At 72.3% G+C, this 223,577-nt stretch carries 210 protein-coding genes, 3 tRNA genes, 5 pseudogenes and 2 riboswitches (2 of these 220 cut by a window edge); of the genes and pseudogenes, 84 read left to right on the top strand and 134 right to left on the bottom strand.

Going from position 1 to position 223,577, the window contains the following annotated elements; all coding sequences use genetic code 11:
• Positions 1-431, bottom strand: partial view of an aromatic acid exporter family protein gene (locus ACGFZK_RS06680; RefSeq protein ID WP_393847728.1) — the start only. Its footprint begins 706 nt before the window's first position; only the first 431 of its 1,137 coding nucleotides appear in the window; its start codon is at positions 429-431; its stop codon lies beyond the left edge, outside the window.
• A 457-nt stretch (positions 432-888) separates the two neighbouring features.
• Here ACGFZK_RS06680 and ACGFZK_RS06675 point away from each other — a divergent pair, with 457 nt between their 5' ends.
• Positions 889-1,278 carry an ATP-binding protein gene (locus ACGFZK_RS06675; RefSeq protein WP_393847727.1) on the top strand — a complete coding sequence of 130 codons (390 nt, stop codon included), beginning with the start codon at positions 889-891 and terminating at the stop codon, positions 1,276-1,278.
• 8 nt (positions 1,279-1,286) lie between these two features.
• Here ACGFZK_RS06675 and ACGFZK_RS06670 read toward each other — a convergent pair whose 3' ends face one another.
• The 9 genes from ACGFZK_RS06670 to ACGFZK_RS06630 form a co-directional block, all read right to left on the bottom strand.
• Positions 1,287-1,865, bottom strand: coding sequence for an STAS domain-containing protein (locus ACGFZK_RS06670; RefSeq protein WP_393847726.1), 579 nt, complete (start codon positions 1,863-1,865; stop codon positions 1,287-1,289).
• Positions 1,866-1,989: 124 nt separating this feature from the next.
• The gene (locus tag ACGFZK_RS06665) at positions 1,990-2,805 is read right to left on the bottom strand and encodes a galactosyltransferase-related protein (RefSeq protein ID WP_393847725.1); all 816 of its coding nucleotides are present in this window, start codon (positions 2,803-2,805) and stop codon (positions 1,990-1,992) included.
• Complete coding sequence (locus ACGFZK_RS06660; protein WP_393847724.1) at positions 2,790-3,809, bottom strand: glycosyltransferase; 1,020 nt, start codon at positions 3,807-3,809, stop codon at positions 2,790-2,792. Before ACGFZK_RS06660 ends, ACGFZK_RS06665 begins: the two co-directional genes overlap by 16 nt.
• Entirely contained in the window at positions 3,806-4,873 is a 1,068-nt protein-coding gene (locus tag ACGFZK_RS06655) for a glycosyltransferase (protein ID WP_393847723.1), read from the bottom strand. The genes ACGFZK_RS06660 and ACGFZK_RS06655 overlap by 4 nt, the downstream gene beginning before the upstream one ends.
• Positions 4,870-5,961: a glycosyltransferase family 1 protein gene (locus ACGFZK_RS06650; protein ID WP_393847722.1), complete on the bottom strand. Its 1,092-nt coding sequence runs from the start codon at positions 5,959-5,961 to the stop codon at positions 4,870-4,872. Before ACGFZK_RS06650 ends, ACGFZK_RS06655 begins: the two co-directional genes overlap by 4 nt.
• Positions 5,962-6,114: 153 nt before the next feature.
• Positions 6,115-6,474 carry a hypothetical protein gene (locus ACGFZK_RS06645; RefSeq protein ID WP_393847721.1) on the bottom strand — a complete coding sequence of 120 codons (360 nt, stop codon included), beginning with the start codon at positions 6,472-6,474 and terminating at the stop codon, positions 6,115-6,117.
• A 386-nt stretch (positions 6,475-6,860) separates the two neighbouring features.
• Positions 6,861-8,990, bottom strand: a complete 2,130-nt coding sequence (locus tag ACGFZK_RS06640) for a S9 family peptidase (protein ID WP_393847720.1) — start codon at positions 8,988-8,990, stop codon at positions 6,861-6,863.
• A gap of 45 nt (positions 8,991-9,035) precedes the next feature.
• Complete coding sequence (locus ACGFZK_RS06635) at positions 9,036-10,817, bottom strand: N-acetylglutaminylglutamine amidotransferase (protein WP_393847719.1); 1,782 nt, start codon at positions 10,815-10,817, stop codon at positions 9,036-9,038.
• 260 nt (positions 10,818-11,077) lie between these two features.
• Entirely contained in the window at positions 11,078-12,172 is a 1,095-nt protein-coding gene (locus ACGFZK_RS06630) for a glutamate--cysteine ligase (protein WP_393847718.1), read from the bottom strand.
• A gap of 159 nt (positions 12,173-12,331) precedes the next feature.
• On the opposite strand from ACGFZK_RS06630, the gene ACGFZK_RS06625 reads away from it, so the two are divergent.
• Positions 12,332-12,610: a GlsB/YeaQ/YmgE family stress response membrane protein gene (locus tag ACGFZK_RS06625; protein WP_393847717.1), complete on the top strand. Its 279-nt coding sequence runs from the start codon at positions 12,332-12,334 to the stop codon at positions 12,608-12,610.
• Positions 12,611-13,000: 390 nt separating this feature from the next.
• On the opposite strand, the gene ACGFZK_RS06620 is transcribed toward ACGFZK_RS06625, so the two are convergent.
• The gene (locus ACGFZK_RS06620; protein ID WP_393847716.1) at positions 13,001-13,891 is read right to left on the bottom strand and encodes an SDR family oxidoreductase; all 891 of its coding nucleotides are present in this window, start codon (positions 13,889-13,891) and stop codon (positions 13,001-13,003) included.
• 248 nt (positions 13,892-14,139) lie between these two features.
• On the opposite strand from ACGFZK_RS06620, the gene ACGFZK_RS06615 reads away from it, so the two are divergent.
• The 4 genes from ACGFZK_RS06615 to ACGFZK_RS06600 all read left to right on the top strand — a co-directional run bounded on the left by ACGFZK_RS06615 (position 14,140) and on the right by ACGFZK_RS06600 (position 17,259).
• The gene (locus ACGFZK_RS06615) at positions 14,140-14,529 is read left to right on the top strand and encodes a hypothetical protein (protein ID WP_393847715.1); all 390 of its coding nucleotides are present in this window, start codon (positions 14,140-14,142) and stop codon (positions 14,527-14,529) included.
• Between the two features lie 157 nt (positions 14,530-14,686).
• Positions 14,687-15,160, top strand: coding sequence for a hemerythrin domain-containing protein (locus ACGFZK_RS06610; protein ID WP_393847714.1), 474 nt, complete (start codon positions 14,687-14,689; stop codon positions 15,158-15,160).
• Positions 15,161-15,224: 64 nt separating this feature from the next.
• The gene (locus ACGFZK_RS06605; RefSeq protein ID WP_393847713.1) at positions 15,225-15,677 is read left to right on the top strand and encodes an SRPBCC family protein; all 453 of its coding nucleotides are present in this window, start codon (positions 15,225-15,227) and stop codon (positions 15,675-15,677) included.
• Positions 15,670-17,259 carry a phytoene desaturase family protein gene (locus tag ACGFZK_RS06600; RefSeq protein WP_393847712.1) on the top strand — a complete coding sequence of 530 codons (1,590 nt, stop codon included), beginning with the start codon at positions 15,670-15,672 and terminating at the stop codon, positions 17,257-17,259. The genes ACGFZK_RS06605 and ACGFZK_RS06600 overlap by 8 nt, the downstream gene beginning before the upstream one ends.
• Here the strand turns inward: ACGFZK_RS06600 and ACGFZK_RS06595 are convergent.
• From ACGFZK_RS06595 to ACGFZK_RS06560, 8 genes are all read right to left on the bottom strand, one after another.
• Positions 17,256-17,453: a hypothetical protein gene (locus tag ACGFZK_RS06595; RefSeq protein WP_393847711.1), complete on the bottom strand. Its 198-nt coding sequence runs from the start codon at positions 17,451-17,453 to the stop codon at positions 17,256-17,258. The genes ACGFZK_RS06600 and ACGFZK_RS06595 overlap by 4 nt on opposite strands.
• Before the next feature lie 361 nt (positions 17,454-17,814).
• Positions 17,815-18,057 carry a hypothetical protein gene (locus ACGFZK_RS06590; RefSeq protein WP_393847710.1) on the bottom strand — a complete coding sequence of 81 codons (243 nt, stop codon included), beginning with the start codon at positions 18,055-18,057 and terminating at the stop codon, positions 17,815-17,817.
• Between the two features lie 232 nt (positions 18,058-18,289).
• On the bottom strand, positions 18,290-19,477 hold the full coding sequence (locus tag ACGFZK_RS06585) for a zinc-dependent alcohol dehydrogenase (RefSeq protein WP_393847709.1): 1,188 nt from the start codon (positions 19,475-19,477) through the stop codon (positions 18,290-18,292).
• Positions 19,478-19,596: 119 nt separating this feature from the next.
• Positions 19,597-20,064, bottom strand: a complete 468-nt coding sequence (locus tag ACGFZK_RS06580; protein WP_393847708.1) for a hypothetical protein — start codon at positions 20,062-20,064, stop codon at positions 19,597-19,599.
• The gene (locus ACGFZK_RS06575; protein ID WP_393847707.1) at positions 20,061-22,553 is read right to left on the bottom strand and encodes a molybdopterin oxidoreductase family protein; all 2,493 of its coding nucleotides are present in this window, start codon (positions 22,551-22,553) and stop codon (positions 20,061-20,063) included. The genes ACGFZK_RS06580 and ACGFZK_RS06575 overlap by 4 nt, the downstream gene beginning before the upstream one ends.
• 46 nt (positions 22,554-22,599) lie before the next feature.
• Positions 22,600-23,157: an isochorismatase family cysteine hydrolase gene (locus ACGFZK_RS06570; protein WP_393847706.1), complete on the bottom strand. Its 558-nt coding sequence runs from the start codon at positions 23,155-23,157 to the stop codon at positions 22,600-22,602.
• A 23-nt stretch (positions 23,158-23,180) separates the two neighbouring features.
• Positions 23,181-23,888, bottom strand: a complete 708-nt coding sequence (locus tag ACGFZK_RS06565; protein WP_393847705.1) for a DUF6766 family protein — start codon at positions 23,886-23,888, stop codon at positions 23,181-23,183.
• An 83-nt stretch (positions 23,889-23,971) separates the two neighbouring features.
• Positions 23,972-24,430, bottom strand: a complete 459-nt coding sequence (locus tag ACGFZK_RS06560) for a hypothetical protein (protein WP_393847704.1) — start codon at positions 24,428-24,430, stop codon at positions 23,972-23,974.
• Between the two features lie 312 nt (positions 24,431-24,742).
• Here ACGFZK_RS06560 and ACGFZK_RS06555 point away from each other — a divergent pair.
• Positions 24,743-24,847: pseudogene (locus tag ACGFZK_RS06555) on the top strand (NAD(P)-dependent dehydrogenase); the annotation flags it as partial.
• A gap of 65 nt (positions 24,848-24,912) precedes the next feature.
• Positions 24,913-25,827, top strand: coding sequence for a DUF72 domain-containing protein (locus ACGFZK_RS06550; protein WP_393847703.1), 915 nt, complete (start codon positions 24,913-24,915; stop codon positions 25,825-25,827).
• Positions 25,828-26,099: 272 nt separating this feature from the next.
• On the opposite strand, the gene ACGFZK_RS06545 is transcribed toward ACGFZK_RS06550, so the two are convergent.
• Both ACGFZK_RS06545 and ACGFZK_RS06540 read right to left on the bottom strand, forming a co-directional pair.
• The gene (locus ACGFZK_RS06545; protein ID WP_393847702.1) at positions 26,100-26,450 is read right to left on the bottom strand and encodes an ABC transporter substrate-binding protein; all 351 of its coding nucleotides are present in this window, start codon (positions 26,448-26,450) and stop codon (positions 26,100-26,102) included.
• Positions 26,447-27,643 carry a DeoR family transcriptional regulator gene (locus ACGFZK_RS06540; RefSeq protein ID WP_393847701.1) on the bottom strand — a complete coding sequence of 399 codons (1,197 nt, stop codon included), beginning with the start codon at positions 27,641-27,643 and terminating at the stop codon, positions 26,447-26,449. Before ACGFZK_RS06540 ends, ACGFZK_RS06545 begins: the two co-directional genes overlap by 4 nt.
• 53 nt (positions 27,644-27,696) lie before the next feature.
• On the opposite strand from ACGFZK_RS06540, the pseudogene ACGFZK_RS06535 reads away from it, so the two are divergent.
• A pseudogene (locus ACGFZK_RS06535) lies at positions 27,697-28,024 on the top strand (transposase); the annotation flags it as partial.
• Between the two features lie 15 nt (positions 28,025-28,039).
• Here ACGFZK_RS06535 and ACGFZK_RS06530 read toward each other — a convergent pair.
• The 3 genes from ACGFZK_RS06530 to ACGFZK_RS06520 form a co-directional block, all read right to left on the bottom strand.
• A complete protein-coding gene (locus tag ACGFZK_RS06530) occupies positions 28,040-29,545 on the bottom strand; it encodes a SpoIIE family protein phosphatase (protein ID WP_393847700.1) in 1,506 nt (501 codons plus the stop codon).
• Positions 29,546-30,581: 1,036 nt separating this feature from the next.
• Positions 30,582-30,896 carry a hypothetical protein gene (locus ACGFZK_RS06525; protein ID WP_393847699.1) on the bottom strand — a complete coding sequence of 105 codons (315 nt, stop codon included), beginning with the start codon at positions 30,894-30,896 and terminating at the stop codon, positions 30,582-30,584.
• A 63-nt stretch (positions 30,897-30,959) separates the two neighbouring features.
• Positions 30,960-32,267: a phosphatase PAP2 family protein gene (locus ACGFZK_RS06520; protein WP_393847698.1), complete on the bottom strand. Its 1,308-nt coding sequence runs from the start codon at positions 32,265-32,267 to the stop codon at positions 30,960-30,962.
• Positions 32,268-32,624: 357 nt separating this feature from the next.
• Between ACGFZK_RS06520 and ACGFZK_RS06515 the strand changes: the two genes are divergently transcribed.
• A complete protein-coding gene (locus tag ACGFZK_RS06515; protein ID WP_393847697.1) occupies positions 32,625-32,831 on the top strand; it encodes a hypothetical protein in 207 nt (68 codons plus the stop codon).
• 239 nt (positions 32,832-33,070) lie between these two features.
• Here ACGFZK_RS06515 and ACGFZK_RS06510 read toward each other — a convergent pair whose 3' ends face one another.
• Positions 33,071-33,253 (bottom strand): hypothetical protein, encoded by a 183-nt coding sequence (locus tag ACGFZK_RS06510; RefSeq protein WP_393847696.1) that lies wholly within the window; start codon positions 33,251-33,253, stop codon positions 33,071-33,073.
• A 176-nt stretch (positions 33,254-33,429) separates the two neighbouring features.
• Positions 33,430-33,963 (bottom strand): hypothetical protein, encoded by a 534-nt coding sequence (locus ACGFZK_RS06505; RefSeq protein WP_393847695.1) that lies wholly within the window; start codon positions 33,961-33,963, stop codon positions 33,430-33,432.
• A gap of 179 nt (positions 33,964-34,142) precedes the next feature.
• On the opposite strand from ACGFZK_RS06505, the gene ACGFZK_RS06500 reads away from it, so the two are divergent.
• The 3 genes from ACGFZK_RS06500 to ACGFZK_RS06490 all read left to right on the top strand — a co-directional run bounded on the left by ACGFZK_RS06500 (position 34,143) and on the right by ACGFZK_RS06490 (position 36,882).
• The gene (locus tag ACGFZK_RS06500; protein ID WP_393847694.1) at positions 34,143-34,850 is read left to right on the top strand and encodes a hypothetical protein; all 708 of its coding nucleotides are present in this window, start codon (positions 34,143-34,145) and stop codon (positions 34,848-34,850) included.
• A gap of 230 nt (positions 34,851-35,080) precedes the next feature.
• The gene (locus ACGFZK_RS06495; protein ID WP_393847693.1) at positions 35,081-36,277 is read left to right on the top strand and encodes a ThiF family adenylyltransferase; all 1,197 of its coding nucleotides are present in this window, start codon (positions 35,081-35,083) and stop codon (positions 36,275-36,277) included.
• Positions 36,274-36,882: a GNAT family N-acetyltransferase gene (locus ACGFZK_RS06490; RefSeq protein WP_393847692.1), complete on the top strand. Its 609-nt coding sequence runs from the start codon at positions 36,274-36,276 to the stop codon at positions 36,880-36,882. The genes ACGFZK_RS06495 and ACGFZK_RS06490 overlap by 4 nt, the downstream gene beginning before the upstream one ends.
• 213 nt (positions 36,883-37,095) lie before the next feature.
• Here ACGFZK_RS06490 and ACGFZK_RS06485 read toward each other — a convergent pair whose 3' ends face one another.
• Complete coding sequence (locus tag ACGFZK_RS06485) at positions 37,096-38,061, bottom strand: hypothetical protein (protein WP_393847691.1); 966 nt, start codon at positions 38,059-38,061, stop codon at positions 37,096-37,098.
• Positions 38,062-38,274: 213 nt separating this feature from the next.
• Here ACGFZK_RS06485 and ACGFZK_RS06480 point away from each other — a divergent pair, with 213 nt between their 5' ends.
• A complete protein-coding gene (locus tag ACGFZK_RS06480; RefSeq protein ID WP_393847690.1) occupies positions 38,275-38,541 on the top strand; it encodes a hypothetical protein in 267 nt (88 codons plus the stop codon).
• Positions 38,542-38,621: 80 nt separating this feature from the next.
• On the opposite strand, the gene ACGFZK_RS06475 is transcribed toward ACGFZK_RS06480, so the two are convergent.
• The gene (locus ACGFZK_RS06475) at positions 38,622-39,179 is read right to left on the bottom strand and encodes a SixA phosphatase family protein (protein ID WP_393847689.1); all 558 of its coding nucleotides are present in this window, start codon (positions 39,177-39,179) and stop codon (positions 38,622-38,624) included.
• A 259-nt stretch (positions 39,180-39,438) separates the two neighbouring features.
• On the opposite strand from ACGFZK_RS06475, the gene ACGFZK_RS06470 reads away from it, so the two are divergent.
• On the top strand, positions 39,439-40,311 hold the full coding sequence (locus tag ACGFZK_RS06470; RefSeq protein WP_393847688.1) for an oxaloacetate decarboxylase: 873 nt from the start codon (positions 39,439-39,441) through the stop codon (positions 40,309-40,311).
• Positions 40,308-40,562: a hypothetical protein gene (locus tag ACGFZK_RS06465; protein ID WP_393847687.1), complete on the top strand. Its 255-nt coding sequence runs from the start codon at positions 40,308-40,310 to the stop codon at positions 40,560-40,562. The genes ACGFZK_RS06470 and ACGFZK_RS06465 overlap by 4 nt, the downstream gene beginning before the upstream one ends.
• 71 nt (positions 40,563-40,633) lie before the next feature.
• Here ACGFZK_RS06465 and ACGFZK_RS06460 read toward each other — a convergent pair whose 3' ends face one another.
• Both ACGFZK_RS06460 and ACGFZK_RS06455 read right to left on the bottom strand, forming a co-directional pair.
• Positions 40,634-41,002, bottom strand: coding sequence for a PRC-barrel domain-containing protein (locus ACGFZK_RS06460; protein ID WP_393847686.1), 369 nt, complete (start codon positions 41,000-41,002; stop codon positions 40,634-40,636).
• A 146-nt stretch (positions 41,003-41,148) separates the two neighbouring features.
• Positions 41,149-41,310 carry a hydrophobic protein gene (locus ACGFZK_RS06455; RefSeq protein WP_393847685.1) on the bottom strand — a complete coding sequence of 54 codons (162 nt, stop codon included), beginning with the start codon at positions 41,308-41,310 and terminating at the stop codon, positions 41,149-41,151.
• 518 nt (positions 41,311-41,828) lie between these two features.
• Between ACGFZK_RS06455 and ACGFZK_RS06450 the strand changes: the two genes are divergently transcribed.
• The gene (locus ACGFZK_RS06450) at positions 41,829-43,985 is read left to right on the top strand and encodes a discoidin domain-containing protein (protein WP_393847684.1); all 2,157 of its coding nucleotides are present in this window, start codon (positions 41,829-41,831) and stop codon (positions 43,983-43,985) included.
• 243 nt (positions 43,986-44,228) lie between these two features.
• On the opposite strand, the gene ACGFZK_RS06445 is transcribed toward ACGFZK_RS06450, so the two are convergent.
• The 4 genes from ACGFZK_RS06445 to ACGFZK_RS06430 are packed head-to-tail and all read right to left on the bottom strand — an operon-like array spanning position 44,229 to position 48,807.
• Entirely contained in the window at positions 44,229-45,623 is a 1,395-nt protein-coding gene (locus ACGFZK_RS06445) for a GH1 family beta-glucosidase (protein WP_393847683.1), read from the bottom strand.
• The gene (locus tag ACGFZK_RS06440; RefSeq protein WP_393847682.1) at positions 45,620-46,483 is read right to left on the bottom strand and encodes a carbohydrate ABC transporter permease; all 864 of its coding nucleotides are present in this window, start codon (positions 46,481-46,483) and stop codon (positions 45,620-45,622) included. Before ACGFZK_RS06440 ends, ACGFZK_RS06445 begins: the two co-directional genes overlap by 4 nt.
• The gene (locus tag ACGFZK_RS06435) at positions 46,473-47,477 is read right to left on the bottom strand and encodes a carbohydrate ABC transporter permease (protein WP_393847681.1); all 1,005 of its coding nucleotides are present in this window, start codon (positions 47,475-47,477) and stop codon (positions 46,473-46,475) included. The genes ACGFZK_RS06440 and ACGFZK_RS06435 overlap by 11 nt, the downstream gene beginning before the upstream one ends.
• A gap of 10 nt (positions 47,478-47,487) precedes the next feature.
• Positions 47,488-48,807 (bottom strand): ABC transporter substrate-binding protein, encoded by a 1,320-nt coding sequence (locus ACGFZK_RS06430; protein ID WP_393847680.1) that lies wholly within the window; start codon positions 48,805-48,807, stop codon positions 47,488-47,490.
• A gap of 194 nt (positions 48,808-49,001) precedes the next feature.
• On the opposite strand from ACGFZK_RS06430, the gene ACGFZK_RS06425 reads away from it, so the two are divergent.
• Positions 49,002-50,318 (top strand): ROK family protein, encoded by a 1,317-nt coding sequence (locus tag ACGFZK_RS06425; RefSeq protein WP_393847679.1) that lies wholly within the window; start codon positions 49,002-49,004, stop codon positions 50,316-50,318.
• Positions 50,319-50,830: 512 nt separating this feature from the next.
• Here the strand turns inward: ACGFZK_RS06425 and ACGFZK_RS06420 are convergent.
• From ACGFZK_RS06420 to ACGFZK_RS06405, 4 genes and pseudogenes are all read right to left on the bottom strand, one after another.
• A pseudogene (locus tag ACGFZK_RS06420) lies at positions 50,831-51,034 on the bottom strand (glycoside hydrolase family 3 C-terminal domain-containing protein); the annotation flags it as partial.
• 142 nt (positions 51,035-51,176) lie between these two features.
• Positions 51,177-51,536 (bottom strand): Shedu anti-phage system protein SduA domain-containing protein, encoded by a 360-nt coding sequence (locus ACGFZK_RS06415; protein ID WP_393847880.1) that lies wholly within the window; start codon positions 51,534-51,536, stop codon positions 51,177-51,179.
• 32 nt (positions 51,537-51,568) lie between these two features.
• Positions 51,569-52,408 (bottom strand): hypothetical protein, encoded by an 840-nt coding sequence (locus ACGFZK_RS06410; RefSeq protein WP_393847678.1) that lies wholly within the window; start codon positions 52,406-52,408, stop codon positions 51,569-51,571.
• A 372-nt stretch (positions 52,409-52,780) separates the two neighbouring features.
• Positions 52,781-52,854 (bottom strand) — tRNA-Pro (locus tag ACGFZK_RS06405).
• Positions 52,855-52,963: 109 nt separating this feature from the next.
• Between ACGFZK_RS06405 and ACGFZK_RS06400 the strand changes: the two genes are divergently transcribed.
• The gene (locus tag ACGFZK_RS06400; protein ID WP_393847677.1) at positions 52,964-53,437 is read left to right on the top strand and encodes a DUF309 domain-containing protein; all 474 of its coding nucleotides are present in this window, start codon (positions 52,964-52,966) and stop codon (positions 53,435-53,437) included.
• 50 nt (positions 53,438-53,487) lie between these two features.
• Here ACGFZK_RS06400 and ACGFZK_RS06395 read toward each other — a convergent pair whose 3' ends face one another.
• From ACGFZK_RS06395 to ACGFZK_RS06380, 4 genes are read right to left on the bottom strand one after another with little or no spacing between them, the layout of a single operon-like run.
• Positions 53,488-53,880 (bottom strand): VOC family protein, encoded by a 393-nt coding sequence (locus ACGFZK_RS06395; RefSeq protein WP_393847676.1) that lies wholly within the window; start codon positions 53,878-53,880, stop codon positions 53,488-53,490.
• A 4-nt stretch (positions 53,881-53,884) separates the two neighbouring features.
• Positions 53,885-54,595, bottom strand: coding sequence for a lactate utilization protein C (locus ACGFZK_RS06390; protein WP_393847675.1), 711 nt, complete (start codon positions 54,593-54,595; stop codon positions 53,885-53,887).
• Complete coding sequence (locus ACGFZK_RS06385; protein WP_393847674.1) at positions 54,592-56,061, bottom strand: lactate utilization protein B; 1,470 nt, start codon at positions 56,059-56,061, stop codon at positions 54,592-54,594. Before ACGFZK_RS06385 ends, ACGFZK_RS06390 begins: the two co-directional genes overlap by 4 nt.
• Positions 56,058-56,813, bottom strand: coding sequence for a (Fe-S)-binding protein (locus ACGFZK_RS06380; protein WP_393847673.1), 756 nt, complete (start codon positions 56,811-56,813; stop codon positions 56,058-56,060). Before ACGFZK_RS06380 ends, ACGFZK_RS06385 begins: the two co-directional genes overlap by 4 nt.
• Positions 56,814-56,831: 18 nt before the next feature.
• Here ACGFZK_RS06380 and cobF point away from each other — a divergent pair, with 18 nt between their 5' ends.
• Positions 56,832-57,584 carry a precorrin-6A synthase (deacetylating) gene (cobF, locus tag ACGFZK_RS06375; protein WP_327738601.1) on the top strand — a complete coding sequence of 251 codons (753 nt, stop codon included), beginning with the start codon at positions 56,832-56,834 and terminating at the stop codon, positions 57,582-57,584.
• Here cobF and ACGFZK_RS06370 read toward each other — a convergent pair.
• Positions 57,571-58,815, bottom strand: coding sequence for an aminotransferase class V-fold PLP-dependent enzyme (locus ACGFZK_RS06370; protein ID WP_393847672.1), 1,245 nt, complete (start codon positions 58,813-58,815; stop codon positions 57,571-57,573). The two genes, cobF and ACGFZK_RS06370, sit on opposite strands and share 14 nt — an antisense overlap.
• Positions 58,812-59,759, bottom strand: coding sequence for a LysR family transcriptional regulator (locus ACGFZK_RS06365; RefSeq protein WP_393847671.1), 948 nt, complete (start codon positions 59,757-59,759; stop codon positions 58,812-58,814). Before ACGFZK_RS06365 ends, ACGFZK_RS06370 begins: the two co-directional genes overlap by 4 nt.
• Positions 59,760-59,882: 123 nt before the next feature.
• Between ACGFZK_RS06365 and ACGFZK_RS06360 the strand changes: the two genes are divergently transcribed.
• Positions 59,883-60,227: a YybH family protein gene (locus ACGFZK_RS06360; RefSeq protein ID WP_393847879.1), complete on the top strand. Its 345-nt coding sequence runs from the start codon at positions 59,883-59,885 to the stop codon at positions 60,225-60,227.
• Between the two features lie 12 nt (positions 60,228-60,239).
• Here the strand turns inward: ACGFZK_RS06360 and ACGFZK_RS06355 are convergent, their stop codons facing one another.
• Positions 60,240-61,982 (bottom strand): endo-1,3-alpha-glucanase family glycosylhydrolase, encoded by a 1,743-nt coding sequence (locus tag ACGFZK_RS06355; RefSeq protein WP_393847670.1) that lies wholly within the window; start codon positions 61,980-61,982, stop codon positions 60,240-60,242.
• A gap of 304 nt (positions 61,983-62,286) precedes the next feature.
• Here ACGFZK_RS06355 and ACGFZK_RS06350 point away from each other — a divergent pair, with 304 nt between their 5' ends.
• On the top strand, positions 62,287-62,748 hold the full coding sequence (locus ACGFZK_RS06350) for a hypothetical protein (protein ID WP_393847669.1): 462 nt from the start codon (positions 62,287-62,289) through the stop codon (positions 62,746-62,748).
• Positions 62,749-62,909: 161 nt separating this feature from the next.
• On the opposite strand, the gene ACGFZK_RS06345 is transcribed toward ACGFZK_RS06350, so the two are convergent.
• The 6 genes from ACGFZK_RS06345 to ACGFZK_RS06320 all read right to left on the bottom strand — a co-directional run bounded on the left by ACGFZK_RS06345 (position 62,910) and on the right by ACGFZK_RS06320 (position 69,632).
• Positions 62,910-65,129, bottom strand: coding sequence for an NADP-dependent isocitrate dehydrogenase (locus tag ACGFZK_RS06345; protein ID WP_393847668.1), 2,220 nt, complete (start codon positions 65,127-65,129; stop codon positions 62,910-62,912).
• Between the two features lie 222 nt (positions 65,130-65,351).
• A complete protein-coding gene (locus ACGFZK_RS06340; RefSeq protein WP_393847667.1) occupies positions 65,352-65,705 on the bottom strand; it encodes a DUF805 domain-containing protein in 354 nt (117 codons plus the stop codon).
• A gap of 412 nt (positions 65,706-66,117) precedes the next feature.
• Positions 66,118-66,933, bottom strand: a complete 816-nt coding sequence (locus tag ACGFZK_RS06335) for a chitosanase (RefSeq protein ID WP_393847878.1) — start codon at positions 66,931-66,933, stop codon at positions 66,118-66,120.
• Positions 66,934-67,064: 131 nt separating this feature from the next.
• Positions 67,065-68,147, bottom strand: coding sequence for a magnesium/cobalt transporter CorA (corA, locus tag ACGFZK_RS06330; RefSeq protein WP_393847666.1), 1,083 nt, complete (start codon positions 68,145-68,147; stop codon positions 67,065-67,067).
• 128 nt (positions 68,148-68,275) lie between these two features.
• Entirely contained in the window at positions 68,276-68,668 is a 393-nt protein-coding gene (locus ACGFZK_RS06325) for a molybdopterin-binding protein (RefSeq protein WP_393847665.1), read from the bottom strand.
• Positions 68,669-68,678: 10 nt separating this feature from the next.
• Positions 68,679-69,632: a LysR family transcriptional regulator ArgP gene (locus tag ACGFZK_RS06320; protein ID WP_393847877.1), complete on the bottom strand. Its 954-nt coding sequence runs from the start codon at positions 69,630-69,632 to the stop codon at positions 68,679-68,681.
• A gap of 68 nt (positions 69,633-69,700) precedes the next feature.
• Between ACGFZK_RS06320 and ACGFZK_RS06315 the strand changes: the two genes are divergently transcribed.
• The 3 genes from ACGFZK_RS06315 (at position 69,701) to ACGFZK_RS06305 (ending at position 72,660) form a co-directional block, all read left to right on the top strand.
• The gene (locus tag ACGFZK_RS06315) at positions 69,701-70,324 is read left to right on the top strand and encodes a LysE/ArgO family amino acid transporter (RefSeq protein WP_393847664.1); all 624 of its coding nucleotides are present in this window, start codon (positions 69,701-69,703) and stop codon (positions 70,322-70,324) included.
• Between the two features lie 81 nt (positions 70,325-70,405).
• Positions 70,406-71,410, top strand: a complete 1,005-nt coding sequence (locus ACGFZK_RS06310) for an NUDIX domain-containing protein (RefSeq protein WP_393847663.1) — start codon at positions 70,406-70,408, stop codon at positions 71,408-71,410.
• Positions 71,411-71,469: 59 nt separating this feature from the next.
• Complete coding sequence (locus ACGFZK_RS06305) at positions 71,470-72,660, top strand: MFS transporter (protein ID WP_393847662.1); 1,191 nt, start codon at positions 71,470-71,472, stop codon at positions 72,658-72,660.
• A 39-nt stretch (positions 72,661-72,699) separates the two neighbouring features.
• Here ACGFZK_RS06305 and ACGFZK_RS06300 read toward each other — a convergent pair whose 3' ends face one another.
• The gene (locus tag ACGFZK_RS06300; RefSeq protein ID WP_393847661.1) at positions 72,700-73,689 is read right to left on the bottom strand and encodes an ArsR/SmtB family transcription factor; all 990 of its coding nucleotides are present in this window, start codon (positions 73,687-73,689) and stop codon (positions 72,700-72,702) included.
• A 100-nt stretch (positions 73,690-73,789) separates the two neighbouring features.
• Between ACGFZK_RS06300 and ACGFZK_RS06295 the strand changes: the two genes are divergently transcribed.
• On the top strand, positions 73,790-75,064 hold the full coding sequence (locus tag ACGFZK_RS06295; RefSeq protein WP_393847876.1) for an MFS transporter: 1,275 nt from the start codon (positions 73,790-73,792) through the stop codon (positions 75,062-75,064).
• Positions 75,065-75,076: 12 nt separating this feature from the next.
• Here ACGFZK_RS06295 and ACGFZK_RS06290 read toward each other — a convergent pair whose 3' ends face one another.
• The 5 genes from ACGFZK_RS06290 to ACGFZK_RS06270 all read right to left on the bottom strand — a co-directional run bounded on the left by ACGFZK_RS06290 (position 75,077) and on the right by ACGFZK_RS06270 (position 80,862).
• Positions 75,077-76,522 (bottom strand): glyceraldehyde-3-phosphate dehydrogenase, encoded by a 1,446-nt coding sequence (locus ACGFZK_RS06290; RefSeq protein ID WP_393847660.1) that lies wholly within the window; start codon positions 76,520-76,522, stop codon positions 75,077-75,079.
• A gap of 143 nt (positions 76,523-76,665) precedes the next feature.
• A complete protein-coding gene (locus ACGFZK_RS06285) occupies positions 76,666-78,264 on the bottom strand; it encodes a phospholipase D family protein (protein WP_393847659.1) in 1,599 nt (532 codons plus the stop codon).
• Positions 78,265-78,291: 27 nt separating this feature from the next.
• A complete protein-coding gene (locus ACGFZK_RS06280) occupies positions 78,292-78,447 on the bottom strand; it encodes a DUF6131 family protein (protein WP_393847658.1) in 156 nt (51 codons plus the stop codon).
• A gap of 79 nt (positions 78,448-78,526) precedes the next feature.
• Positions 78,527-79,450, bottom strand: coding sequence for a hypothetical protein (locus tag ACGFZK_RS06275; protein WP_393847657.1), 924 nt, complete (start codon positions 79,448-79,450; stop codon positions 78,527-78,529).
• A complete protein-coding gene (locus ACGFZK_RS06270; protein ID WP_393847656.1) occupies positions 79,447-80,862 on the bottom strand; it encodes a phenylacetate--CoA ligase family protein in 1,416 nt (471 codons plus the stop codon). Before ACGFZK_RS06270 ends, ACGFZK_RS06275 begins: the two co-directional genes overlap by 4 nt.
• A 401-nt stretch (positions 80,863-81,263) precedes the next feature.
• Here ACGFZK_RS06270 and ACGFZK_RS06265 point away from each other — a divergent pair, with 401 nt between their 5' ends.
• Complete coding sequence (locus ACGFZK_RS06265) at positions 81,264-82,055, top strand: IclR family transcriptional regulator (RefSeq protein ID WP_393847655.1); 792 nt, start codon at positions 81,264-81,266, stop codon at positions 82,053-82,055.
• Positions 82,056-82,375: 320 nt separating this feature from the next.
• Positions 82,376-82,822 carry a hypothetical protein gene (locus ACGFZK_RS06260; RefSeq protein WP_393847654.1) on the top strand — a complete coding sequence of 149 codons (447 nt, stop codon included), beginning with the start codon at positions 82,376-82,378 and terminating at the stop codon, positions 82,820-82,822.
• A gap of 144 nt (positions 82,823-82,966) precedes the next feature.
• On the opposite strand, the gene ACGFZK_RS06255 is transcribed toward ACGFZK_RS06260, so the two are convergent.
• The 10 genes from ACGFZK_RS06255 to ACGFZK_RS06210 form a co-directional block, all read right to left on the bottom strand.
• Positions 82,967-83,040 (bottom strand) — tRNA-Pro (locus tag ACGFZK_RS06255).
• Positions 83,041-83,156: 116 nt separating this feature from the next.
• Positions 83,157-83,519 carry an MmcQ/YjbR family DNA-binding protein gene (locus tag ACGFZK_RS06250; RefSeq protein WP_393847653.1) on the bottom strand — a complete coding sequence of 121 codons (363 nt, stop codon included), beginning with the start codon at positions 83,517-83,519 and terminating at the stop codon, positions 83,157-83,159.
• A 72-nt stretch (positions 83,520-83,591) separates the two neighbouring features.
• A complete protein-coding gene (locus ACGFZK_RS06245; protein WP_393847652.1) occupies positions 83,592-84,137 on the bottom strand; it encodes a GAF domain-containing protein in 546 nt (181 codons plus the stop codon).
• Complete coding sequence (locus tag ACGFZK_RS06240; protein ID WP_393847651.1) at positions 84,134-84,796, bottom strand: ATP/GTP-binding protein; 663 nt, start codon at positions 84,794-84,796, stop codon at positions 84,134-84,136. The genes ACGFZK_RS06245 and ACGFZK_RS06240 overlap by 4 nt, the downstream gene beginning before the upstream one ends.
• A complete protein-coding gene (locus tag ACGFZK_RS06235) occupies positions 84,774-85,187 on the bottom strand; it encodes a DUF742 domain-containing protein (protein WP_393847650.1) in 414 nt (137 codons plus the stop codon). The genes ACGFZK_RS06240 and ACGFZK_RS06235 overlap by 23 nt, the downstream gene beginning before the upstream one ends.
• Positions 85,184-85,618: a roadblock/LC7 domain-containing protein gene (locus ACGFZK_RS06230; RefSeq protein ID WP_393847875.1), complete on the bottom strand. Its 435-nt coding sequence runs from the start codon at positions 85,616-85,618 to the stop codon at positions 85,184-85,186. The genes ACGFZK_RS06235 and ACGFZK_RS06230 overlap by 4 nt, the downstream gene beginning before the upstream one ends.
• A gap of 35 nt (positions 85,619-85,653) precedes the next feature.
• Positions 85,654-87,405 (bottom strand): ATP-binding protein, encoded by a 1,752-nt coding sequence (locus ACGFZK_RS06225; protein WP_393847649.1) that lies wholly within the window; start codon positions 87,403-87,405, stop codon positions 85,654-85,656.
• A 296-nt stretch (positions 87,406-87,701) separates the two neighbouring features.
• Entirely contained in the window at positions 87,702-88,943 is a 1,242-nt protein-coding gene (locus ACGFZK_RS06220; protein ID WP_393847648.1) for an MBL fold metallo-hydrolase, read from the bottom strand.
• A 107-nt stretch (positions 88,944-89,050) separates the two neighbouring features.
• Positions 89,051-89,848, bottom strand: coding sequence for an SGNH/GDSL hydrolase family protein (locus ACGFZK_RS06215; protein ID WP_393847647.1), 798 nt, complete (start codon positions 89,846-89,848; stop codon positions 89,051-89,053).
• A 163-nt stretch (positions 89,849-90,011) separates the two neighbouring features.
• Entirely contained in the window at positions 90,012-90,974 is a 963-nt protein-coding gene (locus ACGFZK_RS06210; protein ID WP_393847646.1) for a LysM peptidoglycan-binding domain-containing M23 family metallopeptidase, read from the bottom strand.
• A 4-nt stretch (positions 90,975-90,978) separates the two neighbouring features.
• A riboswitch (cyclic di-AMP (ydaO/yuaA leader) is annotated at positions 90,979-91,175 on the bottom strand.
• 292 nt (positions 91,176-91,467) lie between these two features.
• Here ACGFZK_RS06210 and ACGFZK_RS06205 point away from each other — a divergent pair.
• The gene (locus ACGFZK_RS06205; protein ID WP_393847645.1) at positions 91,468-92,259 is read left to right on the top strand and encodes a tyrosine-protein phosphatase; all 792 of its coding nucleotides are present in this window, start codon (positions 91,468-91,470) and stop codon (positions 92,257-92,259) included.
• Between the two features lie 39 nt (positions 92,260-92,298).
• Here the strand turns inward: ACGFZK_RS06205 and ACGFZK_RS06200 are convergent, their stop codons facing one another.
• The 15 genes from ACGFZK_RS06200 to ACGFZK_RS06130 all read right to left on the bottom strand — a co-directional run bounded on the left by ACGFZK_RS06200 (position 92,299) and on the right by ACGFZK_RS06130 (position 109,736).
• Positions 92,299-93,714, bottom strand: coding sequence for an aspartate aminotransferase family protein (locus tag ACGFZK_RS06200; RefSeq protein WP_393847644.1), 1,416 nt, complete (start codon positions 93,712-93,714; stop codon positions 92,299-92,301).
• Positions 93,711-94,742: an adenosyl-hopene transferase HpnH gene (gene hpnH / locus ACGFZK_RS06195; protein ID WP_393847643.1), complete on the bottom strand. Its 1,032-nt coding sequence runs from the start codon at positions 94,740-94,742 to the stop codon at positions 93,711-93,713. Before hpnH ends, ACGFZK_RS06200 begins: the two co-directional genes overlap by 4 nt.
• Positions 94,743-94,747: 5 nt before the next feature.
• Positions 94,748-95,407 (bottom strand): 1-hydroxy-2-methyl-2-butenyl 4-diphosphate reductase, encoded by a 660-nt coding sequence (locus ACGFZK_RS06190; RefSeq protein WP_393847642.1) that lies wholly within the window; start codon positions 95,405-95,407, stop codon positions 94,748-94,750.
• Complete coding sequence (shc, locus tag ACGFZK_RS06185) at positions 95,407-97,593, bottom strand: squalene--hopene cyclase (protein WP_393847641.1); 2,187 nt, start codon at positions 97,591-97,593, stop codon at positions 95,407-95,409. Before shc ends, ACGFZK_RS06190 begins: the two co-directional genes overlap by 1 nt.
• 118 nt (positions 97,594-97,711) lie before the next feature.
• Complete coding sequence (locus ACGFZK_RS06180) at positions 97,712-98,884, bottom strand: polyprenyl synthetase family protein (protein ID WP_393847640.1); 1,173 nt, start codon at positions 98,882-98,884, stop codon at positions 97,712-97,714.
• Positions 98,881-100,260, bottom strand: a complete 1,380-nt coding sequence (hpnE, locus tag ACGFZK_RS06175; RefSeq protein WP_393847639.1) for a hydroxysqualene dehydroxylase HpnE — start codon at positions 100,258-100,260, stop codon at positions 98,881-98,883. Before hpnE ends, ACGFZK_RS06180 begins: the two co-directional genes overlap by 4 nt.
• A 163-nt stretch (positions 100,261-100,423) precedes the next feature.
• Positions 100,424-101,404 (bottom strand): presqualene diphosphate synthase HpnD, encoded by a 981-nt coding sequence (gene hpnD, locus ACGFZK_RS06170; protein WP_393847638.1) that lies wholly within the window; start codon positions 101,402-101,404, stop codon positions 100,424-100,426.
• Positions 101,401-102,330, bottom strand: a complete 930-nt coding sequence (hpnC, locus tag ACGFZK_RS06165) for a squalene synthase HpnC (protein ID WP_393847637.1) — start codon at positions 102,328-102,330, stop codon at positions 101,401-101,403. Before hpnC ends, hpnD begins: the two co-directional genes overlap by 4 nt.
• A 377-nt stretch (positions 102,331-102,707) precedes the next feature.
• Entirely contained in the window at positions 102,708-103,490 is a 783-nt protein-coding gene (locus ACGFZK_RS06160; RefSeq protein ID WP_393847636.1) for an ABC transporter ATP-binding protein, read from the bottom strand.
• Positions 103,483-104,412, bottom strand: a complete 930-nt coding sequence (locus ACGFZK_RS06155) for an ABC transporter permease (RefSeq protein WP_393847635.1) — start codon at positions 104,410-104,412, stop codon at positions 103,483-103,485. Before ACGFZK_RS06155 ends, ACGFZK_RS06160 begins: the two co-directional genes overlap by 8 nt.
• A gap of 94 nt (positions 104,413-104,506) precedes the next feature.
• Complete coding sequence (locus ACGFZK_RS06150; protein WP_393847874.1) at positions 104,507-105,379, bottom strand: glycosyltransferase family 2 protein; 873 nt, start codon at positions 105,377-105,379, stop codon at positions 104,507-104,509.
• An 8-nt stretch (positions 105,380-105,387) separates the two neighbouring features.
• Positions 105,388-106,167 carry a CDP-alcohol phosphatidyltransferase family protein gene (locus ACGFZK_RS06145; RefSeq protein WP_393847634.1) on the bottom strand — a complete coding sequence of 260 codons (780 nt, stop codon included), beginning with the start codon at positions 106,165-106,167 and terminating at the stop codon, positions 105,388-105,390.
• Positions 106,145-107,206, bottom strand: coding sequence for an iron-containing alcohol dehydrogenase family protein (locus ACGFZK_RS06140; protein WP_266816151.1), 1,062 nt, complete (start codon positions 107,204-107,206; stop codon positions 106,145-106,147). The genes ACGFZK_RS06145 and ACGFZK_RS06140 overlap by 23 nt, the downstream gene beginning before the upstream one ends.
• Positions 107,194-107,946 carry a sugar phosphate nucleotidyltransferase gene (locus ACGFZK_RS06135; RefSeq protein WP_189968161.1) on the bottom strand — a complete coding sequence of 251 codons (753 nt, stop codon included), beginning with the start codon at positions 107,944-107,946 and terminating at the stop codon, positions 107,194-107,196. Before ACGFZK_RS06135 ends, ACGFZK_RS06140 begins: the two co-directional genes overlap by 13 nt.
• Positions 107,943-109,736, bottom strand: coding sequence for a DUF5941 domain-containing protein (locus ACGFZK_RS06130; RefSeq protein ID WP_393847873.1), 1,794 nt, complete (start codon positions 109,734-109,736; stop codon positions 107,943-107,945). The genes ACGFZK_RS06135 and ACGFZK_RS06130 overlap by 4 nt, the downstream gene beginning before the upstream one ends.
• Positions 109,737-110,152: 416 nt before the next feature.
• Between ACGFZK_RS06130 and ACGFZK_RS06125 the strand changes: the two genes are divergently transcribed.
• Positions 110,153-111,433, top strand: a complete 1,281-nt coding sequence (locus ACGFZK_RS06125; protein WP_393847872.1) for a GNAT family N-acetyltransferase — start codon at positions 110,153-110,155, stop codon at positions 111,431-111,433.
• A 121-nt stretch (positions 111,434-111,554) separates the two neighbouring features.
• The gene (gene idi, locus ACGFZK_RS06120; protein WP_393847633.1) at positions 111,555-112,154 is read left to right on the top strand and encodes an isopentenyl-diphosphate Delta-isomerase; all 600 of its coding nucleotides are present in this window, start codon (positions 111,555-111,557) and stop codon (positions 112,152-112,154) included.
• Between the two features lie 51 nt (positions 112,155-112,205).
• Here idi and ACGFZK_RS06115 read toward each other — a convergent pair whose 3' ends face one another.
• Together ACGFZK_RS06115 and ACGFZK_RS06110 are read right to left on the bottom strand one after the other, a co-directional pair.
• Positions 112,206-112,712 (bottom strand): ATP-binding protein, encoded by a 507-nt coding sequence (locus ACGFZK_RS06115; RefSeq protein WP_393847632.1) that lies wholly within the window; start codon positions 112,710-112,712, stop codon positions 112,206-112,208.
• Positions 112,713-112,842: 130 nt separating this feature from the next.
• Positions 112,843-113,535, bottom strand: a complete 693-nt coding sequence (locus tag ACGFZK_RS06110) for an HdeD family acid-resistance protein (RefSeq protein WP_393847631.1) — start codon at positions 113,533-113,535, stop codon at positions 112,843-112,845.
• Between the two features lie 87 nt (positions 113,536-113,622).
• Here ACGFZK_RS06110 and ACGFZK_RS06105 point away from each other — a divergent pair, with 87 nt between their 5' ends.
• Positions 113,623-114,378: an enoyl-CoA hydratase/isomerase family protein gene (locus ACGFZK_RS06105; protein ID WP_393847871.1), complete on the top strand. Its 756-nt coding sequence runs from the start codon at positions 113,623-113,625 to the stop codon at positions 114,376-114,378.
• 89 nt (positions 114,379-114,467) lie between these two features.
• The gene (locus tag ACGFZK_RS06100) at positions 114,468-116,105 is read left to right on the top strand and encodes an ABC-F family ATP-binding cassette domain-containing protein (RefSeq protein ID WP_393847630.1); all 1,638 of its coding nucleotides are present in this window, start codon (positions 114,468-114,470) and stop codon (positions 116,103-116,105) included.
• 126 nt (positions 116,106-116,231) lie between these two features.
• Here ACGFZK_RS06100 and ACGFZK_RS06095 read toward each other — a convergent pair whose 3' ends face one another.
• From ACGFZK_RS06095 to ACGFZK_RS06080, 4 genes are all read right to left on the bottom strand, one after another.
• A complete protein-coding gene (locus tag ACGFZK_RS06095; protein WP_393847629.1) occupies positions 116,232-117,014 on the bottom strand; it encodes an SDR family NAD(P)-dependent oxidoreductase in 783 nt (260 codons plus the stop codon).
• A gap of 7 nt (positions 117,015-117,021) precedes the next feature.
• Positions 117,022-118,197 carry an MAB_1171c family putative transporter gene (locus ACGFZK_RS06090; protein ID WP_393847628.1) on the bottom strand — a complete coding sequence of 392 codons (1,176 nt, stop codon included), beginning with the start codon at positions 118,195-118,197 and terminating at the stop codon, positions 117,022-117,024.
• Positions 118,187-118,507, bottom strand: coding sequence for a hypothetical protein (locus tag ACGFZK_RS06085; protein WP_393847627.1), 321 nt, complete (start codon positions 118,505-118,507; stop codon positions 118,187-118,189). The genes ACGFZK_RS06090 and ACGFZK_RS06085 overlap by 11 nt, the downstream gene beginning before the upstream one ends.
• Before the next feature lie 450 nt (positions 118,508-118,957).
• Positions 118,958-121,441: a Tex family protein gene (locus tag ACGFZK_RS06080; protein WP_393847626.1), complete on the bottom strand. Its 2,484-nt coding sequence runs from the start codon at positions 121,439-121,441 to the stop codon at positions 118,958-118,960.
• Between ACGFZK_RS06080 and ACGFZK_RS06075 the strand changes: the two genes are divergently transcribed.
• Positions 121,428-121,580, top strand: a complete 153-nt coding sequence (locus ACGFZK_RS06075) for a hypothetical protein (RefSeq protein WP_393847625.1) — start codon at positions 121,428-121,430, stop codon at positions 121,578-121,580. The genes ACGFZK_RS06080 and ACGFZK_RS06075 overlap by 14 nt on opposite strands.
• An 11-nt stretch (positions 121,581-121,591) precedes the next feature.
• On the opposite strand, the gene ACGFZK_RS06070 is transcribed toward ACGFZK_RS06075, so the two are convergent.
• Positions 121,592-122,488 carry an oxygenase MpaB family protein gene (locus ACGFZK_RS06070; protein WP_393847624.1) on the bottom strand — a complete coding sequence of 299 codons (897 nt, stop codon included), beginning with the start codon at positions 122,486-122,488 and terminating at the stop codon, positions 121,592-121,594.
• A 130-nt stretch (positions 122,489-122,618) separates the two neighbouring features.
• Between ACGFZK_RS06070 and sph the strand changes: the two genes are divergently transcribed.
• Both sph and ACGFZK_RS06060 read left to right on the top strand, forming a co-directional pair.
• Positions 122,619-123,608, top strand: a complete 990-nt coding sequence (gene sph / locus ACGFZK_RS06065; RefSeq protein WP_393847623.1) for a sphingomyelin phosphodiesterase — start codon at positions 122,619-122,621, stop codon at positions 123,606-123,608.
• Positions 123,609-123,764: 156 nt separating this feature from the next.
• Entirely contained in the window at positions 123,765-124,430 is a 666-nt protein-coding gene (locus ACGFZK_RS06060) for an HAD family hydrolase (RefSeq protein WP_393847622.1), read from the top strand.
• Here ACGFZK_RS06060 and ACGFZK_RS06055 read toward each other — a convergent pair.
• Positions 124,411-125,637 (bottom strand): transcriptional regulator, encoded by a 1,227-nt coding sequence (locus ACGFZK_RS06055; RefSeq protein WP_393847621.1) that lies wholly within the window; start codon positions 125,635-125,637, stop codon positions 124,411-124,413. The genes ACGFZK_RS06060 and ACGFZK_RS06055 overlap by 20 nt on opposite strands.
• A 189-nt stretch (positions 125,638-125,826) precedes the next feature.
• Between ACGFZK_RS06055 and ACGFZK_RS06050 the strand changes: the two genes are divergently transcribed.
• A complete protein-coding gene (locus ACGFZK_RS06050; RefSeq protein WP_393847620.1) occupies positions 125,827-125,991 on the top strand; it encodes a hypothetical protein in 165 nt (54 codons plus the stop codon).
• Positions 125,984-126,172 (top strand): hypothetical protein, encoded by a 189-nt coding sequence (locus ACGFZK_RS06045; protein WP_393847619.1) that lies wholly within the window; start codon positions 125,984-125,986, stop codon positions 126,170-126,172. The genes ACGFZK_RS06050 and ACGFZK_RS06045 overlap by 8 nt, the downstream gene beginning before the upstream one ends.
• Positions 126,173-126,396: 224 nt before the next feature.
• Here the strand turns inward: ACGFZK_RS06045 and ACGFZK_RS06040 are convergent, their stop codons facing one another.
• A complete protein-coding gene (locus ACGFZK_RS06040) occupies positions 126,397-128,238 on the bottom strand; it encodes an AMP-dependent synthetase/ligase (RefSeq protein ID WP_393847618.1) in 1,842 nt (613 codons plus the stop codon).
• 85 nt (positions 128,239-128,323) lie between these two features.
• Between ACGFZK_RS06040 and ACGFZK_RS06035 the strand changes: the two genes are divergently transcribed.
• Positions 128,324-129,073, top strand: coding sequence for a MerR family transcriptional regulator (locus tag ACGFZK_RS06035; RefSeq protein ID WP_393847617.1), 750 nt, complete (start codon positions 128,324-128,326; stop codon positions 129,071-129,073).
• A gap of 31 nt (positions 129,074-129,104) precedes the next feature.
• The gene (locus ACGFZK_RS06030; protein ID WP_393847616.1) at positions 129,105-129,770 is read left to right on the top strand and encodes a 1,4-alpha-glucan branching protein; all 666 of its coding nucleotides are present in this window, start codon (positions 129,105-129,107) and stop codon (positions 129,768-129,770) included.
• A 52-nt stretch (positions 129,771-129,822) separates the two neighbouring features.
• Here the strand turns inward: ACGFZK_RS06030 and ACGFZK_RS06025 are convergent, their stop codons facing one another.
• Genes ACGFZK_RS06025 through ACGFZK_RS06005 form a run of 5 tightly spaced genes read right to left on the bottom strand, consistent with a single transcriptional unit; the run spans position 129,823 to position 136,637 of the window.
• Positions 129,823-131,994, bottom strand: a complete 2,172-nt coding sequence (locus ACGFZK_RS06025) for a 3-hydroxyacyl-CoA dehydrogenase NAD-binding domain-containing protein (RefSeq protein ID WP_393847615.1) — start codon at positions 131,992-131,994, stop codon at positions 129,823-129,825.
• A 50-nt stretch (positions 131,995-132,044) separates the two neighbouring features.
• Positions 132,045-133,259, bottom strand: coding sequence for an acetyl-CoA C-acetyltransferase (locus ACGFZK_RS06020; protein WP_327265347.1), 1,215 nt, complete (start codon positions 133,257-133,259; stop codon positions 132,045-132,047).
• 48 nt (positions 133,260-133,307) lie between these two features.
• Positions 133,308-134,450, bottom strand: coding sequence for an acyl-CoA dehydrogenase family protein (locus tag ACGFZK_RS06015; RefSeq protein WP_393847614.1), 1,143 nt, complete (start codon positions 134,448-134,450; stop codon positions 133,308-133,310).
• A gap of 10 nt (positions 134,451-134,460) precedes the next feature.
• Positions 134,461-135,486 (bottom strand): LLM class F420-dependent oxidoreductase, encoded by a 1,026-nt coding sequence (locus ACGFZK_RS06010; protein WP_393847613.1) that lies wholly within the window; start codon positions 135,484-135,486, stop codon positions 134,461-134,463.
• Entirely contained in the window at positions 135,486-136,637 is a 1,152-nt protein-coding gene (locus tag ACGFZK_RS06005; protein ID WP_393847612.1) for a CaiB/BaiF CoA transferase family protein, read from the bottom strand. The genes ACGFZK_RS06010 and ACGFZK_RS06005 overlap by 1 nt, the downstream gene beginning before the upstream one ends.
• A gap of 268 nt (positions 136,638-136,905) precedes the next feature.
• Between ACGFZK_RS06005 and ACGFZK_RS06000 the strand changes: the two genes are divergently transcribed.
• Both ACGFZK_RS06000 and ACGFZK_RS05995 read left to right on the top strand, forming a co-directional pair.
• Positions 136,906-138,591 carry a hypothetical protein gene (locus ACGFZK_RS06000; RefSeq protein WP_393847611.1) on the top strand — a complete coding sequence of 562 codons (1,686 nt, stop codon included), beginning with the start codon at positions 136,906-136,908 and terminating at the stop codon, positions 138,589-138,591.
• 264 nt (positions 138,592-138,855) lie between these two features.
• Positions 138,856-140,055 (top strand): saccharopine dehydrogenase family protein, encoded by a 1,200-nt coding sequence (locus ACGFZK_RS05995; RefSeq protein WP_393847610.1) that lies wholly within the window; start codon positions 138,856-138,858, stop codon positions 140,053-140,055.
• Positions 140,056-140,067: 12 nt separating this feature from the next.
• Here ACGFZK_RS05995 and ACGFZK_RS05990 read toward each other — a convergent pair whose 3' ends face one another.
• Positions 140,068-140,745 (bottom strand): endonuclease V, encoded by a 678-nt coding sequence (locus tag ACGFZK_RS05990; RefSeq protein ID WP_393847609.1) that lies wholly within the window; start codon positions 140,743-140,745, stop codon positions 140,068-140,070.
• A 26-nt stretch (positions 140,746-140,771) separates the two neighbouring features.
• Here ACGFZK_RS05990 and ACGFZK_RS05985 point away from each other — a divergent pair, with 26 nt between their 5' ends.
• Together ACGFZK_RS05985 and ACGFZK_RS05980 are read left to right on the top strand one after the other, a co-directional pair.
• Complete coding sequence (locus ACGFZK_RS05985) at positions 140,772-141,071, top strand: YciI family protein (RefSeq protein ID WP_393847608.1); 300 nt, start codon at positions 140,772-140,774, stop codon at positions 141,069-141,071.
• A gap of 174 nt (positions 141,072-141,245) precedes the next feature.
• Positions 141,246-141,749 (top strand): GNAT family N-acetyltransferase, encoded by a 504-nt coding sequence (locus tag ACGFZK_RS05980; RefSeq protein ID WP_393847607.1) that lies wholly within the window; start codon positions 141,246-141,248, stop codon positions 141,747-141,749.
• Here the strand turns inward: ACGFZK_RS05980 and ACGFZK_RS05975 are convergent, their stop codons facing one another.
• Both ACGFZK_RS05975 and ACGFZK_RS05970 read right to left on the bottom strand, forming a co-directional pair.
• Positions 141,750-142,847 carry a WD40/YVTN/BNR-like repeat-containing protein gene (locus tag ACGFZK_RS05975; protein ID WP_393847606.1) on the bottom strand — a complete coding sequence of 366 codons (1,098 nt, stop codon included), beginning with the start codon at positions 142,845-142,847 and terminating at the stop codon, positions 141,750-141,752. It lies immediately after the preceding gene.
• A 113-nt stretch (positions 142,848-142,960) separates the two neighbouring features.
• Complete coding sequence (locus tag ACGFZK_RS05970) at positions 142,961-143,092, bottom strand: hypothetical protein (RefSeq protein WP_393847605.1); 132 nt, start codon at positions 143,090-143,092, stop codon at positions 142,961-142,963.
• A gap of 365 nt (positions 143,093-143,457) precedes the next feature.
• Here ACGFZK_RS05970 and ACGFZK_RS05965 point away from each other — a divergent pair, with 365 nt between their 5' ends.
• From ACGFZK_RS05965 to ACGFZK_RS05935, 7 genes are all read left to right on the top strand, one after another.
• The gene (locus ACGFZK_RS05965; protein WP_393847604.1) at positions 143,458-143,874 is read left to right on the top strand and encodes an SsgA family sporulation/cell division regulator; all 417 of its coding nucleotides are present in this window, start codon (positions 143,458-143,460) and stop codon (positions 143,872-143,874) included.
• Positions 143,875-144,051: 177 nt separating this feature from the next.
• Positions 144,052-145,695 (top strand): ABC-F family ATP-binding cassette domain-containing protein, encoded by a 1,644-nt coding sequence (locus ACGFZK_RS05960; RefSeq protein WP_393847603.1) that lies wholly within the window; start codon positions 144,052-144,054, stop codon positions 145,693-145,695.
• 321 nt (positions 145,696-146,016) lie between these two features.
• On the top strand, positions 146,017-146,988 hold the full coding sequence (locus tag ACGFZK_RS05955) for an acyl-ACP desaturase (protein ID WP_393847602.1): 972 nt from the start codon (positions 146,017-146,019) through the stop codon (positions 146,986-146,988).
• 72 nt (positions 146,989-147,060) lie between these two features.
• On the top strand, positions 147,061-147,363 hold the full coding sequence (locus tag ACGFZK_RS05950) for a hypothetical protein (RefSeq protein ID WP_393847601.1): 303 nt from the start codon (positions 147,061-147,063) through the stop codon (positions 147,361-147,363).
• Positions 147,356-148,489 (top strand): hypothetical protein, encoded by a 1,134-nt coding sequence (locus ACGFZK_RS05945; RefSeq protein WP_393847600.1) that lies wholly within the window; start codon positions 147,356-147,358, stop codon positions 148,487-148,489. Before ACGFZK_RS05950 ends, ACGFZK_RS05945 begins: the two co-directional genes overlap by 8 nt.
• The gene (locus ACGFZK_RS05940; protein WP_393847599.1) at positions 148,486-149,106 is read left to right on the top strand and encodes a hypothetical protein; all 621 of its coding nucleotides are present in this window, start codon (positions 148,486-148,488) and stop codon (positions 149,104-149,106) included. Before ACGFZK_RS05945 ends, ACGFZK_RS05940 begins: the two co-directional genes overlap by 4 nt.
• Positions 149,103-149,684 (top strand): hypothetical protein, encoded by a 582-nt coding sequence (locus ACGFZK_RS05935; RefSeq protein WP_393847598.1) that lies wholly within the window; start codon positions 149,103-149,105, stop codon positions 149,682-149,684. Before ACGFZK_RS05940 ends, ACGFZK_RS05935 begins: the two co-directional genes overlap by 4 nt.
• Here ACGFZK_RS05935 and ACGFZK_RS05930 read toward each other — a convergent pair whose 3' ends face one another.
• A complete protein-coding gene (locus tag ACGFZK_RS05930) occupies positions 149,685-149,936 on the bottom strand; it encodes a WhiB family transcriptional regulator (RefSeq protein ID WP_393847597.1) in 252 nt (83 codons plus the stop codon).
• A 168-nt stretch (positions 149,937-150,104) separates the two neighbouring features.
• Between ACGFZK_RS05930 and ACGFZK_RS05925 the strand changes: the two genes are divergently transcribed.
• Complete coding sequence (locus ACGFZK_RS05925; protein ID WP_393847596.1) at positions 150,105-150,773, top strand: TetR/AcrR family transcriptional regulator; 669 nt, start codon at positions 150,105-150,107, stop codon at positions 150,771-150,773.
• A gap of 9 nt (positions 150,774-150,782) precedes the next feature.
• On the opposite strand, the gene ACGFZK_RS05920 is transcribed toward ACGFZK_RS05925, so the two are convergent.
• A complete protein-coding gene (locus tag ACGFZK_RS05920) occupies positions 150,783-151,685 on the bottom strand; it encodes an alpha/beta hydrolase (RefSeq protein WP_393847595.1) in 903 nt (300 codons plus the stop codon).
• Positions 151,686-151,825: 140 nt separating this feature from the next.
• Positions 151,826-152,362 (bottom strand): hypothetical protein, encoded by a 537-nt coding sequence (locus tag ACGFZK_RS05915; RefSeq protein WP_393847594.1) that lies wholly within the window; start codon positions 152,360-152,362, stop codon positions 151,826-151,828.
• A 166-nt stretch (positions 152,363-152,528) separates the two neighbouring features.
• Here ACGFZK_RS05915 and ACGFZK_RS05910 point away from each other — a divergent pair, with 166 nt between their 5' ends.
• The gene (locus ACGFZK_RS05910; protein WP_393847593.1) at positions 152,529-153,743 is read left to right on the top strand and encodes a hypothetical protein; all 1,215 of its coding nucleotides are present in this window, start codon (positions 152,529-152,531) and stop codon (positions 153,741-153,743) included.
• Between the two features lie 247 nt (positions 153,744-153,990).
• Here ACGFZK_RS05910 and ligD read toward each other — a convergent pair whose 3' ends face one another.
• Positions 153,991-155,010 (bottom strand): non-homologous end-joining DNA ligase, encoded by a 1,020-nt coding sequence (gene ligD, locus ACGFZK_RS05905; RefSeq protein ID WP_393847592.1) that lies wholly within the window; start codon positions 155,008-155,010, stop codon positions 153,991-153,993.
• A gap of 75 nt (positions 155,011-155,085) precedes the next feature.
• Here ligD and ACGFZK_RS05900 point away from each other — a divergent pair, with 75 nt between their 5' ends.
• Positions 155,086-156,168, top strand: a complete 1,083-nt coding sequence (locus ACGFZK_RS05900; protein ID WP_393847591.1) for an ATP-dependent DNA ligase — start codon at positions 155,086-155,088, stop codon at positions 156,166-156,168.
• Between the two features lie 58 nt (positions 156,169-156,226).
• Here ACGFZK_RS05900 and ACGFZK_RS05895 read toward each other — a convergent pair whose 3' ends face one another.
• Together ACGFZK_RS05895 and ACGFZK_RS05890 are read right to left on the bottom strand one after the other, a co-directional pair.
• The gene (locus ACGFZK_RS05895) at positions 156,227-157,663 is read right to left on the bottom strand and encodes an NAD(P)/FAD-dependent oxidoreductase (RefSeq protein ID WP_393847590.1); all 1,437 of its coding nucleotides are present in this window, start codon (positions 157,661-157,663) and stop codon (positions 156,227-156,229) included.
• 108 nt (positions 157,664-157,771) lie between these two features.
• Positions 157,772-158,749 carry an NAD(P)/FAD-dependent oxidoreductase gene (locus ACGFZK_RS05890; protein ID WP_393847589.1) on the bottom strand — a complete coding sequence of 326 codons (978 nt, stop codon included), beginning with the start codon at positions 158,747-158,749 and terminating at the stop codon, positions 157,772-157,774.
• A 66-nt stretch (positions 158,750-158,815) separates the two neighbouring features.
• Between ACGFZK_RS05890 and ACGFZK_RS05885 the strand changes: the two genes are divergently transcribed.
• Positions 158,816-159,433, top strand: a complete 618-nt coding sequence (locus ACGFZK_RS05885; RefSeq protein WP_393847588.1) for a helix-turn-helix domain-containing protein — start codon at positions 158,816-158,818, stop codon at positions 159,431-159,433.
• Positions 159,430-159,921, top strand: a complete 492-nt coding sequence (locus tag ACGFZK_RS05880; RefSeq protein ID WP_393847587.1) for an NUDIX hydrolase — start codon at positions 159,430-159,432, stop codon at positions 159,919-159,921. The genes ACGFZK_RS05885 and ACGFZK_RS05880 overlap by 4 nt, the downstream gene beginning before the upstream one ends.
• Positions 159,922-160,100: 179 nt before the next feature.
• Here the strand turns inward: ACGFZK_RS05880 and ACGFZK_RS05875 are convergent, their stop codons facing one another.
• From ACGFZK_RS05875 to ACGFZK_RS05860, 4 genes are all read right to left on the bottom strand, one after another.
• On the bottom strand, positions 160,101-160,763 hold the full coding sequence (locus tag ACGFZK_RS05875) for a GPP34 family phosphoprotein (RefSeq protein ID WP_393847586.1): 663 nt from the start codon (positions 160,761-160,763) through the stop codon (positions 160,101-160,103).
• Between the two features lie 205 nt (positions 160,764-160,968).
• On the bottom strand, positions 160,969-162,951 hold the full coding sequence (locus ACGFZK_RS05870; RefSeq protein ID WP_393847870.1) for an MDR family MFS transporter: 1,983 nt from the start codon (positions 162,949-162,951) through the stop codon (positions 160,969-160,971).
• 172 nt (positions 162,952-163,123) lie between these two features.
• Positions 163,124-164,491, bottom strand: coding sequence for a 6-phospho-beta-glucosidase (locus ACGFZK_RS05865; RefSeq protein ID WP_393847585.1), 1,368 nt, complete (start codon positions 164,489-164,491; stop codon positions 163,124-163,126).
• 135 nt (positions 164,492-164,626) lie between these two features.
• Positions 164,627-165,616, bottom strand: coding sequence for a helix-turn-helix domain-containing protein (locus tag ACGFZK_RS05860; RefSeq protein WP_393847584.1), 990 nt, complete (start codon positions 165,614-165,616; stop codon positions 164,627-164,629).
• A 217-nt stretch (positions 165,617-165,833) separates the two neighbouring features.
• On the opposite strand from ACGFZK_RS05860, the gene ACGFZK_RS05855 reads away from it, so the two are divergent.
• The 3 genes from ACGFZK_RS05855 to ACGFZK_RS05845 all read left to right on the top strand — a co-directional run bounded on the left by ACGFZK_RS05855 (position 165,834) and on the right by ACGFZK_RS05845 (position 168,290).
• Positions 165,834-166,502, top strand: coding sequence for a helix-turn-helix domain-containing protein (locus ACGFZK_RS05855; protein WP_393847583.1), 669 nt, complete (start codon positions 165,834-165,836; stop codon positions 166,500-166,502).
• Positions 166,503-166,566: 64 nt separating this feature from the next.
• Positions 166,567-167,124, top strand: coding sequence for a toxin-antitoxin system, toxin component (locus ACGFZK_RS05850; RefSeq protein WP_393847582.1), 558 nt, complete (start codon positions 166,567-166,569; stop codon positions 167,122-167,124).
• Complete coding sequence (locus ACGFZK_RS05845) at positions 167,121-168,290, top strand: MAB_1171c family putative transporter (protein ID WP_393847581.1); 1,170 nt, start codon at positions 167,121-167,123, stop codon at positions 168,288-168,290. Before ACGFZK_RS05850 ends, ACGFZK_RS05845 begins: the two co-directional genes overlap by 4 nt.
• A gap of 20 nt (positions 168,291-168,310) precedes the next feature.
• Here ACGFZK_RS05845 and ACGFZK_RS05840 read toward each other — a convergent pair whose 3' ends face one another.
• Both ACGFZK_RS05840 and ACGFZK_RS05835 read right to left on the bottom strand, forming a co-directional pair.
• The gene (locus ACGFZK_RS05840; RefSeq protein ID WP_393847580.1) at positions 168,311-169,093 is read right to left on the bottom strand and encodes a hypothetical protein; all 783 of its coding nucleotides are present in this window, start codon (positions 169,091-169,093) and stop codon (positions 168,311-168,313) included.
• 60 nt (positions 169,094-169,153) lie between these two features.
• Positions 169,154-169,759 carry a hypothetical protein gene (locus ACGFZK_RS05835; protein WP_393847579.1) on the bottom strand — a complete coding sequence of 202 codons (606 nt, stop codon included), beginning with the start codon at positions 169,757-169,759 and terminating at the stop codon, positions 169,154-169,156.
• Between the two features lie 114 nt (positions 169,760-169,873).
• On the opposite strand from ACGFZK_RS05835, the gene ACGFZK_RS05830 reads away from it, so the two are divergent.
• The 3 genes from ACGFZK_RS05830 (at position 169,874) to ACGFZK_RS05820 (ending at position 173,574) form a co-directional block, all read left to right on the top strand.
• Positions 169,874-171,571, top strand: a complete 1,698-nt coding sequence (locus ACGFZK_RS05830) for a serine/threonine-protein kinase (protein ID WP_393847578.1) — start codon at positions 169,874-169,876, stop codon at positions 171,569-171,571.
• Between the two features lie 111 nt (positions 171,572-171,682).
• The gene (locus tag ACGFZK_RS05825; RefSeq protein ID WP_393847869.1) at positions 171,683-172,930 is read left to right on the top strand and encodes a sensor histidine kinase; all 1,248 of its coding nucleotides are present in this window, start codon (positions 171,683-171,685) and stop codon (positions 172,928-172,930) included.
• A complete protein-coding gene (locus ACGFZK_RS05820) occupies positions 172,918-173,574 on the top strand; it encodes a response regulator (RefSeq protein ID WP_393847577.1) in 657 nt (218 codons plus the stop codon). Before ACGFZK_RS05825 ends, ACGFZK_RS05820 begins: the two co-directional genes overlap by 13 nt.
• 14 nt (positions 173,575-173,588) lie before the next feature.
• Here ACGFZK_RS05820 and ACGFZK_RS05815 read toward each other — a convergent pair whose 3' ends face one another.
• The 3 genes from ACGFZK_RS05815 to metG form a co-directional block, all read right to left on the bottom strand.
• Positions 173,589-176,153: an MFS transporter gene (locus tag ACGFZK_RS05815; RefSeq protein WP_393847576.1), complete on the bottom strand. Its 2,565-nt coding sequence runs from the start codon at positions 176,151-176,153 to the stop codon at positions 173,589-173,591.
• A 41-nt stretch (positions 176,154-176,194) separates the two neighbouring features.
• Positions 176,195-177,418, bottom strand: coding sequence for a glycosyltransferase 87 family protein (locus ACGFZK_RS05810; RefSeq protein WP_393847575.1), 1,224 nt, complete (start codon positions 177,416-177,418; stop codon positions 176,195-176,197).
• A 181-nt stretch (positions 177,419-177,599) separates the two neighbouring features.
• Complete coding sequence (metG, locus tag ACGFZK_RS05805) at positions 177,600-179,315, bottom strand: methionine--tRNA ligase (RefSeq protein ID WP_393847574.1); 1,716 nt, start codon at positions 179,313-179,315, stop codon at positions 177,600-177,602.
• Between the two features lie 476 nt (positions 179,316-179,791).
• Here metG and ACGFZK_RS05800 point away from each other — a divergent pair, with 476 nt between their 5' ends.
• Together ACGFZK_RS05800 and ACGFZK_RS05795 are read left to right on the top strand one after the other, a co-directional pair.
• Entirely contained in the window at positions 179,792-180,376 is a 585-nt protein-coding gene (locus tag ACGFZK_RS05800; protein WP_393847573.1) for a sigma factor-like helix-turn-helix DNA-binding protein, read from the top strand.
• A gap of 812 nt (positions 180,377-181,188) precedes the next feature.
• Positions 181,189-181,908, top strand: a pseudogene (locus tag ACGFZK_RS05795) (IclR family transcriptional regulator); the annotation flags it as partial.
• A 363-nt stretch (positions 181,909-182,271) separates the two neighbouring features.
• Here ACGFZK_RS05795 and ACGFZK_RS05790 read toward each other — a convergent pair.
• Positions 182,272-182,356, bottom strand: a tRNA-Leu gene (locus ACGFZK_RS05790).
• Positions 182,357-182,387: 31 nt separating this feature from the next.
• Between ACGFZK_RS05790 and ACGFZK_RS05785 the strand changes: the two are divergent.
• Both ACGFZK_RS05785 and ACGFZK_RS05780 read left to right on the top strand, forming a co-directional pair.
• A pseudogene (locus ACGFZK_RS05785) lies at positions 182,388-182,981 on the top strand (low temperature requirement protein A); the annotation flags it as partial.
• Between the two features lie 25 nt (positions 182,982-183,006).
• The gene (locus ACGFZK_RS05780; RefSeq protein ID WP_393847572.1) at positions 183,007-183,561 is read left to right on the top strand and encodes a low temperature requirement protein A; all 555 of its coding nucleotides are present in this window, start codon (positions 183,007-183,009) and stop codon (positions 183,559-183,561) included.
• Here the strand turns inward: ACGFZK_RS05780 and ACGFZK_RS05775 are convergent.
• Positions 183,545-184,486, bottom strand: a complete 942-nt coding sequence (locus tag ACGFZK_RS05775) for a beta-ketoacyl-ACP synthase III (RefSeq protein WP_393847571.1) — start codon at positions 184,484-184,486, stop codon at positions 183,545-183,547. The genes ACGFZK_RS05780 and ACGFZK_RS05775 overlap by 17 nt on opposite strands.
• Before the next feature lie 205 nt (positions 184,487-184,691).
• Here ACGFZK_RS05775 and fdhD point away from each other — a divergent pair, with 205 nt between their 5' ends.
• Entirely contained in the window at positions 184,692-185,519 is an 828-nt protein-coding gene (gene fdhD / locus ACGFZK_RS05770) for a formate dehydrogenase accessory sulfurtransferase FdhD (protein WP_393847570.1), read from the top strand.
• Here the strand turns inward: fdhD and ACGFZK_RS05765 are convergent.
• From ACGFZK_RS05765 to ACGFZK_RS05755, 3 genes are all read right to left on the bottom strand, one after another.
• Entirely contained in the window at positions 185,509-185,730 is a 222-nt protein-coding gene (locus ACGFZK_RS05765; RefSeq protein WP_393847569.1) for a hypothetical protein, read from the bottom strand. The two genes, fdhD and ACGFZK_RS05765, sit on opposite strands and share 11 nt — an antisense overlap.
• A 236-nt stretch (positions 185,731-185,966) precedes the next feature.
• Positions 185,967-186,395: a (2Fe-2S) ferredoxin domain-containing protein gene (locus ACGFZK_RS05760; protein WP_393847568.1), complete on the bottom strand. Its 429-nt coding sequence runs from the start codon at positions 186,393-186,395 to the stop codon at positions 185,967-185,969.
• 9 nt (positions 186,396-186,404) lie between these two features.
• Positions 186,405-187,445 (bottom strand): bile acid:sodium symporter family protein, encoded by a 1,041-nt coding sequence (locus ACGFZK_RS05755; protein WP_393847567.1) that lies wholly within the window; start codon positions 187,443-187,445, stop codon positions 186,405-186,407.
• Between the two features lie 130 nt (positions 187,446-187,575).
• Here ACGFZK_RS05755 and ACGFZK_RS05750 point away from each other — a divergent pair, with 130 nt between their 5' ends.
• The 6 genes from ACGFZK_RS05750 (at position 187,576) to ACGFZK_RS05725 (ending at position 196,262) form a co-directional block, all read left to right on the top strand.
• Entirely contained in the window at positions 187,576-188,433 is an 858-nt protein-coding gene (locus tag ACGFZK_RS05750; RefSeq protein WP_393847566.1) for a LysR substrate-binding domain-containing protein, read from the top strand.
• Between the two features lie 103 nt (positions 188,434-188,536).
• The gene (locus tag ACGFZK_RS05745; RefSeq protein ID WP_393847565.1) at positions 188,537-190,360 is read left to right on the top strand and encodes an AMP-dependent synthetase/ligase; all 1,824 of its coding nucleotides are present in this window, start codon (positions 188,537-188,539) and stop codon (positions 190,358-190,360) included.
• Positions 190,361-190,518: 158 nt separating this feature from the next.
• Complete coding sequence (locus ACGFZK_RS05740; protein ID WP_393847564.1) at positions 190,519-191,787, top strand: ABC transporter substrate-binding protein; 1,269 nt, start codon at positions 190,519-190,521, stop codon at positions 191,785-191,787.
• A 9-nt stretch (positions 191,788-191,796) separates the two neighbouring features.
• Positions 191,797-194,529, top strand: coding sequence for an ATP-binding cassette domain-containing protein (locus ACGFZK_RS05735; protein WP_393847563.1), 2,733 nt, complete (start codon positions 191,797-191,799; stop codon positions 194,527-194,529).
• On the top strand, positions 194,526-195,302 hold the full coding sequence (locus ACGFZK_RS05730) for an ABC transporter ATP-binding protein (protein WP_393847562.1): 777 nt from the start codon (positions 194,526-194,528) through the stop codon (positions 195,300-195,302). Before ACGFZK_RS05735 ends, ACGFZK_RS05730 begins: the two co-directional genes overlap by 4 nt.
• Before the next feature lie 111 nt (positions 195,303-195,413).
• Positions 195,414-196,262: an aldo/keto reductase gene (locus ACGFZK_RS05725; protein ID WP_393847561.1), complete on the top strand. Its 849-nt coding sequence runs from the start codon at positions 195,414-195,416 to the stop codon at positions 196,260-196,262.
• Between the two features lie 49 nt (positions 196,263-196,311).
• Here ACGFZK_RS05725 and ACGFZK_RS05720 read toward each other — a convergent pair whose 3' ends face one another.
• Positions 196,312-197,046 carry a class I SAM-dependent methyltransferase gene (locus tag ACGFZK_RS05720; protein ID WP_393847868.1) on the bottom strand — a complete coding sequence of 245 codons (735 nt, stop codon included), beginning with the start codon at positions 197,044-197,046 and terminating at the stop codon, positions 196,312-196,314.
• Positions 197,047-197,075: 29 nt separating this feature from the next.
• A complete protein-coding gene (locus ACGFZK_RS05715; RefSeq protein ID WP_393847560.1) occupies positions 197,076-197,381 on the bottom strand; it encodes a 4a-hydroxytetrahydrobiopterin dehydratase in 306 nt (101 codons plus the stop codon).
• Between the two features lie 138 nt (positions 197,382-197,519).
• Between ACGFZK_RS05715 and ACGFZK_RS05710 the strand changes: the two genes are divergently transcribed.
• Complete coding sequence (locus ACGFZK_RS05710) at positions 197,520-198,323, top strand: helix-turn-helix domain-containing protein (protein WP_393847559.1); 804 nt, start codon at positions 197,520-197,522, stop codon at positions 198,321-198,323.
• Here ACGFZK_RS05710 and ACGFZK_RS05705 read toward each other — a convergent pair.
• A complete protein-coding gene (locus tag ACGFZK_RS05705) occupies positions 198,309-198,731 on the bottom strand; it encodes a hypothetical protein (RefSeq protein ID WP_393847867.1) in 423 nt (140 codons plus the stop codon). The genes ACGFZK_RS05710 and ACGFZK_RS05705 overlap by 15 nt on opposite strands.
• A gap of 256 nt (positions 198,732-198,987) precedes the next feature.
• Between ACGFZK_RS05705 and ACGFZK_RS05700 the strand changes: the two genes are divergently transcribed.
• The 4 genes from ACGFZK_RS05700 to ACGFZK_RS05685 are packed head-to-tail and all read left to right on the top strand — an operon-like array spanning position 198,988 to position 203,295.
• On the top strand, positions 198,988-200,013 hold the full coding sequence (locus ACGFZK_RS05700; RefSeq protein WP_393847558.1) for a hypothetical protein: 1,026 nt from the start codon (positions 198,988-198,990) through the stop codon (positions 200,011-200,013).
• Positions 200,010-200,666 (top strand): toxin-antitoxin system, toxin component, encoded by a 657-nt coding sequence (locus tag ACGFZK_RS05695; protein ID WP_393847557.1) that lies wholly within the window; start codon positions 200,010-200,012, stop codon positions 200,664-200,666. The genes ACGFZK_RS05700 and ACGFZK_RS05695 overlap by 4 nt, the downstream gene beginning before the upstream one ends.
• Positions 200,663-202,129: an NAD(P)/FAD-dependent oxidoreductase gene (locus tag ACGFZK_RS05690; protein ID WP_393847556.1), complete on the top strand. Its 1,467-nt coding sequence runs from the start codon at positions 200,663-200,665 to the stop codon at positions 202,127-202,129. Before ACGFZK_RS05695 ends, ACGFZK_RS05690 begins: the two co-directional genes overlap by 4 nt.
• Positions 202,126-203,295, top strand: a complete 1,170-nt coding sequence (locus ACGFZK_RS05685; RefSeq protein WP_393847555.1) for an MAB_1171c family putative transporter — start codon at positions 202,126-202,128, stop codon at positions 203,293-203,295. The genes ACGFZK_RS05690 and ACGFZK_RS05685 overlap by 4 nt, the downstream gene beginning before the upstream one ends.
• 47 nt (positions 203,296-203,342) lie before the next feature.
• Here ACGFZK_RS05685 and ACGFZK_RS05680 read toward each other — a convergent pair whose 3' ends face one another.
• Positions 203,343-204,188: a bifunctional 5,10-methylenetetrahydrofolate dehydrogenase/5,10-methenyltetrahydrofolate cyclohydrolase gene (locus ACGFZK_RS05680; RefSeq protein ID WP_393847866.1), complete on the bottom strand. Its 846-nt coding sequence runs from the start codon at positions 204,186-204,188 to the stop codon at positions 203,343-203,345.
• A gap of 78 nt (positions 204,189-204,266) precedes the next feature.
• Positions 204,267-204,369, bottom strand: a riboswitch (ZMP/ZTP riboswitch).
• A 57-nt stretch (positions 204,370-204,426) separates the two neighbouring features.
• On the opposite strand from ACGFZK_RS05680, the gene ACGFZK_RS05675 reads away from it, so the two are divergent.
• Both ACGFZK_RS05675 and ACGFZK_RS05670 read left to right on the top strand, forming a co-directional pair.
• Complete coding sequence (locus ACGFZK_RS05675; protein WP_393847554.1) at positions 204,427-205,188, top strand: class I SAM-dependent methyltransferase; 762 nt, start codon at positions 204,427-204,429, stop codon at positions 205,186-205,188.
• A gap of 171 nt (positions 205,189-205,359) precedes the next feature.
• On the top strand, positions 205,360-206,988 hold the full coding sequence (locus ACGFZK_RS05670; protein WP_393847865.1) for an RNA polymerase sigma factor: 1,629 nt from the start codon (positions 205,360-205,362) through the stop codon (positions 206,986-206,988).
• Between the two features lie 4 nt (positions 206,989-206,992).
• Here ACGFZK_RS05670 and ACGFZK_RS05665 read toward each other — a convergent pair whose 3' ends face one another.
• The 6 genes from ACGFZK_RS05665 to ACGFZK_RS05640 all read right to left on the bottom strand — a co-directional run bounded on the left by ACGFZK_RS05665 (position 206,993) and on the right by ACGFZK_RS05640 (position 214,630).
• Entirely contained in the window at positions 206,993-208,798 is a 1,806-nt protein-coding gene (locus tag ACGFZK_RS05665; RefSeq protein WP_393847553.1) for a hypothetical protein, read from the bottom strand.
• Positions 208,795-209,856 carry an ATP-binding protein gene (locus tag ACGFZK_RS05660; protein WP_393847552.1) on the bottom strand — a complete coding sequence of 354 codons (1,062 nt, stop codon included), beginning with the start codon at positions 209,854-209,856 and terminating at the stop codon, positions 208,795-208,797. The genes ACGFZK_RS05665 and ACGFZK_RS05660 overlap by 4 nt, the downstream gene beginning before the upstream one ends.
• 106 nt (positions 209,857-209,962) lie before the next feature.
• Complete coding sequence (locus ACGFZK_RS05655; protein WP_393847551.1) at positions 209,963-210,403, bottom strand: SRPBCC family protein; 441 nt, start codon at positions 210,401-210,403, stop codon at positions 209,963-209,965.
• 41 nt (positions 210,404-210,444) lie between these two features.
• A complete protein-coding gene (locus tag ACGFZK_RS05650) occupies positions 210,445-211,830 on the bottom strand; it encodes an amino acid permease (RefSeq protein ID WP_393847550.1) in 1,386 nt (461 codons plus the stop codon).
• 75 nt (positions 211,831-211,905) lie between these two features.
• Positions 211,906-214,095: a phage holin family protein gene (locus ACGFZK_RS05645; protein WP_393847549.1), complete on the bottom strand. Its 2,190-nt coding sequence runs from the start codon at positions 214,093-214,095 to the stop codon at positions 211,906-211,908.
• A gap of 130 nt (positions 214,096-214,225) precedes the next feature.
• The gene (locus ACGFZK_RS05640) at positions 214,226-214,630 is read right to left on the bottom strand and encodes a hypothetical protein (RefSeq protein WP_393847548.1); all 405 of its coding nucleotides are present in this window, start codon (positions 214,628-214,630) and stop codon (positions 214,226-214,228) included.
• Positions 214,631-214,809: 179 nt separating this feature from the next.
• Here ACGFZK_RS05640 and ACGFZK_RS05635 point away from each other — a divergent pair, with 179 nt between their 5' ends.
• Together ACGFZK_RS05635 and ACGFZK_RS05630 are read left to right on the top strand one after the other, a co-directional pair.
• Positions 214,810-215,586 carry an MBL fold metallo-hydrolase gene (locus ACGFZK_RS05635; RefSeq protein ID WP_393847547.1) on the top strand — a complete coding sequence of 259 codons (777 nt, stop codon included), beginning with the start codon at positions 214,810-214,812 and terminating at the stop codon, positions 215,584-215,586.
• Complete coding sequence (locus ACGFZK_RS05630) at positions 215,583-216,224, top strand: DedA family protein (protein ID WP_393847546.1); 642 nt, start codon at positions 215,583-215,585, stop codon at positions 216,222-216,224. Before ACGFZK_RS05635 ends, ACGFZK_RS05630 begins: the two co-directional genes overlap by 4 nt.
• On the opposite strand, the gene ACGFZK_RS05625 is transcribed toward ACGFZK_RS05630, so the two are convergent.
• Together ACGFZK_RS05625 and ACGFZK_RS05620 are read right to left on the bottom strand one after the other, a co-directional pair.
• A complete protein-coding gene (locus tag ACGFZK_RS05625) occupies positions 216,221-217,210 on the bottom strand; it encodes an SMP-30/gluconolactonase/LRE family protein (RefSeq protein WP_393847545.1) in 990 nt (329 codons plus the stop codon). The two genes, ACGFZK_RS05630 and ACGFZK_RS05625, sit on opposite strands and share 4 nt — an antisense overlap.
• A gap of 162 nt (positions 217,211-217,372) precedes the next feature.
• On the bottom strand, positions 217,373-218,734 hold the full coding sequence (locus ACGFZK_RS05620) for a serine hydrolase domain-containing protein (protein ID WP_393847544.1): 1,362 nt from the start codon (positions 218,732-218,734) through the stop codon (positions 217,373-217,375).
• 203 nt (positions 218,735-218,937) lie between these two features.
• On the opposite strand from ACGFZK_RS05620, the gene ACGFZK_RS05615 reads away from it, so the two are divergent.
• Positions 218,938-219,399, top strand: coding sequence for a MarR family transcriptional regulator (locus ACGFZK_RS05615; RefSeq protein ID WP_393847543.1), 462 nt, complete (start codon positions 218,938-218,940; stop codon positions 219,397-219,399).
• A gap of 104 nt (positions 219,400-219,503) precedes the next feature.
• Here ACGFZK_RS05615 and ACGFZK_RS05610 read toward each other — a convergent pair whose 3' ends face one another.
• The 3 genes from ACGFZK_RS05610 to ACGFZK_RS05600 form a co-directional block, all read right to left on the bottom strand.
• A complete protein-coding gene (locus ACGFZK_RS05610) occupies positions 219,504-220,712 on the bottom strand; it encodes an MBL fold metallo-hydrolase (RefSeq protein WP_393847542.1) in 1,209 nt (402 codons plus the stop codon).
• 31 nt (positions 220,713-220,743) lie between these two features.
• Positions 220,744-221,961, bottom strand: coding sequence for an aminotransferase class I/II-fold pyridoxal phosphate-dependent enzyme (locus tag ACGFZK_RS05605; protein WP_393847541.1), 1,218 nt, complete (start codon positions 221,959-221,961; stop codon positions 220,744-220,746).
• Between the two features lie 165 nt (positions 221,962-222,126).
• Positions 222,127-222,699, bottom strand: a complete 573-nt coding sequence (locus tag ACGFZK_RS05600; RefSeq protein WP_393847540.1) for a TIGR03086 family metal-binding protein — start codon at positions 222,697-222,699, stop codon at positions 222,127-222,129.
• 200 nt (positions 222,700-222,899) lie between these two features.
• Here ACGFZK_RS05600 and ACGFZK_RS05595 point away from each other — a divergent pair, with 200 nt between their 5' ends.
• Positions 222,900-223,577, top strand: partial view of a methyltransferase domain-containing protein gene (locus tag ACGFZK_RS05595; protein WP_393847539.1) — the 5' portion only. The gene runs 144 nt beyond the window's last position; 678 of the gene's 822 nt are visible here — the first part of the coding sequence; its start codon is at positions 222,900-222,902; its stop codon lies off the right edge, out of view.

The raw sequence follows: 223,577 nt of genomic DNA, 5'->3' as shown, positions 1-223,577 counted from the left end.
ATCCGACCCTGACCGGAGGAGAAGGCGAAGAATCCGACGATGGCGACCTGCGTGCCATGTTCGCCCAGCGGACGCGACCGTCCGACCACGAGGGCCAGGAGCGTCAGCAGTCCGAAGGACCACCAGTGGATTCCGATAGCGGCCGCCAGGGTCGCGGCCAGGGCCGCCCCGGCCGTCATCGCGAACAGGTACTGCGCGCAGTCCCGCAACGACCGGTACACCGTGGCCTGGAGCGCCACCAGCGCGGTGAACGGAGCGAACGTGGACACCGTCGGCGGCAGGAGGTAGCGCGCCAGCACCCATGCGGTCATCGCCGCGACCACCGTCTTCGCGCCCAGCACCAGGTCGTCGCGCTCACCGCCGGGACTGCGGGCCCCCCGCCACACATACAGAGCCGCTTCCCGCACCGATCTCCACAGCGTTTCCCACACGGGCATATGCCACCTCCACCTCCTGGCATGCGCCTGCCCGGCCTCCGACGGCCCACACGCCGCGTCGTCCCGTCCATCGCGGGTACGCGAGAGCCGACCAACAGCCCGCGGTTCCGACCCGCGCGGGCGGCTCCGGGAGCTTGCTCGTCCGCACCAACGCGCAGTCCGTGGCGGAATGCTGGGCCCCTGTCTTCCCCGCTCAGGGAAGCTGGTTCGACCATCCCAGAGTGATCCGCAGATCGCGTCTCGCTGCGATTGCCGCTACGCGACCCGGCCAAGGGTGCTCCCTACACACACTGGCCCATCAGGGTTAACCTGACGGCTGCAGCTTGGTGTGGCCCCGGCGTCTTGCGGCATGGAGCGAACCTCCACATGGGGCTGTGCAGGGGTAGACGCCAATATGAACGGGTCGCATACCGGACAGAAGCGAGGGAAAGCGCATCGTATGGAAGAGACGGTGTCTTCCCGGTCCCTGCCGGCCCCTGGCGGGGCGGGTTTCAGTTGCGCGGAGGCCCGGGAGACCGCCCGCGACATCCTGGCCGGTCTGAAGCCTGATCCGGCCGGGGTAGACGATGTGCTGACGGTGGTGAGTGAGCTGGTCTCCAACGCCAGCCGCCATGCCGGGGGCGCCACCGCCTTCCGGATCACTGTCCGCTCCGGCACCGTCACCATCGAGGTCTCCGACGGCTCGCCCTCCCCGCCCCGGATCCCGCCATGGGCGCCGGAGGTGCCCGGCGGCTTCGGCTGGCGGCTGGTCAACCAGCTCGCCACGACCGACGTGCACATCCATCCCGACGGCAAGACCGTCACCGCCACCCTCACCACCGAGGCGGTAGGTCACCTTTAGCCCTCCGGTCAGCCGGCCTGCGCGCTGTCGCCGCCATCGTCGCGCATCCGGAACAGGGCAAGTGCGCCGGTCAGCTCGAGCAGACGGTGCAGCTGGTCCGGCAGCGGGCCCTCAAGGACCAGCGGGCGGGTATTACGCAGACCGAGCATGGTGTTGAGGAACGACGAGTCGGCAAAGACCACGTTCCGGATGTCGAGCACCAACAGCTTCGCGTCGGCAGCCTCTCGCTCGCAGGCGGCCCGCAGCACACCGACCGTGTCCTGATCAAACTCCCCGGCGCAGCCCACGACGTACACACCGTCCGCCTCGGAACGAACTGTCACCTTCGGCGACTCCATACAGACCTCCGGCCCTGCTGTCCATCCGCACAAACCGCCTTCCACCTGCACCGTACGCGGTAGCCGATTGAAACGACAGGACGCCTCCAGCCGCACACCCCATTCCTCGGTCAGTCCGAAGCCGCCCGCGAACGCGAGGGCCACGGCCGCGCTACCGGCGGGACGCCGCGTGTATTCAGGTACGGCCCGTGTCAGCAGTGCCTGGAGCGTGTTCTGGCCGTGGTCCCGGCCGCCGTCGAACGCACGCACTACAACGCCGATGTCCACCACAACCGGCCGGGCCGCTACGGGCGGCGACGTCTGCGGCGGGCGGGCACCAGGGTGGCGGTCCGCTTCCGTCGCACCGAGCTCAGGTGTCCACCGGTGGGGCCCTTTATCTCCTGCACCAGGTGTCGGTGGCGGGAACGTACTGGACCAGCCCCCGTGCCTCGAACGCGCGCAACCATCCTTGCATCGGCCAGTTGCCCCAACGTTCCTTGTAGAGCGCGCCGTTGCGGAGGATGTCGTCGATGTGCTGGACCGGAGGGTGGTCGGTCGGATGGTGCTGGTGGTAGGCGGGGGCCCCGCCGACCCACCACAGGTCCACGTCGCGTTGGGCTGCGGTCGAAGCGAAGTCGGTGTCCTCGCCCCCGTAGCCGGTGTACGTCTCGTGGAAGCCGCCGATGCGGTTCCAGGTGCCGGCCGTGAGGGCGAACGACAACGACCAGAAGAGCTGGTGATCGCCCCCGCGCAGAACCTCGCCGTCGGCAGGCGCGGGGCGGGCGGCGTGTGGCGGGGCCAGGTCGGCGAGCCCGTCGAGGGCGTAGCCGCCCGGGGGCGGTGGCGGCAGGTAGGCCACGGTGCCGCACAGCAGGACGTCGTCCTGGGCGACGCGTTCATAGCCGTCCAGGAGGGTGGGGCCGGGGATGCAGTCCGCGTCGAGGAAGACCAGCAGGTCCGCGCCGGCGGCGAGTGCTCGGGCTGCGCCGGCGTTGCGGGCAGCGGCCAGCGGCAGACGCCCGTCTTTCAGGAGGAGCATGATGACGTCCGCGGCCGGTTCCCGCCTCGCGGTGAGGTTCTCGATCGCCGGATCGGCCATGGACACGATCACATAGTGGTCGGCTGCGCGGGCGCTGTGGGCGAGGCCGTCCTGCTGCATGAGCAGGTGCGGGTGCCTGCCCGCAGCGAGCGAGATCACCGCGGTGCGCACGCGGGCCGCCCGGGCGTTCCGAGAGCGAGTCCGGTCAGCAGGCACGCCGCCTGTTGGGCGCCGTCGCCGCGTGACCAGAGCTCCCAACGATCCTGCCGGGCCGCAGCCGCCGCCAGCAGCCCGGGCCATTCGTGCGGCTCGGGCCACGCGTCCCGTACGGTCGCCAGTTCCGCTCGTCGCAGCGCCCGGCCGGTGGCGTGCTGCTCTCCGTGCGGCCGGTCCTGGGGGATGACGACGGTGGGAACGCGGGCGGCGGCGCACTCCGCGATGGCATTCTGTCCCGCGTGGGTGACGACCACGTCCGCTCGGCACAGCACCGGCCAGGGGTCCTCGATCCAGTCGGCTCCGGGTCCGCCGAGGATGGTCCACGTCCAGCCCGGGGTGGCCCGAGCCGCTTCCCGGAGCTGTGCGTTGCTGAGGTCCGTGCCGCCGCCGCCCAGCATCACCACCGCTTCCCTGCCGGAGGCATCGCAGCCGCTGCCGGGGGCGGGACGGGAACGGCCGTCGTAGCGGGAAATGCTTCCGGTGTGCAGCGTCTTGGCCTGCCAGTGGAGCGGCCAGCCCGGTTCGGGGCAGGACTGTGGCCAGGGCGCGAGGAGGGCGTCCGCGAGGTCGTAGGCGAGGCGGTGGGCTTGGTCCCTCCGGTCGCCGCGCATGGCTGCGACGACGACCGGGGTCCCCATGAGGCGGGCCAGGGTGGCGGCCTCGACGGAAACGTCACTGACGAACAGCCGGGGCTCCTCCCGGCGAATCCACTCGGCGATGATCCCCATCCGCTCGCGGTGGCCCGCATGGTGGAGTGGCACCCAGTGCAACCGTCCCCCGGCCGTGGGGTCGGTGGGAGCGTCGACGGAGTCCGCGGGCAGGACGATCCACGGCCTCGTCCAGCTCGTGGGGCGGGACAAGGAGGACAGGACGGTGACCGGGCCCCGGATGTGGGCGGCGATGGCCACGGCACGGTGCAGATGGCCGCGCCCCTGGTGGTGGACGTAGTAGCCGATCACCGCATGACCTCTTCGTACAAGGCGGTGTAGGCGTCAGCCGTACGGTCGAGGGAGCAGAACCGTTCCGCCCGCCGGCGGGCGGCCCGCCGGTCGAGGCCCATGGCCACGGGGATGAGTCGTGCCAGTGCCTCCACGTCCCCGGCAGGAGCCAGTACGCCGCAGTCCGAGGTGAGGATCTCCGCGAGGGCGCCCCGGTCGAATCCGCATACCGGTGTGCCGCAGGCCAGCGCCTCGGCCACCACCAGGCCGTACGGTTCGTCCCAGCTGGGCGTCACGAGCGCGGCTCCGGCTGCCCCCAGCAGCTCCACGAGCCGCCGCCGGTCCAGATGGCCGACGTACTGCGCGTCGTCCCCGAGCAGGGGCTCGACCTGTTCCTCGAAGTACGACCGGTCGGCGACCGGCCCCGCCAGTTTCAAGGGCACGCGGGCGGTCCGGGCGGCCTGGATCGCCAGATGGGGCCCCTTTTCGCGGACCAGGCGGCCTGACCACACCAGGCCGTCTCCGCCCGGACCCGGGCGCCAGAAGTCGGTGTCGATCCCGTTGTGCACGACACGCGCGGCGGGCACGGTGGCCTTCCACGCGGAGGCGGTGAATTCGCTGACGGCGGTGAAGGTCACCGGACAGGCCTCATGGGTCTGGATGGCGGACTCCAGCCACGGGGTGGGCGGGGTGTGGAGGGTGGTGATGACCGGCACGCGCAGGGCCGACGCCATCGCGATGGGAAGGTAGTGCAGGCTGTTGTTGTGCACGATGTCGAACCGGTGCTCACCGTGCCGCGCCAGGTCCAGCATCAGTCGGAGATACGCGTGGTGCTCCTGCATCCAAGTACCGCGGGGCATGCTGCTGTCCGAACGGGCCGCGGCGCTCAGTATCACCGTGCTCACGGGCAGCTCCCGCGCTCCGAGCGCCGGGTCGGAACCGGGTGCGGCGAACAGCTGGACGCGGTGGCCACGGCGGTGGAGCGCGTGCGCGAGTGCCCAGGTGTGCGCTTCCAGGCCTCCTGCGAACGGCTCCGCGATCGGAAAGCGCGCGGACGCGATGAGGGCAATCCGCAGGCTGCTCACTGCAGGACGCTCGCGTACAGAGCGCGGTGGGCGGCGGCGAGTTCCACCCGCTCCCGGGCGCGGTGCGTCGTCGTGGCCCGGGGCGCCGGCCTTTCCTCGTAAGCCGTCCGCACCGCCTCGCGCAGCGATTCCTCGTCCAGACCCCCCTGCTGGCTGTGTCCGTACGTCAGGCACGGGCGCTGCTCGGCATAGAAGCCGCAGTCGGGGGCGGCGACAGCGGTGCCCAGGTCGTGGCACGCCTCGAGCCAGCCGGAGTGGGTGCCGAAGAGATAGGGCAGCACCGACAGGTCCAGCGAGGCGAGGTAGTCCCAGAGCTGCCCGTCGTCGAAGTAGTCGTGCACCGTGAGCTCGAGAAGGCCACGGTCTGCGAGTTCCTCCAGCGCCTGCATCACGTGCGGCGCGTGACCCGGGGTGGCGGGATCGGCCACCTCACGGTGGATGTTGACCAGCAGTTCGGCGTCGGGGAGTTCGCCGACCACGTCCGCGAGGACCCTTACGACGGGAAGGACGGACATGTTGGGGCGCAGGCTCTTGGCGTGCACCCCGACCCGGAACCGGTCGCGGTGGGGCCTGGCCCGGCCCAGGAGGGGCAGGTCCACCACGTGCGGATGGGGCAGGACGGTCGCCGTCCGGTTCCAGCGGCTGCGGATGCGCCGGGCTGCTCCCGATGTCAGGGTGATCAGCTGGTCGGCGGCGGGAACGACGACGTCGAGCGCGGCAGCGTGGGCGGCGGGATCCGGCTGGTGGGGGTTGCGCAGGTCATGCACGGTGTAGACCAGGGGCTTGCCATGCCGCTTCAGGGTGTCGACGAGGTCCGTGAGCTGCGCGGGGCTCTGCGCATCGAACCCGAAGTGCAGGTGGAAGACGTCGAATTCCTCGTGGTGGGCACTCACCCACCGCGGGTCCAGCATGACCGGCGGCCACCAGCGCTGCGACGTGCTGGGCGCGCCGTTGGGCCGGGGGTCCTTCAGACGCCTGACTCCGTCGGATACCGGCGCGGAGCAGTGCCGGACGTAGACGTGGCCCGCAGGCACCGAAGCGATTCGGATCTCGTGAGCTCGGGCGTCCGGCAGCGGATGTGCGGCCACGTCTGCTCCTCGCGTCGAACGGGCGGCGCAGGACGGAGCGTCCTGGCCGGTTCATTCTGTGCAGCACGGGCCAGCCCCGCACCAGGAACGGCCGAGGCCGGCCGGACCGGAATGACGGTCCGCCCGGAGCGGACGGGCGGAGAAGACGTCGCGTCAGTCGTCCGCCAGCCGGGTGAGGAACCGCTCCGCGTAGTGGCCTGCGGCCCACCGCGATCCGTGCGCCTCGACGTCCGTGCTGCGCAGCACGTCGAGAACTGTCGACCCGTGCATGAGGACCAGCAACGCCCGATCCGTCAAGGGAAAACGGGTAAGGAACCCCCGGACCCGCATTTCGGCGTCCCCGGCGCCCGGTTCCGTCCTCGCGGCTCTTCCGGCGGGAGCGAGCGCACAGAGCGATGCAAGCACCGCGGCCGCCGGGTCGGACCGGCTGGAGCCGACGAACAGCAGGACGGTCCCACTCTGGAAAAGAAACCCGTCGACCGCGTCCGCGTCCCGCAGCTCGATGAGGGTCATGCCGCCATGGTGGGGGCCGCTGCCGACGTTCCCGCACCGGCGCGACCGCTCTCGACGCCGTCACCCCGCAACGGAGTACGTCGCCGGAGGAACAGTCCTCGCGGAGCACCCTGAGGCTCGTGTCGACCGCATCCGGTACGACCCGGCCCGCCTCGACTCCGGACCGCAGGTAGTGCGGGACGTTGCACCTGCGTCCCCCCAGACGCCACCGCGGGGGCCGCCCCCCTCGTTCTTCCCGCCTCCGTCGTCGCCGGCGCCCGGTGGAGCGGGGCCGCTGGGAACCTGCGTCCGCACACTGCGGCCATCCGGTGACGGGACGTCGGACACTCGGCCCGTATACCGGTGAGGGGCAACCCGGTCACCCCGGTCCCCTGTGCGACAACGTGTTACCGCCCGAGGGGGCGTCGCGCCGGGATCGCGCCGAGGTGGCCCTCCAGCCAGTCCGCGGCAGCTCGCCTGTAAAGCTTCCGGTTGTCCGCCCGCAGGAATTCGTGGCCCTCGTCGCGAAGGACCAGTTGCTGCGCCATCACTCCCCGCTCACGTGCCGCACGGACGAACCGCTCCGATTCGGTCGGCGGAACGTTGGTGTCGTGCTCGCCGTGGACGGTGAGGACGGGAGCGCGCAGCCGGTCGATGCGGCTCATCGGGGACAGGGCTCGCAGCAGGTCGCGATCGTGTTCGGGGTGTCCGTACTTGGCCGCGGCGGACTGCGCGATCCAGGGCTCCGTGCCGGTGAAGAAGGTGGCGAAGTCCGACATCCCGCACACGGCCACTCCGGCGCGGAAGAGGTCCGGATGCCACACCAGGGCGGCCATGGTGAGATAACCGCCGTACGAGCGGCCCATGACGCCCAGCCGCAGCGGGTCGGCGTACCCGAGTTCCACGGCGTGCGCCGCGCAGTCGGCGACGTCGTCGATGGCCGCGAACCGGCCGGTGCCGAGGTCGGCGTCCACGAAGGACCGCCCCCAGCCGGACGAGCCGCGCACATCGGGGGCGAAGACGTCCAGGCCCCGCCCGAGCAGCTCGTGGTAGAGCGGGTTGAAGACCGGTCGTTCCTGTTCCTCCGGGCCTCCGTGGAGGTGAATCACACACGGGGCGGGGCGGCCCGGGTCCCGGTCCGGGGCCCTGTAGTACCAGCCTCCGAGCAGCAGCCCGTCCCGGGCCCGGCAGCGCAGGGGGACGGGGCGTACGGGGGGCCTGCCGGGAGGGACCGCATCCTCGTCCCGGGTTGACCAGGGGGTGCGCACCGGTGCGCGGCCGTCCGCCAGCGACCAGATCCCGGGACGGCGACGCGAACCCGACAGTGCGGCGAACAGCCCCCCTCGGCCCACGGGCGCGATGCGGGTCACCACCTCGTGCGGCAGAACCGGCCGGTGAAGTGGTCCAGGACCCTGGTGGGCCGGGTCCGCCTCGGCAAGGCCTACGATGTCGAGCTCAGAGGCCCCCTGCACGTTCCAGGCGAGGGCGGCCCAGCTGCCGTGGTCGGGCATGCTGAGCAGGTCGAGCCCGGCCCCCTCGCGGTCGGCCGCGACAGTGACGTCACGGCACGCTCCGTAACTGTCCAAGTCGGTCCGGAGCAGGGCGGCGAACTCCCGGTCCGCGTCGCTGCGCAGCCACAGGGTCTGCGCGTCCGCGGAGAACCGCCCGATCCACGGGTCCCCGTCGGCCACAGGGGACGAGTGGACGGTGCCACCAGACGCCGTGTCGAGCACGAGCGCCTCCCGCCGACCCCGCGGCCCCCGGCGGATCAGCGCCAGCCGGCCGCGCGCGCTGACGTCGCACACGCGCAGGGAAGCAGCGCCCTCCTCGGCGAACAGGAGTGCGGGGGCGTTCACCCCGTCCGGGTCGACCAGGTAGGCCGCGAGGCCGCTGCCGCGCCACACGCCGAGGTCCCCCGCCGGCGCGCCGAACAGTGTTGCCGGTCCGTCGCGTCCGGCCCATCCGGGCTCGAGGGCCGACCGGTCCACCACCGCCGCCTCGACGGCGTCCGGCGGCGTGTGGCCGGGCCCTCGGTGCTCGGCGCCCGTCACCGAGGGCTGGGCGACGGTCACGGCCAGGGCGGAGCCGTCCCGTGTCCAGCATCCGAGGTGGGCGGAACCGCCTGATCCGGCGCCGGCCAGGACCCGACGGCCGGTGCCGTCGGGGCGCACCACCCATACCCGGGTGTGTTCCCCACCGCCCGGCGCCGAGGTGTAGGCGATCCAGCGCCCGTCCGGGGACCAGGACACCTCGGTCACGGGGTCGGGGCTGCCGTCGAGGACGTGTACCTCCGTCCCCCTGGCCGGACCGCTCCACAACTGCGGAACCCCGGCGCGGTCGCAGATGAAGGCCACGTGCTCGCCCGTGGGGTCCGCCGAGGGGTACCAGCATCCGTGCGCGGCGAGCAGGGTCGGGGGATCTCCTCCGCCCTGGTCGGGCATCCGTACCGGCACGGGGGCCGGCATGGGATCGGGGCCGGTCCCGGTCGTGGGCAGGGCTGGGGCCGCGCGTGTGGTCAGGGGGCGATCCGAGAGCATGTCCGCCTTCCGTGTCGTACGCCGCTCTGTAGTGCCGCCCGGCGTTCAGCGCACGCCGTGGGCCTGAAGCCAGATCTCCAGCGAGGCCACCTGCCACAGGGTGTTGGCTCCGCGGTGGGTGCGGTGGAGGTTGGGTGCCGCCAGCATCTCGGTCACCAGATGCTGGTCGAAGATCCCGCGTCGGCGGGATTCCGGGGCGGTCAGGGCCTCCTGCACCCGGGCCAGCACCGGTCCGGCCATGTGGCGGACCGCCGGTACCGGGAAGTAGCCCTTGGGTCGGTCCACCACCTCCGCGGGAAGGATCTTGCGTCCGATGTCCTTGAGCACGGCCTTGCCACCCTGCGCGAGCTTCAGCTGCGGCGGGCAGGCGGCGGCCAGCTCGACGAGCTCGTGGTCCAGGAAGGGCACCCTCGCCTCAAGACCCCACGCCATCGTCATGTTGTCGACGCGCTTGACCGGGTCGTCGGCCATGAGCGCGTGGACGTCCATCCGGAGGGCCGCGTCGAGGGCGGTCTCGGCTCCGGGGGCTGCCATGTGGGCGCGGACGAACTCCCGCGAGATGTCGTGGCTCGTCCCGGCGCCCGGGTCCAGCATGGCGGTCAGGTCGTTGTGCGGCCGGTCGAAATACGCGTCGGCGTACGCGGCGGGCGCGTCGTGGCGAGCGGCGGAGGCGATCTGCGGGTACCAGTGGTAGCCGGCGAACACCTCGTCCGCGCCCTGGCCGCACAGCACCACCTTGACGTCTTTCGCCACCTGCTCCGACAGCATGTGGAACGCCACGGCGTCGTGGCTGACCATCGGCTCGCTCATGGCGCCGATCGCGGCTTCCAGAGCGGACGGAAGCCGGTCGGAGGGGATGAGGAACTGGTGGTGGTCGGTCGCGAAGGTGCCCGCGACCAGGTTCGAGTACCGGAATTCGTCGCCGTCCTCACCGTTCTCCGCCTCGAAACCCATGGCGTAGGTCGCGAGGCCCTCCTGGCCCTCCTCTGCCATCAGGGCCACGATCAGGCTGGAATCCAGGCCGCCCGACAGGAGCACGCCGACGGGGACGTCGGCGACGGTGCGCCTGCGCACCGCCGTGCGCAGCGCTTCGTGGATCGCTTCCCGCCACAGCGCCTGGTCCTCACCGAGGTCGGAGCGGCGGGTGTAGGACGGCTGCCAGTAGCAGTGGTCCCGGTGTGTGCCGTCCGGCTCGACGACGCGGACGGTGGCGGGCGGGATCTTGCGGACACCGGCCAGGACGGTCCGGGGAGCCGGAACCGTGCCGTGCCAGCTGAGGTACTGGTGGAGCGCCACCGGGTCGAGGGAGGTGTCGACCCCGCCGCCCGCAAGCAGCGCCGGCAGGGAGGACGCGAACCGAAGGCGGTGGGCGTCCTGGGTGACGTAGAGGGGCTTGATGCCCAGCCGGTCACGCACCAGCACGACGCGTCCGGTGCGGTGCTCCACGAGGGCGAAGGCGAACATGCCGACGAGGCGATCGACACAACTCTGCCCCCACTCCGCGTACGCCTTGACGACCACCTCGGTGTCGGACTGCGAGGAGAAGCGGTGACCCAGCCCCTCCAGGCGGGCACGCAGCTCGCGGAAGTTGTACACGCAACCGTTGAAGACGGCGGTAAGACCCAGCTCCGGGTCGGTCATCGGCTGGGCACCGCGCTCGGACAAGTCGATGATCTTAAGGCGTCGGTGCCCCAGGGCCACTGCCCCTTGCGACCATGCGCCCCGCCCGTCGGGACCCCGGGGCTCCAGAACGTCGGTCATGCGCTCGACCGCGGCGAGGTCGGGCCGTCCGCCGTCGAATCTCACCTCCCCGCTCAAGCCGCACACAGGGCACCTGCTTCCCCGGCAGGGCCGCAGCGGTGGCACTGCCGGGCCTCGCTACTGTGTGGAGGGGTTTCGATCACATGCAGCATCTCTTCGCTCCTGGGCCGGTCCGTAGCCGGCGATCGACATGCTGAGCTCCTGCCCGCTGAAGCTCCCCTCAAGCCGTCACGTTGTGTCACCGGCCCGTCGACGCTACCTCCGGCGCCCCCCCCGTCCTGAGTCCGGCCACCCGCATGCCTGCGGAGCCTGCACAGGCCCGGACCTCAGTCGGACGTGGTGGTACCGATGATCAGGTCGATCAGTCCCGGGAGCCCGCCCCCGGCCAGCGCTCGGCGCTGACGGTCGGCCGGGGTTCCTTCGCGGAGCATCCGGTGGAGGAGTGCACTCACCTCACGGAGGTCACCGGATTCCTCCAGCGCTGGACTGATGTGGCGGAACAAGGAGCACAACGCGTCCCCGCTGCTGCGAGGGAGGCCGTCCCGACCCACCAGGGTGCCGTTCAGCCCGTGCCGTGCTGCGTGCCAGTTGGCGGCGTGCAGGATCTCTGGCTCGCACGGGGCCAGTGCCGCGCCGGCCTTCTCCTCGGCGATCGCGGTGGCAACCAGCGCCCGGACGATGCCCGCGAGCATGACGGCGTCGTCGGCCCGGAGCTGGACGTCCAGACACCGCACCTCGACGGTGGGGTAGCGGTCGGACAGCCGCGCCTGCCAGTAGGTCTGGGCCCTGTCGGCGATCACACCTGAGGCCACCAGTGCTTCCAAGCGCCGTTCGTAGTCGGAGTACCCGTCGAAGTGCGGTGGCGGACCACTGACGGGCCACCGTCCGAACACGATGGTGCGCCAGCTCGCGAAGCCGGTGTCCCTCCCGTCCCACAACGGCGAGTTGACCGACATGGCCAACAGCGCCGGGAGCCACGGCCGGATCCGGTTCAGTACGGCCACACCCGTCTCCGGGTCGGGAACACCTACGTGGACGTGCATGCCGCAGATCAGCTGCTCGTCGACCAGCTGCCGGGCCTCGGCCTCCATCCGCAGATAGCGCGGCGTCGGAGTCACCGGCACCGGCATCGCCCCGCGCAGCGGGGCCGCGCCGGTGGCCGCGATCCGACAGCCGTTCGCCTCGGCGGCGGAGGCGAGGGCGTGCCGCAGGCGCAACAGATGGCCGCCGACCTCCTCAAGGCTCCAGCACACGGGAGTGGCCACCTCGATCTGCGCCTGCAGCAGCTCGTCCTGCACCTCGTCCCGCTCGGCGAACGCCCCGAGACCGGCCGTGCGGCTCACGTCCTCCACGAGCGGCGCCGGCACACCCGTGGCGGGATCCACCAGCAAATACTCTTCTTCCACGCCCACGGTGATCACGTCAGGCGCCTACCCCAGCGCTCCTTGATCACCCCCGCGAGACCGCACAGGGCCGAAGGCAGGGGCCCGAGGATGACGGATCCAGACGTTTGAAGGCCGCTCCGACGGTGCAGACGATGAACTGACAGGAGGTTTGTACTACGAGGTAGGAGATGCATCATGGGCATCATCGCTTGGATCCTCATCGGGTTGTTCGCCGGCCTCATCGCGAAGGCCCTGATGCCGGGCAAGGACCCGGGTGGCATCATCATCACCATGCTCATCGGCATCGCCGGCGGGCTGCTGGGCGGCTGGCTCGGCAAGGTCATATTCGGAGTCGACTCCATCGACGGCTTCTTCGACCTCTCCACCTGGATAGCCGCCATCATCGGCTCCGTCATCCTCCTGGCCCTCTACCGCCTCGTCGCCGGCAACCGGCGCTCGCACCGCCACGCCTGACCCCACGAGACCCGAGGTCCCGGGCTCGCCGCGAAGAGCGACTTCGCGGCGGGCCCCACCCGACGCGGGCGATCTGTGGGAGGTAAGCCCGGCCGTGCATGCCGATCCTGACCTCGCCTACGGAGAACACCGCGCGGCGTCCGACAGGCCGACTTCGAGGCCGACAGGGGGTTCCGGACTTGACACGCGTTCTGTCGGCCGGGCCGCACGCGGGCGCGGCCGCTGTGTGGCCTGCTAGGCCCCGAGCACGGCCCGCACCCTGGAGTCGGCGCCGCGGCCCTGTTTGTGCCCGGCTGGCGTGAAGAGTACCGGGGTCTTCGACTGGTCCATGCTGCCGCGTCCGCCCGGCGGAGCCGGTGGAAAACGACGGCGCGTCCGGGCTGGGTGGCCTTACCGCCCCTCGCGGGCGTCCTCGTCCGCACGGCCGCCGGCGCCCAGCATGCCCGTGGCCTCGAAGGGAGCCGACCGGGCGAGCCTCGGCAGCTCGGTAAGCGCGACACGGGTCACGACCGGCGGCAGGAACGCCCGCACCGGCTGGACGGCCCGCAGCCAGGCGGGCACGTAGACGGAGGCCCTGCGGCGTTCGACGGCGGTGGCGAGACGCGCGGCCACGTAGTCGGCCGGGTAGACCTTGCGGGCGGGCCGGGGCATGTGGGCACGCAGTTCGCGCAGGACCGCGTGCTGGTCGGCGTCGCGGGTCATGTCGGTGTCGATCCAGTTGATGTAGGCGATGCCGACCCCGACTCCCTCGGGGGCGAGTTCGGCGCGCAGGGCGTGGGCGAGGGCCTCGGCTCCTGCTTTGGAGGCGCAGTAGGCGCTCATCAGCGGCGAAGTGCCCATGGCGGCCAGCGAGGTGATCTGGAGGTAGTGGCCGCCCGTGGTGAGTAGCGCGGGGAGGAAGGAGCGGGCGGTCACGGCGCTGCCGATGAGGTTGACCTCGATGACGCGCCGCCAGGTGGCCGGGTCGGAGTCGGCAAAGGGTCCGCCCTCGGCGACACCAGCGTTGGCGATCACCACCGAGGGGGGCCCGAGCCGGGCGGCCACGCGCGCCGCCGTGTCCGCCATCGCCGCGTCGTCGGTGACGTCGGCCTCCCACCAGGCGGCTTCGTGCTGCAGCGAACCGGCGATGCGGGCCAGCCGCTCCGGTTCCAGTCCCAGCAGGGCCACCGTCGCGCCCCGTCGGTCGAGTTCCCGGGCCAGGGCGGCTCCCAGGCCTCGCGCGGCGCCGGTCACCACGGCAACGCGGCCGTTCAGCGGCCTTCGGTGTGTCGCGTGTGTCATGCGTCCTCCCGGGTGTGCGGCGCGCAGCTGCCCAGGGGTCGGCCGGACCCTGGAGGCAGCCCGGGCGCGTACCGGTGTCACTCCCTGTGGCTACCCCGGGAAGCTCCGCGGACACCTGCGGGGCCGCGCCGGGCCCCAGCGCCGAACGCCGGAGCGCCGGAGCGGGATCGTGCCTACGCTGGAAGTGGTTCTCCCCCAGACGGAGAAGCGGGGGCCAGGAGCGCGACGCCGGAGAGGTGAGTAAAGCCATGGCCAAGCAGCCGAAACCGTCCCAGCCGCGGCACGGAGAAGGGCCCAGCCCGCACCAGGGCACCGAGCAGCACGGCTGGTCGCCCGACGTCGACGCGACCCGTCAACAGGACAACCCGAGCGCGCACCGCTCGTTCCATGCCGACGAGTACGCACCCGAGAAGGGCCCCGGCCGCAAGGTGTCCAAGGAAGAGGAGGGCAATCCGCACGGCAGGCCGGTGAAGAGCACGAGCGACCGCGGTGAGGAGCAGAGCAAGGGCGGACACCAGGACGGCATGCACGACACCGGCCCCAAGGGCCGATCCCGGCGCCCCAGCGGCACCCGGGACGCGTCGGCCGTCACCGGCGTCGACCCGCAGGACCCCCCTGGGGAAAGCACGGCGCACTGACGGGCGGCCACCGACCAGCGGCACCGGCGTACGGACCAGATCGCTTCGTCATTCCGGGCTAATCGCGCCACGCCTCCGTCTGGCACCGGATCGTCGGGGTACACGCCTGCGGGGCGGCAGCAGCCGCCTCCAGGCGGACCGACGATGAGGAAACGCTGTGGACGGGATCGTGCTGCTCAAGGAAGACCACAAGACGGTCGAGAAGCTCTTCAAGCGGTTCGAGAAGGCGGGTGAGTCGGCGCACGCCGAAAAGCGTGAGATCGCCGATCAAGTGATCGCGGAACTCACCACCCACACCTGGATCGAGGAGAAGATCTTCTACCCCGCTGCCCGGGAAGCCGCCCCGGACACCAAGGACCACGTCCTGGAGAGCGTCGAGGAGCACCACGTCGTGCTGTGGATGCTGTCCGAACTCAAGGGCCTCGACCCGGCGGACGAGCGCTTCGACGCCAAGATGTCCGTCCTGATGGAGAACGTGCGCCACCACGTCGAGGAGGAGGAGAAGGAGTGGTTCCCGGACGTCCGCAAGGCCATGGGCCGCAACCGCCTCAACGAGCTGGGCGAGGAGATGGAAGCGGCCAGGAAGACGGCTCCGGACGAACCCCTCGCCGTCCCCAGCGCCGGCCAGTAGACGTCACCGATCCCCTTCGTCCGCCCGCCAGCCCGTCCGTGCCCCCACGGCAGGAGAGATCCCCATGGCCGTTCGTCACCAGCTGATCCGCAGCTCCCCGCACGAGGTGTGGGCCGTACTGGCCGACCCGGTCCGGTACGGGGAGTGGGTCGTGGGCCCCTCGGAGTCCACACCCCTCGACGCGCACTGGCCCACCGTCGGATCGCGCCTGCGCTACACGGTGCGGCTGGGCCCCTGGACGGTGGAGAGCGTGACCACCGTCCGCCACAACGAGCCCGGCAGGGAACTGGAGCTGGAGGCCCTGGCCAAGGGACTGGGCACCGCGCGGATCTTCCTCCAGCTCCGGCCCTGGGGCGAGGAAACGCTCGTGGTCTGCGACGAACACCCCCTGCGCGGCATCGGCGGCGCCCTGCACAACTCCGTGAGCGAGGCACTGCTGCAGATCCGCCACCGGGGCATGCTCGCCCGGCTGGCCAAGGTCGTGGAACGAGAACGCACCGGAGCGCACCATGCCTGATGCGGTGGTGATCGGCGCCGGCCCCAACGGGCTGGTGGCCGCGAACCTGCTGGTCGACGCGGGCTGGAGCGTCGAGGTCCTGGAGGCCCAGCCCGAGCCGGGCGGCGCCGTACGCAGCGACCGCGGCGTGCACCCCGACTACGTCTCGGACGTCTTCAGCGCCTTCTACCCGCTGGCCGCCGCCTCCCCCGTCCTCGCCGGGCTCGACCTGGCCGCCCAGGGACTGCGGTGGAGTCACGCCCCACGCGTCCTCGCCCACCCCCTCAGGGACGGCCGGTGCGCCGTTCTGGAGCGCCGGGTGGAGGAGACCTCGGCTGGGCTGGCCGGGTTCGCAGCGGCCGACGCGGACGCCTGGCGGGCCCTGTACGACGTGTGGACCCGCATCGGGCCGGACCTGGTGAAGGCACTCTTCACGCCGTTCCCGCCGGTACGGTCCGGGCTCCGCCTCGCGGCGAAACTCCGCACTGCGGGAGGCCTGCGACTCGCCCGCAAGCTGGCCCTGCCCGTGCGCCGCCTCGGCGAGGAGGAGTTCGCCGGGGACGGCGGGCGGCTGCTGCTGGCCGGCAACGCCCTGCACGCCGACCTGGCCCCCGAGGCCGCCGGGAGCGGGGGCTTCGGCTGGCTGATGTCGATGCTCGGCCAGAGCCACGGCTTCCCGGTCCCCGTCGGCGGCGCCGGCGCCCTCACCGAAGCCCTCGTACGACGGCTGCGCAACCGCGGCGGCGTCCTGCGCTGCGGGGAACGCGTCGCATCCGTCGTCGTCCGGGGCGGCGCCGCCGTCGGGGTCAGGACGGCGGGCGGGGAAACCGTCGGCGCGCGCCGGGCCGTACTCGCCGACACGTCGGCGCCGGCCCTGTACCGGGAGCTCGTCGGCGAGGAGCACCTGCCCGCCCGGCTCGTGCGGGACCTGGAACGCTTCCAGTGGGACTTCGCCACGTTCAAGGTCGACTGGGCACTGACCGGCCCGGTGCCCTGGACGGCGCCCCAGGCCGCCGGGGCGGGCACGGTCCACGTGGCCGACGGCATCGACGGTCTGACCCGCTTCGCCTCGCAGATCGCCATGGGACACGTCCCCGACGAGCCGTTCGCCCTGTTCGGCCAGATGACCACCGCGGACCCCAGCCGCTCACCCACAGGCACCGAATCCGCCTGGGCCTACACCCACCTCCCTCAGCACATAGCCTCCGACGCCGGCCCCGACCGCATCACCGGCCGCTGGGACACCCGGGAGCAGGAGGCCATGGCCGACCGGATCGAAGCGCAGGTGGAACGGTACGCACCGGGGTTCCGCGCGCTGATCGGGGCCCGCCGGATCCTGGCCCCCACCACCCTCCAGGCCCTGGACGAAAACCTTTACAACGGCGCCATCAACAACGGCACCGCCGCCCTGCACCAACAGGCGGTCTTCCGTCCCACCCCGGGCACCGGCCGGCCCGAGACCCCCGTCAAGGGTCTCTACCTCGCCTCCGCCGCCGCTCACCCCGGCGGCGGCGTGCACGGCGCGCCGGGCGCGAACGCCGCACGCGCGGCCCTACGCGCGCACGGTCTGCGAACGCTCCTCCACCGCGCCCAGCGCGTCTAGCAAAGCCGCCGCGGCCGAGGGTGCTCAGTCCGCTCCACGTCCGTGACCAGGCCGACCAGCGCGGGCAGCCCGCCTTCGGGCACGGCCCGGCGCTGACGGTCGGCAGGGGTCCCCTCCCGCAGGAGCCGTTGGACGAGGCCGCTCACCTCGCGCAGGTCACCCGTCTCCTCCAGCACCGGAGTGATGCGCCGCATGAGGGCGCACAGCACGTCGCCGCTGGAGCACGCCGGCCGTCCGGGTCGAGCGGCGTGCGGTTCAGGCCAGAGCGGGCCGCGGGCCGGTTGGCAGCCTGCATCAGGTCCGGCATGCGGGGCCCGGCAGGGCGGCGCACGCCTGCGGTCGGAAAGGGTCGTGGTGACAAGGGCGCGGACGACGTTCACCTTGAGGGCAGCCGGGCGGCTCGGGCGCTCAGAGTCGTACGGCCCACCGCACGTGTGTCGGTACGCGGACGTGACGCTGGCCGTCGCCGCCGGGGCGGCTCCGGCCGCTCCCCCGCTCGACGCCCTTGGGGGCCATCGGCCGTCGGCTTCGGCCCCCCAAGCGGCGTCGGCGCGCCTATGGAGCCGGCTTCTTGCCGTGCCCCTGGCCGTGCCCGCCCCCCTCGCCCCGCTCGCCGCGCTCGCCCCGCTCGGCCGTGCGGCGCTGGGCGTCGGTATTGGGGCTCAGTGCGTCACCGGCCTCGCCGTCTTCGTTCCCGGGGACGATGGCGTCCTCCGCCTCACGGCGGGCCGCGCGGTCGCCGCTCTCCCCCGGCGCCTCGGAGGGCGGGGTCGGCTTGCGGTGTTCCTTCTCTGCCACGGTGATCCCTTTCGTTCGGGGTGTTCCTGTCGCGTTCGGGGCGCGCGAGCTGCCTAAGCCCCGCGCCGGACCCCGACACACGCGTACCCCGTGATCGGCACCGGCACGCGGTGGGGCCACCGACTGCTCCGCGTTTCCCCGCGCCGTGCCACCCGGTCGGCACAGTCACCGGGACGGGGGCGCTGGCGGGACGCCGGCGATCCCGAGGCGGACCGCGATCCCACCGGGGCCGTCAAGGAGTGAAGAGGATCTTGACGGCGCCGTCCCGCTTCTTCTGGAACATGTCGTACGCGTCCGGAGCCTCCTCCAGCGGCAGCCGGTGGGTGGCGAAGTCGTCCACACCCAGCGGGTCGCCGTCGATGAGGAGGGGCAGAATGTCGTCGACCCACCGGTGGACGTTGGCCTGGCCCATCCGCAGCTGGATCTGCTTGTCGAACATGGTCAGCAGGGGCAGCGGATCGGCCGCGCCGCCGTACACACCGGATACGGACACCGTGCCGCCCCGGCGGACGAGGTCGATGGCCGTGCGGAGCGCGGACAGGCGGTCGACCCCGGCGCGCTTCATCATGGCGGCGGCGAGGGCGTCCGGCAGGAGCGTGGTCATGCCCTGCGCGGCGGCGGCGACGCGACTGCCGTGGGCTTCCATGCCCACCGCGTCGATGACGGCGTCCGGTCCGCGTCCCTCGGTCAGCGACCGCACGACTTCCACGAGACCGTCGGGCCCGCATGTGCGCAGGTCCAGGGTGTGAACTCCGCGCCGGCGGGCGCGATCGAGGCGTTCGGGCACCAGGTCGATGCCGATGACCGTGCCGGCGCCCCGATGGGCCGCGATGCGGCAGCTCATGTCCCCGATGGGGCCCAATCCCAGGACCGCGACGCTGCCGCCCGGCGGGACGTCCGCGTACGCCACGGCCTGCCATGCCGTGGGCAGCACGTCGGACAGGTAGACGAAGCGGTCGTCGGCCGGCCCGTCGGGGACCTTGATGGGCAGGGCGTTCCCGAACGGGACGCGCAGGTACTCGGCCTGTCCGCCCGGGACCTGCCCGTAGAGCTTGGTGTACCCGAAGAGCGAGGCTCCGGTGCCGTGCTCGTGGACCTGCGTCGTCTCGCACTGCGAGTGCAGGCCCTGCCCGCACATGAAGCAGGCACCGCACGAGACGTTGAACGGGACGACCACCCGGTCGCCCGGCTTGAGTTCCTTCACGTCCGGTCCGACCTCTTCCACGACGCCCATGGGCTCGTGACCGAGGATGTCGCCCGGTTCGAGGAACGCGCCGAGCACCTCGTAGAGGTGCAGGTCGGAGCCGCACAGGCCGGTGGTCGTAATCTTCACGATCACGTCGTCACGGTCCTGGATGACGGGATCGGGGACGGTGTCGACCCGTACGTCCCGCTTACCGTGCCATGTCAGTGCCCTCATGACCTCTCCTCGTGGGTTCGTCCTCGGTGGTTCGTCCCCCGGGAATGGCGTGCTGCCAGGCGCCTGCCCCGGACGGCGCCGCCGAACCGGGACGGCCCGCGACGTGAGTCCGCCGGGGGTCACGAGCTGGTCAGGACCTGCGGACAGAGATTCTTGATCATGGTGTTGGTCCAGCGCATCTGCCGCAGTGTCTGCGGGTGGCAGGAAGCGGCGAGGGCGGTGAGCCCCTGGTCGTGGGTGGCCTTGGCGGTCTGGGCGAGCATCTCCCAGTGGAGGGAGCTCCGGGCGGCGGCCACGTGGAGTTCGCGGAGGTCCGTCAGGAGGAGCAGGCCCGGCGGCTGCGGCTCCGTCGGCGCGGGGGCCGAGTCCCGGCCCGCGGCGGCGGGGACGCCGTCGAGGGTGAGGCCGTGGGTGGCGCCGGCCTCGGCCAGGCGCCGCACGTGTTCGAAGGACCATCCGGCCAGGTCGGTGGCGATGTGGTGCACCTCGTGTTCGGCGCGGTGGCGTCCGGCGACCGCGAGGAGCTCCTGCGCCAGGTCCTCCTCGCCGCGGTGGAGCGCGCGCAGCGCCCAGGCGATGCCGTTCACTCGTCGTCGCCTGCCTCGGCGTCGTACCGCTCGTTCTCGAAGATGTGCGTGGCGCGGGCGGTCGGGCCGCCCTCCGTGGCGGGCACGGTCCCCGGCCCGACGGGGGCTGACGCGGTCGTGGTGGGGGCGGGGGCCGGGGTGCCGTTCCCTCGTTCGACCAGGGAGAGGGACGCCGACGCGGTCTTGAAGAGCCGCTGCTTCGAGGCCGGGTCCCAGTCGGTGACCGTCGTCTCGTTGGCCGCCCGGCCGGGGGTGGTGCCGTCCGGCGCGTTTCCGGCGGGGGTGTCCCAGTAGCCGTAGTGGAACGGCACGAACAGCAGCCCGCGGCGGATACCGGTCACGCGCAGCCGCCCGCGGAGGGCGCCCCGCCGGGAGGCGACCTCTACCAGGTCCCCTTCTTCGAGGCCCAGTTCCGCCGCGTCAGCCGCTGACGCCTCGACCCACACGTCGGGGGCGGCGGCGTTCAGCTGGGGGGTGCGGCCGGTCTTCGTGCGGGTGTGGAAGTGGTAGAGGGTGCGCCCGGTGGTGAGCTGGAAGGGGTGGCTGTCGTCGGGCTGCTCGCGAGGCGGCCGGTAGGCGGCCGCTTTGATCATCGCCTTGCCCGTCGGGTTGCACGCCCGGTAGTCGGTGGCGCTGTCGGCAGCGCCCGTCTCCAGGTCCTTGCCGTACGTCTCGCAGGTGTCGGGGTGGGCCCAGCTGATCCCGTCGGTGTACAGGCGCTCGGTTCCGCCGGGTGCGTGCTCGTTGCACGGCCACTGGATGCCGCCGGCCCGGCGGAGCAGGTCGTGGTCGAGGCCGGTGTAGTCGCAGGGGCGTCCGGCGCTGCACCGCTTCCACGCCTCGAACGCCGAGCGCGGGTCGTGCCAGTGGACCAGCGGGCCGCCGTCCTTGTCGCGGAAGTCCATGCGGGCGGCGAAGTCGAGGAAGATGTCGAGGTCCGGCCGCGCCTCGCCGGGCGGTTCGACGGCCTGGTCGGACAGGTGGACCGTGCGGTCGGCGTTGGTGAAGGTCCCGGTCTTCTCTCCCCAGGTCGCGGCGGGCAGGACGACGTCGGCCAGCTGGGCCGTCTCCGTCAGGAACAGGTCCTGTACGACGGTGAACAGCCGCTCCTGGGACAGGATCGGGCGGATGCGGGCCAGCTCCGGCAGCGACACGGCGGGGTTGGTGCCGCTGATCCACAGCATGCGCAGGGAGCCCTGCTCGGCGTAGCGGAAGATCTGCATGGCGTGTGTGGGCGGCGCGTAGTGCGGGATGCGGTCCGGTTCGACGTTCCACACCCGGGCGAGATCGGCGACGTGCTCCTCGTTCTGCCAGTTGCGGAAGCCGGGGAGGTCTCCGTCGGCGCCGCATTCCCGGGTGTTCTGCGCGGTGGGCTGACCGTTCATCTGGAGCACACCGGCTCCGGGGCGGCCGAGCATGCCGCGGATCAGGTGCAGGTTGTTGACCTGCACGGCGGCGGCGGTCGCCTGATGGGACTGATAGACGCCCTGGAGCACCGTGGACAACAGGCGCTCGGCCGTCCCGAGGACCTCGGCCGCTTCCTCGATCCGTGCGGCCGGCACGTCGCAGATGTCCGCAGCCCACCGCGGGGTGCACTCCTCCACCTGCGCGCGCAGTCCGTCGAACCCGACGGTGTGGGCGGCGAGGTAGTCGTGGTCGATCCGTCCGGTGCGGACGACCTCGTGCAGGAGAGCGTTGAGGAGGGCCACGTTGGTGCCGGCGCGCGGTGCGGGGTGGACCGCGGCCCGCCGGGCCACGGGGGTGGGGCGCGGATCGACGCAGAGGAGGCGGGGCGGATCGGCGCCCTGGAGGCGGTCCAGGATCCGCATCCACTGGACGGGCTGCGTCTCGGCGATGTTGTGTCCGAAGAGGGCGATCACGTCGGCGTGGTCGATGTCGTCGTAGGAGCCGGGCTGGCCGTCGCACCCGAACGACTCCTTGAGGGCCTCCGCCGCAGTCGCGGTGCACAGCCGGGTGTTGCCATCGAGATGGTTGGTCCCGATACCGGCCCGGGCCATCGTCGCCAGCGTGTAGTACTCCTCCAGGAACAGCTGCCCCGAGGTATGGAAGCCGATCGAGCCGGGCCCCCGCTCGCGCAGCAGCTCCTGGGTACGGAAGACGATCCGGCCCATCGCCGTGTCCCAGTCGGTTTCCACGAGCCGGCCCCCCTCGCGGACCAGAGGCCGGGTGAGCCGGTCGGGCGAGGCGTTGGCCTGCCACCCGAAGAGGTCCTTGGGCCCCAGGCGGCCGTGGTTGACCCGGTCGTCGGCGCGCCCCCGTACGCCGACCATGCGGCCGTCGATGACCGCGATGTCCATGGCGTCCCCGTCGGAATGCAGGATCGAGGCCGCCCGTACCCAGCGCTGCACCTGCGCCTCCGTGACACCGTGGGAGAGGAAGGTGTCGACGCGCACGGGCCACGGCTCGCCCCGCCCGTAGGCGGTCCGCGGGCCCCAGGGGCGCGCAATGCGGTCGGTCGTGGTGTTCATGGCTACCTCCTGCGGGAGCCGTTGTCGTGGTGCGGGCCCGTTCCCCTCAGGTGCGGTCGTGCGGGGTGTCGAAGGCGATGTCGTGTCCCGGCAGGATCTCGGCCCCCATGTTGCGCTCCATCATCCGTACGGCCGCTTCGGCGAGGTCCGCGTCGATGTGGGCGACGGCGTCGGCGGCGACCACGACGTCGAGGTGCCGGATGTGGGCGTCCAGGGCCGAATACAGCACGCACTGTTCGGTCACCTGCCCGCACAGGACGACCCGGCCGACGTCGAGCTGCTCCAGCAGATAGCCCAGGGGCGTCTCGAAGAAGGCCGAGTGCCGGGCCTTGACGACGAAGAGCGCCTCCTCGTCGGGGGCGACCGGCTCGACCAGGTCCGCGTGCCGGCCGGACAGGGCGGCCCGGAGGATCTCCCCGTGGTGGGAACGCCACTGCCCGAAGTTGTCGTTCACGTAGATGACCGGCGCCTCGTCCGAGCGGGCCCGCTCCAGCAGCAGGCGGATACCGGGCAGGGCTTTGCGGACGGACGGGGCGAGGGCGTCCGCGTCCTCGTGTTCGTAGGTGTTGAGCATGTCGATCACGATGAGGGCCGTACGTGCCATGGCCGCCTCCTCTCCTTCGACATTCAGCCCTCCACACCTGTCGAGGTGTGGGCGGCGCCGACCGGCTTGGATTCGGGGGAACCGCGCTGGCGCAGGTAGACGGAGAGAATGACCATGGCGGCGACCGCGAGGAGTTCGGACTGCCAGTTCTGCAGCGTGCGGCTCCAGAAGTCCGGCGCACCGAGGTAGGCGCCCCACTCGATGGGGTCCTGGAGCTGCCGCAGCCGCTGTTCGTCGTACGCCGCCACCCCCGCGATCGACTGGGCGAGCCAGGATCCGAGGAACAGGCAGCCCATCACGATACCCAGTGAGCGAGAGTAGAGCCGCTGACGCCAGTCCTTGGTGCCGGCCCAACGGGGCGAGTCGCCGCGGGCATGGTCGCCCAGGCGCTGCTCGCGGTCCGATTCCGTACCCGCCTTGTGGAGCTCCTTGGACTCGGGAGAACCGCGCTGGAGGAGGTAGACGGTGCCGAAGATGTAAAGGAAGAACTGCAGGAACTCCGACTGCCAGTTCTCCGAGACGTCCACGGCGAAGTCCGAGGTGGTGACGTACTCGCCCAGGCTGATCCGCTGCAGGCCGTCCACCGTGAGCTGGTCGTTGAACTCGGCGTGCCCGGCCACGGCCTGCGCGACCAGCACCACCAGGAAGGCCGTCCCGAAGACCAGCGTCAGGCTGTTGTTCCGCCAAAACCCGCCGCGCGGCGCGGCGGTCTCCCGGTCGTCGTCACTCATCGGTGCATCGCTCCGATCGCGATGAAATAGGCGAGCCCGCCGACCACCACGACGAGGCAGGTCACGAACAGCAAGCGCATTCCTCAGCCGCCCTTCAGCTCGCACTGGTAAGGCTGTTCCGCCCGCGGAGTGCAGCCGGCCGCCACGACCTTCCACCCGCTGTCAAACAGGGACAGGAAGAGCGTGTCCCCCTCCAGACGGAGCATGGCCTGTCGCCCGTACACCTCGGTAGCGCGCACCGTGCCGGCCTCGGGGAGGTCCTCCGCACCCAGCGCGGGCCCGCACGCCGTGCGTTCCTCCTGCTCCAGGGCTTCGCGCGTCTCGGGTGCGAGCAGCCGGCACGCCGCCTCTCGGTCGTTGGCGGCCAGGGCCCGTACGAACTGCTCCCCGGCGGCCCGCGCGCCGGAGACCCGCGTCGCGGGCGCTCCGCACCCGGCCAGGACCAGAGCGGCGGCGCCGACGCCGAGGGCAGCCTGCAGGGCCCTCGCACGGGACCGTGCCGCCCGTCGGCACTCCGCTCCCGCGGCTGTCGGCGCTCTCACGGGTGACACCTCGCTCACGGCTCACTTCCCGATTTCGCGATCACGCGTGTCTCCCGGTTCGTCTCTTCGTCTCTTCGCCTCTTCGGCTTTTCGGCTTTTCGGCTTTTCGGCTTTTCGGCTCCAGTGACGCCGGCTTGCGGTTCCACGCCCCGCACGAAGGTAGGCACTCGTGTCCCGCACATGCTCATGCCCCCTGCGCGCCCCGCCGTCGCGCCGCGCTACGGATACCACCCGACCGGCGGACCAGGGACTGGCGTACGGTCCGGTTGCGGGGACCGGTCACGGCTGTCCGTTGCCGAAGTCCGGACCGGATCCCACCCGGCGGAAATGGCCCCCGCGTACGTCTTCCTGGCCTCCGACGAGGCGAGTTGCATTCCCGGCAAGGCCGTCAACGCCACCGGCGGGACGTCGTTGCCCTGGCTGCCGGTCCCGTGGGGAGCGATTCAGCGGTGCCGGCGGCCCGGCGGGGTATACGGCGACCCATGGGTGACATCTCGGTGGGCGCGTGTTCGTGGACGGATCCGGCGCTGGTCGCCAGCGGGTGGTACCCCGCCCGGCGGCGGGACGCGGAGGGGCGGCTGAGGCACTACGCCGCCCGCTTCCCCGTCGTGGAGGTCGACTCCACCTACTACGGGCTGCCGAGTGCCCGCAACAGCCGGCTGTGGACCGAACGGACCCCGCCGGACTTCCGGTTCGACGTCAAGGCGTTCTCACTGCTCACCGGCCAGCCGACCCGGACGACCGCCCTCCCCGCCGATCTGCGACCGGCGGGGAGCGGCCCCGCCTGGGTGCGGGCCGACGGCGGACTCCGCAAGGAAGTGTGGGAGCGCTTCAGCGGGGCGCTCGCTCCCCTGCGCGAGACCGGACGACTCGGGACGCTGCTATTCCAGTTCCCGGCCTCACTCGCCCCCGGGGCGCGCGCAGAGGCGGCGGTGGAGGAGTGCGCCGAACGGGCGGCCGGCTGGCCGCTGGCCGTGGAGTTGCGCCATCCGGGGTGGTGGGGCGAGGAGCGGCGGACGGCCACCGCCGCCCTCCTGGACCGGCACGGAATGGCGGCCGTGGCCGTCGACACGGCCCAGGGACTGCCGACGTCCGTTCCTCCGGTCGCGTGCGTCACCTCCCCGGACCTCGCCGTGGTGCGTTTCCACGGGCGGAGCCCCGCGTGGGGTTCCAGCGGCCCCGGCAGCAAGGAGGCGAAGTACCGCCACACCTACACCAAGGCGGAGCTGGCCGAGTGGCTGCCGCGGCTGCGGGACATGGCAGAGCGGGCCGCCTCCGTCCACGTGCTGTTCAACAACTGCTGTGCCGACGCGTCCGTACAGGCGGCGGAGACGATGCGGCGGATGCTGGAGGGCGATGCGGCCTTCACCGTGCGTGGGCCTCGAGGTGTTCGATGAGGGGAATGACCAAGCCGGGAACCTGGTCGGGCAGCCAGTGGCCGGCGCCCTCTCGGTCCTCCAGGCCGACCTCGCCGCCGGCCACTCCTGCTTCGCGAGTCCCCGCGAGGGCCGTCAGCCCGGCCTGACGCCCGACAAACGCATCCAGAGTCTTGTCGATTACCCCCAACGACGGTTACCGACTCCCTTGAGCACGGCGACGGACGGACATGGCCTCAGAGTAGAAACCCCCCGCGCCGCCCCGGGCGCCGAGTGAGGCAAAGCCGCGACCCTTAGGCATCACACATTCCCCACCCGGTGCCGGGCCGCTCCAGACCCGCGAGATCCGACTGCCCGTCGGCTCGGTCAGGACACGGAAGACGGCCTTCTTCGCCTTGGCCCTGGTGCCCCAGTAGCCGTCGAAGCGCTCCAGCTCGATCGACTGGCCCTTGTTCCACCTGCCGAGCTTGCACGGTGGCCATGTACTGGGGGAACTGCGAGTCGGCCTTGTTCAGCTTGACGGTGACCTGGAGCGGGCTGCTCTTGGTGATCGACGCGACGTTCTGGAACACCTGGGCCCAGGCGGCGGCGTTGTCGGGGTCCATCTGCCGACCGAGGCTGAAGACCACGTCGTCGGTGGTCATCGCCTTGCCGTCGTGGAAGCGCACGCCGGGCGCAGGTCGTAGACCCGGGTGGTGGGGTCCGGGTTCCCCGCCTTCCGGGCGAGGCCGGGCTCGGTGGTGAGGCGGGGGGTCCAGCGCATCAGGCATTCGCACACGTTGGACAGGACGGTGTTCTGCGGGTAGTCGAAGGCCACCGTGTAGTCGAGGGTGGGTGGTTCGGCATAGACGGCCCCGGTGAAGGCGTCGATCTCGCCGCGGGCCTCGGGCCTGGAGGCCGACAGCCTGACGTCGGTGACACCGGCCGCATTGTCCTTCGGCGGGCCGGCGCAGGCCGCGAGCAGGGAGACGGACGTCAGGGCGGCGGTCGCGGCCGCGGCTGCGGAGCCGAGCCGGGCGCGCCGGCGGCGGAGGCGGCTGCCGGCGCGGGGCGGGGCGGGGCGGGGCGGGGACAGCGTTGTCCGGACGCCGCTCCTGCGGAGAGAGGCGACCAGGGCCGCGTCGGCCCGTGGGTCCGTGGCCAGGGTGTCGACGGAGCGGATACCGGCGGTCTTCACCCGATGCAACCTGCCGAGCTTCGAGCTGTCGGCGACGATGATCGTGTGCTCGGCCTGCTCGAACATGATCCGGTCGATCTCCGCGCCGTGAGCGGTGTACCGGGTCAGTCCGGCCTGCGGACTGACCCCGTCCGCACCGACGACCGCAAAGTCAAAGCGATAGGAACGCAGTGTCCTCTCCGCGACCCCACCGACGAGATCGTTGGACAGCGGCCTCGCGGATCCACCGGTGACCACGACCTTGACGCCCTGTCGGGCCATCAGCGAGCTCGCCGTGTCGAGGCCGTTGGTGACGACCGTGAGGTTCGCCCGGCCTGCCAGGCTTCTTGCGACGAACCCGACGGTACTGCCTCCGCCCAGCGCCATCGTGAGCGGGCGGGACGGTATCGAGGACGAGGCCACGGCCCCGATCCGGCGCTTCGCCTCGGTGTGCTGTGCACGGCGCAGGCTCACGGGCGGTTCCGCTCCGCGGTGCGCCGCGGCGATCCTTCCGTGCGACCGCCGGATGAGGCCGTTCTCCTCCGTGGCCGCCAGGTCCCTGCGGACGGTGGCACCGGAGACGCCGAGACCGGAGGACAGAGAACGTACCTGCAATTCCCCTCGCTGCGCGAGGAGGGTCAGAATCGTCGAGATACGCGTGTCGCGTGTGCGGTCACTCACCAGTTTCTCCGTCCCACCCGCCCACGAGCGAGGCTCCGGCCAGCTTGCAGATCGGTCTGCCCCGTCCCAGAATCACCCCGACGTGATCTTGGCGGACAAGGCCCAGTCGTCCCGGGCGATCCGCCGGCGTCCGCGGCGCCGCGGAATCCGGGCGGTGACCCCGCAGCCCGCTGACAGGCCGCCAACCGCAAGCGGCTGGGCCGGTTCGGCGGCCGCCCGCCGGCCTTCGACCGCGAGTCCTACAAGCAGCGGAACACCGTCGAACGCTGCATCAACGAGCTCAAGCAGTGGCGCGGCCTGGCCACTCGCTACGACAAGACCGCCACCATCCACCTCGCCGGACTCCACCTCCCCGCCCTCTTCATCTGGTCAGCAAGGTGATCCGAAGGAAACGGCCTAATGGCCCCGCCCGGCCTCTGGCGTGGTCCGGGCGATGAGCAGGGCTACGTCGTCATGATCCCCTGGGTGCCGCAGAGTGTGCAGAAGCAGGTCGCAGGTTTCCTCCAGCGAGCGGCTGGGGTCATCGAGGACGTCGAGGAGAACCTCGAGGCGGGTGTCAATCGGCTCATCGCGAGTCTCGACCAGGCCGTCGGTGTAAAGGACGAGCTGGTCTCCGGCCTCGATGACAAGGCTGGTGGTGCGGAAGGCGACACCACAGCCGCCCAGCGGCGCACCGGTGGGTAGGTCGAGGAGTTCGCGCGTGCCGTCCGGATGGAGGAGGACAGGAGGCAGGTGCCCGGCCAGGCTGAGGTGGCATTGCGCAGTGTGCGGGTCGTAGACCGCATAGACGCAGGTCGCGATCGTCTCGAGACCCTCGGTCGCGTGATCGAGGTGGTGCAGTACCTGGGCGGGGTCGAGATCGAGATCCGCCAGCGTACGGGTAGCGGTGCGCAGTTGGCCCATGGTGGCTGCGGCTGCGACTCCGCTGCCCATGACGTCTCCGACGACGAGCGCGGTCTTGTCGCCGCGCAGGGGGATGACGTCGAACCAGTCGCCTCCGATCTCCATGGTGGCTTGGGCCGGGCGGTAGCGGGTGGCGACTTCCAGGCCCGGTCGCCGCGGTGGGGTGTGGGGCAGCAGGCTGCGCTGGAGGGTGAGTGCGGTGTGGCGTTGTTCTTCGACGGCTCGGTGCCGCTCGGTCACGTCCACGCTGGAGGTGGCGACACCCAGCACGGTTCCGTTCGGGGCTTCGAGCCGGTAGAACGAGATCGACCAGGCATGATCGTGATGGGGGTCGGCCGGAGTACGGCCGACGGTGTACTGGTCCACGATGGGGATGCCGGTGACCAGCACCTCGCGCATCGCCGCTTCGAAGGACGCGTCCACGGCCGGCAGTACCTCATGAACGTGTCGGCCGATGTGCTCGGAGGCTGGCACTCCGTTGAGGCGTTCCTCCGCCGGGTTGACCGAGACGTACCGGAGGTCGGTGTCCAGCACGCCCAGCCCGACCGGCGACTGGGATACCAGCCGGGCGGACAGTGCCAGGTCCCGTTCGACCTGCCGTACCGTCGCCTGGTCCGCGGCCAGGCCCAGTGCGTAGTACTCCTGCTGGGAGTCCAGCAGTCGCATGTTGCGGAACTCCACTCTGCGCGTGCTGCCGTCCTTGTGACGAACGGGGAAGACTCCGACCCAGCTGTCCCCTCCGTCCATGACCTGAGCGAACATGTCCAGCACGGCTGAGAGGTGCTCTTCGTGGACCAGCAAGCGACCCGCGAACTCTCCGAGTGCCTCCTCGGCGGTATAGCCGAACAGCTCCTCGGCCTGAGGGCTCCACAGGTCGATTCTGCCGTCGGCATCGAGGAGAACAGCGGCCACACCCAGCAAGTCGAGCAGGCCACCCGGCCCGGACGGTGCGGCCCGCGCCCCGTCGGTACCGTCCTGCGAGGGCTCGATGGCACCCATCTCCGGACTCTCCTTTCGACCGCCGAGGCTGCGGTCCCGTGCCGGCCGAGGGGCGATCACGTGCCCCGGTGTGTGGTCTCCCCCGCCATCTCATCGTCCTCCCTTCGCGCAACACGCGTGCGCGCCACGCTGTCGAGGGACGGCCCTCACCCCGACTGCCGAAGCCCACGTGCGGATCGCGGGCGGGTCCTCCGCCAGGTCGGACACGTGCCGGGCCCTCTTTCCCGCCTCTCAGATCCATGGTGCGACGGTGTCGTCGTCCCGCACCGCGCGGAGCCATCGCTGGGCCATTTCTGTCTGACCGTCCAGCGTGGCCGCCACGCCGGCATGGAAGTTCTCCCACAGGCAGCCGCGCCGGGGCGGACGTCGAAGCGGTTCCGCAGTCGCGTTGCGGGGATCAACGAGCCGGGTCCTGAGAACTCCGATCTGGCGCTCGGCTCGGTGAGCGGGCGCGGCCGCCACTTTGGTGTGTGGGCGCGGCCGCCACTGGGGTGAACCGGGCCTCGCTACGGAAGTCCTCCGTCGGCTGTACTCCCTCCGCGAAGTCGAAGGCCAGATGGTCGAAGTCCTGCCACAGCCACATCACAGCGCCCTTCGGTCCGCTGCCCCGGCTCCGACGCGGAGAGGTGAACTCAACGGGGCCGAACCACCATCCCTGAGCGTCGATCCGGACACGGATGGATCCGAAGTGGCTGAGCTCGGACCGGAGTTCGCACCGGACAACAAGGGTGCGACCCGTGACCAGCAGAGGCGAGGCGAGGCGAGCACGATCCGCCGGAACTCGGGCGGGGGCACGCGAGTTCGGCGGTATCCGCACTGCGGCCGGGAGCCGACCGGCGCCCGTGGCACCGTGCAGGCACAGCCCGACCCGGACCTGGAACCGGCCGGGAGCGGCGAGGCGACCCAGCACCCCCTCCCGGTGCTGCCCGGGGGCGGACCTACGGTCTGGTCGCCGCGCAGCCAACCCTTGCGCCAACCCTTGCGCCGGCTCGCGGCGCCGCGCGCGGTGCATGCTGTGCCGAGCAGGCGTCCCCCTTCAGGCCGTGGCGGGCGGGTCGCGCCGGGGCTGTGCCACGAGATCACGGAGGCGCCGCCTCAGCTCGTCGACGCGGCCCTGATCCACCACCCCCTGGTCCCGTGCCGCTGCGACGGCGGTGATCGCGTCGACGATCTCCTCCAGGCGGCCGGCCGCCGGGATCAGCCGGACGGCCTGGTCGCTGACCGGTGGGGGTTCGGCAACCGCGTTCTCGGCGGCGGCACGTACCTGATGCGCCCTCAGATACGCCTCGTCCCTCCGCAACGGGAAGCGCTCGCGGTCGCCGGTCTGCGTGCCCTCGGCGCGGGCCGCCATCGCGTCCTCGATGAAGCCGCGGACCTCGTCGCTTCACCTGCTCCGTGCCCGGCCGGCTTCGGCTCAGACCAGTTCGGGCTGCGGTTCGCGTCGCGGTGCCGGCAGCTGCGCCGAGGCCGCCGCCTGCCGTTCCCAGAGCCTGGTGGTCCGTACGTAGCCGTAGATCACCGAGGCCATCGCCAGGACGATCAGCGGTCCGAACACCCACGGATGCCCGGCCAGCTCCATCGACAGGTAGCGGTACGAGACCAGGAGCGCGGCGAAGACCACGGCGCCGTGGACGACCAGCCGGATCCCCGCCCGGTCCCAGCCCCGCGCCTGCGCCCGCAGGCCCGCCTCGATCGTGAGCGTGAACACCACACCGGCCACGATGTCCGCACCGTAGTGGTAGCCGAACCCGAGCGTGGCGCCGAGCGTGGCGATCAGCCAGAAGGTGCCCGCGAACCTCATGGCCCGAGGGCCGCCGCGGGAATGGACGAAGATCGCGGTGGCCCAGGCGGTGTGCAGGCTGGGCATGCAGTTGCGCGGGGTGAACTCGTCGAAGGGCATCGGCTGCGGTGCGCCGATCGGCGGTGGCGTACCCGGCCACAGGTCGGCCACGGCCCACTGCGCCCCGTCGGCTCCGTAGGCGAAGATCGGTCCGACCACCGGGAAGATCATGTAGATGCCGGGGCCGAGCAGGCCGATGACGAGGAAGGTGCGCACCAGGTGATGGCGCGGGAAGCGGCGCTCGGCCGCGACGTTGCGCAGCTGGTACAGCGCGACGGCGACCGCGGCCACCGCGAGCTGGATGTAGACGAACTCCAGGACCCGGAAGCCGACGGTGCCGGTGGCCTCGACGAGCCGGCCGACCACCCATGACGGGTTGCCCAGGGCGCGGTCGGCGGTTGCCACGTACTGGTCGAGGACCGTCGGGCGGGTCTTCGAGGTGATCAGCAGCCAGACGTAGCCGGTCTTACGGCCGGCAACCAGCAGCAGGGCCAGCCCGACGCCCTTCAGGATCAGGGCGCGCTCCCGGCCGGTGCGGCGGGTGACGGCGATGACACCCCAGGCCAGGGTCACCCACAGCGCGCCACTGCCGAACATCATCTCGGCGTCGACCAGCCACCGCACGAGCCACAGGACGAGGTCGATGCCGATCGCGGCGCCGAGCCCGATGAGCCGCTGCCGCCAGGTCAGCACCACCATCATCAAAGCCATGCTGGCGTACAGCACCGTCCCCGACCGGGGGGCGAATACCACTTCGCGCGCCTGGGCGGTGACGGGCCCGGCCACGCCGTACCGCCACGCGGCCAGCTCCAGCCCGAGGAGGAAGCCGAGCGCCACCACACTTACCGCGGTCCACAGCACGACGCGTGGTGGACGCCGCACATCTCGCGATATTTTAGATATCAATTTCCAGCCGTTTATTCATATTTCATCAGCATCATCGTTAACTCGAACATGCTAGCGGAGCACCCTCGGCATGCCGCTTGTCGCACCCTAAAATGATCAAGGGGCCGTTCCGGATTGCTCCGAAACGGCCCCTGATCTGCGCCTTTTTCACACACCGGCCGCATCGACGAGGCCCGCTGCCACCACCTGACCTGATGCCGCCACCGCGCACCCGCGCCCGGCCTCGCCTCGCGGGCCTCATGGGGACCGCCCATGCTGAGTAGGAGGCGCCGTCGTCCTGAGACGTGTCCTTCCCGAAGGCCGACCGGAGGCGCCTGAGAGGAGAACGAAGTCATGCGAATGCGAAGAATCCTGGGCCTCGCCCTGGCCGCGGCGACCCTTGCCGGCATGAGCGCCGTCGGCGCTGTCAGCGCTGAAGCGGCCTCGTCTCCGAACATCACCAGGGACGAGTGCACGGCCGCGGGCGGGCAGATCACCTCACGCCCCTACGCCAGCGAAACCTGCGCCCTGCCCGACGGGACCACGCAGCCGATCACGTGATCGGTGGGCCCCACGGCCGGGCAACCGGTCCGGCCGGTGCGTTCGGCGCGGTACGCGGCACCCGGCCGACGAGCGAGGGCCCCAGCGGCGGCGGGGCCCATCGGGGGCGTGACCGCCCTCCTGCTCGCGATCGCTGCCGACAAGACCCCGGCATACTGGCCGGGTTACGGCGGCTCCTGCCCCCGTGCGGGGCGTGGCCGTGGCGGCGGGTGCGGGTGCGCGCGATGTCCCCGTGACCGTCAGCGTCTGCGGCCCCATCCGCGGGCGGGCCGCGCGCTGCCGATGCCGGCGACGTGCAGCGCGAGCACCGCGAGACCGATCAGCATGAAGTTGGTGGAGCTCAGGACGTCGTTGGTGGCGATGTCAGCCGCGTTGATGAGGAACGCGATGAAGAACAGGACTGCGGCGGCGATGCCCAGCATGGTCGGGCTCCTTTCGGTCGGTGCCGACCGTCTGCCCCGTGCGGGCCGGACCATGTGCTGCCGGTCGCACGTCGGGCCCAGGCCTTGGGCATGACCTTGGGCGTGGAGGTCCCGGATGCCCGGCGAGCTGTTGCTCCCGACTCGCGGCCGGGTTGACGTTCTCGGCGCCCTCCGCGTCAGCGGCCGCTCTGCGCGCGCAGGAAGCGGCGCTCCTTGTACCGGCGTGCCGGCTGCCACCAACGCGCGGCGTACGCGAGGTCCTCGCGGCAGGCATCGAGGAACGCGTCCTGTGCGGCGACCACCGCCTCAGCCTGCTGCTGGAAGCGGACGCCGTCCCTCTCGTTCAGCTCCAGGTTGCCGGTCGCGGTGATCAAGCCCTCCGCCGCGGCGATGACGGGCACGGTGCCGCACAGCCGTACGCCGTGCAGCGCGCCGATGAGTTCGCTGCTGACCTCCCACGCCTGGGGGAGCCGGCCCAGCAGGAGCTTGTGCGCCGCTCGTCCGGCCTCGCCCTGCAGGTGGGAAAACTGGTACGCGTAGTGGAAGGAGCGGGACGAGGCGTCGAGCAGTCGCCGGTACGCCTCCGCCCGGTCTTCCTTGCTCCCCAGCCGGGGCACACCCGTGGGGCGGTATCGGCCGATCAGGGCAGCACTGACGCTGCCCGTGGCCTTGATGCCGGCAGCGGCGACGCCCGACGTCGTGAAGGTCATGCCCGGTTCTACCACCCGGCGGGAGCGCCAGGGCAGGGGTCGCAGGAGCTCATGCGCTCGGCCGGCGGCAGGACGTGGGGGAGCCGGTTTCGGAATCGTCAATTCCGGGGACGGTGTCGAAGCAATCGCCGTGATCGTCCCGCGCCCTGACGGCGCCTGACGCGACACCCGAGGGAAACATGGGCTGGAAGGGCAGACGTCGGACGGCCACTACGGCCGCTCTTGCCGGAGTGGTCGCCGTCGTCCTGGCGGCTCCGCCTTCGGTCGGTGCCGGGCCCCGCACCGGGACCGGGACCCCGCCGTCGTTCCGGAACGCCTCCCCGACGCCGCCTCCGCCCCGGCTCCCCCGCGACTTCCGCGGCAAGGGCAAGTGGATCGTCCGGGACCTGGACATCACGGTGCCGTTCACCTGGGAGGGGAGGGACGGCGACAGCCAGATGACCGCGGGGGGCCCGCAGTACCCCATCTGGTTCACCAACCTGATCTACCGCGACACGCTCTACACGCTGACGTACAAATGGCCCGGTCTGCACGAGCATTCCTGCTCACGCATCCCGGGCTTCAACCTGGAGGCGCTGAACCAGGGGTTCGAGAACGCCCGGTTCGTCGGGCCGGAGACCCTGCGGCGCACCCCGGAGCGGCACGTGAACCACTGGAGGGTCGGCGTCGTCCTCCCGCAGCTGCCTCCCGGGAACTACCCACGTCTGCCGCTCGCACTGGGCGACATCTACGTCGACGAGGACAACCCGGGCACCTTCTGGCAGGTACTGCAGTTCGGTGTCCAGAACCTCTACGACCCCGAGCTGGACGAGTGGCTGGTCATGGACACCTTCGAGCACCGGCCCGGGACCGTGACACTTCCCCGGCGGTGCGAGCCGCCGGCGTGAACATGGCCCCGGGGCAGGCCCACGGCACCGCCGTCGGGCCCGGCAGCCGCGCCGCGTCGTAGCGCCGGAGCACGAGGCAGCGGCCTGCCCTCCCGAGGCCAGTCGGTCGGCGAAGGAGCCAGGCGTACGCGGGCGCTCAGGGGGCGCAGTGAAGTAGAAGATCAATTCGAGTGCGCCCCCCGGAGTGAGGTGGGCGGTTCAAGATCGCCGGATTGGCTAGCGTCCTGGGGGTGACTCACTTCTCGTATCCCGGTACGGGCCCGGGGCGGTTCGTGCTGCCCTCTCCCCAACAGGCCAGCGAATCGTTTCGTCCCCTCCTGCTCGATCCGGCCCTGCCCGACGACGCCGCCGCGTTGGCCGCCGTGCGCGCATCCTCCCTCCTCAGAGAGGTGCACGACCGGATCGAAGACCAGGTCGGCGAACTCGTCCGCTGCCTCTCCCCGGGCGGCTACCGCACGGCCCACGCGCTGACCCGAGCCGTTGAGGACACCACGGGCGGCCGGCCCGACCTGTACGGCAGATGGGCCTGGTACCCGTGGTCCGGGCGCCTGGTCCACGTGCTGCCCGAGGCCGGGTTCCGCCTGGTGCGCACCGACCGCAACCGCGACAAGATCACCCGCGAGCAGCAGCAGGAGCTGCTGGGCCGCCGGGTCGGGGTCATCGGGTTGTCGGTCGGCAGCAGCGCCGCGCTGACCTGCGCCATGGAAGGCGTCGGCGGCGCCTTCCGGCTGGCCGACTTCGACCGGCTGAGCCTGTCGAACCTCAACCGGCTGCGCGCCGGCGTCCACGAACTGGGCGTGGAGAAGACCGTGCTGTGCGCCCGCCGCATGTACGAGATCGACCCGTACCTGGACATCGAGATCCACCGGACGGGCCTTACCGAGGACTCCATCGAGGAGTTCTTCAGCACCGATCGCGGCGGCCTCGACGTACTCGTCGAGGAGTGCGACACCCCGTGGGTGAAGGTCGCCGCCCGCGAGCATGCCCGCCGCCTCGGTATCCCGGTGCTCATGGACACCAACGACCGCGGGCTCCTCGACGTGGAGCGGTTCGACACCGAACCGGGCCGCCGGCTGTTCCACGGCCGCATCGGCGACACCACGGCGGAGGAGCTGCGCGAGCTCGACCACGCCGGGACGGTCCGTCTCCTGCTGCGCATGGTCGATGAGCAGCAGCTGAGCCCCGCCATGACCGACGCCCTTCCCCGGATCGGCCGCACCCTCTCCAGCTGGCCCCAACTCGCCAGCGGGGTGATGCTCGGCGCAGCCCTCGCCGCAGACACCGCCCGCCGCATCCTCTTGGGCGACCCCGTTCCTTCCGGGCGCTACTGCGTCGATCTCGACGTGCTCATCCCGTCCCGGCCCGACATGTCCGTACTGCCGCGAGCCACCGGAGCCCTTACCGCACAGTCGGCGGCCGCCCCATGAGCCGCGTACCCGAACTCCGCGGCCGGCACCTGAGGCTGCGCGAAATCCGCGTCACGGATCACGTGCCGTACACACGCATCGTCACGCACCGCCTGCTCACCCGCTACCTCGGCATCGATCGCATGGACGAGGCCGAGGCCCACGATGCCTTCGCGCGGACCATGGGCCAGGCCCACTGCCACCCGCGGCGCCGATACACCCTGGCCGTATGCTCCCTCGACGACGACAGCCTCGTCGGCACGATGGGCCTGCTCGTCGAGGAGTACGGCAGCAACGCGATGCTCACCAGCCTGGTGCTGCTCCCCGGCGCCCCGATGGCCGGGCACGGCCACGAAGCCGGCCGCCTGCTCATGGCCTTCGGCTTCGGCCAACTGGGGCTCCACCGCATCTGGGCGGGCCACCGCAGCGACCACCCCCGCATGGCAGACGTGATGCGCGCCGCGGGCCTGCGCCGCGAAGCGATGCTGCGCCAGCTCTTCCGTACCCAGGGCTGCTGGCACGACGTCACCACGTACGCGGCGGTCGCCCCGGAGTGGAAACTCCAGGCCACGGAAACCGAGCTGGCGATCCTCGACGGCGCGCCCCGCCTCCAGGGCTGTCATTGAGCGGGTGCCGTGGACAGCCCTTCGGTCGGCAGGACCGGGGCCGCCCCGATCAGGGACGCCCGGCCTGCCCGCGCGCCGCGGGCACCGCCGAACCGGGCTGTGCGGGCGAGGGACCGGACAGCCCGAGAGCGGTGTCCGCCGTACCTCGCCGGGTGTCCTGACGGCGTGTCGGGGACGAGCGGGATGCGGGCGGGGCCAGGGGACCTCGGCCCCTCAGTACAGCGGGCCGGAGGGAAACCCGTGATCCGGCGGGAACGGATCGGGCAGGACGGGAGCCGGCTGGGCGGCGGCTCCCTGCGCGCGGGCGACGGCCAGGCGCGCGGGCCACTCCACCGCCCACATGATCGCGGCGGCCCCCGCCAGCTGCCAGAAGCCGTCGGCGTGAAGACCGGGGTCCACGTACGCGAAGGCCGCGCAGATCAGCCACAAGACCAGGCAGTGGTAGGCGACGAGGACGATCGAGGCGATTCCCGGTACGGGCAGGGACAGCGTGATGCGCGGCAGCATGAAGAGGGACGCCACTGCACACAGGGCGAGCGCCTGCCGCCACCCCGGCGCGGCGTCGAGCCGGACGCCGTCCAGCACGAGCGAGGCGAGCGCGAGTCCCGCGGCATTGAGCAGTACGGCGGCCAGCGAGCGCGCGGCTGCACGGCTGGTGCGGCGGCGGAACAGGGCGAAGAAGGTCCCGGCCGTGGTGGCAACGGCCGCCACCAGCAGCCCCGAGACGAAGACGGGCCACAGGCCGGTCAGGCGCACCGGCAGACCCGCGGCGCCGCAGATCCGTACACCGGCCCAGAGGGCGAGCGGGTACACGGTGAGCAGGACCAGCAGGTTGACCAGGGTCTGCAGCACGCCGAGGACCATCAGACGGCGCACCGGTGCGAAGAACTCCCGGTCCGAGCCCCAGAGGTCGGGCTCCTCCGCGAGGAGCCCCCGGGCCCGTCGCAGGGACGGCCGCATCAGGAGGGCCGTCAGGCTCAACGCCGCCCATACGACCGCGCTCACGAAGGCGGCCGTCAGCGCCACCACGAGTACCTGCCGGCCTGCCGAACCGGTCAGCCGGAAGTCGACGACCAAGAGCGCGGCGGCCGCCACGCCGGCAGCCACCGAAGCCAGCCGCAGCGTGACGCGTGCGCCCCTCCCGGTGCGTCCGTCCCCGAGCCCGGTGTTGACCGTCATCAGCCTGCCCCCTCGTGAGTCGCGGCTCCGACAGAAGGCATGCCCTGCTTGAACCCTCCCCAGCCCTGTGGGGCCGCGCGGGTCCGGTCAACGCCCCTTCCGCAGTTGTTCCCGGTCGCCCGTGCCCGTGCCCGCGGCCGGCTCGGTCATGCTCGCGTCGTGTCCTTCCGCGCGGGCGCAGGTTACTCGCGTCCGGCAGACGACACTGGACCCATGAGCGAGCACCGCTTCACCCCCGACAACGCCAGCGCCCGCACCTCTCCGGCCGCTGTGCGCCCACGCCACTACGTGCACAACCTCCGGTACAAGAAGCCGGCGGAGGCGGCCCGGACCAGCCCCGACGGGCACACCCTGCGCGCTCTGTCCGACCTCACGGTGGTGACCTGCGCCTGCGGCCTCATGACCCCGGCGCTCCCGAACGACGACGCGCGACTCGCCTACGAGGAGCACCGCAACGAGATCCGTGACGAAATGGCCTGAGCACCGGCTCACTCGCCCGAAGCCGTTCCGCCGGCCTTCGCCGCCGACCGCGGGCAGCGGGGGCCGGGGTCCGGCGGCCGTCAGTGGGCGGGGGCCCAGAAGGCGGTCAGGTGGCCGTCGCCCGGGGCCAGGCCCTGCCACCCGCCCGGAAGGTCCACCACCACAACGCCCGACGTCGGGAGCCCCTCCCCCAGGCGCTCCAGCAGTTTCGGCGGGCCGGTTCCGCACAGGGTCATGGCCAGTTCGTGGATGCCGGTGTTGTGGCCGACCAGCATCAGGTGGCTCACTCCCGCTCCCCGCTCCGCCACTACGGTGGCCAGCGCGGTCGGGGCCGCGTTGTAGAGCCTGTCGTCGTACACGGCGGGCGGCACGTCCGGGAGGGCCGGGGCGATCAGCTGCCACGTCTGCCGCGTCCTCCGGGACGGGGAACACAGCACCAGACGGGGCTCGAAGCCCGACTCGGCAAGCCAGCGCCCCGTTTCCGGCGCGTCAGCCCGGCCCCGGTCGCTCAGGGAACGTTCGAAGTCCTCCGCCACGTGCTTCGGCACGGCCTTCGCGTGACGTACCAGCAGCAGCCGGCACGCGGACGTCGCGTCGGAGGCCGAGGACGCCACGTGGGGCGCGGGACCCGAGGACATGGCCATCTCCTTCGCCGCGGTACCGGTACAGGCCCATGGTGCGGGGAGGCCGGGGAGTGCGCATCCTCATGTGCGCAGCGGGAGGAGCGGCGCCCAGTGACGTTTCTGTGGTGAACGGGATGATCCATTGGGGTGAGTAAAGACTTGGTATGTCGCACATCAGCGGAACGCCAGGAAATGATCAGCTTTGGGTAAAGCACTGCCATGTCGCAGCCGCTCCCCCGCCCCCACGCGCCGAGCACCCTCGAAGGAGCTGACGATGAGTTACGGGAACAAACTGCGGGCCCAGATCGCCGAGCCGGGCACCACGCCCCTGATCGGCGTGCACGACATGTACTCGGCCTCGGTCGCGGCCGGGCACTACGACGGGATGTTCGTCTCCGGTTTCGGGTTCGCCGCGTCCCACTACGGACTGCCCGACATCGGGTTCATCGCCTGGCCCGACATGCTGGCCTTCGTCCAGCGGCTGCGCGGAGCGTTCCCGCAGCACCACCTGCTCGTGGACATCGACGACGGTTACGTCGATGTGGAGGTGGCCTGCCACGTGGTGAAGGAGATGGAACGCATCGGCGCCTCCGGCGTCATCCTCGAGGACCAGAAGCGTCCGCGCCGGTGCGGTCATGCCGACGGCAAGCAGGTCCTGCCGCTCGCCGAGTACCTGGAGAAGCTGGACGCGGTGCTCGAGACCCGCAGGGAGCTGCTCGTCGTCGCCCGCACGGACGCCACCGAGGAGGCGGACATCCTCCACCGGGCCGAGGCGCTGGCGGCCACGGACGCCGACGTCGTCCTGGTCGACGGTGTCCGCAGCGTCGAGTGGATCCGGCGGATCCGCGACGTCGTCGGCTCCAAGCCGCTGCTCTTCAACCAGATCGCCGGCGGCAAGTCCCCGCGGCTCTCCCTCAGCGAACTGACCGGCCTCGGCGTCGACGTGGCCATCTACAGCACGCCCTGCCTCTTCGCGGCGCACCGCGCGATGGACACCGCCCTCGCCGAACTGCGGCTCGCCGACGGGCGGCTGCCCGCCGCGGAAGGCGACGGGGAAATCGGTGTCGGCGAGTCCACCATGCTCCTGGCGAAGAACATCACCCGGCACCAGCCGGTACCTCCCGCGCGCGAGAGCGCCGGCGTATGAACCACGCACGTGTGCGGGCCGCCGCCTGCCTGGCGGTGACCCTGATCTGCGGCGGCGCCGAACCCGCCGCCGCCCGCGGAAGCCTCATCACCGTCATCGACAACTCCCACGCCGACTCCGTCCTCGAAATCGACCGGACGGCCAACGTCCAGAGCGGCAGCGGGACCGCCGGCAGCGACGGCGACGGCAGCGCCGTCGCGGTGCTCACCGCCCTCGTCCACACCGTGCGCGCCGGCGAGAGCGGCGCTTGACACGAATGCGGCGGCATGAGCCTGCCCCGGCACTCCTTCGGGAGTGCCGGGGCAGGCTCGTGGCGGGCCGATCAGGCGGGTCGGCCGCCGAAGGGGGCGCCGGTGCCGTAGTAGGTACCCAGCTCCTCGCGGTAGCCGGCATCACCGAGGTGCTTGTCCCGATGGAACTCGGGCGCGTCCTTGATCTGGTCCTTGGTTCGGTCGACGTAGACCCTCTGCTCGGCCTGGTCGATCCGGATCACCGTGCTCGCCGGCAGCAGGACCTCCTTGCCGAAGATCCACACACCGGTGTCGACGACCAGGTAGGCGTCACCGACCTCGTCGGAGTGCTTGTCGACCTTGCCGATGCCGCCGTCCGTGGCCTCGACCTTGTAGCCGGTGAGGTCCGTGGCTTGCAGACGGCCCGCAGTCGACTTGTAGCTCCATACGTTCTCAGTCACGCGAAACAACTCCTCCGAATTACCTGAGGGCCACCATTACTTCGGCCCTCGTCTTCGTGCGTCGGCCCATTCACCGCCTGCCCCCGCATCGCCGGTTCATTCATGGCGGTTGCATTCATTGGGGGAAATCGGCTTTCCGGCCCGCGCTACCAGCGGTACCAGCGTCCGCTGCCGCTCTTCGGGCGGGCCACGAAACCGATCAGCCACAGGATCAGAACCGCGATCGCGAACCACCACAGGATTTTCACCGCGAAACCCGCACCAGCAAGAATCAGGATCAGCAGAAGAACAAGAAGCAGGGGAACCATGATTATCAACCTCCGGACACTCGAATGCCCAGGGTTTCCGGTCATACACCCGGGAATTTACGGAGAACCGCTCGCCCGTGCGGGGTGGGTTGCCGTCGGGCTCCAGACCGTGCGGCGGGAAGCGGTACACGGCCGGCCGGGGAGTGACGGGCCGGAGTCCGGCGTCCTGCGGACCCCGGGGCGGCCCCGGCCCGTCCCCGTCCACCGCTCGACGAGTATCGAACGCACAGGGATGCCCGGGGCGGGATCGTGGACACTTCCCTAACGGTGCCTGGCTCCGTCCCGCCCAGCGGGCGCGGCGGGACGGAGCGGTCAGAAGCCTCAGTAGAGCGCTGCAGGGTTTTTTCGTCAACACTTTTCACAAGGATTGAAGAAACCCCAAGTTCACAGGCCCGACGGCCAGTTGACACACCGTTTGATCTTCAGTTCATGAACGCTCAAACCCTTGACGGGCACCGTGGCGGGCAGTTCACTCACGCTTCGATCCCCCCGGATCCACGACGTCAGGAGCACCCCGCATGCCCCTCCTCTCCGACCGCCCGCCGCGGCTGGCCGTCGCGGCGCTCGCCGCCGCGCTGATGGCAGCCCTCCTGGTGCTGCTCCCCGGCACCACCGCCCACGCGGCACCCGTCCTGCTCTCCCAGGGCAAGCCCGCCACCGCCTCCAGCACGGAGGGCGCCGGCACCCCGGCCGGCGCGGCCGTGGACGGCGACAACGGCACCCGCTGGTCGAGCCAGTTCACCGACCCCCAGTGGATACAGGTCGACCTCGGCGCGCCCGCCCAGCTGAGCCAGGTGGTCCTCCGCTGGGAGGCCGCCGCCGCCAAGGCGTACCGCGTCGAGCTGTCCACGGACGGCACCAACTGGTCCACCGCCGCCTCGACCGCCACGGGCACCGGCGGCACGGTCACCCACGACATCACCGGTACCGCCCGCTACGTCCGTGTGTACGGGACGCAGCGCACCACCGGATACGGCTACTCGCTCTGGGAGTTCCAGGTCTACGGCACCACCGGTACCGGCCCGGTCATCCCCGGCGGCGGCGACCTCGGCCCGAACGTGATCGTCTTCGACCCGTCCACGCCGAACATCCAGGCCAGGCTGGACCAGGTCTTCGCCCAGCAGGAGTCCGCGCAGTTCGGCTCCGGCCGCTACCAGTTCCTCTTCAAGCCCGGTACCTACAACGGCCTCAACGCGCAGATCGGGTTCTACACCTCGATCTCGGGCCTGGGCCTGAACCCCGACGACACCACCATCAACGGCGACGTGACCGTCGACGCCGGCTGGTTCGGCGGCAACGCCACCCAGAACTTCTGGCGCTCGGCCGAGAACCTGGCGCTGAACCCGGTGAGCGGCACCAACCGCTGGGCGGTCTCCCAGGCGGCGCCGTTCCGCCGGATGCACGTCAAGGGCGGGCTGAACCTCGCCCCCGACGGCTACGGCTGGGCCTCCGGCGGGTACATCGCCGACTCCAAGATCGACGGCCAGGTCGGCAACTACTCGCAGCAGCAGTGGTACACCCGTGACAGCTCGATCGGCGGCTGGTCCAACGCGGTGTGGAACCAGGTGTTCTCCGGGACCCAGGGCGCGCCCGCGCAGTCGTACCCGAACCCGCCCTACACCACCCTGGACACCACCCCCGTCTCGCGGGAGAAGCCCTTCCTCTACCTGGACGGCAACGAGTACAAGGTCTTCGTCCCGGCGAAGCGCACGAACGCCCGCGGCACGTCCTGGGGCAACGGCGCACCCCAGGGCAGCTCGGTGCCGCTCAGCCAGTTCTACGTGGTCAAGCCGGGCACGAGCGCGGCGACGATCAACGCGGCGCTGACGCAGGGCCTGCACCTGCTGTTCACCCCCGGCGTCTACCACGTGAACCAGACCATCCAGGTGAACCGCCCCGACACCATCGTCCTCGGCCTCGGCCTGGCGACGATCGTCCCGGACAACGGGGTCACCGCGGTGAAGGTCGCCGACGTGGACGGCGTGAAGCTCGCCGGGTTCCTGGTCGACGCGGGCACCGTCAACTCGCCGAGCCTGCTGGAGGTCGGCCCGGCCAACGCCTCCGCCGACCACGGGGCGAACCCGACCAGCGTCCAGGACGTCTTCGTCCGGGTCGGCGGTGCGGGCGCGGGCAAGGCCACGGTGGGCATGGTGATCAACAACGACGACACGATCGTCGACCACACCTGGATCTGGCGCGCCGACCACGGCGACGGGGTGGGCTGGGAGACCAACCGCTCCGACTACGGGTTCCGGGTGAACGGCGACGACGTCCTGGCCACCGGGCTCTTCGTCGAACACTTCAACAAGTACGACGTGGAGTGGAACGGCGAGCGCGGCCGGACGATCTTCTTCCAGAACGAGAAGGCGTACGACGCCCCGAACCAGGCCGCGATCCAGAACGGTTCGACCAAGGGCTACGCGGCCTACAAGGTGGCCGACTCGGTGAACACCCACGAGGGCTGGGGCCTGGGCAGCTACTGCTACTACAACGTCGATCCCACGATCCGCCAGGAGCACGGCTTCCAGGCACCGGTGAAGCCCGGTGTGAAGTTCCACGACCTGCTCGTGGTCTCGCTCGGCGGCAACGGCCAGTACGAGCACGTCATCAACGGCATCGGCGCCCCCACCTCGGGCACCTCGACCGTCCCCTCCACCCTCGTCTCGTTCCCCTGACCCACCCCTGACCCCCGAAGGACGCGGGGCGGCCCGGCGGCCGCCCCGCGTTTTCCGGGCCTGCCGAGAGAGCGCTCTCCCAGCATCGCGTCCGGCGGCGCCGACCCGGACGGCGGCGGCTACGAAGCGGGCCTGGCAGCAGGGCGGTTACACCAAGCCGTCCCTCGTCACCGAGACCGGCCCGGCCGGCGAGTGGGAGGTGCCGAACGACGCGAACGGCGTTCCGCCGGAGGGGTGAGGGGCTCAGCGGATGGTGCGGTGCGCGGCGATGATCTCGGCGTAGCGGCGGCCGCTGGACTTCACGGTGCGCTGCTGGGTGGCGTAGTCGACGTGGACCAGGCCGAAGCGCTTGTCGTAGCCGTAGGCCCATTCGAAGTTGTCCAGCAGCGACCACGCGTAGTAGCCGGCCACGGGGGCCCCACGGCGGGCGGCGCGGGCGCAGGCGGCGAGGTGGGCCGTCAGGTACGCGGCGCGCTCGGGGTCGTGGACGCTGCCGTCGGGGGCGACGGTGTCGGGGTAGGAGGAGCCGTTCTCGGTGATCCGGATCTCCGGGGAGCCGTACTCCTCGTGGAGCCGCATGGTCAGCGTCTCCAGTCCGTGCGCGTCGACCTCCCAGTCCATGCCGGTGCGCGGGACGCCGGGCCGCTCGATCTGGCGGGCGTGGGGGGCGGGGCCGTCCGGGTCGGCGGTGACCACCTGCGGGAAGTAGTAGTTCAGTCCGATCCAGTCGAGCGGGGCGCCGATCGCGGCGAGGTCGCCCGGGCGCTCGGGGAGGTCGACGCCGTAGACCTCGCGCATGTCGGCGGGGAAGCCGCGGCCGTGGACGGGGTCGAGCCACCAGCGGTTGACGTGGCCGTCCATCCGCCGGGCGGCAGCGGTGTCGGCCTCGCCGGCGGTGGCCGGCTCGACGGTGGAGAGGTTGTTGACGATGCCGATCCGGGCGCCGGGGGAAGCGGCGCGGATCGCCTGGGTGGCGAGTCCGTGGCCGAGCAGCAGGTGGTAGGAGGCGCGGACGGCGGCGGTGAGGTCGGTCCGGCCGGGGGCCATCCTGCCCTCCAGGTGGCCGATCCACGCCGAGCACAGCGGTTCGTTCAGCGTGGCCCACTGGGTGACGCGGTCGCCGAGGCGCTCGGCGGCCAGGCCGGCGTACGCGGCGAAGTGCTCGGCGGTGCCCCGCTCGGGCCAGCCGCCGCGGTCCTCCAGGGTCTGGGGCAGGTCCCAGTGGTAGAGGGTGACGGAGGGCTCGATCCCGGCGGCCAGCAGGCCGTCGATCAGCCGGTCGTAGAAGGCGAGGCCCTTGGCGTTGACGGGGCCGTCGCCGCCCGGGAGGACGCGCGGCCAGGCGACGGAGAGCCGGTAGGCGTTGGTGCCGAGTCCGCGCATCAGGGCGATGTCGTCCTGCCAGCGGTGGTAGTGGTCGCAGGCGGTGTCGCCGTTGTCGCCGCCGTCGATGGCTCCGGGTACGCGGGTGAAGGTGTCCCAGATGGAGGCGGCGCGGCCGTCCTCGGCGACGGCCCCCTCGATCTGGTAGGCGGAGGTGGCGGTGCCCCAGGCGAAGTCGTGGGGCAGCGCGCCGAGGTCGATGCGCGCGGGGTCCGCGGCCTGCTCGGTCACGGGGAGGCTTTCGGAAAGGGTCACTTGACGGCTCCTGCGGTCAGTCCTGCCACCAGGTAGCGCTGGAGCAGCAGGAATCCGGCGACGACGGGGACGCTGACGACGAGCGAGGCGGCCATGATCTGGTTCCAGTAGACGTCGTTCTGCGTGGAGTAGCCCTGCAGGCCGACGGCGAGGGTGCGGGTGGCGTCGTTCGTCATGACGGAGGCGAAGAGCACTTCGCCCCAGGCGGTCATGAAGGCGTAGACGGCGACGGCGACGATGCCGGGCACGGCGGCCGGGATCACCACCCGGAACAGGGCTCCGAGGGGCCCGCAGCCGTCGACGGTGGCCGCTTCGTCGAGGTCGCGGGGCACCGAGTCGAAGTAGCCGATGAGCATCCAGATGGAGAAGGGCAGGGAGAAGGTGAGGTAGGTGAGGATCAGGCCGCCGCGGGATCCGTAGAGCGCGACCCCGGTGCTGTTGCCGATGTTCACGAAGATCAGGAACAGCGGGAGGAGGAAGAGGATCCCCGGGAACATCTGGGTGGAGAGCACCGTGACGGTGAACAGCCGCCGGCCCCGGAAACGGTACCGGCTGACCGAGTAGGCGGCGAAGACGGCGATGACCACGGAGCAGACGGTGGCGGTGCCGGCCACGATCAGGGAGTTCACGAAGTACTCGGCGAGCGGGACGGTGTGCCAGATGTCGGCGTAGGGGCGGAAGGTGAGCCCGGAGGGGATCCACCGGAACTGGCCGGCGACGTCCTTGAGCGGTTTGAGCGAGCTGGTGACCATCACGTAGACGGGCAGCAGCACGAAGCCGGACAGCAGGGTCAGGAAGACGGCCCGGATCACCTTGAAGGACGTCGGCGGATCGAGCGGGCTGCGTGTTCTAGCGGGCATCGTCGGCCCTCCGTCCGCGCGTGGTGGCGAGCAGGTATCCGGCGGTGACCAGCAGCAGGAAGAGCAGCAGCAGGACGGACATCGCGGACCCGGTGCCGAAGTTCCAGGTGACGAAGCTGGACTGGTAGATGTGGATGGAGATCAGGTCGGCGGCCTCGGGGGCCGATTTCCCGAACAGCACGAAGGGCGTGTTGAAGTCGTTGAACGTCCACAGGAACAGCACGAGGACCAGCACCTGGTTGACCGCGCCCACCGAGGGCAGGGTGATCCGGCGGATCTGCTGCCAGATCCCCGCACCGTCCAGGGCGGCGGCCTCGTAGAGGTCCTTGGGGATGTTCTGCAGGGCCGCCATCACGATCAGGAAGGCGAAGGGCCAGCCCTTCCACACCGAGACGGTCAGCAGGGCCCAGAAACTGTTGTCGCCGAGCAGCCAGAAGGTGTGCTCGGCCCCGCCGAGGCCCAGCTGGTCGTGGATGACGTGGTTCACCAGGCCGTTGTCCCGCTGGAACATGAACGCCCAGGTGATGACCGCCGCGTAGACGGGCAGGGCGTACGGGACCAGGAAGAGGGCCCGCAGGACGCCCCGGCCGCGGAAGGTTTCCTGCATGAACACGGCGGCCGCGGTGCCCAGCAGCCAGCACAGGCCGACCGAGAGCAGGGTGAACAGGCAGGTGGTGAGGAAGGAACCGAGGAGGGCTTCGCCGACGGGGCGGTTGACGTCGACGGCGAGTTCGTAGTTGTCGAAGCCGGTCCAGGGGGCCCGCGACCAGTCCCGGATGAAGAACTGGGTCAGCCGGCGGAAGCTCATCAGGATGCCCATCACCATGGGGACGAGGTGGATGAGCAGTTCCAGCAGGATGGCCGGCAGGAGCAGGAGGTACGGCAGGGCGGTGCGCCGGATGCGGCCGGGGCGGCGGCGCGCGGGGGCGGCCGCGGGTTTCCGCGGCTGCCCGGCCTTCGCGTCGGGTGGGAGTGTGGTGGGTGCGGTGGTCATCCGAGGGGACTCAGTTCGCCATCTGCTGCTGGGCCTTGGTGAGCTTGGCCTTGACGGAATCGGTGGTCACCGGGCGTCCGGCCGCGGCGTCCGAGAAGAGTTCCTTGAGCGCGGTGCCGACGGCGGTCTCGAACTGCGACTCCTCCGGGACCTGCGGGAGCGGTGCGGCGCTGGTGGAGAGGGCGTTGCGGAACACGGTGGCGTCCTCGCCGGCGAACGCGGCGTCCGCCTGCGCGGCCTTGACCGGCGGGATGGAACCGTAGGTCTTGTTGAGGAGCGTCTGCTCCTCGTCGCTGGTCATGAACTTCACGAACTTCAGCGCGCCGTCGATGTTGTCGGTGTTCTTGAAGACGGCCAGGTTGATGCCGGCCACCATGGAGTTGGTGTTCCTCCCGGCGCCGGGGGCGCCTCCGGCCGGGACGGGGACGGGGGCCACGCCCCAGTCGCCCTCCTTCATGCCGTGGGCCTTGAAGCTGCTGACGGCGCTCTGCCACAGGACCATGGCGGTCTTGCCGTTGGCGAAGTCCTGGAGGGACTGGTTCTTGTCGTACTCGGCGTTGCCGGGAGCGATGATCTTGTCTTTGGCCATCAGGTCGACGTACTGCTTGACGGCCTCGACGTTGCCCGGGGTGTCGAAGGTGGGCTTCCCGGCGGCGTCGAAGAACGCGGCGCCGTGCTGCTGGGAGAGGACGAAGGCCTGGTGGATGTTGTTGGAGAGGTTCGACCCCTCCGCCCCCAGGGCCCACTTGCCGTCCTTGGACAGCTTCTGGCCGGTGGTGACCATCTCGTCCCAGGTGGCCGGGGGCTTGTCGATGCGCGCCTCCCGGAACATCTTCTTGTTGTAGTAGAGGGCGTACGACATCGAGTAGAGCGGGACCGCGGCCGGGTCCTTGCCCGCGGCGCCCGCCGAGCCGAGGGCGGACTCCACGAAGCGGTCCTTGCCGCCGATGGCGGCGAAGTTCTCGGCGTTCCAAGGGAGCAGGGCTCCGGTGGCCTGCAGGGAGGACGACCAGGTGTTGCCGATGTTGAGCACGTCCGGCCCCTGGCCGGAGGCGGTGGCGGCGAGGATCCGGTTGAGCAGGTCCGACCAGGGCACGACCTCCAGCTTGACCTTGATGCCGGTCTGCTCCTCGAACTTCTTCAGCTCGGGGGCGAGGGTCGCCTGGTCCGCCGCTATGTCGGGGCCCTGATTGGAGGCCCAGTAGGTGAGCTCCTTGGGGGCGGTGTTGGAGCCGCCCTCGTTGTCGGTGGTGCCTCCTCCGCAGGCGGTGGCGGCGGCGAGGAGCGAGGCGGTGACGGCGAAGGCGGCTGCGGCTCTGGTGCTGCGCATGGCGGATCGGCCCCTTTCGGCAGGGTCGGGGAAAGGCCGGTGAGGAGGTACCGTGCGTCGTCTGCGCGGGACCTCTGCTGCACCCGTTTTTGTCTAGGCCTTAAATTAGGACGTGAGTTAAGCCTCGCGAAAGGGTCGCGTCAAGAGGTCGCGCAAGGGTATGTTGCGAGCGACGGCGGGGCGGAAGGAGCCACATGACCACGGGTCGTAGCGGACGAACGGTGCGGGACCTGCGGCGCGGCAACCGCAGCGCCGTACTGCAGCGGTTGTACTTCGGCGGGCCGATGAGCCGTCAGGAACTGGGCCCCGCCACCGGGTTGAGCTCCGGGTCGATCAGCAACGTGGTGGGCGAACTCGTCGCGGACGGCCTGCTGGAGGAGGCGGGCGTCGTCGACTCCGACGGCGGCAGGCCGCGCACGCTCCTGCGGGTCACTCCCGGCAGCGCCCACATGATCGGCATCGACGTCGGCGAAACCCGGGTCCGTGTCGAGCTGTTCGACCTTTCACTGACCGAACTCGCCCGCACCGAGATGCCGTTGCTGCCGCGCGGCTGCTACGACGTGGGCCCGATCGTCGCCCACATCCAGGCGGGGATCGCCACCGTGCTCGCCGAGGCGGGCGTCGGTACGGAGCGGCTGCTCGGCGTCGGCATCGGCGTACCCGGCATCGTGGACCGGGAGGCACCCGGCGGGGCGGTGGTGCACGGCCAGACCATCGGCTGGGACGCGGTACCGCTGGAGGCCCTGCTGCGCGCCACCGGGGCACTGCCCGAGGAGGTCCCGTACATCATCGACAACGGCGCCCGCACGCTCGGCCAGGCCGAGATGTGGTTCGGTGCGGGGCGCGGGGCGCGCGAGGCGGTCGTGGTGCTCTTCGGGTCGGGCGTCGGAGCCAGCCTGATCACCGACGGCTCTCCGGACGGCAGCAAGACGGAGGGCACGTCGCTGGAGTGGGGGCACCTGACGGTATCCGTACGGGGCCGGCGCTGCCGCTGCGGGGCGCTGGGCTGCCTGGAGGCCTACACCGGCGCGGAGTCGCTGCTGGCCCGGTGGGCGGAACGCGGCGGGGACGCGGGGGCCGGCGGGGAGGTCGACGAGGAACAGGCCCTGTCCGCCCTGCTGGCGGCGGCCCGGGCGGCCGACCCGGTGGCGCAGGAGGTACTGGAAGAGACCGCGGAGTACCTGGGCGCGGGACTGTCCGACCTGATCAACCTGTTCCAGCCGGAGCGGATCCTGATCGGCGGCTGGGCCGGGCTGATGCTGGGCCCGTACGTCCTCGGGGCGGTACGGAAGTACGCGACGCGCTACTCCCTTCCCCATCCCGCCGGCCGCGTCAGCATCGGCATGGGCGCCCTGGGCCACGACGCGGTCACCGTCGGCGCGGCCACGCTCCCGCTGTCGGCCTTCTTCGCGACGGGCGGCCGGCACGCCCCCTCGGAGCCTCCGGCGGAACAGCCGGGCTGGCAGACCTCCCTGGAGGTCCGCAGCGGAGCGGTGGGCCACCGCGGCTGACCCGGACCGAGACGAGCGCGGGCACGGCCGGGAGGGCCGATTCGTCGGGCCGGGCCAGGCGGGCCAGGTCACGTCAGGTCGAGTCCTGGGGACCAGTTCGGGGGTGAACAGCATCCCCTGGGGCGCCCTGCGCCATCAGGTCGTTCGCGGCGAACACCCCCGTCCAGGTCGGGCTGCTGGGCCAGCAGGCTCCGCATCGCCGTCTCGCCGTCTCGCCGTCTCGCCGCCTTCGAGCGTGAAGTCCCCCTCGGCCACCGGCGGCCCGGTCGGCCCCGCAGGCCACCTCGGCCACCGCCCGCGGAAGCCCGCGACACGCTCCCGGCTCGCCGGGACGTCCGCCGCGCCGGTGATCACCGCGAGCCGCCGGCGGCCCCGCGCCAACGGGTGCCGAGCCCCGCCAGCGCCCCGCCCTCGCCGTGCCTCAGGTCCACGTGGTCGAGCCGGACCCCCGGCCGCCGGACGGGCGAACAGCACGGCGGGCTGCCCGGCCACGGCGAGCAGCCCGGGCAGCGGGGGGCGCCGGCGAGGGTGGCGGGCCAGGTGGTGGGGAGCCGGCCCCCGGGCTCGGTCCGGCCGAGGAGAACGTCCGCGAGGGCGTGGCCCGGATCCCGGCCGGGGAACCAGGCGAGGAGCACAGCGGCGGCCTCCGTCCGCCGGGGGAGTTCGACGGGCCCGTTGGCGTTCAGGACGACGACGGTACGGGGATTGGCGCGGGACCTCGCGGACCGGCAGGTCGGCAGCAGCGGGGAGTCGCAAGGCGGAGGGGCGTCCTCGTACTGTGCGTATTCGGGCGTTCCGACAACGCAGCGAGCTGCCGTAGCTGTCGTCGTGCGCCCGCCGGGGATTACGGGACAGCCCTTAGGCCTGTTCTCTGACTCGCGATCGAAGTTCACCGGCCAGGGAGCGTTCCGCGTTGTCCAGCAGCTCCTTGTAGGTGAGCACCTCGACGCGCGTGAGATGCGAGTTGAACGTCCGCAGCGCTTCGTTGATCTCCGTCTCCGGTACGTCGGGGTGGAGGCCGGGGTGTCCGACCAGCACAAGCGCGCTGGCCCGCCGGACCTCGATGCCGAGCTCCTCGCGTATGCGGTCGCGGTGTTCGTCCAGCCCTGTGAGGTAGTTGACGGCCTGCCCGACGGCCTCGTGGACCGATGCCGCAGGCACCCAGGCGTTGCGGTGCCCCTTGACCAGGGGCCTCTTAAGGCTCATGGCTCGTTTCAGTTCGACGATGTGCAGCGTCCCGTCGCCCCGTATCAGCGGGATGTCACCTCGTCTCCCGGCACCAGCCGTCGGTGGGCGGCCTCGCCCACGAACCGTCCTCCGAAGATCCAGTGCTGCCCCTCCAGCGCCCGCTGGAGATCACTTTCTCGCGCCCTTGGGTCCTCGACGACGGCACGCAGCGTGTCGAGCCCGGCCGAGCGCCGCCTCAGTTCGGCCGCCCGCAGGACGAGCTGCCCCTCATGATCGGCCGCGAGCAGGGCGAGGGCCTGGGGTGAGCTGACGATCTTCCGAGCGGCCTCGGCGGGGTCCCCCAGCTCGATCCGATCGCTGCGCAGCAGCCGCTCCAGCCACAGCGATGTCTCGGACATCCCACGCGGAATGACGTAGCGGCCGGGCCGGTCCTCCGGAGCGCGTAGGAACGCGGCGTCACGGCCCTGGGACCGGAAGTGCTCCACCACCTCCTCCGCGCCGGCACCGGGGTGATCCCTGAGAAATGCCTCGCACGCCGCGACAAGCCATTCATGCATCGCGCGCAGGGAGCTCGCAACGAAGTCGCGGGACCGTTCCCTGCGCGCCCCGTCCTGGAACAGGCGGTGACGTTCCGCGAAATCGTGCTGGAGGATCCGGCCCTCCGCGTAGTCCAGCGAGTCCTGCAGGAGCCGTACGACCTGCCACTCCCCCGCGGCCGCAGCCGATCCTCGGGCCGCCTCGATGAGACGTACGAGCTCTTTGCCCTGCCTGCGTCTGCCCTTGCCGAGGCTGTGCAGATAGATGAAGACGGCGGTGAGCGCCGAACCCACCGTCTCGTCGCCGGTCTCCTTCGCGACCTCACGGAGCTGCCACTCCAGCGTCATATCACTTCGGGTTGCCATGCGGGGAAGTGTGCACCCGAGGTACGACAGGCCCGCCCGAGGTGCGGGAGCGCGCTCTTCGCAACACGCTGAAGCCGAGGGCGATCCGATGCCCTGCCCGCACATCGTGGTCCACGTCCTGGCCCTGGCGGCTCCCGGCAAGTGACAGTGGGGGACGCGGCGCTGGGGCTCGCCCCGCAGCTGGAAGGCGGCCGCCGGAGCCGCGCTCTCCGCCCACCTCAGCGTGCTGCGCGCGCCATGCCGGCCGGCGAACCCGATCGTCGTGACCCGCTGACCACGGTCGAGCACGCCGGTCCCAACCGGTCCCCGAAAACGATCAAGGGGCCGTTCTGGATTGCTCCAAAACGGCCCCTGATCTGCGACTCTTTCGAGTCGGGACGACAGGATTTGAACCTGCGACCCCTTGACCCCCAGTCAAGTGCGCTACCAAGCTGCGCCACGTCCCGTTGTGCCTTCGACCTGCGGGTTTCCCCGTGCTCGGCGGCACATGCAGAACATTACCCCACGCCGAGGGGTGTGCACGCACCGGTAATCGGCGCGGGGGAGGATGGGGTGGTGAACGCACGGGATCGGGACGATGACGGACGGGCGCGGAGTGCGCGGCCCAGGGACGGGCTGGGGCGGCCGCTGGCGTACGGGGTGCCCGGGGTGGAGCGGCAGCCCGAGGGCGTCGTGCGCTCGGCCGCGGAGACCGTACGGGAGGCGCAGCGCCTGCTGGACGCCGGGATGCCGTTCCACGCGCACGAGGTGTTCGAGGATGCCTGGAAGTCCGGGCCCGAGGCCGCGGCCCCGCTCTGGCGGGGGCTCGCGCAGCTCGCCGTCGGGTTGACGCACGCCGCGCGCGGCAACGCGGTCGGCGGGGCGCGGCTGCTGCGCCGCGGGGCCTCCTGGCTCGAGGGGCTGCACGGGGATCCGTACGGGATCGACGTGGCGGGCCTGGTCCGGTGGGCCGGGGAGCTGGCCGGCCGGGTGGAGGGCGGCGGCCCGGCCGTCGACGCCGCGCGGGAGGCGCCGAGGCTGGCCGGTTAGGCCGTCTCTTCCGGATCCTGCCCCCGGCCGGATCCGGAAGAGACGGCCTACTAGGCCGCGGGCTGGAGGAGGTCCCAGCGGTTGCCGTACAGGTCCTCGAAGACGGCGACGGAGCCGTACGCCTCGTGCCGCGGCTCCTCCAGGAAGCGGACGCCCTCGGCGGTCATCCGGGCGTGGTCGCGGGCGAAGTCGTCGGTGTAGAGGAAGTGGCCGACGCGGCCGCCCGCCTGGTCGCCCACCCGGGAGCGCTGGGCCTCGTCCTTGGCGCGGGCCAGCAACAGGGCGGATTCGGTGGCGCCGGGCGGGCGGACCACGACCCAGCGGGAGCCGTCCGGGCGTGCGGTGTCCTCGGCGAGGTCGAAGCCGAGGGCGCGGGTGTAGAAGTCGATGGCCTCGTCGTAGTCGTGGACGAGGAGGGCCGTGAGGGCGATGTGCGATGGCATGCCCTCATTGTGTCCCGGGCCCCGCCGCCAGCAGGATCACGTCCAGGCGGCGCGGGCCGTGGACGCCCTCCACCCGGTCGAGTTCGATGTCGCTGGTGGCGGAGGGGCCGGAGATCCAGGTCAGGGGGCGGGCCGGGTCGAGGAGCGGCAGGGCCTGCGGGACGGAGTCCACCACCTGGTCCGGGACGCGGACCACGCAGATGTGGTGGTCCGGGATCAGGGTGATGCGGCGCCGGCCCTGATCGGGGCCGGCGTCGAGGACGATCGTGCCGGTCTCGGCGATCGCGAGGGCGCAGCCGGTCACCACGGCGTCGACCCGGTCGAGTTCCCGGTGCGACCGGTCAGCGTGGTCCGCGTGGTCCGCGTGCTCCGCGTGCTCCGCGTGCTCCGCGCCGTCGTGCACGAAGGTGAGCGACGGGTCCGACGGCAGGGCGAACCCGGGCTCCGGCGGGAGCAGTACGGTCGCGGCGTCCGGCAGCAGGTGCGCCAGCAGGTCCCGGAGCCCGTCCTCGCCGGTGCGGTGGACGTGCGCCCGGTACTCGGTCAGGTTCGCCGCGAGCAGGTCCACCCGCTCCCGCGGGGTGCGCGTGCCGTGCACGAGGAGGTAGTCGCGCACGATCTCCGGCTCGGGCGCCGGGTCCGGGCCCGGGCCGGCGCCCGGGGCCCGTGGCACCGCCCGGCGGATCCGGCCCAGGATGCGGTCCTTGCTGCTCACTGCGCGTTCCCCCGTTCCCGCGCCCACCAGTCGCGGAAGGACTCCGCCGGTACGGTGGGCAGTTCGCGGGTGTCGGTCCAGGCCCGCCCGGCCCCGGGGAGCCTGCGGGGCGCGAGGCGCCGGGCCCGGGCCAGCAGCCGCTCCCCCGCGCGCAGCGCCCCCGGGTGGTCCAGGAGCAGCCGGGCTGCGCGCATCGCGGCCCGTTCGGCGGTGTGGCCGTCCGCGGGGCGGAGCGTGACGCGGACGCCGTCCCGGGTCACCGGGCCGCCCTGGGCGACCCGCTCGCGGAGGTGCACGAGAACCTCGGGGATGTCGATGGCGACCGGGCAGACCTCGTAACAGGCCCCGCACAGGGTGGAGGCGAAGGGCAGCGAGGCGTCGACGGCGCTGCCGGTGCCGCGCAGTTGGGGGCCGAGGATCGCGCCGATCGGGCCGGGGTAGACGGAGCCGTAGGCGTGGCCGCCGGCGCGCTCGTAGACCGGGCAGACGTTGAGGCAGGCGGAGCAGCGGATGCAGCGCAGGGCCTGACGGCCGGTCTCGTCGGCGAGGGTGTCGGTGCGGCCGTTGTCGAGGAGGACGAGGTGGAAGGTGGAGGGGCCGTCGCCCGCCGTGGTCCCCGTCCACATCGTCGTGTACGGGTTCATCCGCTCGGCGGTCGACGAGCGCGGCAGCGTCTGGAGGAAGATCTCCAGGTCGCGGAAGGTCGGGACGACCTTCTCGATGCCGACGACGGAGATCAGGGTCTCGGGCAGGGTCAGGCACATGCGGCCGTTCCCCTCGGACTCGAAGACGACCATCGTGCCGGTCTCGGCGACCATGAAGTTGGCTCCGGACACGGCGACCTTGGCGCGCAGGAACTTCTCGCGCAGGTGCAGGCGCGCCGCCTCGGCGAGCTCCCGCGGGTCGTCGCCGAGCTGTTCGGGCGCCGGGCGGCCCCAACTTCCCATCTCGGCACGGAAGATGTCGCGGATCTCGGCCCGGTTGCGATGGATGGCCGGGACCAGGATGTGGGAGGGGCGGTCGCGGCCGAGCTGCACGATGAGTTCCGCGAGGTCGGTCTCGTACGCGGCGATGCCGGCGGCCTCCAGGGCCTCGTTCAGCCCGATCTCCTGGGTGGCCATGGACTTGACCTTGACGACCTCGCGCTCGCCGCTCGCGCGGACCAGTGCGGTGACGATCCGGTTGGCCTCGTCCGCGTCGGCGGCCCAGTGGACGGTGCCGCCGGCCGCCGTGACCGCGTCCTCCAACTGCAGCAGGTAGCGGTCGAGATGGCGGAGCGTGTGGTCCTTGACGGCCTTGCCCGCGGCGCGCAGCCCGTCCCAGTCCTCCAGTTCGGCGACGGCCCGGGCGCGTTTGTCGCGGATGGTGTGGGTGGCGTGCCGCAGGTTGGCGCGCAGCACCTCGTCCCGTACGGCTTCGCGGGCCGCCTCGGGAAAGGCGGGCATGCCCAGGTGGGTACCCGTCACGGCAGCGGTTCCTCCTCGGTCGCGGCCAGGATCTCGGCGAGGTGCAGGGCCTTCAGCGGGCTGTCCGCGCGGCGCAGCAGGCCGTCGAGGTGGGCGAGGCAGGAGTTGTCGGCGCCGCACAGCACCCGGGCGCCGGTGGCGGCCGCGGCTGCGATCTTGTCGGTGCCCATGGCCGTCGAGACGTCGGGGTTCTTGACGGCGAAGGTGCCGCCGAAGCCGCAGCACTCCTCGGCGCCCGGCAGCTCGACCAGGTCCAGGCCCTTGACCGCGGCCAGCAACCGCCGCGGCCGGTCGCCGAGCCCCAGACCGCGCAGGCCGTGACAGGAGGGGTGGTAGGTGACGGTGTGCGGGAAGTACGCGCCGACGTCGGTCACCCCGAGGACGTCGACCAGGAACTCGGTCAGCTCGTACACGCGCGGCGCGAGCGAGGCGGCCGCTTCGGCGAGCTCGCCGCCGCGTCCCTCGGCCGCCGCCTTCCGGCCGATGCGCGGGTAGTGCTCGCGGATCATCGCGGCGCAGGATCCGGAGGGAGTGACCACGTACTCGTACCCCGCGAAGGCCCGCGCGGTGCGCCGCACCAGCGGTTCGGTCTCGTGCCGGTAGCCGGTGTTGTACTGCGGCTGCCCGCAGCAGCTCTGGGCCGCCGGGAAGGCCACGTCGACGCCGAGCCGCTCCAGGAGGCGTACGACGGCGGTGCCGGTGCGCGGGTACAGCGCGTCGTTGACGCAGGTGACGAACAGGGCGGCGCGCATGATGGGCACAATAGCCCGGTGAAGAAGTTCTCAGTGATCGGCATAGGCGCGGGCGACCCGGACCATCTGACCCTCCAGGCGGTCAGGGCGATCGGCGCGGCGGACGCATTCCTCATTCTGGAGAAGGGTGAGGAGAAGGCGGATCTGACCGGGCTGCGGCGGGCGATGCTCGACGCGCACGCCCGCCCCGGCCACCGGCTGGTGGAGGGCCGCGACCCGGACCGGGACCGGACGCCCGCCGACTACACCCCGACGGTGGACGGCTGGCGCAGTGCGCGGGCCGAGCTCTTCGAGCGCTTCATCGCGGAGGATCTGGCGGACGGCGAGACCGGGGCGTTCCTGGTCTGGGGCGACCCCTCCCTCTACGACTCCACGCTCGCGATCCTCGACGAGGTGCTGGAGCACGGCCGGGTGGCCTTCGAGCACGAGGTCGTGCCCGGTATCAGCAGCATCTCGGCGCTGCTGGCACGGCACCGGACCAATCTGAACCGGGTCGGACGTCCGGTCCAGATCACCACGGGCCGCCGGCTGGCCGCAGGCTGGCCGGACGACGTGGACGACGTGGTGGTGATGCTGGACGCGCGACACGCCTTCACCGCCCACCTGGACCAGGACCTCTTCATCTACTGGGGGGCCTACGTGGGCACCCCGGACGAGATCCTGGTCTCGGGCAAGCTCGCGGAGGTCGCCGGGCGGATCGAGGAGCTGCGCACCGAGGCCCGCGCCCGCAAGGGCTGGATCATGGACACGTACCTGCTCAGGCGCGGCTGAGGTAGGACGGGAGGACGGCGGCGAGGCGTTCGTACTCCTCGGGGCGGTTGTAGATCTGGCCGCAGACGCGGATGCCGCCGCCGCCCGGCCAGGGCCAGATCAGCACCCGGACGCCCTGCTCGGCCGCGATCCGCTCGCGCAGCTCGCGGGCCCGGTCCGGGGTGTCGGCGACGCCGGGCGGCAGCCGCAGGGTGCGCATGGCGAGGCCGTCGCCGTGCGGGAGCGGGGTGAGCCCGGGGAGCTCGGCGAGGAGGGCCGCGCCGTGGGCGGCCAGCGCGCTGTTGTGGGCCCGGACCTTGGCCGCGTCGAGGCGTTCGAGGAGGTCCAGCCCGTCGGGGGCGGCGAGCCAGCCGGTGTAGTCGGCGGTGGCGCGGTTCTCGACGGAACGCGGGAATCCGTGCTGGTCCTCCCAGGACGGTACGAGGGCCCGGATCCGGCGGCGGTGCTGCGGGGCGACGGCCAGGACGGCGCTGCCGGAGGGCGCGTAGCCCCACTTGTGGAGGTTGCCGAACCAGAAGTCGGCGCCACCTGCGAGGGGATCGGCGAGCATGCCCGGGGCGTGGGCGCCGTCGACGACGGTGGTGACCCCGCGTGCGCGCAGGTCGGCGAGGAGCCGGGGCGAGGCGATGATGCGGGCGGTGGGCGAGCTGACGTGGTCGAGTACGGCCACTCGCGTACGGGGTGTCAGCGCGGCCAGCACGGTCTCCCGTACGGCGTCCTCGTCGGGCAGCCGGGGGTCCAGGGAGACGGTGGTGACCGGGGCGCGGCGGGCGGCCGCCGCGACGACGGTGCCGTAGCCGTGGTCGGTGACCAGGATCTCGTCGCCGTCGGCGAGCGGGACGGCGTCCAGGGAGAGGTTGGCGCCCTCGGTGGCGTTGGCGATGAAGGCGATGCCGTCGGGGTCGGCGCCGAGGTGGGCGGCGATCCGGGTACGGGCCTCGGCGAGGCGGTCCGCGACGGCGATGAAGAAGGCGTCGGGGTCGGCGTGGGCCTGGGCGCGGAGTGCGGCCTGGGCCTCCTGGACGGGGACGGGGACCGCGCCGAAGGAGCCGTGGTTCAGGTGGGCGACGCGGGGGTCCAGGCAGAACAGGGCGGGCCCGCCGGGGAACTCGGCGGCGGACCCGGCGTCGGGAGCGGCCGCGGACCCGGCCGGGCGGTGGGCACCGGCGGGAGACTCGGCTTCGGCACCGGCGGGAGACTCGGCATCGGCGGGACGTGTCGGCTCGGTCACTGCTCCTCCGGGGATGCGGTGGGGCTGTCGTCCGGATCATCTCCCGCCGCCACGGTTGCCGGTAGACCGCCGCCGAAGGCCCGGCGCCCGTACGCGAGCAGCTCGCGCACGGCGGGACCGTGCGTGCCGCGCCAGACCAGGCAGAGCAGGGCGGGGATGTCGACGTCGTCGATGACGCGGGCGGTGAGCCGGTCGCGGTAGTTCTCGGCCATGGACGCGCTGAGGACGGCGACGCCCAGCCCGCGCGCGGCGAGGTCGGCCATGGCGTCCGCGGCCCCGGCCTGCAGGGTGATGGTGGGCCGGACGCGCTGTGCGGCGCAGGCCCGGTCGAAGACCGTGCGCAGGCCGGTGCCGGGGGGCATGCAGATGACGGGATGGCCGCCGAGGTCGCGCAGGGTGACGCGGCGCCGGTGGGCCAGGGGGTGGCCGGGCGGGACGGCGACGACGAGCCGCTCGCTGACGATCGTGAGGGCCTCCAGCCCGTCGGGGGCGGAGGTGGCGGTGCCGATGAGGGCCACGTCGACCGTGCCGGCGCGGACCTCCTGGACGAGCCGCTCGGAGTTGTCCTCCAGCAGGGCGATCTCCACGCCGGGATGGGCCCGGTGGAAGGCGGCGAGTGCGTCGAAGAGCGGGGTGACGGTGCAGCCGACGACCATGCCGACCGTGACCCGCCCCCGGACCACGCCGGCCACGTCCCCCACCGCCTGGCCGACCGCCTCGGCGGCGGCGAGCGCGGCGCGGGCGGGTGCGAGCGCGGCCGCTCCGGCGGCGGTGAGGGTGGCGGTGCGGGCCGAGCGGTCGAACAGCTCGGCGCCGAGCTCCCGTTCCAGCTGCCGGATCTGGGCGCTGACCCCGGACTGGCTGATGTGCACCCGCTCGGCCGCCCGGGTGAAGTTCTGCTCCTCGGCGACGGCGACGAAGTAGGCGAGCTGCCTCAGTTCCATGACCGGTGATTCTAGTTGCCAGAAGATCCATCTGTTGGACTTCTGGTCGCCGGGGGACCAGCCTGGAGGTACGAAGCACAGCGCAGGAAACGACCCGTGGAGGAAGTCGTGTACGAGAAGGCGATGCGGCCCGAGGACATCACCCGCCTGTTCGTCGAGCGTTCCAACGCCGGGGACGCGGCGGGCGTCGCCGCGCTCTACGAGGAGGACGCGGTGCTGGCGTACCCGGCCGGGGAGCGGACCGTGGGCCGCAAGGCGATCCAGGCCCTGTGGGAGCAGGTGCTGGCCCACCGCCCGGTCTTCGAGCCGGAGGAGCCGCTGCCGACGCTGGTCAGCGGGGACATCGCGCTCACCTCGACACCGCCGAAGGACGGTTCCGGCGCTCGCGCGCAGGTCGTCCGGCGCCAGTCCGACGGCAGCTGGCTGCGCTTGCTCGACCAGCCGGAATTCACCCCTCCGGCCGGCTGACCCGCCATCCGCCTAGGATTCCCGGCCGCTGGTCGCCGCGTAGTACTGGAGGTCCTGCACCTCCACCTTGTGGTCCACCCGGTACGGCAGGTCGACCCGCACCCCGGCCCTGCCGTCCCGGACGACCTGCGCCGAGCTGGTGCCCGCCTTCAGCGGCAGCAGCTGTGAGTGGATCCCGGCGGGGGCCTGGTGGCTGCTCTCGGCCGTTCCGACGCTCGTGCGGACGGCTCCGGGTCCGGTGAGGAAGCTCAGCACCTCCACCGTGTCCCGGGGTGGGGCGCTGCCCTTGCGGAGCGACATCACCAGCGACTGGTCACCCGTCGGGTCGGCGTGGGCGAACTGCGTGCGCGCGGAGAGGTAGAGGGTGTCGCGGACGATCTTCGGCCAGCTGCCCGTCTTGAACTTGGTCAGGTAGTACGAGGTCAGGTCCAGGTAGGCGTAGCCGTTGTGCAGGGAGGGTGCGAACTGGCTGCCCTCCGAGTAGTCGTTCCACGTGGTGAGCTGCACCCAGTCGGCGCCGTCCTCGATCGCGTGCGTCCACGTGGAGCGCAGGGTCGCGGTGTTGCCCGCCTCGTCGTAGATGCCCTGGTTGGGGCGCGCGTCCTGGACCGACACGGGCTGCATCCAGATCTTGCCCATGCCGTGGGCTCGCTGGACGTCGCGCGTGGAGCTCTCCTGGCCGACGTAGCTGCGGCTGCCCCACTCGGAGAACCCGTGGCTGATCGGGGCGAACTCGCCGCTGTGGGCGCCGAAGTCGAGGAAGAGCGGGACGAACGCGGTGCGGATGCCGTGCCGGGACTTGAGGAGGGCGATGACCTCGGTCCACCAGGCGACGCTCTTCTCCTCCGCCTTGAAGGGGGAGACCACGAGCCGGCCGTCGGGGAGCCGGTGCGCGGCGGAGGCGTCGGCGAGCGTGGCGATCGCTTCGGCGAGCACCGCGGGGTCGTCGGTCTTCAGGGAGGTCATGTCCGGCATCAGCATGATCTTGAAGCTCGGGTCCACCGAACGCGCCGCGGCCATCAGCAGGTTGGAGCGGTCCCAGTTCTTGCCGGAGAGGGAGAGAAGGTCGAGGGTGAAGCCGTCGATGCCGGCGGCGCGGGCCGTGCGCACCTCCTGCTGGAGGTTGGCGTACTCCCAGTCGCCGCTCTTCGGGGTCACGGGCAGCGGCCGGTCGCGCAGCAGGCCGCCGTACTTCCCGTGCTTGCCGCTCTCCCCGTCGGGGTCGAGGTAGTTGCGGGTGTAGTAGTCCCGGTCCGCGGCCGCGTTGTCGAGGGAGAGCGGGTACGGGGTGAAGTAGTGGGCGAAGACCAGCTTCCTGCCCGCTTCGCCGGAGCGCAGGGCGGCCGGCTGGGGCATCTCGAAGGGCAGCGCGCCGGTGGGGCGTTCGGCTCCGGTGTCCACCGTGCCCTTGGGGTTGCCCTTGGCGGCCGCCCCCTTGGTGGGCGCCGGCGGCTCGACGGGGGACGGGGCGGCCCCGTCGGCGGTGCCGGTCGGTCCGGTGGCGGGCGGGAGGAGACCACCGGGGGCCGAAGCCCCTTGTGCGGAGCGCCCGTCGAGGGGGTCCCAGGCGATTCCGGTGGCCGCGCAGACACCGACCAGGAAGAAGCCGGACAGTAGCAGGGCGAGCAGCGGCCTGCGGCCCCGGAAGGCCGGGCGGCGCCGGTGCGACACGGGCCGGGCGGCCGGGCCCCCGCGCTGTGCCCGCCGCGCCGCACGGTGCGCTGCTCGCCGGTCCGTTCCCCGGTCCGCTGTCATTCTGGCCCCTCCCGCGAATACGCCCCGAGTGGGGGCTGCACAGCAGTAGAGCCCAATACCGGCTTCCGGACAACCGTTCCCAGGAGCCGGGGTTCCGGTACGTACGTCACACGGCCGACGGGAACTACGCCGGCCGTCCGGCGGCTCGCACGAAGTCGCCACCTGGGCCGCAGCGAACCCGTTCTTCGGAATGCGACATTCCCCTAGCCTTACGGCGCAAGTGGCGCATAATCATCGTCACGCGGCTCGAAAAAACCCTCTCTTGCCGCACTTGGTCACGCATGCAATGGGGGGCATCGTGCCGATGAGGGAAACAGGGTCGCCCGGGACACTGCCGGCGACGTCCGCCGAGATGTCCCGGCTGCTCACCGCCGTCCGTCGGGGGCGCGTCCTGACCGTGGCCGGCGCGTTCCGCGAGCCGCGGAGCCGGCTGGTGCGGGAGATCGCGCGGCGGATCGCGTCCAACTTCTACGACGGGGTGGCCGTCGTGGCCATGGATCCGCACCACGGCGGCTACGGCGTCCGCGAGCTGGCGGCCGAGCTGGGCGGCGTACCCGGCATGCCCGCGCCGGCCTGCGGGACGGCGAACACGGCCTCGTGGCTGGCCGAACGCGACATGCTGCTCGTACTGGACGGCGCGGAGCAGCTCGGCCCGGACGCCCTGGCCTGGCTGCGGAACCTGCTGCCCGTGGCCCCGGGGCTGCGGATCCTCGCCGCCGGACGGTCCCCGCTGGCCTTCGAGCAGGAACGGATCCACCGGCTCTGACTCCCCAAGGAGCCGCACTCCCGGTCCCGTTGCCTGCGCGGCACACCGCCGCCATGGAGCCGCCACAACCTACCGTCTTCTCCCTCCTGGCCGGACGCGACGCGCCACCGCCCCGGCCGGGGTTTCCCGGTCGGGGCGGTGGCGATGGTGCGGGGGGGGGATCAGCCGAGCAGCGCGAGGGCCTTGTTCAGGGTCGCGGACGGGCGCATGATCGCCTCCGCCTTCGTGGCGTCGGGCTGGTAGTAGCCGCCGATCTCGGCCGGGGAGCCCTGGACCGCGATGAGCTCGCGGACGATGGACTCCTCGGACTCGCCGAGGGTCTTGGCGACCGGCTCGAAGGCCGCCGCCAGCTTCGGGTCGTCGATCTGGCGCGACAGCTCCTGCGCCCAGTACAGGGCGAGGTAGAAGTGGCTGCCGCGGTTGTCGATGCCACCCAGCTTGCGGCTCGGCGACTTGTCCTCGTTGAGGAAGGTGCCGGTCGCGCGGTCCAGCGTGTCGGCCAGCACCTGGGCGCGGGCGTTGCCGGTGGTGGTCGCGAGGTGCTCGAAGCTGGCCGCCAGAGCGAAGAACTCGCCCAGGCTGTCCCAGCGCAGGTAGTTCTCCTTGACCAGCTGCTGGACGTGCTTCGGGGCGGAGCCGCCGGCGCCCGTCTCGAAGAGGCCGCCGCCGTTCATCAGCGGCACGACCGACAGCATCTTGGCGCTGGTGCCCAGCTCCAGGATGGGGAAGAGGTCGGTCAGGTAGTCACGCAGCACGTTGCCGGTCACCGAGATGGTGTCCTCGCCGCGGCGGATGCGCTCCAGGGAGTAGGCGGTGGCCTCGACCGGGGAGAGGATCTTGATGGTCAGGCCCTCGGTGTCGTGCTCGGCGAGGTACGTCTTGACCTTGGCGATCAGCTGAGCGTCGTGCGCGCGGTTCTCGTCCAGCCAGAAGACGGCCGGGACGCCGGTGGCGCGGGCGCGGGTGACGGCGAGCTTGACCCAGTCCTGGATCGGCAGGTCCTTGGTCTGGCAGGCGCGGAAGATGTCACCGGCGGCGACCTCCTGCTCCAGGACCGTGGTGCCCGCGGCGTCGACCAGGCGGACGGTGCCCGCGGTGGCGATCTCGAAGGTCTTGTCGTGGCTGCCGTACTCCTCGGCCTTCTGCGCCATGAGACCGACGTTCGGGACCGAGCCCATGGTGGACGGGTCGAAGGCGCCGTGGGCGCGGCAGTCGTCGACGACGACCTGGTAGACGCCGGCGTAGCTGCTGTCCGGGAGCACGGCGAGGGTGTCGGCCTCGGCGCCGTCCGGGCCCCACATGTGGCCGGAGGTGCGGATCATGGCCGGCATCGAGGCGTCGACGATGACGTCGGACGGCACGTGCAGGTTGGTGATGCCCTTGTCGGAGTCGACCATCGCGAGGGCCGGGCCCTCGGCGATCTCGGCGTCGACGGAAGCCTTGATCGCGTCGCCGTCGGGCAGTGCGCCCAGGCCGTTCAGGATCGCGCCGAGACCGTCGTTGGGCGACAGGCCGGCGGCGGCCAGGGTCGCGCCGTAGCGGGCGAAGGTCTTGGGGAGGAAGGCGCGGACCACGTGGCCGAAGATGATCGGGTCGGAGACCTTCATCATCGTGGCCTTGAGGTGCACGGAGAACAGCACGCCCTCGGCCTTGGCACGCTCGATCTGGTCGTTGAGGAAGGTGCGCAGCGCGTCGACGTGCAGGACGGACGCGTCCACGACCTCACCCGCGAGGACCGGTACGGACTCGCGCAGCACGGTGGTGGCACCGTCGGCGGCGACGTGCTCGATGCGCAGGGTGCCGGGCTCGGCGATGACGGTGGACTTCTCGGTGGAGCGGAAGTCGTTCGCGCCCATGGTGGCGACGTTCGTCTTCGACTCGGGGACCCAGGCGCCCATGCGGTGCGGGTGCGTCTTGGCGTAGTTCTTGACCGAGGCGGGGGCGCGGCGGTCGGAGTTGCCCTCGCGCAGGACCGGGTTGACGGCGCTGCCCTTGACCTTGTCGTAGCGGGCGCGGATGTCGCGCTCCTCGTCGGTCTTCGGGTCGTCCGGGTAGTCCGGGAGGGCGTAGCCCTGGCCCTGGAGCTCGGCCACCGCGGCCTTGAGCTGCGGGATCGAGGCCGAGATGTTCGGAAGCTTGATGATGTTGGCTTCCGGGGTCTTCGCCAGTTCGCCGAGCTCGGCGAGGGCGTCGGCGATCCGCTGGCTCTCCTGGAGGTACTCCGGGAAGACGGCGATGATCCGACCGGCCAGGGAGATGTCACGGGTCTCGACATTCACACCGGCCGTCGACGCGTATGCCTGGATCACAGGCAGGAAGGAATACGTCGCGAGGGCCGGGGCCTCGTCAGTGTGCGTGTAGATGATGGTCGAGTCAGTCACCGGATGCTCCGCTCCACAGTCTGCGTCTCTCGTCTGCAACATTGCTCGACATCAAGATATCTCGTGATCGGGCCGGTCTGGACAGCCCCCGGCCGCCAGTCCGGGAGACGCATGTCACGCGGGCCCCGGCGGGCCCCGGAAATGGCGAAAGCGCCGCCCCCGGCTGTTCCCGGCCGGGGCGGCGCTCAGGCGTTCGGGCCTGGATCAGGCCCGTACGTCGCATCAGGCGGCGAGGACCTTGGGGTCCGGGCCGTACTGGTTCGGCTGCGGCTGACCGGCGGTGGCGGTCAGGACGAGCAGCCAGATGCCACCGATGAACGGAACGAAGGCGATGAAGTACCAGGCGCCGGACTTGCCGAGGTCGTGCAGACGACGGACGGTGACCGCCAGGGTCGGAACCAGGGTGCCGAGGAGGTACAGGCCCACGATGATCGAGTTGGCGCCGATGACGGCGTCCAGGATCGCCAGGACGATGACGATGGCCACCTGGAAGAGGGTGAACATCCAGTACTCCTGGCGGCGCGCGCGGCCGGAGAACACGGCGTACTTCTTCAGGACATCGGTGTAGTGGTTCATGAGGGTCCCCCCAGAGGACGGTTGGTTCGGCCCGTCCTGCTGGAGCAAGCCGGGGCAGAACTTATGCCCCCTTTACGGCGCGGTCAAGCCAGTTCACAAGCCACCAGAATGGGAACTTTCCTTCGCTTCTCCGGCCAAACATGCCGGTACCTCTCATCACTTGGAACCCGCGGATCGCCTTTGACCACAAGGCGTGACGAAATGGGCCGTGTTCAGGAGAGACGGAAGTCCTGCTTTGGGGCGCGCGACCGCGTTCGGGCGACGAAAAGCCCTCAATGTCCGGGGTGTTCGTGGGCCTGCCCTGCGGGAGGTGGCCCGATCGACTCACAGATCGTTACCTCACTGCAGCCTGGGCCTCCGCGACCGGGGACAGAAGGGGGGATCCAGCCCCCGGCCGCGGCGGCCCGACGCGTCAGCCGATGTGGAACGAGTCCCCGTAGACCTTCCAGTCGAGGGGCGTTTCGAGGTTCAGATTGCCCTTCTTGAGGAAGACCCGCTGTGCGGTGTCGACCCGGCTGGTGTCACTGTGCGCCTCCTCCTGCTTCATCGCCCAGACCCGGGCGTCGAGGAAGGCGTTGAGGTAGGCGGTCTCGTTGCCGCCCTGGGACGGGGGCTTGGCCTTGGACAGGGCGCGCTTGCGGATGGTGCGGAAGCTCGTGGAGTCGCTGCCGTCGCCGTGCATGACGATGGCGTCGTAGTAGATGAACTGGCCCAGCACGCCGACCCCGTCGGCCTTGCCCTGGTTCACCGACGGGTTGAAGTAGACCCGGTCGCGCTCCCGGTCCTGGGCCTTCCTGAACTCGGCGTCCTGGGCCGCCTTCGCCCAGTCCCCGGTGAAGTTCGGATCGAGGCCGGCGTGCGAGTCGCTGCCGTCGACCTTGCGCAGTGCGGGGAGGTACTTGGCGAGGACGTTGCCCGGCTTGACCTGGGTGTAGTACTCGACCAGGTCGAGCATGTCGCCGGTGCCGGAGCAGAATCCGATGATGCCGGCCGTGTAGCCCCGGCCGTCGTCTATGTCCTCTATGTACTTGTACTGCGCCTTCCAGTCCAGCGAGGAGTTCTCCGCGCTGGAGACGATCTTCATGGCGATCTCCTTCTTCGCCGGATCGTCGAGCCCCGCGGCCGCCGCCGCCACGGTCTCCGCCGTGGGGGCGGGGGCTGCGGTGGCATGGGCGGCGACGGGGACGGCGAGCAGCGCACTGCCGAGCAGCGCTCCGATCGCCAGCATCTTGCGGTGGGGGGTGAACACAAGGCCTCCATGGGGTGGTTGAGGCGTCCCGGCTTCGTTAGGAAACTTTACTACCAGATCTGACGGCAGCTCAAGACCCCGTGCGCACCCAAGGGAAGGGTCGCGTCCGGTCAGAGCCAGCCGTTGCGGCGGAAGCCGCGGTGGATGACGAAGCAGGCGAGCGCCATCACGCCGACGACCAGCGGGTAGCCGTAGGTCCAGTGCAGTTCGGGCATGTGGTCGAAGTTCATGCCGTACACCCCGCAGACCATGGTCGGGACGGCGACGATCGCCGCCCATGCCGTGATCTTGCGCATGTCCTCGTTCTGGGCGACGGTCACCTGCGCCAGGTGGGCCTGCAGGATGGAGTCGAGGAGGTTGTCGTAGGCGCTGATCTGCTCCGTGGCCCGGGTCAGATGGTCGGCCACGTTCCTGAAGTACGCGCGGATCTCCGGCGGGATGACCGGTATCGGCTGCGTGGCCAGCTGCTGGAGCGGGCGGCCCAGCGGAGCCACCGCCCGCCGGAGCTCGAGGAGTTCGCGCTTGAGCTGGTAGATCCGCCCGGCGTCGCCGCGGCCGCCGTCCTCGCTGAACACCGCGGTCTCGACGGCGTCGATGTCGTTCTGCACCGCGTCCGTGACGGCCACGTAGTCGTCGACCACATGGTCGGCCATGGCGTGCAGAACGGCCGCCGGGCCGTTCGCCAGTTGGTCCGGGGCGGCCTCCAGCTCCTCGCGGACCGGGCCGAGCGTGCCGCGGCCGCCGTGCCGGATGGTGATGATGAAGTCCTGGCCGGTGAAGGCCATCAGTTCGCCGGTCTCCACCACCTCGCTGGTCGCGGTCAACTCCTCGTGCTCCACGTAGCGCACGGTCTTGAAGACCGAGAACAGCGTGTCGTCGTAACGCTCCACCTTGGGACGCTGGTGCGCGTTCACGGCGTCCTCGACGGCAAGGGGGTGCAGACCGAACAGCTCGGCCAGCCCGGCCAGCTCCGACCTCGCCGGCTCGTGCAGGCCGATCCAGACGAAGCCGTCACCCGTCTTGCGGACCCGGCGCAGCGCCTCCTCGACCTCGGCGCAGTCGTCCTGCCGTACGCCCTCGCGGTAGACCACGCAGTTGACGACCGCACTGCCGAGCGGGGAGCGGGCCGGGTGGCTGAGGTCGACGGCCCGCCGGTAGCTGCGCCGCACGACCCGGCGCAGATTGCTGAACATGGACACGGCGTACTCCCCTTCGGCGGATCAGCGGCCAGTCTGCCATCGCCGCCCGACCGCCTCCGCCCGGGCTCACCGCCACCGGCCTGCACGGTCTCCGACCGGACCGGGGGACGCCGGAGCGCGCCTCAGACCCGGTCGATGAAGACGCTGGTCGACTTCACCCGCGCCGTGGCCCGCGCGCCGACCTCCAGCCCCAGCTCCTCCACCGCCTCCCGGGTCAGCAGCGACACGATGCGGTGCGGCCCGGCCTGGATCTCCACCTGTGCGTCGACCGTGCCCAGCTTCACCCCGGTGACGATGCCGGGGAAGGCGTTGCGGGCCGAGGTGTGCGCGGCCTCCTCGCCCTCGGCGCCCTCCTGCGCGGCCTCGACGCAGAACGCCGCCAGGTCGGGGCCGTCCACCATCCGCCGCGTGCCCTCCCGGTGGGTGGGGAACCGTTCGGCATCGGCCCAGCGCCGGGCCGTGTCGACGCTGACGCCGAGCAGCCGCGCCGCCTGGCCGATGGTGTAGGACTCCATGGTCCGCAGCTTAGGCCGTCTCTTGCGGATCTTGCCGGGCCTCGGGGGTGCCCCGTGGGCCGGGCCGGGTCCGGAGCGACTCCCGGGCGGCCGCCGCGATCACTTCCGCGACCATGGACAGGGCGGGCGAGTCCAGCTTCCACTGCTGCCAGTACAGGGGCACGTCCAGCGGTCTCAGCGGCTCCAGCAGCACCAGCTCCCCCGTCCGCACCAGCGGGCGCGACTGCTGCTCCGGCACCAGCCCCCACCCCAGCCCCGCGACCACCGCGTCACGGAATCCCTCCGACGTCGGGATGTAGTGCCGTACGGGCCCCGCCCCGGCGCTCCGCTCCCCCGTCAGCGCACGTACGTAGGCGTCCTGGAGGTCGTCCTTCCGGTCGAACACGATCGTCGGCGCCGACCGCAGGTCCCGCGCCGGCTCCCCCGTCAGGTAGCGGGCCGCGAACGCGGGACTCGCCGTGGGCAGGTACCGGGCCAGGCCCAGCATCCGTACGCTGCACCCGGCCACCGGGTCGGGCGAGGAGGTCACCGCCGCCATCACCTGCCCCTCCCGCAGCAGCGCCGTCGTGTGCGACTCGTCCTCGCGGTGGAGCTCGATGCAGATCGGCGGATCCTGCGGCACGCGCGTCAGCGCCGGCAGGAACCAGGTGGCGAGGGAGTCCGCGTTCACCGCGATCGGCAGCCGCACCGGGCCGATCCCCTCGGCCATCCCCAGCTCGGCGCGCGCATCGCGCTCGAGCCGGGCCAGCTGCCGGGCGAAGCGGACCACCACCTCACCCGATTCGGTCGGCCGTACCGGCTTCGTCCGCATCAGCAGCACCCGCCCCGTGCGCTGCTCCAGCGCCTTGACCCGTTGGCTGACCGCGGAGGGGGTCACGTGCAGGGCGGCCGCCGCCGCGTCGAAGGTGCCCTCGTCCACTACGGCGAGCAGCGTGCGTACCTGGTCCAGCGGAAGCTCGTCCATCACGAGCGCTAATGGTACGTAAAAATCTTTAGCTGTACTGAACCGATCTCGCTGCCTACGGTCGGAGCATGAACTACGGCATCGTCACCGCGGCCCTCGCCGGCTTCGGCACCGGACTCTCCCTCATCGTCGCCATCGGGGCGCAGAACGCCTTCGTCCTGCGCCAGGGAGCGCGCCGTCACGCGGTCCTCGCCGTGGTCGCCATCTGCGCCGTCTCCGACGCGCTCCTCATCGCCCTCGGCGTCGCGGGCGTCGGCGCCTTCGTCACCGCCTGGCCCGCCGCCCTGACCGTGGTCGGGCTCGCCGGGGGCGGGTTCCTGATCTGCTACGGAGTCCTCGCCGCCCGCCGGGTGCTGCGGCCGGCCGCGGGCGCCGCCCTCACCACGGAGGGGGCGACGACCGGGTCCGCCCGCCGGGCCGTGCTGACCTGCCTGGCGATGACCTGGCTCAACCCGCACGTCTACCTGGACACGGTGCTGCTGCTCGGCTCCCTCGCCGCCGACCGCGGCGACCTGCGCTGGGCCTTCGGCATCGGGGCCGGGCTGGCCAGCCTGACCTGGTTCGCCGGTCTGGGCTACGGAGCCCGGCTGCTCAGCGGCCTCCTGGCCCGCCCCGCCGCCTGGCGCGTCATGGACGGGCTGGTCGCTGCGACCATGGTCACCATGGGCGGCCTGCTGCTGGCCCGCGCCTGAGTCCCGCATGTCCGCGCCGGACCGTCCCCCGCGGCCCGGCATAGTGCTCGTGCCGACGACCCGACCTCCAGGAGCCCGCCCGTGCCCGACCGTCCCTCCCCGCTCGTGACCGCCACCGGGGTCGTGCTCGACACGCGCGGGCGGGTCCTCGTCCTGACCCCCTCGGACCGGGCGGATCCGGAGCTTCCGGGCGGCCCGGTCGGGGCGACCGAGACCCCTGGTGAGGGGCTGGCCCGCGCGCTGAGGGAGCAGCTGAACCTCGCCCCGCCGGTGGGCCGGCTGCTGGCGGTGGACTCCCGGCCGGCCGGGCGGCCCGGCCCGCCCGGTCGCGCCCTGATCGTGCACGTCCACCACGTCGGCCCGCTCCCGCCGCAGGACGCCGCGGCGATCGACTTCCCCGACAATGCGGTCTCCGGGGCGCGCTGGCTCCGGCCGGACGAGGCCTGCGCGGCCCTGCCCGCCCCGGTCGCACCCCGGCTGCGCGCCGCCCTCGCCGCCCTGCACACCGGCTCCTTCGCCCACCTCGTCGACGGTGTGCCCCAGCCGGGCTCCCCGGCCGGTCTGGACCCGGCCCGGCGCCTCGCGCTGGAACACTCGGGCGCCCTCGACCCCGCCAGCCACCGGGCCAGCCGCCCCAAGGCCGTGACCGCGGCGAGCGTGCTGTTCACCGCCGCCGACGGCCGGATCCTGCTGGTCCAGCCCGCGTACGGCAGGTCCGACCGCTGGAACCTGCCCGGCGGCGGCATCGACAGCGACCTCGGCGAGATCCCGCGCGCCGCCGCCCGGCGGGAGGTCCACGAGGAACTCGGCCTCGACCTCGCCCCGGGCCGGCTGCTCGCCGTGAACTGGGCCCACAAGCCCGGCCGTCCGGCCCGCATCCGCTTCCTCTACGACGGCGGCGTCCTCGCCGCCCCCGTCCTCGCCCGGATCCGGCTGGACCCGACCGAGCTGCTCCAGTGGCGCACCGTCACCCCGGCGGAGCTCCCCGGCCTGGTCAAACCCTCCCTGCGGCGCCAGATCACCGCCTGCCTCACCGCCCGCGCCACGGGTGCCGGGCCGCTGGAACTCCACGCCGGCCGCCCCTGACCGGCGGGCCCGGGGCCGCCGCCGTGCCGGGCCGCGGCGGCGGGGTTAGCGTCGACGGCATGGACGGTGATCGCGGACGGTGGCGCCAGTGCTTGCTCAGCGGGATGGTGTTCGCCGTGTGCATGGCGGGCACCACGCTGCCGACTCCCCTCTACGGGCTCTACCAGGAGAAATTCGGGTTCTCCGAGCTGGTGGTGACCGTCGTCTACGCCGTGTACGCCTTCGGGGTGATCGGCGTGCTGCTGCTGGCGGGCAACGCCTCGGACGCCGTGGGCAGACGGCCGGTGCTGCTGGTGGGCCTGGCCTTCTCGGCGGCCAGCGCCGTCTGCTTCCTGTGCGCCACCGGACTGGGCTGGCTGTACGCGGGCCGGCTGATGTCGGGGCTGTCCGCCGGGCTGTTCACCGGGGCCGCCACGGCCTACGTGATGGAACTGGCGCCGAGCGGCGGCGAATCCCGGGCCACTTTCGTGGCGACGGCCGCCAACATGGGCGGGCTGGGCTGCGGCCCGCTGCTCGCCGGGGTGCTCGCGCAGTACGCCGCCTGGCCGCTGTACCTGCCGTTCGCCGTGCACCTCGCGCTGGTGGCCGCCTCCGCCGTGGTCCTGCTGCGGCTGCCCGAGACCGTACGGGACCGGAAGCCGCTGAGCACCGTACGACCGCAGCGGCCCGCCCTGCCACCCCAGGTGCGGTCGGTGTTCGCACCCGCCGCGATCGCCTCGTTCGTGGGCTTCGCGCTGTTCGGGGTGTTCACCTCGGTCAGCCCCGCCTTCCTGGCGCAGTCCCTGGACGTCCACAACCACGCCGTGAGCGGGGCGGTCGTCGCGCTGGCCTTCTTCGCCTCGACCGCCGGGCAACTGGCGGTCGGCCGGGTCGGGGTGAGCCGATCGCTGCCGCTGGGCTGCGCGGGGCTGCTCGCCGGGCTGGCGCTGCTCGCGGGCGCGCTGTGGTGGGACCTGCTGGCGCTGGTGGTGGCGAGCGCGCTGGTGGGCGGGGCCGGGCAGGGGCTGGCGTTCCGCGGGGCGCTGTCCGCGGTGGCCGCGGCCTCTCCGGCGGACCGGCGCGCGGCGGTGATCTCGATGCTGTTCGTGGTGGCGTACACGGGCATCTCGGTGCCGGTGATCGGGGTGGGGCTGCTGGTGGGACCCATCGGTCTGGAGGGTGCCGGGCTGGTGTTCATCGTGTGCATGGCCGTCCTGGTGGCAGCCGCGGCCGGCTACCTCCTGCGCCGTCCGGCGCGGGCGCGGGCATGAGCCCGCTTCCCCTGGGACGCGCAGGGCGGTCGCCACGGCTCACACCGGCTTCCCCGCGCCGCTCAGCCGGTCCCCGAGGGGGCTGCGGCGGTAGAGGACGTGCCGTCCGTCGCGCGCCCGGGAGACGAGGCCGGTGGCGTACAGCACGCCCAGGTGCTGGGAGACGGCGCTCGCGGTGACCCGGAGGCGCCGGGCGAGCTCGACCGTGGGCAGCGGTTCGTCGAGCAGGCCGAGCAGCCTCGCCTTGGGCGCGCCCAGCAGGGACACCAGGGCGGCCGTGTCGGCGACGGGCTCGCGCACCCACAGGGTCGCCACACCGCGGCTCGGGTACGCCAGCGTCGGTGCCTCCTGCGGACTGACCGGCGGTGCCGGCTTGTGCGCGAACACCGAGGGTACGAGGAGCAGCCCGCGGCCGGACGCCACCACGTGGTGCCGGCTGATCATCTGTCCGATGTGCAGCACGCCGCCCTGCCAGCGCAGGTTCGGGTGCATGTCGGCGAAGAGCAGGCGGGCTCCGCCCATGGCCAGTTGCCGCGCCCGGTAGGTCATGTCGGCCTCCAGCAGGAGGCGCATCCGCGGCCACATCGGCCGGACGGCGGCCTCCCAGTACCGGTGCAGGAGCGCGCAGAGGGCGTCGCGGAGTGCGACGACGGGCCCGTCACCGGGGGCGGCGGCGGCGAGCAGCGGGGCGGGGAGCGGGTCAGGGGCGTGCGCGGCCAGCAGATCGCGGCGGACCAGGTCGGGAGGTGTCCGGCGGACGGCGGCCAGTTCCTCCTCGAAGGAGGGGGCGAAGCTCGCGGGCCTCGGGGTCAGGAAGTCGGGCAGGGTGCGCCGTACCGCGACCACGGACATCAGCAGTTCGGTGTCGAGCCCGTCGAGTGTGCCGAGGACCGACCTGCGCCAGGGGAGGTGGAGGGCGGAGAGCCCCGGCTCGCGCAGCACGCGCAGGCTGAGCACGGTCTCGTACAGGGGCGACAACGCGAAGCGGGTGTCGGCGAGGTCCTCGACGCCGAGTTCGAAGCTGATCATTGAGGCATACGCTACATCGATTGGCGTGGGGGCGTACGTGGCGTGAACTCCCCTCATGACAAGTCCCCGCGCGGCAGCCACCGTTCACCCCCGGTCCGGGATGAGCCGCCGGTTGCTGCTGCTCCTCACCCTGACCTGCGCCGTCGGCGTGGGAACCGTCTACTTCCCGCAGGCGATCAGCCCGCTGGTCGTCGCGTCCCTGCACGCGTCGCCCGGCTCCGCCGCGCTCGTGGTGACCGCGATCCAGATCGGCTACACGGCCGGGATCTTCCTGCTGGTGCCCCTCGGCGACCGCCTCCCGCACCGCCCGTTCCTCGTCACCCTGCTGGCCCTCACCGGTCTCGGCCTGCTGGCCGCGGGCTGTGCCCCGGCGCTGGCACCGCTGCTCGCCGCGGCGGCCGTCGTGGGCGTGACCACGGTGGCCGCGCAGGTCATCGGTCCGCTGGCGGCCGGGCTGGTGGCCGCCGAGCGCCGGGGCGCCGTGCTGGGCACCCTGCTGAGCGGTTCGACCGGCGGCATGCTGCTGGCCCGCACCTTCGGCGGGACGCTCGGCGAATGGCTGGGGTGGCGCGCCCCCTATCTGGTGGCCGGGGCCGTCGCCCTGTCCCTCGCGGCCGTCCTGGCCCGCACCCTGCCGGTCACCACCCCGACCTCGCGGCAGCCGTACCCGGCGCTGCTGGCCGCGCCGCTGCGCCTGCTGCGCACCGAACCGGAACTGCGCCGCTCCTGCCTCTACCAGGCGACGGTGTTCGGCGGGTTCTCGGCGGTCTGGACCTGCCTGGCGCTGCTGCTCACCGGCCCGTCCTACGGCCTGGGCGCCCACGCGGTGGGGATGCTCGCCCTGGTGGGCGCGGTGACGATGCTGTGCACCCCGTACGCCGGGCGTCTGGTGGACCGCAAGGGAGCGGACCGGGTGAACCTCGTCTGCCTGATCGGGGTCCTCGTGTCGGCCGCGGTCCTGGCGGCGGGCGCCCGGGGCGGGGCGGCGGGTCTGGCCGCGCTGGCGGGCGGCACGCTGCTGCTCGACGTCGCGATGCAATCCGGCATGGTCGCCAACCAGGCCCGGGTGTACTCCGTGCGCCCCGGTGCCCGGAGCCGGCTCAACACCGCCTACATGACCTGCGCGTACCTGGGCGGCAGTGCCGGGTCCTGGCTCGGCGTACGGATCTACGGCCGGGCCGGCTGGGAGGGCGTGTGCGCGCTCGTGGCCCTGCTGGCCGTGATCGCCCTGGCCCGCCACCTCCGGCCCTCCGCGGACGCGGGCCGGACGCACGACAGGCGGGGGACGGCGGGCGGGGCGACCGGGTGCCCTTCGGCATCGGGTTGCCCGCCCACCGCCGCCCCGCCTGTCGAAGCAGCCGGTCGACCGATGTGACGGTCCGTCGGATCAGACCGCCGGCACCGGGTAGGTCGGGTACTCGACGCCGGACACGTGCTGGACCACACGGATGACCTGGCAGGAGTAGCCGAACTCGTTGTCGTACCAGAGGTAGAGGATCGCGTTGTCGCCGTCCACCTTGGTGGCGCCCGCATCGACGATCGAGGCGTGGCGCGAACCGACGAAGTCCATGGAGACCGCGTCGGGGGCGGTGGTGAAGTCGATCTGGCGCTTGAGCGGCGAGTGCAGCGAGACGTCGCGAAGGTAGTCGAGGACCTCTTCGCGGGTGGTCTCACGGCCCAGGCGCAGGCTCAGGATGGCGATCGAGACGTCCGGGACGGGGACGCGGATCGAGCTGCCGGTGATCGGCGCCTTCAGGTCGGGCAGCGCCTTGGCGACGGCGGACGCGGCACCGGTCTCGGTGATGACCATGTTGAGCGGCGCGGAGCGGCCACGACGGTCGGCCTTGTGGTAGTTGTCCAGCAGGTTCTGGTCGTTCGTGAACGAGTGGACGGTCTCCACGTGACCGCGCAGGACACCGTACTCGTCGTCCATGGCCTTCAGCGGCGGGACGATCGCGTTGGTGGTGCAGGAGGCGCAGGACAGGATCTGCTCGTCCGGCTTGATGGTGTCGTGGTTGACGCCGTGGACGATGTTCGGGACGTCGCCCTTGCCCGGGGCGGTCAGGACGACCTTGTCGATGCCGGGGCGCAGGTGCTTCGACAGGCCTTCGCGGTCGCGCCACTTGCCCGTGTTGTCGATGAGGATGGCGTCCTTGATGCCGTGCTCGGTGTAGTCCACCTCGGACGGGTCGTTCGCGTAGATCACCTTGATGGCGTTGCCGTTGGCGATGATCGTGCTGTTCGCCTCGTCGACGGTGATCGTGCCCTGGAACTGGCCGTGGATCGAGTCGCGGCGCAGCAGCGAGGCGCGCTTGACGATGTCCTGGTCGCCGCCCTGACGGACGACGATGGCGCGCAGGCGCAGGCCGTTGCCGGAGCCGGCCTTCTCGATCAGCAGGCGGGCGACGAGGCGGCCGATGCGGCCGAAGCCGTACAGGACGACGTCGCGGCCCTCGCCGCGCTCGATCTTGTTCGCGCCGGTGGCACCGGAGACGGACTCGGCGGTGAACTCGGCCACCGACAGGCCGCGGTCGTCGCTCTTGTACTCCGCGGCGAGCATGCCGATGTCGATCTGGGACGGGCCGAGATCGAGCGTGGTCAGAACCTGCAGGAACGGCAGCGTCTCGGTGACCGAGAGCTCCTCACCGTCGATCTGCCGGGCGAATCGGTGGGTCTTGAGGATGCTGACCACCGACTTGTTCACCAGGGAACGGCTGTGGAGCAGGATCGTGACGTCCCGCTCCCGGTGCAGCTTCCCGATGATCGGGATCATCGACTCCGCGATCTCCTCGCGGTTCTTCCAGCTGGTGAACGAGTCCTCATTGACAGTCACAGGATTATCTTTCGAGCTAGGCGGTGCTCATATGCTAACCCGCCGCCATTTTGGTCACTTAAGGGGTACCCACCGTGTCGGGAACGGGCACTATGTGACCTTAATTTGTACGGATTGCCAATGGTTTGCCGCCGTAACGTGCCTCAGAAGGTACGGCGGAGCCTCATCCCCAGCGGACGGCCGTCCGGGTCGACCAGCAGACGGTGCAGAGGGACCGCGAGCATCCTCTGCGTCACGGCCAGGTCCGGGGGGACGTACCGGCGCAGCCGGCCCGGCGGCCGCGGCCCGCGGCAGCCGCCCCCGTGCCAGGCGTCCAGCGCCGCGGCGCTCTCCACGAAGGCGTCGAATGCGGACACCGGGTCGCACAGCGCATCCGTCGCCCCGGCGTCGGTGTGCTCACCCATGAGCTCCAGGCGCAGCTCCCGGGCGAAGGCACGCGCGCCGTCCCCGAGACCTCCCGGGTCGGCCGGCCGCCGCGGGTCCGTCCGCTCGTCGTACACGACGCAGCTGAGCTCGGAGTCGTGCGTCCACGAGCGGAGGTTGATGTTGTCGGAGCCGACGGAGGCCCATATGTCGTCGATCACGCAGACCTTGGCGTGGACGTAGACCGGGGTTGCGGACCGGTTCTCCAGGCCGTACACGGCGACCCGGTCGCCGCCGGCCCGGCGCAGCTCGTCCAGGGCCTTGATCCGCCCGATCAGGTTCATCGGCCGCGTGAGCCGGCCGGCCTCCTCCGGCACCGTGGGGACCACCCCGATCACCCTCAGCCGGGGGTGCCTGCGCAGCGCGCGGGCGAAGCAGGCCACCACCCGCGGGGACCACAGGTACTGGTCCTCCAGGTAGATCAGCGCCCTCGCCCGGCGCAGCGCCTTGGTGTACCCCCGCGCGATGCTCCGCTCGCCGTCCGGGGCGAAGGGGTAGCCGCCGAGCAAACGGTTCGGATAGGTCCGCAGCAGCTGGACGGTGTGGGTGCCGCAGGGCGCCGGATCGGGCCTCTGCGGCTGCAGCCGGTCCGCGCTGATGTCCTCGCTGTGCATCCGTTCCCGCACCCGGATGAGGGGGCTGCGGCTGAGCGGCGCCGGGTCCTCCCACCGTTCGCGGAAGACGGCCTCGACATCGCCGACGACCGGCCCGCGCAGGGCGAGCTGGACGTCGTGCCAGGGCGGATGGGGCCCGTAGGCGGGGGCCAGCGGCATCGACTGGCGGTCGCCGCGGTGCTCGGCGTCGTCGTTGCGGTTGTGGCAGAGGTCGATCCCGCCGACGTAGGCGACGTCCAGTTCGGGGCGGTCGCGGTGGCGCAGCACCACCAGTTTCTGGTGGTGGGAGCCGCCGGGCCGCACCCGCATGTCGAGCAGGCACTCACCGCCGCCCCGCCCGATCTCCTCGCCCAGGTGACGGTTCTCCTCTTCACTGAAGTGAAGGCTGTCCAGATGGGAGCGCCACAGCAGTCCCTTGACGACGACCCCGCGCTCGGCCGCCCCGGACAGGACGGCGCCGATCTCGGTTCCGGGCCCGGCGAGCCGTTCGTCGGGATCGCCGCGCCAGTCGGTGAACAGGAGCAGATCGCCCCGGTTCAGCGCCCGGACGGCCTCCAGGAGCTCCGCGAAGTACACGGCGCCGTGGACCAGCGGCCGTACGTGGTTCCCCCGCGACCAGGCCTCGCCGTCCGGGTGGCGCCGGTCCAGGCGCGTCGCGGGGTTGCCACGTTCACCGGGGTTCAGAAGCCAGTCGGCGCGCGTCACGGCGACGGCCCTGCGGCTGTACGCCCGCTACCAGTAATGACGGCGTCCGCCGACCTCGCGTCCGACCGATCCCAGGATCCACAGGATCACGCCGATCACGACGAGGATGATCCCGATGGTCCACAGGATGTTGATCCCTACCAGGAATCCGATGACGAGCAGAATGACACCGAGGACGATCATGGAGTCCTCCATTCGTACGGGTGTGCCGATTTCAGGCTAGCCGCATCGGTGGGATGCGGCCCCCGGAGCGGCGGCCCGCTCAGCGCGCCGGTTCGGCGGCGGCCCCGCGGGCCGGGGCCTGCGGCGCGACTCCCCCGCGGGTCCCGCGCGTCCCGCGGAACACCACGTCGGCCATCCGCCGCTCCGGACCGCTGCGGCGCAGGTAGCGGTAGCCGAGGAAGGCCGCCGGCCCGAAGAACACCTGGGCCGGGATGAGGGCCGGCGCGTGGTCGGTGACCGCGGCGACGAGGTGCAGCGTGGCCACGGGCGCCACGGCGCCGAAGAGGGTGACCAGCGCGATCCCGGTCCGCAGCCCCCGCTCTCCGTACGCCTTGTAGGCGGTGGTGGTGAACAGCGCGTACGCCAGCAGGTCGCCCATGCCGACCACGGCGCCCAGGTCCTCACCGATGCGCAGGCCCGCGGCGGGCGCGTACGGGTACCCCTGGATGGCGTCGGACAGTTCCTGGGTCAGCGGTACGACCCAGGCGAAGAAGGCGTCGTACGCGGTGAGCGCGAGCAGGAACCACGCGACGTTCTTCAGCCGCATGCCGCCCTGCACGTTGAGGTTGGTCGCGGAGACGACGATCAGGGCGACCACGACGCTGTTCGCCACCCAGTACGGCGGCGCGGTCTCGCCGAAGGCCATGTGGCAGGCGAGCACGCTCGCGATCAGTACGGCGATCAGCGCCCAGCGCAGCCGGCCGTTCCCGATCACCGGCTGGTAGCCGACGGACAGTCCACCGGCGAAGACGAGGGCGAGCACCACCGGGAGGACGGCTCCCGGCAGTGTCAGGTAGATGTACGGCAAGGCCAGGACGAAGCCCATCATCATGAAGATGTCGCTGCCGTTGAAGACACCGACGGGCGGCCTCGGCGTGCGTACGGCACGGAAGTAGGAGATCGCGCCGGCGCACACACCGAGCGCCAGGGCGATGGTGACCGCGAGCTGGAAGAAGACCGTCATGCGTGGCTCCGGGTGAAGGTGTGCTCCAACAGGTCGCAGCGGAGCGGGAAGAGGCGCGCGGCCTCCTCCTCGTCCACCGGCAGGACCGTGACGCGGCAGTCGATGTCCCGGGCCCGCAGCCGCTCGGTGACCTCCGCCTCGGTGACCTCCTTGGAGGCGACCTCCACGTGGAGCCGGCCGTCGGACCCGACGCCGGCGCGGTGGCGCAGCGGCCACGGCAGACCGGGGGTGCCGTCCAGCGCCTCCAGGACGTCGCGCGGGGTCACGAGGCCCTCCAGGGTGCGGTGCAGGGTGCCCGCCTTGCCGAGGATGTGGGAGACGGCGGGCACGGCCGCCAGTTCGCAGTCCGGTTCGCCGTTCAGGGTGCGGACGACGTCACCGGTGTTGTACCGCAGGACCGGCATGCACTCCCGGTAGGGGAAGTAGGGCGTGACGGTCAGTTCGCCGAGCCTGCCGGGTCCGGCGGGTTCGCCGGTCTCCAGGTCGAGCACCTCGGTGTAGCCCATGTTGGGGTCGATGTGGAGGTGCCGCTTGCTGCAGGTGCGGCCGCCGACCGGCAGCAGCTCGGTCATGCCGAAGGCGTCGCCGACGGTCCGGGCCCCGAAGGTCTCGCGCAGGGCGTCCGACAGGCTCCGCGACAGCATCTCGCCTCCGGCGTAGATCGCCCGCAGTGCGAAGTCGTCGGGGCCGTATCCGCGTTGCCGCGCGGCGGTGACCATCCGGCCGAGGTAGCTGGGGTTGCCGGTGAGGATGGTGGGACGGGCGCCGCCGCCCCTGCCGAGCAGGTGCTCGACGGACTCGTCCGGCGGGATCTGGCCCACGACGTGGCACGAGGCGTTGGCGAGCCGGCACACCTCGACGTCCTCCTGCACGGCGGCCGTTGCCCGGGAGCTGAGGTTGATCTGCATCCGGTCCCCGGGCCCGAGGTCGCCGCGCAGCACCAGGGACAGCGCGATGAGGGCGGGCCAGAGTTCCATCTCGTAGCGGGAGAGCCAGATCTGCACGGGCCGGCCGGTGGTACCGGTCGTCTGGGTCGCCAGGTACGGGGTACTGCACAGGAAGTCGGCGGGGCGTTCGATGAGGTCGGCCTTGCGGGTCACCGGGATGCCGGTGAGCGTCTCGGCGGTCAGACCGTCGAGGTCGACGCCGGCGAGGCGCTCCCGGTAGAAGGGGGACTCCTTGGCGAGTCTGCGTACGGTCCGCTGGAGCGCACGGTTCTGCAGGTCCCGGCGCTCGTCCGGATCGGCGAAGGGTCCGTCGGCCAGTTCGTCGACGTCGTCGCCGAGCGAGCCGAACTCCTCCAGCGTGAGGAGGGCGTCGGCGACCAGTCGCTCGACGGCCCGTACGTTCAGCCGCCGGCCGAACACCATCGCCATGGCCACCCGTACCTGGCGGACACCGGTCTCCAGCACTCATACCTCCCTGGGGCGTGGCAGAAGGGTGGGGGGGGGGCGCCGCGCCCCCCCCAAAAATATTCGGCCGGAGGGGGGACAGGTGGGGGAGGATAACCCCCGGCATGCGGCCCAGAACGACGTTGACATCGTGGGGCGCGGGGTGATCGCGCTCATCGGATCCTCCTTGTGTCGTTCCGGGTGGACGGTCCTTCGGGCTCCCCTGAAGTCGCCGTAACGTTCCGTCACTTGGACGAGAACACAGTGGCGCGAACGCACCGCACGGGCAATGATCTGGTCCATTCAACGGACCGGTGAACGGGGGACGGCACCACCGCTTCCTCCGACTACCCGGAACGAACGGGGAGTTCTGGTCCCATCCGACCGATGGGACCAGATGTGGACCAAAAGGGGGACCGCCCATGGCCAGATCCGGCGCAGAGGGGCGGGGCGTACTGGAAGGTGCGTTCGCATTGATGGAGGTGCTCGCGCAGGGCGAGGAGGTCGGCCTGACCCGCCTGGCGACCGACGCCGAACTACCGAAGGCCACCGCCCACCGGCTGTTGGGGCAGCTGGTCTCACTGGGCGCGGTACAGAGCCGCGCCGGCCGCTACCGTCTCGGGGCGCGGACCTTCCGCCTGGGACAGGCGTGGCACCCCGCGCGTGGGCTGCGCGCGGCATCGGCCCGGCCGCTGCGGGAGCTCGCTTCCGCCGGCGGCCGGCTCAGTCTCAGCCTGTCGGTGGTCGAGGCGGGACAGACCATCGTCGTCGGGGGGTTGCGTGGTGAGGTGGACGACGTCTTTCCGCTGAGTTCGGGCGTCGTGCTGCCGCCCGGGAGCGCGGCGGAGCTGATCCTGGCGGCGTCCGCCCCGCTGACGGAGCCGCCCGAGGGCCGGACGGCGGCCTCATGGGCCCGTGAGGTCGCCCAGGCGAAGGAGCGGGGCCTGGCCTTCGAGTACGGGCAGTGCGTGAGCGCGCTCTCGTGCGTATCGGCGCCGATACTCTCCGCGTCCGGGCAGGTGGTCGCCGCCGTGGCGGCGACCAGCCTGGACGCCCGGCAGATCGCCCCGCTGGGCGAGTCCGTGGCCCGCGCGGCGGCGATGATCAGCGCCAACCTGGCGCGGCGGCCGGCCTCCACGGCCCGGCCCCCGCGCGAGCGGCCGGCCCATCCGCCGGGCACCCGGACCCCGCAGCCCGCCCTGGCGGGTCCTTAGGGGTGTCTCGTCGATCGGGCCGGCTCAGGAAGCGGTACCTGGTGCGTGCGGGCGCAAGGCCGGGGAGGGAGCCGACGCGGAGCGTCGGCGACCGACGAGAACGCGGCGAGCGTGCGTGCCAGGTGACGCGAGCCGGCCTGACCGGGCAAGGCACCCCTTAGGGGGTGCCGACGCGGGGCCCGGTTCCGGCAAGCTCCGGAACCGGGCCCTCCGTCCGGCCGGAGTGCCGACGGAGGGTGACCGTGACACGCTGAATCGGGGGACCGCCGACCCTGGTGCGCCAGATGCGCCAGGCCGGCTCTGCCACCGAGGAGATCGACATGGCCAGTGACGCCAGCAGACCCCGGACCAGCCGACCGCAGCCCAGCGCCTGGCACGCACCCACATCGGGTACGACCATCATGGCGGGCGCCCTGATGGTCTTCGGCGGCGCGATGGCGATCTTCGAAGGGATCGCGGCCCTCGCCAGGGACGACCTGTTCGTCGTGACGCGGCACTACGTGTTCGAGTTCAGCCTGACGGGGTGGGGCTGGGTTCATCTGATCGTGGGCATCGCCCTCGTCGTCGCCGGCTGCGCCGTGTTCACCGGAGCCCTGTGGGCGCGCTTCTTCGGGGTGGCCGTCGCCGGACTCGGCGCGATCGCCAATTTCCTGTGGCTGCCGTACTACCCGTGGTGGGCCCTGATCCTGATCGCGGTCAATCTGTTCGTGGTCTGGGCCCTGTGCACGGGCATGCACCGGGAGGCCGACCCGGCCTCGACCGCCTGACCTCCCGGCGGCACGCACGAGCCACGGTGCAGCACCCCGGGGCGGAAGCCCCACGTGACACGACTGCCCCGGAAAACGATCAAGGGCCTTGTCTCACCGAAGTGAGACAAGGCCCTGATCTACGACTACGGAGCGAACTCCCAGTCGGGACGACAGGATTTGAACCTGCGACCCCTTGACCCCCAGTCAAGTGCGCTACCAAGCTGCGCCACGTCCCGATGCGCGCTGACCTGGGGTTTCCCCTGGTTGAACGCGCAGGAGAACGATACCGCACTTCGTGGGGTGGTTGCGCACCTTTCCGTCACGGGCGCCCGCAGGGACTCGGTCCCGGTCCTCAGCCCGCGTCGCCGGTCAGCTCCGGATGGGCGGCGATCAGGCGCTTGGGGGCTGCCTGGAGCCAGGAGTCGGTCAGGATGGAGCGCAGCTCCGCCGCGTTCCGCACCGCCGCCAGCCGGACCCGGATCCAGGCGTAGTTGTCGTCGTGGCCCGCGCGCAGGAAGAACTTATCCGGCTCGGCCGCGATCAGCTCGGCCCGCTCCTCCTTGGGGCACTTCACCCCGATACAGGTGTCGTCGTCGGCCAGCGAGACGAAGATCTTCCCGCTCACCCGGAAGGTCGGCATGCCCCAGGCGGGCTTCTCGCTGCTGTCCGGAAGCGACAGCGCGATCAGACGGACGTCCTGCGCGGTTGTGGCCATCCCCGAGGCTCCTCTCCAGCCACCGGTGAACCCTCTCGCCACGACCGTAGCCCCCGCCCGTGACAATCCCCCTCACCCCCGCCGGTCCTCCCGCTCGTGCACCAGCGCCACCAGCTCCGCCGCCAGCGCCTTCACGGTGGCGAGTCCCTCCGTCCCCCACCGGCGGGGTACCACGTCCACCGCGCACACCGTGCCCAGGACGATCCCGCGCCGGTCGACGAGCGGCGCGCCCACGTACGACCGCACCCCGCTCTCGTCCACGACGGCGTTGCCCGCGAAGCGCGCGAAGTCCCGTACGTCCTCCAGCACCAGCGCCCGCCGCCGCACCACCACGTGCGGGCAGTAGCCGTGGTCGCGGGCCAGGACGCGTGCCGGGTAGCCGCTGGCCGGGGCCTCGGCGCCATGGTGCAGCCCGGCGAAGAACTGCCGCTCCTCGCCGACGAAGTTGACCCCGGCGTAGGGTGCGCCGAGCGCGTCGGCGACGCGCCGGGCGAAGGCGTCCAGTTCGCCGTCCGTACGCTCCCCCAGGCCCAGCTCGCGCAGCCGGACGGCCCGTGCGGGTGCCTCCCGGTCCACCGGCGTGAGCAGCAGGTGTCCGGTCGATTCGTAGTACGTCATGACGGTTCCCCCGACTCCGAAGACGAAGAGCTGATGGTGGAGCCGGCTGTGGAGCCGGCTGTGGACATGCACAGCAGATGGCGGACGAGGGCGGCCAGCGCCCCCGTCCCGGAGCTCGCGAGGCGCGCGTCGCACCGTACGACGGGCACCTCGGGCCCGAGCCCCACCGCCTCGCGGACCTCGTCGGGCCCGTAGCGGTGACCGCCGTCGAACTCGTTGACGGCGACGATGAAGCCGATCCCGCGCCGCTCGAAGAAGTCCACGGCGGGGAAGCAGTCGGCCAGCCGGCGGGTGTCGGCGAGCACCACCGCCCCGAGCGCGCCCGCGCACAGCTCCTCCCAGAGGAACCAGAAGCGGTGCTGGCCGGGCGTGCCGAACAGGTAGAGCACGTGGCGCTCGTCCAGGGTGATCCGGCCGAAGTCGAGCGCGACGGTCGTCGTGGTCTTCTCCTCGACGCCGTGCAGCGGGTCGGCGCTCGCACCGAGGCCGCCGATCAGTTCCTCCGTGCTCAGCGGTTCGATCTCGCTCACGGCGCCCACGAAGGTGGTCTTGCCCGCCCCGAAGCCCCCCGCGACCAGGATCTTCAGCGTCGCAGGCGGCGGTCCGGGCGCGGGAGCGGAAACCGGAGCGGGGGCGTCACAGTCGTTTGCGTAGGCCATCGAGCACCGCCATGAGCAGGGATCGGTCATCGGCGGCGAACGAGCCGCTGCCCGGGAAGCATGGCGCCTGCACCATGACGGCCCCGTGTTCCAGCAGATCGGCGAGCAGCACCTTCACCACCACCGCCGGCAGCCGCAGCTGTCCGGCCACCTCGGCGACGGTGGTCGTGGCGGTGCCCGCGCACAGCCGCAGCGCGAGGGTGTGCTCCGCGCCGAGCGGGACGCGCGGCCGCACCCCGGTCGCGCTCACCAGCGAGAGCAGGTCGAGCGCGACGCCCGGCCTGGTCCGCCCCCCGCTGGCGGTGTACGGGCGCATCACCCGGCCCGCCGAGGCGTCGAGCCACGGTGTGTCGCGCCCCTTCGTGTGCGCCCCCGCCCCGCGGGCCCTCATCGCTCCGCGTCGGCGACGGGCCGCCGCGGCGGGGCCGCCAGGTACGGGCGCACGCTCTTGACCAGCATCGCCATCTCGTAGCCGAGCACCCCCGCGTCGGCCTCCCGGTCGGCGAGGACGGCCAGGCAGGTCCCGGATCCGGCCGCGGAGACGAAGACGAGCGCGGTGTCGAGTTCGACGACGACCTGGCGCACCTCGGCGCCGTCCGCGAAGCGGGAGCCCGCGCTGCGGCCCAGCGAGTACAGCCCGGACGCGAGGGCCGCCAGGTGGTCGGCGCTGTCGGCGTCCAGCCCGTGCACGCAGGTCAGGAGCCCGTCGGCAGTGAGGAGTACGGCGCTGCGCGTGTACGGCACGCGCTGCACCAGGCCGCTGAGCAGCCAGTCGAGGTCCGAGAGCCGGCTGCCGGTCTTCGTCGCCACTTCGCCGCCCATGGGGGTGCGCTCCTTGCTGAGGTGAGGGGTCGGGGTCATACCTGGTTCTCCGACTGGGCGAGGCCGAAGCCCCGTTGGAAGGCGGCCATCAGGCCCGGGTCGTGTAGGGGCGGGTCTGGGTCCGGGGCCCGGCGGGGAGCGGGGGTCTCGCGCAGCTGGGGCGCCAAGTGCTGCTGGGCGCGGCGCCGCGGCAGCGTCGGCCGGTCCCCCTCCGCGGGTCCGCCGGGTAGCGGATCGGCGGCGCCGGAATCGGCCGCGCCCCGGTCCGGCGCCGACCAGGCCACAGCGCCGGCAGGTGAACCCGGCGCGGGCTCGATCCGGGGATCTGCGGCGGGCGCCGACCAGGCCACCGCACCGGGCCCGTCCGTCCCGCCGGACCGGGGCGCGGGCAGCGGATGCGGAAGGGGCGCGGGCGCCGGATGCGGTTCGGCGCCGTACGGTGCCGGGGTCCCCGGGGTGCCGCAGGCCTGCCAGGGCTCCGGCAGGGGCATCCGCACCGGCTCCAGCGGCGGCGACGCCGCGCCCTGCCCGGCCCCCCATGAGGTGGCCCGCGAGCCCCCCGCCGCGTCGGCGGCCGACGGCGCCTGCGCACCCAGCAGCTCCTGCGGCAGCACCAGCACGGCGAGCACACCGCCGTAGATGTTGGACTTGAGCTCGACGGCGATCCCGTGCCGGCGGGCCAGCGCCGACACCACGAACAGCCCGATCCGGCCGTCGGCCAGCAGGTGCCGGACGCTGACCTGGTCGGGGTCTGCGAGCAGGGCGTTCATCCGGTGCTGTTCCTCGGCCGGCATGCCGAGCCCCCGGTCCTCCACCTCGACGGCGATCCCGGCGGTGACCCGCTCGGCGCGCAGCACCACATCGGTGTCCGGGGCGGAGAACACCGTGGCGTTCTCGACGAGTTCGGCCAGCAGGTGCACCACGTCCGCGACGGCGTGCCCGCGGACGCTGCCGCCGGCCGGGGGCACCACCTTGACCCGGGTGTACTGCTCGACCTCCGCGACCGAGGAGCGGAGCACCTCGCTCAGGTCGATGGGCCGGGTCCACTGGCGGCGCGAGGCGGCGCCGCCCAGTACCGCGAGGTTCTCGGCGTGGCGCCGGATGCGGGTGGCGAGGTGGTCGACGTGGAAGAGCTCCTTGAGCAGGTCCGGGTCCTCGACCGTGTCCTCCAGGTCGTCCAGCAGCGAGATCTCACGGTGCACGAGGGACTGGAGCCTGCGCGCGAGGTTGACGAAGACCTCGACCTTGCGCTCGCTGTCGGACGGGGTGGCCGGTCCGGCCAGCCGCAGGAGGGTCGTGTGCGCCTGTTCGCGGGCGCCGCGCAGCTCCTGGGAGAGCAGCCAGAACTCGTCCATCCCGGCCGGGTCGCCGCCGGGCGGCGGGGAGCCGGAGCTCGGGCCGCCGCGCACCGGGTGGGGCGGGGTCTCGCCCCGTTCCAGCCGGTCGGCGGCCGCGCGCAGCTCGTGGCGGCCGCGCACGCTGGAGCGGCGCAGCGCCTCGCACCGGTCCCGTACGGCCTTGGCAGCGCGCTGGGCCCCGAGCAGGGCCGCGGCGAGGGCTCCGACGACGAGGAGGGCGCAGCCGGTGAGGACCGGCCAGAGCCGGGCGTCGCGGTCGCCGGCTCCCCCGCCGAGCTGGAGGGTGAAGATCACCGCGGCGGCGCCGCTGAGTGCGGCGGCGAGCGTGGGCAGTACGGCGGCGCGCACCAGCTGGGGGCGTATCTGCCGGCCGGGACCGGTGACGGCGTGTCTCGACGGGGCATGGCGGGCGGCGCGGAGTCCGGACATCTGCGTCCTCGGTACGTGGGGCCCGGCCCCCAGCGTTCCCGGGGCCCGGTGTTGATCACCGAATACCCACGCTAGACCTCACCGCCACGCCCCGGACTGCCAGTTGGCGAACTTCGCGGTGGTGCTTCCCGCTCCCGGTGGAGCGCTCGTACAGGAGCCCGAATGCGCCGGTCGGACCCCGTGGACCGCCCCGGCGCCGCCCACGGCGGTCGGGCTGCCGTGGGGCGGACCCGTCCGAACGGCCGTCGGCCGCCCCGATGCGCCGGGGCGGCCGGAACCTCCGTACGCGCTGTCGGCTACGACCCGACGGACTCCTGCTTCTCCTGTCCGCCGGCCGCCGCGGACCCCACCCGCGCCGCCGTCCCCGCCACTGCCCCGGCTCCCAGCGGGGGCACGGACGAAGGACCGTCGACCGGACCGCCCGCTGCTGCCCCGGCGACGAAGGGGCGCCACCACGGCGTGTGCGGAGCGCCGGCGGCGCCGGGCTCGAACGGCTGGCCCGGGATCGGCAGTGCGATGGCGGCCCCGGCCCCCTCGGCCGCGGCCAGCGTGCCCTCTCCCGGCTCGGCCCACGGGTGCAGGGCCAGGTTGAAGGTGCCCCAGTGGATCGGCAGCATCGTGCCGTGCGGGGTGCCGCCCTGCAGGTCGAGGTGGGCGCGCATGCCCTCCTCGGGCGTCATGTGGATGTCGGGCCAGTATTCCGAGTAGGCGCCGATCTGGATCATCGTGGCGTCGAAGGGCCCGTGCTCGGCGCCGATCTCCTCGAAGCCGGGGAAGTAGCCGGTGTCCCCGCTGTGGTAGATCCGGTGCTCGTCGCCCGCGACGACCCAGGACGCCCACAGGGTGTGCTGCTGGTTGCGCAGGCCGCGGCCGCAGAAGTGGCGGGCGGGGGTCGCCGTGAGGGAGAGCCCGGCGACCTTGGTGCTCTCGTTCCAGTCCAGCTCGCGCAGCCGGTCGGCCGGTACGCCCCAGCGCTCCAGGTGCGCGCCGACGCCCAGCGGAACGGCGAAGACCGTGTCCGTACCGGCCAGCACCTTGATCGTCGGCAGGTCGAGGTGGTCGTAGTGGTCGTGCGAGATGACCACGACGTCGACCTCGCCCAGCGAGGCCAGCGGGACCGGTACCGGGTGCAGCCGCTTGGGCCCGGCGAAGGGGAAGGGGGAGCACCGCTCGCCCCAGACCGGGTCGAACAGCACCCGGCGCCCGTCGATCTCCGCGAGCACGCTGGAGTGGCCCATCCAGGTCAGCCGCAGGCCGCTCGCGGGCGGCTTCGCCAGGTCCGCGAGGGTCGTCGGGTGGACGGGCATCGGCGCGGCGGGGCTGCGCCGGACCCGCTGCTCGCGGTGGAAGTAGATCTTGGCGAACTCCGTCATCGAACCCGAGGGCCTGTTCCGGGCCCCGACCGGGTTCTGGAAGACGCCGTCGGCGAAGTTCGGCGAACGGTGGATCCGCTCCAGCCGGGCACCGGACGGGTCCGCACCGAAGGCTTCGGGCCGCAGGGCGCGCAGCCGCGGACGCAGGGGACGGGAGCCGGTCAAAGCGCCTCCAGGGAGGGTGGGGTCAGGATGGTCGTATCTCTACGACCATCCCAACGCACACCGGCCCCGAAGGATTCCGCTTGCGGCCCCCGCGACCGCGGCAGGGACTACGACCGGGACCGGAGCGGCAGCAGGTCCGGCCGCTTCGCCTCGACGTGGTCCCCGGAGGACTCCCCGCGCAGCCGCCGGCCGATCCACGGTACGAGGTGCTCGCGCGCCCACTGGATGTTGTCCCGGGTCACGTCCACCGAGCCGCGCGGCCGCTGCGGGGGCCACGGCTGGTCGGGGTCGGTCGGCACGTCCAGCCCGAGCACCTGGGCGGCGCGCAGCGCGACCCGGGTGTGACCCTCGGGCGAGAGGTGCAGCCGGTCCGTGTCCCACGCCCGCCGGTCCTGTACGGATCTCAGCGACCAGAGGTCGAGCACCGGGCAGTCGTAGCGGTCGGCGATGGCGCGGACGTGCGCGCTGTACGTCGCGACCTTGCCGCGGAGGTGCTTGAGCACCGGTACGCCCCGGGTGTCGAAGCCCGTGGTGATCATGACCTGGCCCACGGACGCGGCGAGGTCGGCCACGGCCGCCTCGAAGCGCTCGGCCACGTCGTCCGGGTCGGTGCCGGGCCGGATGATGTCGTTGCCGCCCGCGCAGAAGGTCACCAGATCGGGTGCGAGGGCCTTGGCCCTCGGAAGCTGGTCGGCCACGATCTGGTCGAGGAGCTTCCCCCGCACCGCCAGATTCGCGTACCGGAAGTCGTGCTCTTCGCGCTGATCGGCCAGGAGCACGGCGAGCCGGTCCGCCCAGCCGAGATAGAAATCCCCGGGTCCCGGGTCCCCCACGCCTTCGGTGAAGCTGTCCCCGATCGCCGCGTACGAGCCGATGGTCTTGAGTTTCGTCGTCGTCGCTGCCACGGGACACCATCCTTCACTCCCGCAAGCAACCTACGCCAACGTAATAGGGGGTTGACGGACCGTGATCTCTACCACGCGGGGGATAAGGAATAAGTACACATGAGGCCGGGACCCCCCTCGGGTCCCGGCCTCACGCGGGTCGGTGCTCCGACGGCGGGTGCCGTCAGAGGCTCGCGCCCTTCGAGCGGAGGTAGGCGATCGGGTCCAGGTCGGAGCCGTAGGACGGGCTCGTGCGGATCTCGAAGTGGAGGTGCGGGCCGGTCGAGTTGCCGGTGGAGCCGGAGAGGCCGATGGACTGGCCGGCGGTGACGCTCTGGCCGGAGGAGACGGAGAGCTGGGACAGGTGGGCGTACTGGGAGTACTTGCCGTCCGCGTGCCGGATGACGACCTCGTTGCCGTACGAGCCGCTCCAGCCGGCGGAGACCACGGTGCCCGCGCCGACGGCCCTGACGCTGGTGCCGGAGCTCGCGATGAAGTCGACGCCGGTGTGGTAACCGGAGGACCACATGGCGCCCGCGACCTTGTACTGGGTGGAGATCCCACCGCTGACCGGGGCCACGAAGCCGGCGGCCGACTGCGGCGCGGCGGGGGCCTCGGCCGGAGCCTGGGGGGCGGACTCCCGCTGCGCCGGGGCGGCCTTCCCGGTCTGCTTGCGGACGGACGGGGCGGACTTCTCGGGCGCGGCCTTCGCGGCCGGCTTGGCGTCGGCCTCGGGGGCGGCGCCGGACGGAGCCGCCTCGCCCGGAGCGCCGAGGGTCAGCTCCAGACCCGGGTGGATCAGCGACGGGTCGGTGCCGACGGCCTCGCGGTTGTCGGCGTACAGCTGCTCCCAGCCGCCGGACAGGTGGCGCTCAGCGGCGATCTTGGAGAGGTAGTCGCCCGGCACGACCGTGTAGACGGTCGGCGCGGCCTGCACGGCGGCGACGGGGGCCGCCTGCAGCGCGACGGGGACCTGCGGAGCCACCGCGGGGGCCACGGCGGTCGCGGCGGCCGGGGCACCGGCCGCGTGGGCGCCGGCGGCACCGATCAGCGGCAGCGCGAGGGCCGCGCCACCGGTTCCGGCGACGGCGAAACCGCGCGAAAGGGAAAGGGACTTGGGACGGCGGTGCTTACCCTTTGCAGGCATGACGAATTCCTCTCCGGCGCCTGCGAGGTGAGCTGTCGGGTTCGGACTGGAGATGTCCGGCCGTACATGTACGGGACATGAACGGCTTCACCCCGAGCCGTCCCGGCGAAAAGATCTCCGGGACAGCGGCTTACCTGGTTCCCCCGCTCCTGCCGCGCGAATAGGTCGGGTGCGGTTTCCGGGAGGCGGCAGGATTTGGCGGTCCACCCGGATCGATCGCGAAGGTAATCCCTTGCGGCCACACGGAACAAGCCACGAATTCCCTGACGGAATCACAGGTATGAGGGATCGAAGGAATTACGGTCACCCTCCGTCCATTCCGCACCGTCAACAACCGCTCCGACGGGGCCATTCGCCTTTAGCGATCAGGCACTCACGGTCACCGTATGATCTGGCTCACGGGGACGTGCCCGATCTCGCCTCCGGATATGGCAAGTTGGCGCCAAACAGTGTAATTCGGACAGAGGGCCCACGACGTGGCGGAGGAGTTGCTTTGACCCAGCAGATACAGGAGCCGGAGCTGACCGGGGTGCGCAATTTCCGCGATGTAGGCGGATTGCCGACTTCCGATGGCCGAACGGTCATGACGGGACGACTGTTCCGAAGCGGACATCTGGCACATGCCACCGAAAGCGATGCACAGTTCCTCGTGTCGCTCGGGCTCCACACCATCTTCGACTTCCGCAACAACGCCGACCACGCGCTGGAGGGGCCGGACGTCGAACTGCCCGGCGTCCGGAACGTCAACATCCCGCTCTCCGACCCGGCCGACGGACGGGAGTTCTGGCGGCTGGTCCGCGACGGCGACCTCGTCCAGCTCCGTTCGATCCTGGGCGACGGCAAGGCCGCGGCCCGGATGTCGGACTCGTACCGCGGGATCATCCGGCACCGCACCGCCGAGCACAGCCGGGTCGTCCACGCCCTCGCCGAGGACAGCGTCCCCGCCCTCATGCACTGTGCGGCCGGCAAGGACCGGGCCGGTCTGTCGATCGCCGTCACCCTGCTCGCGCTGGGCGTCGAGCGCGAGGCGATCGTGACGGACTACCTGGAGTCGAACGCCCCGCACCGCCGCTACCGCGTACGCCGCAGCGACGAGTCGGCGGGCGCCCGCTCCCCCGAGGTGATGGACTTGCTCTCGCCGCTCTTCGACGCCCGCGCCGAGTACCTGCTGGCCGCCTTCGACACCATCGACGAGATCTGGGGCGGGGTGGACCGCTATCTGGCGCAGGGCCTCGGGCTGACGCCCGAGACCCTCGGCCGGCTGCGGGACCGGCTCCTGCTCTGACACCCCGGGGGACCGTTCCCCCACTGGGTCGGCGGGCCGTCAGCGCGTGGCGACGGCCTGCTTCACCAGCGTCCTGCCGAAGTCCCAGATCAGCCCGGACCCGCCGTGCGCCTCGTCCATGACCTCGCGGAAGGCGCCGACGAACCGGTCCACGTCCCGCTCGTCCACGATCAGCGGCGGGATCAGCTTGATCACCTCCAGGTGGTCCCCGGAGACCTGGGTGAGGATCCGGTGCTTCTGGAGCAGCGGCACCACGACCATCTGCGCGAAGAGCCCCTTGCGGGCCGCCTGCAGCATGGTCCACCGGCTGCGCAGGCCCAGCGAGGACGGCCGGCCGAACTCGATGCCGATCATCAGCCCGCGCCCCCGCACCTCGTGCAGCAGCTCGTACTCGTCCACCAGCGCGGCGAGGCGCCCGCGCAGCAGGTCACCCATGGCCCGGGCGTTCGCCACGACCTCCTCGTCCTCCATGACGGACAGGACCGCCAGTCCCGCCGCCATCGCCTGGGCGTTGGAACCGAAGCTCGCGGAGTGCACGAGCACCCGGTCCATGGACGAGTAGACCTTCTTGAAGATCCAGTCCTTGCCCAGGGTCGCGCCGACCGGCACGTAGCCGCCCGACAGTGCCTTCGCCACGCACACCAGGTCCGGCTCCACGCCCGGCTCGTGCTGGTAGGCGTAGAAGTCCCCGGTCCGTCCGAGGCCGGTCTGCACCTCGTCCGCGATCAGCAGCGCGCCCCGCCGGTGCAGCATCTCCTGCGCGGCGAGCAGGAATCCGGGCGGGGCGGCGAGGACCCCCTTGCCCTGGATCGGCTCGACGACGAAGGCGGCCACGTCCCCGCGCTTCAGCTCCCGCTCCAGGGCGTCCAGGTCCCCGAGGGTGATCTTCGTGTCGGGCAGCAGCGGTGCGAAGCCGTCGCGGAAGCCGCCCTCCCCGTTGACCGAGAGGGAGCCGGCGGTCAGCCCGTGGAAGGCGTGGTCGCAGTAGAGGATCCTGGGCCGCCCGGTGGCGTACCGGGCGAACTTCAGGGCCGTCTCCACCGCCTCGGTGCCGCTGTTTCCGAAGAAGACCCGGTCCAGGTGCGGGCTGTACGAGAGCAGCTTCTCGGCCAGCAGCCCGGGCAGCGGCTGGCAGTCGAAGCGGGTGAGGTCGGCGAGCTGGGCGTCCAGGACGTCGTGCAGGGCCCGGCGGACGACCGGGTGGTGCCGGCCCAGGCCCATCACCCCGAACCCGGCCAGCATGTCCAGGTAGTCGTTGCCCTCGGCGTCCCAGAAGTGGGCGCCCTCGGCCCGCTCGTAGACCTTGTCGAAGCCGATGGTGTGCAGCATGCGGGGCAACTGGTGGTTGAGGTGCCGGGCGTGCAGCTCGTACCGCTCCGCGCCGCGCTCGGCCAGCAGGGCGCCGAGGTCGAAGCCCTTGCCCCGGCCGCCCTCCTCCCCTGGCCGCCCGGTCATGCCGACTTGTCCCGGTTACCGGCGATCGTCTCCCGGGCCGCGCGCAGGGATTCCTTGAGGGAGCCCATGGTGGCCAGGACGGCGGTGGGCTCGTAGCCGCAGTGCGCCATGCAGTTCGCGCAGCGCGGGTCCTTACCGCGGCCGTACTTGTCCCAGTCGGTGTCGTTGATGAGCTCGCGGTACGTCGGTACGTAGCCGTCGCTCATCAGATAGCAGGGGCGCTGCCAGCCGAAGAGGGAGTAATTCGGAATGGCCCAGGCCGTGCAGGGGAAATCGGCCTTTCCTTCCAGGAAGTCCAGGAAGAGCGGGGAGTGGTTGAGCCGCCAGCGCCGCCGGTTGCCGCCTGCGAAGGCCTTCCTGAAGAGTTCCCGGGTCTGTTCGACGCCCAGGAAGTGCTCCTGGTCGGGTGCCTTTTCGTAGGCGTAGGCGGGCGAGATCATCATCTCGTCGACCTGGAGGTCGTCATTGAGGTAGTTGAGCACCTCGATGATCGTCTGCGGGGTGTCGGTGTTGAAGAAGGTGGAGTTGGTGGTGACCCGGAACCCGCGCCTCTTCGCCTCCTTGATGGCGGCGACCGCTTCGTCGAAGACGCCTTCCTTGGCCACCGACTCGTCGTGGCGTTCGCGCAGACCGTCGATGTGCACGGCGAAGGCGAAGTACGGGGAAGGCGTGAACTTCTCGATCTTCTTGCGCAGCAGCATCGCGTTGGTGCAGAGGAACACGTACTTCCGCCTGGCCACCAACTGCCGGACGATCTCGTGGATCTGCGGGTGCATCAAGGGCTCGCCGCCCGCGATGGACACCATGGGCGCACCGGACTCCAGCACGGCGCCGACCGCCTGGGCGACCGGCATGCGCTGCTTGAGCACTCCGGCCGGGTGCTGGATCTTTCCGCACCCCTCACAGGCCAGGTTGCAGGCGTAGAGGGGTTCCAGTTCGACGATCAGAGGGAACTTCTCGCGCTTGCGGAGCTTCTGTTCGAGAAGATACGTCCCGACCCTGATGGACTGGCGCAGCGGCATGGCCATCTGGCTCACCTCCTGGGGAGCAGCAACGAACGGTGCCATTCATAAAACGCGGGCAGTACGGCACGCAGAACACGGAAGGCCGATATTCCCCCGCGAACCGTGCCGATACGGACGAGCTCGTGCTCCGGAGCGTCCACGATCACCCGGACGGCCGCAACCGGACGGCCGCCGCCGCGGGTGGCGGTCCACAGGGTGGCCGCGGACTCCATGTCGACCGCGACGGCGCCGGTGGCACGCAGCTGTGCGCGTTCCTGGCCGCGGACGACGTGGTCCGATCCGGTCAGCGCGCCGGTGTGTACGGTCCGGCCCGGGGCGGCCCGGGCCAGTGCCTCGGCGAGCAGGGCGCTGCCGGTGCAGGTGACGGTTCCCTGCGGGTCCCGGGTCTCCTCGGCGACGACGAGGTCACCGGGGTGCATGCCGGGGACCAGGCCCGCGCAGAACCCGGTCGCGAGGACGGCGGCCCGGTCCATACCCGGCCGGTCCAGTGCCCGCGCGACGGCCCGCTCCGCCGCGCGCGGGCCCATCCCCGTGCGCAGCAGGGTGTGTCCGCCGGCCGGTCCGCGCCCGGGGCCTGCGCTGCGCAGTGCGGCCTGCTCGATGCGCAGCGCGCAGGCGACCAGCAGCGGGTCGGGGCCCGGCGCCCGGTCCCCGTGGGCGGCGGACATCACGCCTCCCCGGCGGCCGGGTGCGCTCCGGCCGGGGCGAACGGTTCCCCGTACAGGTAGCGGCCGAGTGCGGTGAGCGGGAACACCAGCCGGTACAGGTGGTAGTTGATGGAGAAGTCCCAGGGGAAGCCGGTGCCGGTGAAGTACGGCTCGTCCCAGGTGCCGTCCTCCCGCTGGGTCTCCACCAGGTGGGCGATGCCGCGCTCGACGGCCTTGCCCTCGCGTTCGCCGGCCGACAGCAGGGCCATCAGCGCCCACGCGGTCTGCGAGGCGGTGGAGGCGCCCTTTCCGGCCCAGGACGGGTCCTTGTAGGAGCGCTGGTCCTCGCCCCACCCGCCGTCCTCGTTCTGTACGGATTCCAGCCAGCGCACGGCCCGCCGGATCGCGGGATGCCCCGGGGCGATGCCCGCGGCGGTGAGGGCAGGGACCACCGACCCGGTCCCGTAGACGTAGTTGGTGCCCCAGCGGCCGAACCAGCCGCCTTCGGGCTCCTGTTCGGCGAACAGCCAGGCGATGCCGCGCCGGGTGCGGGCGTCCCCCGCGCGGCCCTCGAAGGCGAGCATCTCCACCACGTGGGCGGTGACGTCGGCCGAGGGCGGGTCGATGACCTCGCCGAAGTCGCAGAAGGGCAGCTTGTTCGGGAAGGGGCTGGTGTTGTCGGCGTCGAAGGCACCCCATGCCCCGTTCCTCGACTGCATGCCGAGGTTCCAGGACACCCCACGGGCGATGGCCGCCTCGACCCGGGCCGGGTCCGGGTGCTTGATCCGGCGCAGTGCGAGGACCACCTCGGCGGTGTCGTCGATGTCGGGGTAGGTGTCGTTGTGGAACTCGAAGGCCCAGCCGCCGGGGGCGAGCCCGGGCCGGCGCACCGCCCAGTCACCGCTGCGGACGATCTCCTCGCCGAGCATCCAGTCGGCGGCCTTGACCAGGGCCGGGTGGTCGGGGCGCAGGCCCGCGTCGGCCAGGGCGATCGCGGCGAGGCAGGTGTCCCACACCGGGGACTGGCAGGCCTCGATCATCCGGGCGCCGTCCTCGCGCCACACCGCGAACCGGTCCAGGGACTCCAGTCCGGCGCGCATCACCGGATGCCGCAGGTCGTAGCCGAGCAGGTGCAGGGCGATGATCGAGTACACGGCGGGCGGCTGGATGCCGCCCCAGCAGCCGTCGTTCTCCTGGCGTTCGATGATCCAGCGGCCGGCGGTGGCCATCGCGGCCCTGCGCAGCCTGCGCGGGGCGAACCGCCGGTAGACGTGCAGGGCCTTGTCCATCCGCTGGAAGACGCCGTCCCAGCTGGCCAGCGGGGCGGGTCTGCGGGCGGGATGGGGCACCCGGGCGTCGGCGTGGAGCTCGTCGAGGGCGAAGGGGGCCGGGCGGACCGGGCGCAGCGCGGAGACCACGGTGAGCGGGACGATGGTCTGGCGGGCCCAGCAGCCGAAGTCGTAGATGTTCAGGGGCACCCAGGGCGGCAGGAAGACCAGTTCGGGCGGGAGTTCGGGCAGGTGGTCCCAGTTCCACCAGCCGAAGAGGGCCAGCCAGATCCGGGTGAAGACGCGGGCGGCGGCGAGCCCGCCGTGGGCGCGGATCCAGGCCGAGGCACGGCTCATGTGCGGGGCGTCCGGCGCGTCCCCGGCCAGCCGCAGGGCGACGTAGGCCTCGATGGTGGCGGACAGGTCGGGCGGTCCGCCGTGGAAGGTGGCCCAGGTGCCGTCCTCCCGCTGCTCGCCGCGGATGAAGAGGGCGGCGGCGAAGGTGGTCGCCTCGTCCCGGATGCCGAGGAACTGCCGCAGCAGCAGGTCCTCCGCGTCCATGGTGACGTTGGTCTCCAGGTCGCCCTTCCACCAGCCCTCGGGGTCCTGGCGCTCCAGCAGGTTGCGGGTGGCGCGCGCGGCGGCCTCGTACACCCCCGGCCTGCTGCCCCCCGGTGGCCGGGGCAGGTCGGCGGTGATCTGCGGCGCGCCCCGCGCCGAGTCCCGCGCGGCGCCGGGGCGTGCCGGGCGGCCGAGCGGGCCGGGCACGCCCGCCGGACCGTACTCGGCGCGCGGGCCGCTCCGGGCGGACCGGGCCGGCGGGGCCGGATCGGCGGCCAGGCCCGCGGTGCGGCCCGGTGGTCCGGGCGGCGGAGCGCCCGGGGTTGATTCGCTGCCAGCGCCAGCGCCCTCGGCGCTGCCGTCGGTCGTCGCTGTCATGGCTTCCCCTTAGAACAGTGTCCTGTGCTGTGCTGGGGTCTGCCGTCGGCCGGTGCGCCACGCTCAGGTGGCGGCGCCGGCCGGCGACTCGCGATTCATATCCGCTGTCGGGTGGCGATCACCTCTTGCGCACGACGACGAAGTCCGCGAGGGCCACGAGCTGGTCGCGCACGCGCTGCGGCATGTCGACGTCGTCCAGGGCCCGGATGGCGACGGCGTGCTGGCGGCGTGCCTCGTCGGCGGTCCACCGGCGGCCGCCGGCCGCCTCGATGAGGGCCGCGCGGGCCGCGAACTCCTCCTCCGAGAAGTTCTCGAAGTCGCTGCTCTTGGCGTCGGCGGCGAGCAGTTCGGCGAGCTGCTCGGAGGCTTCGCCGCCGGCCGCGAGGGCGGCGACCACCGGCAGGGACTTCTTGCGCTGGCGCAGGTCGCTCCAGGTCTGCTTGCCGGTCGCCTCCGGGTCGCCCCAGATGCCGAGCAGGTCGTCCACGGCCTGGAAGGCGAGGCCCAGGTGGTAGCCGTACTCCTCCAGCTTGTCGGCGGTACGGTCGTCCGCGCCGCCGAGGACGGCGCCGATGGAGACCGCGCAGGCGAGCAGCGCGCCGGTCTTGTTGCCCTCCATCTCCAGGCATTCCTCGACGCTGACGCGCTCGCGGTGCTCGTAGGAGATGTCCTGCGCCTGGCCGTCGATGAGCTTGCGGCTGGCGGTGGTCAGCCTGCGGGTCGCGCGGCCCGCCTCCACGGTGCCGAGCTCCAGCAGCACCTCGTTGGCGAGGGCGAACAGGGCGTCGCCGACCAGGATCGCGAGGGCCGGTCCGTGCACCTTCCACACCGTGTCGCGGTGGCGGCGCTGCTCGTCGCCGTCCATCAGGTCGTCGTGGAGCAGCGAGAAGTTGTGCACGAGCTCGACCGCGACGGCGCCCGGGACGCCGACCTCGGCCGATGCGCCCGCGGCCTCGGCGGAGAGCAGCGCGAGCGCGGGGCGCACGGCCTTGCCGCCGTCGCCGTCCGCCGCGTTGCCCTGGGCGTCGATCCAGCCGAAGTGGTAGGCGGCGACGGTGTCCATGGGCGCCGCGAGCCGGTCGACGGCGGCGCGGAGCGCGGGGGTCGACAGCGTGCGGCCGCGCTCCAGAAGCGCGATCGTGTCCGCCTTCTCCACGCCCCCTCCGGCTGTGCCCACACTGGCATCCGTGTTCTCGACAGCCGGATTCCCCGGGTTCACTGGCTCTCCTCTTGTTCCTGTACGTGCTGTGCTCGTGGTGCTGGTGGTGCCGGTGCTGATGGTGCTCGTCATGCCGCCTCCTGCAGAGGGTGTTCGCGGTGGCGGCCGAGCGCGGCGAGTGCGGCGTGGGCCGCGCTCAGTCCGCTCCGGACGGCGCTCTCCATGGTCGCGGGCCAGCCCGTGGCAGTCCACGCACCGGCGAGGTAGAGCCCCGGCGTGTCGGTGCGCGCCCCGGGGCGCAGCCGGCCGACGCCGGGGGTGGGGGCGAAGGTGGCCGTCCGCTCCCGGGTGACGAAGAAGTCCCGTACCTTGGCGCCGCGCGCGGCGGGCAGCAGCCGCTCCAGCTCGGGCAGGTACTTGGCGCGCAGGACCGAGACGGGCTCGTCGATGTCGTCCTGGGCGACGGACTGGGACAGCGCCAGGTACTGGCCGCCGTCGGGGAGTCCGGAGGAGTCGGTGCGGTCGAAGACCCACTGCACCGGGGAGCCGAGGGCGGCGAAGAAGGGCGCCTTGAGCACCTTGCGGTCGTAGACCACGTGGACGTTGAGGATGGGCGCGGTGGCGATGTCCAGGAGCTTGTCGGGATCGGGGAGGGCGCCGGCGGGCAGCAGTCCGTGCGCCTCGCGCTGCGGGACGGCGAGGACGACGGTGCCCGCCTCCAGGGACTCGTCCTCGGTGTCGATCCGCCACGCCCCCTCCGGCATGCGGGAGATGTCCGTGACCCGGGTGCGCAGCTCGGTCCGTACGCCGGCCGCGTCGAGCGCCTTGCGGGCGAGGGTGTCGTGCAGTTCGCCCAGCGGTACCCGGGCCCAGCCGATGTCGGCGGCGCCGTTCTCGGAGAGCAGACCGGTCTTGAAGACCATGGCGGCCAGGCCCAGCGAGGACTGCTCGGCGGTGGCGTTGAGGGTGGCGATGCCGACGAGGTCCCACAGGGCCTCGATGGTGCGGGCCGACTGGCCGTAGCGGCCGAGCCAGGTCGCGAAGTCCAGGCCGTCCAGCGCCGGGTCGGCGGGGTCCAGGCGGCGCAGCGCGAGGGCGGCGCGGCCGACGCTCACGCGCTCGGCGAGGGAGAGGTGCGGGTAGCGGGCGAGCGATCCGGCCAGGTGCAGGGGCACGGGCAGGGCGCTGCGGCGCAGCCGGCCCAGTCGCGGCCCGCCGGGGTGGGCGACGTCCAGGACGGGTACGTCGAGCCGGTCCTGCAGGGGTGCGAGGGCGGCGCCGTCGACGCGGTCGAGGAACCACCGGTAGGCGGTGCAGCACCGCAGGTAGACGTGCTGGCCGTTGTCGACGTCGAGGTCGCCGCGCTTGAAGGAGAAGGCGAGGCCGCCGAGCCGGGGCCGGCCCTCCAGCAGGGTGACGCGGAGCCCGGCGTCGGCGAGTTCGAGGGCGGTGGTGACTCCGGCGAGGCCGCCGCCCACGACGACGGCGTGCTGGTCGACGCCGCTCATGCGCCCTCCCCCGTGATGCGGTGGCCGGCCGGCCGGGCCTGCCGCCCGGCGCGGACGCAGTCCGCCCGGAGAGACGCGGCCACCGGCCCGGTGGTTGCCCGCGCGCGGGACGGGCGGCGGGGTGCGCAGCGGTCGGCCGGGGCGGCGGGCGCCGTCGGGGTCATCAGGCTCGCCTCCGGGTGTTCTGGCGGGAGATGGTCCGGGCGTCGAGTCCGGACAGGCCGCGCACGGCGACGTACGCCTTCTCATGCGGCGGCAGCGACACGCGGCCCCGCAGCACCGCCTCCGGCTCCCGCTCGATGCGGTCGAGGAGGCGCCGGTAGATGCCGGCCATGGCGGCCACGCAGGCGCCGCTGCGGCGGTCGAGCATCGGCAGCAGCCGATAGCCCTCGGCGAACAGGGCCCGGGCGCGCCGGACTTCGTGGTGGACGAGCCCGGCGAAGTCGGATCCGGGGGGCATCCGGTCGCTGCGGAAGCCGTCCGAGCAGCCGAACTTGGCGAGGTCCTCGGCGGGCAGGTAGGTGCGCCCGTTGGCCGCGTCCTCGCGAACGTCCCTGAGGATGTTGGTGAGTTGCAGGGCGAGACCGAGGGTGTCGGCGTACTCCCCGGCGCGCTCGGCGTCGGACGCGCCCAGGCCCGAGCCGTTCACCGTGCCGAACACGCCGAGCGAGAGCCGTCCGATGGCCCCGGCGACGCAGCGGCAGTAGTTCTTCAGGTCGTCCCAGGTCTCGTAGGTCTCGCCGCGGACGTCCATCAGGACCCCGTCGATGAGTTCGTCGAGGCCGCCGAGCGGAATGGGGAAGCGGCGCGCGGCGTGTGCGAGGGCGACGGCGACGGGGTCGGTGTCGTCCTCGTCGATCTCCTCGGCGCGGATCCGCCCGAGCAGGGCGCGGGTCTCCTCCAGCCGGGCGAACTTGGCCTCGGGCGCCAGTAGGCCGTCGCCGATGTCGTCGACCCGCCGCGAGAAGGCGTACAGCGCGGACATCGCCTGCCGCTTGTCGGTCGGCAGCAGCCGGATGCCGTAGGCGAAGTTGCGCGCCTGTGAACCGGTGACGGCCTCGCAGTAGCTGTAGGCCGCCGATACCGGTGCGGACATCGCGGTCGGTGCGGACGGGTGTGTGGGGCCCTCCACGGTGGGGCTCACCCCTTTCTCGGCGCTGTGCGCAGGACGGCGGCCACCTCGCGGAGCAGGCCGCCCTTGGTGGGCTTGGGCGGGCCGGGGAGTACGTCGAAGCCGGCGGCGGTGACGGCTCGCAGGGCCGCGCGCCCCCCTCCCACGAAGCCCGCGAGCAGCAGCCGGAGTCTGCCGTGCACGCTGCCCACGAGCGGGGTGCCTTCGTTCAGCAACTCGCGTGCGCGCTCGGCTTCGAAAGCGACCAGGGCGCGTACGGACGCGCCGGCGGACGGGGCCGCGAGCTCCGCCCCGGTCACGTGGAAGCGGCGCATGTCCTCGGCGGGCAGGTAGATCCGGTCGCGGCCGAGGTCCTCTGCGACGTCCTGGATGTGTTCGACGATCTGCAGGGCGGTGCAGACGGCGTCGGAGCGGCGGATCCGTTCGGGGGTGCTGGTGCCGGTGAGGGAGAGCACCAGGCGGCCGACCGGGTTGGCGGACAGCTCGCAGTAGCCGACCAGGTCCGCGTACGTCTCGTAGCGCGCGACCAGCTGGTCCTGGCGGTTGGCCTCGATGAGTCCGAGGAACGGCTCGGGGGTCAGGCCGTGGGTGCGGACGACGGGCTGCAGGGCGAGGAGCAGCGGGTGGCGGGGCGGGCCGTCGGTGCCGCCGAACACGCGCATCAGGTCGGCCTCGAAGGCGTCGAGCATGGCGAGCCGGTCGTCGGCCGCGGCGGGGTCGAGACCGAGGAGGACGGCGTCGCGTCCGCCGGGGGCGAGGTCGCCGTCGCCGATGTCGTCGACGAGACGGGCGTACCCGTAGACGGCCGTCAGCCCGTCACGCCAGGCGCGGGGCAGGAAGGCGGGAGCGACGGGGAAGTTCTCCGCGGCCGCCTTCTTGAGGGTGGCGTTCACATGGACCGTGTCGGACGGGTGCCGGATGCCGTGCGCCGCGGTCACCGCCCGCCGCCCGGGGCGGGGACGGCCGTCGTGCCTGGGGGCCGGAGAATTCCCGTAGCCATTGCCGTCACATCTCCCGTTCTACACTGCCGACCCATTACATCCTATTTCGGACACGCCGCCCGGGGATTCCCCGGGCTGCCCCAGAGCCCTTCACCTGCGGGGAATCGTCCCCTCTTGCCGCGATTGAGGACCGCCTCAGCTTACGCTGTAGAACGCCGCGGAGCCCTCCCGGGTATTCGCTCCGCCACCGAATGTCGCCGCGAAATGCGAGAACAGACTTCGAGAACAGACTTAAGGCCCCCGCCGCGCTGAGCGGCGGGGGCCTTCGGGTGAAGCGGATAAGCGCCGTAAGTGGGCGCCGCGCGACCCGGAGGTCAGCCGTTGGTGGCCTTCTCGTATGCCGAGACGACTTCCTCGGTGGGCCCGTCCATCAGGAGCTCACCCTTCTCCAGCCACAGCACCCGGTCACAGGTGTCACGGATGGACTTGTTGTTGTGGCTCACCAGGAAGACCGTGCCGGCCTTCTGCCGCAGTTCGCGGATGCGGTCCTCGGAACGCACCTGGAAGCTGCGGTCACCGGTGGCCAGGGCCTCGTCGATCATCAGAACGTCGTGGTCCTTGGCCGCCGCGATGGAGAAGCGCAGGCGTGCCGCCATGCCGGAGGAATAGGTGCGCATCGGCAGGGAGATGAAGTCGCCCTTCTCGTTGATGCCCGAGAAGTCGACGATGCTCTGGTAACGCTGCTTGATCTGCTCGCGGCTCATACCCATCGCGAGACCGCCGAGAACGATGTTCCGCTCGCCGGTGAGGTCGTTCATCAGCGCCGCGTTCACACCCAGCAGCGAAGGCTGGCCGTCGGTGTAGACCTTGCCCTCCTCGCAGGGCAACAGGCCGGCGATGGCGCGCAGCAAGGTCGACTTGCCGGAGCCGTTGGAGCCGATGAGGCCGATCGCCTCGCCGCGGTACGCGGTGAAGGAGACCCCGCGCACGGCGTGGACCCGCCGGACGCCCGGGGCGTCGCCCTTCTTCCGGCGGATGATCTTGCTGAGCGCGGCGGTGGCCGCGCCCTTGCCGGCGCTGCCGGTGTTGACCCGGTAGACGATGTGGACGCCGTCCGCGATCACGGTGGGGACGCGCCCCTGAGTGTTGTCAGCCACGGCCGTAACGCTCCTCAGACTTCCAGAAGTACACGAAGCCACCGATGCCGATCACGACGGCCCAGCCCACGGCGAAGAGCCACACGTGCGGAGGCAGGTTGCTGCTGCCGTAGTCGTCGATCAGCGCGAACCGGATCAGGTCCATGTAGATCGCCACCGGGTTCCACAGCAGCAGGTCGCTGATCCACTGCGGCTGGTCCTCGAGGTAGATCCCGATCGGGAACATGACGCCGGAGGCGTACATCCAGGTACGCATCACGAACGGCATCAGCTGCGCCAGGTCGGGGGTCTTGGAACCCATCCGCGCGAAGATCATGGCGAGGCCGGTGTTGAAGACGAACTGCAGCGCCAGCGTCGGGACGACCAGCAGCCAGGCGAGCCGCGGGTAGTTGCCGAAGCTGATGGCGATCACGAAGACGACGATCATCGAGTACAGCAGCTGCTGGAGCTGCTGCAGCGAGAAGGACACCGGCAGGGAGGCGCGCGGGAAGTGCAGCGCCCGCACCAGACCGAGGTTCCCGGAGATCGCCCGGACACCCGCCATCACCGAGCTCTGGGTGAAGGTGAAGACGAAGATGCCCATCATCAGGAACGGGACGTAGACGCCCTTCGGCATCTCCCGGCCCGCGCCGAGGATCAGGCCGAAGATCAGCCAGTAGACGGCCGCGTTCAGCAGTGGTGTCGCCACCTGCCAGACCTGGCCGAGCTTCGCCTGGCTGTACTGCGCGACCAGCTTGGCCCTGGAGAAGGCCATGATGAAGTGGCGCCGGCCCCAGAGCTGCCGCACGTACTCGCCGAGACGGGGCCGGGCGCCGCTGACCGAGAGGCCGTACTTCCTGGCGAGCTCCGCGGAGCTCAGCCCCGCGTCTTCGGACGGCGGCCTGCTCGTGGCGAGGGCGCCGTCGTGGGTTGTGTCACTCACAAGTTGAAACTTTCGTCTTCAAGATGCGGCCAGGTGGGCATCAGGCTGGTGGCTCGAGGCCCGTGATCGCGCCATGTTCCCAGACGCGGGCTGGTCAGATGACAGGAGGTCGGCCCAGCCGGGTCAACCGCCAGACCGTACGCCATCTCATCGGGCGGCGGGGTCCGCAGGGAGTGGTCCATCCCTCCCGGAAACCACCGAACCAGGCCTTGAGCGCCGGTACCGACGGCCTGCGTACGAGCGTCAGCAGGAGCCAGACGCCCAGGTAGACCGGGACCAGCGGGGCGGGCAGGTTTCGGCGGGCGAGCCACACCCGGTTACGAGCCACCATACGGTGGTAGACGGCGTGCCGGGAGGGGGCGGTTGTCGGGTGCAGCAGCACCATGTCCGACCGGTAGTCGATCAACCACCCTGCGTCGAGCGCCCGCCAGGCCAGATCGGTCTCCTCGTGCGCGTAGAAGAACTCCCCCGGCAGTGCGCCGACCTGCTCGAACACCGTCGTGCGGACGGCGTTGGCGCCGCCCAGGAAGGTGGTCACGCGGGAGGAGCGCATCGGGTCGGAGGCGCGCAGCCGGGGCACGTGCCGGCGCTGGGTCTCACCGGTGTCCGGGTCGGCGATCCGGAAGCTGATGATCCCGAGCCGGGGGTCCTCGGCGAAGGCCTGCCGGCACAGCTCGGCGGTGTCGGTGCGCTCCAGCAGACCGTCGTCGTCCAGGAAGAGCAGCACGTCCACGTCGCGGCCACCGGGGCCGAAGGCCTCGATGCCGACGTTGCGTCCGCCCGGGATGCCCAGGTTCTCCGGCAGGCCGATGCTGCGGACGCCCTCGGGCAGGCCGGTGACCTGCACGCCCTGGCCCACGACGACCACGTCGACGGGGGCGCCGTCCTGGCGGGCCACCGAGTCGAGGAGCGCCTTGAGCTCGTCGGGCCGGTTGCCCATGGTGATGATGACGGCGCCCAGCCGCATCGGGGCGCTCACTTGAGCCTGCTGGAGGCCAGGACCGACACCAGGTGCAGCACCGTCTGCAGCATCGCGATGGCGGCGAGCACGGCGACGCCGATCCGGGACCAGTACAGGTCGCCCCGGACCTGGTCCGCGATCGCCAGCACCAGGATGAGCAGCGAGGCCTCGATGCCCAGGATCAGGCGGTGGAACTTCAGCGCGGCGGCGGCCCGGCGGGCGAGCGCCATGCCGGACGAGCGCGGCTCGGAGGCGGCCTCCTTGACCGGCTCCTTGCCGACCTGGTGGCGGGCGACGCCGACCAGGTCGGTCTCGGCCTTGATCAGGATCGCGCCGAGCGCCGCGAGGGTGCCCAGGAAGGCCCACAGCCAGTCGATGCGCCCGGTGCCCCACAGGTCCGCGGCGCGCAGGCCGAAGCCGACCAGGACGGCCGCGTCGCACAGGTAGGCGCCGACGCGGTCCAGGTACACGCCGGAGAGCGAGAACTGCTTCTTCCAGCGGGCGACCTCTCCGTCGACGCAGTCGAGCAGCAGGTACAGCTGGACCGCCACGACGCCGAGGACGGCGCCCAGGACGCCCGGCACCAGCAGGGCCGGGAGGGCGAGGACACCGGCCACGGTCATCACGTAGGTCAACTGGTTGGGCGTGACCTTGGTGGTGACCAGGTAACGGGTGATGCGCAGGGAGATCTCGCGCATGTAGAGGCGCCCGCCCCAGTGCTCGCCACTGCGCCGGTCCTTCACGCCCGCCGGGTGCACGACGGGCCTCAGTTCAGCTACGGATGGTCTTGGCATAGTCGGCGTAAGCGTCCCTGATCTCGGCTGCGGACAGGTTGAGGTGCTCCAGGATCGTGAAGCGTCCCGGGCGGGTCTGGGGGGCGTACTCGACGGCCGCGACGAACTCGTCGACGCTGAAGCCGATCTCCTCGGGCCCGACGGGCAGGCCGTGCCGGCGCAGCACCTCGACGAAGAGGCCCGACTGCTCGGCGGCCCCGCGCAGGTGCATCGCGAAGGCGGCGCCGATGCCGACCTGCTCGCCGTGGAGCGCGGAGCGTCCCGGATGCAGCAGGTCGAAGGCGTGGCTGATCTCGTGGCAGGCGCCGGACGACGGACGGGAGTCCCCGCTGATCGACATGGCGATGCCGGAGAGCACGAGCGCCTCGGAGAGCACGGTGAGGAACTCGTCGTCGCCGCATCCGCCGGGGTGGCGCAGCACGGACTCGCCGGCGGTACGGGCCATGGCGGCGGCCAGGCCGTCGACGGGCTCGCCGGTGATCTTGTGCGAGAGCTCCCAGTCGGCGATCGCCGAGATGTTGGAGATCGCGTCACCGATGCCGGCGCGGATGAACCGCACCGGGGCTTCCTTGATCACGTCGAGGTCGATCACCATGGCGATCGGGGTGGGCACGCCGTAGGAACCACGGCCGTTGTCGTTGTCCAGGATGGACACCGGCGAGCAGATGCCGTCGTGCGAGAGGTTGGTGGCGACGGCCACCATGGGCAGCCCGACCCGCGCCGCGGCGTACTTGGCCACGTCGATGATCTTGCCGCCGCCCAGGCCCACGACGGCGTCGTAGCGGCGGCCCTTTATGTCGTCGGCCAGCTTGACCGCGGAGTCGATGGTGCCGTCGACGACCGCGTACCAGTCGGCGTGCGGCAGTACGGGCTCCAGCTTGGCGCGCAGCGCCACGCCGGAGCCTCCGCTGATCGCGATGGCCAGCTTGCCGGAGGCGGAGATCCGCTGGTCGGCCAGGAGGCCGGCCAGGTCGTCCATCGCCCCGCGACTGATGTCGACGACGACGGGCGAGGGGATGAGCCTCGTCAGTACTGGCATGCGATCGTCCGGCCCTTGGCGAGGTCGTCGTGGTTGTCGATCTCGACCCACTTGACGTCGCCGATGGGGGCCACGTCGATGGTGAAGCCGTCGTTGACGAGCTGCTGGTAGCCGTCCTCGTAGTAGAGGTCGGGGTCGCGCTCGAAGGTGGTCTTCAGGGCCTCGGCGAGCTGCTCGGCGGCCTCGGGCTCGATGAGGGTGACACCGATGTACTCGCCGGTGGCGTCGGCGGGGTCCATCAGCTTGGTGATCTTCTGGACGCCCTTGCCGTCGGCGGTGACGACCTTCATCTCCTCGTCGGCCAGGTTCTTGACCGTGTCGAGGGCGAGGATGATCTTCTGGCCGTTGCCGCGGGCGGCGAGCAGGGTGCGCTCGACCGAGACCGGGTGGACGGTGTCGCCGTTGGCGAGGATCACACCCTGCTTGAGGACGTCACGCGCGCACCACAGGGAGTAGGCGTTGTTCCACTCCTCGGCCTTGTCGTTGTCGATCAGCGTGATCTTGACGCCGTACTTGGCCTCCAGGGCCTCCCGGCGCGCGTACACGGCTTCCTTGCGGTAGCCGACGACGATGGCGACCTCGGTCAGCCCGACCTCGGCGAAGTTGCCCAGGGTCAGGTCGAGAACCGTCAGGCTCTCCTCGTCACCCTCGGGGCCGACGGGCACGAGCGCCTTGGGCAGGGTGTCGGTGTAGGGACGCAGACGGCGTCCGGCACCGGCAGCGAGTACAAGGCCGATCATGCTGGTTCTCCTTCGTCATGTACGGCGGGTGCTCCGGAGGAGACCCAGAACCGGATGCTCTCCACGAGCACCACGAGTGCCACGAACACGGCCGTGGCCGTGAGCGCGACGGGGAAGTCCGTTTCGCGCGATACGAGGACGGCCGCGAGGACCGTGATCAGCAGGACCCGGCCTTCGTGGCCGCCGATCGTCCGCACCAGCCAGTGCGGGGGCGCGCCGGTGCCACCGCGAATGCGGTACACCGTGTCGTAGTGATGGTAGGCGACCGCCGCGATCAGGCCGAATGCCGCCGGAAGGGCGCCGGGGACGTCCGCCTTCGCGGCGAGCGCCAGGACCGTGACGTACTCGGCCGCCCGGAACAGCGGCGGGATCAGCCAGTCCAGTGCGCCCTTGAGGGGCGCGGCGACGGCGAGGCCGGCGGCCATGACATAGATCACCGCTACGGCGATCAGCCGCGGGTCGCCGAACGGCAGGAACACGGCCCCCGCGATCATCACCAGCGCACCCAGGGCCGCCACGTACACGGAGCCGAAGGAGCCGGCGCGCCCGCGCAGCAGACGGGCCTGCACCTCGGCGAGCGGGCCGGAGTCGGCCAGGTCGGCGAGGGCCCGGGCCGCCCGGTCGGTGCGGGTGGCCTTGCGCGTCAGCGAGCGCAGGACCCGCCCGGCGGTGGTGTAGAGCGCGCCGAAGGCGCAGCCGACGAGCAGGGCGTAGAAGACGATCCGGGGGGTGGTGAAGGCGGTCAGGACCGCGATCATCGCCCAGCGCTCACCGATCGGAAGGATGATCATCCGGCGGATCCACACGGTCCAGCCGACGCTGTCGAGCCGGTCGGAGAGGGCGGCCGTGGGGCTGGTGTTGGCGGTGGCGTCGTGGTTGGCCTCGTTGAAGGAGAAGTCCACGACGTGCCGGCAGGTCATGAGGATCATGGAGCCGACGGCCAGGGCCCAGACGTCGTCGCCGTTCCTGGCGGCGCCGAGCGCGAGGCCGGCGTAGAAGGAGTACTCCTTCGCGCGGTCGAAGGTGGCGTCGAGCCAGGCGCCCATCGTCGAGTACTGGAGCGAGTAACGGGCGAGCTGCCCGTCGGTGCAGTCCAGTACGAAGGAGACGAGGAGCAGCACACCGGCCGCGACGTATCCCCAGCGCTCGCCGGTGGCCGCGCAGCCGGCCGCGATCAGGGCGGTGATCAGCGAGGCCGTGGTGACCTGGTTCGGGGTCAGGCCGCGGCGCGCGCACCAGCGGGCGATGTAGCGCGAGTACGGGCTGATGCAGAAGGTGGTGAAGAAGCCGTCGCGGGACTTCACCGCGGTCCGCAGGCGTACGGCCTCGTCGTCGACGGCGGCGACGGCGGCGGTCGCCGCGGCACGCTCCGCCTGGCCGGCGGGGACGGTGGCGACGAGCGTGCCCAGTTCGGGGCGCTGGACGGTGGTACCGGCGGACTCGACCGCGGCGGCGAGCCGGTCGGCGTACGGGCCGCGGTCTCCGGTCTCCGAGGCGGCGACGGCGGCGGCCTTGTCGAGGGCCTCGCGGGCGCCGGCCTGGACGGCGAGGGCACCGGTGACGGCGCAGGCGTCGAAGCGCGGGTCGGTCAGCGCGAGGCGGAGCGCGTGCACGTGCCCGACGAAGGCGCTGTCCACGACGGCCACCCGCTGGTCGGCGGGTACGCCGGCCAGTGCGGCGGCGGCGTCCCTGGGACCGGTGGCCGGGCGGACGTCGAAGCCGAGGGAGCGCAGCTCGTCCGCGAGCGGCGATCCGGGGACCGGCAGGCCGGTGAGGATGACGGTCGGCAGACGAACTCACTCCTTGTAACGGATTCCGAACGCGCGCCTCATGGGGGCGGCGGCACGTCGGCAGAGGCTATCGGATGAATGGAAGCAGGGGTTCACCACCCGTTTACGCCCTGATAAGCCGAATATCCGGGCTCCGGGCCGGGTTGCGATCATCATTGACGATCACGGCGCGGTACCACAAACGGCCCGGATGTTACGGTGGGCACGCCCCTGAACGTGTCGAGTGGAAAGAGGTGGGTTGATGACCGTCGTAGTGGTCGCGGCCATGCGCAGCGAACTCCGGTGCATCTCCCCTTCCTTCCGGGCATCCGGCCGGGCCTGATCACACAGCTGGGCCTCGTCGGCCGGAGCCCCCGTTCCAAGGGTTCACGTTGACCGACAGCACTACCTTCAGCGACGGCGCCGACTCCAGCGGCATCGACGATTTCACGCACGCCTTCTTCGCCCTGCACCACGGCCTGCCCCGGCAGGCTCCGGGGTCGGACGCGAGCACCCGCCACCTTCTCTCCCTGTGCGGACCGCTGCCCGAGCGGCCGCGCGTCCTCGACCTGGGCTGCGGCCCGGGCCGCAGCGCCCTGCTGCTCGCCGCCGAGGCGGGCGCACCGGGCACGGGCGGCGCCGAGGTGACCGCCCTCGACCTGCACGCCCCCTTCCTCGACGAGCTCCGGGCGGCCGCCGCGGCCCGCGGGCTCGCCGACCGCGTCCGCACCGTCGAGGGGGACATGGGCGCCCTCCCGGGCGAGGGCTTCGAGGACGGCTCCTTCGACCTCGTCTGGGCGGAGGGCTCCGCCTACATCCTCGGCTTCGACGCCGCGCTCGCGCGGTGGAAGCGGCTGCTCGCCCCGGGCGGCACCCTCGTCCTGACCGAGTGCCAGTGGACGGTCCCGGAGCCGTCCGCCGGCGCCCGGGCCTTCTGGGACCCGCACTACGCGCTGCGCACCACCGCCGGCAACCTCGCGGCCGCCCAGGCCGCCGGGTACCGGGTGCTCGGCGTGCACGACCTGCCCGACTCCGACTGGGCCGAGTACTACGGCCCGCTCGCCGAGCGGGTCCGTACCCTCGCCGGAACCGGCGGCCCCGCGATGGCGGGGGCGCTGGCCTCGACGCGCGAGGAGCTCGACGCACGGGCCCGCCACGGGCACGAGTACGGGTACACGGGCTACGTCTTGCGTCCGGTGACCGCCGGGGACGGCGACGCCTGGCCCGCCCGCCCGGAGACTGCGGCCGACGCGGCCGCCGTACGGGAGGTCAACCTGGCGGCGTTCGAGACCCCGCTGGAGGCCGACCTCGTGGACGCGCTCCGCACGCACGACTCCTGGCTGCCCGGACTGTCGTACGTGGCCGAAGGCCCGGACGGGTCGGTGGCGGCGCACGCGCTGCTCACCCGGTGCGAGGTCGACGGCGCCCCGGCGCTCGCCCTGGCCCCGGTTGCCGCGGACCCCGGGCTGCAGCGCTCGGGCGCGGGCAGCTCCGTTGTACGGGCCCTGCTCGCGGCGGCCCGGGAGTGCGGGGAGTCACTGGTCCTGGTCCTGGGGCACCCGGCGTACTACCCGCGCTTCGGTTTCGTGCCGGCCTCCCGTTTCGGGATCCGGGCGCCCTTCGAGGTCCCGGACGAGGCCCTGATGGCGCTGGTACTGGATGATTCCGTTCCGGTGCCCGCGGGAACGATCACGTACCCGGCCCCGTTCGGCGTCTGACACGTGGTGTGATCCGCCCCCTAGCACGCGCCGGGGGGCGGACATGCGCGGATCTCCGAAGTGGGGACAAGCCGCTTTTGTACGGCAGACTGAAGGCCGAAGTCCGAAGCGAAGGATGGGTATGCCGACCACACCAGCCACCGCCGCGAACAGCGCGTCCAACGGCACCGGTACTCAAGAACCGATCATGCTCGAACTGGTCGACGAGTCCGGCAACACCATCGGCACGGCGGAGAAGCTCTCCGCCCATCAGGCGCCCGGGCAGTTGCACCGGGCGTTCTCCGTGTTCCTCTTCGACGAGCAGGGCCGTCTGCTGCTCCAGCAGCGGGCCCTCGGGAAGTACCACTCCCCCGGCGTCTGGTCGAACACCTGTTGCGGTCACCCCTACCCCGGGGAGTCGCCGTTCGCGGCCGCGGCCCGGCGGACCCATGAGGAGCTGGGGCTGTCTCCCTCGCTGCTCGCGCAGGCGGGGACGGTGCGCTACAACCACCCGGACCCCGCGTCGGGTCTCGTGGAGCAGGAGTTCAATCACCTGTTCGTGGGACTCGCGCAGGCCACCGTGCGGCCGGATCCGGAGGAAGTCGAGGACACCGCCTTCGTCACCGCCGGGGAACTGGCGAAGCGGCACGCCGAAGTGCCGTTCTCGGCCTGGTTCATGACCGTACTGGACGCGGCGCGGCCCGCGATCCGCGAGCTGACCGGCGACGCGGCGGGCTGGTAGCCCGTACGCCGTCCCGCCGGGCGGCGGTCCCGCCGCCTCGCCGACCGCCGCTCAGCCGGCGGTCGGCGGGGCGGTGAGCGGGGCGGTGAGCGGCAGCGCCGCCCAGATCACCTTGCCGCCGGTCGAGGTGTGCTCGACGTCGCAGACCCCGCCGGCCTCCAGCGTGATCTCCCGCACCAGCAGCAGGCCCCGGCCGCCGGTCTGGCCGAAGTCGGCCTCCAGCGCCTTGGGCCGGTAGGGGTGGTTGTCCTCCACGGCCACCCGTACCCACGAGCGTCCGATCGCGACCTCGACCGCGACCTCCGGTGAGAGCAGGGCGGCGTGCCGGACCGAGTTCGTCACCAGTTCGGAGACGATCAGGAGCAGCGAGTACACCAGGTCCTGGTGGGCCGGCACCCCCTGGCGCCCGAGCAGGTCCCGGACCGCACGGCGGGCCTGCGGAACGGATTCTTCAACGGCGGGCGCGGTGAACCTCCACACTCCCTCGTAGGCGAGGGGGTCGGCCGGAGCCTCCACCTCACCCTCCTTGGCTGGCGGGACGCTCCCGCTGACATCCATCTTCCGACCCCCGTCTTCACGCTCGATCGTCTCCACGCGACAAGAGTGGGGAACGGGCTGGTCCGGACCGGACTGCTGACCAGAAGTCAGCGCCTATAGGGCACTTTCTGACCACTGGCGTATGACAGAGTCAGTTGTTCGACTGTTCCTGATCTTCTGTCGGACGCTTCGCGGTCGCCTCGCCCGCCTCCTGCGCCCTGTCCGCCTCCGCGGCGCCCTCGTCCTCCCTGACCAACCCCAGGATGCGCCGGGCCCCCATGCCCATGGCCACCAGACTCAGACCGTCGAACAGCAGGGCGAGGGAGAAGAAGGTTCCGATCACGTACAGACTGTTGCCGGGCCAGTTGGAGAGGATCAGGAACCCCAGCAGGAGCCCGAAGGCGCCCTGGACGATCGCGAGCCCGAAGTGGGAACCGCGCACCACCAGCGCTCCGACCAGCCGGAACAGCCCGCCGACGAGGAAGAGCAGCGCGGCGAACATGGTCAGCGCCTCGGCGCTCGCCTCGGGACGGCGCAGGATCACGAAGCCCGCCGCGAGGTTGATCGCGGCGACGACCACGGCGAGCCAGAAGTAGTTGCTCTTGCGCGACTGCACGGCCTGCACCAGGCCCACCGCACCGCCGATCAGCAACAGCCAGCCGAAGAGGAACATCGACGTGAGCGTGGCCACGCCCGTGTAGACCAGGCCGACCAGACCGGCCAGCACCAGCACCACCCCGAGCGCTGCCATCAGCGCGAAACTGCGGCGGAGCTTCTGCTTCTCCCGCTGCGGCTCCGGGCCCCCGACCCTGGCTCCGGTACGGTCTGCACCGTCTGCGCCCATGGGCGTGCCACCTCCTCGCACCCCCGACGGACTCCCTTGATCATAGGTATGACCGCCCGGGATAGCATCCGGCGCATGGACGCAGCCCTGGACGCAACCCTCCTGCACACGGTCGCCGACGGGGTGGCCACCGTCGTCATCTCGCACCCCGCCAAGCGCAATGCCATGACCGCCGCCATGTGGCGGGCGCTCCCGGAGCTGCTGACGGGCCTGGCCGACGACCGGGCCGTACGGGTACTGGTGCTGACCGGGGCCGGACCGACCTTCTGCGCGGGCGCCGACATCTCCTCGCTGACCGGGGACGCCGGGGAGGACGACCCGCGGGCCCTCGCCGTGGCCGCCGAGGAGGCCCTGGCCGCCTTCCCCAAGCCCACGCTGGCGGCGATCCGCGGCTTCTGCGTGGGCGGCGGCAGCCAGCTGGCGGCGGCCTGCGATCTGCGCTTCGCCGAGGAGGGCGCCTCCTTCGGCGTGACCCCGGCCAAGCTGGGCATCGTCTACCCGGCCTCCTCCACCCGCAGGCTCACCGCCCTGGTCGGCCCCGCGTGGGCCAAGTACCTCCTCTTCTCCGCGGAGCTGATCGGCGCGGAGACGGCGCTGCGCGCCGGATTCCTGAACGAGCTGCTGCCGGCCGGGCAACTGGACAAGCGGGTGGCCGAGTTCACCCGGATCCTGACCTCGCGCTCGCAGCTGACGCAGGCGGCGGCCAAGGAGTTCACGGACGGCCGGACCGACCGGGACGCCCGCTGGGAGGACCAGGCCGCCGGAAGCGAGGACACCGCGGAGGGGATCGCCGCCTTCCTGGAACGCCGGGCTCCGCGCTTCACGTGGACCACCTCGGGCTGAACACGTGCTGCGGCCCGGCGACCGCACGGCGTGACGGGAGGGCTGCGCCAGCCGGGGCAGGGCCCGCGCGCGGATAGGATCGGCACATCATGACTGCAACCCTCGTCGCCAAGAAGCTCACCGCCGCGCACGGTGAGCGCACGCTCTTCGCCGATCTCGACCTCGTCGTCGCCCCCGGCGACGTCATCGGCCTCGTCGGCGTGAACGGCGCCGGGAAGTCCACCCTGCTGCGGCTGCTCGCCGGGCTGGACACCCCCGAGACCGGGGAGCTGCGGCTCTCCCCGCCCGGCGCGGCCGTCGGCCACCTCCCTCAGGAGCCGGAGCGCCGGACGCAGGAGTCGGTCCGGGAGTTCCTGGCCCGCCGTACGGGTGTGGCCACCGCCCAGGCCGAGCTCGACGAGGCGACGCAGGGCCTGGTGGACGGAACACCGGGCGCGGACGACGCGTACGCGACCGCGCTGGACCAGTGGCTGAACCTCGGCGGCGCCGACCTCGACGAGCGGGCCCAGGAGGTCGCCGACGACCTCGGCCTCGCCGTCGGCCTCGACCTGCCCATGACCGCGCTCTCCGGCGGCCAGGCGGCCCGCGCGGGCCTCGCCTCGCTCCTCCTCTCCCGCTACGACGTCTTCCTGCTCGACGAGCCCACCAACGACCTGGACCTGGACGGTCTGGAGCGGCTGGAGCGGTTCGTCAAGGGGCTGCGCGCCGGCACGGTCGTGATCAGCCACGACCGCGAGTTCCTGGCCCGGACGGTCACCAAGGTCCTCGAACTCGACCTCGCCCAGCAGCAGATCAACCTCTACGGCGGCGGCTACGACTCCTACCTGGAGGAGCGCGAGCGCGCCCGCGACCACGCCCGCGAGGAGTTCGAGGAGTACGCGGGCAAGCGGTCCGCACTCGAGGGCCGGGCCCAGATGCAGCGCAACTGGATGGACAAGGGCGTGCGCAACGCCCGCCGCAAGGCCACCGACAACGACAAGATCGGCAAGAACCTGCGCGGCGAGTCGAGCGAGAAGCAGGCCGCCAAGGCCCGCCAGACCGCGCGGGCGATCGAGCGGCTGGAGGTCGTCGACGAGCCCCGCAAGGAGTGGGAGCTGCGGATGGAGATCGCCACGGCCCCGCGCTCCGGCGCGGTGGTGGCGACCCTGCGCGAGGCGGCCGTCCGGCGCGGGGACTTCTCCTTCGGCCCGGCCAGCCTGCAGATCGACTGGGCGGACCGGGTGGCGATCACCGGGGCCAACGGCGCCGGCAAGTCCACCCTCCTCGCGGTCCTGCTGGGCCGGCTGGTCCCGGACTCCGGCTCGGCCACCCTCGGCTCCGGCGTTCTGGTCGGCGAGGTGGACCAGGCGCGCGGCCTGTTCCTCGGCGACGAACCGCTCCTCGAAGCCTTCTGCGCGGCGGTCCCCGACACCGAGCCGGCCGAGGTCCGCACCCTGCTGGCCAAGTTCGGCCTCAAGGCGGCCCACGTCCTGCGCCCGGCGGCCACCCTCTCCCCCGGCGAGCGCACCCGCGCCGCACTGGCCCTGCTCCAGGGCCGCGGGGTGAACCTGCTGGTCCTGGACGAACCGACCAACCACCTCGACCTCCCGGCGATCGAGCAGCTGGAGTCCGCCCTCGACGCCTACGAGGGCACCCTCCTCCTGGTCACCCACGACCGCCGCATGCTGGACGCGGTACACGTGACCCGCCGCCTGGAGGTCTCCGCCGGCAAGGTCGTCGAGCTCTAGTCCCCGCGCCTGCAGGTCAGGCGCTCCACCTGACCGGACGGGAAGCCGTCGTGGATCTCCCTGCCGTTGACGACGAGCAGGGAGCCGCCCGCGCCGCACAGCCCGCTCTCCGTCACGGCCCCCGGGCTACTCCATCGGCGCTCGCCGCTTGCGGGCCATCCGGGCCGCGACGAACGTGCGCGGCAGGTGGCGGACGGCGAGGGCGTAGGCGCGGTAGCGGCGGCCGGTGATGCTGACCGGGCGCCGCAGGGCCAGGTCCTTCAGCGCCTGTGCGACCACCGCCTCCGGCTCCAGCCACACCGCGTCGCGCAGCGCGCTGACGTCCATCCCGGCGCGCTCCTGGAACTCGGTGCGGGTGAAGCCGGGGACCACGGCCAGCACCCGGACCCCGTACGGCGCCATGTCCACCCGGAGCGACTCGCTGAACGCGGTGATCCAGGCCTTGGCGGCACCGTAGGTCCCGGTCGGCAGGAGGCCCGCCACCGAGGAGACGTTGAGGACCGCGCCCCGGCGGCGTGTGCGCAAGCCGGGCAGGACGGCGTGGGTGAGCCGGAGCGGGACCTTGACCAGCAGGTCGAGCATCCGCTCCTCGTCCTCGACCGGGCTGTACGGGAAGGGTGCGGGCAGTCCGAAGCCCGCGTTGTTGACCAGGATGTCCACGGGCCTGGCCGGGTCGGCGAGCCGTTCGGCGACGGCCGCGCAGTCCGCCGCGTCCAGCAGGTCGGCGGGCAGCACCTCGGACACGGCGCCGTACTCCCGGGCCAGTTCGGCGGCGACGGCGTCGAGGCGGTCCTTGTCACGGGCGACGAGAACCAGGTCGCAGCCCTTGGCCGCGAAGCCGCGGGCGAAGGCCGCGCCCAGTCCGGCGCTGGCCCCGGTGATCAGTACGGTGGTCGCTGAAGTCGTCAAAGCGGGTTCACTTCCTTGTGGTGACGGGCGAGGCGTACGCCTGGGCGACGTCGACGAGGAACCGGGCCTCGTCCGCCAGGTCCCCGCCCTCCTGCGAGGTGTGGATCGCGGCGGGCAGTTCCAGCGCGGCCGCCTCGCCCGGCCGTCCGGGCGCTCCGTCGAGCTTCGCCTGCCGCGCGTCCTTCAGTACGCGGGCCAGTGCGGCGGCGGTGGCCCGCTGCTCGGGGACCCCGTGCCCGGCGACCCGGCCGCGGGCCTCCTCGAGGGCGCCCGGGGCGACGTACTCGCCCAGGATCAGGATCGCGTCGCGCGTCTCGATGACCTTGCGGTACACGAGCAGGTTGCGCGGGACCGGCGGCCACAGCAGCTCCACCGTCCGGCCGGCCCGTGGTTTGTTGAGGGCCACGTGCGGGACCGCCTCGACCAGGTCGCGCCACAGCGGCCACAGCCGCCAGGCGGTGGCGATGTCGGCGCAGGTGCGGCGGAGGGTGAACAGGGTGGGCACGAGGATCGCGGCGGCGCGCAGCAGGCCGTGCAGGTTCATCATGAGCGGGAGGGCGGGCATCGCCCAGGTGCTGCCGAACAGGGCCTTGAGGAGGTACGCCAGCCAGAACAGTCCGGCGAGAGCGGTGCCGAGGCCGAACAGCCGCAGCCCGGCGGCCAGGCCCCGGCTCTCGGTGCGGCGGCTGTAGCGCCAGCACAGCGCCACGCAGACGGTGTTGGCGACCACGTGTGCGCAGATCAGCACCAGCCAGTAGGCGAGGGAGGGCACCGGGTCGCCGACCGGCGGCATGGTGTGCGTGCCGTGGCCGGGCGCGGCCCCGTCCAGGGCGACGAGCACGCCGAGCCAGGCCACGGTGGCGATGCAGGAGGCGAGTTGGAGGCGGCGGCCGCGGGTGGTGGCGGCCACGAAGTAGAGGACGGCACCAGCCGACAGCACCCCGATGAGGTTGCGGACGAGGCCGATGGTGTGGGCGTAGCCCGGGCCGCGCTCCATCGCGTACGAGACGACGTCCGGGAGGTTCAGGGTCATCGCGGCGGCGGCGGTGGCGACGGCCAGCCACAGGCCGCGCTGCTGGGGGGAGCGCAGGGCGCCGGGGGCGCGGAGCAGGACCGCGATCCACAGGCACACCACGCTGGGGAGGGCGAGCCAGTTGCCGAAGTCCGTCAGGTCAGCTGCCATCGTTGCCCCGCTCGTATCCCATGGCGGACTCCAGCCGGGCCAGGGTGCCGCGTTCGCTGCCCGCGGACCGCGGACCGGCGTTCGCCGTGCGGATGCGGATCATGCTGGCGAGCATCTCCGCCTCCTGTTCCTGGCGGGTGGTGTAGTTGGTGCGCCCGAGGACGACGGGGGCGTGTCCGTCGCTCTCCTCCCCCTCCAGGGAGTGGTGGCCGAAGAGGATGTGGCCGAGCTCGTGGAGGACGATGTGCTCCCGGTGCAGCGGGGTGGTCTGCGCCTCGTAGAAGACGTAGTCGACGCTGGCCGTGCCCACCCACAATCCGCAGACTCCGGACTCCGCCGCCTCCTTGGGGAGCGGATGGAGCCGGATGGGGCGGCCGCGCCGCTCGGCTATCCGTTGACAGAGGGCATCGAGGGAGAACGGGTGGGTCAGATCCAGATGGCTGAGAATCTGCTCGCACCTTTTGCGGATGCTGAGTTGCCGGTGGGGCATGTGATCCCTCTTCGGACCCTTTCCGGGGCAACGGTGGTAGGCGTGTGTGGGCATGGGCATGACGTCCTGTGCCTTCGAGGCGGCCTCGGGGAATGCGGTCCTGAGGGGAAAACGCGGAAGCCCGTCCGCCGAGTGACGAACGGGCGTTCCACCATGCCTACAGATCTTGTACGGGGGTTGGCAAGGCAAGTCCCCTGGTGGGGAACCTATTCGGCCATCCGGTACGAGGACCTCACACGCCGGGTGGCTGCAACACGCCCTTGACGGCCGCTACCGCTTGCGTCGCTCCTCGGGGGCGGCGGTGAGGCCCGCACGGCGCAGGGCGTCGGCCATCGCGCTGTTGGCGGGGGCGGGGGCGCTGCCGCCGCCCTGACGCCGTCCCTGGCCGCCCTGGCCGCGCTCGCCCTGGCCCTGGCCGCCCTGGTTGCGGCCGCCCTGGCCCTGGCCCTGACCTTGGTTGCGGCCGCCCTCGCGGGCGCCGGCCCCACCGCGCTGCTGCGGCGGACGGCCACCGGCGCCGCCGCCCCGCCGGTCCTCGCGCTGCCTGGGGGCGCCCGCGCCGCGCTCGGCCCCGGCCTCGTCCTCCAGCCGCAGGGTGAGCGAGATCCGCTTGCGCGGGATGTCCACGTCCATGACCTTCACCCGGACGATGTCACCCGGCTTGACCACGTCCCGGGGGTCCTTGACGAAGTTCTTCGACAGCGCCGAGACGTGCGCCAGCCCGTCCTGGTGGACGCCGATGTCGATGAAGGCGCCGAAGGCGGCCACGTTGGTGACCACTCCCTCGAGGATCATCCCCGGGGCCAGGTCACCGATCTTCTCCACGCCCTCCTTGAAGGTGGCCGTCTTGAAGGCGGGGCGCGGGTCGCGGCCCGGCTTCTCCAGCTCGCGCAGGATGTCCGTGACGGTCGGCAGACCGAAGGCCTCGGTGACGAACTGCTCGGGGCGCAGGGAGCGCAGCACGTCGCTGTTGCCGATGAGGGCCGCCACCTCGCTGCCCGCCGTCTTGGCCATGCCGCGGACCACCGGATAGGCCTCGGGGTGCACGCTGGAGAAGTCCAGCGGGTCGTCGCCGCCGCGGATCCGCAGGAAGCCCGCGCACTGCTCGTAGGCCTTCGGGCCGAGCCGGGCCACGTCCTTGAGGCCCTTGCGGCTGCGGAAGGGGCCGTTGACGTCGCGGTGGGCCACGATGTTCTCGGCGAGACCGCCGCTGATGCCCGACACGCGCGAAAGCAACGGCGCGGAGGCGGTGTTGACGTCCACGCCGACGCCGTTCACACAGTCCTCGACGACCGCGTCGAGCGAGCGCGAGAGCTTCACCTCGGACAGGTCGTGCTGGTACTGGCCGACGCCGATCGACTTCGGGTCGATCTTGACCAGCTCGGCGAGCGGGTCCTGCAGGCGGCGGGCGATGGAGACGGCGCCGCGCAGCGACACGTCCATGTCCGGCAGTTCCTGCGAGGCGAAGGCGGAGGCCGAGTACACGGAGGCGCCCGCCTCCGAGACCATCACCTTGGTGAGTTTCAGCTCGGGGTGGCGCGTGATGAGGTCCCCGGCGAGCTTGTCGGTCTCGCGGGAGGCCGTGCCGTTGCCGATCGCGACCAGCTCGACCGCGTGCACCTCGGCCAGGCGGGCCAGCTTGGCGAGGGACTCGTCCCACTTGTTGGCGGGCACGTGCGGGTAGATCACGTCCGTGGCCACGACCTTGCCGGTCGCGTCCACGACGGCGACCTTCACACCGGTACGGAACCCCGGGTCCAGGCCGAGCGTCGCCCGGGTGCCGGCGGGCGCCGCGAGCAGCAGGTCGCGCAGGTTCGACGCGAAGACCCGTACGGCCTCGTCCTCGGCCGCCTGGCGCAGCCGCATCCGCAGGTCGATGCCGAGGTGCACCTGGATCTTCGTACGCCAGGCCCAGCGGACCGTGTCGGCCAGCCACTTGTCGCCGGGGCGGCCGCGGTCTCCGATGCCGAAGCGGCGGGCGATCATGCCCTCGTACGTGGACGGGCCGGGGGTCGCCGTGTCTTCGGGGTGCTCCGGCTCCAGGGTGAGGTCGAGGACGTCCTCCTTCTCGCCTCGCAGCATGGCGAGGACGCGGTGCGAGGGCAGGGCGGTGAACGGCTCGGCGAAGTCGAAGTAGTCGGCGAACTTGGCGCCGGCCTCCTCCTTGCCCTCGCGGACCTTCGCCGCCACCCGGCCGCGGCCCCACATGCGCTCGCGCAGTTCGCCGATCAGGTCGGCGTCCTCGCCGAACCGCTCGGTGAGGATGGCCCGGGCGCCCTCCAGGGCCGCGGCGGCGTCGGCCACGCCCTTGCCGGCGTCGACGAACGCGGCCGCGGCGGCGGCCGGTTCGACCGACGGATCGGCCAGCAGGCCCTCGGCGAGCGGCTCCAGACCGGCCTCGCGGGCGATCTGCGCCTTGGTGCGGCGCTTGGGCTTGAAGGGCAGGTAGATGTCCTCCAGCCGGGCCTTGGTGTCGGCCGCGGCGATCCGCGCCGCCAGTTCGTCGGTGAGCTTGCCCTGCTCCCGCACGGAGTCCAGGACCGCCGCGCGGCGGTCCTCCAGCTCGCGCAGATACCGCAGCCGCTCCTCGAGGGTGCGCAGCTGGGCGTCGTCGAGCATCTCGGTCGCTTCCTTGCGGTAGCGCGCGATGAACGGCACGGTGGAGCCGCCGTCGAGCAGCTCGACGGCGGCCTTGACCTGCCGCTCCCGTACGCCGAGCTCCTCGGCGATCCTGCCTTCGATGGACGTCGTCACGATCGGGTCCCGCCTGCCTTCGTTTGCACTGGAAGGCTGCCAATTGTGGCAGGTGGCGGTGACGGACGGCGGGAACCCTGCTCATCCGGGCCGGCGGATCGCGGAGACGAACACGATCCACACGCACGACGAGCACTGAGCCACGTCCCGTCAGCGGGCGGCGGCGCGCCAACGGGCCCGCGCCGCCCGCGCGATGGGCAGGTACCGCAGCCGCTCCGGCAGCAGCGGTACGAGGATCCGCACGGCCGTGCTGAACCGCCGGAGCCTGCGCTCCTGGGCCGGGCTCCACTCCAGCCCGATCGCGGCGCGGGCCTCGGGCGGCATGTAGCCGACGGTGACGAAGGCCCGCAGGCGCAGGAACGCCGCCCGCAGCACCGGCCAGGTGAGCCGCAGCAGCAGGCGCACGGCGGGCGAGCCGGCCTCCGGCCGGGGCAGCCGCACCTCGGTGGAGATCAGCTCGCGGGCGACCGCGGTGGGCTCGATCTCCTCGGCCAGCATCCGGCCCCAGTACGTCCAGTACTCCTCGATGCTCTGCGGCATGTCCCGGTCGCGCAGGCCCAGGATCCGGCCCACCTGGAGCCACTCCCGGTAGAGCTGCCGCTCCTGGGCGGGGGTGAAGCGGCGCAGCAGGTAGCGCCCGGCGTACAGGTAGACGGGAAAACCGGTGGCGTGCACCCAGGCGTAGCAGGCCGGGTCGAGGGAGTGGTAGCGGCGCCCACGGGTGTCGGTGCCCTGGATCTCCTTGTGCAGGCGGCGCACCCGGCGCCCCTCCTCGGCGGCCTCCTCACCGCCGTACACCCACAGCTGGACCGAGCGCAGTGAGCGCTCCCCGCGGCCCCAGGGGTCGGTGCGGAAGACGGAGTGCTCGTCGACACCGGCCGCGATCGCGGGGTGGGCCACCTGCATGGTGAAGGCGGCGGGCAGCATCAGCAGGGCCCGGACGTCCCCGGCGATGGTCCACAGCACCCCGCCGGGCGGCGGCGGCTCGGGGTCGGTGCGGCGCGCGGCCGCAGGTCCGGCGGGGTGCGGGGGGTCCGTCTTCGTCATGGGACAAGTATGCGAGCACCGGACGGCCGCCTTACGGACAGAAAGTCTCTGCACGGGTGTTACCCAGAGGTAACTGGTGCTGCTTGTATGACGGCGTCGATCTTCCCCCGCAGGAATGATGGAGACCTTCATGCTGCTTTCCTCGCCCCGCTCGCGCCGCGCCGCCGCCACGGCCGTCGCCGCGGTCGCCGCAGGCGCACTGGCCGTCACCACCGCCCCGTCCGCCACGGCGGCGGAGAGCGCCGCGGCTCCGCGGCTCAGCGTCCTCTCGTACAACGTGTTCCTGATGAGCAAGAGCCTGTACCCGAACTGGGGCCAGGACCACCGGGCGGCGGAGATCCCCAAGGCCTCCTTCTACAAGGGCCACGACGTGGTCGTGCTCCAGGAGGCCTTCGACAACGGCTCCTCGGACGCCCTGAAGGCGAACTCCGCCGCGCAGTACCCGTACCAGACCCCGGTCGTCGGCCGCAGCAAGAGCGGCTGGGACGCCACGGGCGGCGCGTACTCCTCCACCACCCCGGAGGACGGCGGCGTCACGATCCTCAGCAAGTGGCCGATCGTCCGCAAGGAGCAGGTGGTCTACAAGGACGCCTGCGGCGCCGACTGGTGGTCCAACAAGGGCTTCGCCTACGTCGTGCTGAACGTGAACGGGGCCAGGGTGCACGTGGTCGGCACGCACGCGCAGTCCACCGACCCGGGCTGTAGCGCGGGCGAGGCGGCGGAGATGCGCGCCCGTCAGTTCCGTTCCGTCGACGCCTTCCTGGACGGGAAGAACATTCCGGCGAACGAGCAGGTCATCCTGGCGGGCGACCTCAATGTCGACTCGCGCACCCCGGAGTACGCCGGCCTGCTCGCCCATGCCGACCTGGCCGACTCCGACAGCCGCACGGGTCACCCGTACTCCTTCGACACCGCGCTCAACTCGATAGCGAACTACCGCTACCCGAGCGACCCGCGCGAGGACCTGGACTACGTCCTCTACCGCAAGGGCAACGCCCGCCCGGCGGGCTGGGAGAACAACGTGGTCAAGGAGCAGTCGGCGCCCTGGACGGTCTCCAGCTGGGGCACCTCCTACACCTACACCAACCTCTCCGACCACTACCCGCTGATCGGACGCTAGGCCCGGTCGCCACGATCCGGCCCCTTTGCGGTGAGTGCGGATCCCGCTCACCGCAAAGGGAGTCACTTCCGACCTCTCGTCGTCGCCCCCTTCGGCCACTTCGGGGTCGGGATGGGGCGCTTCCGTGCGTCCCGGAGCGGTGACTAGGCTGCCCGCATGACGATCCGCGCTGTAGTTTTCGACGTCGGCGAGTGCCTCGTTGACGAGACCCGCGAGTACGGCACGTGGGCCGACTGGCTCGGTGTCCCCCGCCACACCTTCGCTGCGATGTTCGGCGCCGTCATCGCCCAAGGCCGCGACTACCGCGAGGTGTTCCAGCCGTTCAAGCCGGGCTTCGACCTGACCTCCGAGCGCGAGGCCCGGGCTGCGGCGGGCCGGCCGGAGCACTTCGACGAGAGCGACCTCTACCCGGACGTCCGGCCCGCCCTCGCCGCACTCCGCGAGGCCGGCCTGTGGCTCGCCATCGCCGGGAACCAGACCGTGCGTGCCGGCGGGATCCTGCGGGACCTGTTCACTAAGGACGTCGACCTCATCGGCACGTCGGACGACTGGGGCGCGTCGAAGCCGGACCCGGCCTTCTTCGAGCGGGTCGCCTCGGTCGTCCCGGTCGAGCCGTCCGAGATCCTGTACGTCGGCGACCGCGTCGACAACGATCTCCGTCCCGGAGCTGCCGCAGGGATGCACACCGCGCTCATCCGTCGGGGCCCGTGGGCAACCATCCAGTGGGACACGCCCGAGGCCCGCGAGCTGCCGACGTTCCGGGTCGAGTCCCTCGCGGAGCTGCCCACCCGGATTTCCGACTTCAATTCGCGAGAGCGCTGACCACCGCTCCCCACCCGTACATCTGGTCGTCGAGGTCGCGGACGTACTGCTCGTGCTGCCACGGCACGAGCGCGCGCCGCACCTCGCGTACCCGTTCCAGTCCGGTCGCGTACCAGTGCGCCTCCAGCAGCTCCAGTGCTCGCAGCGCGTACGCTGCGGCGGCCTCCGGCCGGCCCGCCGCAGCCTCGACCGCGCCGAGGTCGCCCAGGACCACGGTGCGCTGCTTGTCCGCGTCAGAGGGCAGCTCCGCGAGGACATGGAGCAGGGTTTCCCGGGCCTGCGGCAGGCGCCCGGCCGACAACTCGGTGGTCCCCTTGAACGCGGCCAGCCGAATCGGCGAGAACCAGTCCATCCACTCGGGGTTGGGCTGCGTGCCGCCTGCCGCAAGGACCTCCTCGCCGTGCGCGATCAAGTTCAGCGCGGTCCGGTCGTTACCGCAGCGGGTCTCGCACTCAGCCTCGACCGCGTCCAGCCACGCCAGGAACTCGGCAGACGCCGGAGCCCGCCGGGCGTAGGTACGGGCAGCGATCATTCGCTCGGCGGCGGCCGGCTGCTCTCCGGCCCATCCGGGTACGAAGGCCATGTGGGCCAGGATCGCGCTGCCGAGGAGCGGGTCGTCGGCCTCGCCTGCGGCTTGCAGGGCCTGGACCCAGGTGTCTCGCGCGCGTTCGGGGGCGCGCTGGTCGAAGAACTCGATCCGGCCGCCGAGCAGGTGGCTTTCCGCGAGGGCTGCCGCGAGGGTCTGGCGGGTCTGTCCTGCCGTGGCCGGGAGCAGTGCCTCTCCGAGTCCTGCGTGGGCGGTGACGGCTGGGTGCAGTACGGCCGGGGCGACGCTCCAGTAGAGCTGTCGGTGGGCGCGGGTGACCGCGAGGTAGTCCGATGCCGCGGTGGCGGGTTGCATGAGGTTCGGGGTGCGGACCGCAGTGCGGGCGGGTGGCGCCAGTTGCGTGGCGGGCGGCCCTGGTTCGACTCCCCCGGTGGGCGACTCGAAGCCGAGCTGTTCCATGGTCCGGTTCAGGAGTTGTTGGAGCACGCGGCGGGCGTCGGGGTAGGGCCAGGGCGGGGTTTCGGATTCCCAGCGCTGGACCTGCTTGAGGCTGACCTGCACGCCGTTGCGGGCGAGGGCGTTGACGAGATCTTGTTGCGAGCGGTATCCGGCGGCCGCGCGGGCTGCCCGTAGACGTGCGTTGCCGGCGGTGCGTGGCATAGCAGCCTCCTTGTGTGTATCGGATGGCGACACTGTCTCAGGAAGTCGCCCAGGTTGCCACGATTCACCAACTCGAGCGTACAGAAGTCCCTTTCCGCGACTCCAGAAGTCCCGTAGAAGTCCTCGCCAAGAGACTTCAACGGGTCCAGTCTTGGCACACCACCCACTGACGACGGTAGGGAGCACCCCGTGACGAGCCCCACCCCGCGCGGCGTATGGAGCCTCGACACCCCGGACGGTCCGGGCATCGGCTTCGCCGCAGTGCACCAGCCCGGATCCGACCTCCTCGACCGTGCACAGGTCGGTTGGGAGCGCTTCAACAGCGCTGCGGACGAGGAATCATCCGATGGCTGAGGTGTACGAGTACCAGCCCCACGGACTGCTCCGTAAGCGAGTTCGGGACATCGCGTCCGGCGTCGAGGGCGAGTTGATGGCCGTCATCGCAGAGGGCGTCACCGACATCGCGTACATCAGGAAGTCGGACGGCCGCGAGTTCACCACCGCCGCCGCCAACGTTCAGCCAGCCGGCCAGTGAGCCGGCTCGGGCATCAGGCCCGCTACGTCGCGATCGTGTTCGGCGAGTTCGTCGTCAGCACCTGCTGATCCGACCGACGAACGAGGAGGCATCGCGTCCACACCGCCCCGCCGCCGTGCAGCGCCGGCAAGAAAGAGACCCCGCCCCTGCCTACGCCTGAGCACGGTCGCCGCGGCCCCGGTGCGGTGAACGGGTCCGCGCTCACCGCACCGGGGCCCTTCGGCTCACGCGGGCTCGTACGGCTCCTCGTACAGGCCGTCGATCAGTGCGCCGTACTTGTCGCGGACCACCCGGCGGCGCAGCTTCAGCGAAGGCGTGAGCTCCCCGGTCTCGGGGCCCCACTCCTCCGTCAGCAGCCGGTACCTCTTGATCTGCTCGGTCCGGTTGAGCCGGGCGTTGGCCGCCTCCACCGCGCGGGCGATCTCCTCCCGCACGGCGGGGTGCCCGGCGAGCTCAGCCGGCGAGGTGGCCTCGATGCCCCGGCCGGCGGCCCAGACCGGGGCCAGCTCCGGGTCCAGGACCAGCAGGGCGACGAGGTAGGAGCGGCCGTCGCCGTGCACCAGGGCCTGGCCGATCAGCGGGTGCTCCTTGACCGTGTTCTCCACCAGGGCCGGCGAGACGTTCTTGCCGTTCGAGGTGATGATCAGTTCCTTCTTGCGGTCGGTCAGCCAGAGGAAGCCGTCCTCGTCGACGCGGCCGATGTCCCCCGTCGGGAACCAGCCCCCGGCGTCGGAGGCGCTCTCCACCGAGCCGTCGGGCCGCAGGTAGCCGCCGAAGACGGTCTCCCCCCGGGTGAGGATCTCCCCGTCCTCGGCCAGTCTCAGCTCCAGCCCCTCGATCGGGCGGCCCACCGAGCCGAGCCGGAAGCCGTCCGGACTGTTGACCGTGCACACGCCCGAGGTCTCGGTGAGCCCCCAGGCGTCCATGATGGTGATGCCCCAGCCGGCCCAGAAGCGGACCACGTCGATCGGCATCGGAGCGGTGGCGCTGGCCGTCCACACCAGCCGGTCCAGGCCCGCCAGCCGCAGCAGCGGGCCCAGCACCTGCTCCCTGGCCCCGGCGTACGAGGCTTCGAGCGCGGCCGGTATCTCCTCGCCGCGCTCGCGGTGACCGGCCCGGGCGCGGGCCAGGTCGTTCGCGGCCTCGATGGCCGCGCGCTGCGCCTCGGGAAGCTGCGCGAGGACCGTGCGCACCGAGGCGGCGAGCTTCTCCCACACCCGGGGCACGCCGAAGAACTGCACCGGATGCAGCTCGCGGACCGCCCCGGACACGGCGGCGGGGTCGGCGCACAGCCGTACGTGCGCGGCCCGCAGCAGGGGCAGGTAGATGCCGAGGACCCGCTCGGCGATGTGGGCGAAGGGCAGGTAGCAGATGTGCTCGGCGTGCTCGGGCAGTTCCGTGTGCCGGTCGAGGCGGATCGACTGGAGCATGAGGTTGCGGTGGGTCAGCCGCACGCCCTTCGGGTCACCGGTGGTGCCGGAGGTGTAGACGACGGTCAGCGGGTCCTCGGGTCGGGTCTCCTGCCAGGCCTTCTCGAAGGCGTCGGCGCGGTGCAGCCGGGCGCCGCCGGAGTAGAGGGAGCCGTACGTGGAGTGCCCTCCGGCCTCGGCGGCCTCGGCCACGACGAGACGCTCCAGGGGCACATCGCCGTCGGCCAGCAGCGGCTCCCACCGCGCGAGTTCGCGGGCGCCCTCGACGACGGCGACGCGGGCCCGGCTGTGGCGGGCGATGTGGGCGATCTGCTCGGGCGCGGAGGTTCCGTACACGGTGACGGGCACGGCGCCGAGATGGACGAGGGCGAGGTCGCTGAGCCAGTGCTCGGGGCGGTTGCCCATCATCATCAGCACGTGCTCGCCGCGCCCGACGCCGAGGGCGGCGTACCCGGCGGCGAGGACGGCGACCTTGCGGCGCACCTCGCTCCAGGTGAGGGTCGTCCACTCGGCGGCGTCGGGGCCGGTCCGCCACGAGAGGGCGGGGAGGTCCCCGTGCTCGGCGGCGTTGCGGGCGAGCAGCGCCGGCACGGTGATCTCGTCGGGCCGTCCGGGCAGTCGCAGGTTCGTGGTCATGGGCAGCTCCTGGCCGTTTCACATCGTTGGTGCGACAGCAATACTGTTGAACCCAAGCTGTGGAGCAGAGAGCGAGGCGCAGACGATGGCCGACCAGGCACCCGAGCCGATGCTCACCGTCGACGAGCTGGCGGCCAGGGCGGGCGTCACCGTGCGCACCGTTCGTTTCTACAGCACCCGCGGGCTTTTGCCCCCTCCCGTGATCGGCCCTCGTCGGGTGGGGCACTACGGGCCGGAACACCTGTCCCGGCTGGCCCTGATCGAGGAGCTGCAGCACCAGGGCATGACCCTGTCCGCCATCGAGCGCTACCTGGACGCGCTGCCCGACGACCTGAGCGTGCACGACCTGGCGATCCACCGGGCGATGGTGGCGAGTTGGGCTCCGGACGCGGCCCAGGAGGTGTCGCGGGAGGAGCTGGAGAAGCGGGCGGGGCGGAGCCTGTCGGACACCGACGTCCGGCGGCTGACGGCGATGAACGTGCTCGCCGCCTCGGGGGACGGGTTCCGGGTGGACGTGGGGCTGCTGCGGCTGGGGGTCGCGCTGCTGGACGTGCCGATCGCGCACGAGACGATCCTGGCGGCGCGCAGGGTGCTGATGGAACACACCCGGTCGGCGGCACATGAGCTGACGGCGCTGTTCCGGGACGAGGTGTGGGGGCCGTTCACGGAGGGCGAGAGCGATCCGGAGCGGGTGGAGTCGATGAAGGCGCTGTCGGCGCACATGCAGCCGATGGTGGTCCAGGCGCTGGTGACGGCCTTCCAGCGGTCGCTGCGGGAGGAGCTGCGGGCGGCGTTCGTCTCGGAGCCCGAGCCGGACGGGGAAACGACGCGCTGACCCTCGGGCGGACGGGGTAGTTTCCTGGATCATGGCAGTCATCCACCACACCACCATGTCGCCCGGCAAGCTGGAACTCCTCGCCGACTGGCTTCCGTCCCGCCCCTGGTACGGGGGTGGCTCGGGTGGCCCCCAGCTCGCCAAGGCCGGTGGTTTCCGGCTCGACGACCCCGAGGGTGAGGTGGGCATCGAGGTCATGGTGGTCACCGACACCCGCGGGGGCGCTCCGGTGACCTACCTGGTCCCGCTCACCTACCGCGGAGCACCGCTGAAGGGGGCGGAGGCCGGCCTGATCGGCACGTCCGAGCACGGTGTGCTGGGCCGTCGCTGGATCTACGACGGGACCCACGACCCGGTCCTGGTCGAGCGGCTGCTGGCGGGCCGTACGACGGCCCAGGACCAGAACACGAGCGACGCCCCCGACCCGACGGTCGAGGTCCGCACCGCGGCGGCCGGGGTACCGGCGGGGCTGACGGGCCCCGGGGCCGTCACCGAGACGGCCGAAGCGACCCTCGTCACGGTGGGCCCGGCCGGGCGGGAACGCCCGCTGTCGGCCCTGACCGTGTGCCGGGTGCTGCGTCCCGGGACCGCCCCCGCCGGGGACGCCGTACGGGGACGGCTGCTGGCCGGCTGGTCCGCCCCGGACGGCGCCCGGCAGCACGGGGTGTTCGCCCACCTGGCCGACTTCGACGACTGAAAGGGGCGCCCCGGGCCCGCTCGCACGCGGGCCCGGGGCGGGGCGGGCGTGCTCAGTCCGCGTAGGTCTCGCCGCGCTCGGCCTTCGCGATCAGCGAGGCGGGCGGGGTGAAACGCTCGCCGTACTGCGCCGCCAGCTCGCGGGCACGGGCCACGAAGCCGGGCAGGCCGCCCTCGTAGCCGTTGACGTACTGGATCACGCCGCCCGTCCAGGCCGGGAAGCCGATGCCCATGATGGAGCCGATGTTGGCGTCGGCGATCGAGGTGAGGACGCCCTCGTCGAGGCAGCGGACGGTGTCCAGGGCCTCGGAGAAGAGCATCCGCTCCTTCATGTCCTCGAACGGGATCTCGTACCCCGGCTTGGTGAAGTGCTCGCGCAGGCCCGGCCAGATGCCGGCGCGCTTGCCGCTCTCGTCGTACGCGTAGAAGCCGGCCCCGCCGCTGCGCCCCGGGCGCTCGAACTCGTCGACCATGCGGTCGATGACCGCGTCGGCCGGGTGCTCGGCCCAGGTCCTGCCCTCGGCCTCGAAGGCCTTGCGGGTCTCGTTGCGGATCTTGCGGGGCAGGGTCAGGGTCAGCTCGTCCATCAGGGAGAGCACCTTCGCCGGGTAGCCGGCCTGCGCCGCGGCCTGCTCGATCGAGGCGGGCTCGATGCCCTCGCCGACCATCGCCACGCCCTCGTTGATGAACTGGCCGATGACGCGCGAGGTGAAGAAGCCGCGCGAGTCGTTGACCACGATCGGGGTCTTGTTGATCTGGCGGACCAGGTCGAAGGCGCGGGCGATGGCCTCCTCGCCGGTCTGCTCCCCCTTGATGATCTCCACCAGCGGCATCTTGTCCACGGGTGAGAAGAAGTGCAGTCCGATGAAGTCGACCGGCCGCGAAACCCCTTGCGCCAGGCCCGTGATGGGCAGCGTGGAGGTGTTCGAGCAGAGCAGCGCGTCCGGCTCGATGACGTCCTGGATCTCCTGGAACACCTTGTGCTTGAGGGTGGTGTCCTCGAAGACGGCCTCGATGACGGCGTCGCAGCCCGCGAGGTCGGCCGCGTCGGCGGTCGGGGTGATCCGGGCGAGCAGTTCGGCGCGCTTGGCCTCGGTGGTCCGGCCCCGGGAGAGCGCCTTGTCGAGCAGCTTCTCGGAGTACGCCTTGCCCTTGGCGGCGGCCTCGGCGGTGACGTCCTTCAGCACCACCTCGATGCCGGCGCGGGCGCAGGAGTACGCGATGCCCGCGCCCATCATGCCGGCGCCGAGGACGGCGACCTTGCGGACCTTGCGGGGTGCGATGCCCTGCGGGCGGCTGCGGCCGGCGTTGACGGCCTGGAGGTCGAAGAAGAACGCCTGGATCATGTTCTTGGCGGTCTGCCCGGTGACCAGCTCGGTGAAGTAGCGGGCCTCGATGGTCAGCGCGGTCTCGAAGTCCACCTGGGAGCCCTCGACGGCGCAGGCCAGGATGTTGCGCGGGGCCGGGTACGGGGCCCCGTTCAGCTGCTTCTTCAGGTTGGCCGGGAAGGCCGGGAGGTTGGCGGCGAACTTGGGGTTCGACGGCGTGCCGCCCGGGATGCGGTAGCCGGGGACGTCCCAGGGCTGCTTCGACTCGGGGTTGGCGTCGATGAAGGCGCGGGCCTTGGCCAGCATCTCCTCTGGCGTGGCGGCCAGTTCGTGCACGAGGCCGTTGTCCAGGGCGCGCTGCGGGGTGTACTGGGTCCCCTGCAGCAGCACCTTGAGCAGCGCGTCGGCGATGCCCATCAGGCGCACGGTACGGGTGACACCGCCACCGGCGGGGAGCAGGCCGAGGGTGACCTCGGGCAGGCCGATCTTGGAGCCGGGCGCGTCGAGGGCGACGCGGTGGTGGGAGGCGAGGCAGATCTCGTAACCGCCGCCCAGGGCCGCGCCGTTGATGGCGGCGACGACGGGCTTGCCGAGGGTCTCGATCCGGCGCAGGGAGCGCTTGATCTCGGTGCCGGTGTCGAAGGCGATCTGCGCGTGCTCCGGGCGGAGCCGGATCATGTCCTTGAGGTCGCCGCCCGCGAAGAAGGTCTTCTTGGCGGAGGTGAAGATGATGCCCCGGATGGAGTCCTTCTCGGCCTCGGCGCGGTCGGCGATCGCCGCGATGGAGTCCTTGAAGGCCTGGTTCATCGTGTTGGCGGACTGGTTGGGGTCGTCGAGGATCAGGGTGACGACGCCGGTCTCGTCCTGTTCCCAGCGGATCGTGGTGGACTCGCTCATGGTCACTGCTTTCGTGTCGGAAGGTCCGGAGGGCGGGGGACAGGGCCGGATCAGAGGCGTTCGACGATGGTGGCGACGCCCATGCCGCCGCCGACGCAGAGGGTGACGAGCCCGTAGCGCTTGTCCTGGCGCTCCAGCTCGTCGACGATCGTGCCGAGGATCATCGCGCCGGTGGCGCCGAGCGGGTGGCCCAGCGCGATGGCGCCGCCGTTGACGTTGACCTTGTCGAGGGACAGGCCCATGTCCTTGACGAAGCGCAGGACGACGCCCGCGAAGGCCTCGTTGATCTCGACGAGGTCGATGTCGTCGATGGTCAGGCCGGCCTTGGCGAGGGCCTTGCGGGTGGCCGGGGCGGGGCCGGTGAGCATGATGGTGGGCTCGGAGCCGGAGACGGCGGCCGAGACGATCCGGGCGCGGGGCGTCAGGCCGTTTCGCTCCCCCGCCTCGCGGGAGCCGATCGCGACGAGCGAGGCGCCGTCGACGATGCCGGAGGAGTTGCCCGCGTGGTGGACGTGGTCGATCTTCTCGACCCAGTGGTACTTCTGCAGCGCGACGGCGTCGAAGCCGCCGAGCTCACCGATGTCCGCGAAGGACGGCTTCAGCTTGGCGAGGGTGTCGGCGGTCGTGCCGGGCCGGACGAACTCGTCGTGGTCCAGGACGATCAGGCCGTTGCGGTCGGTGACCGGGACCACGGACTTCGCGAAGCGGCCGTCCTTGATGGCCGCGGCGGCACGCTCCTGCGACAGGGCCGCGTACTCGTCCACGTCGCGCCGGGAGAAGCCCTCGATGGTGGCGATCAGGTCGGCGCCGATGCCCTGCGGGACGAAGCCGGTGTCCCAGTTGGTCATCGGATCGGCGAACCAGGCACCGCCGTCGGAGGCCATCGGGACGCGGGACATGGACTCCACGCCGCCGGCGAGGACGAGGTCCTCCCAGCCGGAGCGGACCTTCGCGGCTGCCAGGTTGACGGCCTCCAGGCCCGAGGCGCAGAAGCGGTTCTCCTGTACGCCGGCCACGGTGTCCGGGAGCCCGGCGGCGATGGCCGCGATACGGGCGATGTCGGATCCCTGGTCGCCGACCGGGCCGACGACGCCGAGCACGATGTCATCGATGGTGGCGGGGTCGAGGCCGGGGTTGCGCTCGCGCAGGGCGTGGATGAGTCCGACGACCAGGTCGATCGGCTTGGTGCCGTGGAGGGCGCCATTTGCCTTGCCGCGGCCGCGCGGGGTGCGGATCGCGTCGTATACGTAAGCTTCGGTGCTCACTGGTCAAGCCTTTCGAAAGGGTGCTGGCGGGAGGGTTTCCAGGGAGGTTCAGCCGAGGAGGGAGCGGCCGATGATCTCCTTCATGATCTCGGTCGTGCCGCCGTAGATGGTCTGGATGCGGCCGTCGGTGAAGGCGCGCGCGACCCGGTATTCGGTCATGTATCCGTATCCGCCGTGGAGTTGCAGGCAGCGGTCGGCGACGCGCTTCTGCAGCTCGGTGGCCCACCACTTGGCCATCGAGGCGTGCACGTGGTCCAGCTCGCCGTTCGCGTGGTCCGTGATGCACCGGTCGAGGAAGGTCCGGGTGACGGCGACCTCGGTGGCCATCTCCGCGATCTCGAAGCGGATGTGCTGCAGCTTGGCCAGCGGCCGGCCGAAGGCCTCCCGCTCCTTGACGTACCGGGTGGTGATCTCCAGCAGGTGCTCGGCGGCGGCGATGCCGGCCATGGCGATGCCCATCCGCTCCTGCGCGAGATTGGTCATCAGGTGGACGAAGGCGCCGTTCAGCTCGCCGAGCAGGTTCTCCTTCGGGACCCGTACGTCGTTGAAGAACAGCTCGGCGGTGTCCTGGGACTTCTGGCCGATCTTGTCGAGGTTGCGCCCGCGCTCGAAGCCCTCCGCGCCGCGCTCGACGACCAGCAGCGACAGACCGTGCGCCCCGCCTTCGGGGGTGGTCCTGGCGACCACGATCACCAGGTCGGCGAGGATGCCGTTGGAGATGAAGGTCTTGGATCCGTTCAGCACCCAGTGGTCGCCGCGGTCCTCGGCGGTGGTCCGGATCCCCTGGAGGTCGGAGCCCGCGCCCGGTTCGGTCATGGCGATGGCGGTGATGGTCTCCCCGGAGCAGAAGCCGGGCAGCCAGCGGCGCTTCTGCTCTTGGGTGGCGAGCGAGGTCAGGTACGGCCCGATGATGTCGTTGTGCAGGCCTATGGCCAGCCCCGGGGCGCCCGCGCGGGTGAACTCCTCGGCGATCACGGCGGCGTAGCGGAAGTCGGTGTTCCCGCCGCCGCCGTACTCCTCCGGCACGGCGAGGCCCAGCAGTCCCTGCCGGCCCGCGGCGCGCCAGGCCTCGCGGCTGACGATGCCGTCCTTCTCCCACTGCTCGTAGTGCGGCAGCACCTCCTTGGCGAGGAAGGTGCGTACGGTCTCGCGGAACGCCTCGTGGTCGGCGTCGAAGATCTGGCGTTTCATCGTCGGCTCCTCAAAGCCAGTTCTTGACGGTTTCGATCAACTTGGCCGGTTCGGGGCCGACCGGCGTGACGTTGAGCATGGTGACGCCCGCCTCGCGGAAGGCCTCGACGCGCTCGCGTACGTAGCCCTCGGGCCCGCACAGCGTCATCAGCTCGACGAACTCGTCCGGGACGGCGGCCGCGGCGTCGCGCTTGTGTCCGGAGAGGTACAGCTCCTGGATCCGGCGGGCCTCCTCCCCGTAGCCGTAGGCGACGGCGAGGTCGTTGTAGAAGTTCTTGCCGACCGCGCCCATGCCGCCGACGTACAGGGCGATCTGCGGGCGCGCGAGGTCCCGTACGGCCGCCGCGTCCGGGCCGATGGCGAGCAGGCCGCCCGCGACGGTCTGCAGCGGGCCGAGCTCCGGCGACCGCGCGGCCGTCCCCTCGGCGAGCGGGCCGCCCCACACCGCGGCGGCTTTCTCCGGGATGAAGAGCGTGGGCAGCCAGCCGTCCGCGATCTCGGCGGTCATCCGCACGTTGGCCGGGCCGAGCGAGGCGATGTAGACCGGGATCCCGGAACGGACCGGCCGGGTCAGGATCTTCAGCGGCTTGCCGTGCCGGCCGCCCTTCTCCGGCGGCAGCGGCATGTCGGTGATGCCGTGGTGGTCGATCGTCTCGCGGCGCCAGATCCGCCGGCACAGCTCGACGGTCTCGCGGGTCCGGCCGAGCGGCTTGTCGTACGGCTTGCCGTGCCAGCCCTCGACGACCTGCGGGCCGGAGGCACCGAGGCCGAGCAGCGCCCGGCCGCCCGAGAGCGCGTCCAGGCCGGCGGCGGTCTGGGCGATGAGGCCGGGGGTGCGCGAGTAGACGTTGAGGATGGCCGAGCCGATCTTCAGCCGCTCGGTGCGGGCGGCGAGGTAGCCCATGATCGTCGGGGAGTCGAAACCCCAGGCCTCCGCCACCCAGACCGCGTCGAGCCCGGCCGACTCCAGCGACGCGGCCGCGTCGGCGGCCCGGCGCGGGTCCCCGGCGTAGTCGAGCATCATGGACAGTTCCATCAACGCTCCTTCCCGAGCAGGGCGGGTACGTCCCAGTCGGCCGCCACCGACTCCGCGTGCGCACCCGGCTGCGCCGGGCCGCCGGTGACGGCGCCAGGTGTCGCCGAGAACCGTGGCGCGGGCGCGGGCTGGACGATCCCGCCGAAGTCGGTGAAGGTCCCGCGGGCGGCGAGGTGCGGGTGGCCCGGGGCCTCGCGCAGCGAGAGCACGGGCGCCACGCAGGCGTCGCTCCCCTCGAAGACGGCCGTCCACTCGGCGCGCGTACGGGTCCTGAAGCGGGCGGCGACGGCCTCCCGCAGTTCGCCCCAGCGGGCGAGGTCCTTGCGGGCCGGGGCCTGGTCCTTGATGCCGAGGAGCTCCACGAAGGTGTCGTAGAACTGCTGCTCCAGCGCGCCGACCGCCATGTACTTGCCGTCGGAGGTCTCGTAGGTGCCGTAGAAGGGGCAGCCGCCGTCGAGGAGGTTGGCCCCGCGGCGGTCCTGCCAGCCGCCCGCCGCCATCATTCCGTGGATCATGGCGGTGAGGTGGGCGGTGCCGTCGACGATGGCCGCGTCGACCACCTGGCCGGCGCCGGTGGCGCGGGCGTGGTGGAGGGCGGCGAGGACGCCGATCACGAGGTAGAGCGAGCCGCCCGCGTAGTCCCCGACCAGGTTGGCGGGGACGGCCGGCGGCTCTCCCGGGTTGCCGATCATGCCGAGGGCGCCGGTGACGGCGATGTACGCGATGTCGTGCCCGGCGGTCTCGGCGAGCGGGCCCTCCTGGCCCCAGCCGGTCATCCGGCCGTAGACGAGCTTCGGATTGCGGGCGTGGCACTCGGCCGGTCCGACCCCGAGCCGTTCGGCGACGCCGGGGCGGAACCCCTCGACGAGTACGTCGGCCCGTGCGACGAGGTCCAGGACGCGGGCGGGCCCGTCGGCGGCCTTGAGGTCGATCAGGACGGACCGTTTGCTGCGGTTGGTGATGTCATAGGCGGGATCGACAGCGAGCCCGCCACCGCCCGGCCGGTCCACCCGTACGACGTCCGCGCCCAGGTCGGCGAGGAGCATGGCGGCGAACGGTCCGGGGCCGATGCCCGCCAGTTCGACGACGCGCACTCCGGCGAGCGGGCCGGGCCCGCTCGCCTCCCGGTTCCCGTTCCCTGTCACTGCCATCGGGCCCCCAGCGGCTCTGGTGTGCATGGTGTGCGTGGTGTGCGGCTGTGTGACACAACTGATGTAACACCAGTGATGCTAGGAACGTGTCCCACCGAACACAAGCCCCCGGGCGGTGCGCCCACGGATGGACGGGCCCAGGAATGTTTGGCTCCGCAGAGGGCGGGCCAATTGGAAGGGCCACCCCCCTGATCAACCGCTCCGAGGCTATGTACTCTGAACACGCTTTCGAAGCTGATCAAACGTTCAAGCAGAAAATGGGGGGCCGGTGCGCAACCGCCGACTCGTAGTTTCCGTCGCCGCCATCGCGGCAGGCGTTGGTCTCATCCCGGGCGTGGCCCAGGCCGACCCGGCCAAGCCGGACGCCCGTGGCGCATCCACTCCCGACCTGGACCTCGGCCTGGGGAAGGCCGCCGAGTCCAAGATCAAGGGCCACACCTTCACCAGCCCTGCGGAGCGCACGGTCCGCAAGGCGCTGCCGTCCGCCAAGACGGGCGCGTCCGGTGCCCCGTCCGCGCAGTCCGCCGCCGACAACCCCAACCTCGCGGTCGAGCTCAACGGCTACGGCATGACGGCCCACAGCATCGAACTGCAGTCGATCCTCACGAGCGCGAACACCTCGCTCGAGGTCAGCATCGCGTGGGGCGACGGGAAGACCGACGTGGTCTCCGCGTACGGCTCCCAGACGGTGACGAACTCGCACACCTACGCCGAGGTCGGCGCCTACACGGTCAAGGTCACCGTGAAGGACGTCACGAACGGCGTGTCGGCCGTCAACGAGCTCGCGATCGTCACGCCGGGCTCCGACTTCACCCCGTACACCCCGACCCGTCTGCTGGACACCCGCTTCGGGACCGGCGTGACGCAGGGCAAGGTCGGCCCGGGCGCCTCGACCCGGGTGAAGGTCGGCGGCAACGGCAAGATCCCCGCCGGGGTCACCGCCGTGGTCCTCAACGTCACCGTCACCAACACCACCGACAGTGGCTTCATCACCGCCTTCCCCGAGGGCAGCGAGCGTCCGACCACGTCGAACGTCAACCACAAGGCCGGCCAGACCGTCCCGAACCTGGTCATCGTGCCGGTCGGCAAGAACGGTTACGTGGAGCTGTCCAACCGCGGCTGGCAGTCGGTCGACCTGATCGCCGACGTCACCGGCTACTTCACCCACACCGCCTCCAGCGGTTACACCCCGGTCGACCCGACCCGCTTCGTCGACACCCGTGAGGGCCTCGGCACCGCCAAGCGCAAGCTGGGCGGACAGTCGACCTTCGCTACCCAGATCAGCGGCCTGCGCGGCGTGCCCCAGGGCATCACCGCCGTGGCGCTCAACGTGACGGTCACCAACCCGCAGGGCGCCGGCCACCTGACCGTCTACCCGACCAGCGGGTCGATCCCGACCACGTCCAACCTGAACTTCAACGCCGGCCAGACGATCGCCAACTCGGTGATCGTGCCCGTCTCCGCCGACGGCAAGATCAGTGTGTTCAACGGCGCCTGGTCCCCGACCGACGTCGTCGTCGACGTGGTCGGCTACTACAGCAAGGACAGCCAGAGCGCCTTCCTGCCGCTCACGCCGGAGCGTGTCTTCGACACCCGTGAGCCCAGCGACCCGGTCTACGGTCCGCTGTGGGGCGACAGCTACATCTACCTGCCGATCTCGCACAGCAACCGCAGCATCACGGGCTGGGTGTTCAACTCCACGGTCACGAACACGAACGGCAGCGGGTACCTCACGGTCACCCCGGACCCGAACTCGCGGGACGACTACATCAACGGGTCGGAGATCTGGCCGACGCCGCCGAACTCCTCCAACCTGAACTGGACGAAGGGCGACACCGTCCCGAACCTGGTCCAGGCGAGCACCGGCAACAACGGCATCATCGACTTCTGGAACCGCGGCTGGGACGACATCGACCTCGTCGTCGACCTCTTCGGTCTCTACCAGAAGGGTTGATCCCCCGGCCACCGGAAGGTGGCAGGGGACCCTCGCAGCGCCCCGGGTACGGTCATCAGGCCGCACCCGGGGCGCTGTTCCCGCATACGGGCCGAATCGGGCCGCCGGACCGGTGCGCCGCACCCGCTCGCCCGAACCATCGCCCCAGCCCTACCCCTCGCCCCACCCCTCGCACGACCTCGCACGACCTCGCACGAGCCGATCGCACTGGCGGTCGAGAATCACGCTAGCCTCGGCCACCCGAACCTCCTGGGAGGAGCGCTCATGAACGCAACTGTCCCGCACGACCGGCCGGAACGGGCCTACGACGTCGTGCTCTTCGGAGCCACCGGCTTCGTGGGCGCGCTCACCGCCGAGTACCTCGCCGCGCACGCGCCCGCCGGCTGCCGGTGGGCCCTCGCCGGCCGGGACACCGCGAAGCTGGAGCGGCTGCGCGAACGGCTGGCCTCGATCGACCCGGCCTGTGCGGGGCTGCCGCTGCTGCGGGCCGACGCCCGGGACGCGGCGGCCGTGCGCGAACTGGCCGCGTCCACTCGGGTGCTGGCCACGACCGTGGGTCCGTACATCTGGTACGGGGCGGAGCTCGTGGCCGCCTGCGCCGAGGCGGGTACCGACTACGTCGACCTCACCGGCGAGCCGGAGTTCGTGGACCGCATGTACGTCGAGCACGACGCGCGGGCCCGGGAGACCGGGGCGCGGATCGTGCACGCCTGCGGCTTCGACTCGATCCCGGCCGACCTCGGGGCGTACTTCACGGTCCGGCAGCTGCCGCAGGGGGTCCCGCTGACGGTCGACGGGTTCATGCGGTCCAACGCCCTGTTCTCCGGCGGCACCCTGGCCTCCGCGCTGACCGCGCTCAGCCGCGGCCCCCAGACCCTGGCGGCCGCGCACGCCCGCCGGCTGCACGAGCCGCGCCTGCTCGGGCGGCGGGCACGGGGTCCGGTGGGGGCGCCGCGGTTCAGCCGGGAGACCGGCACCTGGGCGATGCCGCTGCCCTCGCTGGACCCGCGGATCGTGGCCCGGTCGGCGGCCGCACTGGAGCGGTACGGACCGGACTTCCGCTACCGGCACTACGCCTCCGTCAAGCACCTGCCCGTCGCGGTGGGCGGTACGGCGGCGCTGGGCGCGACGGTGGCCCTGGCCCAGGTGCCGCCGGCCCGGCGGTGGCTGATGAACCGCTGGGAGCCGGGGCAGGGGCCGGACGCGGAACGCCGCGCGCGCAGCTGGTTCACCGTGCGGTTCGTGGGCGAGGGCGGTGGCCGCCGCGTGTTCACCGAGGTGGCGGGCGGGGACCCCGGCTACGGCGAGACGGCGAAGATGCTGGCCGAGTCCGCGCTCTGCCTGGCCCACGACGCCCTGCCGGAGGTGGCCGGGCAGCTGACGACGGCCGTGGCGATGGGCGACGCCCTGATCGCCCGCCTCCAGAAGGCGGGGATCACCTTCCGGGTGGCGGACGCCCGCTGAGGGGCGGGGGCTTCAGGAGGCCTCCCGCAGCGCCCTGCGGCACAGGGAATCGGCGTGGCGGGTGGTCTCGGGGATCCGGAAGCGGGGGCTCAGGGCCAGGGCGTGCGCGCAGGCGTTGTCCAGCGAGACCCGGTGCCCGGCGGAGACGTAGACCGGCTTGATCCCGTCCTGCGTGCGCAGCGCCCGCCCGACCTCGGCCCCGTCGGCCGCGAGCAGCGCGGCCGCGTCGCCCCGCCGGGCGCCCGGTTCCTCGTAGGTGAAGGCGAACGGGTTCTTCGCGACGCCGATGGCCGGGAGCCCGGTGACCACACCGAGGTGGCAGGCGAGGCCGAAGCCGCGGGGATGGGCGAGGCCGTAGCCGTCGCAGACGACGAGACCGGGCTCGGTCCTCAGGGCGTCGAGGGCGGCGAGTACGGTCGGCAGCTCGCGGAAGGCGAGCAGTCCGGGCACGTACGGGAAGCTGACGCGCCCGACGGCGGTGGCCTCCTCGACGACCTCCAGGGTGGCGGCGTCGAGCACCACGGCCGCTGCGGCCACCAGGTCGTGCGCGTCGTCGTAGGCGACGTCCACTCCCGCGACCAGGCCGCGGCCAGGTGGGGGGCCGGGCTCGGTGAGCACGACCTGATGGCGTAGTTCGTCCTGTATCGCCCGGGCCTCGGCCTCGTCGGCGGGGGTCTTCGCACTCGTCATGATGGTGCGAGGGTAGCCTGGCGATCATGTTCGTCATGGAGCTCACCTACACCGCCCCCGTCGAATCCGTCGAGGAGCAGATGGACGCCCACATCGCCTGGCTGGACGGCCACTACGCCGCCGGCGTCTTCCTCGCGTCGGGACGGAAGGTCCCGCGCGACGGCGGTGTGATCCTGGCCGGCGGGGTGTCCCGGGCCGAGATCGAGCGGATCGCGGCCGAGGACCCCTTCACGGTGGCGGGTGTCTGCGAGTACACCATCACCGAGTTCATCGCCACGAAGACCTCGGCGGACCTGTCGACGGTGCGGGAGAACCCGGTGGTCTAGGCGGTCTCTTCCGGATCTTGCCGGGGCTGATCAGGGAGCGGTGCCTGGTGGGTGCGAGCGTGCGAGCGTGCCCGGTGACGCCGGCCCGGCCCGATCGGCACGAGATCCCTCAGGGGCGGCGCGAACCGTCCCGGTGACCCACCCGCTCGACCACCCCTGCCCGTCGGAGTGTTCATGCAGCCCCGCCCCGCCGTCCCCGCCGACGTCCCCGAGCTGATACGCCTGCGCGCTGTCGCCCTCGACGCCCTCGGGGTCGACCCGGGGCCCGCCGACGCCGCCTGGCGACAGGTCGCGCGCGCCTGGTTCCTCGAACGCATCGGCGAACGCCCCGACGTGCACTGCCTGGTCGTCGGCGGGGCACCCGGCGAACGGCTGCTCGCCACCGGCATGGCCTGGGTCACCTACCACCTGCCCGGTCCGCGGTGGACCGACGGCCGCCGCGGCTACCTCGACGGGATCGTCACCGACACGGCAGCCCGCGGGCGCGGCCACGGCCGGCGGATCGTCGACGCCCTGGTCGCCTGGCTCGACGGCATCGGCATCCACTACGTCCAGCTGCACGCCAGCCCCGACGGCGAACCCGTCTACCGGGCCGCGGGCTTCACCACCGGCCGCTACCCGGGCATGGACCTTGTCACCACCCCGGCGCCCCCGGACGCGGCTGCTTCCCCCGGCTGATCAGCGCCGCCCTTCCAGCCGCGCCACCCGTCCCTTCTCCCCCGCCGCCCAGCAGCCCGTGTCCGCGGCGCAGTCCACCGTGTCGAACGACCCCGCCTCCAGGGACCGCCAGCCGCGGCCCCCGTCCGTGGTCACGTCCGTGCCCGTGGGTCCCACCGCGAGGGCCGTCCCCGCGCTGTACGGGAACCAGGCCGCGCCCGAGCGGTAGTCCGGCGGCGGCGCCGCGGACTGGCGCCAGGTGCGTCCCCCGTCGGCGGACACGGCTGCGGCCTGCGGGGACGCCTGCCCGGTGCGGTAGTCACCGCCGACCGCGAGTCCCCTCGTACGGTCCCGGAAGGCGAGGGCGAAGACCCCGCGTGCCGGATCGCCCGCAGGGACGGTGGATTCGGCGACCCGCCAGGTCCGGCCGCGGTCCGCGGAGTGCAGGACCCGGGCGCTGGCCCCGCCGCCGGTGGCCAGCCAGACGTCGTGCGGTCCGGCGCTGACCAGGCACTGGCCGCTCGCGGCGAAGCCCGCCTCGCCCGGCAGGGCCTCGGGCATACCGGCGTTGGGCAGTACCCGCCAGTTCCGCCCGCCGTCGTCCGTGGACAGGATGCGGAACTTCCCGTCCACGGGATCGCTCATCGCCAGGCCGTGCCGGGCGTCGAAGAAGGTGAGGCAGTCGTAGAAGGCGCGCGGGTCGGGGTTGCGGAAGGTCTCGGTCCAGGTGGCTCCGCCGTCCTCGGTGCGCAGCACTCTGGAGGCTTCGCCCTCCCCGATGGACAGGGCCACCGCGTGCCGTGCGTCGAAGGCCTCGATGTCGCGCAATTCCAGGCCCTCCGCGACCGCGCCGGGCGGCGAAACGTCACGCCAGCTGCGGCCGCCGTCCACCGTGCGCAGCACGGTCCCCTTGGAACCGGCCACCCAGGCCGTGCTCCGGCCGACGGCCGCGAGTCCGCGGAAGCGTACGTCCTTCCCGGTCTCCTTCAGCGCCCAGCCGGCGCCGTGTAAGTCCTGCGCCACCGGGGCCGGGTCCGCATCGGCCTGGGCGGGGGCGGCCGACACCCCCACGACCAAAGCCGCCGCGCACATGCCGATTCCGAGTTCCAGAAGTCTCATGGCGCCGGAAGCTAACGCACCCCCGATGCGCCGTCCAGAGCGCCTCCCGGCCGCCGCGGGGGCCACCGCGCCCGGCCACCGCGACCGCCCTCGCGCCCGCCCTCGCCTTGGTGTCACGGGCTCGCGGCGCGGTGGGTGACGCCGCCGTCGAGGACGGTGAGCAGCACGGGCAGGCCGGGCAGTTCGGTGGCCGCCACGGCGAGCGGGTCGTCGGCGAGGACCGTCAGGTCGGCGCGGTGGCCCACGGCGATCCGGACCGCCGCTCCGTCAGCGTCCTCTTCGACGGAGCCGTCGCCCCGACCCTGTACGGCCCGCGCGTCTGCGCCGCCCTCTGCGCGTTCCTGAGGGTCCGGATGCGGCTCCTTAGGCCTGTGGAGTGATCGGTAACCAGCCCTTCTCAGAGGCTCCCCGGCCCCGCCGCGGACCGGGGGCCGCCTTCGGGCACACCTCCCCCCTCGGTCACTCTGTGCGATCACACAGAGTGGTTCCAGCCAATCGGTGACACAGCTCACGCAACGGCCCATGCACGGATTTGCCGATTCCGGCGTCTATCGGGTTGCCGGGCTCCACCCCAGAGTCCGGCAGCAGATCCGCCGCAAGGGAGTGAGCCTTGATCACTGTCATCGAGCAGGCCGCACAGGCCCGTCTGGTCGCCGTCGCGCCGAAGGTCGAGACCGTTCCCGTCACCCTCTGCTACGACCGGGCGGATCCCTTCGCCGTGCGCATGGCCTTCCCCGCCCCGGCCACGCTGGAGGGCGTCGAGGTCTCGTGGACCTTCTCGCGCGAGCTGCTGGAGTCCGGGCTGGACCGCCCGTCGGGCTGGGGCGACGTACGCGTACGCCCGTACGACGGCGACCGGACCACCATCGAGTTCCACGCGACGGAGGGCGTCGCCATCGTGCTGATGCTGACGGCCGAGCTGCACCGCTTCCTGGAACGGGCCGCGGCCCTGGTGCCGCCCGGACTCGAACACCTCTACCTGGACATGGACCACAGCCTGGCCGAGCTGATGCGCGACACCTGCTGAGTAATTCGTTTGCGGGCGGCTCCGGCCGCCCGTAGCTTCGAAGACGCCCCATCGCCGTCGAAACGGAGCAGGACATTGCTCGTCTGAGGTTCGAGACACCGACCACCGCCGCCTTCGGCTGACCCGTCGGCTGTCTCCCCGCGTTGCACGCACCACTCACGCAACCTGGAGGCCTCCATGAGCCATGCCCCTGCATTCATCACCTGCTCCGCCCTGTCCTTCGACTGGCCCGACGGCACTCCCGTCTTCGACGGGTTCCAACTCGCCGTAGGTCCCGGCCGCACCGGCCTGATCGGCCTCAACGGCTGTGGGAAATCCACCCTGCTGAAGCTGATCGCCGGCGAACTGACCCCGACCGAGGGGCAGTCCTCCGTCGCCGGCTCCGTCGGTTACCTCCCGCAGAACGTCACCCTCGACACCGCGCTGCGCGTGGACGAGGCGCTCGGCATCCACACCACCCGCGCCGCCCTCCACGCCATCGAGGCGGGCGAGGCCACCGAGGCGAACTTCGCCGCCGTCGGCGACGACTGGGACGTGGAGGAGCGGGCCCTGGCCACGCTCAACCAGCTCGGTCTCGCCCGGATCGGCCTGGACCGCACCGTCGGCGAACTGTCGGGGGGCGAGTCCGTACTGCTGCGGCTGGCCGCCCTGTTGCTCGCCCGCCCCGACGTCCTGCTGCTGGACGAGCCGACCAACAACCTGGACCTGCGGGCCCGGGGCCGCCTGTACGCGGCGGTCGAGTCCTGGTCGGGGGTGCTGCTCCTGGTCAGCCACGACCGGGAGCTGCTGGAGCGGGTCGATCAGATCGCCGATCTGCGCGACGGCGAAGTCCGATGGTACGGAGGGAACTTCACGGACTACGAGGAGATGCTCGCCGCCGAGCAGGAGTCGGCCGAACGGATGGTCCGGGTCGCGGAGGCCGACGTACAGCGGCAGAAGCGCGAACTGGCCGACGCGCAGGTCAAACTGGCGCGGCGCAAGCGGTACGGGCAGAAGATGTACGACACCAAGCGCGAACCGAAGATCGTGATGGGCGCGCGCAAGCGCGCCGCCCAGGAGTCGGCGGGCAAGCACCGGATCATGCACACCGAGAAGCTGGCACAGGCGAAGGAACGCCTGGACCACGCGGTGGACGCGGTGCGCGACGACGACGAGATCCGGATCGAGCTGCCGGCCACCCAGGTCCCGCCGGGCCGGCGCGTGCTGACCCTGAGCAATCTGCACCCGGCCCACGGGGCCTCCGTACCGGGCGAGTGGGAACTGCGCGGACCGGAGCGGATCGCCCTGGTGGGGCGCAACGGCTCGGGCAAGACCACGCTGCTGCGCACCATCGCGGGACAGCTCCCGCCGGTGTCCGGCGAGGTGGTCGCGCACGTGACGACGCGGTTCCTGCCGCAGCGCCTCGACGTGCTGGACGAGAGCCGTTCGGTGGTGGAGAACGTGGCGCGGTTCGCCCCGCAGGCCACCAACAACCTGATCCGGGCCCGGCTCGCGCACTTCCTCTTCCGGGGCGCCCGGGCGGACCGCCCGGCCGGCACCCTGTCGGGCGGCGAACGCTTCCGCGCGACACTGGCGGCCCTGCTGCTGGCGGAGCCCGCCCCGCAGCTGCTCATGCTGGACGAGCCGACGAACAACCTGGACCTGTCGAGCGTGCGGCAGCTGACGGACGCGCTGGAGTCGTACGAGGGCGCGCTCGTGGTGGCGAGCCACGACGTGCCGTTCCTGGAGTCGATCGGCATCACCCGCTGGCTCCTGCTGGACGGCGACCTCCGGCCGACCACGGCCGAGGAGGTCCGCGAGGAGCAGTGGTCCGGCGAGTGAGACGCGACCCCCCGGGGCGGCGGCGCGCACCGCGCCGCCCCTGGCGGTGACCGCCCGGCCACCGGGCGCGCAGCGTCCCGCACGCGGCCGCCGCGGGGAAGCGGAATCAATCTCAGAGGTCAAAAAAAGAATCTGCAGACCACCTGTCGGCGTGATTTTGACCCTTCAGGGGCCCCTCAGACCACTCATAAACTGCACAGATAACTGGATGTAACTGGACATACACCCACCCGGGGGTTGGCTCGTCTTGATGTCGCGCTTAACCTACGACTCCGTAGGCTACGGAACCGTAGGTAATTCGCTTTGCACCCAGGAGTACCCGTGACGATCACCTCTCCCCACCTCGGCAGCTCGGAGGCGTGGACCGACGCCAAGCTGCTGTACGCGCTGGAAGAGGTGGTCGAAAAGGAGCTCAACCGCCACCTGAAGGTCACCAAGGACTGGATGCCCCACGAGTACGTCCCGTGGAGCGAGGGCCGGAACTTCCCGGGCTTCTTCGAGGACGGCGAGGCCTGGGACCCGGAGCAGTCCAAGGTCACCGACATCGGCAAGATCGCGCTGGTCGTGAACCTGCTGACCGAGGACAACCTCCCCAGCTACCACCACGAGATCGCCTCGCTCTTCGGCCGCAACGGCGCCTGGGGAACCTGGGTGCACCGCTGGACCGCCGAGGAGGGCCGCCACGGCATCGTGATGCGCGACTACCTGCTGGCCTCGCGCGCCGTGGACCCGGACAAGCTGGAAGCGTTCCGCATGCAGCACATGTCGGAGGGGTTCGAGTCCGACAACCGCCACTCCATGCTGCACTCGGTGGCGTACGTGGCCTTCCAGGAGCTCGCGACCCGCATCTCGCACCGCAACACCGGCCACCAGTCCGGTGACCCGGTCTGCGACCGCATGCTGGCCCGCATCGCGCAGGACGAGAACCTGCACATGGTCTTCTACCGCAACCTGCTCGGCGCGGCCTTCGAGCTCGCCCCGGACCTCACCATGCAGGCCGTGCGGGACGTCGTCGTCAACTTCCGGATGCCCGGACACGGCATGCCCGGCTTCGAGCGGATGGCCGCCCAGATGGCGATCGGCGGGGTCTACAACCTGCGGATCCACCACGACGACGTGCTGAGCCCCGTGATCCGCTTCCTCAAGATCATGGACATCGACGGCCTCGGTCCCGAGGGCCAGAAGGCCCAGGAGGAGCTCGGTCTGTTCATGAACGGCCTGGACTCCGAGGCCCGGAAGTTCGACGAGAAGCTGGCCGCCCGCGCGGCGCGCCTCGCCGCCCGCAAGGGCTGACCGATTTCCGCTCGCTCGGGCGAGTGATGCCGATTGCCCTGGCAGAGCCGTGCTCTGCCAGGGTTTCGCGTCATGACCTCGCTCCAGGTGGACATCGACCAGCTGACCCGTCTGACGCGCGCCCTGGACTCCTCGCTGCGCTCCCTGCGGGAAGCCCGCCGCGCGCTGGACCACGTAAGGCCCGACCAGCTGGGCACGGCCGATCTCGACGCGGCGTGTGACGGCTTCCAGGAGCGCTGGGCCTACGGCACGCGGGAGCTGACCAAACGCGTCAAGGACGTACGGGAGGGCGTGGACCGCAGCGCCTCGGAGTACGCGGAGCTGGACCGGGCCATCCGCGCGGCCTTCCTCCGGGCGGCGGCAGGCCGTGACTGACCACGCGGCGCTGGGCTTCGACCCGGCCCCCGGAAATCCGCCCGCGGTGCTGGCGCTGGCCAAGAAGCTCAGCGGCTCGGCCGCCTCCCTCGGGGAGGCCTCCCGGGTGGTGAAGGACCTGGTCTCCCACAGCTCGGCCTGGCAGGGCGAGGCCGCGACCGCCTTCCGCGCCTCCCTCTCGCAGGACCTCCCCCGCTATCTCGGCTCGGCCCACACCTCCCTCGCGGAGGCGGCCCGCCGGCTCACGGGGTGGCACGACACCCTGGTCGCCCACCGCGCACTGGCCGCCAGGTACGAGTCCCAGGCCGCGGCGGCCAAGACGGAGGAAGCCCTCTCCGACGCCCGCCGCCTGGCCCACGAACTCGCCGCCGAACACAGCGCGGCGGCCCGCCGGGTGGCCAAGTCCCTGAACGCGGCGACGGACCGCCTGGCCCCGAAGGAACCGGGTCTGCTGGCCTCCATCTGGAACAAGATCGTCGACGATCCGGCGGACGCGATGTCGAACGCGTCGGCCATGTTGGGTTTCGTCGGCGCCTTGGTAGCACTCGCCTGTCCGCCCGCGGGGCTCGCGATCATGCTCGTCGGGAGCGGCCTGTCTTTGGCCGCCCTGGCGATGCACACTTCTGACCCGAAGTTCCGCAAGTCACTCAGCGACGGCTTCACCAAGGGCCAGTTCGACGCGGACTTCTGGAAGAGCGGCGTGACCCTCCTGGGAGACACCGTCGGTGCGGTCCCGGGCGTGGCAGCGGTCGCCACCGGGGCCAAAGCCGGCACGGCGGCCGCCCGCGCGGCGATGGCGGCCGCCCCGGAGGGCAGCGCCGTGGTGGGGCTCGCCCCCGGGGCCACCGCGTTCAGGCAGTCGGCATGGAGCACCTCCGACGACCTGCGGCAGCTGGACAGCCCCCTCACCGGGTGGGCGATGCGGTCCTCGTCTCAGGACGCCAGAGAACGGGTGGGCGTGGCGGTGGCAGGTACCGGTGCAGTGACCGCCGGCCTCGACTACACCACGGACAACGAAACAGCCGAACACGGCTCGACAGCCCTGGACGGCACCCGCGGGGTCCTGGACGACGCACCCTCGGCCATCCGGAAGTCGGGCCACGTCTGGTCGGTGCTGCGGCCATGACCCAGCAGAGCATTGCCCCTCCGGTGTGGTTCCGCCTACCTCCGGGTTTCCATGACATCGGCCCAGGCGACAGAGCATCCTTGGACGCGTTCGCCGAGGCCCTGAGGAGTCTCGCTGCTCAACGAGAGCTGTCCCGGCTCATGGACGGACTTGAGGAACTGGCGGGGCACGACGTCGTACACACCGCGTTCGGATTTCACCCCGAGGAGCCCGTCGGCGTCACGACCTCGTTGTTCTCCCTGACCGTCCGGAAGGTCGAGCAGCCCAACCCCCGTCTCGCCGTGGCCCGGACGGCTCTGGCCATCGCCCGCTCCCCACTGTGGGCCAGCACCGACCGGCGGTTCGTCGATCTGCCGTCGACCCTGCCGTGCTGCCTGGTCACCGGGGTCCTTTCGGTGCCCGACGTAGAACATCGTCTGTTTCAGGCCAGAGTTGCGACGGCGCATCCCGATGGACTCCACTTACTCGTCCTCGACCTGACCAGCGCATCCACCCAACACGCCGACGCCTACTCCGACATTCTCGAAGCGGTCGCCCACACGCTCTGCTTCTCCGACCCCGATCCAGGTGCGCCGACGGCTGCCGGGACCTCACGCATCCTGGAGGTACTCCTTTGAGCGTCACGCTCACCAAGGCGGCCTGGGACCACCCTCCGACTGTGGTCGGCTACAAGCGGCTGGTCGTCCGCCGCTTCAACTGGGTTCTCAGCCTCGGCGGTCCTCCGCTGGCCGCCATGGCCTGCATCGGCCGCATCCCCCATGCGACCAGCGCCTTCGCCCTCTTGACCATGCTCGCAGCGCCACTCTTCCCCTGGGTGGTCGTCGCCTACTTCCGCCGACGCCGCGTCGCCGCCGTGCTCCAGGCCTATCCCTGGCGCGAATGGGCGTGCAGGCACCAGCGCAGAGTGAATGGCAGCCCTGCAACCGTCGCCATCCCGTTCCGGGAGGACTTCACGGCCATGTTCCGGATCATCCCGTTCCCTGTCCCGCTCGCGACGCTGGAGGACGACCACCCGGACCGGATCTGGTTCGCAGGAGACCCCCGCTTCGGTGGGGTTGTGTCTCCTGTCGGGGGGCATTACCCCGTGCGCGTCGTGCCCCACACACCGCGCCGGGAGGAATGCGGTGGCGAGGGGTTCGAGCTCGCGCGGCGCGTGGGGCTGGTGCGTGGCAGTGGGAAGGCGACGCGCACCTGATCAGCGGCGGCGGGAGCGCAGGGCGTGGCGCTCGGCCTCCGAGAGGCCGCCCCAGACTCCGAAGCGCTCGTCATTGGCCAGGGCGTACTCCAGGCACGCAGCCCGCCCCTCGCACGCCCCGCACAGCCGCTTCGCATCGCGCAGCGAGGAACCGGGCTCCGGGAAGAAGAAGCCGGGGCCCGTCTGGGCGCACAGGGCGAGGTCGTACCAAGCGGTGTCAGTGGCTGCGGTGGTGGTGGTATTCATCGACATGCCGGAGATACTGACCGCCGCGGATGGACGTCCGATCAACGACTGATCAACACCCCGCCACGCACTCCGTCCGACTGCCGTGCCCTCGAGCATCGCATCCCGCACTGACAGCGGACCCCACCCTCTCCTCCCCCAAGTGAACGACCGTGCGTTCGGTAAGATGGGGTCATGGCTGACGGACGTGTGGAGCGCGGTAACCAGACGCGGCGGGCCGTTCTCGACCGGACGATGAACATCGCTTCCGTGGACGGTCTGGAGGGCCTGTCGCTGGGCAAGATCGCCGCGGATCTCGGCCTGAGCAAGAGCGGGGTCTTCGCCCTCTTCGGCTCCAAGGAGGACCTCCAGCTCGCCACCGTCCGCGCCGCCGTGGACGTGTTCGTGGCCGAGGTCGTGCGGCCGGTGCACCCGGACCCTGCCGGTCTCGCCAAGGTGTGGCGGCTGTGCGAGCGCTGGCTCGACTACTCGGGGCGCCGGGTCTTCCCGGGCGGGTGCTTCTTCTACTCCGTCTCCGCGGAGTACGACGCCCGCCCCGGCCCCGTACGGGACGAGATCGCCAAGGCGCGCTCCGACTGGACGCGTTACGTCGAGCGGATGCTGGACGAGGCGCGACTGGCGGGCGGGTTCCGGGACGCGTCCGACGCCGCGGAGGCCGAGGTGCCGCAGCTCGCATTCGAGTTGACGGCCCTGATGGAACTGGCCAACGCGCACTCCGTGCTGCACGGCGACCCCTTGGCCTACGAGCGGGCGGGGCGCGGCATCCTCGGCCGGCTGCGTGCGGTGGCGGCCGCTCCGGACGAGATCCCGGAACGACCGCCCGTGTTCAACTCGCCTTCCTGACACGCATGCTCATGCGGGCCGCACGGGCTCGGGCGCGAGCGGGGACCGGGACGGGGGCGGGGACGGGGACGGGGACGGGGACAGCGCGAACTCGACCACCATCTCGATGACGCGGGGTTCGGCGAGGATACGGCGATGGCCGAGGCCCGTGGTCTCGACGAGCCGGGCCTGGGGACCGTAGGCCGCGGCGATCGCGCGGGACTGGGCGGGCTCGATCACGTCGTCGTCCGTGTCGTGGACGAGCAGGATCGGCGCCCGCATCTCCCCCTGGCCCCGGCGGGCGTCGAGGCGCTGCCAGATGTCGGGGTCACCGGGGAAGAGGCGGCGTTCGACGTGGGTGCGCAGGACGCGCCCGACCGCCTCACCGAGGTTCAGCCCGGCGCGGAAGCGGTCCACGAGGTAGTCGAAGTCGGCCACGCCGCCGATGCCCACGACCCGGTCGGCCCGTATGCCGTCGAGCAGCATGGAGAAGGTGGCGACCACGCCGAAGGAGTGGGCCACGACAGCCGAGAAGTCTCCGTGTTCCGCGTGCAGTTGGCCGATGATGGCGCGGTAGTCGCGGATCGTGGAGGCGCGGCCGTCGGACTCCCCGTGTCCTGGAGCGTCGAAGGCGATCACGGTGCGGCCCTGGGCCCGCAGGGCCGAGATGAAGCCGGCGAACCGCGAGGCGCGCGAGGACCACCCGTGCACCAGGAGAACGGGCCGGTCACCGTCGCCCCAGCGATACGTGGTCACGGCCGTGCCGTCCACCGCCATCCGCCCCCTTTCGGCGCGCCCCATCACCTCCACCTCCTCGGGCCGAAGCCGCGCCCGCCCGAGAGGGCGGACGAACGCCGCGAAGGCCGGGGGCCCTGCCAGTCCCGGGGCGAGCCGGGCGGTGACGTTGAGGGCGGTGCTCAGGAGTGAAGCCATGGGATGCATGCGCGGTTCTCCGGAATTCTCCTCAGGGCAGCCAGATGCCGATGGCCAGCCAATGAGGAGATATTAGCACGATCGTTCGTGTTGTTTTATGGACGGACGGACCGTGCCGAACCGGGCCACGCTGTCCGTTGTCATCCAGCCAAGGCGTCTCGACAGCGAACATCAGGCCGGGCTCGCGCCCGATCGACAAGACACCCCCTAGGCGCGTGAGGCGAGGAGTCGGGCCGCGGCGGCTTCCATCTCAGCGCGAAGCACCCGCTGGCATCCAGCGGTGCGCACACCTCAAAGGCGTAGTTGCGCATCTCGCCGAACAAGAGCACTTGGAGGTATTCGGGTCCACCCGCTTCTTCACGGCCCAACAGGATTTCGACGGTGAGCCGGGTACCGTCCGTGAGCCGGCGCGATCCGCTCTGCGGTTCGCTGTCAACCAGCATGAACTCCTTCTCATACCGGCCTTCGGGTGGGCAGGCCAGCAGCCACTGGGCGAACGCGGCCGCCCGGGGTGCGCCACCCGTCAGTGTCGTGCGTCCGATGAAGTACGCGTCGAAGTACCAGGTACCGTCCGGATCCTTGCCGACCGCCAACCACAGGTCGTCAACGGGCATGCCAGGGTAATGACTGCCCCGCCAGCCGAACCGAAACCCCGTCTCATCGTGCTCGCCGGACACTGTCGATCCTTCTCTCTCCCGAGCTGCGGTTGGCAGTCCGCCTGACGCAAGTCGTCTGTCAACGACCATAGTCCGCCCAGGTAAGCGCATCGCCGACGACCACCTTCGCCGGCAAGAACACACCCGCAGCCGTCCGCTCCCAGGGGATGCCGCAGGATGCGGACGCATGAGCCTCTCGTCGCGCATCGTCATGCCTGGGCAGATCCGGTCTGTTGCCGCCCAGGACCCGTCCGGGCCTCTGTACGTGACCCGTTACGGGTCCAGCCCTCTTGAAACGGTCGTGACGATGGTCGACGTCTCGGGCGCGGCGCACTGGGAGAGGGCCTACGCGGGGACAGGCCGCCCGAGGTCCCGCCTGTCGGCAGATGGCACGCTCTGGCTCGCGTGTCCGGGGGACGAGGGCGGCCGGACCCTGGAGGGAATCCTGCCGGACGGCTCCATGGGCCGGACCGTCCTTCTGCCGTGTGACACGGGTGAGGAGGTCGCCGCCTTCGTCGTACTCGATGACGGCTTCTGCATCAGCTGGGCCGGCGCCTCCCGCATGCTGTTGGAGGCGGGACACCAGCCGTCACTCACGCCTCGTGTCGCCCGGTACACCATGGAGGGTCATTGCCGGTGGTCGACGCCGATCAGCCTCGGCACGGTCTCGCACCCCGGCGTGATGGGGATGAGCGCAGAGACCGACTGGGAGATCCGGCCCGTGAAGCCGTGGGCTCCAAAGCGGGTCGAAGCCGCCTACTCGGAGCCGCTTCTCGTTTCCGGCGACAGGGTCGCGGCCAGTTTCACCGACGAACGCAGCGGCATCGGGCGGACCTTCTTCCTGGACCTGGCGAGCGGCACGGCCGTCGGCACCACGAATCCCGCACCGTCGGGCCGCAAGGCGATCTCAGGTCCAGGTGAATTCCTGATCGGGGCCCAGGTTGCGGTACTGGAGCATGCGGATGACCCGAGCACCCGGACCGCCGCCGAGGGGCGTGAGCCGCTTCGGGGCGAAGCTGGAACGCCGCTCCTCCTGCGGCAGCGAGCGGATCAGCTGCAGAAGCTCACGGCGACGCGCTTCGGGGAGGCGTACCGCATCCGTCACCGTGCTCGCCGCCCACTGCGCGGCCGCGGCATCCAACGGCGCCAAGTCGTCCGGGACCGCACACCCAGCGAGGATGAACAGATCGACCGTGTGGAAACCCAGCGCGGGCGCAAACCGTCGGAGCAGCCCCTCGCCGGGGCTCTCCCCCGCGAGCACCGCCCGGACCTCGTCTGCGGTCGACCCGGCGCAGTCGGCCAACTCCTGGGCGCTGAGCTCTCTGTGGTCCGTCAACCACGCCAGCATCGCGCCGAATCCAGGGTGCTCCAACATGCCCGAAGCCTAAGGGCTGTCCCGTAATCCCCGGCGGGCGCACGACGACAGCTACGGCACCTCGCTGCGTTGTCGGAACGCCCGAATACGCACAGTATGAGGACGCCCCTCCGCTTGCGATGCACCGCATCTGACGCCGTGCACTGATCCACCGGGGATTACGGGACAGCCCTTAGCCAGAACAGCGGGTACTGCGTCGCCTGCGGCCGGATCGGTTGCCGGCGAGGGCCTCTGCTCCACGGGCCGAGGCTCTGAACGGAGCGCGCAGCGCCTGTCAGTCTTCGTGCTTCGCCCGGCTGGGCTGGACGCGCTTGGGTTCGCCCGGCATCTTCGGGTAGTCCGGGGGGTAGGGCATGTCGCCCAGGCCGTGCTCGTGTTCGTCGCGGGCCGCGAGTTCCAGTACGGCGTCCAGGGCGAAGGCGTGCTCGTCCATGTCCGCGTGCAGATCGCCCAGTTCGGCGAACCGGGCCGGCATCGTCACGATGTCGAAGTCGCGGGGCTCCGCGTCGTCCACCTCGTCCCAGCGCAGCGGCGCCGATACCGGGGCGTGCGGGCGGGGGCGGACGGAGTAGGCGGAGGCGATCGTGCGGTCGCGCGCCGTCTGGTTGTAGTCGACGAAGATCCGCTCGCCACGCTCCTCCTTCCACCAGGCCGTCGTGACCTTGCCCGGCATCCGGCGTTCCAGCTCCCGGCCGAGGGCGATGGCGCACCGCCGGACCTCGGTGAAGGTCCAGCGCGGCGCGATCGGCACGAAGACGTGCAGCCCGCGGCCGCCCGAGGTCTTGGGCCAGCCGCGCAGGCCCAGCTCCTCCAGCAGGGCGCGCAGTTCGTGGGCGGCCGCCACCGCGTGGTGGTAGTCGGTGCCCGGCTGCGGGTCCAGGTCGATCCGGAGCTCGTCGGGGCGGTCGGTGTCCTCGCGCCGCACCGGCCAGGGGTGGAAGGTGAGGCAGCCCAGGTTGGCCGCCCACAGGACGGCGGCCGGTTCGGTCGGGCAGATCTCGTCGGCCGAGCGGCCGCTCGGGAAGGAGATGTGGGCGGTGGGGATCCAGTCGGGAAGGTTCTTCGGTGCCCGCTTCTGGAAGAAGGACTCGCCCTCCACCCCGTCCGGAAAGCGTTCCAGGGTCGTGGGCCGGTTGCGCAGGGCGCGCGTGATGCCGGGCGCGACGGCCAGGTAGTACTCGGCCACGTCCCGCTTGGTGAGGCCGCGCTCCGGGAAGTACACCTTGTCCGGGCTGGACAGCCGTACCGTCCGCCCGCCCGCGTCCAGCTCGATCGCATTACCGGCAGCACCCATGTGCGCCACGGTAGGCGGGCCCGGTCGTGCGCGCATACCGGGCGGGTCCGGACGTACCACCGCAGAATCGAAGGCATGGATCTGCCAGTGATGCCGCCCGTGAAGCCGATGCTCGCCAAGTCCGTGGCGAAGATCCCGCCCGGGATGCAGTACGAGGCCAAGTGGGACGGCTTCCGGGCCATCGTCCATCGCGACGGCGACGAGATCGAGATCGGCAGTCGCACGGGTAAGTCCCTGACCCGGTACTTTCCCGAGCTGGTGGAGGCCCTGAAGCACAATCTGCCGACCCGTTGCGTCGTGGACGGCGAGATCGTGATCGTCCACGGCGGGCGTCTCGACTTCGACCGGCTGACCGAGCGGATCCATCCCGCACAGTCCCGCGTCGCCCTGCTGGCCGAGACCACCCCCGCCAGCTTCGTCGCCTTCGACCTGCTCGCCCTGGGCGACCAGGCGCTCCTCGACACCCCGCTCGCCGACCGCCGTACCGCCCTGACCCGTGCTCTCTCCACTGCTCGGCCCCCCGTCCACCTCGCGCCCGCAACCACCGACCCCGCGCTCGCGCAGGAGTGGTTCGAGCGGTTCGAAGGCGCCGGGCTCGACGGGGTGATCGCGAAACCCCTCGATCTCCTCTACCGGCCCGATGCCCGCCTCATGTTCAAGGTCAAACACCAACGTACGGCCGACGTCGTCGTCGCGGGTTTACGTTTCCACAAGAGCGGTCCGATTGTCGGATCGCTGCTGCTCGGCCTCTACGACGCCCACGGCACGCTCCAGCACGTGGGCGTGTGCGCCGCCTTCCCCATGAAGCGCCGCGCCGAGCTGGTGGAGGAACTCGAACCCCTGCGGATGCCCGACCCGACCGGCCATCCCTGGGCCGCCTGGGCCGAGGAGTCCGCCCACGAGAGTGCCCGGCTGCCCGGGGGGCAGAGCCGCTGGACCGGCAAGAAGGACCTGTCCTGGGTCCCGCTGCGCCCCGAGCGGGTCGTCGAGGTGAGGTACGACCACATGGAGGGCGACCGCTTCCGGCACACCGCCCAGTTCCACCGCTGGCGGCCCGACCGGACGCCCGGGAGCTGCACCTACACCCAGTTGGAGGAGGTCGTCGGCTACGACCTCGCCGAGGTGCTCGGTCCGGCCGCCACCGGTACCTCCGGCTGAGCGGCCGCCACTCCCGACTCAGCCCGGCTCAGCCCGGCTCACCCCGGCTCACCCCGGCTCACCCCGCCGTCAGCTTCTCCCACTCCTCCCGGTCCGGCCCCGCCTCGTTCGGCGCGTAGTCCGGCCTGTCCGCCAGCCAGCGCGCCACCCGGGCGCGGATCTCCGGGTCGGCGTACGCCCGCTCCGGCGGCTCCACCAGGTGCCGGACCCTCGCCCGGGCCCGCATCACCTCGGGATCCCCCAGCGCGCAGTCGAACAGCGCGGCCACCTCCCGCGCCGTCCCGCCCCGCCCGGCCCGTGCCGCGAAGCGCTCCCCTATCGCCCCGTCGGCGACCACCTGGAAGTCGAACCACGGCTTCAGGGTCCGCTCCGCCCAGGCGTGGTGTTCGGCGGCGTACCGCGCCGATCCCGGGTCCCGGTGCACCGTACGGGCCACCCTGCGCGCGGCCCACAGGGCGAGCGAGGTGCCCTGCCCCAGGGTCGGGTTGGTGTGCGTGATCGAGTCCCCGACCGGCACCAGCCCGGTCACCACGGGGCCCTGTTCGTCGACCAGGGCGCTCCACCGGTTGTCCAGGCTCGCCGTGGCCAGGACGCCCGACAGCGGCTCGGCGCCCAGTGCCAGCCAGGCGGCGCCGGGCGGGAAGGTACGCGCGGCCGCCTCGAAGACGGCGGGGTCGCGCAGCGCCGAGCGCGTGGTGTCCGCGGTGTGCACGAACAGCGTCACGGCGAACACCCGGTTGTCGGCCGGGAAGACGGCGCACCCGGCGAAGGCCCCGCCCGTCACCGCCCACGGCCGGCGCGGCCCCTCGTCCATGCCCTCGGGCAGCCGGTACCAGCGGCAGAAGTACGCGAGCCCGGTGCGGTGCCGTTCCACGACGGGCGGCCGGCACCCCAGCTCGGCCAGCCTGCGCTCGGTGCCCCCGCGCCGCCCACAGGCGTCCACGACGAGGTCTCCCGCGTAGCTCCCGGCCTCGGTGGTCACTCCCGTCACATGGATCCCGGAGGACCCGGTGGCCCCGGAGGACCCCGAGGACCCGATGGCCTCGGAGGACCCGCGGGCCGTGATCAACCCGGTGACCGGCTCCCCGTACCGGACGACGACCCCCGGTTCCGCACGCAGCGCCGCGGCCAGGGCGCTCTCCAGCACGATGCGCCGGGCCTGCAGCATCACGAGGTCCTCGTCGCCGGGCAGCGCGGGCGGACGCATGTCGAACCAGTCCAGTTCGTGCCGTTCGCGGGCGCCGAGGCGGAGCATCTGCGCGTACACGTCGGGCAGATCGGCGCGCAGGACGTTGCGGGCGGCCCCGAGCAGCACGTGCGGCTGGGCCGCCTGCGGTACGGTCGGCCGCCGCCAGCCGAAGAAGTCACGGTCGAGCGAGGCGCCCGGCGCCCGTGCGTCCCGTTCGAAGACCTCCGCCGTGTGTCCGCGCCGCGCCGCGAGCAGGGCGGTGGCGGGCCCTGCGACACCTCCGCCGATGACCAGCACATGTGCCATGAAGCGTCCCCCCGAGCCGTTGGACCGTACGACGATCACACCGCACAGAGCCTGCGCGAACAGGCGCCGACCGAAACTCGCATAGATGTCCGGATATCGATCGGTTGTTCACACTCCGGCGCCCGCGCGGTGGGCCTCCACGGCCCGTCGGGTCTCCGCCTCGATCAGGTCGGTGTTGATCGCCACCGCAGCCTGCGCCCCCTGGGCGGCCGCGCCCGCGACCTTCTCCAGCGGGGAGGTCACGTTGCCCGCGGCCCAGACCCCGCGCAGCGCGGTGGTCCCGGTGGCCGGATCGGACTCGACGCAGGTGCCGATCGCTTCGCCGCCCCGCTCCATGACGACGGTCGGCAGGCCGAGGCTGGTCAGTACGCCCGAGCGGGCGGTGAACCGCGGGGCCACGACCAGGGCGGCGCACCCCACCTCGGCGCCGCCCGCCAGGGTCACGCCGGCCAGCCGGTCGTCCCGGACCACGAGGCCGGTCACCTCGCCCTCGACGACATCGACACCGAGGGCGGCCAGCAGTTCCCGGTCCTCGGCGGTGAGCCGCCAGGTGTGCGCCAGCAGGGTGGTCCGCTCGCTCCAGTGCCGCCAGAGCTGGGCCTGGTGCACGGCCAGCGGTCCGTCGGCCAGCACCGCGACCGGCTGGTCCCTGACCTCCCAGCCGTGGCAGTACGGGCAGTGCAGCACGTCCCGCCCCCAGCGCGCCCCGAGGCCCGGCACGGCGGGCAGCTCGTCCACGAGCCCGGTGGCGACCAGCAGCCGGCCCGCCCGGACGGTCCTGCCGTCGCCGCAGCGGACCAGGAAGCTCCCGTCGGGCAGGCGGTCCGCGGCGACGGCCGTGCCCGGCCGGACCTCCCCGCCGTAGCCGGTCACCTCCGCGCGGCCCCTGGCCAACAGCGCGGCCGGGCTCTCCCCGTCGTGGCCGAGGTATCCGTGCATGTGCGCGGCCGGGGCGTTGCGCGGGCTGCCGGAGTCGATCACCAGTACCGAACGGCGGGCCCGGACCAGGGTCAGCGCTCCGGCCAGTCCTGCGGCCCCACCGCCGACGACCACGACGTCGAACGAGCTGTGCTGTGCGTTGTCCATGTCCGTGAGGGTCTGCCCGCAGGGGTCCTCTTGACAAATGTTCTTGCCGAAGCGGCAAATGGAGTCATGGCCACCGAGGAGCAGGACGAGGAACTCGCCGACGTGATCACCGCCGTGGGCCCGCGGCTGCGCGCCCTGCGCCAACAGCGCGGCACCACGCTCGCCCAGCTCAGCGAAACCACCGGCATCTCGCTCTCGACCCTTTCCCGGCTGGAGTCCGGGCAGCGCAGGCCGACGCTGGAGCTGCTGCTTCCGCTGGCCAGGGCGCACCGGGTGGCGCTCGACGAGCTGGTCGGCGCACCGGAGACCGGGGATCCCCGGATCCGCCCGCGCCCTTTCGTCCGGCACGGCTGCACCTACGTGCCACTGACCCGCAACTTCGGCGGGGTGCACGCCTTCAAGCAGATCCTCCCGCCCCTCGAAGGTCCGCCGCCCAAGCCCGAACTGCAGGTCCACGAGGGCTACGAGTGGCTGTACGTGCTCTCCGGACGCATCCGGCTGCTGCTCGGCGAGCACGACCTCGTCCTCGGCCCCGGAGAGGCCGCCGAGTTCGATACGCACACCCCGCACGCCTTCTTCAACGCGGGTCCGCAACCGGCTGAGTTCCTCAGCCTCTTCGGCCCCCAGGGCGAGCGGATCCATGTCCGGGCCCGGCCCACCCCTCCAGCGGAAGGACGACCATGACCAGCACGCACGAGCGCCCCGAGCGGGCCGCGCCGCGGCCCCACGCCGTCGTCGGCGTCGGACTGGTCGTCGTGGCCCCGGACGGCCGGGTGCTCCTCGGCCAGGCGCACGACGGCCGCTGGGAGCTGCCCGGCGGCAAGGTCGACCCCGGGGAGGGCTTCGAGCAGGCCGCCGCCCGGGAACTCGCCGAGGAGACCGCCCTGCGGGCGGACCCCGGGGCAATCCGCATCCTGTCCGTGCAGATCGAGGCACAGGCCGGTCTGACCCGCCTGACGGCGGCCGCCGTCACCACCTCGGCGGAAGGCGTCCCCACCGTCACCGAACCCCACAAGATCACCCGCTGGCAGTGGTTCGTCCCCACCGAGATCCCCTCGGCCCTGTACGTCCCGTCGGCGGCCGTGCTGCACTCCTGGCGCCCGGACCTCGCCCCGCTGCCGCACGTCCCCTCGTACGACTACGTGATCTCGGATCCGGCGCAGAGCGCCTGAACACCCACCCCGTCGACCCTAGTGCTGTGGCCGGAAAGGCTTGCCGGGTCGCGGCGTCCGGTGCGGTGCATCGCCAGGCGGAGGGCCACGGCTCGTACTGGACGTCCTTCCGTGGTCCGACAACGCCGCGAGGTGCCGTGCCGGGCGTCGCGACCCGGTGAACCTTTCCGGTCACAGCACTAGGTGGTGGCCGTCAGGACCGTCACCGTGGTCACCGCCACCATCGCGGCCTGCATGTCGCGGATCGCCGCCCGGACGCTCTCGGCCGCCCACTGGCCGGCGGCTATCTCCGCCATCCGCGGGGTCACCTCGCCTGGCCGCCGGTCGGGGAAGGCGAGCCGGTGCAGCTTGGCCGAGTGGATCAGGGCGATGAGGCCGGCCGTACGCTCGTCCGGCTCGGCGCCGTCGAGGACGACGCCGTGGAGCCGCTCGCGCAGGGCGCGCTCGACGGCGCCGTCGGCCTCGGGATAGCGGCGCTGCGGGAACACCCCGAACACCTTGTGTACCTGTGGCACCACCAACCCGCGCTCGCCCAGGCTCGCCAGGGCGGCGCCGACAGCCTTGGGCTGGTCCTTGGTCAGCCAGTCCGTCACCCGGCGTTTGCTGCGGCCCCGCAGCCACGCCTCCATCAACCGGATGCGGCCGTCGAGCAGTTCTTCCCCGGTGGACTCGGTGTTCCTGAGCTCCAGGTACTTGCCCGACACCGACACCCGCTCCGCCAAGACCAGTTCGAGCAGGATCGCACCCGCCACGGCCCACCCCGCCGGCTGACGCTGCCTCGCCGCCCCGGACTCGTCGTCCAGGGACAGCAGCATGATCTCCTCGGCCAGTGTGATCCTCACGAGCGCCCCCCGTCGTCCGGCTGTCAGCTGTCCCGACGCCTCGAAGGCAAAGACGTCCGACTCACCCCCGAAGTTCCCCATCGACGGAGCGCGCACTCACTCCGTACGCCTTCCCGCCATGACCAACTTCCGCGCTTGTCAAGGGCCGAACCACATCCCTAGGGGGTGTCGCGCCGCGAGCCCGGCCTGATCGGCACGAGGGGCCCTAGTGCCGCACCACCACCCTCGGTGCGAAGTTCCCCTCCCCCAGGTCCTCGGCCAGCAGCCGCTTCGCGATCGCGTCCGCCGCGACCCGCAGTTCGGCGCTCCGCGGCCGTCCCCGGTCCTTCTCCAGTTGGTCCCCGAGCCACTGGGCCCACGCCGCCGAGATGACGTCGGCCTCCCGCTGCCCGGCCGGGGTGAGGGTGAAGAAGCTTCCCTCGCGGCTGAGGAAACCCTCTTCCTCCATCCGGTCGTAGACCGGCACCAGCACCTCCGGCGGCAGGGAGCGGCGCTCGGCGATCAGACCGAGGCCGGCGTAGCCGATCGTCCGGGTCAGCAATTCCACCTGCATCACCGCCCAGGCTCCCGCGATGTCCAGCCGGGTGTCCGAGGCGTCGACGATCCCCCGCGCCGTGTCCGCCCCCATGTTCCGTACGAGCTTGCCGACGGCCAGCTCCAGCAGCTTCGCCGAGTCCCCCGACGCCGTGGCCGGCGATCCGAAGCCGTCGCCCATGTCCGTGGACCCGGCCCGGGCGCTGTCGCGCAGGCGCACCTGCTTGAGGAAGAGCGCCACGACGAAGCCGAACAGGGCCATCGGGACGGTCCAGAGGAACACCGTGTGCAGGGCCTGCGCGTACGCCTCGATCACCGGCTCCGCGGCCACCGGGTCGAGCCGGTGCACCCCCTCCGGGCTCGACGCCGCCTCGGCCAGCTGCGCCGGGTCCTGTCCGGTGAGCCGCGCCGCCTCCGCGACGGCCTCCTCCAGTGCGGGCCCGAGGGTGTTCGCGTAGATCGTTCCGAAGACCGCGGTCCCGAAGGCGCTGCCGAGCGTACGGAAGAAGGTGATGCCGGAGGTGGCCGTGCCCAGGTCGGCGTAGTCGACGGTGTTCTGCACGGCGATCACCAGCACCTGCATGGACAGGCCGATGCCCGTGCCGAGCACGAACATGTACAGCGATTCCAGCACGCTGCCGGTCCCCGGCTTCATCGTCGACAACAGGTACAGGCCGAGCGCCATGACCGCGCAGCCCACGATCGGAAAGATCTTGTACTGGCCGGTCTTGCTGGTGACGTTGCCGCTGAAGACGGAGGCGATCAGCAGGCCGATGACCATGGGGAGGGTCCGGACGCCCGAGATGGTGGCCGAGTCCCCGTCGACGTACTGGAGGTAGGTCGGCAGGAAGGTCATCGCGCCGAGCATCGAGAACCCGACGACGAAGCTCAGTACGGAGCACACGGAGAAGACCGGATTGCGGAAGAGCCGCATCGGCAGCATCGGTTCCGCGGCCCGTGTCTCGACCAGGCAGAACAGCGCCAGCGCGACCGCGCCGCCCGCGAACAGGCCGATGATCACGGGCGAGGTCCAGGCGTACTGGTTCCCGCCCCAACTGGTGCCCAGGATCAGCGCGCTGGCACCGATCGCGACCAGGGCGATGCCCAGGTAGTCGATGACCGGCTTGCCCTCCGCCCGTACCGCCGGGATCGTCTTGGCGGCCGCGATGACGACGAGGATCGCGATCGGGACGTTGACGTAGAAGCACCACCGCCAGCTCAGGCTGTCGGTGAAGAACCCGCCGAGCAGCGGTCCGATCACGGTGGCGACCCCGAAGACGGCGCCGATCATGCCCTGGTACTTGCCGCGCTCGCGCAGCGGCACCACATCGGCGATCAGCGCCATCGCCGTGACCATCAGACCGCCGGCGCCGATGCCCTGGACGCCTCGCCACACGATCAGGAGGGTCATGTTGCCGGCCAGGCCGGACATGAAGGAGCCGCTGATGAAGATGACGGCGGAGATCTGGAAGATCAGTTTCCGGCCGAAGAGGTCGCCGAACTTGCCCACCAGCACCGTCGCCACGGTCTCCGCGAGCAGGTAGGAGGTCACCACCCACGACATGTGGTCCCCGCCGCCCAGATCCGACACGATCGTGGGCAGTGCGGTTCCTACGATCGTCTGGTCCAGTGCCGCGAGCAGCACCCCGAGCATGATCGTGCCGAAGATGACGTTGCGCCGCCGCCGGTCGAGCACGGGTGGCGCGGCGGCCGTCGCGGGGGCAGTGGTCACCTTCGCACTGTCACAGCGCGCCCGCCGCTGCGCATGTGGCGCTGCGCCGTCCGGGGGAACCTCGCAGGACCGCGGGACACCCGTGTACAGGGGGTCAGCGCAGGTAGGACAGGCCCGGGTGCTCCGCCGCGTACCCGTCGAGGAGCCGCCGCGCCACCCCCACCGAGTCGACCAGCGGATGGAGCGCGAAGGCCTTGACCGCGTCCGCACGGGCACCGCTCGCGGCCGCCGCCAGGATCTCCCGTTCGACCGCCTTGACCGCCGTCACCAGCCCCGCCGCGTGCAGGGGCAGCTGCTCGACGCCCACCGGGTGGGCGCCGTTCGCGTCGACCAGGCAGGGCACCTCGATGACCGCCTCGGCGTCGAGGACGGACAGCGTCGAGCCGTTGCGGACGTTCAGGATCAGCGTGGCCCGCTCGTCCCGGGCGATGGCCCGCATCAGCGCGAGCGCGACCTTCTCGTAGCCCCCGGATTCGAGGTCGCTCTCCTCCCGCTCCCCGACTCCCGCCACCTCACGGTTTTCGGCCATGTACGTGGCCTCGCGCTCGGCCCGGGTACGGTCCCAGGCGGCCAGCGCCGCCCCGGCCGGCGCTCCTGCCCGGCCCGCCTCGGCGTAGAAGCCGCGCTGCTGGTCGCGCAGGAAGGCCCCGCGCGTCTGCTTCGCCTCCTGGTAGGCCCGTACGGTGTCACGGTTGAAGTAGTAGTAGTGCAGGTACTCGTTGGGGATTGCGCCGAGCGAGCGCAGCCATTCGGCCCCGAAGAGCCGGCCCTCCTCGAAGGACTCCAGGGCCTCGGTATCGGCCAGCAGCCGGGGCAGCTCGTCACGGCCGCCGATGCGCAGCCCGCGCACCCAGCCCAGGTGGTTGAGGCCGACGTAGTCGATCCAGGCCTCCTGCGGCCGGGCGCCCAGCAGCCGGGCGATCCGCCGGCCGAGGCCCACGGGGGAATCACAGATGCCGATCACCCGCTCGCCGAGCTCCTCGGCCATCGCCTCGGTGACCAGACCGGCCGGGTTGGTGAAGTTGATGACCCACGCCCCGGGGGCGGTACGGGCGATCCTGCGGGCGATCTCGCGCGCCACCGGCACGGTCCGCAGGCCGTACGCGATCCCGCCCGCGCCCACCGTCTCCTGGCCCAGGACCCCCTCGGACAGGGCGATCCGCTCGTCCGCGGCGCGCCCTTCCAGGCCACCGACGCGGATGGCGGAGAAGATGAAATCGGCCCCGCGCAGGGCCTCGTCGAGGTCCCCGGTGGCCGTGACGACGGGGGCGTCCGGCACCGGGCCGCCGGCGGTCGCGGCCGCAGCCTGGTCCCGGAGCACCCGGGCCATGGCGGTGAGCCGCGCCGGGTCCTGGTCGTACAGCGTCACATGGGACACCCGGCCCTCGGCGCGGTCGCCGAGCAGTGCTCCGTAGACGAGCGGTACCCGGAAGCCGCCTCCGCCGAGGATCGTCAGCCGCACGCCCCTACCGCCTTTCGCCAGTGCAGATCCCGTTGCCGACACCGCAGCCGCGGCCCCGGGCACCACCACCGATGCCACGATCGGTGACACGGAAGCCACGGCACACGCCTGCCGGCACCAGTCTGCCCCGGTCGGTCACTCCACCGGCGACGGCACGGCGCGCAGCCTGGCGCCCTGCTGGTGCGTGAAGCCCCCGGTGCCCCGGACGGGGCCCCTCGGCGCGCCCGTCGGCGTCGAGAGGATCAGGGTGATCCGGGTCAACCCCATCTCGACCAGCATCCGGCTGGTCTCGGCCACCATCCGGCAGCGCACCGGCCCCCACCGCGGGTCCGGGTGGCGCACGGTGCGCACCGCCCCGTCCAGCTCGGCGGCGTCGGCGCCGTGCGTGCTCAGCCAGTGCGGCACCCCGTACCGGTAGGCCGCCTCCATGAACGGGTCACGGGCCACCTCCTGGCGGATGCTGCGCAGCCCCTCGTCCTCGGGAGCCCCGGCCAGCGCGGTCGCGAACTGGGCCAGCAGCGGTACGCACCAGGCCGGTTCGTGATCCTCCAGCACGGCCGCCGCGTCCGGGTGGAAGAGCACGAACCGCAGGAAGTTGTCGTCCGGCAGGGCCGTCGGGTGCGGCCGTACGGACTGGAAGAGCTGGTCGAAGGCCGAGTTGGTCAGGGCCACGTCCCAGCGGTGGTCCACGAGGAAGCTCGGGTAGGGCACGGACTCCATGAGGGCCGCGTAGTCGCACAGGTAGTCGCGCTGGGCCGGGTCCTCGGGCAGCCGGTTCTCCTCGGCGGCGCGCCACGTGGGCGGCGGGTCACGGTCGACCATGACGCGGAACAGCCAGAAGCACTGCCGCTCGCTCATCTCCAAGGCCTCGGCCAGGGCGAGCAGTTTGCGGTCGGTCCACTCCTTGACCAGGCCTCTTTCCCAGTTCCCGTACGCGCGCACACTGATGCGCAGTCTGGCTGCGAGGTCCTCCTGGCTCAGGCCCAGCTCCTCGCGGCGCTGGCGCAAAATCTCCTTGCGTCGCTCCGACCGGACCGCACCACGGGCGGATTCCTCGCCCGCCAGGCGCTCTTCACCGGCTCGGGCGAGTCCATCGGACGAGCCCACCGCTGCGAGATGTGGCACTGAGAGCTCCCCCTCCTCCGGTCTGGATCTTCATTTCCGTGTGGCGATCCTGCTACCGACTTCATTCGAGTGTCAACTATTGTGGCAATTCCAGCCTCTTGACAGCTCATTCCCGCCACAGCTGTGGCACGTTCTAGCCCTTCCGGGCGAGAGCGGCTAGATTCCAGAAGCCGACCATGTGCCCATACCGACTTCGCGCGATCTAGGAGAACCACTGGTGACAGACGGCTTCCCGGCTCCCGTCGCGGTGGCCAGCGCACCCCTGGCAGCCACCATCACGCGTGTCGCCGAACTCGCGGGCAAGATGGGCCGCGACCTGAACCAGGTCTTCGACCTGCGGCGGCTCTCCGAGGCCTCCGGCGTACCCACGGACGTGGTCAGGACCCTGCTCGACGGCAGGCCGGCCGGCGAACCCGATCTGCAGGCCCGGTTCCTCCAGCGTCTCGACCTGCTCCGGCGTACCCGCGTCAAACCCAACGGCCGCCGCTACACGCAGCAGGAGATCGCGGACGGCGCCGGCATGTCGCGGCAGCAGGCCGGGGCACTGATCAACGGCGACCGGCGGCCCACCATGGAACACTGTGACGCGATCCAGCGGTTCTTCGGAGTGCACGCCGGTTTCCTCACGGCGCACGACTCCGACGCCCTCACCGACGCCCTCCAGCGGACCGAGCAACAGCTGCTCCAGGACTTCGCGGGGCGGGCGCGGGAAACCGTATCGCCCTCGGGCGCATCGGCGGGCGATCCACTGGCAAGACTCCTCCAGAACCACGGTGTACGGGGCATCGCCTGGCGCGCCGCCCAACTGCCCAGCGACAAGCACCGGGACAAGGTGACCGAATGGCTGGACATGCTCCTCGAAAGCGTCAAACCGAACGAATCCTGACCCAGTCGAAAGTCTGGGTCTGATCCTTGAGTCCTGATCCGGATCCGCGCCGACGGGGAGAACGGTGAGCATAGGCAGAGAGCAGCGGCGGTTGTGCGGGGAACTGGTGGCCGGCATCCGGCTGACCGCACCCGTGGAACCCGTGGACCTCTACGCTGCCCTCTGCGAGGGCATGAGCAGACACCGCGGCCGCCGGGTGGACTTCCGGATGGCCTCGTTCCCGCCGCGGACGGCCAGCGGCCTGTGGCTCGACATGGCGGACCGCGATCTCGTGGTCATCGAGGAGCGCACCGCGCCGGACCACCAGCTGGTGATCCTGGGCCACGAGCTGTGGCACATGAAGGCCGGCCACTGCAGTCATCACGTCGACGGCGCCGCCGTCGCCGCGCGGCTGCTGACCGACGAGGCCGACATCGGCGAGACCGTCCGCCGCGTCGCCGCGCGCACGCGCGCCGACGTCCGGGAGGAGACCGAGGCCGAAACCTTCGGTTTACTGCTGGGTAGTCGGTGTCGGAACTGGCTGGCCGGATCGGCGAGCCACCGCGCACCGGTCCAGCGCGATCAACTGGCGGGCCGGATCGAGGCCTCGCTGGGCTACCGGGGGCACAGGAACGAACGTTGAACGGCGAGGACTACTACATACCGGCGGCCGCGATGGCGATCTCACTCGCCTTCAAGCTGCCGGCCCTGCGGCACAACTGGCGCGACCCGCTCCTGCGGTCGGTCGTCGCCCTGCTGACCCTGGCGGGAGCGGTGTTCACCTTCGCCGCCCCGCCCACCATCGCGGCGGTCAACCGCTGGACCGGGATCGTCAACGTCTCGGCCCCCCTGGTCTACTGCCTGATCACCGCGTTCAGCGCCTCCTGCCTGGTCCTGATGGTCAACTGGCGCGGCGGGCCGCCCGAACAGACCCGACGCGTCTCGCGCCGCTGGATCCTCGGCTACAGCGTGGTGATCGTGGCCCTGGTCGTGCTCTTCGCCCTCGGTGAGACCCCGCAGGAGCGGCTGCGCGACTTCGACACCTACTACGCGAACACGCCCTACATCGGCCACATGATCGCCCTCTACCTGCTGGCCCACCTCGTGGCCGCCGTGGTGATGGTGGCCCTGTGCTGGCGCTGGTCGCTCCAGGTCCGCGGCTGGCTGCGGGTCGGACTGGTGATCATCGTCGTCGGCTACATCTTCAACCTCGCCTACGACGCCACCAAGATGACCGCGGTCGTCGCCCGCTGGTCCGGTCACGACCTCGACGGCCTGAGCACCTACGCCGCTCCGCCGCTCGCCTCCCTCGGGGCGCTGATCAGCGCGATGGGCTTCGTGGTCCCGCTCGTCTGCCAGCGGCTGTCGGACCAGTGGCAGATGTGGGCGACGTACCGCCGGCTCGGCCCGCTCTGGCACGAGGTGCAGATCTCCGCACCGAGCGGCACGCCCTCCGTGCAGATGGCCTGGTGGTCCGCGGCGGAGCTGCGGGTGATCCAGCGCGAGTCGGACATCCACGACGGCTTCCTGCACCTCGGCCCGTACTTCGACAAGGACCTGCGCGACGACGCCTACGACAGCGCCGTCGCCGAGGGGGCCGATGAGGAGACCGCCCGCGCGGTCGCCGACGCCGCCATGGTCGCGGCCGCCGTGCGGGCCCGGTCCGCCGACCCCGAAGGCAAGATCATCGGTGAGGACGAGGAGACCGTCCTCGACACCGCCGACGGTCCGCGCGACCTCCTGCGGATCTCCCGCGCGCTGCGGCACTCGCCGGTGGTGCAGGCGGTCCGGCGGCAGGTGACGGTCTAGGAGGGCGTCCTGTCGGCCGGTCAGCGGGGGGCGGCCGCCACCGTCGCCGTCGCCGGGAACAGGTCCTGGAACGGCGCCGCCGAATCGATCCCCTCCCGCCCGTACGGCGCGTCGAAGCTCCACACCATGAAGAGCAGGAACACGATCAGCGCGCTGAACAGGCCGGCGAGCAGCAACTCCCGCCCGGAACGGCGGATCTGCAGGGTGAAGATCAGCCCGACCGTGACCACCCCGCCCACCAGCAGACCGAACCACACCACGCCCGGCAGGGTGGACTCGGAGCTCTGCACCCGCGAGTGGCGCGCGTCGTCGGCCGCGGCGATGTGGTCCAGCAGCGGCTGGTACGCCTGCGCCTGGAGCTCGGTGGCCGGGCTCTGGTGCGTGACGTCGGTGCGCAGCTTGCCGAGCAGCGCGCCGCCCTCGGCCGAGGCGCCGTCGCCGGAGGTCAGCAGCGGCCAGTCCACGGCGACGGTGTGGGAGACGTACGCGTCCACCTCGCCCCGGATCCGGTCGCGGACCGGCGCCGGGTAGACGTCGGCGCGCTGGGTGACCTCGTACAGGGCCTGCGCCTCGCGGCGCACGCTGTCCTCGGCGGCGCCGCGCGCCTCCCAGACGCCCGCGATGGCCAGACCCAGCACGATCGCGTAGACCACGCCCACCATCATCGTCATGTACTCGATGACATCGGGGGTTTCGCTGGTGTCCTCGTCGTCGGCGGCCCGGCGGTGCCGGATCGCGGTGATGGCGAGGACGACGGCGCAGACGAGCGCCATGGCGACGGCCAGGACCAGCCATTCGGACACGTGGAATCTCCCGGTGTGAATCGGTGGATCGATGGATGGGGATACGGGGGTGCGCGGCGGTCAGCCGCGGCTCTTGGAACGGGGACGCAGGGCGGCGGCGGCGAGTACGGCCGGGGTGGTGACGACGACCATGAGCATCACGGTGGACATCCCCGCCGGGCCGCGCCGCTCCAGGGCCACCGAGCGGTACGGACGCACGTGGAAGGCGCTCACCCGTGCGGCGGCGGCCCTGGCCACGGGCGGGGCGGGTGCGTCGGCCGACGCCGGTACGGCCCCGGCCCCGGGAGCCGGCGCGGGCGGCGGCGGCTCCGACTCCACGGCCCCTGCCTCCGCGGCAGGCCCCGACGCTCCCACCGCGCCCGGCGGTTCGGCCGGCCGGGGCTCCGCCGCCCGCGCGGGCCGCGTCGGCCGCTGCGCCGGGGCGGGCGGCACCTCGGGCCGCCCGGGGTGACGCACCGTCGGCCGGCCGGCGCCGGGCACGGTCACCCGTACCGAGGGCTGCCCGGACGGTGGCCGGAAGACCGGCCGGTCCGGCTGCCCGGCCGGCACGCACAGGTCGACGCGGGCTCCGCGGCCGCCGCCGTCGCTCGCGACCGCCACGTGGCCGTGCAGCGGGCAGAGCGCCGCCACCAGGCCCGCCCCGGCGAAGTACTGCCAAGCGGTCACCGCGCGCCTCCCGAAATCGCAGTAGGTGTAAGGGCTACCGCTGAAGAAACGATCAAGGCACGGCTTCGACACGCCGCGAACGGGTGGGGATCCCGGATGCGGCATGATGGCGCCATGGGGACCGAGGGGGCGAACGCCCGCGTGATCGCAGGGCGCTATCGGCTGGACGCCAGACTCGGACGCGGTGGCATGGGCATCGTGTGGCGCGCCACCGACCAGTTGCTCGGCCGGAACGTCGCCGTCAAGGAGGTCGCGCTCGACCCCGCGCTGTCCGCGGACGAGGCCCGGCACCAGCGCGAGCGCACGCTCCGCGAGGCACGGGCGGCCGCGCAGCTCAAGCACCCCCACATCGTCGTGGTGCACGACATCGTCGAGGACGGCGAACTCCCGTACATCGTCATGGAACTGGTCGAGGGCGGCTCGCTGGCCGACCGGCTCTCCGGCACCGGGCCGGTGGACGTCGCCGAGGCGGCCCGGATCGGGATCGCGCTGATCGGCGCACTGCGCACGGCGCACGCGGCCGGTGTGCTGCACCGGGACATCAAACCGGCCAACGTGCTGCTGGAGACGCCGGGCGGGCGGCCGGTGCTCACCGACTTCGGCATCGCGCAGGTGTCGGGCGCGACGACGCTGACCACCACCGGATCCTTCGTCGGTTCCCCCGAGTACACCGCGCCCGAAAGGATGTCGGGGCAGGCGCCGACGGGGCCCGAGGCCGATCTGTGGTCACTGGGCGCCCTGCTGTGCGCGGCCCTCAGCGGGGCCTCGCCCTTCCGCCGGGACTCGCTCGGCGGGATCCTGCACGCGGTGGTCTTCGACGAGATCCGGCCGCCCGACGCGTGCGGCCCGCTGCTGCCCGTGGTGCGGGGGCTGCTGGAGCGCGATCCCACCGTGCGGCTCGGCGCGGAGCGGGCCGAGCAGATGCTGCGGGCCTTCGCGGAGGCGGCGCCGCCGGCCGGCCCCGCGCAGTACACCCTGACGCAGTACAGCCCGGCGCAGCGCGGCGAGACCGGGCCCGCCGACGCCGGCCCCGCCCCCGCTTCCGCGTCGGTGCCCGCGTCCGCGTCCCCGTCCCCGCCGACACCCGTGTCGGCGCCCGTGGCCGCACCCCGGCCCGTACCCGCGCCCGGGAGGCGGCGGCCGGGGGCGGCGTTGATCGCCGGTCTGCTGGTGGCCGCGATCGCCGGGGCGGGCGTGTCCGCCGCGCTGCTCATGAACAACGACGAACGCGCCGGGCAGACGTCCACCAGCGGAGCGGCCGGCCACCCCGGCACGCCCGCGGACCCGGCCGGCGCCGCGCCCTCCCCCGCATCCACGGCCGCCCCCACCTCCGCACCGGGCACCCCCTCGTCCGACGACAAGCCCGCCCCCGCCGGCTACCGCGTCGTCAGGGACCCCGAGGGCTTCTCGCTCGCCGTCCCCCTCGGCTTCACCCGCAAGGTGGAGGGTCCGCGGATCTTCTACATGTCGCCCGGTGAGACCTTCCGCATCGGCATCAAGGTGGCGGAGCCCGAGTCGGGCGGACCGCTCGCCGTCCATCAGCGCGCCCACGCCAACGGCCCGTCCAGCAACCCCGGTTACCGTGACGCCGAGGTCGTGACCACCACCCGCAGCAGCCACTCGGCCGCCCTCTGGCTGTTCACCTGGGACGGCTTCTCGCCGGCCGAGGGCCCCCGGCACACCCGCGACCTGTGCTGGGAGGAGGGCGGCCGCCTCTACGACGTCTGGGTGTCGTCGCCGGTCCGCCGGAGCGAGGAGGCCCGGGGCTACTTCGACACCGCGGTGCGGACCTTCGAACGCACCGGCGGCTGACACACCTCACGCTGACACACCCTAGGCTGGGGAAACGTGCCCGACTCCATATCCGTACCCGTACCCCTGCCCGAGCCGGCCGACCGGCCGCCGGTCGCCGTCCTCGAGGCGATGCGCCGCCCGCTACGGTTCCTCGGCTCGTGGCGGCCCTGGCGGTGCTGGGCGTACCTGGGCAGCGGGTTCCTCATCGGCTATCCCGTACTGGCCGTCCTCGTGCTCCTGCTCGGGTTCGGGGTGGCGCTGGCGCTGGCCGGGGTCGGACTGCTGCTCCTGCTCGGCGCCGTCGTCGCCGGGGTGCCGCTGGGGGCGCTGGAGCGGTGGCGGCTGCGGTGGGTGGAGCCCGTGGCCGTGCCCGGTCCGCACACCTCCCTCGCCGGGGCCGGGGCCGCGGCCTGGCTGCGGACCCGGCTGCGGGAGCGGGCCACCTGGCGGGAGTTCGCGTACGCCGCCCTGCTCGGTCCGGTCTTCGGGGCGGCCGGGCTCGCCGTGGTCACCCTGCTGGCCTTCGCCCTGATCCTCGTCGCGACCCCGGCGATCGTCTGGGCCATCGCCCCGGACCAGGTGATGCTGATCCCCGGCCGGCCGGTCTCCGGGCCGCTGGAGGCCCTCGGCGGCACGGCCGTCGGACTGGCCGGGATGGTGGTGGCGGCGTACGCGGGCGCCCTGGTCGCCGGGGCCCAGGTGAAGACCGCCCGCCTGCTGCTCGGGCCGCGCGTGGAGGCCGACCGGATCCTGGAGCTCACCCGCTCCCGGGTCCGCCTCGTGGACGCCTTCGAGGCCGAACGGCGCCGCATCGAGCGGGACTTGCACGACGGGGCGCAGCAGCAGCTGGTCGCCCTCAGCATGACCCTCGGTCTCGCCGAGCTGGAACTGCGCGGGATCCCGCAGGCCGCCGGGGCCGCCGCCCTGGTGACCCGGGGCCGCGGCGAGGCCAGGGTCGCACTGGAGCAACTGCGCGACCTGGTAAGGGGGATCCATCCTCAGGTCCTCACCGACCACGGGCTCGCGGCGGCCGTGGCCGAGGTGGCCCTGCGCCATCCCGTACCGGTGACCGTGGACCTCGACGTGCCCCGGCTGCCCGAACCCGTGGAGATCACCGCGTACTTCACCGTCACCGAGGCGCTGGCCAACGCGGCCAAGCACAGCGGCGCCTCGCGCGTCGCCGTCGTGGGTAAGGTCGTGGGTGACCGGCTCACTCTCACCGTCACCGACGACGGCCGCGGCGGCGCCGATCCCGGCGCGGGCGCGGGCCTGGCCGGACTCGCGGACAGGGTGGCGATGTTGAAGGGCAGGCTGGTGGTGTCCAGTCCGGTGGGCGGACCGACCCGACTCCGGGTGGAGGTCCCGTGCTCCGGCTGATCCTCGCCGAGGACTCCGTACTGCTGCGCGCGGGCCTGACGGAACTCCTCACCCGCGGCGGCCACCAGGTCCTCGCCGCCGTCGGGAGCGCCGAGGAGCTCGTACGGGCGGTGGAGGCGCAGCGGCCGGACGCGGTCGTCACCGATGTGCGGATGCCGCCGGACTTCCGCGACGAGGGCCTGCGGGCCGCGCTGGAACTCCGCTCCCGGGACGCCTCGTTGCCCGTGCTCGTGCTCTCGCAGTACGTGGCCACGGCATACGCGACCCAGCTCCTCACCGGCGCCTCGGCAGCCGGGCTGGGCTATCTCCTCAAGGACCGGGTCGGTGAGGTGGCCGATTTCCTCGACGCCCTCCAGCAGGTCGCCGCCGGCCGGACGGTCATCGACCCGGAGGTGGTACGAGTCCTGCTCAGCCGGCAGTCCGAGGAACGGCCGCTGGCCCGGCTGACCCCGCGCGAACGGGAGGTGCTGACCCTGATGGCCTCGGGCCTGAACAACCAGGCCCTGGCGGCCCGGCTGTTCATCACCGAGGCCGCCGTCGTCAAGCACGCCTCCAGCATCTTCATGAAGCTCGGCCTGGACGCCACCGAAGGCAACCGCCGGGTCCTGGCGGTCCTGGCCCACCTGGCCGGCCAGCAGAACTAGGGGTGTCTTGCCGATCAGGCCGTATCCCGCTGTGAGGCCCTGGACGTGATGAGCACGGCGGCCGGCAGGGCCACCAGCAGGAGGCCGACGACCGCGCACCACAGGGTGGTGGAGTAGCCGTCCAGCAGCCGGGCGAACGTGTCGGTCTCCTCCGAGACCTCGCCCAGCCGGCTCACCAGGACGGTGCCGAGCACGGCGCCGCCGATCGACTGCCCCAGGTGGTGGGCCGCGCCGAGCGCCGCCGAGGCCCCGCCGGCGTGCTGCGGGGCCACCCCGGCGGTCGCGGTGGCGTACAGCGGGGCGAGGGCCAGGCCCAGGCCGGCGCCGGTGAGCAGCATGCCGGGCAGCACTCCGGTCGCGTAGGTGGCCCCGCCCCCCAAACCGGCCAGCAGGGCCAGCCCGAGGGCCGTGGCCACCAGGCCCGGCAGGATCAGGACGCGCGGGGCGAGACGGGGCAGCAGGCGGGCCGAGACCTGGGTGGCGGCCACGAGGGCCGCGGCGACGAGGGGCAGGTGGGCCGTCCCGGACGCGGCCGGGCCCTCGCCGCGGACCTGCTGGGCGAAGAAGCCCAGGGCCGGGAGGAGGGCGACCAGGGCGACGCCGGTGAAGAGGACGGCCACGAGGGAGGCGAGGCGGCTCCGGTCGGCGAGGACGTACGCCGGGAGCAGCGGTCCGGACGTTCTGGTCTGCCACCACAGGAAGGCGGCGAGCAGCGCGATGCCGACGACGATCGGCAACAGGCTCAGGGCGACGGCCCAGCCGGCCGTCTCGGCCTCGGCGAGGCCGTAGGTCAGGGCGGCGGATCCCACCGAGCCGAGGAGCACGCCGAGTCCGTCGAACCGGGCGCCGGCGCGGCCCGGGCGGCCGGGCAGCAGGGTGAGCGCGCCGATCAGGGCGAGCACGGCGAGCGGAACGACCGACCACAGGGCCCAGCGCCACGTCAGGGACTCGGCGAGCCAGCCGCCCGTGAACACGCCCAGCGCGCTGCCGCCCGCGACGACCGCCCCGTAGATCCCGAAGGCCCGGCTGCGTTCCCGCGGGTCGGTGAATCCGGTGGCCACCAGGGACAGCGCGGCCGGGACGAGCAGGGCGGCGAAGCCGCCCTGCAGGGCACGGGAGGTGATCAGCAGCGTGGCGCCGCCGGCCGCGCCGCCGAGCACGGCGGCCGCCGCGAAACCGATCAGGCCGGCCACCAGCATCCGCCGGGCCCCGAGCAGGTCGGCGAGGTGCCCGCCGAGCAGCAGCAGTCCGCCGAGGGCGACGGGGTAGGCGCTGAAGACCGGGCCCAGGCCCTCGGCGCTGACGCCGAGTTCGGCATGGACCTGCGGCCCCAGCAGGTTGAACTGCGCCGCTTCGACCAGCACCAGCAGTTGGGTCAGGGCGAGGACCGCGAGGCCCCACCACCGCCTGGGGTGCGGGGGCGCGGGGACGGACGGGTCGTCGGGGACGGGGACCGGGGGCGGGCCGAAGCCGTACGCGGGGCCGAAGTGGCCGGGGGCCGTGGGGGCGTACGCGGGCGGCGGGGGCGGCGTCCCGTACGGGGAGGCGTCCTGCCGGGACTGCGCCGGCACCGGGCGGGGGTCCGGCGTCTCGGCGGGGGCGCCGCCGCCGATGCCGATGCCGGCTGCGGATCCGGCTCCAACTCCCGCTCCGGCTTCGACTCCGGCGCCGGCCGGTGACGCCGGAGCGTAGTCCAGCAGCTGCGCCGCATGGCGGCCCAGCTGGGCCAGCACCCTGCCCGGGAGCCATTCCCCGGAGGCGTCGGCCGCCGTACGCGCCGCCACCTCCTCGGGGGTGGGCCGCCGGGCCGGGTCCTTGTGCAGGCACGCCCCCACGAGGTCGACCAGCGACTCCGGTACGCCGGTCAGGTCCGCCTCCTCCTCGGCGATCCGGAAGAGGTGGGCGTTTAGGCCGGTCTCCGTGGCGCCGAACAGCATGCGCCCGGTGGCGGCGTACACCAGGATCGCGCCGAGGCAGAAGACATCGCTGGCGGGGGTCAGTTCAAGCCCGCGGACCTGCTCCGGAGACATGAACCCCGGCGAGCCGATCAGCATGCCGGTACGGGTGTGCAGGCTGTCCCCGGACAGGCTGTCCATCGCCCGCGCGATGCCGAAGTCGATGACGCGGGGCCCGTCCACGGTGACGAGCACGTTGGACGGCTTCAGGTCGCGGTGGATCAGGCCCGCCTCGTGCACGGCCCGCAGGGCGAGGGCGAGCCGGTTGGCGAGGGTCCGTACCGAGTCCTCCGGCAGCGGACCGAAGTGCCGGGCGACCACGGTCTGCAGGTCGGGCCCCGGGATGTACTGGGTCGCCACCCAGGGCACTGCGGCATCGGTGTCGGCGTCGAGCACCGCGGCCGTCCAGCTGCCGCCCACCCGCCGCGCGGCGGCCACCTCGCGGGCGAACCTCCTGCGGAATTCGGGGTTTCCGGCGAACTCCGCCTGGACCACCTTCACGGCAACGGTACGTCCGCCCTCGGAACGGCCCAGGTAGACGAGGCCCATGCCGCCCGCGCCCAGCCGGGCGATCAGGCGGTACGGTCCTATGCGACTCGGGTCTCCGGCGATCAGCTGATCCACGGACGGAAGGATAGTGCAGCTATCCAATGGGCGGGGGCTGGTCAGCGGAAATGCCCTCCCGACCGCTCGTTTCGTGACCTCGGCCGCCCGTCCCGCGGACGGGGCCGGGACGAGCCCGCCACGACGAGGGAGCGGCCCGGGACCGTCACCGAGCGGGCCCAGACCGACAGCAGGACCGGCAGCGCAAGATAGCCGAACCGGCCCGCCGGGGCCAGCAGGAAGGCCAGGGTGAGGCCGAGGGCCAGGCGGTCGGCCGCGGCCACCACCGTACGCGGCGGCCGGGCGAGCAGGGAGAGGGCCACTACGAGGCCTCCCGCCAGCAGCAGGCCCACCGTCAGGTACCAGCCCCAGGGTCCCAGTTCGGCCAGCAGGCGTCCGGGCAGCGGGCTGCTCGCCGGGGTCGGCACCTGCGCCCGCCCGGTGGGGAAGGCGAACACCTGACGCCACAGCTCCGCCGGCTGGAGCAGCGCGCCGGGCAGCACCAGCAGGGCCGTGCCGCCGGCCGTCACCAGAGCGCAGCGCACCGCCGGCCGGCCGCCCCGGCAGGCCGCGAGCAGGGCGACGGCCACTGCCACCGCGGGGAGCGCCGTCCACTTCAGCGCGCACGCCCCGGCGAGCGCGGCCCCGGCCAGGGCCGGCCGCCCGCCGGCGGCGGCCGCCAGCGCCAGGCAGCAGAGACCGGCCAGCGGCAGGTCCACCCCGCTCACCACCAGGGGCAGGGCCACCACCGGCGAGGCCACCAGGGCGGGCAGCAGCCGGCCCGGTCCGGCGCCGATCAGCCGCCGGGCCGCCCACAGACAGCCGAACAGGGCCGCAGCGCACCAGATGCGGGCGTCTCCCAGCAGCCGCACCGCCCAGCCGTCCCCGCCGCCGTCGCCCCCGAGCAGCGCCCGCGGGACACCGAGCAGCGCCATGCCCGGCAGGTACGGGGTGTACTCCTCGACGCGCTCGGGCCCGTCGACGTAGAGCCGTCCGGACTCCAGCAGGAGCCGTCCGGACCGTTCGATGACCGTCACCTCCGACTGCCCCTGGCCGGTCAGGACCAGCCACAGCAGCGGTACGGCGACGGCGCCCAGCAGGGCGGCGGCGAGCGCCGCGCGGCGGCGGCCGAGAACGGTGGCCCCGGCGGCCCCCAGGTAACCGGCGGCGGCGCACCAGCCCCACAGCCGGTGCGGCTCCAGCGTGGAGAGGAGCGGGAAGGACAGCGCCCACGCGGCGGCGAGCAGCCAGCCGGTGGTCCACCGGGCGGTACGGGAAGGGCTCATGGGCCCATTCCAGCCGCGCGGCCCCGGCCGGGTCTGCACGGCCAGGTCGAAGGTCCACGGTGGGGTTTCCCCTACCCCTGCCCCCGCCCCCACCCCCGCCCTGCCGCGAGCACGCGGAAGGGGCGCGACCTGCGAAAGGTCGCGCCCCTCACCCGGTTGTCATTCGGAGCCCGAGGGAGCCTCAGGCCTCCGGGGAGCCGCCGAAGCGCTCGCGGTAGGACTCCAGGTCCTCCTCGGTGACCCGCGCGAACAGCACCGGCGGCACGGTGAACGGGGTGCCGGCCGGCACCGCGTCCAGGGACCGGGCCTGCTCCGGGGTGACCCACGCGATCGTGTCGTCGGCGAGCGCGAACGAGGAGCGCATGGCGCGCGCCGAGGCCGGGATGAACGGCTCGGAGACCACCGAGTAGAGGTGGATGAGGTTCATCGCGGTGCGCAGGGTGAGCGCCGCGCCCTCCAGGTCGGTCTTGACCTCCGTCCAGGGGGCCTTCTCGTCGAGGTACGCGTTTCCGGCCGACCACAGGGCGCGCAGCGCGGCCGCGGCCTTGCGGTACTGGAGGGAGTCCATGTGGCCCTCGTACTCGGCGAGCAGCTCGGCGATCTGCTCACCCAGCTTGGCCTCGGCCTCTCCGGCGGCGCTGCCCGCGGGGACCTCGTCGCCGAAGCGCTTGCGGGAGAAGGTCAGTACGCGGTTGACGAAGTTGCCGAGGGTGCCGCCGAGGTCCTTGTTGACCGTGGCCTGGAAGTGCTCCCACGTGAAGGACGAGTCGTCGGACTCGGGCGCGTTGGCGATGAGGAAGTAGCGCCAGAAGTCGGCCGGGAGGATCTCCAGCGCCTGGTCGGTGAAGACGCCGCGCTTCTGCGAGGTGGAGAACTTGCCGCCGTAGTACGTCAGCCAGTTGAAGGCCTTGACGTAGTCGACCTTCTTCCACGGCTCGCGGGTGGCCAGTTCGGTGGCGGGGAACATCACCGTGTGGAACGGGACGTTGTCCTTGGCCATGAACTGGGTGTAGCGGACGTCCTCGGCCTCGTACCACCACGACGTGTAGTCGCGGTTCGCCGGGTCCAGGTCCGACCACTCCTTGGTGGCGCCGATGTACTCGATCGGGGCGTCGAACCAGACGTAGAAGACCTTGCCCTCGGCGGCCAGCTCGGGCCAGGTGTCGGCCGGGACCGGGACACCCCAGTCGAGGTCACGGGTGATGGCGCGGTCGTGCAGGCCCTCGGTCAGCCACTTGCGGGCGATGGAGGAGGCGAGCTGCGGCCACTCCTCCTCGTGCTCGGCGACCCAGGCCTCGACCTCGTGCTGGAGCTTGGACTGCAGGAGGAAGAGGTGCTTGGTCTCGCGGACCTCCAGCTCGGTGGAGCCGGAGATGGCCGAGCGGGGCTCGATCAGGTCCGTGGGGTCCAGGACGCGGGTGCAGTTCTCGCACTGGTCGCCGCGGGCCTTGTCGTAGCCGCAGTGCGGACAGGTGCCCTCGACGTAACGGTCCGGCAGGAAGCGGCCGTCGACCGGCGAGTACACCTGCCGGATCGCGCGCTCCTCGATGAACCCGTTCTCCTGCAGCTTGCGCGCGAAGTGCTGGGTGATCTCGCGGTTCTGCGCGGAGGAGCTGCGGCCGAAGTAGTCGAAGGACAGCTCGAAGCCGTCGTAGACCGCCTTCTGGGCGTCGTGGGCCTGCGCGCAGAACTCGGCGACCGAGATGCCGGCCTCCTTGGCGGCGAGTTCGGCGGGGGTGCCGTGCTCGTCGGTGGCGCAGATGTAGAGGACGTCGTGGCCGCGCTGGCGGAGGTACCGGGAGTACACATCCGCCGGAAGCATCGACCCGACCATGTTGCCCAGGTGCTTGATCCCGTTGATGTAGGGAAGCGCGCTGGTGATCAGGTGTCGAGCCATCCTCGGATGCTCCATTTCCTCTGTGCGGTGCAACGTGACGTGACGGATTGTGAATGCGGTTCATCGTATCGAACCGCCGAAAGGCCACGCGCCGCATTTGTTCATGGGTGGACGTAACGCAAAAGCGAGGGCAGTGACCTCTCCGTCACGGCCCTCGCGATCAGGCTCATGCTACAGCCGGACGGCGCAGCGCCGGACCGTGTCCGGGCGCCGGCGGCACGGGCGGTGCACCGGCGGCGGCACCGGCAGGGGGCATATGCATACGTGCTGGCTGGAGCCGCGCGTGATCGAGATCGATCACAGGTCGATCATCCGCGACGTATTGCTTCCAGCTTTCTTCTCTGCGCCCTCCGAGTGCGCCCGCGCTGCTTTCCTGTTCAGCGCACAGGGGATGAGGTGGAGCGGTGAACGATGGCGGACCGGAGGAGTCCGGTGGGGCCGTGGGACTACCGAGCCGGCGCCGGCGGCCGACTCCCATGAGCCAGTGGGATCCGACGGCGCGCCTGTCGTACTGGGCCTTCCACGCCAATCGGCGGCCCGCGTACATGCGCTTCGCGTATCTGCAGCTGGGCTCCGACGGGGCGGCGGAGGAGGCGGTGGACGCCGCGTTCGACTCGATCATGGGTGAGTGGCTGCGGATGCTCCACATGGACCGTCTGGACGCCTACGCGTGGACGGTCCTCAAGCACTGCCTGGTCGAGCGGCAGCGCCGGAGCGACCCGTGGCAGCCGCCGCCCGAACCGATGGACATCAGCGCCTTCGAGGCCGCCCTCAAGGAGGCCCACGCCGACCGGTACGAGGTGCTGACCGACACCATCCGCTTCTACTCCGCCGTCTCCCGGCTCGCCGAGCGGCAACGTGACGCCGTGCTCCTGCGGTACGGGCTCCAGTGCACTCCCGGTGAGGCCGCCGCCGTGATGGGCGTCGACGAGGCCACGGTCCGCTCCTACCTCGGACAGGCCCACCGGCGGCTCGCCCGCATGCTCGACGCCTCCGCCGTACCACCCGGGTCGACCGCATCCCCCGAATCAGCCGAATCAGCCGAATCAGCCGAATCATGAGGCACTACGACCGGCAGCAGCGGCAGGAGGGCGACGGGATCTCCCGCTCCCTCGCCGAGCTCCTCGCCCGGGCGGGCGTCCGCGACCGCTACCGGCACTACGACCTCGGCGCCGCCGAGGCCCGGCTGCTGCGCGCCACACCGCACACCCCCGGCTCCGGACACCGCGCCCGGCGGCGGTCGGTGCACGGCTGGAGCGACCCCGCCCGGGACTGCCCGCTCGACGCCGAGCGGGCCCGACGCGACCTCAAGGCCGTGTGCCTGGCCTCCGCGTGCGCGCCCAAGGCCGGGGCGCACCTCGACTCCTTCCTCGCCGACGGTCACACCGACCTGGCCGGGGCCGTCGTCTTCGGCTGTCTGCTGCACCTGGCCGGGCTGCGCGAAGGCGCCCGCTTCTGGTGGCAGTTCGCCGCCGGATCCGGGAGCCCGCGCACCTCCGCGGCCGCGTACTGCCTCTTCCTCGACCACTCCCGGCGCGGTGAACACCACGACGCCCGGCACTGGGCGCGCGAGCTGGGCCGGCGCGGCTTCCGGCCGGGCGGCAGGCGGGACCTGCGGGAGGTCCGGCTGTGCGCACAGGCGGCCGTCCTGCGCTACGTCGACCAGTTCGAGGATCCCGACCTGGGCCCGGTGCCGCTGCCGAGGCCCGGGCTGTCCGGGGTGCTGGCCGCGTTCCTGCCACCGCCCGTCACCGTGTCGGCCTCGGTGGCGCCGCCGGTGGCCGCGTTCCGGGCGGCCGCCGGACCGCTGCGCCACCCCGCGCTGACGGCGGCCGCCCGGGGGACCGCCGGCCGGGCCGGGACGAGCCGGGCACTGGCGGAGGCGCGCCGCGCGCTGGCCGTCGTACGCGTCCTGGAACAGCATCCGCTCGGGGTGCGGGCCGCCCGGCTCGCCCGGGAGTCCGGCCTCGCCGAGGGGGAACTGCGGCCCCTGCTGGCGATGCTGTGCGAGGAGCAGTACGCGGTCCGCCCGGCCCTCGGGGTGTACGGGCTCGGCCCGGCCCTGGAACGGCTCGCCGCCCCCGGCGGGTACGGCCTGGCCGGGCAGCTCCAGCGCACCCTGGCGCTGGCCCGGGACAGTGCGGGCGCCGCGGTGTACCTCGGCCGGTACGCCGAGGGCGAGGTACGGATCACGCAGATGGCGGACGGGCCCGCGACCCCGCCGGTGCGGGAGTGGGTGGACTTCCGGGCCGCCGCACACGCCAGCGCGGTCGGCAAGTGCCTGCTGACCCAGCTCGACCACGACCGCCGCGCCGACCACGTGGCCCGGCACCGGCCCGCGCGGCTCACCCCGCGGACCATCACCGACAGCCGGGTCCTGTTCAGCGCCCTGGACGCGGTGGCGCCGGGGGCGCCCGTCTTCGACCTGCGCGAGTACTCCCCCGGGGTCGTCTGCTCGGCGGTCCCGATCGCCACCGGGGGCGCCGTCGGGAGCCTCGCGCTCTCCCTGCCCGCGACCCACGCACACCGGCTGGGCGCGGCCACCGAGGCCCTGCGCCGCAAGGCCGTTCCGGTGCTCCTCGCGCTGCTCCTGACGGGCGCGATCCCGCCGGACGCCCCGGCCGTGGTGGAGGTGCCGGCCGCCGGGCCCCACCCGATGCGGGCCCCGGTCACCCCGGAGACCCTGCGCCACCTGCGGCGCCTCTTCCGTACCCCGCTCACCGGAGGCACGGCGGCCGCGGGTGGCCCGCACCTGGTCAGCGACACCACGGCTGCGGCGGCGTACCTTTTCGACGCCGCCCCGGACACCGGCCAGCCCCGTCTGTCGCTGCCGCACACCTTCACCGCGGTCACCCCGGGCAGCCTGACCACCCCGACGGGCCTGGTGGTCCTGGGGCCGTGAGCGAGCCGGGAAACGCGAAGAGCCCCACACGATGTGTGGGGCTCCTGCTTGTTGTGTCCGAGGGGGGACTTGAACCCCCACGCCCGATAAAGGGCACTAGCACCTCAAGCTAGCGCGTCTGCCATTCCGCCACCCGGACCAGGTGATCGGCCCCGGTTTCCCGCGGCGACATGGACAACAATAGCAAAGGATCGGCGGGGTTCCGACCACATATCCGGGCGGTGATCGTCCGCCACGCCGGGCTGACCTGCACGCATACACCCCGCGACCACCGCGAGACGGACCGTCTCGCCGCTGGATGCCGATACCGGCTGGACATCGGGGGTGACGGGCGGTCGGTGGGGGCGTTCATGGTGTGCGCACTGGCCGTGCCCACCGCCTTCGGGGCCGGCGGCGTCGCCTTCGGCCTCGGGTACCTGCTGGTCGTCCTGGTCCACAGCGCGCTGTTCACGCAGGCGCACGGGCGCGGGGTGCTGTGGTTCGCGCTGCCCAACGTCCTGTGCGCGCTGTCGGTGACGGCCGCCGGGTTCTTCGACGGTCTGCCGTCCTGGGGGCTGTGGATGCTGGCGCTGCTGCTGCAGTTCGTGACACCGGCGGTCGTGCAGCGGGTCGCGGCGAGCGGGACGGCCGGGCCCGGGGCGCCCGAGTCCGCGCAGGCCGAGTCCGCGCAGGCCGAGTCCGCGCAGGCCGGGGCGCCCGGGCAGACGGTCGGTGACCGGCTCGGCGGGATGAACGCGGCGCACCCGGTGGAGCAGCACGGCCTGCTGCTGATCATCGTTCGGAGAGTCCGTGATCGCGATCGGCATCGGGGCGGGTGCGCTGCCGCTGTCCCTCGGTATCGCGGGCGGCGCCTTGCTGGCCCTGACGATCGCGTCCGCGATGTGGTGGATGTACTTCGTGCGCGACGAGGGCCGGGCCGAGGAGGTCTTCGCGCAGACCCCGCCGGAGCGGCGTTTCCAGCCGGCTATGGCCGCGTACTACTACGCGTTCCTGCCCGTGCTCCTGGGCGTCGCCGTCTTCGCGGCGGGTGTGAAGAAGACCATCGGGCACCTGGGCGAGCACCTGCACACCGGCCCGGCGGTCGCGCTGGCGGGCGGGGTCGCGCTCTACCTGGCGGGGGACCTGGCCTTCCGTGCGGCGCTGGGCAGCGGGCCGGCCCGCTATCGCGCGGCGGCCCTCGTGCTCGCGCTCGCCACCGTGCCGGTGGGTACGGGCTCGGCGGGGGCCGGCCAGCGGGTGGCCCTGGCGTGCGTCCTGGTGGGCGCGCTGGCCGCCGAGGACCGCCGCTCCCCCGCCGCGGCGGCGCGGGGAACGGCTGCGAAGAGCGTCACGGGCAGTGGATGACCTGGCCCGCGTAGGAGAGGTTGCCGCCGAAGCCGAAGAGGAGGACGGGGGCGCCGGAGGGGATCTCGCCGCGCTGGACCAGCTTCGACAGGGCCATCGGGATGCTGGCGGCCGAGGTGTTGCCGGACTCGATGACATCGCGGGCGACGACGGCGTTGACGGCGCCGATCTTGGCGGCGAGCGGCTCGATGATCCGCAGGTTCGCCTGGTGCAGCACGACCGCGGCCAGTTCCTCGGGGGTGATCCCGGCCTTCTCGCAGACCTTGCGGGCGAGCGGCGGGAGCTGGCTGGTGGTCCAGCGGTAGACGGACTGGCCCTCCTGGGCGAAGACCGGCGGCGAGCCCTCGATGCGGACCGCGTTGCCCATCTCGGGGACGGAGCCCCACAGCACCGGGCCGATGCCCGGCTCGTCGCAGGCCTCGACCACGGCCGCGCCCGCGCCGTCGCCGGTGAGGACGCAGGTGGTGCGGTCGCTCCAGTCGGTGATCTCGGTCATCTTGTCGGCGCCGATGACCAGGGCGCGGGTGGCGGAGCCGGCCCGGATGGCGTGGTCGGCGGTGGCCAGGGCGTGGGTGAAGCCCGAGCAGACGACGTTGATGTCCATCACGGCCGGGCCGCCGCCCATGCCGAGCTTGGCGGCGACGCGCGCGGCCATGTTGGGCGACCGGTCGATCGCGGTCGACGTGGCGACCAGGACCAGGTCGATGTCGTCGGGGGTCAGGCCGGCACCGGCCAGCGCCTTGCCCGCCGCCTGGTAGGCCAGTTCGTCCACCGGTTCGTCCGGGCCCGCCATGTGGCGCGTGCGGATGCCGACGCGGGACCGGATCCACTCGTCGGTGGTGTCGACCATGGCCGCGAGGTCCTCGTTGGTGAGCACTTTCGCGGGCTGGTAGTGCCCTAGCGCCACCACGCGTGAACCGGTCATGGGCGGGGTCCCCCCTTGTACGGAAGTCAGGATCACCCAGCTTTGCCTGCTACTGGTGGGTACGTGTGCGTGTGACCCGACAGGATTCCGGCCCCGGATTTTGGAGCTTCCCGAGGATCCACCTGCCGGGGGCTCCGCGGGACGCACAACCGGGACAATGAGCTCGTCGGATACCGGCGAGAACAGAAGGGGTGGACTGATCACCATGGGACGGGTCACCGAGCGCCGTCGTGTCGTCCGGGTCCGCAACGGCGGGGCGGGCGTCCGGCCGGACACACTGGTGGCCGAGGAGCCGCTGGAGATACGCCTGAACGGCAAACCGCTGGCCATCACGATGCGGACGCCGGGCGACGACTTCGCCCTGGCGGTGGGCTTCCTGGTGAGCGAGGGGGTGCTGGGCGCCGCCTCGGACGTGCAGGCCGTCACCTACTGCGAGGGGGCGACCGCGGACGGGGTGAACACCTACAACGTGGTGAACGTCCAGCTGGCCGCCGGGGTGCCGGTGCCGGACATCACGCTGGAGCGGAACGTCTACACCACCTCTTCCTGCGGCCTGTGCGGCAAGGCCAGCCTGGACGCGGTCCGTACGGCGACCCGTTTCCCGGGGATCGCCGCCGATCCGGTACGGGTCCCCGTGGAGGTCCTGTGCGAGCTCCCGGACCGGTTGCGCGCGGCCCAGAAGGTCTTCGACCGCACGGGCGGACTGCATGCGGCCGGGCTGTTCACGGCGCAGGGCGAGCTGCTCGACCTGCGGGAGGACGTCGGTCGGCACAACGCGGTGGACAAGATCGTGGGCCGGGCCCACCAGGCGGGCCGGCTCCCGCTGACGGGCGCGGTGCTGCTGGTGTCGGGCCGGGCCTCCTTCGAGCTCGTGCAGAAGGCCGTGATGGCGGGCATCCCGGTGCTGGCGGCCGTCTCGGCGCCGTCCTCGCTGGCGGTTGATCTGGCCCTGGAGTCGGGGATGACGCTGGTCGGCTTCCTGCGGGGGCCGGACATGAACATCTACGCGGGCGAGGAGCGGATCATCCTGTAGCCGCGCGGCTGTACCGCTCGGCGTCGCCGCCCCACTGGCCGGCGAACGCGCCGGACGAGAAGCCGCCCTCCGCGCTTCCGCCGGACGGTCTGATCCCGAACCAGTCGGCGCAGCCCTTGGCCGGCAGTCCGTCGACGGCGAACAGCACCAGGGCGCCCGGCGCCTCGTCGGGGCGCCGGTCCAGGGTCCAGCTCCCCTCGGCGGTCAGCACACCCGGCGTCCGGTCGGGCGGGCACGTCCAGGCCCGCGCGTTGGTCAGGCGCGCCCGGCCCTCGGGCAGGAACTCGATCCGAGCGCCCTGGCTCCCCTCCCATACGCCGAGGACGTCTGCCTCCCTCAGGGCGGGCGGGTCGGGGCGCCCCCCCTGCGGTCTCGTACGCCGCGTACGCGACCGCCGCGACGAGCAGGCCGAACACCACGAGCACCGCGCGGGCCGGCATCTGCACGTCAGCGGCTCCGGCGTGAGCGGCGCGGGGAGGTCGGCGGCTTCGGCGTCGGGGGGTCGATGCGGTGGAGGTCCAGGGTGGGCGGGAGCGGGGTGCTGCCCGGGCCGCCGGACTCGGCCCACGCGATGATCTCGTCGGTCGCGGTGTCGTCCAGGGCCCAGCCGAACCAGGTCGCGCGGGCGCCGCGGCGGCGGGCCTCGGTGGTGGGCTGGACCACGATGACGTTGGCCTGGGCGCACGGGCCGAGGCAGTCGCTCGTACGGACGGCCAGGCGGCCCCCGGAGGCGGCGGCGGCCTCGCGCAGCCGGGCGAGTTGGCCGGCGTGGTCGGAGCCGGGGTTCTTGCGCGGGTCGCCGCAGCAGCAGCCGCGGCAGACGACCAGGGTGCAGGGGCGTTCGGCGTGGGCGGCGAGCGGGCGTATCCAGGTCACCGCCGAACGTTACCGGGCCGGGGGCGCGGGCCGTTGGGCCTCGGGCGAGACGTCCGCCACACGGTCGGCGGCGAGTTCGGGCGCCGGATCCTGGGCGCGGCGCCGGGCGATGACCGCGCAGACCATCAGCTGCATCTGGTGGAAGAGCATCAGCGGGAGCACGGCGAGGGCGGCATGGGCCCCGAACAGCACGCTGGCCATGGGGAGTCCGGCGGCCAGGCTCTTCTTCGACCCGGCGAACTGGATGGCGATGCGGTCCTCGCGGCCGAAACCGAGGCGGGCTGCGCCGTACCAGGTGACGAGGAGCATGACGGAGAGGAGTACGGCCTCGGTCAGCATCAGGGCGGCGAGCCGCGGCAGGCTCACCCGGTGCCAGATGCCCGCGACCACGCCCGCGCTGAAGGCGGCGTAGACGACGAGCAGGATCGAGCCGCGGTCGACGTAGCCGAGGACCTGCTTGTGGCGGACGAGGAAGCCGCCGACCCAGCGGCGCAGGACCTGTCCGAGGAGGAAGGGCAGCAGGAGCTGGAGGGTGATCTTGAGGAGGGAGCCGAGGGAGAAGCCGCCCGCGTCCCCGCCGAGCAGGCCGGCGGCGAGGAGCGGGGTGAGGACGATGCCGGCCAGGCTGGAGAAGGAGCCGGCGCAGATCGCGGCGGGGACGTTGCCGCGGGCGATCGAGGTGAAGGCGATGGAGGACTGCACGGTCGAGGGGACCAGGCAGAGGAAGAGCAGGCCGCTGTAGAGGGGGGCGGTGAGGAGGTCGGGGACGAGGCCGCGGGCGGCCAGGCCGAGGAGCGGGAAGAGCACGAAGGTGCAGGCGAGCACGGTGAGGTGGAGCCGCCAGTGGCGCAGGCCGTCGAGGGCCTCGCGGGTGGAGAGCCGGGCGCCGTAGAGGAAGAACAGCAGGGCCACGGCGGCGGTGGAGGCGCCGCCGGCGACGGTGGCGGCCGGGCCGCGGGCGGGGAGCAGGGCGGCGAGGCCGACGGTGCCGAGCAGGGCCAGGACGTAGGGGTCCAGGGGCAGCCGGGCGGGGAGGTGCGGGCGGCGCATGTGCGGGGTGCTCACTTGCTGTCGGGGCGGGGGTGCTCCCTCCATGGTCGGCTGCGGACGGTCATCGGGAAACCCGCATGCCGCACTCACTGTCATCGCGTTCCGTGATGAACGGGTTAGCGTGGGCGGTATGTACGATCCGGTCCGGCTGCGGACGTTCCTCACGGTGGCCCAGACGCTCAGCTTCACGCAGGCCGCGGGACGGCTCGGCGTGGGGCAGTCCACGGTCAGTCAGCACGTGCGGCGGCTGGAGGAGGCGACGGGGCGGCCCCTGTTCGTCCGGGACACGCACAGCGTGGGGCTGACGGAGGACGGCGAGGCCCTGCTCGGCTTCGCGCGGACGATCCTGGAGGCGAACGAGCGGGCGGCGGCCTTCTTCGCGGGGACCCGGCTGCGCGGGCGGCTGCGCTTCGGGGCCTCGGAGGACTTCGTGCTGACGCGGCTGCCGGAGATCCTCGAGGGCTTCCGGCACGCGCACCCCGAGGTGGATCTTGAGCTGTCGGTGGAGCTCTCGGGGACGCTGCACGAGCGGCTGGACGCGGGGCGCCTGGACCTGGTGCTCGCGAAACGCCGGGGGCCCGGGGACGAGCGGGGGCGGCTCGTCTGGCGGGACCGGATGGTGTGGATCGGGGCGGAAGGGCTGCGGGTGGACCCGGAGCGCCCTGTTCCGCTGATCGTCTTCCCGCCGCCGGGCATCACCCGGGCCCGGGCGCTGGAGGTGCTGGAGCGGGAGGGGCGGGCGTGGCGGATCGCGTGCACGAGCGGCAGCCTGAGCGGCCTGATCGCGGCGGCCCGGGCCGGGCTGGGCGTGATGGCGCACACCCGGGGGCTGATCCCGCCGGGCCTGGTGCGGGTCGGCGGGCTGCCGGAGCTGGGGCCGGTGGAGTTCGCGCTGCTCCGCGGGGCGCGTCCGTCGGCCGCGGCCGAGGCGCTGGCCGGGGCGGTGCTCTCCGGCGCGGACCGGCTCAGTCGCACGTCAGCGGCGTGAACTCCGTGATCACTGGGGAGGTCTTGTGGAGGTATCCGGAGGCCGATCAACCCCCATTGACCATGCGGTACGTTCACCGCGGTGCGCGGAGAGGAGCGGGGCCTTGCGCGAGTTCACCGTTCCACCCGTCATCACGGGCGCGCCCGTCGGCGGCCTGGCCGACATCGTCTTCCAGCACGCCCGCGAGGAGCCGGACCGGGTGGTGCTCGGCCGCAAGACCGACGGTGTCTGGCGGGACGTGACGTCCCGGGAACTGGCCGCCGAGGTGCTCGCGCTCGCCCGGGGGCTGCTGTCCCAGGGGGTGCGCTTCGGGGACCGGGTCGCCGTCATGTCCCGCACCCGGTACGAGTGGACCCTCTTCGACTTCGCCCTGTGGGCGATCGGCGCCCAGCCCGTCCCGGTGTATCCGACGGCCTCCGCCGATCAGGTGCACTGGATCCTGTTCGACACCGACTGCACGGCCTGCGTCGTCGAGGACGAGAACCAGGCGATGACGGTGGGTTCGGTGATCGACCGGCTCCCCCACCTGAAACGGCTGTGGCAGCTCGACGCCGGGGCCGTGGACGCGCTCGTCGCCGACGGCCGCCGGGTCGCCGAGGACGTCGTGCACCGCCACCGCGGCGCCGTGACGCCCGATGCGACCGCCACCGTCATCTACACCTCCGGGACCACCGGCCGGCCCAAGGGGTGCGTGCTCACGCACGCCAATTTCATGTACGAGACCGACACCCTGGTCCACAGCTGGGAGTCGGTGTTCCAGGCCCGGCAGGGCGAGCAGCCCTCGACGCTGCTCTTCCTGCCGCTGGCGCACGTGTTCGGGCGGATGGTGGAGGTGGCAGCGGTCCGGGCGCGGGTCAAGCTCGGGCACCAGCCGGTGCTGGCGGCGGCCGAGTTGCTGCCGGACCTCACCGCGTTCCGGCCGACCTTCGTGCTGGGCGTGCCGTACGTCTTCGAGAAGGTCTTCGCGGCCGCCCGTCGCAAGGCGGAGGCGGAGGGGCGTACGGGCCCCTTCGACCGGGCGGTGGAGACGGCCGTGCGGTACGCGGAGGCACGCGAGCGCAGGGCTTTCGGCACCGGGCCGGGGCCGTCCGCCGCGCTGCGGATGGAGCACCAGCTCTTCGAGAAGCTCGTCTACGGGAAGGTCCGCGAGGCGATGGGCGGCCGGGTGCGGCACGCGATGTCGGGCGGGTCGGCGATGTCGCGCCGCCTGGGGCTGTTCCTCGAAGGGGCCGGGATCACGGTGTTCGAGGGGTACGGGCTGACCGAGTCGTGCGCGGCGGCCACCGCGAACCCGCCGGGGGCGACCAAGTACGGCACGGTGGGGCGGCCGATCCCGGGCAGTTCGGTGCACATCGCGGACGACGGGGAGGTCTGGCTGCACGGCGGCCACATCTTCTCCGGGTACCTCAACGACCCCCGTGCCACGGAGGCGGTGCTGCGCGGCGGCTGGCTGGCGACCGGGGACCTGGGACGGCTGGACGAGGACGGCTACCTCACCATCACCGGGCGCAAGAAGGACATCCTGGTGACCTCCAACGGCAAGAGCGTCGCGCCGGCCGCGCTGGAGGAGCGGGTCCGCTCACATCCGCTGGTGTCGCAGTGCGTGCTGGTGGGCAACGACCGGCCGTACATCGCGGCGCTCCTCACCCTGGACATGGACGGGATAGCGCACTGGCTGTCGATGCGGGGCCGGCCGCAGTTGCCGGCGGCCGAGCTGGTGGGCGACCCGGACCTGACGGCGGAGGTGCGCCGGGCGGTGGTGGCCGCGAACACCCTGGTCTCCCAGGCGGAGGCGATCCGCACCTTCCGGGTGCTGGGTGAGCAGTTCACGGAGGAAAGGGGCCTGCTGACCCCCTCGCTGAAGCTCAAGCGCCGGGCGATCGAGAAGGCCTACGAGAAGGAGGTCGCGGCCCTCTACTCCTCCTGAGCGGGATCCGGCCGCGGGCCATCGCGGCAGGTCTGGGCGGTGTGACGGGTGGGTCGCGAGCGAAACTGACGGCTCGTCATTTCTACTCGTCAGCAATATTGACGATCCGTCAGGTCACGCACAGAATGCGGGGATTCCAATCGGAGGGGATCCCCGACATGTTGCGACCGATCCGCACCCTGGCCGCCGCGGCGGCGGCCCTCGCGCTCGTCTCCGCCTGCAACTCCGCCTCCACCAACGGCGCCTCCCCCGGCAAGCCCGGCGACGCGCCCGGCACCTCCCGCGGGGTGAGTGCCGAGTCGATCAGGGTCGGCGGGATCGTGTCGATGACCAGCTCCAGCGGCTACAGCAAGAAGGACACCGACCTCGGGGCCAGGGCCCGCTACCTCCGGGCCAACGCCGAGGGCGGGATCAACGGGCGCAGGATCGACTACCTCGGTGCGGAGGACGACGGCCAGGACCCCGCCAAGAACCTGGCGGCCGCCCGCAAACTCGTCCAGCAGGACAAGGTCTTCGCCGTCTCCCCCATGAGCTCGGTGACCTTCTCCGGAGCCGACTTCCTCGAGCAGGAGAAGGTCCCCACCTTCGGCTGGGGAACCCTGCCCTCCTTCTGCGGGCCCAAGCACATCTACGGCTTCAACGGCTGCCTGGTCCCCACCCCCGGCGGCACCCTCAACCAGACCTGGCCCGAGGGCATCGGCCAGATCCTCGGCGGCGCCCAGGGCAAGTCGGTCGCGATCATCGCCAACGACAGCGACGCCGGCAAGTTCGGCATCCGGACCTTCCAGCAGGGCTTCACCAGCGCCGGGTTCAAGGTCTCCTACGCCAAGGCCTCCGTACCCGGCACCGCCGTACCGAGCGACTGGTCCGCGTACGTGAAGGAGATCCTCTCAAGCAACGACGGCAAGGCCCCGGACGCCGTCGTCTCCGTCATGCAGACCCCCAACAACATCGGGCTCTTCACCGCCCTCAAGCGCAGCGGGTACAAGGGACTGCTCTCCGACCCGACCGACTACGACCCCGGACTGCTCGCCAAGGACGCCACCAAGCAGGCCCTCGACGGGGTGCACGTGCTGCTGCAGTTCCAGCCGTTCGAGTCGGCCGATCCGAAGATGGCGCAGTTCAAGGCGGACATCAAGGCGGCGGCGGGAGGTCAGGAAGTCCCGCTCAACCTGCACATGTTGACCGGGTACATGTCGGCCGACCTCTTCGTCTCCATCGCGCAGAAGGCCGGCAGGAACCTCACCGTCGAATCCTTCCAGAGCGCCGCGCAGAACTTCTCCGACACCGGCACGCTCGTCGGCGACCGCGCGGAGCCCAAGGGCCAGAAGGACAGCTTCGGCTGCGGAGCGCTCGTCCAGCTGAAGGACGGCGCGTACGAGGTCTCCGTGCCGTTCAAGTGCTACGAACCCATCCCCTTCAAGTAGGGCCGCGACATGGGAGATCTGCTCGTCTTCGTACTGAGCGGTCTGGTCTCCGGCGCACTGTACGCACTGCTCGCCACCGGGCTGGTGCTGTCGTACTCGGCGTCCGGGCTGTTCAACTTCGCGCACGGGGCCACCGCCTACCTGTGCGCGCTCACCTTCTACGAGCTGCACTCGGGGCTGGGTTGGCCGGCCGTCCCGGCCGCACTGCTGGTGGTGTTCGTACTCGCCCCCGGTCTCGGCTGGGGGCTGGACCGGCTGATGTTCCGGCGGCTCGCCCGGGTCGGTGAGACCGCGCAGATCGTGGCCACCATCGGGCTGCTGGTGGCGTTGCCGGCCGCCGGGCTGTGGGCGGTGGAGCTGCTGTCCGGCGCCGGCGCGCCGGTGAAACCCGCGGAGAACCAGTTCGGGCTGCCGGGAGTGGGGCCGAGCCCCGCGCGGTCCTGGCAGCTCGCGGACGGTGTCGGCATCGACTCCGACCAGCTGATCACCTGGGTGGTGACGGCGCTGGTGGCGGTGGCCCTGTGGGTGCTGATGCGCCACACGCGGCTGGGCCTGCAGCTGCGGGCCGCCGTCGACAACCGCTCGCTGACCGAGCTGCGCGGCATCAGCGCCGACCGGCTGTCGTCGGTGGCGTGGATGATCGCCTCTGGGCTGGCCGGGCTGGCGGGTGTGCTGGCGACGCCGCTGCTGGGGCTGTCGGCGCACGACTTCACCCTGTTCCTGTTCGTGTCTGCCACGGCGGCGGTGATCGGGCGGTTCGCGTCCGTGCCGCTCGCCTTCGCGGGCGGGCTGGGGCTCGGGGTGCTGCAGAACCTGGTGGCCGGGTACGCGTCCTTCGCCGAGTCCGTCACCGGTTTCCGTACGGCCGTGCCCTTCCTGATCCTGTTCGGCGGGCTGCTGGTGCTGACCCGCCGGGCCCGGACGGCCGGGGTCGCGGCCGTGGACGCCCCGCCGGTCGACCATCTGGCCGGGGCGTCGTGGCGGCGGCGGTGGGGCGGGTGGGCGGTGGGTGGGGCGGCGCTCTGCGTGGCGTTCTACACCGTGACCACGCCCTTCTGGAGCGGACTGCTGGCCCAGGGGCTGGCCATCGCGCTGGTGTTCATGTCGTTCACGGTGGTGACCGGGCTCGGGGCGATGGTGTCGCTGGCACAGGGCACCTTCGTGACCGGTGCGGCGCTCGTGGCCGGGCTGCTCATGAGCCGGGGCTGGCCCTTCGTGGCGGCGCTGGCAGTGGGTACGTGCGTGGCGGCGCTGCTGGGGGCGCTCGTCGCGCTGCCCGCGCTGCGGCTGGGCGGCAGGTCCCTGGCCCTGGCCACGCTGGCGCTGGCCTTCCTGGCCGATCAGGTGCTGTTCCAGCTGCGGTGGCTACGGAACGGCGACGCGGGCTGGTCGGTCCCGCGGCCGGTGATCGGACCGGTGGACCTGTCCGACGACCGGGCACTGGGGGTGGCCCTGGTGCTGCTGGTCGCGCTGGTGGCCGCCGGGCTGAGCGCGCTGCGGAACTCCCCGTCGGGGCGGGCGATGCTGGCGGTCCGGTCGGCCCCGGCGGCGGCCGTCGCCTCGGGGGTCTCCGTCCTGCGGACGAAGCTGCTGCTGTTCACGCTGTCGGCGGGGCTGGCCGGGTTCGGAGGCGTGCTGTACGCCTCGTACAACACCCGGATCACGGCGACGGACTTCACGGCGATGACCGGACTGGTGTGGCTGGCCGTGGTCGTGGCGGCGGGTGTGCGGCGGCCGCAGTACGCGGTGGTGGCGGGGCTGGTGTTCGCGGTGGCTCCGCGGCTGCTGTCCGACTACGTGACGGAGTCCGCGCACCTTCCGGTGATCCTGTTCGGCCTGGCGGGTCTGGCCCTGGCCAATGACCCGGACGGGTATTGCGCGGCGGTGCCGGTGCGGCTGGCGCGGCGGCGGGCCGCGGGGCCGGCGCCCCGGATCCCTGCGCAGCCCGGGCCGACCGGAGAGCCCGCCGCCGTTTCACGGGGCTCCGCCCCGGACCCCGCGCCGCGAACGCCGGCGAGGCGGGAGGAAGGCGCGGGCGCGCAGCGCACAGGGCCCGCCCTGGAGCTGCGCGGGGTCACGGCCGGGTACGACGGTGGGCTCGTCCTGCATGGCGTCGACCTCGCCGTCCGCCCCGGCGAGATCCTCGCCGTGCTGGGGCCCAACGGCGCCGGGAAGAGCACCGCCTGCAAGGTGGCCGCCGGACTGCTGCCCGTCGGGGCCGGAGCGGTGTGCGTCGGCGGGCGGGACGCGACACGGGACGGGGCCGTGCGGCGGTCGCGAGCCGGGGTCGTGCTCGCTCCCGAGGGACGCGGGATCTTCCCCGCGCTCACCATCGAGGAGAACCTGGCCCTGTACCTCGAGGACGCCATGGCCCGGGCCGCCGTCTACGCACGCTTCCCGCGGCTCGCGGAGCGGCGCGGGATTCCCGCCGGAGCGCTGTCCGGCGGGGAGCAGCAGATGCTGGCCCTGGCCCCGCTGCTGCAGCGCCCGCCCGCGGTGCTGATCGCCGACGAACCCTCGCTCGGGCTCGCCCCGCGCGTGGTGGAGGAGGTGTACGCGCTGCTCACCGAGCTGCGCGACGCCGGGACCGCACTGCTCCTGGTGGAGGAGAAGGCCGCCGAGATCCTCGGGATCGCCGACACCGTGGCCTACCTCTCCCAGGGGCGGGTCTCCTGGTGCGGCCCCCGGGCCGAGGTGGAGGCGGACCGGCTCACCGAGGCCTATCTGGGGATGGCGACATGAGCGAGGGCGGGTACGTACTGGAGGCCCGCGGGGTCGGCGTGCGCTTCGGCGGTGTCCGGGCGCTGGCCGGGGTGGACCTCGGGGTCCGCGCGGGCGAGGTGTGCGGGCTGATCGGGCCGAACGGCGCCGGGAAGACCACTCTGTTCGACGTCCTGTCAGGGATCCGCCGCCCCGACCGGGGGCGGCTGCTGCTGGACGGGGCGGACATCACCCGCCGCTCCCCCGTCTGGCGGGCCCGGCACGGGATACGCCGGACGTTCCAGCGGCAGCAGTTGTTCGGACAGCTCAGCGTGGCCGACAACGTGCTGGTGGCGCAGGAGTGGCGGGGCGGTGGGGGCGGGCCGGCCGCCGACCTCCTCGCGCTGCCGGCCCGACGGGCCCGGGAGCGCGAGCGCCGGGCCCGCGGCGAGCGGGTGCTGGCCGACTGCGGGATCGGCGCGCTCGGGACCTCGTACGCCGGCGGGCTGCCCGTGGGGCAGGCCCGCATGGTGGAGCTGGCCCGAGCCGTGGCCGATCCGCCGCGGGTGCTGCTGCTGGACGAGCCCGCGTCCGGCATGTCCGCGCCCGAGCGCGAGCGGCTCGCGGAGGTCGTCCGGCGGCTGGCGGAGCGGGAGGGCTGCGCGGTGCTGCTGGTCGAACACAACGTGGCCTTCGTGATGGACCTCTGCTCGCGGGTCGTCGTACTGGACCTCGGGACGGTGCTGGCCGAGGGCCCCGCGGCCGGGGTCCGGGCGAACCCGCTGGTGCGGGAGGCGTACCTCGGGACCGCCTGAGGGATCACGTCCGGATGGCGGGAATACGTCGTACGAGGGGCCGGTTATCGCCCCTCGTACGACGCTCCACCCCCGCCGCACCACCGCCCCGACGTGAGGGAACGACCAGACGTGAACCAGGTCCCCGCCATCAAGCTCAACAACGGCACGCTCATGCCCCAGCTCGGGTTCGGCGTCTGGCAGGTGCCGGACGCGGAGGCGGAGCACGCCGTCGGGGCCGCTCTGAAGGCCGGTTACCGCAGCATCGACACGGCCGCCGTCTACGGCAACGAGGCGGGCACGGGCAAGGCCGTGGCCGCCTCCGGGCTGGCGCGCGAGGAGCTGTTCGTCACCACCAAGCTGTGGAACGGCCGGAAGCAGAAGTGGGGCCGGGACCAGGTGCTGCGCGCCTTCGACGACTCCCTCGCCAAACTGCGCCTGGACCACGTGGACCTGTACCTGATCCACTGGCCGCGTCCGATGCGCGACGACTTCGTCGCCATCTGGGCGGCCTTCGAGGAGATCGCGGCGAGCGGCCGCGCCAAGGCGGTCGGCGTGTCGAACTTCCGCCCGGCCGACCTGGAGCGGCTCGCCGCCGAGAGTGCGCTGGTCCCGGCCGTGAACCAGGTCGAGCTGCACCCGCTCTTCCCGCAGGCCGAGCTGCGCGCCGTGCACGCCGAGCGCGGGATCGCCACCGAGGCCTGGTCCCCGCTGGGCCAGGGCAAGGAGCTCCTGACCCTCCCGGCGGTCACCACGATCGCAGCCAAGTACGGCCGCAGCGCCGCACAGGTGGTGCTGCGCTGGCACCTGCAGCTCGGGAACATCGTGATCCCGAAGTCCGTGACCCCCGCGCGCATCCGGGAGAACCTGGACGTGTTCGGCTTCGAGCTGGACGCCGCCGACATCGCCGCGCTGGACGCCCTGGGCGCGGGCGCGGCGGGCCGCCGGATCGGCCCGGACCCGGCCTCGTTCGACGTGTGACAGGAGCCGGGCCGGGCGCCCACGACGCGACCCGGGCCGTGCGGGGCCGTCAGACGCGTACGAAGCTCCGTATGCGGTACGTCGGCTCCGCGCGCGGCACGTCCTGGTCCGGCAGCAGTTCCAGCCGGGCCGCCAGCTCCTGCGCGGTGATCCCGCGCGGCACGATCCGTGAGGCGTACCGGCCCGCGAGGAGGTCCTCGGCGGAGCCGCGCGGGGTGCGGCCCTGGCCGTGGCCGGTGAAGCGGGCCTCGCCGACCGGGAGCAGGCCGGCCCGGGCCGCATAGGCCTCGACCTCCCCGGAGGCGTCCGAGGGGGTCGGGGTCAGGTGCGCGGCGAAGACGGCGTCGATGTCGCTGCCGACGTCGTGCGCCGAGTCCTTGTCCACGGTGGCGAGGAAGACCCCGCCGGGCCGCAGCACCCGTGCGGCCTCGGCGATCACCACCGGCACCAGTCCCGGTTCCCGCAGCAGGTGCAGCAGCCACACCGCGCTCACCGCGTCCAGCGACTGCGGCGCCACCGGCAGCCGGGCCGCGTCGGCGAGGGTCACGGGGACGCCGCGGCGCCGCGCCATCGCGGCCATGCCGTGGGAGGCGTCCGCGCCCAGGACGCGCAGTCCGGGGCGGGTGAGGCGGCTGGTGACGATGCCCGTGCCGCAGCCGAGGTCGAGGAGGGTTTCCGCGTCCGCGGGGAGCAGGCCGAGGACGGCGGCTGCCGCCGCTTCGGCGCGCGGGGTGCCGCCGCGGGTGGCGTCGTAGGCCTCGGCCTCCGCGTCGTAGTCGAGCAGGGGTCTCGCGGAGGGTATGTGCGTGGTCATCAGCGCGCGCCGTGGGCCGGGGCCAGGGCTTCGACGCGTTCGGCGAGGGCGAAGTCGGACTCCGTCACCACATCGCCGGCGTCGTGGCTGTTCACGGAGAGCCGGACGGTGTTGTAGCCGAGCGTCAGGTCGGAGTGGTGGTTCAGCTCCTCCTGGACGGAGGCGATGTGGGCAACGAGGGCGCTCGCGGCGAAGTGCGTGCCCAGCCGGTACGTGCGGAAGATCCGGTCGTCCTCGAAGGCCCATCCGGGGAGCTCCCGCAACCGGTCCTCGATCTCCTTCTGTGACAGCGGCTCACTCGGCATGCACCGGCTCCTTTTCCCCGTGACGTGTAGTCAAGGTTCCCACAGTGCACGCCGGAACAATCCTTTCGCGCCGTAGTGCGCTCGGGTACTTCTCCGCCTGACGGCCCGGGCCGGGCCCGCTCGGCTAACGTCGGTCGCATGACGACGACGAGCGTGGGGACCCTGTTGCGCGCCTGGCGGGAGCGGCGCGGCATCAGCCAGCTGGAGCTGGCGGGCCGCGCCGAGTCCTCGTCCCGGCACATCAGCTTCATCGAGACCGGCCGGTCCCGGCCGAGCGAGGAGATGGTGCTGCGGCTCGCCGGCCACCTCGACGTACCGGTACGGGAGCGCAACTCGCTGCTCCTCGCCGCGGGTTACGCCCCGCGCTACGCGCACACCGCACTGGACGACCCGGCGATGGAGACGCTGCGCGAGGGCATCGCACGGCTGCTGACGGGCTACGAGCCCTATCCCGCGCTGGTCGTGGACGCCACGTACGACGTCGTCGCCGCCAACCGGGGCATCGCGATGCTGCTGGACGGGCTGCCGGAGCACCTGCTGACCCCGCCGCTGAACGCCATGCGGATCACCCTGCACCCCGAAGGCCTGGCCCCGCGGATCCGCAACCTCCGGGAGTGGCGCGGGCACCTGCTGGCGCAGATGGAACGGCAGATCGCGCTGGCCCGCTCCGAGCCGCTGCGCGCCCTGCACGAGGAGGTGTCGGCCTATCCGGTCGCCGAGCGCCCGGGCGACGGCGCACCGGGCGACGGCGCACCGGACGAGGGCGCCGCGTACCTCGCGCTGCCGCTGGTCATCGAGCACGACGGGCACGTGCTGTCCTTCGTGTCGTCCATCGCGACCTTCAACACGCCGATGGACGTGACCGTCGCCGAGCTGGCCATCGAGACGCTGCTCCCGGCCGACCCGGCGACGGTGAAGTACCTGCGCTCACTGGGCGGCTGAGCCCGGGCGCAGGGCGAGCTGCTGGAGGACTGCGAAGCCGGCCACGGTGGCGGCCTGCACCGGGATCCACAGCAGGCCCGCGGCGGTGGGCTCGAACCAGAGCGCGAGCGAAACCAGACTCAGCGCCGCCCAGGCGTAGTTCGTCTCGACGACGAGCTTCACGGGGAGGACGGGAGGCTGCCGCCGGGAGGCGAGCACGCCGACCGCGGCCCCGTACGCGACGAGGAGGAGCCCGAGTCCGAGCAGCAGCCCCTGCCCGACCCCGAGCAGCCGGCCGAGCGGGGCTGAGAAGGCGGTGTACGCGAGCCCGTTGGCGGTGGTGACCACGGAGTCGAGGGCGAGGAAGCGGCGCAGCGCGGTCGGCGGGACACGGTTGCCGGTGAAGCCGGCGAGCGGGGTCGCGGACAGGGGAATCAGCCTCCATCGAGGTCGAACGGCCAGGTGGGAGACGGGTTCCGGGACCGAGTGCGCAGCCCCGGGACCCGCTGCGTCCACTGTGCCGGGGGCCCGTGGGACGGGTCGATTACCTCGGAGGTCATGCCAACCCTTTTTGAGCTGTACGGCAGGAAACGTTGGGGTTCCCCTGGTTCGGCCACGGGCGGGAGGCTAGGCTTCACGAGCCCGATCAACTCGAACGTCTTGTCGACAAATGGAGAATCCGCCGGTGCGAGCCGCCGCCCGACCCGACCTCGCCGCGATATGGCGTCGCATCTGGGCACTGTCGCAGGAGCACGGGCAGGATCCGGCCGAGGTGCTGGCGGTGGAGCGGCTGAGCCGTCTGTCCGGGGTCGAACCCGGGCGCATCCCCCTGGTGGTGGCGGGCACGGTCGTCGAGGCGCCGCTGGAGCGGCGCGTGCACCAGCGGTTCCTGCGGCTGCGGGCGACCCGGCGCGACAAGCACGGCCGGGAGTGGCCGCTGGCCGCCATCGCCGACGACTTCGACGCCCCCGGTGCCTCCCTCGGCCCGCTCAACGCGGGCACCGGGCTGCCCCGGATGGGCCACGCGGCCGGTGTGCAGCGGTTCTTCGGGGTCCACGCCGGTTTCCTGCTGGCCGACAGCAAGAGCGCGGTGGAGCGGGCCCTCGCGCTGTCCGCGACCACCCTCTCGGACGGCCGCGACGACCTGGAGCACCTCTCGTACCTCACGGGCATGACCCCGCAGGCCATCCGGCTCACCCTCGACGGCAGGCCGCCCCGGCTGCCGTTGAAGGAGCAGGTGCACCTGCGCTTCGAGCACCTGCGCCGCACCCGCGTACGGGAGGACGGACAGCCCCATTCACTGGCGGCCATCGCCAAGTCCTTCGACGCGTCGGGGCAGTCGCTGACCCGCCTCGCCCAGGGCGAGGGCCTGCCGAACCTCGCCGCGGCCGCCGGGATCCAGCGTTTCTACGGCGTGGAGGGCGGCTTCCTGCTGGCCGACGACACGGAGGCCCTCTCCACCGCCCTCGCCCTGATCGAGGGGGAGTTGGAGTCCGCGGTGCGGGAGCGGGAGAACCCGATGCTGGCGGTGCTGCGGGCGCACGACGTACGGAGCATCGTCACGCGGGCCGACCGGCTGTCGCCCCAGGGCTGGAAGTCGCTGGCCGATCACTTGGACGACCTCCTCGCGCGCGAGGGGCAGCTCGGAGTTCCGGGCACGAAGGGCGGGACGCCCGCCGACGGCGCCGCCGCCGAGGGAGACACACGATGAGGACCACACGGGCCATGCGCAAGCTGGGCTCCGAACTGCTGGAGGGCGCTCGCCTGACGCCGCCGGCCGATGTCAGCGAGATCATCGGGGCGTTGTGCGCCGCCTACGCCGCACGGCGCGGCGAAGAACGGAAAGTTGACTTCCACTTCACTTCCTTCCCGCCCGACACCGCGAGCGGGCTGTGGCTGGAGCTGGACGACGTCGACCTGATCGTCGTCGAGCAGCACACCCGTCCCGAACACCAGCTCGTCATCGCCTGCCACGAGCTGTGGCACCTGGACGAGGGGACCAGCGACAGCGTCGGTCCGGGCATGCTGGCGGCCGCCCGGCTGGCGGGACACCCCGGCCGCCTCGCCGGACTGCTGGCCTCCGGCTCCGGGCTGGACGCGGTGGTCCGGCAGGCCGCCGCACGCGCCGACCAGGGGGATCCGACGGAGATCCGGGCCGAGACCTTCGGCCTGCACCTCGGCAACATCCTGCGCTCCTACCTGCCGTCGCCCCGGGAGCAGCAGTTCCCCGAGGCGATCGAGCGCATCAAGTCCTCACTCGGCTGGGGAAGCCCCGTGCCACGCCGCGACCTCGCACCAGCCGGTCGCCGCATCCCTCCCGCCGATGCCCTCAGCACGGCACTGACAGAGAGCACGCCACGATGAACCAGTCCTCCCCGCCCCGCCACGCCGTCGTCATAGGCGGCAGTCTGGCCGGCCTCCTCGCGGCCGCTGTCCTCGCCGAGCACGCCACGGTCACCGTCATCGACGCCGACCCGCTGCCCGAGGGGCCGGCCCCGCGCCGTGGACTTCCGCAGGCCCGGCACACCCACCTCCTGTGGTCGGGCGGTGCCCGGGCCATCGAGCAGATCCTGCCCGGCATCACCGCCGACTGGACGAAGGCGGGCGCCATCCGCCGCAGCCTGCCCACCGACCTGGTCACCAAGACCGCCCAGGGATGGATACCGCGCTGCGGGGAGAAGCAGTTCAACATCTCCTGCAGCCGCGACCTCCTCGACTCGGTGATCCGCGCCCGTGTGACGGCCCTCGCCGGGGTGTCCACCCTGGAGCAGAGCCGGGTCCGGGGCCTGGAGGGCACGGCGGCCCGGGTCACCGGCGTCCTGGTCGACACTCCGCAGGAGGAGGGCCGGCTGCTGACCGCCGACCTCGTGATCGACGCGAGCGGTCGCGGCTCGCGCGCCCGGACCTGGCTCCAGGCACTCGGCGTCACCGGCATCCGGCAGGCCGAGGTCGACTCCGGCCTCGTCTACGCGACGAGGATCTTCGAAGCCCCGGCCGGAGCCCACGAGACGGGCTTCCCCATCGTCAACGTGCAGTCCGACCCCCGGGTGCCCGTCCCGGGTCAGACGGCCACCATCGTGCCCATCGAGAACGGCCAGTGGCAGGCCACCCTCTCCGGGACCCGCGGCGGCCAGCCGACGGGCGACCCCGACGCCTTCATCCCGTTCGCCAAGGCCGTCCGCGACCCGATCGTCGGCGAGCTCCTGGAGGGCCGCAAGCCCCTGACGGACGTCGCCGTCACCCAGGGCACCGCCAACCGCCGGATCTACTTCGAGAAGGCCGAGCTGCCCGACGGGTTCTTCGCCGTCGGCGACTCCGTCGCCACCTTCAACCCGCTGTACGGGCAGGGCATGACCGTCGCCGCCCAGGGGCTGCTGGCCGTACGCACCCTGCTCCGGGCGAAGGGCCTGGCGCACCCAGGGATCGGCCGCGAGGCCCAGCGCGTCATCGCGCCCCAGGTCAGCACCGCCTGGGAGCTCGCCACCTCGCAGGACATCCTGTACCCGGGGGCCACCGGGATGAAGCCGCGCGCCGGCACCGGCCTGCTCAACGGGTACGTCAACAGGCTGATGACGGGAGCCACCACCGACGAGGCGCTCACCGCCGCCCTGTTCAAGGTCCTCACCATGAGCACCGCGCCCACGCACTGGCTCCGCCCGTCGGTGGTCTGGCACGTGCTGCGCGCCTCGGACCGGGGCGCGCTGAAGGCGCCGCCGCTCACCGCCGCCGAGCGGGCCGTCGCCGGCCTCGACCCGGCCCACGGCCAGGCGCCCGGCCCCGCAGCGGACCCGGTCGGCCCCGCCGACCCCGTCGGACAGGCCCGATGAGCGGGAGGCTCCTGCTGCTCCTGCCGGGGTCACTGATGGTCGTCGCGCTGCTGATCAAGGCGCGTACGCTGCGCAGGGTCTGGGACCAGCCGCTGAACCGCACCGCGTGCGCGCTGCTCGTCGTCGGCTCTCCCATCACCTTCCTGGCCTCGCCGCCGACCATCGCCTCGGTCAACCGCTTCACCGGCGTGGTCAACTTCTCCGCGCCCCTGGTGTTCGGCCTGCTCACCGTGTTCTCCGGGCTGTGCGTCGTCCTGGTCCTGCAGTGGCGCGGCGGGCCGCCCGCTGCCGTGCGCCGGGCCACCCGGCTGACCACGGCCCTGTTCGGCACGGCGACCGTGGCGATCGTCGCGCTCTTCGTGATCGGCGACGCACCGGTGGAACGGCTCCGGGACCTGGACACGTACTACGCCACGACGCCGTGGATCCGCGAGATGATCGTCTGCTTCCTCGTGGCGCACACCATGGGCACCTCGGCGCTGACCTGGCTGTGCGGCAAGTGGCTGGCGCGCACGGACCGCTCGCTGCGCCCGCTGCGCACGGGCCTGGCCCTGATCGTGCTCGCCGGGCTGATGGACCTGGCCTACCTGGTCGCCAAGTGGGCCTCGGTGGTGGCCCGCTGGGTCGGCCGCGACTGTGTGTACCTGTCCACGGACGTGGCGCCACCGCTGGCCTCGGCGTCCGCGCTGCTGCTCGGCGCCGGCTTCGTGGTGCCGCTGGTCGGCGGATCGGCGACGTGGCAGGCCTTCAGCCAGTACCGGCGGCTGCGCCCGCTGTGGAAGGCGCTGCACGGATTCGCCGCGGCCCAGGGACGGACCGTCCCACTGGCCTGGTGGTCGCCGGTGGGGATCCGGCTGATCCACCGCGAGTCCGCCATCGACGACGGGATCCTGGCCCTCACCCGCTGGTTCGACCCCGCCGTGCGCAGCGCCGCGTACGAGGCCGCGCGCGGCCAGGGCGCGAGCGAGGCCCGGGCCTCGGCCGTGGCCGACGCCGCCATGCTCGCCGCGGCGTGCCGGTGCCGGGCCGCCTCCGACGGTGCCGCCGGGCCTCCGCAGCACGCCGAGCCGCCACGGCTGTCCGACCGGCCGCTGACCGCCCTGGCTCGGGAGTTCCGTACCTCCCCCATCGTCGCCACGGCTGCCCGCTCCGCCGCCGGGGCCTGAAACGCGGAACGCCCCGGACCCGGGGGCCCGGGGCGTTCGCTCTGCGGTCAGAGCTCCGCGAGGTCCAGCCCGGCCTGCGCGGCGGCCGCCTGGACGGTCTGCTCCAGCAGTACGGCGATGGTCATCGGGCCGACCCCGCCCGGCACCGGAGTGATCAGCGAGGCGCGGGCGGCGGCCGACTCGAAGTGCACGTCGCCGACGTTGCCCTCGTTGTACCCGGCGTCCAGGACCACCGCGCCCGGCTTGATGTCCTCACCGCGGATGAACTCGGCCTTGCCGACGGCGGCGACCAGCACGTCCGCCTGGCGCACGATCGAGGGCAGGTCCCGGGTACGGGAGTGGCAGTAGGTGACGGTGGCGTTCTGCTCCAGCAGCAGCATCCCGGCCGGTTTGCCCAGGATCGCGCTGCGGCCGACGACCACGGCGTGCTTGCCGGTCAGGTCCACGTCGTAGGCCTCCAGCAGCCGCATGATGCCGCCGGGGGTGCAGGAGACGAAGCCCGGCAGCCCGAAGCCCATGGCGGCGAAGGAGTGCATGGTGACCCCGTCGACGTCCTTGCCCGGGGCGATGGCCTCGAAGGCGGCGCGCTCGTCGATGTGGTGCGGGACGGGGTGCTGGAGCAGGATGCCGCTGATCTGCGGGTCCTCGGAGAGCGCGGTGAGGGTGGCCACCAGCTCCTCGGTGGTGGTCGCGGCCGGCAGCTCGACGTGGCGGGAGGTGATCCCGGCCTTCGCGCAGCGGTTCTGCTTCATGCGTACGTAGGTGACGGAAGCGGGGTCCTCGCCGACCAGCACGGTCGCGAGGCAGGGCGCGGTGCCGGTGCGCTCGGTGATCTTCGCCGCGTGGGCGGCGGTCTGCTCCGAGATGCGACGGGCGAGGGCGGTGCCGTCCATCAGCCGGGCAGTGGCGGCGGCGGTGGCGCCGGCAGTCTGGGCAGTCGTCACGGGGTCTCCTGAACGTCGCTGCGGATCGCGGTTCGCCCAGGCGCGCGGCAGTCGACGTACCCGAAGCCCGCAGGTACGCCGGGCCGCTCCCCGGTGGTGATCCACCCGAACGCCAGTCACGGCCCGCTGACCACTGTAGTCGACATATCCGGTGGTTGACGGGCGTCCGACCTGGGACGATCAATGCATGACGCGTACTTTCGACCATCTTGTCGCCGAGGCCGACTCCGTCTCCGTGGACGGCTGGGACTTCTCGTGGCTCGACGGCCGGGCCACCGAGCAGCGCCCCTCCTGGGGCTACCAGCGTCTGATGGGCGAGCGGCTGGCCCGGGTCCGGTCCGCGCTGGACATCCAGACCGGCGGCGGCGAGGTGCTGGCCGGTTCCGGTCCGCTGCCGCCGCTGATGGTGGCCACCGAGTCCTGGCCGCCCCACATCGAGAAGGCGACGCGGCTGCTGCACCCGCTGGGCGCGGTGGTGGTCGCGGACTCCGACGAGCCGCCGCTGCCCTTCGGCGACGCGGCCTTCGAGCTGGTGACCAGCCGGCACCCGGTGACCATCTGGTGGGAGGAGATCGCGCGGGTCCTGACGCTGGGCGGCACCTACCTCTCGCAGCAGGTCGGTCCGGCGAGCGTCTTCGAGCTCGTCGAGTACTTCCTCGGCCCGCAGCCGGAGGAGACCCGTCGCGCCCGGCACCCCGACGACGCGGTCGCCGACGCCACCGCGGCCGGCCTCGACATCCTCGATCTGCGCTCCGAACGACTGCGTACGGAGTTCCACGACATCGGAGCCGTGATCTACTTTCTGCGGAAGGTGATCTGGATGGTGCCCGGCTTCACGGTCGGGCAGTACCGGGACCGGTTGCGCGAGCTGCACGAACAGATCGAACGCGAAGGTCCGTTCGTCGCTCATACCGCCCGATTCCTCATCGAAGCCCGCAAAACGGGCTGATGTGAAGGGCGGACGGATCTGCGCCGGATCGGTTGCGCGGACACAGCGTGGCGCAGGTCACTCAATTCAGCGCGTAACGAATCGACTCGGGCATGCGATGAACCGACAGGTGTCCTCGCGCAGCCCGGAATACAGAACCCCCTCGGGTCTGTTTCCCGAGTTCGCGCGATGATGTCCCGCCCACCCTTATCTGTTCGCAACGAGAGGCTCCTTGTGTCGCTCAGCCCGTCCCGTACGTTCCCTCCGGAGATCGCCGAATCCGAGGCCCTGGTCACGCTCGTCGAGCGCGGCCGCGAGCAGGGTCACATCAACGGTGACGACGTGCGCCAGGCCTTCGAGGCCGGCCGCATCCCGGTGGACCAGTGGAAGCGGGTCCTGCGCAGCCTGAACCAGGTCCTGGACGAGGAGGGTGTCGCCCTTCACGTCAGCGCGGCGCCCGCCACCAAGGCGGCCGCCAAGAAGCCCCGCAAGGCTGCCGCCGCCCCGGCCCGTACCGTGGCCAAGAAGGCCACCCCGGCGCCGCGCCCCATCGGTGCGCGCAAGACCGCGGCCGCCACCGCGGCCACGGCCACCGCCACGGCGATATCCGCTTCGTCGGCCGCCGCAGTCGAGGACGAGGCGTCGCCCGAGGCCGCCGAGCCCAAGAAGCGCACGGTCAAGAAGACCGCCGCCAAGAAGACCGCCGTGAAGAAGACCGCCGCGGCGAAGAAGACCAGCGCCAAGGACGCCGACGAGGGCGAGACCCCCGCCGCCGAGGGTGAGGACTGGGCTGCCGAGGACCTCGCCGACGAGGCCGAGGAAGAGGCCCCCAAGACGGGCGGCACCCAGGGCTTCGTCCTGTCCGACGACGACGAGGACGACGCCCCGGCGCAGACGGTCATGGTGGCCGGCGCCACCGCCGACCCCGTCAAGGACTACCTCAAGCTGATCGGCAAGGTGCCGCTCCTCAACGCCGAGCAGGAGGTGGAGCTCGCCAAGCGCATCGAGGCGGGTCTCTTCTCCGAGTACAAGCTCGAAGAGGAGGAGGATCACAAGCCCGCCTTCAAGCGCGAGCTGGAGATCCTCGTCGAGGACGGCCGCCGCGCGAAGAACCACCTGCTGGAGGCCAACCTCCGCCTCGTGGTCTCCCTCGCCAAGCGCTACACCGGCCGCGGCATGCTCTTCCTGGACCTGATCCAGGAGGGCAACGTCGGCCTGATCCGCGCCGTGGAGAAGTTCGACTACACCAAGGGCTTCAAGTTCTCCACGTACGCGACCTGGTGGATCCGGCAGGCGATCACGCGTGCCATGGCCGACCAGTCGCGCACCATCCGCATCCCCGTGCACATGGTCGAGATCATCAACAAGCTCGCCCGCGTGCAGCGCCAGATGCTCCAGGACCTGGGCCGTGAGCCCACCCCGGAGGAGCTGGGCAAGGAACTCGACATGACCCCCGAGAAGGTCATCGAGGTCCAGAAGTACGGCCGCGAGCCGATCTCCCTGCACACCCCCCTGGGTGAGGAGGGCGACAGCGAGTTCGGTGACCTCATCGAGGACTCCGAGGCGGTCGTCCCGGCGGACGCGGTCTCCTTCACCTTCCTCCAGGAGCAGCTCCAGTCCATCCTGGGCACGCTCTCGGAGCGCGAGGCGGGCGTGGTCTCCATGCGCTACGGCCTCAACGACGGCCAGCCGAAGACCCTGGACGAGATCGGCCGCGTGTACGGGGTCACCCGTGAGCGCATCCGCCAGATCGAGTCCAAGACCATGTCGAAGCTGCGCCACCCGTCGCGTTCGCAGGTACTGCGCGACTACCTCGACTAAGAGGTCAGGCCAGTCGGAAGACGGGCCCCTTGGGGGTGAACGGCAGGGAGGCACCCTGCGGGATCAGGAAGGCGTGCTCGCGCCGGATCCGCAGGGTGTCGGTCCAGCCGTCCGTGATCACCAGCACCGGGGCGTGCGGAGGGAAGTCCTCCGTACGCTGGAGCAGGTCGACGGCCGGCTGGATTGCGGTTCCGCCCCGGCCGCGCACCCTCACCCGGCCCGCGATGTCGGCCGGGGGCAGATAGCCCGCGTCGTACGGCGCCGCGTCGCAGAACACGACGCGGGCAGCCGGTACGTCGCGGGCCTGTGCGTACGAGGCGATCGCGCCCAGCGCCTTGCCGAGCAGCTCGCGGCTCATCGACCCCGAGGTGTCGAGCACCACCCCGAAGGTGCAGCGGGCGCTCTCCTCGGGCGGGAAGTACCGGCCCGCCCGCGGAATGTCCGGGGTGGAGGCCTGGCGGCGCGCCGGGCGCGCGAAGCTCCGTACGGGCTGCGGGCGCGGCACGTACGCGTCGAACCAGCGGGCGAGGCGGGCGTCCCACGGCACCGGCGGGTGGGCCAGGGAGCGGATCTCCTCGATCAGCCCGGCGGGCAGCAGACCGCGCTCCCCGTGCGTGTGCAGGTCGAGGCCCTGGACCAGGCCGCGCCGGTAGAACTCGTCCAGATCCGTGTACGGACCTCTTCCCGGGTGCGGCAACGGCTCGCCCAGGATGTCCCCGCGGCCCTTGCCGCGCAGGGTGGCGAGGCGGCGCATCCGGCGCAGGTCGGCGGTGATCCGGTCGTAGACCTCCTCGACGGAGAGGCCCTTCAGCTCCGGGTCGTACAGCAGCCCTTCGGGCATCTCGCCGACGCCCATCTCGACGAGCCAGCCGTTGACCACGTAGTCGGCGGCCACGTTGTGCAGGTACGGGTCCCGGGCGCCGCAGCGCTCGCCGTGGCGCAGGGCGGCGTGCAGCATCTCGTGGGCCAGGATGAACCGCCACTCCTCGTCCTCGAAGGTGCGCAGCGGGTTGACGTAGATCTCCCCGGCGCTCGCGCTGACCGCGGCGACGTCGATGCCCTGGGCGCGGGCCAGCTCGGCGTCCGCGACGATGCTCAGGCCCGCGGCGAGGCCGCCGAGCAGCGGGTAGGCGGACACGAACCAGTTCAGGGCGCGTTCCCACGGCTGCGGCCGGTGTCCCTCGCGGCCGGCGGCCCGGTCCATCGTGAGGGACACGGACCGGGTGAGGGCGTGGGCGAAGCCGGTCTGCCAGTCCGGGACCGCCCCCCAGTGCGTCCACGTCTCCAGTACCTGGTCCGCCCCGCCGGGAAGGCCCGTACCGCAGTCCTGGTAGACGGGCGGGACGCCGCCCCGCCGCCAGGCACCGGCGAGCTGCTCCTCGTCGCCGCCGGGGTACTGCTCGGGCAGGTGGTCGGGGGCGCGGCCGACGGAGAAGGTCTGCAGGAAGCGGTTGACGACGACGCAGCGGGCGGCGAGGTCGACGGCGGCGGGCTGCGGCCGGCCCTGCTCCCTGGCGGCCGGCACGTGGCCGAAGCCCAGGTGGAGCAGGCAGTGGGCCAGGGCCCAGGCCCACTCGGCGGGGTCGGCGCGGCGGGTGGGATGGGCGTGGATCACGCCGTTGGAGGTGACGACGGCGAACCCGGCGGCGTTGCAGGCCGCGCACCGGGTGTCGCGGCAGTGGGTGGCGGAGACGGCGTGCAGGGCGGGGTTCTGCCGGATCGCCGCGCGTCCGGCCTCGTAGGCGAGGGTGGCCGGGTCCGGTGTGGCCTCCTTGACCTTCCCGGCCGTCTGCCCGGACCGGCGCGTCACCGGCGGGCCTCGACCAGGCGGGGCATGTCCCGGGCGGCTTCGATGAGGAACCAGGCGGGCAGCACGGGCAGGCCGGCGGCATCGTCGGCGACGACGGTCTGGGCGACCTCGACGGAGATCTCGGCGAGCTGGACGAGCAGGGACTTGGCGCGGTAGGCGGTCTGCCGGACCGCGGGCGAGACGTGCTCCTTGCGGGCCGGGAGCTCCTTGACCAGGCGGCCCCGGAAGGCCTCGGCGAGGTAGTACAGCAGGTCGCGGTCGGCGAGCCGGGCGGGCCAGGAGGCATCGCCCTTGATGATCGCCTCGATGCCGAAGGTGTGGCGGACGATCTTGGCATAGCCGCAGAAGGAGACGGCGTGCGCGGGAGTGAGGGTGCCGTGCGCGATCACCTTCAGGGTCTGCTCGTCCAGGTCCGGCCCGAAGGAGTGCAGGGCGTCGGAGAGCATGTGCCAGGAGCGCGGGGTGGAGAAGGGCTCCTCGCTCTTGGGCGGCTGCGACCACAGGTGGTCGGGGCGGTCGGTGAGGTAGTCGGTGACCCAGGGGTGGATGCCGTGCTCGCCGGCCCAGACCAGCCAGTCTCCGGCCGAGGCCCGGAGGTGGACGTGGGTGAGCCGGTTGACGAGCGCGGAGGCGATCGGCCGGGCCAGCGCGTTGTCGGTGGCCCGGTTGCCCGCGCCGATGACGATGGAGCCCTCGGGCAGCTCGTAGGAGCCGATCCGGCGGTCGAGGATCAGCGAGTAGAAGGCCTTCTGGACGTCCGGGCTCGCGGCGTTGAGCTCGTCGAGGAAGAGGCAGTACGGCTCGTCGCGGGCGATGGCCTCCGGCGGGCAGAACACGGACCGGCCGTCGCGGATCTGCGGTACGCCGATCAGGTCCTCGGGGGCGAGCTGGGTGCCGAGCAGGCTGACGCACTCCAGACCCAGCGAGTCGGCGAACTTCCGTACGAGCGAGGACTTTCCGATCCCGGGAGCCCCCCAGAGGAACACCGGCCGCACGGTGGCGAGGCCGAGCAGCAGTTCGGGGATCTGGGCGGGGGTGACGGTGACGGCAGCCTGCACGGGCGTGGATGTCCTCGGGGTGGGGCGGGTGTGTGGTGCGGCCAGTGTCGCCGCACCGGACATCCCGGGGCATCCGGTTTTCTCCCCGCCCGTGCGGGGTGGGCGGTCAGGTCTCCAGGAGGTGCTTGAGCTTCTCCTCGCCCCGGGGCATCTCCTTGCGGACCATGGGCCTGACCAGGAGGGGTACGAGGGCCCGGCCCATGCCGTGACTTTCGAAGTCGACGTCCAGGGTGACGCGGGAGCGGGCGCCGCCGTCGAGGGGTTCGATGGTGCCGCGCACATCGGGTCGTACCGGCCCGTCGATGCCGTGCACGTGCCAGCTCCTCGGCGGGTCGAGCTCCACGAACTCCATGATCGTGGGAACCCTGCGGCGGCCGATCCGGCGGGTGACGAGGACCTTCGAACCGACGTGGACGGGCAGGTCGCCGATCGGGACGGCGGAGACGGCGCTGTCCTGCCATTCCGGCAGGTGCGTGGGGTCCGTCAGGTACGAGTAGACGTCCTCGGGCCTGCGGTCGATGGTGATGCTCTTCCTGAGCGCGGACATGGCGACCCCTTAGTGCCCCCTGACTGGCCTCTTCCTCCAAGCTACCCCGCGGGTGGTACGGCGGCACGGACCTTCCGCGCGGACATGGCGGCGTAGCCGAGGACGCCCGCGAAGAGGAACAGCACGCCCTGGTAGACGGCCGCGTAGCCGGAGCCTGCGACCAGCCACATCGAGAAGCCGAAGGCGAGGGCGGCGAGGACGCCGTCGCGGGCCAGGCGGCCGGGGTCGACCCGCTCGCGCTGCCCGGAGAGCAGGAAGTGGATCTGCGCGGCGGTGGCGAGCAGGTAGGGGACGGTCGCCGTGAAGGTGGTGATCAGGACCAGGCTCTCGAAGACGCCCTGGGTCCCGGACATGTAGTTGTAGACGGTGAGCGCGGAGGCCAGCGCCACGGTGACGATCACACCGACGACGGGGACGCCGCGCCGCTTCGTCTCGAAGGCCTTCGGGAAGAGCCCGTCCTTGGCGGCGGCGTACGGGGTCTGCGCGCTGAGCAGGGTCCAGCCGTTGAGGGCGCCGAGCATCGAGATCACGGCGGCGCAGGCGACCACGGTGCCGCCCCAGGTGCCGCCGAACATGGCGTTGACGGCGTCGGTGAAGGGCGCGGTGGAGGAGACCAGCCGGTCGTGGGCGACCAGGCCGAAGACGGCCACGGTGCCGAGCAGGTAGACGGTGGCGGCGCCCACGGTGCCCAGGATCGTGGCCCGGCCGACGTTGCGGGCCGGATCGCGGACCTCGCCGGCGCTGACGGTGGCGGACTCGACGCCGAGGTAGCTGAACAGCAGGATCGCCGCGGAGGCGGAGACGGCTCCGGCCGCGCTCTGGTCGGTGGCCCGGAAGGGACCGAGGTTGGCGGGGTCGAAGAAGAACAGCCCGCCCACGGCGACCAGGAGCAGCGGGGCGAACTTCAGCACGGTGGCGACGACTTGTACCGCGCCGACGTAGCGGGTGCCCGCCAGGTTGGCGAGGGCCGGGAGCCACTGGACGGCGAGGGCGGCCAGGCACATGGACCACCTGTGCGCGCCGATGCCGGGGAAGAGCACGCAGAGGTAGCCGACGGCGGCGACGGCAAGGGCCGCGTTGGAGACCCAGGCGGTGATCCAGTAGCTCCAGGCGGCGAGGAAGCCGGCGAAGTCCCCGAACGCGGCGCGGGCGTAGACGTAGGGACCTCCGGTCTGCGGGTGGCGCTCGGCGAGCCGGCCGAAGACCAGGGCGAGGGCGATCGCGCCGAGGGTGAGGACGCCGAAGGCGACGAGGCTGATGCTGCCGAAGGGGGCCACCGAGGCGGGGAGGAGGAAGATCCCGCCGCCGATGATGTTGCCCATGACCAGGCAGGTCGCGACGGGCAGGCCGAAGCGGCGGGCGTGGGGGTCGCGGACCTGCCCGGGGGGTGCGGTGGCCTCGGCGGGCAGGGTTGCGGTGCTGGTCATCGGTGGTGCGCCTCTGGATGTCTCACATGCTGGGCAGGTCAACACATGGTTGACCACCGCCAAGGCGTCACAAAATCAGCGGATTTCGTCCCGTGCGGGAGCCCCTCCGGAAGGAAAGCTTCCGCTGTTGCCGCCTCCTGGCGGAGGTTCCTCCGCCTGCCCGCCGGTGGGATCTGCGGCCGGCTCGCCTGCCGACTCGCCCTCCCACTCGCCCACGGGGAGAGCCACGAGCGGAGCCATCCGCGGGGCCACCGGTACCTCTGGGCCGTCCGCCTCGCGCAGCCAGCGCCGCAGTACGGCGTGCACCGCCTCCGCGCCCGCCAGTTGCTCCTCCGGATCCGACAGCTCCGTGGGCCACATCAGGAACGGGCGCCCCTGCTCCCCGCCCAGCCCGCCGTGCGAGCCGATCTGCTCCTCGAAGGCGTGCACCGCGCCCGTCCGCGGGTCGTACGCCGAGTTCACCATGACGTCGGCCACGTGGGGAAAGGAGTCGGTCCGGCGGACGGCCTCCGCCGCGCCCGGCCCGAAGGGGGCCAGCAGCTCTTCCGCCTCCCCCGGGACGTCCAGCCGGGCCGCCTTCCCGCCCCGGCCCAGTACCACCCCGTCCACCAGCAGGAATCCCACGCCCGGATGGTTCGCCAGGGTCGCCAGCAGGGCGGGGTGCCGGCGCTCGATGCGCGCCCGCGAAGCCCGGCCGGGGAGGTCCGGGAAGGAGATCAGGCCGAGGTTGCCCGAGGCCAGCACCACCGGCTCGGAGGCCGGCCCCGGGTGGGCCTCCTCGTCCTCCTCCACCGGCCGGTGGAGCGCCGCGAGCACGGCCGCCCGGGCCTCGGCCCCGCTGCGGGTGCGACCGGCCCGGCGGGAGACCGGCAGCCCGCAGCCCGCCCGGACCAGGTCCTTCAGGGTCAGCCCGTACCGCGCGAGGAAGGTCTCCCCCGGGCTCTGGCCGTGGTCGGAGAGCAGCACGATCCGGTAGCGGCGCGGTGCGTGCTCGGCGACCCGGGCGATCAGCGCGAGGCTCCGGTCCAGCCGCTCCAGCACCCGGTCGGTGTCCCGGCCGCGCGGGCCCGAGTGGTGTGCGACCTCGTCGTAGGCCACCAGGTCGGCGTAGACCGCGGAGCGCCCGGCGAGCATGTCGCCGATCACCGCCGCGACGACGACGTCCCGCTCGACCACCGTCGCGAAGGCCCGGATCAGCGGGTACAGCCCCCCGCGCGGCACCCGGGGCCGGTCCCCGCGGAGCCGCGCCCGCAGGGACTGGGTGATCTCCCGGGCCACCTCGGCCACGAAGGACAGGGCCGTGCGGACGGCGTTGGCCGGATCGGAGAAGTACGCGAAGTACCCGGCCCGGGACCGGTTCGCCCGCCCCCGCCGGGCCGAGACCGAGAGCACCAGCGCCAACTGGTCGGCGCCGCCGCTGAACAGGTTGCCCCGGCTCGCCCCGTCGAGCGTGAGCAGTCCGCCGTCCCCGGTGCGCTCGATGGCCCGCCGCTGGAGCTCGGCGGCGCTGGTCGGCCGGTTGCAGACCATCACCTCGCCGGTGTCCTTCTCGTACCAGCGGAAGGCGGGCACGTCGAAGTTGGAGCCGTGCAGGATGCCGAGCTGACTGGCGCCGGTCTGGCTCGACCAGTCCGTACTCCAGGACGCGGCGCGGTGGCTGCGGTCCAGCAGGCCGGCGACGGTGGGCATCAGCCCGCTGCCGCACGCGTGGCGCAGCACCTCGTACCCCACCCCGTCCAGCTGGAGCAGGAGCAGGCCCGGTGGGGCCTCGCCGGCCCGGGCCGGGTCCGTCCTGCCCTGTCTGCGGCGGCGCCGGTCGGCGAGCCGGTAGAGCCGGCGCCGGTACGCCTCGTCGTCGCGCACGGCGAGCGCGGTGGAGGTCGCCGACGCCACGGCGGACATCGCGGCGGCGACGACCACCGCCGTCTCGGGGGCCACCTCGCTCCGCCCGGCCGGGATCAGGCTGAGCGCTATCAGCAACAGGGAGCCGTTGAGGAAGAAGACGAGCAGCCCGAGCACCAGGGCGGGCACCAGCAGCAGGGCCCGCACGAGCACCGGCCAGACCAGCGCGCTCAGCAGACCGAAGGCGCCGGCGCCCCAGGCGGCGGTGAGCCCGATCTGCGTGATGCTGTCACCGTCGTCGGACTGGAGCCGGAAGTCGGGCAGGATCCCGGCCAGCGCGAGCATCGTGAGGGTGGACACCGCCCAGACGACGAGGACCCGCACCAGGGCCCCGCCCGCGGTCCGCCACCGTCCTCGCCCCACGCCGCCACCTCCCGCGAGCCCGTACCGCCTCCAGGCTCGCACAGCCCGGCGCGCCCGGTCGGGCGGGACGCAGGGCGCACGGAAGTGCGCAGCGAGCGGGTGGGGGCGGGCCGGGACGGGTGGGCGCGGCTCAGGTGCCGTCGTAGCCGGCGGTCGGCATGGACAGCCGGCGGTGCACCTCGGCCTTCATCGCGGCGGTGTACCGGGGTTCCTCGCCCCCGGCGGTCTCCAGCCGCACGCCGCGCCGCTCGCACCCGGCGGTGAACTCCTCCACGGAGCGCAGCGCACGGGCCAGTACCCGCTGGTTGGCGGCGACGAAGAGGTCGACCTGCCCGGCGTCGATGTCGGACCAGAGCCCGCAGTGGTCGGCGCGCAGCCCGTAGACCAGCAGCTGCTTCGTCACGACGTAGCCCCGGTCGGCGGCCCAGCGCACGCACATGGCGTGCTGGCCGCGGGTGTCCACGGCGAAGGGGTCTGTGTCCAGTTCCTCGAGCGGGGCCAGGCTGGTGATCGCGGCCACGCGCAACTCTTCCATGCCGCCGGACCCTACTCCGATCCGCGGCCGGAGAGGAGGGGGCGGCGGCGATCAGGTTCCGGGCGGCCGCGCGGGGCAGGATCCGGGGGGTGTCGTGTCGATCGAGCCCGGCCTGATACACGACACCCCCTAGCCTGGTGGACGAGGGGCGACGACGAGGGCGAGGGAGGGAGGGCCGGGTGCCGGTGGAGATCACCTGGTGGGGTCATGCCACGTGCACGGTCGAGGACTCCGGGGTCCGGCTGCTGACGGACCCGCTGTTCGCGCGGCGGCTCGCGCACCTGCGGCGGCGGCGCGGGGCGGTGCCCGGGCCCGAGGCGGCGGTGGCGGACGCGGTGCTGGTCTCGCACCTGCACGCCGACCATCTGCATCTGCCGTCGCTGGCACGGCTCGCGCCCGGCACCCGGCTGCTGATGCCGCGCGGGGCGCGCCGGGCGGTGCCGGGGCTGGCGCGGGTCGCCGGGCTGCGCGGGCTGGCGGTGACGGAGGTAGTGCCGGGTCAGGAGGTCGCCGTACGGGACGGCGTACGGGTCCGGGCGGTCCGCGCACGGCACGACGGACGGCGGCTGCCGATCGGGCCGCAGCTGTGCCCGGCGCTCGGGTACGTGGTGCAGGGCGCGGCCCGGACCTATTTCGCCGGGGACACCGGACTGTTCGACACCATGGCCGAGGAGGTCGGCCCGGTGGACGTGGCCCTGCTGCCGGTGGGCGGCTGGGGCCCGTACCTGGGCCCGGGGCACCTGGACGCGGGGCGGGCGGCGCAGGCCCTGGCCGGGCTCGCGCCCGCGGCGGCGGTCCCGGTGCACTACGGGACCTACTGGCCCGTCGGGATGGACGCGGTGCGGCCGCACGAGTTCCATGCCCCGGGCGAGGAGTTCGAGCGGCTCGCGCGGCAGCTGGCGCCGAAGGTGACCGTACGGGTGCCGCAGCACGGCGAACGGGTGCGGCTGCCATGACGTGGCGCGAACTCGCGGCGGCGGCCGGCCAGGTGCCGCCGGAGAGCACCCAGCAGGCGGTGGGGTACCCCGCGTTGTTCCTGCTGGTGGCGCTGGGCGCGCTGGTGCCCGTCATCCCGACGGGGGCCCTGGTCAGTTCGGCTGCGGTGGTGGCCTTCCACCACCAGTCCCCGCCCTACGGGGTGTTGCTGGTGTTCGGGGTGTCGGCGCTGGCGGCGTTCACCGGGGACATGGCGCTGTACTGGCTCGGGCAGCGCGGGGTGCGCTCCCGGGGCGGCTCGCGCTGGCTGGAGGCGCTGCGCGGCCGGGCCACGCCGGAGCGGCTGGAGCAGGCGCGGTCGAAGCTGGACGAGCACGGGGTGCTGGTCCTGGTCCTCTCGCGGCTGGTCCCCGCGGGCCGGATCCCGGTGATGCTGGCCTGCCTGCTGGCGCAGATGCCGCTGCGCCGCTTCGCCCGCGGCGACGCCCCGGCGTGCCTGGCCTGGGCGGCGACCTACGGCCTGATCGGCATCCTGGGCGGCACCCTCTTCACGGAACCCTGGAAGGGCGTGGCCCTGGCGGTCGGCCTGGCCCTCGCGATCAGCGCGGGCCCCGCGCTGTGGCGCCGCCTGAGGCCGGGGCCGAGAAGGGGCGCTTAAAGGCTCTCCGGGCGATCTTCACCGTGCCCCGGCCGTGCGGCGACCGGCGGGAACGAGAGGCCCGTCGGGGTGTTGAGGCCGGTGAAGGAGAGCGTGACCTGTCCGCCGCCCGTCTCCCGGAGGCGTACCACCCGGTTGTTGAAGCCGTCGGCCACGTAGAGGTTGCCGGAGCCGTCGAGCGCGAGCCCCAGCGGCGAGTTCAGGCCGGTGGTGGGCACCGTGCTCTGCGGGCCGCTGCCCGTGGCCACCTTCACCACGCGGTTGTTGCCGCTGTCGGCGATGTAGAGGTCACCGGCGGCGTTCACGGCGAGCCCGGTCGGCTGGGAGAGGCCGACGGTGGGCACGGTGGTCTGGCCGCTGCCGTCCACGGCCACCTTGACGACCCGGTCGTTGACGAAGTCCGAGACGTACAGCTCCCCGCCCGGCGCCCACGCCAAGCCCCAGGGGTGCAGCAGCCCGGTGGTGGGAACGGTCGTCTGGCCCCCGCCGCCGGCGGGCACCCTCACGATCCGGTCGTTGAAGCTGTCGGCGACGTGGAGGTTCCCGCCCTGGTCGACGGCGAGCCCCAGCGGGCGCGACAGGTCGACCGTCGGGACGACCGACTGCTCCCCGCCGTTCGGGGACAGGACGACCACCCGGTTGTTGCCGGTGTCGGAGACGTAGAGCCGGCCCGCGGCGTCCCAGGCCATGCCGGTCGGCCGGACCAGCCCGTCGAACGGCACGGTGGTCTGCTCGCCGCCGCCCATGGGCAGTGTCACCACCCGGTTGTTGCCGTAGTCGGACACGTACAGGGGCGGGCCGGCGGGCGACCGTACGTCACCCACGCCATGGGGCTGCGCGGCGCCCGCCGCTCCCATGGGGAGCGCGCAGAGCATCAGCATCCCCACCGCGGCGGCCAGCCGCCGGGTCCACCGCCGGGCGGCCGTGCGGCCGGCCGTGGCCGGGGGATCGATCGTTCGCGACTCGGCCGACGTGCTGCGTTCCACGACTCACCCACCTGATCCGGAAGGCCGGCCCGGTGCCGTACCCCCGCCGACCCTAGGAAACGCCGCGCGCCGGTGCGGGAGCCACGCCATCGCAGTGGCCGCGGGCCACTCCAATGCCCCGGGGAGCGCCAGGCCGTGGGGAGCGTCAGGCGGTGGGGAGCGTCAGGCGGTGGGGAGGTCGAGGCCGGTGTAGATCTGGTTGAGGACGGTGGGCAGCAGGGCCTGGGCCGTGGTCCGGCCGTCGGGCGACAGGGTCAGGTTCGTCCAGATGACGAGCGTGACGTCGTTGCCGGGGTCGTGGCCGATGAAGGAGTTGAAGCCCGGGAGTTCACCGCCGTGGTAGTACATCGCCGCCTTGGGGCCGAACTTCTGGTGAGCGATGCCGTAGCCGTACTTCTGGCCGTCGGGCGCGGCCGGGTTCTCGGCCTGCGGGCTGTCGAGCCACTGCTGCCGGGTCGCGGGGTTCAGGACCTTGCCCGTCACCAGTGACCGGATCCAGGTGGCCAGGTCCTGTGCCGTGGAGATGGCTCCGCCGGCGGCGGTGGCGTAGGAGGGGTTCTGGTGGGTGTAGTCGACGGGCGCGAGCTTCCCCGACTCCGCCGCCTCGCGCAGGGCGGCCGGGTACGGGTCGTCGACCAGGGCGTAGGAGGTGCCGCCGTACATGTAGCCGTGGGCGTAGGGCGCGGCGAGGGCCCGGTCGTGGATGCCCGGCAGTGAGGTCCCCGTGAGGCCGAGCGGGGTGAACAGCCGGTCCCGGAGCTGCTGGGCGAGTGGGCTGCCGCCGGCCTTCTCGGCGACGAGGCCGAGCAGGGCGTAGTTGGTGTTGGAGTACTCGTAGTCCGCGTCGGGCGCGAAGTTCGGCGGCCGCCGGAAGGCCATGGCCAGGACGTCCTGGGGGGTGTAGGCCCTGCCCGGGTCGGCGTCCAGGGCCGCGGCGAGTTCGGGTGCGTTGGTGTAGTTGTAGAGGCCGCTGCGCATCTTGAGCAGTTCGGCGACGGTGATGTTCGCGCCGTTCGGCACGTCCGCGACGTACTTGGAGACCGGATCGCTCAGCCGGAGCTTGCCGTCCTGGGCGAGGAGCATGATCAGCGCGGAGGTCATGGTCTTGGTGTTGGACGCGATCCTGAAGTGGTCCTGCGCGTCCGGCGGCTCGGTCCTGCCCCGCTCGACGGTGCCTACGGTGGCCCGGTAGGTCCCCTGCGGGGTGCGGAGCAGCACCATCGCGCCGGGCACCATGAGCTTTTTCGCCACGCGTTCGACGGAGGCCTGGAGGGCGGCCGGATCGATGGGCTTCAGCGCCGAGGGGTCGGGGGTACGGGCACTCGCCGTCGCGGAGGGGCTGTCCGGCGGATCGGGGAGGGCCATGGCGGCCGGGGCGGCGGGCAGGGCCCCACCGGCGATGAGGAGGGCCACCCAGGGCGCCAGCAGGGCCGTACGGCGGCCGGGTCGGAGGCTGGATCGGAGGCCGGGGAAGGGGCGGGACGTGCCGCTCGGGCTGTGGTGAACCGCTCGGGAGGTTTTCATGCACGCATCACGACCGTTGCGCTCGGCCCCCGGCGCGGGTGGAACCACCCGATTTTACCAGGATTGCACCAGTCGCCGCGCGGGGAGGCGGCCGCGGAGGGAGCCGGGGCGGGTTCCGCCGGGGCTGGACCTCAAGTGCGGTTGAGTTCATAGGGTCTTGCTCAGCGCACGATCACGCACCACGAACGGGGAGTTGGTCCACCATGGAGTACTCGCACGACGACGCCGAACTGATCCGCCAGCCCATCGGCTACTGGAGCTGGGCCGCCTACGACGCGGTCGTGAACCGCACCCGGGGCGCACTCGCCGAGCTCGGCACCACCCAGCCGCAGTGGTGGATCCTCGCCCGGGTCGCACTGGCCGGTGACGAGGTCAGGACCCGGGACGAGGTCACCGAGACCCTGCGGGGCTACCTCTCGGTGGGCGAGGAGGCGCTGTCCGAGGAGATGGACACGGCCATCGTCCGCGGGTGGATCACCCAGGACGCCGGCGGGCGCCTCGAAATCACCGCCGAGGGACGGGAGTTCTTCGACAGGGCCGCGGCCCTGCAGAAGGACCTGTGGGACGAGCGGCACGCGGGCATCTCCGACGAGGAGTACCTGATCACCCTCAAGGTGCTCCAGCGGTTCATCCACAACGTGGGCGGCCAGGCCTGGCACCACTGAGCCGACGGGCCGCGCCGGAGGGGCGCGTCCCCGGACCTGTCCCCGGACCGTGTCACGGGGCCGTGTCACGGGGCTGTGTCACGGGGCTGTGTCACGGGGCCGTGTCACCGGCCCGACGACTCCGGTTCGATGACCGCCCCACGGGCCCCGTACATCTCCCCCGCCTCCCCCTCCACCTCCACCTCCGCCTCCGCCTCCGGGGCGGCCAGGGTGCGGGACGCGCCGACCGGCAGGTCCCACAGGTCCTCGCGGGGCAGTCCGGCCCGGGACCAGGCGGCCACGGTGCGGTGCAGGGGCTCCATGACCGGCTCGGCGGAGAGGACGAAGGTGGCCCAGTGCATCGGGGCCATCCGGCGGGCGCCGAGGTCGAGGCAGGCCCGGACGGCCTCCTCCGGGTCGGCGTGGACGTCGCCGAGCCACCAGCGGGGGGCGTACGCGCCGACCGGCAGGAGGGCGAGGTCGATACCGGGATGGCGGCGGCCGATCTCGCCGAACCAGTGCCCGTAGCCGGTGTCACCCGCGAAGTAGACCTTGCGCGGCGTCGCGCTCAGGGTGTCGGTGAGGATCCAGCCGCCCCACAGGGACCGGCAGGTGTCGATCAGCGACCGCTTCGACCAGTGGTGGGCCGGGACGAACTCGAACCGTACGCCGCCCAGTTCGGCCGACTCCCACCAGTCGAGGTCGGTGACCCGGGTGAAGCCGCGGCGGCGGAACCAGCCGGCCAGGCCCGCCGGTACGAAGAGGGCCGTGTGCCGGGGCAGCCGCTTGAGGGTGGGGGCGTCGAGGTGGTCGTAGTGGTTGTGGCTGATCACCACCGCGTCCACCGCCGGCAGGTCCTCCCAGCGCACCCCGACCGGGGTCATCCGGGCCGGGGTGCCGAGGATCCGACGGGACCAGACGGGGTCGGTCAGTACGGTCAGCCCGCCGGTCCGCAGCACCCAGCTGGCGTGTCCGGCCCAGGTGACGGAGACCGTGCCGGGGGTACCGGTGGGCAGCGGGCCCGGTTGGTACGGCAGGTCGGGAATGCCGCGCAGCCCTTCGGCGCCGGGCCGGAAGGCGCCCTCGCGGGCGAGGCGGGCGAAGGCGCGCACCCCGGGCAGCGGGGTGGTCAGCCGGTCGGCGAAGGAAGCGGGCCAGCGGCGGTGTGCACCGAGCGGGCGCGGGGCGGCCGGACGCTCGGGCTGCGGAGGCGGCGCCTGCTCCGGCTCCTGCGGCCGGGGCGCCGGACGCCGGGCGGCGTCGGTTCGTACCGGCGCCGCGGGCGCGGGCGCAGAGGCGGGCGCGGGGGCGGCGGCATCCGTCCGGTCCCTCATCGCGAAGTCTCCGTTCACCGGGGTCGGGTGGTCAGGCCAGCCCGGCCAGGACTGATCCGAGGCGGTCCAGGGAGTCCCGCACGTGCGGGAGCGCGAGCGGATCGCGGGCGGTGAGCGCGGCCAGCCGCTCCTGCGGGGTGGCGCCCAGCAGCGGCCCGGTGGACAACCGCACCCGCAGCGCGCCCAGTTCGTCGGCGAACCGCTGACCGCCGGGCGTGGGTGCGCCGAGCCGGGCGCCGAGCCAGTCCTCCAGCTCCATGGCGTCGCCGACCCCGTGCCGGGCGAGTCCGGCGCGCAGCGGGGTGAGGTCGGCGTACAGGTGCCGGCCCGCCTGCGGGGGCCGGGCCAGCGCCCCGGCCGCGAGCAGCGTGCGGTGCGCGGCGGCGGCCACCGCGCCGTGCAGGGCCGCGGCGGCGTACGCCCGCCCGGCGACGGCGTCGGGTTCGTCGAGGGCGTGCGCGGCGGCTCCGGCGACGGGTCCGGCGACCATCGCGCCGGTGGCGGTGAGGACGTCGAGGGTACGGGCGCGCAGCCAGGTTCCGCGCGGGGTGTCGGGGAAGCGGACGACGGCGGCGGGCCACCCGGCGGGCAGCAGCGCCCCGGCCAGATCGACGAGGACGGCCGCCTGTTCGGGGAGCATTTCGGCGGGGCTCAGGACCAGGGTCTCGTGGGGGCGGTGGACCGTGTCGCGCCAGCTCTCGTCGCTGACGACGAACAGTCCGGCGGATTCGGCGGCCTCGCAGGCCTCGCGCAGCATCTCGGGCGGCGGCACGCTCGCGGTGGGGTCGTCGGCGACCGACAGCAGCAGCACCGTCGGGTCACCACCCTCGGCGCGCACCCGTCGTACGGTCTCCAGCAGGGCGTAGGGGTCCGGTACGCCGCCGCACTCGGCCGGGGTGGGCACGTGGTAGGCCCGCCGTCCCAGCAGCCGGACCTGCGGGGTCCACCAAGCGGGACAGGGCCGGGGCAGCATCACATCACCGCCGTACGCCCCGAGCAGGGCCAGGAGCAGCGCGGGGGCGCCGGGGCCCGCGGCCACGTTCTCGGGGGAGGTGGTGAGCCCGCGCCTCCCCCAGTGCCGGCAGGCGGCCTCCCGTACGGCTTCGCCGCCGCCCGGGGGTTCGGGGGCGGCGCGTCCGGCGGCCGCGGCGAGGACGGAGACCAGCTCGGGGAGCACGGGCAGGCCCGGCTGGGGCGCGGGTGGGCCGTACCGGACCGGGCCGCGGCCCTCGGCCGCCGTGCGCTGCATCCCCGCCACCGCTTCCCGCCTTCCGCGCTCGCCCGCCACGCCCGCCACGCCCGCCACGCCTGCCGGGCCGCGACGCCTCGCCAGGTCCGACCTTTATACGATTATTTAGGGCCGAATGCCTGTTATACGGGACACCGCCCTTACGCGTCAGCCCCCGCCTGTGCGTCAGCCCGTGCGCCCCACCATCGCGAGGAGCCGGGTCTGCGCGTCCGCACCCGCCGGGACCTCCCGCGGCTCGGCGTACGCGCCACTGGCCGCGAGCCCGTCGGCGTACGGCATGATCTCCTTGATCGAGAACTCCACGAGGCCGTCGGGCAGCCGGTCCTCGGCGCCGATGCCCCGGGCGAGGTCCCAGGTGTGCACCACGCAGTCGGCGGTCAGCTCCGAGCAGTACGCCGACCCGAGCGCGGGCCCGTACGAGAGGCGCACGCTTCGGTCCAGCACGCCGGACGCGGCGAAGGCGGCGTGCGCGGCTGCCGAGGCCCGGTCCCAGGCCGCGACCGGGTCGTCGCCCAGCACGTCCCCGGAGAAGCTGCCTTCCAGCTCCCCGACGGTGCGACCCTCGGTGACCAGCGGCGGGATCCACAGCTGCTCCGCGGTGACGTGGTTGACCAGCTGCCGCACGTTCCACTCCGCGCACGGGGTCGGCTCGTCCCACTGGCCGCGGCGAACCTCGCGGACCCGCTCGCCGAAGAGCCTCAGCGCCTCGGCGTGCCGCTCGAGCAGCGCGTCCGACATGACTCTCACCGCCCTCTGCCCTGGGGATGTGTCCCCTGCAGCCACTCTCCTCGCACCCGCACCGGCCTGCCACCGCCCCACCCCATCCCCTTGGGACAAAAGAAGGGTGTCCAGATGTCGAAACGCCGATCTCAAATGACGAACTGATCGTCTACGGTGGGACCAACGCTTCGACGAGGAAAACGAAGAGGGGTCCGGTCATGAACGCCGCCAAGGAGACCGCCGTCTACACCCACGGCCACCACGAGTCGGTGCTGCGCTCGCACCGCTGGCGCACCGCCGAGAACTCCGCCGCGTACCTGATCGCCGAGCTGCGCACCGGGATGCGGGTGCTGGACGTCGGCTGCGGCCCGGGCACGATCACCGCGGACCTGGCCGAGCTGGTGGCACCGGGCGGCCGGGTCATCGCCGTGGATGCCGCCGAGGGCGTCCTGGAGCAGGCCCGCGCGCACGCCGAGGAGCGCGGCCTGGGCGACGCCGTGTCCTTCGCCGCAGCGGACGTCCACGCGCTGGACTTTCCGGACGACTCCTTCGACGTGGTCCACGCCCACCAGGTGCTGCAGCACGTCGGCGACCCCGTGCAGGCGCTGCGCGAGATGCGCCGGGTGTGCCGGCCGGGCGGGATCGTGGCCGCGCGGGACGCCGACTACGCGGCGATGACCTGGTACCCGGCCTCGCCGGGCCTGGACGACTGGCTGAGCCTGTACCGGCGGGTGGCCCGCGCCAACGGCGGCGAACCGGACGCGGGCCGCCACCTGCGGGCATGGGCCCGGGAGGCCGGTTTCACGGACGTCACCTGCTCCGCGACGGCCTGGTGCTTCGCCACCCCGCAGGAGATCGCCTGGTGGTCGGCCCTGTGGGCGGACCGTACGCAGGCC

Origin of the sequence: Streptomyces sp. NPDC048257 (assembly GCF_043201855.1) — a bacterium.
Lineage (GTDB): Bacteria > Actinomycetota > Actinomycetes > Streptomycetales > Streptomycetaceae > Streptomyces.
The sequence above is the reverse complement of the archived record's forward strand: the minus strand, read 5'-3'. Positions and strand labels throughout refer to the sequence as shown.

Coding starts and splice junctions, on each gene's coding strand:
- ACGFZK_RS06245 (WP_393847652.1), bottom strand. CDS start 84,137: ATGACGTACTACGAATCGACCGGACACCTGCTGCTCACGCCGGTGGAC.
- ACGFZK_RS05900 (WP_393847591.1), top strand. CDS start 155,086: ATGGATCTGCCAGTGATGCCGCCCGTGAAGCCGATGCTCGCCAAGTCC.
- ACGFZK_RS05610 (WP_393847542.1), bottom strand. CDS start 220,712: ATGAGGGACCGGACGGATGCCGCCGCCCCCGCGCCCGCCTCTGCGCCC.
- ACGFZK_RS06545 (WP_393847702.1), bottom strand. CDS start 26,450: ATGACCACCGACGACGTGGTCTTCAGCCTCGGTCGGCAGATGGACCCC.
- ACGFZK_RS06315 (WP_393847664.1), top strand. CDS start 69,701: ATGAACTACGGCATCGTCACCGCGGCCCTCGCCGGCTTCGGCACCGGA.
- ACGFZK_RS06145 (WP_393847634.1), bottom strand. CDS start 106,167: ATGCCAAGACCATCCGTAGCTGAACTGAGGCCCGTCGTGCACCCGGCG.
- ACGFZK_RS06395 (WP_393847676.1), bottom strand. CDS start 53,880: ATGCCATCGCACATCGCCCTCACGGCCCTCCTCGTCCACGACTACGAC.
- ACGFZK_RS06055 (WP_393847621.1), bottom strand. CDS start 125,637: ATGCCACGCACCGCCGGCAACGCACGTCTACGGGCAGCCCGCGCGGCC.
- ACGFZK_RS05990 (WP_393847609.1), bottom strand. CDS start 140,745: ATGACGAGTGCGAAGACCCCCGCCGACGAGGCCGAGGCCCGGGCGATA.
- ACGFZK_RS06335 (WP_393847878.1), bottom strand. CDS start 66,933: ATGCTGGCGATCGGAGCGCTGCTCGGCAGTGCGCTGCTCGCCGTCCCC.
- ACGFZK_RS05940 (WP_393847599.1), top strand. CDS start 148,486: ATGACCCAGCAGAGCATTGCCCCTCCGGTGTGGTTCCGCCTACCTCCG.
- ACGFZK_RS06550 (WP_393847703.1), top strand. CDS start 24,913: ATGGGTGACATCTCGGTGGGCGCGTGTTCGTGGACGGATCCGGCGCTG.
- ACGFZK_RS06490 (WP_393847692.1), top strand. CDS start 36,274: ATGAGCCGCGTACCCGAACTCCGCGGCCGGCACCTGAGGCTGCGCGAA.
- ACGFZK_RS06010 (WP_393847613.1), bottom strand. CDS start 135,486: ATGGAACTGTCCATGATGCTCGACTACGCCGGGGACCCGCGCCGGGCC.
- ACGFZK_RS06645 (WP_393847721.1), bottom strand. CDS start 6,474: ATGACCCTCATCGAGCTGCGGGACGCGGACGCGGTCGACGGGTTTCTT.
- ACGFZK_RS06180 (WP_393847640.1), bottom strand. CDS start 98,884: ATGACGAGCACCATCAGCACCGGCACCACCAGCACCACGAGCACAGCA.
- ACGFZK_RS06150 (WP_393847874.1), bottom strand. CDS start 105,379: ATGCGGCTGGGCGCCGTCATCATCACCATGGGCAACCGGCCCGACGAG.
- ACGFZK_RS06115 (WP_393847632.1), bottom strand. CDS start 112,712: ATGGATGTCAGCGGGAGCGTCCCGCCAGCCAAGGAGGGTGAGGTGGAG.
- ACGFZK_RS06230 (WP_393847875.1), bottom strand. CDS start 85,618: ATGGGCGGCGAAGTGGCGACGAAGACCGGCAGCCGGCTCTCGGACCTC.
- hpnE (WP_393847639.1), bottom strand. CDS start 100,260: ATGAGCGGCGTCGACCAGCACGCCGTCGTCGTGGGCGGCGGCCTCGCC.
- ACGFZK_RS05870 (WP_393847870.1), bottom strand. CDS start 162,951: ATGCTCGGGGTGCTGCTCGCGGCACTGGACCAGACGATCGTAGGAACC.
- ACGFZK_RS05710 (WP_393847559.1), top strand. CDS start 197,520: ATGACGACGACGAGCGTGGGGACCCTGTTGCGCGCCTGGCGGGAGCGG.
- ACGFZK_RS06340 (WP_393847667.1), bottom strand. CDS start 65,705: ATGAACCACTACACCGATGTCCTGAAGAAGTACGCCGTGTTCTCCGGC.
- ACGFZK_RS06300 (WP_393847661.1), bottom strand. CDS start 73,689: ATGATCAGCTTCGAACTCGGCGTCGAGGACCTCGCCGACACCCGCTTC.
- ACGFZK_RS05920 (WP_393847595.1), bottom strand. CDS start 151,685: ATGGCTTCACTCCTGAGCACCGCCCTCAACGTCACCGCCCGGCTCGCC.
- ACGFZK_RS05600 (WP_393847540.1), bottom strand. CDS start 222,699: ATGTCGGACGCGCTGCTCGAGCGGCACGCCGAGGCGCTGAGGCTCTTC.
- ACGFZK_RS06240 (WP_393847651.1), bottom strand. CDS start 84,796: ATGGCCTACGCAAACGACTGTGACGCCCCCGCTCCGGTTTCCGCTCCC.
- ACGFZK_RS05925 (WP_393847596.1), top strand. CDS start 150,105: ATGGCTGACGGACGTGTGGAGCGCGGTAACCAGACGCGGCGGGCCGTT.
- ACGFZK_RS06320 (WP_393847877.1), bottom strand. CDS start 69,632: ATGGACGAGCTTCCGCTGGACCAGGTACGCACGCTGCTCGCCGTAGTG.
- ACGFZK_RS05685 (WP_393847555.1), top strand. CDS start 202,126: ATGAGCGGGAGGCTCCTGCTGCTCCTGCCGGGGTCACTGATGGTCGTC.
- ACGFZK_RS06565 (WP_393847705.1), bottom strand. CDS start 23,888: ATGAGTGACGACGACCGGGAGACCGCCGCGCCGCGCGGCGGGTTTTGG.
- ACGFZK_RS05655 (WP_393847551.1), bottom strand. CDS start 210,403: ATGTCCGCGCTCAGGAAGAGCATCACCATCGACCGCAGGCCCGAGGAC.
- ACGFZK_RS05730 (WP_393847562.1), top strand. CDS start 194,526: ATGAGCGAGGGCGGGTACGTACTGGAGGCCCGCGGGGTCGGCGTGCGC.
- ACGFZK_RS06440 (WP_393847682.1), bottom strand. CDS start 46,483: ATGCCCGCTAGAACACGCAGCCCGCTCGATCCGCCGACGTCCTTCAAG.
- ACGFZK_RS06360 (WP_393847879.1), top strand. CDS start 59,883: ATGCGGCCCGAGGACATCACCCGCCTGTTCGTCGAGCGTTCCAACGCC.
- ACGFZK_RS06355 (WP_393847670.1), bottom strand. CDS start 61,982: ATGACAGCGGACCGGGGAACGGACCGGCGAGCAGCGCACCGTGCGGCG.
- ACGFZK_RS06075 (WP_393847625.1), top strand. CDS start 121,428: ATGGACGTCGTCACGATCGGGTCCCGCCTGCCTTCGTTTGCACTGGAA.
- ACGFZK_RS06015 (WP_393847614.1), bottom strand. CDS start 134,450: ATGAAACGCCAGATCTTCGACGCCGACCACGAGGCGTTCCGCGAGACC.
- ACGFZK_RS05620 (WP_393847544.1), bottom strand. CDS start 218,734: ATGAAAACCTCCCGAGCGGTTCACCACAGCCCGAGCGGCACGTCCCGC.
- ACGFZK_RS06040 (WP_393847618.1), bottom strand. CDS start 128,238: ATGACCACGAACCTGCGACTGCCCGGACGGCCCGACGAGATCACCGTG.
- ACGFZK_RS06030 (WP_393847616.1), top strand. CDS start 129,105: ATGGCAGTCATCCACCACACCACCATGTCGCCCGGCAAGCTGGAACTC.
- ACGFZK_RS05615 (WP_393847543.1), top strand. CDS start 218,938: ATGGAGTACTCGCACGACGACGCCGAACTGATCCGCCAGCCCATCGGC.
- ACGFZK_RS05890 (WP_393847589.1), bottom strand. CDS start 158,749: ATGGACAACGCACAGCACAGCTCGTTCGACGTCGTGGTCGTCGGCGGT.
- ACGFZK_RS06620 (WP_393847716.1), bottom strand. CDS start 13,891: ATGACACACGCGACACACCGAAGGCCGCTGAACGGCCGCGTTGCCGTG.
- ACGFZK_RS05695 (WP_393847557.1), top strand. CDS start 200,010: ATGAGGACCACACGGGCCATGCGCAAGCTGGGCTCCGAACTGCTGGAG.
- ACGFZK_RS06430 (WP_393847680.1), bottom strand. CDS start 48,807: ATGCGCAGCACCAGAGCCGCAGCCGCCTTCGCCGTCACCGCCTCGCTC.
- ACGFZK_RS06640 (WP_393847720.1), bottom strand. CDS start 8,990: ATGCTCTCGGATCGCCCCCTGACCACACGCGCGGCCCCAGCCCTGCCC.
- ACGFZK_RS06500 (WP_393847694.1), top strand. CDS start 34,143: ATGGGCTGGAAGGGCAGACGTCGGACGGCCACTACGGCCGCTCTTGCC.
- ACGFZK_RS06575 (WP_393847707.1), bottom strand. CDS start 22,553: ATGAACACCACGACCGACCGCATTGCGCGCCCCTGGGGCCCGCGGACC.
- ACGFZK_RS05985 (WP_393847608.1), top strand. CDS start 140,772: ATGTTCGTCATGGAGCTCACCTACACCGCCCCCGTCGAATCCGTCGAG.
- ACGFZK_RS06140 (WP_266816151.1), bottom strand. CDS start 107,206: ATGCCAGTACTGACGAGGCTCATCCCCTCGCCCGTCGTCGTCGACATC.
- ACGFZK_RS06505 (WP_393847695.1), bottom strand. CDS start 33,963: ATGACCTTCACGACGTCGGGCGTCGCCGCTGCCGGCATCAAGGCCACG.
- metG (WP_393847574.1), bottom strand. CDS start 179,315: ATGGCTCGACACCTGATCACCAGCGCGCTTCCCTACATCAACGGGATC.
- ACGFZK_RS06280 (WP_393847658.1), bottom strand. CDS start 78,447: ATGATCGTCCTCGGTGTCATTCTGCTCGTCATCGGATTCCTGGTAGGG.
- ACGFZK_RS06190 (WP_393847642.1), bottom strand. CDS start 95,407: ATGTCCGCCGCCCACGGGGACCGGGCGCCGGGCCCCGACCCGCTGCTG.
- ACGFZK_RS06350 (WP_393847669.1), top strand. CDS start 62,287: ATGAGGGAAACAGGGTCGCCCGGGACACTGCCGGCGACGTCCGCCGAG.
- ACGFZK_RS05675 (WP_393847554.1), top strand. CDS start 204,427: ATGACGCGTACTTTCGACCATCTTGTCGCCGAGGCCGACTCCGTCTCC.
- sph (WP_393847623.1), top strand. CDS start 122,619: ATGCTGCTTTCCTCGCCCCGCTCGCGCCGCGCCGCCGCCACGGCCGTC.
- ACGFZK_RS06380 (WP_393847673.1), bottom strand. CDS start 56,813: ATGCGCGCCGCCCTGTTCGTCACCTGCGTCAACGACGCGCTGTACCCG.
- fdhD (WP_393847570.1), top strand. CDS start 184,692: ATGGGACGGGTCACCGAGCGCCGTCGTGTCGTCCGGGTCCGCAACGGC.
- ACGFZK_RS06525 (WP_393847699.1), bottom strand. CDS start 30,896: ATGGCGGCCCGCGCCGAGGGCACGCAGACCGGCGACCGCGAGCGCTTC.
- ACGFZK_RS05885 (WP_393847588.1), top strand. CDS start 158,816: ATGGCCACCGAGGAGCAGGACGAGGAACTCGCCGACGTGATCACCGCC.
- ACGFZK_RS05740 (WP_393847564.1), top strand. CDS start 190,519: ATGTTGCGACCGATCCGCACCCTGGCCGCCGCGGCGGCGGCCCTCGCG.
- ACGFZK_RS06260 (WP_393847654.1), top strand. CDS start 82,376: ATGGCCAGTGACGCCAGCAGACCCCGGACCAGCCGACCGCAGCCCAGC.
- ACGFZK_RS06600 (WP_393847712.1), top strand. CDS start 15,670: ATGCCTGATGCGGTGGTGATCGGCGCCGGCCCCAACGGGCTGGTGGCC.
- ACGFZK_RS06485 (WP_393847691.1), bottom strand. CDS start 38,061: ATGACGGTCAACACCGGGCTCGGGGACGGACGCACCGGGAGGGGCGCA.
- ACGFZK_RS06480 (WP_393847690.1), top strand. CDS start 38,275: ATGAGCGAGCACCGCTTCACCCCCGACAACGCCAGCGCCCGCACCTCT.
- ACGFZK_RS05975 (WP_393847606.1), bottom strand. CDS start 142,847: ATGAGACTTCTGGAACTCGGAATCGGCATGTGCGCGGCGGCTTTGGTC.
- ACGFZK_RS06585 (WP_393847709.1), bottom strand. CDS start 19,477: ATGAGGGCACTGACATGGCACGGTAAGCGGGACGTACGGGTCGACACC.
- ACGFZK_RS06510 (WP_393847696.1), bottom strand. CDS start 33,253: ATGCTGGGCATCGCCGCCGCAGTCCTGTTCTTCATCGCGTTCCTCATC.
- ACGFZK_RS06070 (WP_393847624.1), bottom strand. CDS start 122,488: ATGACGAAGACGGACCCCCCGCACCCCGCCGGACCTGCGGCCGCGCGC.
- ACGFZK_RS06595 (WP_393847711.1), bottom strand. CDS start 17,453: ATGCGGCGCATCACTCCGGTGCTGGAGGAGACGGGTGACCTGCGCGAG.
- ACGFZK_RS05680 (WP_393847866.1), bottom strand. CDS start 204,188: ATGGACGGCACCGCCCTCGCCCGTCGCATCTCGGAGCAGACCGCCGCC.
- ACGFZK_RS06470 (WP_393847688.1), top strand. CDS start 39,439: ATGAGTTACGGGAACAAACTGCGGGCCCAGATCGCCGAGCCGGGCACC.
- ACGFZK_RS06295 (WP_393847876.1), top strand. CDS start 73,790: ATGAGCCGCCGGTTGCTGCTGCTCCTCACCCTGACCTGCGCCGTCGGC.
- ACGFZK_RS05715 (WP_393847560.1), bottom strand. CDS start 197,381: ATGCCGAGTGAGCCGCTGTCACAGAAGGAGATCGAGGACCGGTTGCGG.
- ACGFZK_RS06605 (WP_393847713.1), top strand. CDS start 15,225: ATGGCCGTTCGTCACCAGCTGATCCGCAGCTCCCCGCACGAGGTGTGG.
- ACGFZK_RS06475 (WP_393847689.1), bottom strand. CDS start 39,179: ATGTCCTCGGGTCCCGCGCCCCACGTGGCGTCCTCGGCCTCCGACGCG.
- ACGFZK_RS05950 (WP_393847601.1), top strand. CDS start 147,061: ATGACCTCGCTCCAGGTGGACATCGACCAGCTGACCCGTCTGACGCGC.
- ACGFZK_RS05670 (WP_393847865.1), top strand. CDS start 205,360: ATGTCCCGCCCACCCTTATCTGTTCGCAACGAGAGGCTCCTTGTGTCG.
- ACGFZK_RS05980 (WP_393847607.1), top strand. CDS start 141,246: ATGCAGCCCCGCCCCGCCGTCCCCGCCGACGTCCCCGAGCTGATACGC.
- ACGFZK_RS05755 (WP_393847567.1), bottom strand. CDS start 187,445: ATGCGCCGCCCGCACCTCCCCGCCCGGCTGCCCCTGGACCCCTACGTC.
- ACGFZK_RS06045 (WP_393847619.1), top strand. CDS start 125,984: ATGGCTGAGGTGTACGAGTACCAGCCCCACGGACTGCTCCGTAAGCGA.
- ACGFZK_RS06530 (WP_393847700.1), bottom strand. CDS start 29,545: ATGGGTGCCATCGAGCCCTCGCAGGACGGTACCGACGGGGCGCGGGCC.
- ACGFZK_RS06250 (WP_393847653.1), bottom strand. CDS start 83,519: ATGGCCACAACCGCGCAGGACGTCCGTCTGATCGCGCTGTCGCTTCCG.
- ACGFZK_RS06615 (WP_393847715.1), top strand. CDS start 14,140: ATGGCCAAGCAGCCGAAACCGTCCCAGCCGCGGCACGGAGAAGGGCCC.
- ACGFZK_RS06625 (WP_393847717.1), top strand. CDS start 12,332: ATGGGCATCATCGCTTGGATCCTCATCGGGTTGTTCGCCGGCCTCATC.
- ACGFZK_RS06275 (WP_393847657.1), bottom strand. CDS start 79,450: ATGACGGTCTTCTTCCAGCTCGCGGTCACCATCGCCCTGGCGCTCGGT.
- ACGFZK_RS05735 (WP_393847563.1), top strand. CDS start 191,797: ATGGGAGATCTGCTCGTCTTCGTACTGAGCGGTCTGGTCTCCGGCGCA.
- hpnH (WP_393847643.1), bottom strand. CDS start 94,742: ATGGCCATGCCGCTGCGCCAGTCCATCAGGGTCGGGACGTATCTTCTC.
- ACGFZK_RS06035 (WP_393847617.1), top strand. CDS start 128,324: ATGGCCGACCAGGCACCCGAGCCGATGCTCACCGTCGACGAGCTGGCG.
- ACGFZK_RS05640 (WP_393847548.1), bottom strand. CDS start 214,630: ATGGAAGAGTTGCGCGTGGCCGCGATCACCAGCCTGGCCCCGCTCGAG.
- ACGFZK_RS05880 (WP_393847587.1), top strand. CDS start 159,430: ATGACCAGCACGCACGAGCGCCCCGAGCGGGCCGCGCCGCGGCCCCAC.
- ACGFZK_RS06570 (WP_393847706.1), bottom strand. CDS start 23,157: ATGGCACGTACGGCCCTCATCGTGATCGACATGCTCAACACCTACGAA.
- ACGFZK_RS06200 (WP_393847644.1), bottom strand. CDS start 93,714: ATGACCGGGCGGCCAGGGGAGGAGGGCGGCCGGGGCAAGGGCTTCGAC.
- ACGFZK_RS05800 (WP_393847573.1), top strand. CDS start 179,792: ATGAGCCAGTGGGATCCGACGGCGCGCCTGTCGTACTGGGCCTTCCAC.
- ACGFZK_RS06425 (WP_393847679.1), top strand. CDS start 49,002: ATGACCACGGGTCGTAGCGGACGAACGGTGCGGGACCTGCGGCGCGGC.
- ACGFZK_RS06235 (WP_393847650.1), bottom strand. CDS start 85,187: ATGAGGGCCCGCGGGGCGGGGGCGCACACGAAGGGGCGCGACACACCG.
- ligD (WP_393847592.1), bottom strand. CDS start 155,010: ATGGGTGCTGCCGGTAATGCGATCGAGCTGGACGCGGGCGGGCGGACG.
- ACGFZK_RS06305 (WP_393847662.1), top strand. CDS start 71,470: ATGGACGGTGATCGCGGACGGTGGCGCCAGTGCTTGCTCAGCGGGATG.
- ACGFZK_RS06325 (WP_393847665.1), bottom strand. CDS start 68,668: ATGGAGTCCTACACCATCGGCCAGGCGGCGCGGCTGCTCGGCGTCAGC.
- ACGFZK_RS05750 (WP_393847566.1), top strand. CDS start 187,576: ATGTACGATCCGGTCCGGCTGCGGACGTTCCTCACGGTGGCCCAGACG.
- ACGFZK_RS06465 (WP_393847687.1), top strand. CDS start 40,308: ATGAACCACGCACGTGTGCGGGCCGCCGCCTGCCTGGCGGTGACCCTG.
- ACGFZK_RS06410 (WP_393847678.1), bottom strand. CDS start 52,408: ATGGCAACCCGAAGTGATATGACGCTGGAGTGGCAGCTCCGTGAGGTC.
- ACGFZK_RS05690 (WP_393847556.1), top strand. CDS start 200,663: ATGAACCAGTCCTCCCCGCCCCGCCACGCCGTCGTCATAGGCGGCAGT.
- ACGFZK_RS06110 (WP_393847631.1), bottom strand. CDS start 113,535: ATGGGCGCAGACGGTGCAGACCGTACCGGAGCCAGGGTCGGGGGCCCG.
- ACGFZK_RS05650 (WP_393847550.1), bottom strand. CDS start 211,830: ATGACCAGCACCGCAACCCTGCCCGCCGAGGCCACCGCACCCCCCGGG.
- ACGFZK_RS06435 (WP_393847681.1), bottom strand. CDS start 47,477: ATGACCACCGCACCCACCACACTCCCACCCGACGCGAAGGCCGGGCAG.
- ACGFZK_RS06060 (WP_393847622.1), top strand. CDS start 123,765: ATGACGATCCGCGCTGTAGTTTTCGACGTCGGCGAGTGCCTCGTTGAC.
- ACGFZK_RS05605 (WP_393847541.1), bottom strand. CDS start 221,961: ATGCAGCGCACGGCGGCCGAGGGCCGCGGCCCGGTCCGGTACGGCCCA.
- corA (WP_393847666.1), bottom strand. CDS start 68,147: ATGTTCAGCAATCTGCGCCGGGTCGTGCGGCGCAGCTACCGGCGGGCC.
- ACGFZK_RS05910 (WP_393847593.1), top strand. CDS start 152,529: ATGAGCCTCTCGTCGCGCATCGTCATGCCTGGGCAGATCCGGTCTGTT.
- idi (WP_393847633.1), top strand. CDS start 111,555: ATGCCGACCACACCAGCCACCGCCGCGAACAGCGCGTCCAACGGCACC.
- ACGFZK_RS06135 (WP_189968161.1), bottom strand. CDS start 107,946: ATGATCGGCCTTGTACTCGCTGCCGGTGCCGGACGCCGTCTGCGTCCC.
- ACGFZK_RS06005 (WP_393847612.1), bottom strand. CDS start 136,637: ATGGCAGTGACAGGGAACGGGAACCGGGAGGCGAGCGGGCCCGGCCCG.
- ACGFZK_RS05830 (WP_393847578.1), top strand. CDS start 169,874: ATGGGGACCGAGGGGGCGAACGCCCGCGTGATCGCAGGGCGCTATCGG.
- ACGFZK_RS06365 (WP_393847671.1), bottom strand. CDS start 59,759: ATGGAACTGAGGCAGCTCGCCTACTTCGTCGCCGTCGCCGAGGAGCAG.
- ACGFZK_RS05825 (WP_393847869.1), top strand. CDS start 171,683: ATGCGCCGCCCGCTACGGTTCCTCGGCTCGTGGCGGCCCTGGCGGTGC.
- ACGFZK_RS05810 (WP_393847575.1), bottom strand. CDS start 177,418: ATGAGCCCTTCCCGTACCGCCCGGTGGACCACCGGCTGGCTGCTCGCC.
- ACGFZK_RS06455 (WP_393847685.1), bottom strand. CDS start 41,310: ATGGTTCCCCTGCTTCTTGTTCTTCTGCTGATCCTGATTCTTGCTGGT.
- ACGFZK_RS05775 (WP_393847571.1), bottom strand. CDS start 184,486: ATGACCGGTTCACGCGTGGTGGCGCTAGGGCACTACCAGCCCGCGAAA.
- ACGFZK_RS05630 (WP_393847546.1), top strand. CDS start 215,583: ATGACGTGGCGCGAACTCGCGGCGGCGGCCGGCCAGGTGCCGCCGGAG.
- shc (WP_393847641.1), bottom strand. CDS start 97,593: ATGACAGCGACGACCGACGGCAGCGCCGAGGGCGCTGGCGCTGGCAGC.
- ACGFZK_RS05995 (WP_393847610.1), top strand. CDS start 138,856: ATGAACGCAACTGTCCCGCACGACCGGCCGGAACGGGCCTACGACGTC.
- ACGFZK_RS06100 (WP_393847630.1), top strand. CDS start 114,468: ATGACTGCAACCCTCGTCGCCAAGAAGCTCACCGCCGCGCACGGTGAG.
- ACGFZK_RS06515 (WP_393847697.1), top strand. CDS start 32,625: ATGCGAATGCGAAGAATCCTGGGCCTCGCCCTGGCCGCGGCGACCCTT.
- ACGFZK_RS06450 (WP_393847684.1), top strand. CDS start 41,829: ATGCCCCTCCTCTCCGACCGCCCGCCGCGGCTGGCCGTCGCGGCGCTC.
- ACGFZK_RS06210 (WP_393847646.1), bottom strand. CDS start 90,974: ATGCCTGCAAAGGGTAAGCACCGCCGTCCCAAGTCCCTTTCCCTTTCG.
- ACGFZK_RS06025 (WP_393847615.1), bottom strand. CDS start 131,994: ATGAGCGAGTCCACCACGATCCGCTGGGAACAGGACGAGACCGGCGTC.
- ACGFZK_RS05960 (WP_393847603.1), top strand. CDS start 144,052: ATGAGCCATGCCCCTGCATTCATCACCTGCTCCGCCCTGTCCTTCGAC.
- ACGFZK_RS05930 (WP_393847597.1), bottom strand. CDS start 149,936: ATGTCGATGAATACCACCACCACCGCAGCCACTGACACCGCTTGGTAC.
- ACGFZK_RS05895 (WP_393847590.1), bottom strand. CDS start 157,663: ATGGCACATGTGCTGGTCATCGGCGGAGGTGTCGCAGGGCCCGCCACC.
- ACGFZK_RS06090 (WP_393847628.1), bottom strand. CDS start 118,197: ATGGCAGCTGACCTGACGGACTTCGGCAACTGGCTCGCCCTCCCCAGC.
- ACGFZK_RS06225 (WP_393847649.1), bottom strand. CDS start 87,405: ATGTCCGGACTCCGCGCCGCCCGCCATGCCCCGTCGAGACACGCCGTC.
- ACGFZK_RS06265 (WP_393847655.1), top strand. CDS start 81,264: ATGGCCAGATCCGGCGCAGAGGGGCGGGGCGTACTGGAAGGTGCGTTC.